Source organism: Kaistia hirudinis (genome assembly GCF_014196455.1).
In the GTDB taxonomy this organism is placed as follows: Bacteria; Pseudomonadota; Alphaproteobacteria; order Rhizobiales; family Kaistiaceae; genus Kaistia; species Kaistia hirudinis.
In genome coordinates, this window is record NZ_JACIDS010000006.1 from 1 (window position 1) to 229467 (window position 229467).

Consider the following 229467-nt stretch of genomic DNA (forward strand, 5'->3'; position numbering starts at 1 on the left):
ACGTCAGCACACCGCCTATTCGGGATATTGTATACCGGACCAATCCCCGCGCAAGACCATTCTCGCGCCAAACCAACCACAAGGACGGTGATTTCGGGGGCAACAAGCCTACGGGCGCATCAGCGCGCCGACGCCGGCCGTGCGCTCGGCCCTCCCGCAGCCTCGGCGTCGGGGCTTGAGAATACCTTGGCCGGCTCAAGGCATGGGCCATGGCGAAAAGGACCGCGGGTCGACCCGTATCGACGGCCTCGTCGCCATTCCCTTGGAGCGGCGCGCTATCGGCCCTGCCGGCCCGGCGGCTCCTCGGTCTGCGGTTCCTGGCTCGCCAGGCGAAAGGCGGCGCGGACGAAATTGCGGAAGGTGGTTGCCGCCTCCGACGGATCGGCGCGCCGCCAGGCCATGATCAGCGGCGCCGGCGCCGCCGGATCGGCCAAGGGGCGCGTCGTGACGTTGCGGAAGACCAGCTCGCTCGCATAATCGGGCAGCAGCGCGACGCCGCCGCCCATGCTGACGAGGGTCAGCAGCGTCAGCACATTGTCGGCATCCTGCCCGGAGCGCATCGCGATGCCATGGTCGGCGAGCCAGTCCTGCGTGATGCCATGCAGCACGCCGGCCTGGCGGGGATTGATGCGCACGAGGTTCTCGCCTGCAAGATCGGCGGCCGTGATCGCCGGGCGGGCGGCGAGCGCGTGATCGGCGGGGAGTACGGCGACCATGCGCTCTTCGAGGACCGCCTCGCTGGTCAGGCGCTCGTCGTGCAGGGGCGGGCGCATGAAGGCGATGTCGATCGAACCCTCCAGCAGCCCCTCCTCGAGCGCGCCGGTGGGCAGGTTGTGAAAGGTCATGGCGAGGGCGGGCATGCCGGCGCGCATCAGCGGCAGGACGCGCGGGAAGATCTTCACCTCGGCCGCCGGCACGAAGCCGACCTTCAGCGTCGCCTGTGCGGGACCGGCCGCCTGGCGCGCCAGCTGGCAGGCGCGCTGCGCCTGCGCCAGCACGAGCCGCGCCTCGTCGAGGAAGACACGGCCGGCCTCGGTGAGCGCGACGTGCCGCTTATTGCGCGAGAGCAGCGCCACGCCGACCTCGTCCTCGAGATCGCGAATCTGCTGGCTGAGCGAGGGCTGGGCCGTGTGCAGCCGCTCCGCGGCGCGCGTGAAGTTCAGCTCCTCGGCCACCGCCACGAAATAGCGCAGATGCCTCAGCTCCATCCGCCTATTTAGACGCAAAACCTCTCACTGTCCAAGTTATAAAGTATTTCCATCCGGCCGGCGCTGTGTGCAGTTTCGAGGAATTCAAGAAGAAGCAACAACGCTAGGAGGAGCGCTGTGGACGACTTGTTGCATGTCCGTTCCCTCGTCAATTCGCGCGAAGGCACCGTAAAGCCGGCGATCTACACCGATCCCGACATTTATCGGCTGGAGCTCGAGCGCATCTTCGCCCGCAGCTGGCTGTTTCTCGCCCATGAAAGCATGATCCCGAAGGCGGGAGACTTCTTCACCACTTACATGGGCGAAGATGCCGTGCTCGTCGTGCGGCAGAAGGACGGTTCGGTCGAGGCTTATCTCAACCAGTGCCGGCACCGCGGCATGCGCGTTTGCCATGCCGATGGCGGCAATACGCGCGCCTTCACCTGCCCCTATCATGGCTGGTCCTACGGGCTCGACGGCGCGCTCAATTCCGTGCCGCTCGAGAAGGAGGCCTATCGCGACCAGCTCGACAAATCGAAATGGGGTCTGACCCGCGTCACGCGGATCGCCACCTACAAGGGCCTGATCTTCGGCAATTGGGACGCCACCGCCCCGGATCTCGAAGACTATCTGGGCGATATGAAGTGGTATCTCGACGGCTTCCTCGACCGCCGGGCCGGCGGCACCGAGGTGCTCGGCGGCGTCCATAAATGGACGATCGACTGCAACTGGAAATTCGCGGCCGAGCAGTTCTGCTCCGACCAGTATCACGCGCCCTATACCCACGCCTCGGCGATCCAGGTGCTGCAGCCGACGGCGGCGAACAAGGCCGACGGCTCGCCGCTCGGCGAGGGCCAGACCGCGAAGCCGGTCTGGGCCGATGCGCTCGGCGGCGTGCAGTTCTCCGGCAACGGGCATGGCTCGGCCTTCTTCTTCACCGGAAAGCCGGACGCCAATGTCTGGGTCGGCGGACAGGTGTCGGCCTATTTCCGCGAGCATTATCCCGAGGCGGTCGCCCGTCTCGGCGAGGTGCGCGCCAAGCGGCTCGCCGGCCACAACACGATGTTCCCGACGCTCTCCTGGCTGAACGGGACGCAGACGCTGCGCGTCTGGCATCCGCGCGGGCCGGACAAGATCGAGGTCTGGGCGTTCTGCATCGGCGACAAGGAAATGCCGGACGACGTCAAGGATGCGTTGATCAAGAGCCATGCCCGTTCCTTCGGCCCGGCCGGCTTCCTGGAGCAGGACGATTCGGAGAACTGGGTCGAGGTGCAGAAGGTGCTCAAAGGGCACATGGCCCGCCGGACCGATTTCTGCATGCAGATGGGGCGCGGCTTCGAGGAGCGGCGCAGCGACGGCATTCCCGGCCTCACCAACTACACCTTCGCCGAGACGGCGGCGCGCGGCTTCTACCAGCACTGGGCCGACATGATGTCGGCCGAGAACTGGGGCGAGATCGAAGCGCTCGCCAAGGTGTCCGAGAAGGAGCTGGCCGATGTCTGATCTCGCAATCCTCGAAAAACCGGCGGTCGCGAACGAGAAGCTGGAAAAGCTCGCCGCCGAGATCGTTCGCGTGCCGCTCGAATTGCAGCGCGAGATCGAGCAGTTCCTCTATTTCGAGGCCTCGCTGCTCGACGACTGGCGCTTCCGCGACTGGCTGGAGCTGTTCGCCGAGGATGTCAGCTATGTGCTGATGACCAACACGCAGTCGCAGACCCGCGACCGCCGGCGCGGCGTGCATCCGCCGCTGACCTATATCTTCAACGAGGACAAGTACCAGCTGGAGCGGCGCGTCGCGCGGCTCGAGACCGGCATGGCCTGGGCGGAGGAGCCGCCCTCGCGCACGCGCCACCTCGTCGCCAATCTCCGCGTCCTGTCCTATGACGGCGAGGTGGTGGAGACGGCGAGCAATTATCACATCCACCGCGCCTCGAAGCAGACGGATCTCTACTCCTTCGTCGGCACGCGCCGCGACAAGCTCCGCCGCGTCGGTTCCACCTGGCAGATCTTCGAGCGCCGGATGGAACTCGATCAGTTCGTGCTCGTCGCCCCCAACATCTGCATCCTGTTCTAGAAAATGAGCCAGATTCACGTCTGTTCCATCGGCGACCTGCCGCCCGGCGAAGCCCGCCGGGTGGAGGCCGAGCCGGCCGTCGCCGTGTTCCATGTCGGCGACGCATTCTACGCCGTCGCGGACCTGTGCACTCACGCCACCGCGTCGATGTCGGAGGGCTATGTCGACGACGACGCGACGGTCGAATGTCCGGTGCATGCCGCGCGCTTTTGTCTCAAGACCGGGCGGGCGCTCTGCCTGCCCGCGACCGAGGCGCTGCGCACCTTTCCGATCGTCATCCGCGACGGCGAGGTTTATGTCGACATGAGCGCCGACGCGCTCAGCGAGGCGGCGGAATGAGCTGGCTCAAGGGCGAGGCCTGCCTCGTCACAGGTGGCGGCTCCGGCCTCGGCCGGGCGCTCGTCGAGCGCTTCCTCGCCGAGGGCGCGCATGTCGGCGTGCTCGAACGCGCGCCGGACAAGATCGACCAGCTCAACGCCGATTTCGGATCGGACGTCGTCGCGATTCAGGGCGACGTCACCGATATCGCGGCCAATGAGGCGGCTGTCGCCGCGATGGAAGCCAAGTTCGGCAAGCTCGACTGCTTCATCGGCAATGCCGCGATCTGGGACCATGGCGCGAGCCTCGTCGCCACCGACGCGCAGCAGCTGGCGCGCGGCTTCGACGAACTCTTCGCCGTCAATGTGAAGGGCTGCCTGCTGGGAGCCAAGGCCGCGGCGCCGGCGCTGATCCGCTCCGAAGGCTCGATGATCTTCACGCTGTCGAACTCGGCCTTCTATCCCGGCGGCGGCGGGCCGCTCTATACTGCCTCCAAGCACGCGATCGTCGGGTTGATCCGCGAGCTCGCCTATGAGCTGGCGCCCAAGGTTCGCGTCAACGGCGTCGGGCCGAGCGGCATGGCGAGCGATCTGCGCGGGCCGGCGGCGCTCGGCCAGCAGGACCGCCGCATCATGGATTCGCGCTCGCCCGAGGCGATCCGCGCCATCCTGCCGCTGCAGTTCTTCCCCGATCCGGCGGATTTCACCGGGCCTTTTGTGCTGCTCGCCTCGCGCGCCAACAACCGCACGCTGAGCGGCGTCATGATCAATGCCGATTGCGGGCTCGGCATCCGCGGCATCCGGCACGTCGCGGGCGGGCTCGATCTCTAAGCGATCACGCCGCACGACCGTCCCCATGCCTGTTCCCCACAAAGGCAAGCCGCAGCGAAGCGGCGATCGGAGGACACCCATGAACGCCCACCAGCATCCCGATCCGGTCGGTCATCCATCGGCCGACGACCGGCGGAGTTTCGTCATCGTCGGCGGGGGCCAGACCGGCGCGGTCGCGGCCATCGCGCTCCGCGACGAGGGCTTTGCCGGCCGGATCATCCTGGTCGGCGAGGAGCCGCACCTGCCCTATGAGCGTCCGCCGCTCTCCAAGGATGTGCTGATCCAGCCGGAACGGGCCAAGGTCACGATTCATGACGCGGGCGTCTACGCCGACCGGGCAATCGAGACGCGTCTCGGCCGCCGCGCCGCCGCGATCGATCGCGGCGCCCGGATCCTTACGCTCGATGACGGCGAGGCGATCGCCTATGACCGTCTGCTCATCGCCACCGGCGCGCGTCCCCGGCCCTATCCGCTGCTCGACGCGCTCGGCGCCGGCGTCTTCACCATGCGCACGCTCGGCGATGCCGAGGCGCTGCGCGCCGCGATCGGGCCGGGCAAAAGGCTGCTCGTGGTCGGCGGCGGCGTCATCGGGCTCGAGGTCGCGGCCAGTGCGACCGTGCTCGGCGCCTCAGTCACGGTCATCGAGCGCGGCGACCGGCTGATGGCCCGCGCCGCGCCGCAGCCGCTCGCCGATGTCCTGATGGCGCTGCACCGGGCCCGGGGCGTCACCTTTGCCTTCGGAGCCGCTCTGGCGCGCGCGGAGCGCGAGGCCGGCGGCGGATTCGTGCTGACCTGCGAGGATGGGCGCTCCTTCGAGGGCGACGTCATCGTCTATGGCATCGGCGTTGCGCTCAACACCGAGCTCGCCGCCGCGGCGGGGCTCGCCGTCGACAATGGCATCGTTACCGACGAATACGGCCGCACCTCCGATCCCGCCATCTTCGCGGCCGGCGACGTCGCGCATCAATGGCGGCCGGTGCTCGGCCGGCATGTGCGCCAGGAGACCTGGCAGAACGCACGGGTGCAGGGCGCTGCTGTCGCCGCCGCGATGGTGCGCGACGTGCCCTGCGCGGACGAGCTGCCCTGGTACTGGACCGACCAGTATGAGAGCAATTTCCAGGTTGCCGGCTCCCCCGAGGCGGCGGACTGGATCCGGCGCGGCGATGATGCAGCCGCGCGCTATACGCTGTTCGGCGTCACCGACGGGCGCATCGTCGGCGCGGTGACCGTCGACAATGGCCGCGAGATGCGGCCGGCCAAGGATCTGATCGCCTCGGGCCGCGTCATCGCCGATCTCGATGCGCTGCGCGATCCGAAGCAGGATCTGCGCAAGCTCGCCGCGGCCCTGCGCTAGAGCGGTTCATTTCTTGTCGGAATCGGGTGCAGTTGACCAACCCGCTCCGACAAAGCTCCGTCATCCCAGGCACTTGACCCCGGATGCATCCAGCCACGCCGCTGGTGGTCTAGCCTCCCAATGCTCCGGCTGGATGGATCCCGGATCAAGTCCGGGATGACGGCGGAGTGGGTTGCGCCGTCGGGGCTTCAATCAAAGGAAGAACGACTCAACGGTCGATCGGCATTCAGGTTCGAGCGAACCCTCATTCGCCCAGCCGGTGTCATTGCCGGGCTTGACCCGGCAATCCAGACTTTCTGTCCGTGTTGAAGCGCACGCTTCCGGAAGGCCCGATCATGAGCCAATTCCGGAATTCCTTTGCCGCCTCACGAAGAAGCCCCACAGCCGGATGACTGCGGGGCTTCCCTCGTCCGGGACGGGCGCGAGGCCCTCGCCTGCGGGGGGCGGGCGCCCGGAACGATCTGTGTCAGGCTGCGGATTTCCGCGCCTCGATCAGGTCGAGTGCGACGTCGATGATCATGTCCTCCTGCCCGCCGACCATGCGGCGGCGGCCGAGCTCGATCAGGATCTCGCGCGTGTCGACGTCATAGACGCGCGACGCCGCCTCGGCATGGCGCAGGAAGCTCGAATAGACGCCCGCGAAGCCGAGCGCGAGGCTCTCGCGGTCGACGCGCACGGGCCGGTCCTGCAGCGGGCGGACGAGATCGTCGGCGGCATCCATGAGCTTGTAGAGATCGCAGCCCGTGGCGACGCCCATGCGTTCGAGGACGGCAACCAGCGCCTCGATCGGCGCATTGCCGGCGCCGGCGCCCATGCCGGCGAGGGAGGCGTCGACGCGGACGGCGCCTGCCTCGATGCCGGCCACCGCATTGGCGACGCCGAGCGTCAGATTGTGATGCGTGTGGACGCCGACCTCGGTCTCCGGCTTCAGCGCCGCCCGCAGCGCGCGGACGCGCTCGGCATATTGGCCGGGCAGCAGCGCGCCGGCGGAATCCGTCACATAGACGCATTCGGCGCCGTAGCTCTCCATGAGCTTCGCCTGTTCGGCCAGCACCTCGACCGGCGCCATATGCGCCATCATCAGGAAGCCGACCGTATCCATGCCGAGCGCGCGCGCCGCCTCGATATGCTGGCGCGCAACGTCCGCTTCCGTGCAATGGGTGGCGAGGCGGACCGAGCGGGCGCCGGCCTCATAGGCGGCCTTCAGATCGTGCACCGTGCCGATGCCGGGCAGGAGCAGCGTCGTCACGACGGCGTGCGAGCACACCTCCGCGACGGCGGCGATCCACTCGGCATCGTCATGCGCGCCGAAGCCATAGTTGAACGTCGAGCCCGAGACGCCGTCACCATGCGTGATCTCGATCGCATCGACCCTGGCGGCGTCGAGCGCGGCGGCGATCCGACGCGCCTGGTCGAGGCTGTATTTGTGGCCGACGGCGTGCATGCCGTCGCGCAGCGTGACGTCCTGGACATAGATCTTGTTCGGGTCGCGGCGCGCCATCACGCGGCCTCCTTCTGGATCAGCCGGCCGGCCCACAGATCGGCGGCGGCGAGGGCGGCGGACGTCATGATGTCGAGATTGCCGGCATAGGCGGGCAGGTAGTGCGCGGCGCCCTCGACCTCGAGCAGGACGGTGGTCTTGAGGCCGGAGGCCGGCCCGATACCGGGGATGCGGACGGGGGCGTTGTCGCCGATGCGCTCGAATTGCGGGCGCTGCTTCAGGCGGTAGCCCGGCACATATTTCTGGACCGCGGCGACCATGGCGAGGATCGAGGCCTCGATCTCCTCCGGCTCGCCGCCCTGCGACAGCGTGAACACCGTGTCGCGCATGATCAGCGGCGGCTCGGCCGGGTTGAGCACGATCACCGCCTTGCCGCGCTCGGCGCCGCCGACGATCTCGATCGCCTTCGACGTGGTCTCGGTGAACTCGTCGATATTGGCGCGCGTGCCCGGCCCGGCGGATTTCGAGGCGATCGAGGCGACGATCTCGGCATAGACGAGGCGCTTCGCGGCGCGCTTGACGGCATTGACGATCGGGATTGTCGCCTGGCCGCCGCAGGTCACCATGTTGACATTGGGCGCGTCGAGCGTCGCCTCGCCATTGATGACGGGGATGGTGAAAGGCCCGACGGCGGCCGGCGTGAGGTCGATGACCTTCTTGCCGTCGGCGCGCAGCAGCGCGTCATTGTGGACATGCGCCTTGGCCGAGGTCGCGTCGAACACCACGCGGATGTCCTTGTATTCGGGCATGCGGCGGAGGCCGTCTATGCCCTCATGGCTCACCGGCACGCCGAGCCGGGCGGCGCGGGCGAGGCCATCCGAGGCCGGATCGATGCCGATCATCGCGCCCACGGCGAGATTCTTCGACGTGCGCATGACCTTGATCATCAGGTCGGAGCCGATATTGCCCGAGCCGATGATGGCGCATTTCACTCGTGTCGCGCTCATGGCGCCTCCGTCAGTTCGTGAAGCGGACGCGCACCGGTCCGAAGCCGTCGATGCGGGCCGTATAGACGCCGGGTTCCTTGACCGCGGCCATCGGTCCGAGCGCGCCGGTGAGCACGACATCGCCGGCCCTCAGCGGCGAGCCGGCCGCGACCATCGTGTCGGCGAGCCAGCGCGCGGCGTTGACCGGGCTGCCGAGGCAGGCCGCGCCCGAGCCGCGCGAGACCTCGACGCCGTCGCGCTCCAGCGTCATGGCGCAGCCGACGAGGTCGACGCTTGAAAGGGCGAGCGGTCGGCTGCCGAGCACGAAGCGCGCGCTGGAGCCGTTGTCGGCGACCGTGTCGGTCAGGCGGATGTTCCAGTCGGCGATGCGGCTGTCGACGATTTCCAGCGCAGCCACGGCGAAGGCGGTGGCGCGGAAGATGTCGGCGGCGGTGTGCCGCTCGCAGGTCAGGTCGCGGTCGAGCACGAAGGCGATCTCCGCCTCGACCTTGGGCTGGATCAGCTCGGCGAGCGGGATATCCTCGCCGTCGCCGACGGCCATTGCCGCGAAGAGCGCGCCGAAATCGGGCGAATCGACGCCGAGCTGGGCCTGCACGGCCTTGGATGTCAGCCCGATCTTGCGGCCGACGAGGCGCTCGCCGGCGGCGATGCGGCGGTGGGTCAGTTCGGCCTGCACGGCATAGGCGATGTCGGTCGCAGACCGCGCGCCCGCCAGCGCGGCGATTTCGTCGCGGATCGGCGGGCAGGGCGTGCGGCTTGCTTCCGCCGCCGCCAGGCGATCGGCCAGACGGGCGACCGGTTCGTCAGTCATGGGACATATCCTCGACGGGAGGGGCCGCGCCGCTTTCAGGCGGCGATGGGAGCTGCCTCGGGAACCGGCTCGTTCTTCAGGAAGGCGAGGTGGATCCGGTTGAACGTCTCCGGATCCTCGAATTGCGGCCAGTGGCCACAGCCCGCCATGACGGTGAACAGCGCGCCGGGGATCATCGAGGCGATGCGGCGGCCCTCGCTCACGTCCGCCGTCGGATCGTCCGAGGTCCACAGCACCAGCGTCGGCGCCTTGATGCGCGCGTAGTCGGCCGGATAGATGAGGTTGCGCTTCCGCGTCTCCATGTCCTGCAGCACCATGTTGTGCTTCATCGCCTCGGCCATGCCGGGCTGGGCATAGATCGCCTGGCGGCAGGCGACGAGGTCGTCATAGGCCTTGGACTTGTCGGCCATCAGCCACTCGACGCGCGCCCTGATGAATTCCCAGCTCGGCTCGGACGCCGCCCGCATCGACAGCGTCTTGATCCGCTCCATCACGACGGGATCGGCCTGCGACCCGCCGGCCGTGTTGAGCACCAGCCGATCGACGCGCTCGGGATGATCCGCCGCGATGCGCGAGGCGACCCAGCCGCCGAGCGACTCGCCGGAGATCGATGCCTTCTCGAAGCCGAGCGTGTCGAGCAGGCGCAGCACATGGTCGACATAGTGGCGGATCTCGCGATCCTCGGCCTTCTTGTCGGTCCAGCCATGACCGATCAGGTCGATCGCCCAGACGTCGAAATGCTCGCCATGCGAGGCGAGGTTGCGGATATAGGCCTCGGCATGGCCGCCGACGCCGTGCAGCAGAAGGAGCGGCGGGGCGCCGGTCCTGCCGGCATGCAGATAGCGCGTGCGGATGCCGCCGGCGTCGAGGAAGCCCTGCGAGAAGGAGACGCCCTGCAGGTCGCGCCAGATGCTGCGATAGGGAGCGGGGGAAGCGGTTTCGCTCATGGGTGCTGTTCCGTGGTGATGGATCGGAGGGACCGGCCTCAGGCGGCCTGCCTGGCGGCGGCGCGGGGCGTCGCGGTGGTCAGCGCGATGCCGGTGATCCACTCCTGGATCGGCTCGTAGAAGCCGATCTCGGCCTCGTAGCCGCCGGCCGCGGAGAGCGCCGCGAGGGCCGCGACCCAGGTGCGGACCTCATGCGCGCCGCGCCCGGCGAGGCGGGTCACCTCATTATCGTCCCAGGCATCGCCGACCGTGAGGTCGCCGCGCACGAGATGGTCGAGGAAGTCGCGGTCCCATTCGGGATTGAGCGGCCGCAGTTTCGAGGTACCGGCGACATAGTCGTGCCCGGCGCCATAGACGCGGGTCTGGCGGGCGAGGCGGGCGGCGTGGCTCGCGGCGCGGCCGTCGATCAGCTTCGCCCGCGCCTCGGGGGTGGCGCCGGTGAGCGCAGGGATCGGCGGATCATGCGACAGGCCGCCGGAGGCGAGCACGGCCACATTGACGTCGATCGCCTGCGCCCAGCGCCCCACCGCCTCACCGAAGGCGCGAACACGGGCGAAGGTTGGCCGCGGCGGGGCGGCGCAATTGATGAAGACGGGGATGATGCGGGTGAGCGGATGGATCGCCGACAGCAGTTCCACCGGCTGCGTCGCGCCGTGGTCGACCTGCATGCGATAGGAGATCGCGGCGTCGATGCCGTCCCGCGTGACGCTCGCGGCGAGCGACGCGGCGAGGTCCTCCGGCACGTCGAGCGCGCCCGGCACCGACCCGAAATCCCCGATCGAACTCGCGACCGCGCCGATGCAGAAGCTCGGCATCAGATCGTAGAAGAAACCGTTGAAATGATCCGGGAAGAAGACGATGACGACGTCCGGTCCCCAGTCGGCGACCTGTCGTGCCGCCTTGGCGATCGCTGCCTCGAAGCGCTTCTCCACCGGCGCCGGCGCCCGGTTCTTGTCCATCAGGGGCGAATGACTGATACAGACCGCGCCGCTCAGCATGGCATCCTCCGCATGTTCTCGCCGCGATGCGATCGATGGCGCCGCGGCTCTGCTCGTTTCTTGGCCGGCACGCTAGGCCTCGCCGCTGGCGCGGTTCAAGCAAGGCGTGCTATCTGTGCACTTGGTGAACACCGAGCGGGATAAGGCCATGGAGGGCACCTACAAGCCGGTGCGCGCGCTGGAGCGGGGCATCGTTCTCCTCGCCGAGCTCGGCCGGCGCGGACGGGCGGCCCCTTCGGAACTGGCGCGGGCCTGCGGCATCGACCGCACCACGACCTATCGCCTGCTGGCGACGCTGGCGCGGCAGGATCTCGTGCTGCGCAGCCCGTCGGACGAGAGCTGGAGCCTCGCGCCCGGCGTGCGGCGGCTCAGCGAAGGCTTGAGCGACCATGACGAGATCAGCAATGTCGTGGCGCAGGAGATGGTGCGGCTGCTGCCGCTGGTGCGCTGGCCGAGCGATTTCGGCACCTTCGAAGGCGGCGGCGTCCTCATCCGCGAATCCACGCATCGCTACAGCCCGTTCTCGATCCACCGCGCCATGGTCGGCCGCTACCGTCCGCTGACGCGCTCGGCCATGGGGCGGGCGATCCTGGCCGCCGCCGGCGCGGAAGAGCGCGAGACCATGCTGGAGATCGCGGCGCGCTCGGACGCCGTCGACGCGGCCGATGCCGCCGACCGGCGCCTGGTCGCGCGGCTTGTCGCCGAGACGCAGGCGCGCGGCTATGGTGCCTCGATCGGCGGCTCCGAGGCTGCGATCAGCGCCATCGCCCTGCCGGTGCACGCGCCGAGCCGGGCGACCGGGCAGCGCCGCGTCATGGGCGCCGTCAACATCATCTTCTTCCGCTCGGCCATGACGATCGAGGAGGCCGCCGCGCGCCATTTGGAGTCGCTGCGGGCCTGCGTCGAGACGATCGAGCGGCGCTTCACCGAAGCCGCCGAGCCCGCTCTGGCTTCCAGCGGCACCGATGACGGCGCCGCGTGAGCGAGAACCCTTTTCCCGCCGGCGCGCGCCGGCTCCACATGAGAGAACGCCCGATGGCCAGCCTCACGCCCTTCCATATCGCCTTCCCCGTGGACGACCTCGCCGCGGCGCGCGCCTTCTATGGCGATCTGCTCGGCTGCCCGGAGGGCCGCAGTTCCGACAGCTGGATCGATTTCGACCTCTATGGCCATCAGATCGTCGCGCATTGGAAGCCGAAGGCACCGGGTGACGCGCCGCATCACAATCCCGTCGACGGCCATGACGTGCCGGTGCCGCATTTCGGCGTGGTGCTGGCGATGGAGGATTGGGAGGCGCTCGCCGAACGGCTGAAGGCCGCTGGCATCGCCTTCGTGATCGAGCCCTATGTGCGCTTCAAGGGCCAGGTCGGCGAGCAGGCGACGATGTTCTTCCTCGATCCGGCGGGCAATGCGCTCGAATTCAAGGCCTTCGCGGATATTGGCCAGCTCTTCGCCAAATAGCGTCCCGTGGGCTGAACCGGGGTGTGCGAAGGCCGGGCGATCGGCCCGGCCTTCGATCGTGGCAAGCGAGATCAGCGCGTCTCGGGGATCGCGGCGATGCAGTCGATCTCGACCTGGATGCCGATCAGCTGGGCGCCCACGGTCGTGCGGGCCGGGGCGCGGCCCTTGAAGAAGGTCTTGTAGATCTCGTTGTACTCGCCAAAGCGGGTGACGTCGGCGAGATAGGCATTGACCTTCACGGCGCGGGAGAGGTCCGTGCCGACGCCCTTGAGGATGGTCTCGAGATTGGTCAGCGTCTGGCGCACCTGCCCGGCGAAATCGTCGGGCATCCGGCCTGTCGCCGGATCGACCGGACCCTGGCCGGAGACGAAGGCGAAGCCGTTCGCCACCACCACATGGGAATAATGGCCGCCATGCGGGGCGGCGCCTTCGATATCGATCGCGTCGGGCATATTACCTCTCAAGGAGCCACGGGAGCGTGGCCGTCTTCGGAACCTGATGGCGTGCGACGCGGTCTCCTAGCCGAAGACCGCGAACGCGCGACCTCCCATAGCAGCTTGCGGCGTTCCTGTTGACCGGCTGCTGCATGGGCGGCCGCACTTGGGGCGCGCGGCGGGCAGGACGAAACGGCACTCGACGGGCCGGCGCCGCGTCGTTACGACAGGGCCGCCGGCCATCGCTTCAGCCAGCCCCTCCCGGCCGGACCACCGACGAACCCCGACGGACCTAAAGACGTGATCGAACTCGAATCGGCGGCCGAACTCCTCTCGGCCATGGTCGCGATTCCCTCCATCAATCCGAGCTTTCATCGCGACGGCCTGCCGCCTGCATGGTTCGGCGAGGCGCGCATGGCGCGGTTCGTCGCCGACTGGCTCGCGGCGGAAGGCTTCGCCGTTTCCCTCGACCTGGTGGAAGAAGGCCGGCCCAATGTCGTAGCCGAGCTGCCCGGCGCCCCCGGTGCTCCGACGCTGCTCTGGGAGGGTCATCTCGACACGGTTCAGGTCGATGGCATGGAGGCGCCCTTCACGCCGCGCCGCGAGGGAAACCTGCTTTTCGGACGCGGTGCCGTCGACGACAAGGGCTGTCTCGCCACCTTCATGCTGGCGTTGCGGGAACTCAAGCGCCGTGGCCACACGGCGTCAGCCGTGACCTTTCTCGCTGCGATCGACGAGGAGGTCACGTTCAAGGGCGTCACGCATCACCTGAAGACCCATGGCCCCTATGATGGCGGCGTCGCCGGCGAGCCGACTGGCCTCGATCTCTATTGCGCCTGCAAGGGCGCCGTGCGCTGGCATATCGACGTGCTCGGCCGCGCCGCCCATGCCTCGCGCCCGCATGAGGGACGGAACGCGATCACCGCCACGGGCCCGCTGCTCGACTTCCTGGCCGACTACATGGCGCGGACGCAGTCGCGGCACAGCCATCCCCTGCTCGATCCGCGCACGCTGACCTGCACGATGATCGCCGGCGGCGACGGACCGAACAGCATTCCCTCGAAGGTGCGGCTCACCTTCGACTGCCGCCCCCTGCCGGATCAGACGGGATCGGAGATCTGGGAGGAGATCGCGGCGGCGGTCGCCGGCTTCGCGCCGCCCGAGGGCATCCGCTACGTCATGCACCGGCCCTTCATCGATGCCGCCTCCATGGATGTGCCGACGGGGGCGGGCATCGTGACCGCGCTCAGCGCGGCGGCGCGGGCCGAAGGCGGCACGGCGCGGATCCTCGGCGCATCCTTCGGCTCCGACGCCAGCTCGATGACCCGGGCCGGCACGCCGACGGTGATCTTTGGGCCGGGCGATATCAAGGCCGCGCACGCCATCGACGAACACGTCGACCTCGCCGCGATCGTCGCCGCAGCGAACGCCCTGGTGCGCCTCGCGGAGACGTTTCGGGTGTGAGGTGAGAGGGGGCTCTCGCTCCCTTTCTTCACCTCCCCCTAAGGGGGAGGTCGACGGCCGCAGGCCGGCGGGAGAGGGTTTAGGGAACTCTCCGGAGAAGCCGTAAACCCTCACCCGGCGCTACGCGCCGACCTCTCCCTCAGGGAGAGGTGAAGAACAGGGCGCTGTACGGCTCTCGGCTCCGTCCTGGCACTCAATCCTCGACGCCCGTCTACCCACCCGCCCTCAGGCCGCCGGACGCCGTGCCTGGCGGGCCATGACGGCGATGGAGAGCAGGGCCTGGCCGATGATCTCCTCGCCGATCGCCGCCTTCAGCCGGCTGTCGAGGATGGCGCGGTCGAGCCGGTCCAGCGCCGCGAGCAGCCGCTCCGAAGACCAGAGCCGCACCGCCTGCTCGAGCTTCGCCTTGCGCTGGAAGAACACGCCGCCGGCCATGTCGATCGCGGCCTGCTGCGGCGCGCCGGCCTCGATGGCGGAGCGGATCTTGTGCAGCGTCTGGAAGTGCCTGAGCGCCGACGAGGCGACGACGAAGGCCGGTGTTCCGGAGGCGAGGATGCGGCGGAAATGGCGGTCGAAGGTCTCGGCATCGCCCATCGCGGCGGCATCCACCGCCTCGTCGGCCGCGAAGCCGCCGCCATCGCCGATCACGGCGCGGATGTCGGCGACGTCGATCTCGGTCCGGCCGCGCGCATAGAGCGCCAGCTTGACGAGTTCGGAGCGGCTCGCGAGGCGGTCAGCGCCGAGCTGCAGCTTCAGCAGCGTCCGCGCCTCGGGCGTGAGGCGGAAGGCGGAGAGCTCGCTTTCGATGAGGCGATCGAGCGCGGCGCCCTCATCGGCATAGCAGGCGATCGCCGCCGCACCGAGTGCGGCCTCGCACAGCTTCCTCAGCCCGACGCCCTTGCGGATTTCGCCCGCCTCGAGCACGACCCAGCTGTCGCGCGGCGGCGCAGCCAGCACCGCCGTCACCGCGTTCAGGATCGGCCGGTTGCCGGAGACGCGCACGCGGATGACGCGCGAACCGCCGAAGAGCGGGATGGTGTTCGCCTCGTCGGCGAGCCTGCCGGGGTCCGAAGCGATCTCGGCGGCTTCGAGCCGCACCAGACCGAACGCGTCGTCGGCGCCGCCAAGCACGGTCTTGCAGAAATTGGCGGCCCGCTCCGAGATGAGACCGCTATCCGTGCCGTGCAGCAGCACGACCCGGACGGCCGGGTCGGGGCGCGCCAGGACGCGATCGGCATCCTGCGGCCGTATCGCGACCATCTGCTCTTCTCCCGTTCGCCTACATCGAATTGGAGATGATCGACGGCGTTCCGCCGGCCGGCAGGTTCGGGCCCTTGACGGTGCCCAACTGCGCCGGAGGCATGTCCTTGGCGATGGCGAGCGCGATGCGGAGGCGAATCTCGTCGGCGACGGATTCCGCGGCGCGGTTCTCGGCGTCGATCCGCGCCCGCACATTCGCGAAGTTCTGGTTCGAGCGGTTATAGGTCGCAAGGCCCGTCGAGACCGATCGACCGAGCAGGCGATCGTCGGCGATGGTCCGAAGCTCGTATTTCACCTGGACGCTGACCTGATAGGCCGGCGCCGTCTCGTCCTTCGCGAATCCGAGCCGCTCTTCCGAGTTCGCAACGTCGATGTTGAGCACGTAGCGCGGCGGCGGCGTCGCCTTGCCGCCGCTGAACGCGAAGAGCAGGTTGTTGCGCACTTCCTGCCCGACGCGCGTGGTTGCTGCGCTTACGGTGATGGCGGACAGGTCGACATTCGACTTCAGGCCGTCCTTGGTCGCCGTCTCGACCGGCATATAGACGGGATGGACGGTGCAGCCCGCCAGGAGCGCGACCGCTCCCAGCGCCGCGAGGGCTCCGCGGCGCGTGGCGCGCCCCGTCGTACCGGAACGGCGATCAGACGACGACATTCACGATCCTCTTCGGCACGATGACGATCTTGCGCGGCGAACGGCCCTCGAGCGCACGGGCAACGCCGTCGAGCGCGAGCACCGCCTTCTCAATATCAGCATCCGAGGCCGTTGCCGAGATGGTGAGTTCGTCCCGCTTCTTGCCGTTGATCTGGACGGGCAGCGTCATCTCGTCCTCGACCAGCAGCGCGGCATCTGCGACCGGCCAGGGCGCTTCCGCGACGAGGCCTTCGCCGCCGAGCACGGTCCAGCATTCCTCGGCGAGATGCGGGATCATCGGCGCGATGACGCCGACCAGCATCCGGGCGCCTTCGAGCAGCGCCGCCGCCTCGTCGGCCGGCAGAGCGCCCGCCCGCGCACGAGCTGCGTTCACCGCGTCGGCATAGCCGTTCACATAGGCATGCACCCGCGCGACGGCGACGTTGAAGCGCAGGCGATCGAAATCCTCCGCCACATGGGCGACGAGGCGGTGCGCCGCGCGGCGGATCGCCGTCGCCTCGGGCCCGAAGGTGGTAGGGGCGACCGGCGTAGGGCCGGCGAGGTCGACGGCCTCGTTGACGAGACGCCAGATGCGCTGGGCAAAGCGCCAGGCGCCCTCGATGCCGGCCTCGGTCCATTCGCTGTCGCGCTCCGGCGGCGTGTCGGAAAGCATGAACCAGCGCGCGCAATCGACGCCGTAGCTGTCGGCCACCACTTCCGGCGGCACGACATTCTTCTTCGACTTCGACATCTTCTCGGGCGGGCCGACCGTCACCGGCTCCTCGGTGCCCTTGCGGACAGCCGTCCCGTCGGAGCGCTTTTCGACCTCTTCCGGGAACAGCCACTTGCCGGCTGCGTCCTTGTAGGTCTCGTGGACGATCATGCCCTGGGTAAAGAGACCGGCGAAGGGCTCGGCGACCGAGATGCGTCCGCAGGCCGTCAGCGCGCGGGTAAAGAAGCGCGAATAGAGCAGGTGCAGGATCGCGTGCTCGATGCCGCCGATATATTGATCGACCGGCAGCCAGTGATCGACCGCCTCTTTCGCCAATGGCGACATGTGGGCGGAACTGGCGAAGCGCGCGAAATACCAGGACGAGTCGACGAAGGTGTCCATCGTGTCCGTCTCGCGCACCGCCGCCGTGCCGCATTTCGGACAGGCGACGTGCTTCCACGTCGGATGGCGGTCGAGCGGGTTGCCCGGCCGGTCGAATGTCACGTCCTCCGGCAGGCGAACCGGCAGGTCCTCCTTCGGCACCGGAACCGGGCCGCAGCTCGGGCAATGGATGACCGGGATGGGGCAGCCCCAATAGCGCTGGCGCGAGATGCCCCAGTCGCGCAGGCGGAAATTCACCTGGCGCTTGCCCTGCGGCGCGTTGCCAAGCGACTGATTCTCCAGCCGTTTCGCAACCGCGTCCTTGGCATCGGGAATGGACAGCCCGTCCATGAAGGCGGAATTGAACAGCGTGCCGTCGCCGTCATAGGCGATGTCGCCGACGCCGAACGATGCCGGATCCTCGCCTTCCGGCAGCACGACGGGCTTGACCGGCAGGCCGTATTTCCGGGCAAAGTCGAGGTCGCGCTGGTCATGTGCCGGGCAGCCGAAGATCGCGCCCGTGCCATAGTCCATCAGGATGAAATTGGCGACATAGACCGGCAGGAACCAGCCGGGCACCAGCGGGTGCTCGGCCTTCACGCCGGTGTCGAAGCCGAGCTTCTCCTGCGTCTCGATCGCCTCGGCCGAGGTTCCGCCGCGCCGACATTCGGCAATGAATTCAGCGAGTTCGGCATTCTCCTCGGCGAGCTTCTCGGCGAGGGGATGGTTGGCGGCGATGGCGAGGAACGAGGCGCCGTAGAGCGTATCGGGCCGCGTCGTGTAGATCTCGATCTCGCTGGTGCCGAGCGGCGTGGTCGACGCGTCGAGCTGGAAGCGCAGCGACAGGCCCTCGGACCGGCCGATCCAGTTGCGCTGCATCAGGCGGACCTTGTCCGGCCAGCGGTCGAGCGTATCCAGCGCCGAGAGAAGCTCCTCGGCGAAGGCGGTGATCCGGAAGAACCACTGCGAGAGCTTGCGCCGCTCCACCAGGGCGCCGGAACGCCAGCCGCGCCCGTCGATTACCTGCTCATTGGCGAGCACGGTATTGTCGACCGGGTCCCAGTTGACCTCGCTCTCCTTGCGATAGACGAGGCCCTTGTCGAAGAAATCGACGAAGATCTTCTGCTGTTCGGCATAATAGGCCGGATCGCATGTCGCGATCTCGCGGCTCCAGTCGAGCGAGAGGCCGAGCAGCTTCAGCTGCGCCTTCATCGTCTCAATGTTCTCGTAGGTCCAGACCTTGGGATGGCTGTTGCGCTCGATGGCGGCATTCTCGGCCGGCAGGCCGAAGGCGTCCCAGCCCATGGGATGCAGGACGTTGAACCCCTTCATGCGCTTGAAGCGCGCGACCACGTCGCCCATGACATAGTTGCGGCCATGGCCGATATGGATGCGCCCCGAGGGATAGGGGAACATCTCCAGCACATAGTATTTCGGCCGCGGATCGTCGTTCTTCGTCTCGAAGATGCCGCGCTCGGCCCAGACGCGCTGCCAGCGCGGTTCGGCGTCGCGGGGATTGTAGCGTTCTTGCGTCATGATCCGTCGTCGAATTGGTAAGGCCGCGGCCGGGCGCGCCGCTGGAAGGATTGCGCCTTGCGGCAGGTTGCGACCTTCACCAGAAAGCTGCCGCCCGGTCAACCGCCATGGCGGCCGAATGGCGGATCGGTTGAGCCGCGGCGCCGGGCGTGGTAGGGCCGGCCGACCCTTTCGATCCGCCGTCCCTCACATCCGGCAGGCCATGTCCGACAGTCTCGAAGCCCGCCTCTCAGCCGTTCGCGGCCATATCGCCGCCGCCGAAGCCGCCGCGCATCGGCCCAAGGGATCGGCCCGCCTCATCGCCGTGTCGAAGACGTTTCCCGCCGAGGCGATGGAGCCGGCGATCGCGGCCGGGCAGCGCCTCTTCGGCGAGAACCGCGTCCAGGAGGCGCAGGCGAAATGGCCGGCGCTCGTCGCGGCGCATCCCGATATCGAGCTGCACCTGATCGGTCCGCTGCAATCGAACAAGGCGCGCGAGGCCGTCGCTCTGTTCGATGCCATCCACACTGTCGACCGCGACAAGATCGCCGGCGCCCTCGCCGAAGAGATCACGCGCCAGGACAAACGGCCGAAGCTGTTCGTGCAGGTCAATACGGGGCTGGAGCCGCAAAAGGCCGGCATCGCGCCGCGCGAGGCCGCGGCGTTCGTGGAGCGCTGCCGCACCGAGCATGGCCTCGCCATTGGCGGGCTGATGTGCATCCCGCCGGCGGCCGAGGCGCCTGGCCCTCATTTCGCGCTGCTAGCCAAGCTGGCGGGCGAGATCGGCCTTGCCGAGCTTTCCATGGGCATGAGCGGCGACTATGAGACGGCGGTGGCCTTCGGCGCGACCTATGTCCGTGTCGGCGGCGCCATTTTCGGCTCGCGCGCCTATCCGCCCTCAGCGTAAGCCGGCGCGCTCCGCCAGCAGCTCCAGACAGTGCTCGAAGGCCGTCGTGTCGGTATAGAGGCGATCCGGCGCGGCATCGTGCACGATGAGCGCGCCGCCGCGGCGCTCGATGCCGCCCTGCATCATCAGATTATCGGCCATGTCGACATCCTCGATCATCAGGCCATCGGCGCCGCGCAGCCGTCCGTCGCTGCCGTGGTGGACGTCGCCGCCATAATGGGCGACCGCGCGCTCGCGCATCGGCGCCGCGACGTTGGTGTAGCCATAGGCGAGCTTGCCGCGCGCGCACATATAGCCGAGCTCGAAGCAGGTGCCGGTGTCGGCGGAAAGCCCGTGATAGGGCGTCAGATTGGCGATGATGGCATCGGCATTGTCCATCATGCTTTCGTCGACCGCGCTGATCGCATGCCCGAGTTGGCGCTTGGTCGGCTGCGGTGGGATCGCCAGATCGCCGGGCGCCAGCGGGATGAGACCGGCGGCACGCGTCAGCGCGATCTTGCGGTCGAGCTGCTCGCGGGCATTGGCCAGGAAGACCTCCGGACCGGCGAGATAGACTTTGAGACTCATGATGGTGCCACAGGCTGGGGAGCGATCGCGCCGGAATGGTGCGCCGCAGCATTGTTGCGCGATCTCATCGGGCATCGCAAGCAATCGGCAGAGCTTCACGGCGCCGCGCCGGCCATATTCCGGGTCTCGGATATTCCGGGTCTTGGGATGGGGATAACCGGGTCATCCCAGTCGCGGCGTTCGCGCGCATCCGGCTTGCCAACCTTGTGCCGCGCCGCGTGCAACCGCTAGGATGAATCGACAGCAAACCCGTGTTCTGGGGAGAGGAACGCATGGCCAACAATGCTTCGGAGACGACGAGCGGCGAATATACTTACGAGGAGCGGGAGGCCGTCGGCATCTTCAGCGACGAGGCTTCGCTCAATGCCGCGGTCGATGCCCTGATGCAGGCGGGCCTGCGGCAGGAAGACATGAGCGTGCTCGGACATAGCGAGCGGCTCGCCGGCATGTCCGTGCAGCAACTGGAAGATCGCGCCGATGCGCCGCGCGCCGCCTATTCGGCGCCGGATGCGCGCGTCGAAGGGCTCGCGGCCCTGACCGGCGGTCCTGCGCTCGTGGTCGGCCTCGGTGCCGCAGCGGTGCTGGGCTCGGCCGGCGCCGCGCTGATCCCGACCATCGCGATCACCGCCGGCAGCGCCGCCGGGTCGGGCGCCGTCGGACTTCTGCTCGCCCGTCTCTTCGGGCGCAAGCATGGCCGCTCGGTCGAGGAACAGATCGCCGCCGGGGGGCTGCTGCTCTGGGTTCATGCAGCCGATTCCGCCGACGACGAGAAGATCCTCGGCATCCTCAAGAGCAACGGCGCCAAGGATGTGCATGTCCATGTCCTCACGAAGAACTGGGGCGTCGACGAGGTGCCGCTGCACGACTTCAACCCCGATCCGCTGCTCAAGTAGCGCCGCTCGCGCCCGGCGGCTTCGGCCGCCGGGTCCGCCGCCTAGGAGGCCGCCCGGCTTTCGCGCATGGTCAGCAGCGCGCCGATGAAAAAGCCGAGCGCGCCGAGCAGAAGATTGATGTTCGAGACCGCCGGAATCCATGACGGCTCGGGTCCCGCGGGGACGAAGGCGAGGATCGCCGCGATCATGAAGGCGATGCAGCCGAGAAGATTCACGAAGACGATCTGCCAGGCGAGATCCTTCGGCTTCCAGCTCCAATAGCGATGGCTCGTCTCAATGAAGGCGAGATAGCCGGAAATGAGGAAGAGCGCTGAGCCGATCATGTCCGGCGTCCAGATGAACAGGTCCTGCGCGGTCGCGGAGGGCGGGGCCAGGATCGCGTCGAACGTATTGAAATTGAACGCGACCGTGCCGAGGAACTGCGTGAAGGTGCTGAGCCAGCCGGCGCTCGTCGGATGCCAGCCGATCAGCGCGACGCGGCGCTCTTGTCCAGCCGGCGGATCGACCATGAACTCGCTCGCGTTGGCCGCCTGGAAGTGCTGCAGGTAGCCGGCGATGGTGAACGGGATCGAGCCGGCGAAGAAGACCATATTGGTCCATAGCGCCGGCCATGCCCCGGCCGAGGCCGGGACGAGGCTCAACACGCTGCCCAGCATGAACAGGAATGCGCCGACGGCAAAGATCGCGCCGACGCTCCAATTATAGGCGGCGCTTTGCCAGAACGGCCGTCCGGCCGGATCGAGCGCCCGGTGGCGGAGGTCGAGCCCCTTGCGATGCTGGCGTGCGAGCCAGACGATGCGTTGGCCGGCTCGCGTGAAGCTGAGGCGCGTCGCGAAGGGTCCTGGCCCTTCGATCGCGATATGGAGGCCGCTCGGATGCAGGAAATGGCGCTTCATAAGATGGGCATCGGGCGGGACGGGATGGCATGAGCCGGCGGCCCTGCGGCGCGCCGGCACCATGGCGGCGGAAGGACGGTCCGGATGGTGGACCTTGCGTTACCGCGCGGATGAACCCTTCAGCAGCGAGGTTCCATCGCCGGCGAGAGCGCCCAGCTTTCCGAACGGGACCACGGCCGGGGCGGTCAGCGCGGAAAGCGCCTTCAGGTCAAAGGACGAATAGTTGAGGCTCCGATAGTCGCGGATGAAGAACAGTCCGCGGTCGAGATCGGACAGGTTGGTCCACGACGTGAACTCGGTCGCATAGGGTTCCTTGCCGTCCTGCTGCAGTCCCTGCACCTCGAGATGGCCACCGCCCTGCTCGGGATAATCGATGCTCGCGCCGCGGGGCCGGTCGAAATTGTTCATGATGTGGGCGAGCGTCTGCACCGCCAGATCGGGTTCGGCGGCCTTCTCGGTGAACTCAGCATAATACGCCGCCCGCACGAAGCGGCCGACCGAAGTGTTCGAGGCCGGCAGGCCGGCGGTCGCAATGCCGGAATCGGGCTGGGCCGCGGCGTAGGCACCGAACGTCGCCGAGGATTTATCGACGTTGGACAAGAAAGTGTAGTTGTTGAGATTGACGAGGTGCCAGTCGAACTTCGGGCCGTTGGTCATGACGCCGACCGGATTGTCGTAGACGGTCATGATGCCGTGGTCGAACTCGATCACCAGCGCCGCGCCGCTCGCATCATGCACGACATAATGGAAGGGCGATTCGACGCCACCGAGCAGGGCGAGGGGCTGCAGCATGATCGGCTGCTCGTCGAGCGCGGCCTTGACCTCCTCGACGGTGGCGAACTGGCCGAGCGCCCACAGGCCGATATCGGATGCCGACAGCACCGACTTCGTCGCTTCCACCGCCGCCTGCTTGCCCGCAGCCGTGGGATAGGACAGCAGGCTGAAGGTCAGCCCCTTGTCATTGAGACCTTCGAGCACCTTGAGATCACCGATGCCGATCGGCTTGTCCGGAGTGGGCAGGCGGTAGGGCATCGTGACGGCGATGGTGCCATGGCGCGTGGCGAAGGTCGCAGGCGCGTGTCCCTCGATGGCCGAGGTCACCGAGAAGCCCGGCGGATAATAGGCGATCTGGTAGGGCAGATCGATCGTGAGCTCCAGAGTGCGCCCGAAATAGACCTTGCCGGCCGCGTCCTTGTAGCTGAGCGACGTACACATGTGAGAGCGTTCTCCAGATCCGGAATGGCGCGTTCGCGGAAAAGCGGGATGCGGGTTCGGCGGCTTCCGCTGCCGCCGCCCTGTTCGATGGACGTGCCGCGGCGCTTGGCGCGCGGCGCGTCAGGGGCTTCAATTGTGGTTGAAGCCGCCGGCCTCGTCCTTGGTCATCGGCTGGACGACGGGGTGCTTGGCGAAGAATTCGACGGAGCGCTTCAGGTCCTCAAGCAGCAGGCTGGCGAGATCATGGCTCACGCCATGCCGCACGAGGATGCGCTGGATTACGAGGTCCTGGCGGTTGGCCGGCATCGAATAGGCCGGCACCTGCCAGCCGCGGCTCCGCAGCCGGTCGGCGAGGTCGTAGAGCGTGTAGCCGCCGATCCCGCCCTCGTCCTTGAGCTTCCAGCACAGCGCCGGAATGCCGGCCTGGCTATTGCCGTCGAACAGGATCTCGAACGGGCCGATCGCCGCGATCTCCTTGGCGAGGAACTGCGCCGTCGCGTAGCAGGCATCGTGGATCTTGGCGTAGCCCTCGCGGCCGAGACGCAGGAAATTATAGTACTGCGTGATCACCTGCCCGCCCGGACGCGAGAAGTTGAGCGCGAAGGTCGGCATGTTGCCGCCGAGATAATTGACGTTGAAGACGAGATCCTCGGGCAGGTCGCTCGCCTCGCGCCAGACGACCCAGCCCACGCCCAGCGGCGCGAGGCCGAACTTGTGGCCCGACGCATTGATCGATTTGACGCGCGGCAGGCGGAAGTCCCAGGGCACGTCCGGCGCGCAGAACGGCGCCAGGAAACCGCCGCTGGCACCGTCGACATGGATCGGAACGTCGAGGCCCGTCTCAGCCTGGAGCTTGTCCAGCGCATCGCTGACCGCCTTCACCGGCTCATACTGGCAGGTGAAGGTGACGCCCATGGTCGGCACGACGCCGATCGTGTTCTCGTCGACCCGCTTCAGCACCTCCTCGGCGTTCATGATCAGCCGGTCGCCCTCGAGCGGAATCTCGCGGAGCTCGACGTCGAAATAGCGCGCGAATTTGTGCCAGCAGATCTGCACGGGGCCGCAGATGAGATTGGGCTTGTCGGTCGGCAGCCCGGCTGCCGCGCGCTTCTTGCGCCACTGCCATTTGAGCGCCAGCCCCCCGAGCATGGCCGCCTCGGATGAGCCGACCGTCGAGCAGCCGATGGTGCCCTTCGGATCGGGCGAATTCCACAGATCGGCGAGCATGTTCACGCAGCGCGCCTCGATCTCGGCGGTCTGGGGATACTCGTCCTTGTCGATCATGTTCTTGTCGATCGACAGCGCCATCAGGTCGCGGATCTCGTCGTCGACCCAGGTCTGGCAGAAGGTCGCGAGGTTCTGGCGCGAATTGCCGTCCAGCATCAGCTCGTCGCGGACCGCCGCGAAGACATGGCGCGGATCGGCCTCCGACGGCGGGAACGCGAATTTCGGCAGGGCGCCGGAGAGGTCGACGGCCGAGTAGACGTCGTCCAGCAGTTCATCGCGGAGAGCGTTCTTCGAAGGATCTGATGTCAAGCCTCGATCTCCTCAGTCAGCTAGGAACAGATGAGCGGGCCGCATGGCGCGGCTACTGCGATGATGTCAGGGCGGAGGCGTCGCGGGACGTCATCCGGCCGAGCACGAAGGCGAGGTTCGATGCGGCGACGAGCGAGGCCGTATAGGCATCCGCCTGCGCCTGGCGCGCCGTGAGCAGCCCGCTGTCGGCGGCCGTCGCCGTGGTGATGTCGCCGACGCCGGCGCGATAGGAATCGAGCGCCGCATCATAGGTGACGGCGGCGGCCGAGGTCAGCGCCGTGGCCGCGCGGTAGGAGGCGAGCGCCGAGCGCAGCGTATCGGCGCTGACGACGATCTCGCGCGCCGCGTCGTCGCGCGTCCGCTGGAATGTCGCCTCGCTCGCGGCGGCGAGCGACTGGGCATTCTTGAGCTGGGCTTCCCGGAGGCCGCCGTCGAAGAGCGGCATCGTCGCGCCGACGACGACGCCGGTCGCCGCCGATTGCTGGCCGATCGTCGGCATGCCAGAGGCGCTCAGATTGGTGTTGCCGCCGGCGGCGACGGCGCCGAGATAGACCTTGGGCATGAATTCCGCCTCGGCGGCCGTGATGCCGGCCTGGCTCGCCTTCATCGCGGAGAAGGAGGCGAGCACGTCCGGGCGCTGTGCGAGCGCTGCCTTGATCATCTGCTCCGTCGGCGCGCCGACGCTGTCGGGCAGCCGCCGCGATCCGGATTCCGAGACGCGGAGCTGCGTTACCGGCGAGACGCCCATCGCGCCGAGGAGCGCCTGATAGGCGTCTTTCTCCTGGCCCTGGGACTGGACGAGCCCGAACTGCGCCTGCGCCACCGCCTGTCGGGCCTGCGCGAGCTCGACGGTGGTGCCGATCCCCTTGTCGACCCGTGCCTGCGCCGCCGCTTCGATCTTGCGGCTGTTGGCGAGGTTCTGGTCGGCGATGCGTACGCGGCTCCGCGCGGCGCCGTAGAGATAATAGGTGCGCGTGACGTCGTAGATGATCTTTTGGTGCACGCCGTTGAACAGGACGTTCGCGGCCGCCGAATTGTGTTGCGCCGCCTCGTGCAGCGCCTTGCGCTGTCCGAAGTCGAACACCAGCCATTGCAGCGCGATCTGCGGTGACACGCCGCTGACCGTGGTGGTGACCTCGTCCTGATTGCCGATCGCGACGGGGAGCGGCGCCGAATAGCTCTGCGAGCCGCCGATCACGTTGGCGGAGATGTAGGGCAGGTAGGTCGCCTCGACCATGCCGGCCGCGAGCGCCGCCTGCCGCGCGGTCTGCCAGGCGATGCGGGTGGCCGGGTTCTGCGTCTGCGCGATGTCGATCAGCTCGGGGAGGCCGTAGACCTTGTTGCGTTGGATGCCGGGCGTCGGCTGGAGCGCCGAGACGGCATCGTCGGACCGGACGCCGAAGTCGTTCGCGCCGCTCCTGCCGCCCGCCTTGGTGGCCGCCGCTTCGGATGGGGGCTTCCACGGCGTGGACGGGTCGCTCGGCGCGTTTTCGAGCATGCTCGAGGTGCAGGCGGCGAGCGAGCCGCCGATCAGCACCGCAAGCGCGAAGCCGAAGAGCCTGACGGCAGGGAGTCGCATCGTGCTCGCCATCCCCGTCACCCCGCAGCCAGTTGTTCGATGCGGCGCAGCCGCGCCGCGATGTCGCCGGTTCCATCGTCGGTCGCCTCGGCCGGCTGGTCGGAAGACGGGGCAGCGGCAGACCGCCCGCCGATCCGTTCGGCCACGCGATCGAGCCGGCGCGGCACATCGTCCGTCGGGGCGGGTGCGAAGAGGAGCATGGGCAGGAATGCCCGCGTCTCGGCGATCAGATCGCGCAATTCGGCGATGCGCGCGGCCGATGGGCGCTCCGAGGCCGGCTCGAACGGCAGCAGGGCCAGCTGTTCGCGCGCCTTGGCCGTCTCCGTCTCGATGATTTCCGCGTCCGCGAGGGCGGCGATCCGCGCGTCGGGCGCCAACGTCGCGAGGCGCGACAGTGCGGCGAAGACGCGCGCCAGCCGTTCGCGGATCTCGACGATGGCGCTCTTGGGCCAGATGCTCGTGAAGAAGAGATAGACGACGACATTGCCGAGTAGGATGCCGACGATGCGGTCGCGGCCGGAATCCATGCTGCTGCTCGGCGCGAAGCCGTCGAGCACCGTCAGCAGGAAGGCGAGCCCGACCTGGACGCCGGCATAGGAGATGCGCTCATTGCCGGTCGACACCCAGGCCGCCACGAGAATGGCGCCGAAGACCAGCGCCATCAGCCCGCCGACCGATTCGAGATGCGGGATGACGTAGAGGATGGAGAGGAAGCCCATCGCGGCGCCGACCAGGCAGCCGGTGATGCGGAGGATCAGCTTGTGAACCGTCTCGGCGGTGGTGCCGAGGGCAGCGACGTAGCAGGTGATCATCGCGGTGTGGATGCCCTGCCAGTTGATCAGCGAATAGATGAGGTAGCAGGAGATCGCCGCCGCCGTGGTCTTCAGCGCATAGCGCTGATAGTCGGGATTGGTGAAGGCGTCGGCGGCGAGGAAGGGCGGCTTGGCGGGTGCCTCGTCGGAGCCGCCATTTTGCTGCGACAATCCCGCAAGCGCCGTGCGGAGGGCACCGAGCGCCGGCGCGTCCGTTGCCGAAGCTTGGCTCGTGCCCTCGGGGCGGTCGCCCTTGCCGACGGCGTCCGCTGCCGCGCGCAGCTGCCGCACGAGCCCGTCCCGGACGTCGCGTGTCATCTCCGCCGGCAGGGCAGCGATCGCGAGCATCAGGCGATAGCTGTTCATCGCCGCGCCGCGCAGCCAGGTGACATAGGCGGTCGGCGCCGTATGGAAGATTGTCGCCAGCATCGCCTGCTGGCCGATATCGGCATTGCCTTCGGCGAGCGGCGGCTGCACGCGTCCGGCGTCCGCCTCATCGAGTGCCTCGGCGGATGCCTTCAGACGTTCCACGATGGTGTCGCGCATCAGTTTGTGCGGCGAGGTGCCGAGCACGAGGTTGAAGACGATCATGAGCGCCATCGGCACGCAGGCCATCTGCCAGGCATAGAGCAGGCCGCGGGTCACGATCTCGCCGGCCGGAACCTGGTCGACCAGCGTGAGAACGAAGACGATCACCAGCGCGATGATCGAGCCGATCTCGCCCAGCTGCGATGCGGCGCCGAGGAACACGAACACGAACGAAATCAGCGCCATCACGGCAATCCGCAGCAGCGGCGAATCGGCCGTCGCCTGCACGAGCGGCGCCATGGCGAGCACCACGACGCTGGCCAGGATGATCAGCCCGATCGACTGCCCGACATTCTGGGCGCCGTTCGGCTTCATCAGGAAGATGATGAGATAGCAGCCGATGGCCGATTCCGGGATCTTGTAGACCATGGCGACGCCGGCGACGATCGCGCAGAGCAGCGCGACCCGCCAGGTCATGGCAAGGCGGCCCGGGAAGGGCTGGAGGTCGCGCGCGGTCTGGCGTGCCACGGCGCGCCAGGGGAACTCAGCAGCTCTGGCCATGGTGCACGGTTACAGTCGCGGAGGCTCCGATACGCATCAGCTCGTCGGGCGGATCAAGCAGGCGGATCCGGACGGGAAAGCGCTGCGCGACGCGCACCCAGTCTAGATTCTTCGGCACGATCGGCATGGTGCGCGGAAGGTTGATCACGTCCTGCGAAGCGACGCCCCAACCCGTCCCCTCGACGCGGCCACGGATCGGGACCGTCCGGTCCGCGAGCGTGTAGACGGTCGCGCAATCACCCACCGCGATGGACGGCAGTTCCGTCTCGAGGAACGCGGCCGAGGCGAACCATTCGGCGGTGTCGATCAGCGTGAAGACGGACTGGCCGGTGAGGACATATTCGCCCGGCGAGGTCGCGAGCCCGACGACCTTGCCGGCAAACGGCGCCCGGATCGTTGCATCGTCGAGCGCCCGCTGCGCGATCGCCAGCGCCGCGCGGCGGGCCTCCACCAAGGCGATGGAAGCGGCGGCGTTGCTGACCAGCGCGTCGGCCGCCTCCTCCTGATGCAGCGCCTGACGGAGGCTCACCTCCGCGTCGCGCTTGGCCGTCGCGGCATCGTCGACCTGCTGCGCGCTCACATAGCCCTTGGGGCGGAGCGCCTGCAGCCGCGCGAGCGTCTGCGTGGCGAGGTCCAGATTCGAACGCGCGCGCGAGACCTGCTCGGTCGCGATGACGGCATTGGAGCGCTCGGCGGAGACGGTGCGCGCCTGGTCGGCCTCGGCGGCTTCGGCGATCTTCAGATCGGCTTCCGCCTGTTCCACGGCGAGGCGGAAGGGCACCGGGTCGAGCGCGAACAGCAGCTGGTCCTTGGCGACCGTCTGGTTCTCCTTGACGTCGATGGCCGCGATGCGCCCGGGAACCGCCGAGGAGATGTTCACGACGCTCGCCGTCAGCACGGCGTCCTGCGACAGCGGGTTGAGATCGGCATTGCGGAAATAGCGCATTCCGAGAAACACCGCCGCGGCGACGGCGGCGAGGCTCACGACGACGCCGACGGCCTGGGCGGCGCGGGGCTTGTGATCCGGATGCAAGGCCTATCTCCCGAAGCCGGCGATGGAGGCCAGGAACCCGATCGAAGCCGCAATGCAGACATAGACGGGGAGACGCATGGGAAGCGCGTCATCGATGCCGAGAGGGATGAAGATGAACCGGATCGCGACGGCGCCCAATATGCCGGCGAGGGCGCATGCCAGCCAGGACGGGAAATAGGCGCCGAACAGCGCGATGGAAGGCGCGCCGACCGGAACGCAACCGCCCAGACAAAGGGCTGCCACGAGACTGCCGGCGACGATACGCAGCTGACCGGACCTCACGCGGCCTCCCATGCCGGTTGCATTGCACAATGCCTCGGGGCGACCGGCGTAGCCTCCGGGGCGCAAGTCCAAACCGCGTGCGGTCGGCCTGAGCGATCTCCGTCGAATCTAGCGCAGGACCTAATGGAATTTGGTAAACGCAACAAGCTAAGATTGACTTATCGATATTCACACGCGCGGCGTTGGCAGAATGGGACTTTCTCCGATAAATCGGATCGACCCTCTGCCGTTACTTCGGCCTGGTTCGCCCTGGGAGCGTGGGGACAACCACCGGCGCGCACGAAAAAAGGGGCGGAAATGATCCGCCCCCTTCTCGGTCTGATTCGGATCCAGGTCAGCCCTTCACGAAGGCGAGCAGGTCCGGATTGATGGTATCGGCGTGGGTGGTCAGCATGCCGTGCGGGAAGCCCGGATAGATCTTGAGCGTGCTGTTCTTGACCAGCTTGGCCTGGAGCAGCGCGGCGTCCTTGTAGGGCACCACCTGGTCATCGTCGCCCTGCAGGACGAGCGTCGGCACGGTGATCGCCTTGAGGTCGTCCGTCTGGTCCGTCTCGGAGAAGGCCTTGATGCCCTCGTAATGCGCCAGCGCGCCGCCCATCATGCCCTGGCGCCACCAATTCTGGATGATGCCCTGCGAGACCTTCGCGTCCGGCCGGTTGAAGCCGTAGAAGGGGCCCGAGGCGACGTCGAGATAGAACTGGGAGCGATTGGCGGCGAGCGCCGAGCGGAAGCCGTCGAACACCTCGATCGGCGTGCCGTCGGGATTGCCCGGCGTCTTCACCATCAGCGGCGGAATGGCGGCGACGAGCACGGCCTTGGCGACGCGGCCCTGCGGCTGGCCGAACTTCGCGACATAGCGGGCGACTTCGCCGCCGCCGGTCGAATGGCCGATATGGATGGCGTTCTTGAGGTCGAGATGCTCGGCAACGGCAGACGCGTCGGCCGCATACTGGTCGATGGTGTTGCCGGTGGAGACCTGCGAGGAGCGGCCATGGCCGCGCCGGTCATGGGCGACGACGCGATAGCCGTTCGCCAGGAAGAACAGCATCTGGTTGTCCCAGTCGTCCGAGGACAGCGGCCAGCCGTGATGGAAATGGATCGGCTGGGCGTCCTTCGGACCCCAATCCTTGAAGAAGATCTCGGTGCCGTCGCTCGTCTTGATGAATCCGCTGCTCATGACGTGGTTTCCTTCTGCGTTGAGGTGTGGGGTTGAGGCCTGCGCAAGGGTCCGGGCGGAGAGGAAAGCCGCCGCGAGACTGGTCGTTCCGGCGAGGAACGCTCGCCGGGTGGGGGTGAAGCCGTGGCTGGACATGACGGCTAGCCGAGGTGGTGCCAGGTCGCCGGCGGGGTGAGCCTTCCGGCGCCGCGCGGCTCGATCGTCCGGGCGGCGATGATCATCGCCGGACGAACCTTCATATTGATCTTGCTCATGAATTCGCTCCCGAGCCGTTGACTTGATCAGGCTATGACTCGGGGGGCAGTCTTTGAATTCTACGCTCGGTTCATTGGGTCATACGAAGGTGTGGGTTCGCGCCCGGCATAAGGCCAGGGCGATCAGGCCGGCCGGCGCGTGACGGCCTCGGCCAGATGATGGGCGATTGCGTCGCCATCGGCGGGCTTGTCGAGGAAGCAGCAGGCGCCCGCGGCCATCACGCGCTCGCGCGTCGCCCGGGTCGGGAAAGCCGTCATGAAGATCATGGGGAAGCGGCGTCCCGCCGCGATGAGCGCGGCCTGGAGCTCGTCGCCGCTCATTTCCGGCATCTGGATGTCGGCGATCATGCAGTCCGGATCGCCGTTCAGCTCGTCGGCGAGGAAATCGACCGCGGACGCATAGCTGCGGGCGTCATAGCCGAGCGAGCGCACGAGGCTCGCGAGCGAGGTGCGGACGCCGTGATCGTCGTCGACGATGGCGATGATGGGCGGTTGAGCCATTCCTTGATGTCCTTCGCGCCGTGTCGCACGAAAGAAGCGTCCGATGCGCGGCCTTAGCTCTATATGGCGCCCCGAAGCCCGCTACGGAATCATACGGAGGTTTGGGCCGCCGCCTCAGTTACGCGCAATGCCGAGCGCCTCGGCCTTGCGGACGAGGTCGGCGAGCGAGCGGACGCCCATCTTGCGCATGACATTGCCGCGATGGATCTTCACCGTGATCTCGCTGAGGCCGATCAGCCCGGCGACCTGCTTGTTCATCAGCCCGGCGACGACGTGGCCCATGACCTCGCGCTCGCGCGGCGTCAGCGTTTCATATTCAGCCCGCAACCCGTCCCGCGCGGCGCTGTCGCTGCGCCGCTGCCGGTCGCGCTCGATCGCCGCCGTGACGGCATCCAGCATGTCCTGGTCGCGAAAAGGCTTGGCCAGAAAGTCGACGGCGCCGGCCTTCATTGCCCGCACGCTCATCGGGATGTCGCCATGGCCGGTCATGAAGACGATCGGCAGCAGGATGCCGTGCTTTGCCAGCTGCGCCTGAAAATCGAGGCCGCTGATGCCGGGAAGGCGCACGTCAAGAATGAGGCAGCCGACGAGGTCGGGGAGCTTGTCCTGAAGCAATTCGGCCGGGGAGCCATAGAGGCGCGTTGCGAGCCCGATCGACCGGATGAGGCTGTCGAGCGAATCCCGCACGGCCGCGTCATCATCGACGATGACGACGAGCGGCAGCGCGCTGGAGGGCGTCGAAGCGCCACGTGTCGAGTTCGGACCGGTCATGCCGATGCTCCTGCCGGTGGCGCGGGAAGCGACAGGCGGAAGGTCGCGCCCCCGCCGGGGCGGCTCTCGACCGACAGCGCGCCGCCATGAGCTTCCGCGGTCGTGCGGCAGATCGCAAGGCCCATACCCATGCCCTGTTCCTTGGTCGTGAAGAAGGGATCGAACAGCCGTTCCAGGTGATCCGCGGCAATGCCGGGTCCAGTGTCGGCGACCGTTATCGTGATCATGTCCGCGGACGCCAGCGCGGCTTCGATCGAAAGCCGTCGCTCTCCCGGATGATCGGCCATGGCCTGGGCGGCGTTGACCATGAGGTTGACCAGGACCTGCTGCAGCTGGATCCGATCTCCGATCACCGCCGGCAGTCCTGGCGCGACCGCAATGCCCGGCGTCACGCCGGCGCGCGCCAGCTCGCGTTCGACCAGTTGCACCGCCTCGGCCACGAGATCCGCAATGTCCAGTTCGTCGCGTTGCTCGGGCGCCTTTCTGAGGAAGGCGCGGACCCGCTTCACGATCTCGCTCGCCCGCCGTCCTTCGGCGACGAGCCGCGTGATCGATGCCTCGACCTCGACGAGGTCGGGCGGCTCGCGCCGCATCCAGCGCATCGCCGCCTCGCCATTGGTGACCACGGCCATCAGGGGCTGGTTGACCTCATGCGCGATCGAAGCGGTCAGCTCGCCGAGCGTGGCGACGCGGGCGGCATGAGCGAGTTCAGCCTGAGCCGCCAGCACGGCCTCCTGTGCCTCCTTGCGCTCGGTGATGTCGACGACGAACACCAGCGCGTTGCTGTCCGGATCATCCGGCTTCGGGAAGGTGATCGCGAAGATGACGGGAACGCGGCGGCCGTCGATGTGGACGATCTCCGTCTCGCCTTCATAGAAGCTCTCGCCGCGCGCGAAGGCAGCAAGCGCCCTGGCAAAAGTGTCGTCCCGCTCGGAGAGCACGTCGTCGACGGTCTCGATGAACTCCGACGCGCTCCCGGCGCCGACCATGGACAGGAAGGCCGGATTGACGTCGACGATCGGTGTCAGTCCGCGGGCCTCGGCCATGAATTCGGGGTGCGCGACGAGATACGCCTCGAGCGTCTGGCCCTCGGCGAGGGGCAGGGCCGCGAGCGCCGCCCCGACGCCGTTCCAGTCCTCCTGGACGACGCCGATGCGGCTCGCATCGAACATGCGCCGGTAGCGTCGCTCGCTGCGGACCAGCGCCGCATAGGCCGCCCGCCGTTCGGTAACGTCCGTATGGGTCTCGAGAACTCCGATCGGCCGGCCCAGCGCGTCGCGCCGCAGCGCCCAGCGGCTCTCGACGACGAGGCGGGCGCCCGACCGCGTGGATTGCTCCAGCGTGCCGTCCCAGCGCCCGGTCTCGAACAGGGTCGATTCGATTGCGGCCCGGTCGTCCGGATATCGCGTCTGAAGCAGTTCGTCGGCGACGCGCCCGATCGCCTCCTCGAACGACCAGCCATAGATCTCCTGCGCCGCGTTGTTCCAGAAGATGATGACGCCGGTCGCGTCGCGGACGAAGATCATGTCGTGCGACAGGTCGAGCAGCTGCGCCTGTGCCACGAGACGTCCGGTGGCGGCCTGGTTCTGCAGCGCGAGCATGGTGGCGATGCCGATCGCGGCCAGGCTCACGATCGCGCGGAGCGTCGCGGCGCCGGCGTGCTCGAAGCCATGCGAGACGCCATAGGCCGAGAGCGTCAGGGCGAAGGCCACGGCCGCGGCGACGAGGATGTCGCGGCGGTGGCCCGTCCGGGCAGCCAGCAGGATGACGAGGACATAGAGGACCGCCACGGCGCCTTCGAGCGGCGAGAGCAGGTCGAACAGGAAGATCGCGACGGCGAGGACGGCCGCCGCGGCGCGGGATGCGGTGGCGCTCATGGGCGGCTGCTGGCTGAGGCCGGCCCCGCCTGGGCGCAGGCTACAGCCTCGGATTCCGACCGCGCCGCCTCATCCGCTCTTCTCGCAACCATCGTCCCCGCCAGTCCCTTTGTTCGCGCGCGCGAACCATTCAGACGACAGTCGCATCAAATCCGTGCGGCAGGAAGTCATACAGGAGTTTAGGGGGCGGGCCCACCGAGGCCTAAACCGAGGTATGAGCCGGCCATCCGCAAGGGCGATGGAGGCAGCGAGAGCCGGAATTTAGGTTGGGTGCATCGGACAGCGAGCCCGGCGATGACGGGTTTCTCCGGTCCCGGCGGGCATGAGCCCAGCCGGCCGTCCACCCAAGCGAGGATCTTCGATCATGAGCGAACTCTCCGTTGCCGGGCGCCAGGCCGCCCCGCTCCACACCCCGACCGATCTCGGCGCCGAGGCCACGGCGGATATCGCGGCGGCGCTGACCGGCGTGCTCGCCGACATGTTCGCGCTCTATCTCAAGACCAAGAATTTCCACTGGCATATGTCGGGGCCGCATTTTCGCGACTATCACCTGATGCTCGATGAGCAGGGCGACCAGATCTTCGCGACGACCGATGCGCTCGCCGAACGGGCCCGCAAGGTCGGCGGCACGACGCTGCGCTCGATCGGCCATATCGCCCGCCTCCAGCGCCTGCTCGACAATGATGCGGCCTATGTGACGGCGCAGGACATGATCGCCGAACTCGCCGACGACAATCGCCGCCTGACTGGCTTTCTGCGCGCAGCGCATGGCGTCTGCGAGACGCATAACGACGTGGCCTCGACCAGCCTCATCGAAGTGTGGATCGACGAGGCCGAGCGGCGGAGCTGGTTCCTGTTCGAGGCAACCCGCGCGCCTCGCTGATCCGCCGCGGTCTTGATGGAGGCGCCGGCATGATCTGCCGGCGCCGCTTGGTTTCAGAGGCGCGTCAGAAGTCGATGCTGAACTTCGCGCCGAGCGTCTGTGCCGTCGTCGTGCTACCGAAGGCGCCCTGGTAGTTGATGCGCACCACCATGCCGTTGCCCGGCATGAGGTCGGCACCGGCGCCGACCTTCCACAGAACCTGGTCCATCGTCGCGCTGACGGTGAAGGGATCGGTGATGGTGTCGGCGGCGAAGGACCCGACCAGCTTGGCCTCGTCGTTCGAATAGACCGTCACGCCGCCACGCACATAGGGCCGCAGCAGGAAGTCGTTCGCCAGCGCCACCTGCCCGCCGAACTCGACGGCCGGGGTGGCGCTGTAGACGGTTTGGCTCGACCCGTCGATGCTCACCGCCGTGATGCCGCCCGTTTCCGTGAACGCACTCTGGTTCGAATAGACGGCGTCGAAATCGATCTGCGGCTTGGCGTAGAGGTTCGCCGACTGCAGCGTATAGGCGGCACGCAGCCTTGCATCGAGCACGCCGAGATTGGACGTGCCGGACAGGTTGTCGTTGATCGTGCCGAAGGAGACCGTGCGGTTGGCGTCATAGGCGCCGTAGCTGCCCGAGAGAGACGCTGCGAGCAGCAGCGGCCCGGGCACGTATTTGATGACCGCGCCGCCGTTGAAGGCATTGATGCTGCTCGATCCGCCCTGATTGTCGCGGATATTGCCGCTGGTCGCGCCGAGCGCGAAGCCGACGCGCCAGTCGCTCGCGGTGGCGAACTGGGCGCCGCCTGCGAAGTTCCACGTGTCGCTGTCATAGCCGACATTGCTCGCCGTGGCGTCCTGCTGAAGGTTGCGATAATCGCCCCTCAGCCAGAAGCACTGGCCTTCGGCACCGAAGTAATTGGCGCCGCCCTCGACCTTGCAGCTCATCAGGCTGTCGGAGAAGTCGGAGATGCCGATCGTCGCGGCCTGCTCATTGGCGAGGTAGATGTTCGGCGACATCTGGTTGAGCGCCACGTTCACCGCGCCGAGCAAATTGAGATTCACCAGGTTCTGGGCGATCGGGTAGAGCGCGCTGGTATTGTTGATGCTGCGGTTCAGATAGGCGCCGATCGGAATGCCGTTCCCGGTCACGCCCGCGGGCGCGAAGTTGAAGCCGTCGATGACGAGCGTGGCGCTGTCCGAGCCTTGCCCGTAGTCGATGGAGCTGATCACCACTGGGTTGTAATAGGAGAGGCTCTTCTCCGTGACGCCCTCGCCGGTCGTCAGGAAGGTGTAGCGCTGCGCGCCGGCCTTGAAGTTCTCGAAGTTGACGCCGAGCGTGCCGGCGAGGCTTGCCGAGCCGCTGACATTGACGACGTCCGAGAGGCTGTTCGCCATGTCGACGTCGATCGCCAGCGTGCCGAGCGGCGTGTTCACCAGCGATCCGGTGAAGGCCGTGGTCGCCACCGTGCCCTTGCCGCCGATGGAGAGCGTGCCGCTATTGGTCAGGACGCCGGCGGTCCCGATATCGACCGTGTTGCCCATGTCGAACAGCGCGCCGCTGGCGTTGTTGAACGTGTTGTCCCAGTTGGCCAGGTCGACATTGCCGATGATCGTGCCGTAGTTGGTGATCGCCGTCGTCGTGTAGATCTGGTCGACATCGCTCGCCTGGATGGCAAGGGCGTTGATGCCGGCCGTGTTCTGGATCGTGCCGTAATTGGTGAGCGTGTTGGCCGCGCCGATGTCGAAGCTGACACCTGCGCCGCCGGCGCCGCCCTGGACCGTCCCGCCACTGATCGTGACGCCGAGATTGCCGTAACCGCCGACCTCAATGCCGCTGACGGCGCCCCAGATGTTGCCATTCGTGGCGACGGAGACAGCAGCCTGCGACGAGGTGGCGTGGATGCCGTCGCCGCCCCAGGCGGTGATGTCGCCGGTATGAACGACCGATACGGACTGGTCGTCGCTCTGGTTGCTGGCGACGATGCCGTCGGCGCCCGCGACGATGTTGCCGCTGCTGATCACGCTCACGCCGGCGCGGGCGGACGATGCCCTGATGCCTGCGCCGGTCGTGGAGGTGACGTTGCCGGTCTGCGTTACGGAGACGCCTTCCGCGTCGCTCTCATTGCTGGCCGCGATGCCGTCCAGATAGGCCGTGATGGCGCCGGAGTTCACGACAGAGACGAGCCCGGTCGGCGAGATGGCGGCGATGCCGCGACCGGACAGGGCGTCGATGCTCCCGCCGGAATGCGCGATGGTCACGGCGCCGCCGCCGAGATTGGACGCGCTGATGCCGTCGATCTGGGCCAGGATTGTCCCGACGCTCGCAACCGAGATCATGCCCGAAAGCGAGGACGCCGTGATGCCGGAGCCGGCGTCGGAGGTGATCGATCCGTTCTGGGAGACCGATATCGATCCGTTGGCCCGCGTCGATGCGTTGATGCCGTCGAAATAGGCCGCCAGGGCGCCACTCGCCGTGACCGACACGTCGCCGCCGAAGGACGACGCCGAGATGGCGGTTCCGCCCTCTGCAGTCACACCATCATTCGCCGTGACGCTGACGGCGGCGGTGTCGCTGCCATTGTTGGCATAGATGCCGTCGAGCTTCGCGGAGACGGCGCCATCAGCGACCACCGTGACGGACCCGTTCGACGACGTCGCGACGATGCCGGTGCCGACGTCAGCGAGAACGGTTCCCGTCTGCGATACGGAAACGGCACCCGAACCCGAATTCGTCGCCGAGATGCCGGCCGCGCCCTCGAGCGCACCGATGGAGGTGATCGTGACGTCGCCGCCGATCGCGCTCGCGACGAGCGCCGTGCCGTTCTCGGCATAGACGTCGCCCGTCTGCGTGATGGTGACGCTCGTGGCAGTGCCGAGCGTCGCGGCCTGGATGCCGTCATTGGCGGCGCCGATCGCGCCGACATTGGTCACGCTGACGGCGCCGAGCGACGATGTCGCGATGATGCCGCTGCTGCCCCAGGAGGCGATGTCGCCCGAGCGGTTGACCGTGACCGCGCCGGCGCTGGTATTGAAGGCGTAGATGCCGGCCTGCTGCGCGGCGATGTCACCCGAACCGGTGACGCTCACCGTGCCGGACGGCGCGCTGGCATAGATGCCGTAGCCACTGAGCGAGACGAGATCGCCGGTCTGGTTGACCGAGGTCGAGGCGCTGTTGGCGAGGGCGTAGACGGCGGTGTCCTGCGCGAGGATGTCGCCCGTCCCGAGGACGCTGACATTGCCGTTGGGAGAATGGGCATTGATGCCGTAGCGGCCGGCAATGATCGTGCCGGACTGGTCGACGGTCACCGGGCTCGAAGACGTGTTGCTGGCGTTGATGCCATCCTCGGCGGCAGCGATCGTGCCGACATTGGTCACGCTGACGGCACCGAGTGCCGAGGTCGCGATGATGCCGCTGCTGCCCCAGGAAATGATGTCGCCGGTGCGGTCGACCGTGATGGCGCTGGCGCTGTTGTTCGAGACCGAGATGCCCGCCTCCTGCGCGGCGATGTCGCCGGTGCCGGTGACGCTCGCCGTGCCGTTGGGCGCGCTGACATAGATGCCGTAGCCGCCGAGCGAGACGAGATCGCCGGTCTGATTGACCGAGGCGGACGCGCTGTTGGCGAGAGCGTAGACGGCGGTGTCCTGCGAGGCGACGTCACCCGTGCCGAGCACGCTGACATTGCCGCTGGGCGAGTGGGCATAGATGCCGTAGCCGCCGGCGAAGATGGCGCCCGACTGATCAATAGTAACGGCGCTCGACGATGTGTTGCTGGCGTTGATACCGTCGTCGGCGGCGATGATCGTGCCGGCATTGGTCACGCTGATGGCGCCGAGTGATGCTTTGGCGACGATGCCGCTGCCGTCGAAGGACGTGATGTCGCCGGTGCGATCGACTGTCACCTTGCCCATGCTGGTCGCATAGACGCCCGTCTCGAGCGACGTGATGTCGCCGGAGCCGGTGACGGTGGTCGTGCTGGCCGGCGCGCTGGCATAGATGCCGTAGCCATCGATCGAGGTGATGTCGCCGGACTGATGGACGCTGACCGTCGCGCTGTCGGCGACAGCGTAGACGCCGGTATCCTGCGCGGTGATATCGCCGGTGCCGAGCACATTGACGGCCCCTTGCGGCGAAGTGGCGTAGATGCCGTAGCCGCCGGCAAGGATGGAGCCGGACTGGTCGACCGTCACGGCATTCGCGGAGCCGTTGACGGCATAGATGCCGTCCTTCGCGACGTCGATCGTGCCGTCATTCGTGACGCTGACGGCGCCGAGGGTCGCGGTCGCGACGATGCCGCTGCCGTTCTGGGAATAGATTTCGCCGGAGCGGTCGACCGTGGCGGAGCCCGTGCCGAGGGTCGTAGCCATGATGGCGGTGTCGCCCGACGCCACCCTGCCGGAGCCCGTCACGGAGACGCCGCCCCATGGGGTGCTCGCATAGATACCGTAGCCGCCGAACGAGACGATTTCGCCGGACTGGTTGACCGAGACGTTGCCGCCATCGGCCAGCGCATAGACGGCGGTGTCGCCCGACAGGATGTTGCCGGTCCCGAGCACGTTCACCGAGCCATTGGTCGAATAGGCGTAGATGCCGTGGTCGAGGGCGATGATGGAACCGGACTGATCGACCGTCACGGGGCTGGCGGACTGGTTGGTCGCCGAGATGCCGTCGTCGGCGGCGATGATCGAGCCGGAATTGGTCACGCTGACCGCGCCGATCGACGAGACGGCGATGATGCCGCTTCCGCTCTGGGAATTGATATCGCCGGAGCGATCGACCGTTGCGGTCCCGTAGCTTGCCGCATAGAGCGCCGTCTGCTGCGCGGCGATCGAGCCGGAACCGGTCACGGACACCGTGCTGAAGGGCGAGCTGGCATAGATGCCGTAGCCGCCGGACGAGACGATGTCGCCAGTCTGGTTCACCGAGGTGGCGGCGCCATCGGCGAGCGCATAGACACCCGTATTGCCGGACTGGATGTCGCCCGTGCCGAGCACGCTGACGGAGCCGTTGGTCGAATAGGCATAGATGCCATAGCCGCCGGCCGTGATCGAGCCGGACTGGTCCACGGTGACGGCGCGATCTGACGTGTTCTGGGCCTGGATGCCGTCGCCGGCAGCGATGATCGCACCGGAATTGGTGACGCTGACGATGCCGCGCGAGGCCAGCGCGACGATGCCGCTGCCGCTCAGGGAGGTGATGTCGCCGGAGCGATCGACGGTCGCGGGGGTGTAGTTGCCCGTGCTGTCGACATAGACGCCGGTCTTCTCGGACAGGATCGATCCCGACCCCGTCACGCTGGCGGCGCCGTCCGGCGCATAGACATAAATGCCGTTGCCCGCGTGCGAAACGATGTCGCCGGTCTGGTTCACCGTGGCGCTGCTGCTGTCCGCCAGGGCGTAGACGCCGGTGTCATAGGCGTCGATGTCGCCGGTGCTGACGACATTGACCGTGCCGTTGGAGGAATGGGCGTAGATGCCCATCCCGCCCGAGGAGAAAATCTCGCCGGTCTGGTCGACCGTCAGGCTGCTGGTCGATGTGTTCTCGGCAGAGATACCGGTGTAGCCCGAGCGGATCGTGCCGTCATTGGTGACGGATACCGCGCCATTGGCGGCGGAGGCGAAGATGCCGTAGCCGCTCGTCGCGTCGATGTCGCCGGTATGGTCGACCGACACCAGGCTGCCGTCGCTCGAGGTCGCGTAGATGCCGTTCGTGGCGGCCCGGATGTCGCCGTTGACGGTGACCGAGACGTCGCCGGTCGGCCCGACGCTGCCGGACGAGGCAGCGTAGACACCGTTCGCCGTCGTCGAGGTGATGTTGCCGGTGTGGTCGACCGTGACGTCGCCGGAGCCGTGGCTCTCGAGGTGGATCGCGTTAAGGCCCGCGACGAAATCGCCACGGCTCGTCTCCGAGACGTCGCCCTGACCCCAGAGATAGATGGCGTGGGCGTCCTCGGCCGTAATGTCGCCGCGCTGCACGAGCGTGACGTCGCCGCTCTCGTGGCTCACCAGACCGATACCGTCGGTCTTCACGTCGATATCGCCGACGACGACCGCCGCGATCGCGCCATTGGTGTCGGCATTGATGCCGGCGCCGCCGGAAGAGGTGAGGTCGCCGAGCTGGCGGATGTCGATGGCGCCGCTGTCGGTGCCATGCAGGCGGATGGTGTCGAGCGCGGCATCGATGTCGCCGCGATTGTTCAGCGTGATGGTGCCGCCGGTCTCGACATTGATGCCCGAGCCATCCTGCGAGGTGATGTCGCCGCGGTTGCGGATGGCGACGGCCCCCGTGCCGAAGCTCTTGGCCGAGATGCCGTCGGCGCCGAGCCCGCTGACCGCGATCGCGTGGGTTCCGAGCTGGCTGTTGATGGTGATCGCGCCATTGGTCTCGAAGCTGATGCCGTCGACCCCGGGGGCAGGGGTAATGTCGGTGTTGAGGAAGCCGATATTGAGCGCGGTGATCGGATCGGTCAGCGAGACGCCGGACGACACGTTGCCGCCGCAGAACACCGTGGTGCCGAAGACGAAACAGGCCGCCCAGGCCTGGCCGCCCGGCATCAGCACGGCGGTGCTGAGCGCGGCGCCGGCGAGGAGGGCCTTTCGTCCGAACCGGGAAGGACGGTTCGGACGCGCAAGGTGCGTCATTGCGCGGCGCCTGGCCGGTGCTCTGTGCTGCGAGTTCAAGACTGGTTCCCCCGAACGCCCCGGACGTCGATCCCTGTGGCTTCCACAGCGACCCCGCCCATTTCCAACCATTCCCGGCTCACGCCGGACTTCAAATTCTCGACGCCGCTCATCGCGTGTCCCCGCTCGTGGTCAGCGCCATGCCGGACACGCGTTCCAGATCGCCGGACGCGGGCATATCCGTCCCGGACGCATCGGCCGCGCCTGAGGCGAGGACAGCAGGCTTGCCCGCGATCGACGTCATGAAGGCCCCGATCATCGACGCTTGGACGGGCGTTGCGGCTGCCAGCGACGCGCGCGCCGCGCCGATCGGTTCCGCGACGGCGAATCCGCCCTGGTGCAGGGCGCCAGTGGCGTCGGCGTTCTTCGACGGGCTGCTCGCGCCGAACTGCAGCGGCGTGGCGACGAAGATGGCGGCCAGCAGCCCCGCGCCGACGAGCCGGCCAGGCCTTGCGGCAAAGGGTGCGAACGAGGCCTCGCGAAGCCGTGCCATGGCGTCGGCGAGGCGCGTGCGCATGCCGAGCGCAAGGTCGGACACGCCATTGCGGAAGCCGATGAAGCGATGCAGGCCGTAGAAGTACAGCGTTACGTTGGCGGCCGGGATGATGGTGCCGAGATATTCGCGCGAGAGCAGTCCCTGCACGACATAGACCGTCATCAGCGCCAGCATGAAGCTGTTGAAGAGGAAGGCATAGGGGGGCACGAAGGTGCGGTTGGCGACCTTGGGCGTGCGCGAGAAGCTGCCCTTGCGGCCCGTCACGATCTGGCGGATCGACGCAGCAATGCCGGCGAAGCTCACTGGCAGCAGCATCAGATTGAGCGCGCAGACGGCGAAGAGGTCGCGGATGCGATAGCCGAGCCGCTTCAGGTCGGTCCCGTAGAGCAGGAAATACGGGAGCATGACGAAGGGCGTCCAGATCAGGGCGCGCCCGTCGCGGCTCGCCCAGACCATCAGCGTGAAGACGGCCGCGTTGCCGATCAGCGGCGAGAGAAGATAGTGCGAGCGCAGCGTCAGCTCGGGCAGCCGGCGGAGGCGTCCCCGTGAGCCGAGATACTGCTTCAGCAGCATCGGGAAGATGATCAGCCCGCCATTGCTCCAGCGCTTGCGCTGGATGGCGAGGGCGCCAAAATCGCCGGGCGTCGCGCTGTAGGCGAGCGGCGCGAAGAAATTGTGCACCGACCAGCCCGCATGCAGCAGATCCACGGTCGAGCCCGTGTCCTCGATCACGGTGTCGTCCTGGATGAAGACCGCGCAAGATTTGCCGTTCTCGACCTGCTCGCGCCGGATGTCCTCGAGGGCCGCGAAGCGGATCAGGGCATTGGCGCCCACCCAATAGGAAGCGTTGTAGAAGGTCGCGCCCTGGTGGACGAGGTACTGGATGTCGGTGGTCGCACCGGCGATCCGCTCCACCGTTTCCTTGCTGTCCGGGAAGGCCAGATAGGGGGTCTGCGCGACGCCGAGGCGGTCCTCGGTCTCGAGGACATGCGCGAGCTGGAGGATATAGTCGCCGCGGATGACGCTGTCGGCGTCGAGCGTCAGGACATAATCCGAGCCCGGGATGAACAGGCCGTCGGCACCCTCTGGCGCCTGCTCGATGACGCGCCGGCCCGCCGTCGTGCGCACGACATGGGACGCGCCCATCAGCCCGATATAGGCGTTGAGGTTCATCGCCTTGTTGGGTGCATGCGAGAGATTGGCGAAGGTCTTGCGCTGGAACGAACTGATGTCGTCGCAGAACAGCGTCGCCAGCTTGGCATATTCCCGGTCGAGATCATCGACGGTCAGCGCGCGCGCGGCGATCTTCGTCGCTTCATGCTCGTAGCGGCGGCGAAGATCACGCAGGATCCGCTCGACGAAGAATCGGTCGACATGCGCGAATTCCGGGGTGGCATCGGCCTCGAAGAAGCGGGCGCGCTCCTCGAGCCAGTCGGCGGCACGGCGATAGTTCAGAGCCAACCGCCGCGCCTCGTCGGGGAGCGAGATCGCGCCCATCTCCGATCGCAGCCGCCACGCATCCTGCTCGGTGCGGAACGCCGCGATCGGCTTCGCGATCATCTCGCGTACTTCGGCGACGGCACCGAGGCTGGTCGCGATCGACTCGCGGTCGGATGGCGGGTCGTCGACCAGAAGGACGATGCGGCGATTGGCGTAGCGGGCGAGCGCCGCCGACAGCATCGTCATGACGATGACGCGGCGCTCCTCCCGGTAGGACGGGATCAGGATCGCGACCGTGGGGGCGTCGGGCGCGAAGAGATACTCGACCTCGGCATCCGAGAACAGGCGATGGCGGGCAGCGCGGCGGGCGGAGCCGAAGCGGCTGAGCTGATAGGCGGTGCAGCAATAGAACAGGCCGATGAGCAGGCCGTAATAGAGCACCCGGTCGCTGACCTGCATGGTGACGTTGAAATGCAGATGCAGCCCCAGCGCCGTGAAGCAGGTGACGGAGACGAGCAGAAGCACCAGCACCCGGCTGGTCTCGCCGGGCACCATGCGTCTGATCATGTTCGAGGCCGCTTGTGCGGGAGAGTTCATTCGGAGACACCGCAAGGCGCACCGCGAGGGCTGCCCTGAGACCGTCAGGCCGACATGCGCGAGACGCGCTGCCGAGCCGCACGGGAAGAAGACGCTGGAATAAGCGGTCGTGGCGAAGGCCGCTCGGTGGCGCGCTGCTAGCGGCTGAGGGGGGCCGGCGGCCTAGGCGTCGATTGCCTGCCGCGTCGCGGTGTCGCACGGCGCGATATCGGCGCCGTCCATGCCATTGCGTTCATCGTCTTGCCCCCATCGTGAACCCGAGACAAGGCCGCACAAACAGCCGATCACGCGGACTTTCGTTCGCGACATTCGGATGACAACAGCTTGATCTTGCCGGGTTTTGGCCCATCAGAACGATATCCGGCATGGGATACACGCGCAACGACACCGCCCGGCCGGAGCGGGGATGCGGTCAAATTTCGCCATGCTTCCGCGTGGCCTGCTGAGGCACTGTGGCGATAAGGTCACGACGTCGACCCGTGACCTTTGATATCCCGAAACCCGGCGCCGCGTATGGCGACGCAGACGCCCGGCCTGCCAATATGGTCGGGCCCGATCCGGGGCACGAGGGGAGACGTCGGTCCATGCAATCGCGCAGCACAGAGCATCCCGACATCTGGCATCGCCATGCGGTCCGCCGCGGCCTCGGCGCGGCCATGCTGGCCGCGATCATCCAGTTCGGGGGCGGCGCCCTGGCGCTGGCAGGGCCGAATGAAGCCGGCGACAAGGCACTCGCGGCTGGCGATTGCTTCCATGCCCTTGCCTATTACCGGATGGCGGCGGACAAGAACGACGCCTGGGGCCAGCTCAATGTCGGCAAGCTCTATGAGGCGGGAAACTGCGTCAAGCAGGACTATAAGGAAGCGGCCAAATGGTACAAATGGTCGGCCGGCAAGAATAACAGTTGGGCCCAATACAGCCTCGGCCTTCTCTACGAGTCGGGCAAGGGCGTGCCGCAGGACGACAAGAAGGCGGCGGAGCTGTTTGCAAAATCCGCGGCGCAGGACAATCCCTGGGGTGTCTACAGCCTGGCTCGCGTGCTCGAGGCCGGCAAGGGCGTCGCAGCGGATCCGGTCGCGAGCCTGAAGGACTATGAGAAGGCGGCCGAGCTCGGCAATGCCTGGGCGCAGTATACGCTCGGCGATAAGTATTTCGAGGGCAAGTCGGTCCCGAAGGACATCAAGAAAGCCGCCCAATTCTACCAGAAGGCTGCCGATCAGGGTAATGCGTGGAGCCAGTTCAAGCTCGCGCAGATGTATCTCTCAGGGCAGGGCGTGAAGAAGAACGCCAAGACGGCCGCTACCCTGCTCAAGGCATCGGCTGACCAGGGCAATGCGCTGGCCCAGGCGAGCTATGCCTCGCTGCTGGAGAGCGGCAATGGCGTGAAGGCGAGCCGCAAGGAGGCGCTGCGCTACTACCAGCTCGCCGCCGCTCAGCCCGGCGCCCCCGCCTATGTAAAGGCCCGGATCAAGGCACTCGGCGCTCCGGCGCCGAAGCAGCAGGAACAGGCCAAGGCCCCAGCGCCAACGCCGGCTGCCGCTCCGGCAGCGCAGTAAAGGCTCCATGTCGGCGGGCCACGCCCCGTCTCGGCGCCGACGCCACGTCGCATATCGCGGCGGCGCCGACCGGGGCGTTCGCCGACGACAATCGCCGTATGATGGACGCCTCGGCCAGCCTCATCGACGTGTGGATCGACGAGGCGGAGCGCCGGTGCTGGTCCCTGTTCGAGGCGAACCGGCGCCCCGCTGAGGCAGGAAGATGTATGGCGCCGGCCTGATTTCCGGCGCCGCGCGTCTGCGGCAGCCTTCCCCTGCTGAGCCCGCGCAATTCTCGATTTCGTTCAGCCGAGACCGAACCAGCGCGCGCGCCGGCTGGAGCCGAAGAATTCCTTGTCCTTCCGAAGGTCGACCGAGGGTTCGTAATAGTTTCCGGTCGGGGTCGGGCCGGAGAAGAAGTCGACCTCGACCTTGCCGATGCGCCCCGCGCCGAACTCGATGTAACAGGTGCCGAAGCCATTATAGGGCACGACGTCGCCGCTCTCGCGCAGCCGCGCGATCAGCGCGCTGGCGACGGCCCGGGCCGCTCCTTCAGCGAAGACGCCCGCCTTGGGCGTGCCGGTATTGGCACCGTCGCCGACCGCATAGACGTTCTCGTATTTCGTCTCGAGGGTGCGGGGATTGACCGGGATCCAGCCATTTTCCGACATGCCGCTTTCGAGGACGACGGGTGGCACGCGATGCTTGGGAACGCCGAGGAACAGGTCGAACGGCATTTCGCGTCCATCGTCGAGCGTTGCGACATTGCGATCATTGTCGATCGAGGCGACGCGCCGGCCGCCGACGAAGTCGATATTGCGTTCCGCGAAGGCGGCCATGAGCGCGCGCGACGTTTCGGGCGACGGGGGAACCGGCGTGCCGAGCGGCAGGACGAGCGTGATCTCGCACGCCTCGCGCACGCCGCGCTTCACGAGATAGTCATGCAGCATCAGGGCACATTCGCTCGGCGCGGGCGGGCACTTGTAGGGCGCGCCACACACGCCGATGAGCGCCTTGCCGCCGGTGAAGGTCGGCAGCACGCCGCGGAGCCGTTCCGCGCCCGGGACCGAATAGAACTCCGTGGTTCCCGAAAGTCCGGGCGTCGCGTTGAAATCATATTCGGCCCCCAGCGCGACCACGAGATAGTCGGCGTCGAAAACGCCGTCATCCGTGGTGACGCGACGCCGCTCGGGATCGATGCCCGTGATGGTGCGCTTCAGGAGGCGCACGCCGGGCTTCGCATAGTGGCTGTAGGGCAGACGGACAGATTCGGGTTCCCGGTGGCCGAACATCACGTCGAGCTTGGAAAACCCGAAGACGAAGGCGTCGCCCTTGTCGATGAGCGTCACGTCGATGCTGTCGCCCAAGGCTTCGGAAAGAAGTGTGGTGAGCTCCAGACCGCCGAATCCGGCGCCAAGGACAACGATGCGGGGCTTGCTTGCGGTAGTCATGACTGTCTCTCCATTCCTTGGATGTGCGGATCGTTTGCCCGGGCCATCTGGTCCCGGGCGGCGTATGGAAGAGAGGCGGCGAGGGCGCAGTCGCGCGTCCTCGCCGCATTTGGCGTCAGGTCAGCACGGGCTGCGGCACGATGCGGATATAGGGCTTCGGCTCCTTCCAGCCCTGCGGATAGAGCCTGCGCGCCTCCTCGTTGGAGACGGAGCCCGCAATGATGACGTCGTCGCCGGGCTGCCAGTTGACGGGCGTCGCGAGGCGATGCTTGGCGGTAAGCTGGAGACTGTCAATGACGCGGAGGACTTCGTCGAAGTTCCGGCCGGTTGTCATCGGATAGGCGATCATCAGCTTGATCTTCTTGTCCGGCCCGATGATGTAGACGGTGCGCACGGTCTGGTTGTCCGCCGCCGTCCTGCCATCCGAGCTGTCGCCGGCCGCTGCTGGCAGCATGTCGTAGAGCTGCGAGATCGCCAGCGAGGGGTCGCCGATCATCGGAAAGTTGGGAGCGACCCCCTGCGTCTCGCCGATATCGGCGGCCCAGCCGGCGTGTCTTTCGACCGGATCGACGGAGAGGCCGATGACCTTGACCCCGCGCTTGTCGAATTCGGGCTTGAGGCGCGCCATGTAGCCGAGCTCCGTCGTGCAGACCGGCGTGAAATCCTTGGGATGGGAGAAGATGATCCCCCAGTCCTTTCCGAGCCATTCGTGAAAGGAGATCCGGCCCTCGGTGGTATCGGCTGTGAAATCGGGGGCGATATCGTTGATTCGAAGCGTCATTGGCGTGTCCCTTCCAACCGGAAATTCGATTGCATGGGCACGATAGGAAACCTATGTTCCGCCATCGTTCCTCGGCGAACGCCACTTGGTGAAGGCCGCTCTTTGGCGGCCTTGTGCCGCGTGGCAGCCCTCATGCGACGGTGCCGGCTTGCGTGTCTCGATCAGTCTGCTCGGTCGTTTCGAAGTCGCCCTTGACGGTCGTCCGGTTCCCGCCGCGGAATGGCGTCGCGATCGTGCCGCCGCGCTGGTGAAGCTACTCGCTATTTCGCCGGCTCATCGCATCCATCGCGAGCAGGCAATGGCCATCTTCTGGCCCGACCTCGACACGGAGGCGGCCGGAGCGAATTTGCGCAAGTCCATTCACTTCGCGCGTCGCGCCCTCGGCGTGCACGACCTCATCCAGCTCAGCAACGACGTCGTCGCGCTCGCGCCGGGCGAGGATCTGGAGATCGACACGGAGCTGTTCGAGGCTGCTCAAAAGGTTGCGCTCGGCAGCAAGGAACCCGGCGCGCATGAACGCGCGGCCGATCTCTATACCGGTTCGCTCCTCCCCGACGATCCCTATGCCGAATGGCTCAACGGTCCGCGCAGCCGCCTGCAGCAGCTCTATGCCGAGTTGCTGCGGGCCGGGTCGCTCTGGCAGCGCCTGATCGTGCTCGATCCGACGGACGAGCAGGCCCAATGCGCGCTGATGCAGGCGGCGCTCGATGCCGGCAATCGCGGTGAAGCGATCCGCCAGTTCAATCAGCTTCGCGCCAATCTGCGTGCAGAGCTCGGCGTCGGCCCGAGCGCGGCGGCGATCGCGCTCTATGAGAGGGCGCTGGCGCTGGCGGGCGCCGAGCCCGAAAGTCCGTCGGACCAGATCCGTGCCTCGCTCGCCTGGGGACTGGTCCACCTTCAGAGCGGCGCGTTCGACAAGGCCGGCGAGATCGCGCGCCAGACCCGCGATCTGGCGCTCGGTGCGGGCCTCGCGCGCGAGGTCGGCGAGGCGAGCGCGCTGCTCGGGCTCGCCGCGAAGATGCAGGATCGGTGGCGCGAACTGTTCCGTTCCGAATTCATCGAATGGGTTCGCGCCAAGCCGACCTTCGTCCAGCAGGTCTTCGACGGTCATCTCTGTCTTTCGGAATTCTGCCTGTGCAGCCCGTCGGGCCACGGCTATGTCGCCGAGCAGGCGCGCGAACTGCGCGCTGTCGCCGTCGACGCCGGCTCGACCGCCGGCGCGGCACTCGCCAGCCTGCTGCTCGGAGAGGCGGCTCTCTTTTCGGGCGAGCTCGATCAGGCGGAGCAGTTTCTGGAGGAGGCCGAGCGCCTGCTTCGGGAGGCGGATGCCGTTGCCGGCCGTGTCCTCGCCCTCGAAAGGCTGGCCGAGATCGCGTTGGAGCGGGGTCAGAACTGGCGCGCCAATCGCCTGATCCAGCGGGGCCTTGCGGAGGCCGAGCGATCCTGGCTGTCGCCGCATCTCGTGATGCGGATGCAGGCCCTTGTCGTGCGCGCCGCCCCGACGCCCGAAAAGGCCGCGGAAGCCATCCTTGCCGGCGACCGGCTGCTGACGAACGGTGCTTGTCAGCCCTGCTCCATGGCGCTGCGCACCGCGTCGGTGATCGCCCTGGCCGAGGCCGGTGAACTCGACGATGTCGATCGTCGCCTGAGCGAGGCCGAACGGATCGCGGGCATGTGGCATGGAGGGCCGTGGGTCGCCGCGCTCTGGGAGGCGAGAGGCGTCCAACGGCGCGCGCAGAACAAGGAAGTCAGGGCATTGGCGGCCTTCGACGAGGCGGCGTCGCGTTTCGAGGAGCTCGGTCGCCCGCGCGATCAGGCCCGCTGTCTGGCGCGCATGGAGACGCCGAACTGATCTGGCGCTGGACGTGGACTTCTGACCGGAATCCGCCTTCTCCGCGCCTCGCCGTGGTCAGATCTCGACGTCGTCCCAGGGAAGGTCGGCCTCGTCGATCGGGTCGCGCTCGAATATGATCGAACCGTGCCGGTCGTCGTCGACCTCGATCACGCGCGCATACATCCCAAGCTCGGACGCCGAGTTGGCAAGATGCGTCGCCATCCTCAGCGCGTCGTCGTGCGATTCGAACCGGGCAACGGCGACACCGTCGTGGCTGATCATCGAACGGCCTTCGAAGCCGTCAAACTCGACATAATAATCTGCCGACTCGAGCACGCACGCCTCCCCGCTGCAACGATCGAATCTAGGCTGAGTCGGCCAGGCCCTCTGTGCCCATAAGGCAACAGCGCTTATCCGATCCTTGCATCATCGCATGGTTGCGGCAGCCCGTCGGGTCTTGCTCTCAGATTTCTCTGTGGACAATCGCCGCCGCCGGAGGGGCCCGCGTCCGAGACGCGGTCCTATTCGGACAGTTCGCAGCTGAAACGCAGTTCGAGATTGGGCGGCCGCGGCGCGGTCAGGAGGCGCTGGCCGGCGGCCCGGCATGCGGCCAGGGTACGGAAGCCTCCGACGGCCGACACAGACGAAGACACGGCGAGGCCCCTGGTCTCCTCTGTCGTGCCATAGACGATGGACAATATGACGAGCACGTACAACGTCACCCCCCGGCGATCGTTCCATCGTGGGTAAAATCCCCACGATTGGTAGTCCATTTACATGAATTTGAAATGGTCTGCCAGTGAAGACAAGCGTCGGCTCAACGCGCCTGCCTCAAGCCGCAATGCGGGCTATTACAGGGACGTGATCGGAGGGGCGCGCCCAGCCGCGGGCCTCGCGCAGAACCTCGATCCCGAGCAGGCGGCCGCGCAGCGGCGGCGTCACCCAGACATGGTCGAGCCGCCGGCCGCGATCGGAGGCGGCCCAGTCCTGCGCCCGGTAGCTCCACCAGGTGAACAGCTTCTCGTCGGACGGCACGAAATGGCGCATCGCGTCGATCCAGCCGCCGGCCTGCTGCACCGCGCCGAGCAGTTCCGTCTCGACCGGCGTGTGGCTGACGACATCCAGCAATTGCTTGTGCGACCAGACATCGTGCTCGAGCGGCGCGATGTTGAGATCGCCGACCAGGATGGCGGGCCGGTTCGTCTCCGCGCCGGTCAGCCAGGACTTCATCTCCTCGAGGAAGGCGAGCTTGTGCGCGAATTTCTCGTTGATGGCCGGATCGGGCTCGTCGCCGCCGGCCGGAACATAGAAATTGTGCAGCGTGATCGGCACGTCGCGATCGGGAAGCACGACCTGCACATGCCGGGCATCGTCCTTGCCGCAGAAGCCGCGCCGGCCCGACTCCACGAAGGGATGGCGCGAGACGGTCGCGACGCCATGATAGCCCTTCTGGCCGTGCACGACCTGATGCTTGTAGCCGAGCCGCGTGAAGGCGCCGGCGGGAAAATTCGCCTCGGCGCACTTGATCTCCTGCAAGCAGAGAATGTCGGGGTTGTGAGCTTCGAGAAACGCGGTCACGAGATCGATCCGCAGCCGGACCGAGTTGATATTCCAGGTCGCGATCGTCAGCGTCATCGAGCCATCCCCCCGTGCAATCCGCCGGGAATACGAAATTCGGGGCCGCGGGCCAAGAAGAGAAACGCCCAGCCCCGGGGGGAGGCTGGGCGTTGCGCTCGGGGCGCGTGGCGCCTGTCGGGGGGACAGGGCACCGGCGGGACTCTTGCTCGGTGAGACGGGGGGCACTACCGAGCGTCGGGGCGTCCCGCTATGCCAATAAGATTGGAACGTCGCGCGGCGAATTCAAGCGGAAGGGAGCAATCCGTCTTCACATCGCCGCGATCAGCGCAGTTTCGTGCTCGGCAGGTAGTAATCGATCTTGAAGTTCTTCGGATCGGCCGGCCGGCCGAGCTCGACATCGTAGATCGCGACCGAGGTGTCGAGGCCCTGCGCGTCGGTGACCACCCACTGGCGCAGCTCGAGGTTCTGCTTGTCGAAAATGAGCTTCAGCGAGCCGTCGCCGAGATTCGGATCCTGCGCGAGGATCAGCGAGATCAGGTCCGGCTCTTCGACCAGCTTCTGGACGATGTCGGACGAGGTCAGGTCGATCCGGTCGGCGAGGAGATAGCGCAGCGGCGTCTTCGACAGCGGATAGAGATCCTGCGTCATCATCTTGCTGTCGCGCACGGCCACCTGATTGCCGTCGCAGATCACGTCCATCTTGACCGGCGGGCTGTAGTGGAAGCGCAGCTTGCCTGGGCGCGAGATGAAGAACACGCCTTCCGACTGCTCGCCATTCGGCCCGAACTGGATGAAGCGGCCCTGCATGGTGCGGATCGAATTGAAGTAGTTGTTGATCTGCTTCAGCGTCGCCGCCTGGGTCGCGGAGAACGCCGCCTGCGCCGGTCGGGCAATGCCGGCGATGGCGAGCGCGAGGCCGGAGGCGATGAGGGCACGTCGCGTGGTGCCGGAAGCCGTGTTGCGTGCCGTCATGGCAATCCTTCGTGTCGCGAAGGCCGACCGGACGGCCGATTGCGGCCGGCCATAGTCGGCCAGGGGTCAACGTGCAGCTCCGCCGCGGGGCGGTTTGTCGGCCCGCGGACATGGTCGCCGGGAAGCGCGGGCTCCGGCCGGAAGACCAGACCGATCCGGAATTGGCGGCGGAAGCCTCTCACGCTCCCTGCCGCTGCGGAAGGGATCTAGGTGTGCTTGATGGCGATTTCGCGGCTGGCCGCCGCTCAGAACCGCCCCTCGTCCTCGCCGCCGACGAGGATTTCGCGCTTGCCGGCATGGTTGGCCGGGCCGACGAGCCCCTCCTTCTCCATGCGCTCGATCAGTGAAGCCGCGCGGTTGTAGCCGATCGAGAGCCGGCGCTGGATATAGGAGGTCGAGGCCTTGCGATCGCGCAGCACGACCGCCACCGCCTTGTCGTAGAGATCGTTCGATTCTTCGCCCGACAGCAGCGAAGCCTCGCCGCCAGCGCCGCCCTCATCGCCCTCGCCGTCATCCTCGGTGATCGCGTCGAGATAGTCGGGCTGGCCCTGCACCTTGAGATGGCGGACGACCTTCTCGACCTCCTCGTCGGAGACGAAGGGGCCGTGTACGCGCTGGATGCGGCCGCCGCCGGCCATGTAGAGCATGTCGCCCTGGCCGAGCAGCTGCTCGGCGCCCATCTCGCCGAGAATGGTGCGGCTGTCGATCTTGGAGGTGACCTGGAACGAGATGCGGGTCGGGAAGTTCGCCTTGATCGTGCCGGTGATGACGTCGACCGAGGGGCGCTGCGTCGCCATGATGACGTGGATGCCGGCGGCGCGAGCCATCTGGGCGAGACGCTGGATCGCGCCTTCGATGTCCTTGCCGGCGACCATCATCAGGTCGGCCATCTCGTCGATGATCACGACGATGTAGGGGATCGGATCGAGCGGCAGCTCCTCCTGCTCGTAGACCGCCTCGCCGGTTTCCTTGTCGAAGCCGGTCTGGATCGTGCGCGTCAGCACCTCGCCCTTCTCGCGCGCCTGGCCGACGCGGGCATTGTAGCCGTCGATGTTGCGCACGCCCACCTTCGACATCTTGCGATAGCGGTCTTCCATCTCGCGCACGGTCCATTTGAGCGCGACGACCGCCTTCTTCGGGTCGGTGACGACCGGCGTCAGCAGATGCGGGATGCCGTCATAGATCGACAGTTCCAGCATCTTGGGGTCGATCATGATCAGCCGGCAGTCGGCCGGCGTCAGCCGGTAGAGTAGCGACAGGATCATGGTGTTGATGGCGACGGACTTGCCCGAGCCCGTCGTGCCGGCGACGAGGAGATGCGGCATGCGGGCGAGATCGACGATCACCGGCTCGCCGCCGATCGTCTTGCCGAGGCTGATCGGCAGGCGCGCCTTCGACTTTTCGAAATCCTCGGCCGCCAGCATCTCGCGCAGATAGACCATCTCGCGCCGCGCATTGGGCAGCTCGATGCCGATCGCGTTCTTGCCGGGAATGACGGCGACGCGGGCGGCGATGGCGCTCATCGACCGCGCGATGTCGTCGGCAAGGCCGATGACGCGCGAGGATTTGATGCCGGGCGCAGGCTCGAGCTCATAGAGCGTCACGACAGGGCCGGGACGGACATTGATGATCTCGCCGCGAATGCCGAAATCGTCGAGCACGCCTTCGAGCACGCGCGCATTCTGTTCGAGCGCGTCGAGATTGACCCGGGCGCGCGGGTCGACGGCCTTCGGCTCGGCAAGGAAATGCAGGGTCGGAAGCTCGAATGTCTCGGGCCGGAGCAGCGAGACCTGCGCCTCCTGCGCGAGCCGCTTGCCGGGCTTGGGACGGGCGGCCGGCGCCGTGACGCGCGGCGCGGCGGCGCTGGCGCGCTCCTGCGGCAGGTCGAGCGGCTCGTCATCCTCCTCGTCATGGAGATCGTCGAACGCCGAGGCCGCGGTGCGGGCCGGGCCGCCGAGCTGCGGCTCAACGCGCTCGCCCTTGCGTGCGGTGCGGATGGCGGCGACCGGCTCCTCGGCGCGGCGCCGGCGGAAGAGTCGCGCGGCGCCGGCGCGCAGCGAATAGCCCCAATGGGCGAGCGCCCCGAGCGGAACGGCGAGGAAGCCCGTGCCCTCGTCGCTCTCGTCGGCATCGTCGTCGTTGATCGGCTGCGCCGCGCGCCTGGCGCGGTTCTGCGCCGCCTCGCGGGTGGCGGCCTGGCGCGGTTCGCGGACCGGCCGGCGCGAGGGCACGAAGCCGAGCGCATGCGCCAGCGCGAGCGCCGCGAGGCAGGCGAAGACGAGCTGTGCCGCGCGCCGCCCGGTGAAGCTGTCGGCATTCGCGAAGATGAGGCCGGGAATGCGCGCGACGAGGTCGCCGAACACGCCGCCCATGCCCGTCGGCAGCGGCCAATGCGTGGTGACAGAGAGATAGGCAACGGCGGCAGCGCCGAAGATGCCGGCCGCCAGCCAGCTGGCGAGCATCGTGTAGCGGAAGCGGCGCTTGCCGGCGAAGAAGCCACGCCATCCCCAGATGACGGCGGGCACCAGCAGGACGACGACGGCGATGCCGAAGAACTGCATCAGCAGGTCGGCAATGATCGCGCCGGGCAGTCCGAGCGCGTTGGAGACCGGCTTGGCGACGGCATAGGACAGCGAAGGGTCGTCGACGGTCCATGTGGCGAGCGCGATGGCGACGGCAGCCGTTCCGCCGATGAGCGCGGCGCCAATAAGAAGCCCGAGATGGCGCTTGATGAAGGGGCGCAATCCCTCGGAGTCGGGGCCGATCGGAAGGCTGTCGGAGCGGATCGATCGCATCGTCATGTCATGTCCTTCACGATCATCCGAGGAGCTCGGCCATGCGGGAGAGCGCTTCGCGGGTCACATCGACGTCCTGGACCATTGCGACGCGCAGATAGGCATCGCCCGGATTGCGGCCCTGCGCGTCGGGGAGCGCGAGATAGCCGCCGGGGATGGTGCGCACGCCGCCACGCTCCCAGAGCCGCACGGCGGCCGCCTCGCCGTCGCCGACCTGCAGCCAGAGGAAGAAGCCGCCCGCTGGAACCTTGCCGAGTCGCTCGCCGAGCATTGCCTCGGCCATAGCGAATTTCTCGTTGTAGAGCGCGCGATTGGCCTCGACATGGGTCTCGTCGCGATAGGCCTCGACGGCGACAGCCTGGATCGGCGTGGGCACCTGGGGCGCCGCCATGTTGCGCAGCCGCGTCCAGCCGGCGATGAAGCCGGGATCGCCGGCCGCGAAGCCGCAGCGCAGCCCCGGCAGGTTTGAGCGCTTGGAGAGCGAGTGGAAGGTGAGGACATTGCCATAGCCCTCGCCCATCGCATCGGCTGCCTCGAGCACGCCGGGCGGCGGCGTGGCGCGATAGATCTCGGAGTAGCACTCGTCCGCCAGGATCATGAAGTCGTGCGCCCGCGCCGCCTCGATCAGCCGCTTCCAGGCGCCGAGCGTTGCGACTCCGCCCTGCGGGATCGACGGCGAGGCGGCATAGACGGCGATGGTGCGGGCGAGCGTCTCTTCCGGGATCGCCGACAGGTCGGGCAGCGCGCCGCCGTCCTCCGGCTCATAGAGCACGATCTCGGCGCCGGCCGCTTCCGCCCCCGCCGCATAGGCCTGGTAGAACGGGTTGGGCAACAGCATGGCCGGGCGGGCGATGGCGCGCGAGCGCTCGCGCGCGCCGAGCGCGGCGAAGAACAGCCCCTCGCGCGAGCCGTTGAGCGGCAGAACCATCCGCTCCGGATCGATGGTGTGGACCAGCGCGTAGCGGCGTCCCAGCCATTCGGCGATGGTCGTGCGGAAATCGTCGGTACCGCGGATCAGCGGGTAGCGGCCGAAGGCGTCGATATGGGCGGCAATGGTCGGGCCGACGAAAGGCGGGACGGCATGCTGCGGTTCGCCGAGGCCGAGATTGATCGGCGCGCGTCCCGGCGGAATCCCCGCAAGGCGTTCGTTCAAACGGGCGAAGGGCGAGACGAGCCTCGTGGCGCTCGTGGTGCCGGCCATGCCGATCCTCTCTGCGAATTGCGAGGGGATGTTAGCCGCCCTTGGTTAAGCCGCCTTTAACCATCGGCAGCCGGCCGCGGGAGAACGATCGGACCGAAAAGAAAAGGCCCCGGCGGGGAGCCGGGGCCAGGTTTCGCGCTCGGGGCGCACCCTTGGGAGGAGCGGTGCGCCAGGGGAGGCGAGGCATCGCGAGGACCGGGGCGCCCTGCGGCGCCCCGACCGGGATCAGGAGTGGTAGGCGCGCTCGCCGTGCTCGTTGATGTCGAGGCCTTCGCTCTCGACTTCCGGACGGACGCGCAGGCCGACGATGACGTCAACGATCTTGTAGAGGATCGCCGAGCCGACGCCGCTCCACACGATGGTGAAGAGCACGGCCTTGACCTGGACCCACATCTGGCTGCCCATCGTCACGCCTTCGGCATAGCCCGTCCCGCCGAACGACGAGGAGACGAGGATGCCGGTGCCGAGCGCGCCGACGATGCCGCCGATGCCATGGACGCCGAAGACGTCGAGGCTGTCGTCATAGCCGAAGGCGTTCTTGACCGTGGTGACGAAGAAGAAGCAGACGATCGAGGCAACGAAGCCGAGCACGATCGCACCGACCGGACCGGCGAAGCCGGCTGCCGGGGTGACCGCGACGAGGCCGGCGACGACGCCCGAGATCGCGCCGAGCATGGACGGCTTGCCGCGGACGATCCATTCGATGAACACCCAGCCGATGGCCGCGCCGGCCGTGGCGACGAAGGTGTTGATCGTGGCGAGACCGGCCGTGCCGTTGGCGGCCAGCGCCGAGCCGGCGTTGAAGCCGAACCAGCCGACCCACAGGAGGGAGGCGCCGATCATCGAGTTGGTCAGCGAATGGGGCGGCATCAGATCCTTGCCGAGGCCCATGCGCTTGCCGACCAGGATGCAGCCGACGAGGCCCGCAATACCGGCATTGATGTGAACGACGGTGCCGCCGGCGAAGTCGAGCGCGCCGTCCTTGAACAGCCAGCCGGTCGACTGCCAGACCGAATGCGCGATCGGCAGGTAGATGAAGGTGACCCAGAGGATCATGAACAGCAGCACGGCGGAGAACTTCATCCGCTCGGCGAAGGCGCCGACGATGAGGGCCGGCGTGATCGCCGCGAAGGTCATCTGGAACACGATGAACACGTATTCCGGAATGCTGCCCGACAGCGTGTCCTTGTCGATGCCGGCGAGGAACGCCTTGGACAGGCCGCCGATGAGCGAGCTGCCGTCGGTGAACGCGAGGCTGTAACCGTAGAAGATCCAGATGACCATCACCACCGAGGCGATGAGCAGGCACTGCATCAGCACCGACAGCATGTTCTTGGCGCGGACGAGGCCGCCATAGAACAGGGCGAGACCCGGCACGATCATCATCAGGACCAGCAGGGAGGAGACGATCATCCAGGCGGTGTCGCCCGAGCTGAGCGTCGGGGCCGCCGCGGCGGCCGCAGCCGGCGCCGCATCGGCCGCCGGCGCGGTTGCGTCCTGGCCGAAGGCCATGGCGGTCATCGCCATCAGCGAGCCTGCCGCGCCCAGGACGGCAAAGGGGGCATTTCTGAACTTCATGAGTCCTCTCCTGTCGGTCCGACCGCTCGGCCGGCTGGCGGCATCGTGAACGCCCAGCCCCTCTTCGCGGCTGCTGGCAGCGGAATTCGCAATTCGATCAAACATTGTGCAGCTTACTCATCTCTCTCGCAGCGAAAGCGATCGCTGACTGGCGTCAGAGGGCGTCGGAATCGGTCTCGCCGGTCCGGATGCGGACGGCCTGGTCGATCGAATAGACGAAGATCTTGCCGTCGCCGATCTGACCGGTCTTCGCGGCGGAGCTGATCGCATCCACGACCTGATCCACCGATTCCGAGGACACCGCGATTTCAACCTTGAGCTTCGGCAGGAAGCTCACGGCGTATTCGGCGCCGCGATAGATCTCCGTATGTCCCTTCTGACGGCCGTAGCCTTTGACCTCGGTGACCGTGAGGCCCTGAACGCCGATGGCGGTCAGGGCGTCGCGCACCTCGTCGAGCTTGAATGGCTTGATGATCGCCATAACGATTTTCATGTCATCTTCCCGTCTCTGTTCGGCGGGCCCCGCCGTCGTCGAATCGTCGACCGGAAACGCCTCCCGCACCGCGCAAAGCCTTTCTCGGCTATCCGCCTAACAAAGAGCGTGCCAAGTGGGCCTTACTTTTCATCACGGTCATTTTTCACGCATCGCACGACTCAAAATCAGTCGTCGCGCGGGACGGCGCTGGCTTGCAGTGCCCATAATATCATCAAACGATCAATTTACGGTCAGACGGATTGCATACACTGCCTAGAGGGCGGGCTGTGCCTCAAGCCCAGGCAGCCGGCGTTCCGACGGTCCGAACAAGGCCTTCCTGCGCGACGGAGGCGACGAGGCTGCCGTCCCGCTGGAACAGCGCGCCGCGATTGAACCCGCGCGAGGCGTGCGCCGAGGGGCTTTCGCTCACATAGAGCAGCCAGTCGTCGAAGTGGAACGGCCGGTGGAACCACATGGCGTGGTCGAGGCTGGCCACCTGCAGCGTGGGATCGAACACCCAGCGTCCATGCGCCAGCAGTGTCGTGTCGAGCAGCGTCAAATCCGATGCATAGGCGAGCACGATCCGGGCGAGCACGGCGTCGCCCTTCACATCGATGCGCGGCCGGATCCAGGTCGCCTGCCGGGCGGACGCGCCGTCGCGACGAAGATAGGCGCCGATGTCGATGGGGCGGATCTCGACCGGCCGTGGCCGGCCCCAGAACTTGTGCGCTGTCGCGGGCGCGTGGCGAAGAAGCTCGGCAAGGAACTCCGACTCCGGCGGCAGATCCTCCGGCGGCGGCACGACGGGCATCGTCGCCTGGTGCTCGAGCCCGCCCTCTTCCTCGACATGGAAGGAGGCGGCCATGGAGAAGATGATCTGGCCGTGCTGCTCGGCGAGAACGCGCCGCGTCGAGAACGAACCGCCGTCGCGAATGCGCTCGACGGCATAGTCGATCGACGCGCGCGGATCGCCGGCCCGCAGGAAATAGCCGTGCAAGGAGTGGCAACCCCGCCCCTCGACCGTCCGCGACGCCGCCGCCAGAGCCTGGCCGAGAACCTGCCCGCCGAAGACGCGTTGCCAGCCGGGATCGAAGCTCCGACCGCGGAAGCGATTGTCGCCCTGCGGCGCGAGTTCCAGTATGGAGAGGAGATCGTCGGTCATGCCATCGTGCCGGCGGAGGACAGGGACGGCCGCCCGGCCGCACCCCAATTGAGGCGCCGGCCGGTGCAAGTCAAGCCGCTGCCGCGCGAAAGGAGCCCGCGATGAACCCGACCGTTTCGAGCGAAATCGGCGATGGCTCGGCCTCGGGCACGCCGGCGCGCTTCGATGTCGCGATCGCCGGTGGCGGCTATGTCGGCCTCTCGCTCGCGCTCGCGCTGAAGGCGGGCGAACCGTCGCTGGCGGTGGCGATCATCGACCCCGCGCCCCCTGGCGCCGCAGCGCGCGACACCCGCGCCTCGGCGATCGCGCCGGCGGCCCGGCGCATGCTGGAGGCGCTCGGCGTGTGGCAGGCCATCGCCGGCGAGGCCGAGGCGATCACCGAGATGGTGGTCACCGACAGCCGGTTGCGCGATCCGGTCCGGCCGGTCTTCCTCACCTTCGCCGCCGAGGCGCCGGAGGACGGTCCCCTCGCGCACATGGTCCCGAATTCCGTGCTGGTCGGCCAGTTGGCGGCCCGCGCGTCGGAGGCCGGCGTCGTGCGGATTACGGGCGCCGTCGCCGATTTCACCGCCCGGTCCGCAGGAATGGACGTGACGCTCGCCGATGGCAGCGCCTTCGCCTGCTCCGTCCTGGCGGCGGCCGACGGGGCTAAGTCGCGCCTTCGCGCGCTCGCCGGAATCCGTACGGTCGGCTGGGACTACGGCCAGTCCGGCATCGTCGCGACCGTCGAGCATGAATTGCCGCATGGCGGCCGGGCGGAGGAGCATTTCCTGCCGGCCGGGCCGTTCGCGATCCTGCCGCTGCCGGGCAATCGCGCCTCGCTCGTCTGGACGGAGAAGACGGAGGCCGCGGAACGGCTGGTCGCCTCCGATGCGTTCACGCTCGCCTTCGAGCTCGAGCGCCGCTTCGGCCACCGTCTCGGTGCGATCAATCTCATCGGCACGCCGCGCGCCTTCCCGCTCGGACTGCACATCGCGCGCAACTTCGTCGCGCCGCGGCTGGCGCTGTGCGGCGATGCGGCGCATGCGATCCATCCCATCGCCGGACAGGGTCTCAATCTCGGCTTCAAGGACGCGGCGGCTCTGGCCGAAGTGGTGATCGATGCCGCGCGGCTGGGGCTCGATCCGGGCTCGCCCGATGTTCTCGCACGCTATGAGCGCTGGCGGCGCTTCGACACCGTGCAGATGGGCGTGGTGACCGATGTGCTGAACCGGCTGTTCTCGAACGACAATGGCGCGCTGCGCGTCATCCGCGACATCGGGCTCGGCCTGGTCGAACGCATGCCGAAGCTGAAGCGCCGCTTCATCGACGAGGCGCGCGAAGGCGCCTCGGGCCCGAAGCTGCTGCGCGGCGAGGCCGTCTGAGGCCTTCCGATCAGATATCCTCGAGCGGGCGCGCCTCGTCCGGCAGCATGATCGGGATGCCGTCGCGAATCGGATAGGCGAGCCGCGCCGCCCGGCTGACGAGTTCCTGCCGCTCCGGATCATAGCTGAGCGCGGTCTTGGTCAGCGGGCAGACCAGCATTTCAAGCAGCTTCGGGTCGATCCGGCTGGCTGGGCGTTCGAGTGCGGCCATCGCGGCTTCGGCCCTATTGCAGCAGGGGCGCGGAATCGCCCTGCCGCGCGAGGGAGATCTCGGTGAGCGCGATCAGCGTCTCGGCACGGGCGCGAAGATCCGCCGCCTCCAGCAGCGCCTGCTTTTCCGCCGGCCCATAGGGGCTCATCATGGAGAGCGCATTGACCAGCGTCTCGTTCGAGGTCTGGCCGATATTGTCCCAGTCCGCCTCCAGGCGATGGGCATCCAGATAGGCGCGGAAGACGTCGAGCAGCCGCCCGCGATCCACGGCCTCGGCGCCTGCATTCTCCTGGAAATCCTCGAGAAACGGCTCCGCGCTCACGCGGCAGCGGCGAAAGCCCGCCTTGCCGTCCACCTCTTCAAGAATCCGGAAGCGAGAGATGCCGGTCAGGCCGATCATGTAGCGGCCGTCATCGGTTTCGCCATAGGAGGTGATCCGCCCCATGCAGCCGATCGGAAACAGCGCGCCCTCGCCATCTTCCGACACCGGCTGGATCATGCCGATGATCCGCGTCGTCGCCATCGCCTCGTCGACCATGGCGAGATAGCGCGGCTCGAAGATGTTGAGCGGCATCTGCGCCCGCGGCAGCAGAAGCGCTGCCGAGAGCGGGAAGACCGGTATGATCTCCGGCAGATCTGCCGGAGATCGATAGGTGGCTCTGCCAGCCTGCATGCGTCTTACGCCTCACGAAAAGAGGAGGGAGGACAGCCGCCTGCGCCCCGAGAGGGTCGCCTCGTCGGTCATGCCCCAGGCCTCGAACAGCTGGACCAGCTGCTTGCGGGCCTTGTCATCTTCCCAATTGCGGTCGGCCTTCACGATTTCAAGGAGGAGATCGGTCGCGCCCTCCCGATCATCGCGCGCATTGCGCAGAAGGGCGAGATCGAACCGGGCCGCATGATCCTTGGGATTGGCCGCGATGCGCGCTTCGAGCTCCTGCTCCTCGCCGAGCTCGGCGGTCTGCTTCAGGAGTTCGAGCTGCGCCTTGAGGCCGGTGACGAGCGGGTCGGTCGCCGCCTTCTCCGGCAGGTCGGCGATCAACGCCTCGGCCTTGTCCGCTTGGCCCGCCGCGATATGGCAGCGCGCGAGGCCGACCAGCGCCGGCAGGTTCTCCGGCTCGGCGGCGAGGATGGCGGCATAGATCTGCGCAGCGTCCGCCGCGGCGCCCGAAGCGACGAGGGCTTCCGCCTCGGCCAGCGCCGCCTCGATCTCGCCGCCGCCGCCGGGGCCGGCCAGCTTCTCGATGAAGGCCTTGACCTGGCCTTCCGGCAGCGCGCCCATGAAGCCATCGACCGGACGGCCGTCGACGAAGGCGATCACGGCCGGGATCGACTGGATGCCGAGCTGGCCCGCCACCTGCGGATGGTCGTCGATGTTCATCTTGACGAGGCGCACCGCGCCCTTGGCGGCCTTGACCTGCTTTTCGATGATGGGCGTCAGCTGCCGGCAGGGACCGCACCAGGGCGCCCAGAAATCGACCAGAACCGGCTGCCGGCGCGATTCCTCCAGCACGTCCTTGGCGAAGGCCTGCGTCGTCGTCTCGCGGATCAGATCCTCGCCGCCGCCTGCGGCCGGCAGATCGAACGAATTTCCAAAACTGTAGCTGGGCTGGTTCATCGGTGTGGCCTTGGTGCGTCCGCCTCGTGCGCTGCCAGCCGTCGCGGCCGGCGCGTTCGACGCCAAGATGGCGCTTCGGCTCGCGATTTACAAATCCGCGGGCTCCGCACCCTCCGAAAAATCGACGAGGAGCGGATCATGTCCGGTGGCGGCGAAGAAGCGCAGCAGGTCGGCCCCGGCGATCGTCGTCGTCGCCGTATTGACGAGCGGATGGAAATTGGCGGCATCCGCCGCGGCAAAGCGCGCGTCCAGCACGAGTTGCACGCTGGGCGGGCGGTCATTGATGAGGGCGAAGGGCGTCACGGACCCCGGCGTGACGCCGAGCACGGCGAGTAGCCGCTCGGCCGAGCCGAAGGAGAGGCGGCCCCGCGCGCCGATCCGCTCATGCAGCCGCTTCAGATCGATCGCGGCGCCCTCCTCGGCGACGACGAGAAAGAGCGCATCCTTCTTATCCTTGAGGAACAGGTTCTTGGCATTGAGCCCCGGCAGCACGCCGCGAAGCCGGCGGCTCTCCTCGACGGTGAACAGCGGCGGATGCTCTGTCGTCTGCGTGGCGATGCCGAGGCCGGCAAGAAAGGCGAAGAGGTCAGGCGCGGTGGCCGGCATGGCAGGGCTCCGGAAGGGTCGCCATCTGATAGCGCCACCGCGCCGCGCGGCCAAGCGCGGGCGGCCGGTCGACAGCTGAGGCGGCGGTAGCGCGGCCACGATGCACGCCCTGGCCGCGCGTGCGGTGCTCATGCCCCAAGACCGAGCCTGGTGTGCTGGCAATCCCGAGAGCTTACCGCTACGGGCGGTCAGGCCAGATCGATGGACCTTGCCTCGGTCTATCCTCGGAACGAAGCGCCGCCACAGCCTGGGCGGCGGCGATCAGGAATGCCCTCAAGCAACCCGCGGGACCGCGAGGCCGCCAAAAAGTGGATGACGGCCCAAAGGGTCCCCGCCGACACCTATCCACAGGCCTTGGCGAAACGACAAAAGCCTGTTGCATTCCCCCGATCCTTGCGCCATAAGGTGCGCCGTCCGGCAGCGCCGGGCACGGATGCGGGTGTAGCTCAGGGGTAGAGCATAACCTTGCCAAGGTTAGGGTCGAGGGTTCGAATCCCTTCGCCCGCTCCAATTTTCCGGCACCCACCGGAATGCGAAAAAGCCGCGGATCTCCGCGGCTTTTTGCGTTGTGGGGCTTTGCGAGATCGACGATTTTCGAGTTCGACTCCAACCGCTCCGGTAACCCGCGGTCACCGCTCGGTTACCAGTCTGGCCAGCCCTAGGGAAAGGGATTGGGACGGCCGAAGAGTGCGACGAGATACAAGGTAGTGCGGCCCGACGCGCTTGCGTCCACTTCTGACCAAACGCGGCCCCTGTAAGCATCCGCTTCCGGGTAGGCTAGTTGTGCGGTTCAAGCGTCCGAAATGGGACCTTCAGCGGGGTGGTAGTTAAATTCTGCAGAACGGGCAATGGGCTCCGGCCTTATGTTCCCACGGAGCAGGATCAGCTATTGGTCCGCAACCTATTTCCTTCGCAATGACGTCGATTTCTCTCGATCGACGCCTCGAAAATTCACCGGTCGAGCAACGATTGCAACTGACCATTGAAGTGCTTCAACCCGTCAATTACGCCGTTAAATACGTGGTCCAGGGCGCGCCCATAACCTTGGTTCACTGCGGCGGTGTCGAACCCTAGAAATTCAAGCCCCTTGAGGACGCCGCCCGCATCATGCGCATCGGCGATACGAAGTTCGTTGTTGACGAACAGGGCTGCAAGGGCGGTGTTGCGAGTGGTCAAGTCGACGGGCGCTGGATTCGACGCGAAGGCATCCACCTTCTCGCCGTTAGCATTCAACTTCTCCAGCACGTTCAAAAGCGCTTGCAGCAGCTTCAAGCTACCGAAATCCTTGATGTTGTTGCGAGCATGACCGGATTTCGCAAGCAGATCGCGGAGGAGTCCATTGGGGACGCGCTGCCATAGCTCGTGGATGCTCTTGCATCGAGACAAGAAGGCCTGCTCGGTCATGGACAGCGGCGCGACCTGGGCCAGACGGGAGAGTGCGGGGTAGTGCAGCCAGCCGTTTCGGCGAAGCTCGTCGCGGGAGAAACCGACGATATCCTCCGCGTTCGACCGGATGCCCAGGGTGCCGCCAAGGGTGGAGAGCCCATCCCCGAGGTCGAGAAGCTGAGCCAGGAACATGCCGGTCTTGGCGACGATGTGCTCCTCGGTCTGATCGAAGGCTTGGACCTGTTCAGCGCTCAGCGCGAAACCGTGCGCATGGACGATCTCGCGGTCCGGCTTGGGCTTGTACAGCTCGCGCAGCGGCACACGAATCAGGTTGCGACCGACTCTGACGCAGGCGGTGAAGCTCCACTGGCCAAGGTATGACGGACTGCAGTGCCACTGCCCGTGAACGTTCACTGGCGCAGTCTCGAAGAATCCGCTCTGCTCGTACTTCTCAAGGAATCGATCGTCTAAATAGACCGTTTCCACATTCACCAGCGCGTTCGCCCTGTCGTTGGTCATCGGCCCGTCGACGCCCGGCCATGCAAGTCCATCTGCCGTTTGCACCGGGCACAGATCCGGCGTCACTGCCGCCACCGAGGCCCATACTTGGACGAGCAGGGCGCCCTTGAATTCCCGGATGTCCAACTGGTACCAACCACCCGCGGGCGCGAGATAAACGTGGGATTGGCCACCCATGATGCTTCGCAGCTCCGGATTGTCAGGCACCAGCGCTTCATAGAAGAACACCCGCACGCCGTGCATTCCTCTCATCCAAAGGTAACGCCGCAGGTATTCGTTCGACATCGTCCAGCGGACATCGCGTTGGGCCGAAAAGTAGTATTGCGTCGACGTCTCGCCTTCGGCGACGCCGAATTCCGGAAGTGACAGATCGTCATAGACGATACGCTGCTGCTCGCCGCCCAGGACGCGAGGCGATAGCCCCAGTGACATCCAGACCTTCTCGGCCAACGCATAGCCGTAGAAGGACCCGTTTCCCCATGAGGCGACGATGTAGTCGTGGCCGGAAATCGAAGGGGTGAACGCTGGCAAGCCGCCTTGATGATCTACGGCTGGCACCGAGAAGGAAGCAACGCCGTGCGCCGTTTCATCCGCAACTCCCAATGCGGAGAGGGCAGTTTCGGGCACGGCGGCCATGATCATATGCATGCATTCCCGATTGGGGCCGTGATGATCCCTTTCCCAGCGTGTCGAAATTTCGACCCTCAGTGCCGGGTCGTCGCCGACCGGTGCCAGCAGCCCTCGAAGCTGTGGAGGCAGGATCGCTTCGGGAATAGGAAACTGGTTTAGGTAGTCGATGGTCACGTCGCACCCCCCAATGTCAAACGGTCAAGTTCCGCTCTTCACACATCTGCCGGCATCGTCGCGTGCACCCCTTCAATCCGTCGTCAATCTTCTAGCGAGGAGTGTCACTGACCTTCGTCTCCCATCTGGCATCGGGGTGTGCGCGATGAAGACGAACATCTGCTAGTTGGCAACGGGGCAATTTTTGATGTTGACGCGGTGGTGTCCCAGAGTCGTTGATGACTTTTTCACTCGTTAGGAGCGCCGTAGCGATTTGCCACCGGTCTGAGAACATCTCGCAGGCGCGACAGAGGGCGCGGCGATCGACATCGTATCCAATCAGTAAACGCTTAGCTATCCGTTCGCGAATCGTGCCCGCGATCAACACGGAAGGTTAGGCTAAGCTTTGCCCAATCTCCCGCAAAGTGATTCGCTCGATGGCTCGTGACACCATCTTCATCTGCCACGCAACACCCGACGACAATGATTTCGTCCGGTGGTTGGGCGCGCGTCTGACAGGCCATGGTTATAAGGTCTGGGCGGATATGTTCGGCCTGAAGGGTGGCACGCCCTTCTGGAACACCATCGAGGATGCGCTACGCGAGCACGCCTGCAAGGTGCTTTACGTCGCCTCCAGAGCCAGCGTCGATCCCAAACGTCAGGGCGTGCGCAATGAGCTGTCGGTAGCGGATGCCGTGCGCAAGTCGCTGGGCGATCCGGCCTTCATCATCCCGGTGCGGCTGGACGACGTAGCGTTCAGCGACTTTCCCATTCTCGTCCACCAGCTCAATGCGCTGGACTTCAGCCAGGGATGGGGGAAGTGCTTGATCGAGATGCTGGACACGCTGGAGAGCGCCAACGTGCCCCGGATGGATCGTGATCAGACCGCCGAGTTCGAGCGCTGGCGCCAGGATGCGGTGAAGACGGCGGCTTTGGTCAACGACGAACCCGAACCGGTCCTCACCAGCCTGTCGCCTATCAACACCTTGCCGGCCGAGGTTCGCTACCTGAAGCACAACGCCGACGCGGAGGCGATCACCCAAGTGCTTCGCGCGAGCGGCATCCCGTTCGCGCCGTTCTACCAACTCGTCATCACCTTTACGGGGTTGGACGAGATCAACGCTGCCTTGCCGACGCCGATGGCGGCCGAGCTTCGCGCGCGCACCCCATTGCAGACCTTCCTGTCGGGCGAAGTCGCCGATGTGACGACGCCTCGTCGGGCGGATGCCTTGAATATCGCCACCGCGCTCCTACGCCAGCATGTCGAACGGCATCTGACGCAGCGCGGCTTGAAGGCACTTCCGCAGCGCGGGTCGAGCGCCTTCTACTTCCCCGACGGCTTGGTGCTGAACAACAAGGTGCCATACACGGCGGCGTCCGGACGACGAACCAACAAGAACGTCGTCGGTCGCAGCGAGCGCAACAAGATCTATTGGCACCTCGCCATGAAGGTCAGCGTAGCTCTTGGGCCACCGGCCTTTGTCCGCTTCAAGCCCTACGTCGCCTTCTCAGACGATGGTCAGGCGGCGATCGCCGACCCGAAGCGCACCTCGCCGATTCGTCGCCGGTTTTGCAAGAACTGGTGGAACCAGCACTGGCGTCAGCTTCAGGAGGCATTCGCGGTCTGGTTGGCAGAGGGTCGGGCCGAGACCGTTATCGCGCTGGGTGCATCTCAGCATCTAGTTCTCGCCGGTCGGCTCCTCCAGCTCACTGCTGAGCGCCACATCGTCGGCGACCTCCAGTTTCAGGACGAGGCCGAAGAGCCCGGCGAGCCCGATGACGACGATGACGACTTTGTCGTCGAGGCCTTGGATGAGGGCGAAGAATGACTGAGTGGACCCTCATTCATGTAGATGAGCCGATGCTGAGCTTTGGCTTCAACCAGCAGACGGAGCATCCAAAGGACGGCCTGTTTCTCTATGGCCCGCCTGTGTCAAACCAGAACCCCGCCCGCATGGATGTGGGGGTGATCGGCACGCCGGACGGCATCCGGCGGTATGAGACTTGGATTAAGACCTTGTCGTCGACCATCGCTGCGCCTGCAGCAGGTCGCGAGGAAAACAAGACCATGTGGCCGGGGTTCGAGGCCACTTTCGGCGTGCCCTGGCCCGCGAAGCCGTTCGCTACGATTACCATCGACGGCGATCTGCTTAGCCGCCGCATCCGAAACGGCGACCGTCACCAAGGAATATTCAGGGCCGTAGACGTCTACGGCGACGCGCTGCGCAAGTACCTCCGCGAACAGGAGGCGCGGCCTCAGTTTTGGTTCGCGGTCGTGCCGGAAGAGGTTTTCCGCTACGGCCGGCCTAAATCGATAATCCCCCGCGATCAGCGCGATCAGCGCGATCAGCGCGAGCGGGCCAGCGGTCCCATTGGCCGTAGGGCCGCCAAGTCCATCCTCTCCCGAGGTTCGATGTTCGTGGAGGAGATGGAGGCTGCAGCACTCTACGAATACGAACTGAACTTCCATAACCAGCTCAAGGCTCGGCTGCTCGACACAGGTCAGGTGCTACAGGTCGTCCGCGAGACGACCCTGACGCCGGATGAGTTCGAGAAAGGCACGCGGCGTTCTTTGCAGGACCCAGCGTCCGTCGCGTGGAATCTCGCCACCACCAGCTTCTACAAAGCCGGCGGGCGGCCTTGGCGCGTGGCCGATGTTCGCGAAGGCGTCTGCTACGTCGGCCTCGTGTTCAAGCACATCGAGAATGCCAGGGGCCGCGACAACGCCTGCTGCGGCGCTCAGATGTTCCTCAACTCGGGTGAAGGCGTCGTGTTTAAGGGCGCAGTTGGCCCTTGGTATTCCGAGACGGATCGCAGCTTCCATCTCAGCCGGGAGAAGGCCGCCGAGCTGATGGGCATGGTGATCGCGTCATATGAGGACATCCACGGCCAACCGCCGGACGAGCTCTTCATCCATGGCAAGACATGGTTCGAGAAGGGTGAATGGGAGGGTTTCCAGTCCACTGTGCCGCCGCAGACCAGACTCGTTGGTATCCGCATTCGGCGCCAGAACGAGCTGAAACTATTTCGATATGGCAGTCGTCCAGTGCTGCGGGGCACCGCAATCTTGGCGTCTGAGCGTCGGGCCTATCTATGGACGACCGGATTTACGCCGCGCCTCAACACTTATCCGGGCCGCGAGGTTCCGAACCCCATCACCGTCGATATCGTCAATGGCGAGGCTGACATTCGTCAGGTGCTTCGGGACCTGATGGCGCTGACCAAGCTGAACTTCAACAACGCTGGATTCTCCGATGGCCTTCCGGTGACCCTGCGGTTTGCAGACCTTACAGGCGAGATTCTGACTGCGGGGCCGACCAACGTGGCGGCGCCACTGCCGTTTCGCTTCTATATCTGACGCTGAAGCGCCTCTCAACCGCTACCGGCAAAGCTGCCTATAGGGGCGAGGGCGCTCCGACAGACGGCCTGTTAGGCTCGCCGAGTCGGATGGGGCAAGCGAACTGGAGCCGGCCTAGCCGGCACCGACGCGCACCGATGGTACTGAACGTCCGGTTCCCTGCAAGGCGCCAATTTCTGCTCTTGGCGCATAGGCGGCGTTGATGCCACGGTCAAAATTCCTGAGCGCGTCGCATCAACTCGTACGGATCGGCCGCGATAGCGTGCGCGATCTCGACGAACTCTGCTGCATCGAGCCGTCGCTCGCCAAGCTCCACCTTTGAGATGAATGTCTGCCGCTGGCCGATCCGCCGCCCCAGCTCTTCCTGCGTCACGCCCGCATCCTTCCGCGCCTGCACGAGGAGTTCGACCATTCTGCGATAGAGATCGGATCGGATGGATGTCACGGAGAGGCGCCGGGGCGTTGACCAGCGCTTCAGAGACACCCGAAATTTGAGTACCCCAAAATCGGGTATTACGACATGCTTCCCGCCGAACGCGAGACGATTCGGGGGCGGGCATGCGGCATCAGTTCTTCGGCGACGTGAACGACTATCGGAAGTACGCGCTGCTGCGGGCGCTGGCGGCCGGCGGCGCGAACCGGATCGGCGTGTGCTGGATGTTGACGCCCGACGACGGGCACCATGGCGGCAAGGTCGGCTATCTCGACCAGCCGGAGCGATATCGGCACTTCGACCCGGACCTGTTCGATATCCTGAAGCGGGCCAGCGAGCAGCCTGACGACCGCCGGCTGGAGGTCGTCGAGCGCAGGAGCGCGCTGCCGGGCGGACTTTATTTCAACGACCCGCTACCGGCCCGACCCGAGGCGCGTTCGGCCTATATGCAGGCGTGCCGGGATGCGTTCACCGAGGCGGATCTCGTGTTCTTCGATCCCGACAATGGCCTTGAGACCAAAGGCATGGCGGTCGGCCGCAAAGCGGCGAGCCTCTATCTCTTCCTGGACGAGGTCGCGGCGTTCTATCAGGCCGGCAAATCAGTGCTGATCTACCAGCACTATCACCGCACCGGCTCGCGCGACGAGCAGGTGGAAGGCCATCTCGCACGCCTCCGCTCCATCGCGCCGGACGCAGAGCAGTGGACGTTCCGCACGAGCTTCGTGGTGTTCCTGCTGATGCTGCACCCGGACAGCCGGCCGAACCTGCGTCAGGCGGTGGAGGCCGCCGCGTCGAGCTTCGATCCCGCCTTCATCGCTGGGCAGCGCGTCGCCTGAGCACGCGCGATGGCGCGGATAATTGTGGCGGATATGGCCGCCATGTTTCCATATCTCCGTTCAATTAGGAAGCAATCACAATGCGTTACAGGAACGTCGCGGCGATGACTGTCGTCTTGGGCATGCTGGCGGGCTGCCAGACGGTGGAGGAGGCGGGCGAGGCCGAGGCGCAGACCGTCTGCGCGCAGGGCGGCTACGGGCCGGGCCGGCCCTATCATGACTATTGCGTCCGCTCGCTGAAGCCGATGGCGATGCAGCTGGAGCAGCAGCGCCGCTCGGCGATGATCAGCAATGGCGCGGCCGCGATCGCAGCGGGCATCGACCCGAAGACGCCCAAGGTGACCTGCATCCAGCAGGGTGCCGTGACGCGCTGCTATTAGGTAGAGCTCCCCGGAATAGGCCCGATGGTCTTCCGGGTCCCCCGGACACTGACAGCGACTTCAACAAGGGGGGAGGAAGTAAGTGCAGCGCCGGGGGCGCTGCCTGCCGCGGCCGCGGCAGGCGCGGCGGCTGGCCGGGAACCGTACGCGCGCTGGCGCCGCGGGGGCGGCGGCTATGTCCCTACCGGCCGGGGTGCGCACGCGTCCCTGCGGTTGGGAGCGGCGTTCAGCCGGCGCCGATCTCGACGCTCGGCCGACTGTCGCGGATGACGTGATCCATCGACTCGCAGAGGCCATAGGCCTCGAGCGCCCACTCGATCTCGTCGCGGTCGATCTGGGTCCGCGCTTCGGCCTCGGCGAGCGTCATCAGCGCGGCGGCGCCGGTGGCAAGGTCCTCGACGAGCAGATAGGCGTCGGCCGAGGGTGTCACGGGCATATCGAGCAGATCAGGCAGGTCGGTCATGCGGGCCATCCCTTGTTCCGGTTCGAAAAATCGAAACACGGCGGACGGCGCGGCACAATTTATCGCGTGATCCCAGAGGCTTGGCCGATATGCGGTGCGCTGCCGCATTGGATCGAGCCGGCGGAACGCGTGGCCCGGACCGTGTCCGCGTCCGGCGGACCGGCGCTACGAGCCCGTGCCAGCCTGCGCGAACGCCCGATCAAGGGCAGCAACAGCCGCCTCGCCGCCGCGGACGGCCTGGGTGTAGTGCGACAGCGTCACGGCCGGGCTGGCATGGCCGGCGAGCTTCGCGACGAGGCCGACCTCGATCCCCTCGGCCTGCAGCGTCGAGATGAAGGCATGGCGTGCCGAGTGCGGCGTCACATAGGGCAGGCCGAGCCGCTCGAAGACCGGCTCCCAGTAGCGACGGCGGAAGTTTTGGTAGGCCAGCGGCCCGCCGCCGCCGATGCGCGGCTTCGGCCAGGGCTGCAGCCGGCCGGGGCCTGGGAAGACGCGATGCAGTTCCTTGCCCCTCCGCGGGCAGCGCACGCGCCATTCGAGCAGCATCGCCCGCAGCATGGCGGACATCGGCACCTCCCGCGTGCCGGCCTCCGTCTTGGTCATCTCCGTGAGCGAGCCGTCCCGCTCCTGGACGCGACAGATCCGGATGACGTTGCGGTCGAAGTCGACCTCAGACCACAGCAGGCCCAGTTGCTCGGATGGCCGTGTGCCCGCAAGGAAGGGGAAGGCATAGTAGAGGCCTTCCGGATCGGTCTGCGCCTCGGCGAGGAGGGCGCGGATATGCTCGGGCGACAGGATCGCCTTCTTGACCTTCGCCCGCCGCCGGACGAGCCCGGACGGCATCGCCGGAGCGCGGATGCGGAAATCCTCCTCGGCCAGCGCCAGGACGGACTGGAGATGCGCCTTGGCGCGATTGGCGGTGTAGGCACCGCACTGATTCGTGACAGTGCGATGCCAGGGGCGGATATGCGCCGTCGTCAAATCCGATAACCGGACCAATCCCAGCAGCGGCAGGAACTTCGACCCCTTCGGCGCGACGCCGGTCTTGGCATAGTCGGTGCGCTCGCGCGTCGTGCCCTCGAGCAGGGGGCCGACGATCGCCTTGCAGATCGCGGCATAGCTCGCATGGGTCGACGCCTTGACCTTGCCCTCGCGGTCGGCGAGCCAGTGCGCGACGGCCTCGGCCACGGTCGGCGCCGAGCGCGGATCGACATACGACCCCTCGACGAACTGGCGCACCAAGCCATCCCGGCTCGCCTCGGCCGCCTTCTTGGTGTCGAAGGCGCGGCGAACGCGACGGCCGGACAGCGGATCGCGGTAATTGACGTACCACTGCTTGTACGCAGCGAGGTCGCCATTGGTCAGGCGCCGCTTCCGCGTGGTCGTCGTGATCGATACATTCGGGAGCTTCATGACGGAATTCCGAAGAAGACTATGACTCGAAACGAAATCACGCTCGGGTCACGCGCACAATTTATCCAAAGGCCGAAGAACAGCCTCGAAGACCGCAGACAGTTGCCCGGCGTGTGACCAAGACCACCCGACATCATTCCGGCCCGCCGTCCGCCGCGCCGCGAATACTTCCGGATACCATCCTCGCGGAGGTTGAAATCGCGGCGAGGAGGCGGCGCAGGCTGGGCGGTGGCAGTGGCGGCGGTGGCATGGCCGCGCCCGCCGGCGCGGCCCGCCGGCGGGCGCGGCCCCACGGCCGACCCAGAATGGCTCCCGGACTGGCCCCACACCGCCGGCACACTGAGGGACCCGCCACCGGTGCCACCGCCACCCGCCCGTTCTCGGTCAGAACGGCTGCATTCCTGCCGGAGACGGCATCTCTCCGGGGTCCAGTTCTTTGGCCCGCTTGTACCCGCGCACGGTCTGGCCGCCGACCTTGAACTTGTCGGTCTCCCAGCCGAGGTCCCGCATCAGCGGAGCAAGACGCTTGCCATGAGCTTGCGTTTGCTGGCCGGCCGATATGTCGAGGTGCGTGAGAGCCTCCGCGGTTGTGATGCGGTAGACATCGCCGTGCAGCGAACCTCTGACCCATACGAGCACGGCGTGCCACGGTTCGGCTTCCATCCTCTCCGCCTGCTCCTTCGCGGCTGCCGACCACAGGTCGCGGGGCAGCTCAATCGATTCGTCTGCCGCCTCTCGATGGCTGGCCTCGGCGAGAAGTTGGTCCCGGTCGCGTTGCAAGGCGGGCAGATCTATTCTGGTCGTCCGAACGGGCCAGAACCGACGATTGCCCGTGGTGTCGCGGAGATAGGTCTGATCGTTCGTCGTTCCGATGAAGATGAGCTGCCTAGGCCGTGTATCCCGGAAGCGCGCGTAGACCATACGGCCATGATCTTCCTGCCGGGACGCGAAGGCCTTAGTCCTATTGACTTCGGCGCGATTGAGCGAACCGAGCTCGCCGAGCTCATAGATCCAGATGCCCTCCATGAGCTCCATCTGCGTCTTCGGGTCGGCGGCGAGAATGTCCTGGTCGGAATGAAAGCCATCACCCGCGAGAATACGGATGGCCGTTGATTTGCCGCTTCCCTGCGGACCCTCCAACACCAGGATTGCGTCGAATTTCACGCCTGGCTGGCGGACACGGCGAACGGCGGCTATCAGCACGATCCGTCCGAACGCCACAGTGAGTGGTGTGTCTTCGGCGCCCAGATATTCTGTGAGCCAGCGATCCAGCCGCGGTTTGCCGTCCCACTTGAGCGCATCAAGCATTTCTCGGATCGGGTGAGCCGTGTGTTCGAGGCAGAGCTGATTGACGGCGTCACGAACGTTGTCGGCCCGAGGATCAAAGTCGAAAGCATCGATGATCATTCCGCGAAGCGCCGATACGGCGTCGTCGCTGAGTTGGCCCTGGAGCTCCTGCAACGCTTGGCCGTTCACCGTCTTCCGATGTCGAAAGATGTCATTCGCAAACGACAGATCCATGCGGCGCAGCGCCGTTATGGCGTTGCGCATTGTGGCCCGCGGCCGACCCTTTGAGTCCGGATCCGGCCACCCAGTTGAGGCTGCCGCGAGCGCCGCTCGTGCTTGTCTCAAGGCGTAGACAGTCGGGTTCTTCTTGTCCCGGATGGACGCTGAGATACCCAGGGACGGATTTATGAGGACGCCAGCGATCTGCTCGTCTGAGCATCCTGCCTTGGCCATCGCTACCGCGACCATGAAGACCGCTTCGCTGCGCGATTTGAAGCGTTTTCCGGGCTCAGTCCGAGGCCGCTCCAGATCATCGCCGATGCGAATGATGCTTCGGACCTCTTCCGTCACGCTCTCGGGAAGGTCCTCGATGCCAAGCGGTACGATGACGGAGCCTGATGTTGCCACCTTCTTTTCGTCAGGCAGCTTCTCGACCGGAAAGGTGTCGAGATCGTAGATCCGGCTCCAATCGGCGAACACTAGCCGGGCGAGCGTCGGAACCCGTCCATTGGCACGTTTCTTGGCGTTCGGCATATTGATCGTGCCGGGCAAGCGCATGATGCGATCGATGTTGTGGCAGTTGTCGCCTCCTAGACGCGAGGCGATGGCGAGATTGCTCGCTTCGACGCGCGCATGGTCTGCCGTTGGAGTCTTAAGCCGCCAAAACGACTGAAATCCACCGCCAGAGAAAAGCGTCGCCGTCGGCGGCGGATCGAACTGGAGGATGGGGGTGTCGTCCGCCGTGTTGTCCACATCGGTATGCAGGTGCGTCGCCTCCGCGACATCCTCTTTCTTGGCCTTCGGACCCTTGAAGCCGGTCCTCAGCCGATTGACGTGGAAATAGAGATTGTCCTTGCCTTGGCGGGCGTCGATCCAAGGGGGCATCTGGCTCACATCGCCGATGGTGAACGAAGCGCCCTCGACTTTGCCGCTATCTGGGTTGATCGCGACCAAGTGCCAGGGGCCACCCGGCTGCATGTGCTGAAGGAAGTCGACCGCCTCAGCCGTCCGCGGAATGGGGAGCTCGCTCATCACAGGCCTCCCTGCCGCGACGCGTCGATCACGGCTACGACCTCGGAGACCCGCACGAGGCGGCGCGAGTTGAAGATCGTATAGGTCGGAATGAGACCGCGCTTCGCAGCGCGATTGAGCTTGAAGTAGGGGAGGCCGAGCAGTTCGGCCGCCTCCTGGATCGTCTTCAGGGGTTCTGTTGAAAGCGCCGCAGCGCTCGTCTCTTTCGGTGTCATCTGTGCCGCTCCGTTGTTGGGCGGCTCTGACTAATATCCAGATTATCGGCGCGCGAAACAGCCCAGAGGGCTAACGCGGACCGCTTTGGACCTCATGGAATTCCAAAGGCGGCAATTCCTGTTCGACGCAATTCGCCCGAGCCTCAAGAGACGTGCCCGGCATCTGACCCTTCCCATATGTCGACTTGAGGGTTCCGTTGTCCTTAAGCAGGTCGGCAAACCAATCGGGCGGATAGCCCGGGCCATAGCCGCCAGCATCGCGGAATTGCTTCGCGAGGTCTTCGACGACGCGCTCGGCTTCTTTGCGCATCCTTCCGGCGGCGGTCTCTCGCGCCAGGATTCGAGCAACCCAAGCTCGCTTGTCGTCAACGGACATCTCTGCGGCACGCTTGGCGGCCCCGCGGTTCTGCGCCATCCCATCGGAATCATCGAAGACGAGCGAGGCGAGATATCCGTGGCAGAATTGCAGTTTTCCCCACTCATGCACGAAAGCCTGTGTGAGCTCCCGCGAATCGATCATCCGTCGGACGATCGGGAGTACGGCGCGACCCAAGTCGTAACAATATTGCCTCTGCTCGTAGTCCTCAGAGGTGTTGCGATAGGCAATAACCTGAACGGAGTTCTTTCTATAGGCGATGACTTCCATCGCCTCCGTTCGCGGGCTGCCGTTCTCGTCGACGCCATAGATCGCATCCTCGCGGGTTTCGAGGGGATAGTCTTCCAGGACGTGACGGGCGAACTCGAAGTTGGCCTCGACCATCTCCCAGAAGTGAGCCTCGCTCTCCGGGGCCTTCAGCACGTCGTCGTTATACATTTCGCCCGCCTTCCTCTTGGTCGGCGGGATAGTGGCAGCCCGAAAGGCTGTGGCGCCACCCCGCATACCCCGCGCCCGTGTACCTACACCACCCTGACCGCCGGTTAGGGTACGGAGGACGGTGGGAAGCGCCGTGGTACGCGCGTATGGGGATAGACAATATCGGCGAAGATCGAAATCGGACGGTCCAAGCGCACCACTCGGCTCAGGGGGCACCGCCCCCCAGCTAGCGCGATCTGTACAAGCTGTGAAGCATCCGGCCCGATCGGGCGGGTAGTTCGAGCGTGCGGCGTGCATCGCGCGTGCTCGTCAGCGGACGATAGCCAGACGACCTCGTCTCAGGACCTGTCCCTTTGGCTCTCGGAAGGAAGCCGGCTGAACAGTACCTGCCGCATGCGTTCGTTGCCGATGACGCGCATCACGTTCTTGAACGCGAAGAAAGGCAGCAGCGATACGAAGAGGATGACGGCGACGATCACGAGGCCGAGCGGGCCGCCGCCGCCGAACGAGATTATATCGCCATGGGTGCCGGTGCCGCGCACGATGCTGACGACAAGCCGTTCAAGAATGTGAAAGCCGAGGAACAGCAGCGTGCAGAGCGCTGCCTCGAACAAGATGGTCAGCATGGCGGGGCGCCCCCTCAGCCAGCGTGCGAAATCCAGATTCTCGCTCACCAGCATGACCTTGGCGAGCACCAGCGCGTTTACGACGGCGAAGCCTTGCAGCACCAGGCTGTCGCCTCGTTCCCGCTCGATGATTGCCTGATTGAGCACGAACAGCCCGAACAGGACCCAGAGGTAGAGGAACAGCACGAGGAAGAGGCGGGACTCGCCGATCAGCCGCTCGCGGATCGAAGGGCGCTTTCTTGCAATTTGCTGTGCTGAGCCGTCGTTCGTCGGGTCATATTCGTCAGTCATGTGCGTACCGGCATGTGAATGAGGACCAGGGCCGCCACGCCCAGCAGCCCGATGACGGCCGCGAGAATTCGGGCATGGGAGCGAGTCGGCGCGGGATAGCCGAGGAACGGCGGATATTGGGAGCGGAGCGACGCGATCGCGCTCCGGTGCTCAAGTACGGCGAGGAACAGGGCGATTAACCCGGTGACCACCATGAACGAGCCGAACATGTGTGGGACCGTCGATCGGACGGCGCCCGGCTCGTCCGCGCGCGTGATGCGGAAGAACTGCTGGATGCTGAAGCCGAAGGTGATCAGAGCCGTGGCCGTTCGCACCCAGGAGAGCATCGTGCGCTCATAGGCGAGACGGGTTCGATCGAGAGCGAGCTTTCCCGAGACATCGGCGCGGGCTGGGCCGGATGCCTGCATATCGGCTTCCATGATCGGCTTTCCATGCGGCATCGGGACAGATGCCGTCAGCCCTGACCGTCCAGCTTCGCCAGTTCCTCGGCGAGGATCGGGACAGCCAGATTGCAGGCGGCGACGCCGAAGGCGACGCAGACCTTCAGCACTTCCATGATCTCGGCGACGCTCGCGCCAGCCACGAGCGCGCTCTTGATGTGGCGCCGCGTTCCCGGTGCATACATGTGGGTGAAGGACGCGTCGAAGGCGATGCTGAGAAGTTCGATCTCTTTGGAACTGAACACGCCGGAGCCATAGATGCCGGCCGCGGTCGTCATGAACTGGTCCGTCCATTGCGGGTCGAGCGCGAAGAAGGGGTCCCAAGCCTGGTTCCATTGGCCCATCGCCTTCATCCGGTCGCAGGCCGGGGTTGGAACTGTCGACTTGGCCTTCGAGGCAACAGCTTCGGTGCCGGCCTCCTCGATCAGGATCGGCGCACCGAGGCTGCAGGAATGGATCGACATGATCGTGCCCATCCGGATGACGGCCAGGATCTCGTCTCGATTGGCACCAGTCGCGAGCGCCGCGCGAATATGCTTGCGCACCCCGGCGCGGTCGAGATTGGTGCAGGCCGTGCAGATGGCGACTGAGACCAGTTCGACGAGGGGTTTAGTCCTGTTGCCGCGTGCGCAGGAGCAACGGTCCATAGATGACGACAAATCCTGAAAAGGCGACGGCCCAGGCCGCTGCGGCCGCCTCGATCAGCGGCATCGTCATCGCTGGCAGGAAACCCGCCGCCACGCGCAGGAGCGTCGCCGCCGCGACCGCGAGATAGACCCATCGCGTGGCTCCCGATGCCACGAGCGGCCGGCCCGTATGGCCGAGCGTCGCCCGCGTCATCACGGCCAGCGTCATGATTCCGATGGCGCCGACCGCCCAGACGTGGAGCATTGCCGCTGGCGAGACGAGGTCGGGTCGGATGACAGCTGCCGCCATGAAGAGAAAGCCGAGCGCCGCACAGAGAAATCCGGCGTGGAGCACGAGCACGAGCGCGTCCGAGCGGACCGAGATGCTGCGCCAGCGGGAAAGGCGCCAGAGATTGCCGAGACCGCCGGCGATGAGAAGGCCGCCGGTCACGCCTTCCGCAGGCAGGACGATCCATGCGGCAAGCCCGACGGCCGAAAGCAGCATGAGGGCCACATCGACGCGGCCGAACGGGACGGGAAGCGCGGTGGCGCCGTGCTTCGCCAGCCAGTTGCGCGTGAAGCTCGGCACGATCCGCCCGCCGATCAGCAGGATCAGGAAGATGATGACCGCAAGCCCGGCGCGCGTTGCAACCGGTGCCGCGCCCGTCATCGCCGCCTCGGCGTGGAAGGCGGCGTTGGCAAGCGCCAGTACGGCGACGACGAGGACTACCTTCACGTTGCGCCCATTGCGCCCGGCGAGGACCTCGCGTCCGGCGACGCCGGCGAAGACCACGAGGAACGATATGTCGATCAGGGCGGCCGCGCGCCATCCGATCGGCGCCGAGGCGAACACCGCGACGCGCCCGGCGATCCAGAGGAGAGCGAGCCCTGCCAGCGGCCAGCCGGCAACGGGAAGCCGGCCGGTCCAGTTCGGCACGGCCGTGAGCAGGAATCCCGCGACCACGGCGGCGCCATAGCCGAAGATCATCTCGTGCCCGTGCCAATCCACCGGAGCAAAGACGGTTGGCACGTCCATCTCGCCGCTGAAGACGAACGGCCAGATCGCGATCGCAAGCACGGCCCAGACCACTGCGAGAAGGAAGAACGGGCGGAAGCCGGCACTGAGCACGGCCGGTCCGTTCCAGTTCCGTCGAGCTTCGGCCGTGCGTGCCATGATCGCGTCGGAATCCTTGCTTTCAGAACAGGCCGTGCGCGCCACCGACGGCGCCGAGCAGTGTCATCGCAGCGGCCAGCAGCAGGACACCGTGCATGCGAGCGAGCCGCTTCAGCGCGGCATCGGGATGTCGGCGAGCGGACGCCGCAACCCGCCCTTCGACGAGTGGCTCCACGACGAAGAGCAGCAGCATGAAGAAAAGCCACAGCGCGAGCATGGCGCCCATCTACCAGGAGGCCGGGTCGTGGAGGCGGTCCCATGCCTCCATCCGCCAGGTCATCCAGAAGCCGCTCGCGCCGACGAGAAGCACGGAGAGGCGGACCTGGCCGGAGAAGCGGCGCTCCGCGGCCTCGAAGAGAGCGACGCCGTCCGCTCCGCGCCGGCGGGCGAGCGGCAGGATGACCAGCGTCACGAAGGCGAGACCGCCGATCCAGTGCACGACGCCGAGCACGTGAAGGATGCGTGCTATGACGAGATCGTCCATCAGCAGGCCTCCTGCGCCAGCGCTTCGTCGAGCAGGCCCGGATGCAGGTGCGCGATGGGCACAAGACGGGCCAGATCGGCGGCATAGGTGCGAAAGGGCTGGAGATTGATCGCCGGAACGCCGATCATCACCGGAATGCCCCGCTCCAGCGCAGCCTCGATCAGGCCGCGAACGCCGCCGCCCTCGCATTCCACCTTGCCGAACTTGCTCAGCACCACCAGGGCGGTGCCATCGGTCAGCCCGGCCTCGGCAGCGGCGCAGGCGCGCAGGAGGAGATCGACGTCGAGCGCGCAGCCGCGGGCCGCCTCGCCGCGGTGCTCGGAGATCGGGTGCAGTCGTCCGGTGGCAAGATCGCGAAGCACCATGTCGCATTTGCGTCGTCCCGGTCGCGCGATGCTCTGCTGGACCACGCCGGCGAGGCGAACACCCCGCGCTGCGAGGTTCCTGACTGCCTCGTCGAGGAGGGCCTCGAAGGCCGCCCCGTCGGCATAGACGATCGCCGTGATCGGCCTGTGTGCGTCATCCGCCATCATGCGGGCCTCCTATCCGCCGAGTGCCGACATGTGGCGTGCGAGCGCCGGCCGGCCGCGCTCGATCCGGAAATCATGGCCGCGTGGCTTCGTGCGGATCGCGCCGTCGATCGCGGCGTGCAGTGCCTCGTCCGCCTCGGAGCCACGGAGGGCTGCGCGGAGGTCAGTGCGATCCTCCCGGCCGAGGCAGGTGTAGAGCGTGCCGGTGGCGCTGACGCGCACGCGGTTGCAGCTTTCGCAAAAGCTGTGGCTCATCGGCGTGATGAAGCCGATCCGGCCGCCGGTCTCGCGGATGCGCGCATAGCGGGCCGGCCCACCGCTGCGTTCCGCTGTGTCAGCCAGCGTCCAGCGGCTCTCGATGATGCGGCGCAGCGTCGTCAGCGGCAGATACTGGTCGGTCCGGTCGGCGCCGACATCGCCGAGCGGCATAGTCTCGATCAGGGTCAGGTCCATGTCGTTGCCATGCGCGAAGGCGATGAGATCGTGGATCTCCGTCTCCGTGATCCCCTTGAGCGCCACGGTGTTGAGCTTGACGCGCAGCCCCGCCTCCCGGGCCGCGCGAAGCCCGTCCATGACGACGCCAAGCGTGCCGCGGCGCGTGATGGTGCGGAAGCGGGACGGATCGAGCGTGTCGAGCGAGACGTTGACGCGCCGCACCCCGGATGCCGCCAGAGCCTCGGCATGGGTCGCAAGCAGCGTGCCGTTGGTGGTGAGCGTCAGCTCCTGCAGCCGCCCATCGGCAAGGTGGCGCGACAGGCTGCCGAACAGCGTCATGATGCCCTTGCGCACCAGCGGCTCGCCGCCGGTGATACGGATCTTGGTGACGCCGCGCGCGACGAAGGCGGCGGCGAGGCGATCGAGCTCCTCGAGGCTGAGCAGATCGCGGCGCGGCACGAAGGTCATGTCCTCGGACATGCAATAGACGCAGCGCAGGTCGCAGCGATCTGTCACCGATAGCCGGAGATAGGTGATGCGGCGGCCGAAGCCGTCGGTGAGCGCACAGCTCATCGTCCGTATCCCCCTGATGTTCCCGGAGCGTCAAAGGGGAGCACCTCGACCAGCGCGCCCGACATGAGGGTTGCGAGCGGGGGCACGACCGCCACGGCATCGGCGGCGGCGAGCGGCGCGAGGCGATGGGAGCCCTCCGGCCCGGCCTGCTCCGCGATTAGCCGTCCCTGGCGATGGGAGAGGCGGACCGGCACCAGCGCAGTGCGCCGGTCGGCCCGCGCGTCCTGGGCGAAGGCCGCCGCCGCGAAGAGCGGTGCGGCGGGTGGTCGGCCCTCGAGCACATCGATCATCGGCCGCAGGAAGGCGAGCGCGCCGCAGGCGACGGCTTGGGGATTGCCGGGGAGGCCGACGAAGATCGCTGCGCCGATCCGGCCGAGCGCCATCGGCTTGCCGGGCTTCATGGCGACCTTGACCATATCGAGCGTGCCGCCGCTATCGGCGACGGCATCGCGGACATGATCGCGCCCGCCCACCGACATTCCGGCCGTGGTGACGACGAGATCGCAAACGCGCGCGGCGCTTGCGAGATTCGCCGCGATCGCTGCCCGATCGTCCGGAACGGTCACGAGCTCGATTTCGGTGCCGGGGCTGCCCAGCAGCGCGGCGAGCATCGGACCGTTGGAATCGTGGATCGTGCCGCCGGAAAGCGTCGAGCCTGCGGGACGCAGTTCCGATCCCGTCGTCAGAACGGCGATGCGGATCGGCGCCGCGACGCACACCGCGCCGATGCCGAGCGCCGCGAGCAGACCGATCTGCGCCCAGCCGAGGCGGTCGCCGGGATGGGCGAGCATTGCGCCGACCGGAACATCCTCGCCGGCACGCCTTATATGGCTGCCGGGCGTCAGGCCGGGCTCAAACAGGATCCGCCCGCCGATCCGCCGCGTCGCCTCGATCATCACGACGGTGTCGGCGCCTTCGGGAAGCGCGCCGCCGGTCATCACGCCATGGGCCGTGCCGGGCGCGAGCCTCGCCGGTGGGTCGCCCGCCTCCGTGGTTCCGCAGAGGGGCAAAGCAGCAGGAGGGCCGCCGCCGTCGCCGAGACGGATCGCATAGCCGTCCATCGCCGCCTGGTCGAAAGGCGGCAACGCATGCGCCGCGACGACGGGGCGAGCCAGAATGCGCCCCGTGGCGGCCGCGAGCGGGACGATCTCGTGCCGTGCCGTCGGCCAGACCATGGCGCGCGCCAACGCGCGGGCCGCGTCGAAGCCGGTGAGCACGTCATGCGGGCGATGGCAGCAGTCGGGGGCCGGCATGCTCATGACGCCACCGAGGCGGGAGGGAGGGATCGCTCCAGAATGGCGCGCATCGCGGCGAGGCCGGGGTCGGTCGCGCGGCCCATGATCCCGACGAGCTGCAGCCATTCCTCGTCCGAGGCTGTGTCGAGGAACCCGCGTACGGCCGACGCGACCACCTCAGAGGGCGCCCTGCCGTCGGCAGCAGCGGCAGAGTCCAGGCGGTTCTGCAAGGCCGGCGCCTCCAGCGCCGACACGAGGCGCTCGGAAACCCCGGGCTCGTCCAGCGAGGCGATCAATCGTCCGAGCATGATGACCTCACTGGACCAGAGGCGAGGCAGCGCCATCCATGGCGATGCCGCGAATATCGGCACGGCCCACCAGGATCGCGATGTATTGCACCGTCGCCTGACGCCGCACATGCGCGTCGAGATAGGCTGCGATCGCGTCACGCACCGCCTCGAACGGCAGGACGCGTCCTTCGACACGGCGATTGAGCCGGATAAGATGCACGCCATAGCGCGTCTCGACCGGTTCCGAGATCGCTCCGGGCGCCAGGCCGACGAGCGCGACCTCGAACTCCGCCGTCGTGTCCCCGGGGCCGATCTGGCCGAGGCTGCCGCCGAGCGCGGCAGATGGACAATCGGAATGCGCGCGGGCAAGCGTCGCGAAGTCGTCGTGCCCGGCAAGGATCTGCGCCCGCAGCGACGTCGCGGTCTGGCGGGCCGCGGCGAAGCCGGCGGCATCGTCGCGGCGGGCGGCGAGGAGGATGTGATCGGCCTCGAACAGCGGCGCGTTGCTGAAGCGCTGGCGGTTGTTGCCGTAGAAACGGCGCAGCGTCGCCTCGTCGGCTTCGGGAACGGTGATCTCGCGCTCCGTCAGCCCGCGGATCAACGCTTCCTCCCGAGTCTCGATACGCCCCTCGGCATCCGTTGCCGGTGCGGCCGCGAGTTCGAGGCGAGCCGCCTCCTGCAGCAGGAGTTCGCGGACGACGAGCGCGCGGGTCGCGGCGCGCCAGCCCTCGCCGGGATTGGGGGCCGGGAAGTTCTGCACCTCGGTGGCGATCGCCTTGCGGCTGATCGGCACGCCGTTCACGCTGACCGCCGGCATGGCGACCCGCTCCGGCGACGGCGCGGTCGGGACGGGGGCCGGGGCGTGCTCGTGCGGATGCTGGTCGGCGTGGCTGCTCGCAGCAGCATGGTCGATGACAAGTGTCGCCATGGTCACTCTCCCTGCCGGCGCGTGGTACGCGCCGGTCCGGCCTGAACGGCGGGGCGGGCAGCGGGGAACGAGGCGCGGCGCTTGGCCGGGTCGGCAAAGCGCGTGCGCACGACCTGATAGCCGGGCCGGCCGAGATACCAGACCGGCGCGCTCCAGATGTGGACGAGGCGCGTGAACGGGAAGACGAGGAAGATCGTCATACCGAGAAGCAGATGCGCCTTGAACACGGGACTGACGTCGGCGACGTAGGCCGATGCCTCGGGCTGCAATGTCAGGATACCCTGCGCCCAGTTCATGAACTTCACCATCTCGTGGCCGTCCATGTGGCCGAGCGAGACGAAGATGGTGGAGAGGCCGAGGGTAAGCTGCACCCACAGGAGCAGCAGGATGGCGATATCGCCGAAGCTCGACGTCGCGCGGATGCGCGGATCGAACAGGCGGCGATGCGCGAGCATCGCGATGCCGATGAAGCAGGCGATGCCGGCGATGCCGCCAACCGTGATGGCAAGGCCCTGCTTGAAGCTGTGGCTGATGCCGAGCGCATCGAACACCCAGATCGGCGTGAGCAGGCCGACGAAATGGCCGCCGAAGATCACGAGAATGCCGACATGGAAGAGGTTCGAGCCCCAGCGCAACTGGCGCCGGCGTAGCAATTGCGACGAGCCCGTCTTCCATGTGTACTGCTCGCGGTCGAAGCGGATGAGGCTGCCGAGCAGGAAGACCGTGAGGCAGAGATAGGGATACCAGCCGAAGAGAAGGTGATTGAGATAGGCGGACATCGATCGATCTCCTATGCCTGCGATGCGCCACGCCGGACATCGCGGCTGCCGGCACGCATCTGCGTTCTGAGTCTGTCGACGGAGCATCCACCAGCATCGCCGGGACCGAAGGCGACGGCGGTTTCCTCCCATTCGGCGTCGAGCGCGGCGAGGTCGCCGTCCCGGTCTTCGGGAACAACTTCGCCGGCAAACTGAATGCTGCTGCCGGCCAGCGCGGCCACCGCCGCCATCACGGCTGCATAGCCGGCATCGCGCGGCGCCAACCTCTCGCCCAGCGCCTCGAGGATCGGCAGCGTGTTGGCGAGTTCCTTCCGCGCCTCGCCTTCGGGGCGTGTCGACAGATATTCGAGGAAGAGCGGCAGATAATCGGGCAGCTCCCCGGTCGAAAGCACCATGCCGCCCCGCTCATAGAGCGCCGCGAGGTCGACCATCGCCTGGCCGCGGTCCCGGCTCTCGCCGTGGACATGCTCGAACAGATGCAGCGAGAGATGCCGGCCGCGATCGAAGAGTTCGACATAGCGCTCCTGCACCTCGATGGGATCGCCGGCGGCGAGCGCATCGAGGAACGGCCAGAGCGCATCGAGCCGGCGACGCGGGACGAGTCCCTCTGCCGTCAGGACGTGTCGGATCTCGGGCACGGCCGCTTGCAGCACCGGCGAAGGATAGGAGAGCAGCGCCGAGAGCGTCTTGAAGGTGGTCGCCATCATGCGATCTCCATCGGATTGCGAGCCTTGCCCGTCTTGTTCGTCGCGAAGAGATTGAGGTCGGTCTCGCCGCCCGAGCAGCCATTGCCGAAGGAGAAGCCGCAGGAGCCGCGTTCCTCGTAGGCGTCCTCGCTCCATTCGCGATGCGCGGTCGGGATGACGAAGCGATCTTCGTAATTGGCGATCGCCATCACCTGGTACATCTCCTCGATCGCCCCGCCGGTGAGGCCGACCTTCTCGGCGATGCGCGGATCGAGACGGCCATCGACGGTCTTCGCCCGCATATAGGCGCGCATGGCGAGCATGCGTTCGAGCGCGAGCGCCACCGGCTCCTCCTTGCCGGCGGTGAGCATGTTGGCGAGGTAGCGCAGCGGAATGCGCAGCGAGCGCACATCCGGCATGTCGCCATCAATGCCCATGCGGCCGGAGGCGGCGGCCGACTGGATCGGCGACAGCGGCGGCACGTACCAGACCATCGGCAGCGTGCGGTATTCGGGATGGAGCGGGAAGGCGACCTTCCACTCCATCGCCATCTTCCAGACCGGCGAATGGCGCGCCGCCTCGATCCAGCTTTCCGGCACGCCGTCGGCGCGCGCCTGCGCGATCACCGCCGGGTCGTTCGGATCGAGAAACAGCGAGAGCTGCTCTTCATAGAGGTCCTGTTCGTCCGCCGTCGCCGCGGCCGCCTCGATCCTGTCGGCATCGTAGAGGATCACGCCGAGATAGCGGATGCGGCCGACGCAGGTCTCCGAGCATACGGTCGGCTGGCCGGCCTCAATGCGCGGATAGCAGAAGATGCACTTCTCCGACTTTCCCGAAGACCAGTTGTAGTAGATCTTCTTGTAGGGACAGCCCGAGACGCACATGCGCCAGCCGCGGCACTTGTCCTGATCGATGAGGACGATGCCGTCCTCCTCGCGCTTGTAGATCGCGCCCGACGGGCAGACCGCGACACAGGCCGGGTTCAGGCAGTGCTCGCAGAGCCGCGGCAGGTACATCATGAAGGTGTTCTCGAACTCGCCGTAGATCTCCTTCTGGACGCCTTCGAAATTGACGTCCTTCGAACGCTTCTCGAACTCGCCGCCGAGGATCTCCTCCCAGTTCGGGCCCCATCCGATCTTCTCGATCCGCTCCCCCGTGATGAGCGAGCGCGGCCGTGCCGTCGGGAAGGCCTTTGATTCCTTGGCGGTTTGAAGATGTTCGTAGTCGAAGGTGAAGGGCTCGTAATAGTCGTCGATCTCGGGGAGATCCGGATTGGCGAAGATATTGGCGAGCACCCGCCATTTGGCGCCGATCCGCGGCTCGATGCGGCCGCTCTTCTTGCGCCGCCAGCCGCCGTTCCACTTCGTCTGGTTCTCCCATTCGCGGGGATAGCCAACGCCGGGCTTGGTCTCCACATTGTTGAACCAGGCGTATTCGACGCCCTCGCGATTGGTCCAAACGTTCTTGCACGTCACCGAACAGGTGTGGCACCCGATGCACTTGTCGAGGTTCAGCACCATTCCGATCTGGGCGCGGATCTTCATTCTGCTGCCTCCTTGTGGGCGAGGGCGTCAGCGGGTTTTTCGAGCCAGTCGACCTCATTCATCTTGCGGACCACGATGAATTCATCGCGGTTCGAGCCCACGGTCCCGTAATAGTTGAAGCCGTAGGACTGCTGCGCATAGCCGCCGATCATGTGGGTCGGCTTCAGGATGGTGCGCGTGACCGAGTTATGGATGCCGCCCCGGTTGCCGGTCATCTCGGAACCGGGCGTGTTTATGATCTTCTCCTGCGCGTGATACATCATCATCATGCCGGGCTTGACGCGCTGGGAGACGACGGCGCGGGCCGTCAGCGCGCCATTGGCGTTGAAGACCTCGACCCAGTCATTGTCGACGATGCCGGCGCTCCGCGCGTCCGTCTCGGAGATCCAGACGACCGGGCCGCCACGATTGAGCGTCAGCATCAGCAGATTGTCGGTATAGGTCGAGTGGATGCCCCATTTCTGGTGCGGGGTGATGAAGTTGAGCACGATCTCCGTGTTGCCGTTCGGCCTTGCTCCCTTGACGGCAGGGATCGTCTTCAGATCGACGGGCGGCTTCCAGGTGACGAAGCCCTCGCCGAAGGCCCGCATCCACAAATGATCCTGGTAGAGCTGCTGGCGGCCCGTGAGGGTGCGCCACGGGATCAGTTCGTGCACATTCGTATAGCCGGCGCTGTAGCAGACCTTCTCGCTCTCGATGCCGGACCAGGTCGGCGAGGAGATGATCTTGCGCGGCTGGGCCTGGATGTCGCGGAAGCGGATCTTCTCGTCTTCCTTCGCGCGGGCGAGATGAGCGTGCTCGCGCCCGGTCGCCTTCGACAGCGCCTCCCATGCCTTGACCGCGACTTCACCATTCGTCTCCGGCGCGAGCATGAGGATCACCTCGGTCGCATCGATGTCCGTCTCGATCTTCGGTAGGCCTTTCGCCGGCCCGTCGCGGTGCACGCCGTTGAGCGCGCTGAGCGCCTCGACCTCGTGCCCCGTCTTCCAGGCGATGCCCTTGCCGCCATTGCCGATCTCGGTCATCAGCGGGCCGAGCGCCGTGAACCGGGCGTGGATCTGCGAATAGTCGCGCGTGACGACATTGACCGCGGGCATGGTGCGGCCGGGGATGGGGAGGGTCTCGCCGCGCTTCCAATCCGCGACATCGAAGGGCTGGGCCATCTCGCCGGGCGTGTCGTGCTGGATCGGCGTGAGCACGACGTCCTCCTCGACGCCGAGCACCTCCGGCGCGATCTCGGAAAAGCGCTTCGCGAGCTCCTTGTAGATCTCCCAATCCGAGCGCGCTTCCCAGGCCGGATCCACCGCCGCCGAGAGCGGATGGATGAAGGGATGCATGTCGGAGGTGTTGAGGTCGTTCTTCTCGTACCAGGTCGCGGTCGGCAGCACGATGTCGGAATAGACGCAGGTCGTGGACATGCGGAAATCGAGCGTGACGAGCAGGTCGAGCTTTCCCTCCGGCGCCTCCTCGTGCCAGACGATTTCGGTGTTGCGCACGGCGCCGTCGGCGCCGAGATCCTTGCCCATGACGCCATGCGTGGTGCCGAGCAGGTGCTTCAGGAAGTATTCGTGGCCCTTTCCGGATGAGCCGAGCAGGTTGGAGCGCCACACGAACATGTTGCGCGGCCAGTTCGCCGGATCGTCCGGGTCGTGACACGAGAGCCCCAGTTCGCCGGATTTCAGCGCCTTGGCGACATAGTCCTTCGGCTCGATCCCGGCGTCGCGGGCGCGGGCCGCGAGGTCGAGCGGGTTCTGCTTCAGCTGCGGCGCGGAAGGCAGCCAGCCCATGCGCTCGGCACGGACGTTGAAGTCGATGAAGCTCGCCTTCCAGTCGCCCTCCGGCGCGGTCGGCGACAGGATCTCGGCCGCCGTCACCGTCTCGTAGCGCCACTGGTCGGTATGGGCATAGAAGAACGAGGTCGCGTTCTGGTGCCGCGGCGGACGCGACCAGTCGAGCCCGAAGGCGAGCGGCGTCCAGCCGGTCTGCGGCCTCAGCTTCTCCTGCCCGACATAGTGCGACCAGCCGCCGCCCGACTTGCCGACGGCGCCACAGAACACCAGGAGGTTGATCACCCCCCGGTAGCCCATATCCATGTGGTACCAGTGGTTCATGCCCGCGCCGATGATGATCATCGAGCGGCCGTCGGTCTTCTCGGCATTGGTCGCGAATTCGCGCGCCACGGTGATGATGGCGTCGCGCTTGACGCCCGTGATCCGCTCCGCCCAGGCCGGGGTGAAGGGGACGTCCTCGTCGTAGGACGAGGCGACATTGTCGCCGCCGAAGCCGCGGTCGAGGCCGTAATTGGCCATCATGAGATCATAGACCGTGGCGACGGTCGCCGTGCCGCCCTCGGCGGTCGCGATGGTCATGACCGGCACGTTGCGGGTCAGGATCTCCGGGTGGTCCGTCGCGACGAAATGCTCGCTGGCCCGGCGGCCGAAATAGGGGAAGTCGACGGCCGCGACCTCGTCGCCGGCGAGGGAGAGCTTCAGGCGCGTGTCCCGCCCCGCTCCGTCCTTCTCCTCGAGGTTCCACTTGCCGCTCTCGCCCCAGCGATAACCGACGGAGCCGAGCGGGGCGACGAGCGCGCCGCTCGCCTCGTCGATCGCGACCGTCTTCCATTCGGGATTGTTGATCTCGCCGAGCGAACCCGCGATCTCGGACGCGCGCAGCAGGCGCTCGGGCACCAGGCGGCCGTCGCGCTGGGTGAGGCGGACGAGGAACGGCATATCCGTGAAACGGCGCAGATAATCGTCGAAATAGGGGACCTGCCGTTCGAGGTGATACTCGCGCAGGATCACGTGGCCCATGGCCAGCGCCAGCGCGGCGTCCGTGCCCTGCTTCGGGTTCAGCCAGATATCGGCGAACTTGGTCGCCTCGGCATAGTCCGGGCTGACGACGGCGCTCTTCGTGCCCTTGTAGCGGACCTCGGTATAGAAATGCGCATCGGGCGTGCGCGTCTGCGGGACGTTGGAACCCCAGAGGATGATGAAGCCGGCATTGTACCAGTCGGCGCTCTCCGGAACGTCGGTCTGCTCGCCCCAGGTCTGCGGGCTCGCCGGCGGCAGGTCGCAGTACCAGTCATAGAAGGAGAGGCAGACGCCGCCGATCAGCGAGAGGTAGCGCGCCCCGGCGGCATAGGAGACCATGGACATCGCCGGGATCGGCGAGAAGCCGATGACGCGGTCGGGACCGTGCTTGCGGATCGTATAGGCATTGGCGGCGGCGATGATCTCGTTCGCCTCGTCCCATGTCGCACGCACGAAGCCGCCGTGGCCGCGGATGGAGGTGTAGGATTTGCGCTTGCCTTCGTCCTCGACGATCGAGGCCCAGGCGGCGACGGGCGGCAGGCTCGCTCGCGCGGCACGCCACAGGCGCAGCAGGCGGCTACGGATCATCGGATATTTCACCCGCGCGCCGGAATAGAGATACCAGCTGTAGGACGCGCCGCGCGAGCAGCCGCGTGGTTCATGGTTCGGAAGGTCGGGCCGCGTGCGGGGATAGTCGGTCTGCTGCGTCTCCCAGGTGACGATCCCGCCCTTGACGTAGATCTTCCACGAGCAGGAGCCGGTGCAGTTCACGCCATGGGTGGAGCGCACGATCTTGTCGTGCTGCCAGCGCTTGCGATAGCCGTCCTCCCAGGAGCGGTCCTCGGCGGTGACGACGCCGTGGCCGTCCGAGAACGTGTCGATGTTCTTGCGAAAGAAGGTCAGGCGGTCGAGGAAATGCGACATGGGTGTGGTCCCTTGTTTCGCGAATGGATCAGGCTGTCCGGGCCGGGCGCATGACGGCGCCGCGGCGGGCCCGCTCGACGTCGTGCAGCAGGCCGCCCTTGCGGGCGTAGACGAGCCAGGTGATGGCGAGGCAGCTCACATAGAAGGCGAGGAAACCCCAGAGCGCGGCCTCGGCGCCGCCCGTGAGCGCGATCGAGGTGCCGAAGCCCTTGGGGATGAAGAAGGCGCCGAAGGCAGCGATCGCCGAGGTGAAGCCCGTGATGGCGGCGGCTTCCTTGTCGGCCTGCCGGCGGCGCGCCTCGGCGTCGGCACCCGGCATCAGCCGATCCATCTCTTTCGCGCAGATCGCCGGGATCATCTGGAAGGTCGAGGCATTTCCGACGCCCGTCGCGAAGAACAGCAGCAGGAAGGCGCCGAAGAAGCCCCAGAACGCGCCCGGCTGGTCCTTGATGCCGATGAACCAGAGCACGCCGCCGCAGCCGGCCATCATCAGGACGAAGACGAACAGCGTGACGCGCGCCCCACCATAGCGATCGGCGAGCCAGCCGGTTCCCGAACGGGAGAGCGCGCCGATGAGCGGCCCGAGAAAGGCCAGCGACAACGCGTTGACCTCGGGGAACAGCATCTTGGCGAGCAAAGGGAAGCCGGCGGAGAAGCCGATGAACGAGCCGAAGGTGCCGGTGTAGAGCCAGCACATGATCCAGTTGTGCCGGCGCTGGAAGATCACCGCCTGCTCGGCGAAGGACGCCTTTGCTGAGGCAATGTCGTTCATGCCGAACCAGGAGGCGAAGGCAGAGAGCACGATGAACGGCACGAAGACGAAGCCGGCATTCTGCAGCCATAGCGGCGTTTCGCCCGCCGCGCCCTTCGCCATTGTCGGATCGCCGCCGAGAGCGCCGAACACGCCGGCCGTGATCACGAGCGGCACGACGAACTGGACGACGCTGACGCCGAGATTGCCGAGCCCGGCATTGAGGGCCAGCGCGTTGCCCTTCTCCGCCTTCGGAAAGAAGAACGAGATATTGGCCATGGAGGACGCGAAATTGCCGCCGCCGAAGCCGCAGAGCAGCGCGAGGATCAGCAGGACGACATAGGGCGTGTCCGGATTCTGCACCGCATAGCCGATCCCGACGGCCGGGATGACCAGCGACCAGGTGGTGAGCGTGGTCCACAGGCGGCCGCCGAAGATCGGCACCATGAAGGAATAGAAGATGCGCAGCACCGCGCCGGAGATGCCCGGCAGTGCGGCGAGCAGGAAGAGCTGGTCGGTCGAGAGCGCGAAGCCGACGAGCGGCAGCTTGGCGACGACCACCGACCAGACCTGCCAGACCGCGAAGGACAGCAGCAGCGCGGGGATGGAGAGGAACAGGTTGCGGCGCGCGATGGGCCGGCCGACGGTCTTCCAGAAGACGGGGTCCTCGGGCCGCCAGTCGGTCAGGACGGACGTGCCCGTCTTGGGCACGGCGACGGGCGCCGGCATGTCCTGCATCTCGGGGAAGGGCGGCAGCTTTGCGAGCGCCGCGCCGGCCGCGTTCTTCTCCATCTGCGCGATGGCGATGCGCATCCAGATGAGCGAGACGCTCACGAGGACGAAGAGCGCCATGAAGCAGCTCGTCCAGAGGCCGGTGAGATCGAGCAGGATGCCGAACAGGATCGGCAGGACGAAGCCGCCGAGCCCGCCGATCATGCCGACGAGGCCGCCGACCGAGCCGACATGGTTCGGATAATAGACGGGGATGTGCTTGTAGACGGCCGCCTTGCCGAGGGCCATGAAGAAGCCCAGCACGAAGATTGCGACGATGAAGCCGGGAAGCCCCATGGCGAGGCGGAAGGCGTAGTCGCCGCCCGCTCCGTGCACGACATAGTCGGTCGGCGGATAGGAGAGGACGAACGTCGCCACGATGCCGACAAGGAACGTCCAGGTCAGCACGCGCCGGGCACCATAGGTGTCGGAGAGATGCCCGCCATAGGCACGGAACAGGCTCGCGGGCACCGAGAAGAATGCGGCGATCATGCCCGCTATCTTGATGTCCAGCCCGTAGACGTTGATCAGATATTGCGGCAGCCACAGCGCCAGCGCGACGAAGGCGCCGAAGACGAAGAAATAGTACAGCGAGAAGCGCCAGACCTGGACGTTCTTCAGCGGTTCGAGCTCAAGCCAGGCGCTCTTCGGCGGCTCACCGCGGCGCTTCTGTTCCGCATGCACCGGATCGTCGCGCGTGGTGAGATAGAAGATGACGGCCATGGCGGCGAGGGCGATGGCCCAGACCTGCGCGACGGTCTGCCAACCGAAGGCGACCAGCACGAAGGGCGCGAGGAATTTCGTCACCGCCGAGCCGACATTGCCGGCTCCGAAGATACCGAGCGCGAGTCCCTGCTTCTCCGGCGGGTAGAAGCGGGACACATAGGCGACGCCGACGGAGAAAGAACCGCCGGCGATGCCCACGCCGAGCGCTGCGAGCAGCATCTGCGGATAGGTCGTGGCGTAGGCGAGCAGGAAGGTCGCGACCGCGGCCGCCAGCATGGTCGCCGCGAAGATGAGGCGCCCGCCATGGCGGTCTGCCAGGATGCCGAGGGGGACGCGCAGCAGCGAGCCGGCCAGGATCGGCGTCCCGACCAGGAGGCCGAACTGCGTCTCGGTCAGGCCGAGATCGGACCGTATGCGGATACCGATGATCGCGAAGATCGTCCATACTGCGAAGCACGCCGTGAAGCCGGCCGTGCTCATGCCGAGGATCCGCCCGGCATCGGGATGTGAGGTCGTCGCCATTCGTCGGAACTCTCTTGCGATCGGAGCGCTCGGGCCTAGGCGGCGAAACTGTGCCGCGCTCGGTCCAGCCCTAGGCAGGCTGAGCCACGGAACGGGTCGGTGTTTTGATTGATGTCAATTTATGACGTGATTTTTATCACGCGTATAGGTGATATAAGTCACGAAAAAGGAAGGCTGGGAGTGCACGATACGATCACGACGGTAGCCGAGGCCGAGACGCTGCCGATCTTCGCCCGACTGTCACCCGAGCGGCGGCAGGACCTGCTCGCGAATGCCATCCTGCACAGTGTCCCGCCGGGTGCCGTGCTGTTCGAGCAGGGCGAGGTGCCGAATTTCCAGCTGATCGTGATCGCCGGCTCCGCGCAGCTCCTCGGGCGGTCCGCCGCCGGCCGCGAGGTGCTGATCGAAACCGTGCGGGCGCCCGACCTGATCATCCCAGCAGCCGTGGTCAGCGGCGCGCCCTATCTGATGCAGGCGCGCGTGCCCGAGCCCTCGCGCTTCCTTCTTGTCCAGGCGGATGCCTTCCGCAGCGCGGTCGCCGCGGATCCGGGGTTGGCCCACGCGGTGATCGGCTCGCTCGCGACGCAGTTCCGTCGGATGGTTCGGCAGGTCAAGAACCTGAAGCTCCGCTCCACGACGGAGCGCGTCGGCTGCTATGTGCTCGCGCTCCGGGCACGGCAGGGAACGCCCGACCGGGCCGTGCTTCCATATGAGAAGACGCTGATCGCCTCCGAACTGGGCATGACGCGCGAATCCTTCTCCCGGACGCTCGCGAGTCTCGAGCAATCGGGACTCCAGGTGGAAGGCCAGACGATCCTCATCCGCGACGCGGCGAATCTCGCCGCAGTCTGCCATCCGGATCCACTGATCGACGACGATTTGTTCGGACGTGCATTGGAGTACGCCAACCAGTAAGTGCCTTCAGACGCGCCAACTGAGATCGGGCATATCCCCGCCTCGCCGGTCACGATCGGGTCACCGCTTGAAATTCCCACATGGCGCAACTCCCTACGTTGAATTTCGGCCCCATCGCCCGCTCCAATTCCACGAGCATCGACAAAGGCTTGACGGCCTACCGCTGACTACGCGTTCCCCAGGTTCTCCATCGCGTTCCCCATGCTGTTTACGACTCGTTCTTCGCCCGGCGATGCGCGGTCCGAAGTATCGCGATCTTGTCGCTCTTGCCGCGCCCCGCGGTTATAGCGCGACGTCGTCGAAGCCTGAGAATGGCCGACGGCGCCGCGTATATCGTCGAGCGGCGCCCCGGCATCCTCGGCTTCCGTGACAGCGCCTGCGCGCGTCCACGATCCGGACCGAATCGGGATTGCCGGCCATCGCTGCGATCGCCCTTCGCCGCCTCCACGGCCTCGGTCATCTCCGATTCGAGAGCCTCCCGCAGGACGGCTCTGACGACATCGCACAGCCCATCGGGGTGCTGCGAGAAAGGCTCCTTCACGGCCGCTACCCCCGGCTAGGTCTCGCGCCTGGTCATGGCGAGGCTCCGACTGGAGTGAGCGACGTGCCGAACATCACCAGCCGGACATGGCCAACCCCGGATCTTGCAGAACTCCCTGAACACGCTCTGTAGCCGCTGGCGTTGTCGGCATTGGCGCTGCGGCAGAGGGCGCCAAACAGGCGAGGCTCAGGCCGAAGGGACTACGATGTCGTGTGGTCCCGGAAATAGTCTCGTTCGGCTATCTTGGCGTGGCTTCGGAACGCCAGGGCTGCGTCGGGAAGCCTGCGTCCGCGAGCGGACATGAGCCCTTGCCGGATCGTCAGCCAGGGTGGGTGGAACGGCAGTTCGACCAGCTGACCTGATGCGAGTTGCGGGTCGCACAATCCGGGCGGCATGACGCACACCGCATCCGAGACCGTGACGACATCGATCATCGAGCGCGGCGTTGCCGATTCGATTGTCGGGAGGAAAAACCGTCCATCGTCCGACAGATTGCCGAGCCGGCTGCCCGTCGGCATGAAACGGCTGACGCGGCCCGGGAGGCGCGGTGCTGCGAAGCTGAACTCCGCAAAATCTTCGATTGTCAGCGCGCCGCGTCCCGCGAGCTTGTGCCCGGGGCGAACGAAGGCGGCACCCTGGCGTTCCGGAAACCGCTCCACGACGACGTCCGGACGCTGTTCCGCCTCGCTGCATTCGCCGATCGCCAGATGACATTCGCCGTCGAGGACCGCGTCGACGAGTTTCCACCAGTCGATCTCTCTCATGCTGATCGATATGTCCGGAAGCGCCTCGGTGAAGGCGGCGATCGCCGAGGGCACCCAGGACTGCGATGCGAAGGCCCCGGCACAAAGGCGAAGCTCCCCATTCGATCTGTGCCGGATCCGGGCGACGCCGGCCCGGAAGTCGTCATGTGCCCCGAGCAGTCTTTCAGCTTCGCGCAGGATGAGTTCGCCCTCGTGCGTGATTGTCACGCCCTGGCGATCCCGCTCGAAAAGGGCACAACCGAGGTCCTCCTCCAGGGTCTGGATTCGCCGTGACAATTGCGACTGGCTGACCCCGAGGATCAGCGCGGCGCGGCGAAAATTGCCATGTCTGGCCACCGCCTGCGCGTATCGCAGCGCGTCGTACAATGCCGACCCTCCTGATGCAGTTTTCGGATCACGAAGCTACTCGAAATGCATCAGCCTCACAATTACGACTGCGGAACGTTCGGTGCTCCGGACGGCGCGCTTCGCGCGGCATGCGGGGATCGAACGCGGTAACCTACAAAAGCCCAAACGAGGATCGCCGACCTGCAGCGACCGTGTGCTCGCGATGGTGCCGCTGGCGCATGTTAGGCGCCGCGGGCCAAGACCGTCCTCGCTTCTTGTGAAGGCGGTTGGGATGGCGCGAGAATGCGAGACTTCACGGCGCCGGGAGACGGCGAGGATGGGCGTCGGTTTCCGCATTCGTCGCAGATCACACATCCCTGATCCCGCTTCACAAGAAACTGCCGAGGAGATCCAATGACACGCACCCGCCAGCTTCTCACTGCCGCCATGCTCACGACCGCGGTCGGCACGGGCTCGATGGCTTATGCGCAACAGGCGACGACGCCTGTGGTGTTCTCCGAGCTGTCAGCGCCATCGGCGGACGTCACGCCACAGCCTGAGTATATCAAGGCGCTTGCGCGCTCCGCCTATGTATGGGGCTGGCCAATGGTCAACCAGATGAACAGGCGCGCCAAGATCACCCTGGCCCCGCAACCGGGCCTGCTGGGCGGTATCATACCCGTCGCTCCGCAGGGCCAGATCGGGATGCTGCACGACTATATTGCGCCCGATGAGCGCTTCGTCGTCTGCCCGAATCAGGACGTTGTCTACGGCCTCGGCTTCTTCGACCTCGACAAGGAGCCGTCGGTTATTCAGGTTCCCGACTTCGGCGACCGGTTCTGGGTCTATGCGCTCTATGATCAGCGGACCGATCAATTTGGCGAGTTGGGCAAGCCGTACGCTACCAAGCCGGGCTTCTACCTGATGGTCGGCCCGAACTGGAACGGTGAGGTGCCCGAGGGGATCACCGGTGTCGTGCGCTCTTCGACATCGCTCGCCAACGCCGTCCCACGCATCTTCCAGAACGATACCGACGAGGACCGCGCGGCGATCCAGTCGGTCATCAATCAAGTGGTTGCCTATCCGCTGTCGCAGTTCGACGGCAAGATGAAGACCATCGAATGGAACAAGCTCGAGGATATTCCGAACCCGGAAAAGCAAGGTGATCAGGAGACCGGCTGGATCGTTCCCGAGAAATTCTTCGACCAGTTTCCGGCAATGCTCGACATGGTACCGCCGCTTCCCGGCGAGGAGGCCATGTACGCCCAATTCCGCTGGTTGATCGGCCTTGCAGCGAAGAACCCTGACGTCAAGAAACTGATCGCCGAGGAGGCGGTCGCTACCGAAAAGGAAGTGATCGCGCCGTTCTTCCAGTGGAAGCACAATGGCAAGCCTGCCGGTAGCGGCTGGCACCGGTCCGTCAACAATGCCCAGTGGGGGGTGGACTACTACGACCGGACGGGCACCGCGAAATCGAACATGTTCGACAACCGGCCGAACGAAACTCAGTATTTCTATACGGATCTCGATTCGTCGGGCACGCAGCTCGAGGGGTCGAAGAACTACAAGATCACCTTCGCGGCCGGTGAGACCCCGCCCGTCAACGGCTTCTGGTCGCTGACGCTCTATAACGAGCACCACTTCTTCCACCCGAACAATCTGAAACGCTATTCGCTCGGGACGAAAAACACGACGCTCAAGCTCAACGACGACGGTTCACTCTCTCTCTATGCCGGTGCGAAATCTCCGGGCTCCGAGAAGGAGAGCAACTGGCTCCCGGCCCCGGAAGGTACGTTCTCGCTTTATATCCGGGCCTATTGGGGCAAGGAGGCGATCCTGGACGGCTCCTGGCAGCCGCCGAAGATCGAGCTCATCCAGTAAGCCGACCAAAAGACTGGCGACCGGCATGCTGCTGTCGCGAGGTCATCGCGCGACACTGCTCATCCGGTCGTTCCGTCTCCTGCCCTCCAGCACCCGCGATGCCATCCTGGCAAGAGGTCGCTCACATGATCCGCAACATCCTTCTTTCATCGGTCGCGACGGTCGCCATGGCTCTTGGCGCCATCAGCCCCGCCACGGCGCAGCAGGCACGATTCGACGAACTCGCCAAACTCCCCTTCGACTTCAACAGGCCGACGCCGGAGACGGCCAGGACACTGAAGCAGAACTTCGATTTTCAGCAGGCCACGCAGGCCTATCTCTGGGCGATGCCGCTCATCAACACGCTCGGCATGAAGTTCGGCTCGGACAAGGTGTTCGGCACCGGCTACAACGTGCTGCCGATCTGGAAACAGCGTCTCGACCCGAAGACGCTTGTGACGACGCCGAACTCCGATGTGCTCTACGCCATGAGCTATATCGACATGGGCGAGACCGGTCCGATCGTGCTGGAGGCCCCGCCCGGATTGCAGGGCATCCTGCTCGATTTCTGGCAGCGGCCGATCCCTGTCGATGGCGGCACGTATTTCGGCGATGTCGGTCTACCCGGGCCTGATCAAGGCAAGGGCGGCAAGTTCCTCGTCCTGCCTCCGGGATATGACGGCACGGTGCCGGATGGCTACTACGTCTATCGCTCGGGCACCAACAACCTCTTCGTGTTCCTGCGTGGCTTCTACGACGACCCCAACAACCTGACGCCGGCTGTCGAGCATCTGGAAAAGACCAGGATCTATCCGCTCGAGCTGGCGGAGGCGGAGCGGAAGGCGATGCAGTTTCCGGACGCTTCGGGCGTGCCGGCGAACATGCTGCCCCGCACCGACGTCGAAGCGTTCGAGCAGCTCAAATGGCTCGTCGATAAGGAGGGCCGGAATCTCGCCGGGCCGGACGGGCTGGGTATTCTCGCGAGCGTCGGTCTCGTCGCCGGCAAGCCCTTCGAGCCGAACGCCGAGAGGCGCGCTTTGCTGAAGGCCGCGGCGAAGACCGCTTACGACATGAGCCGCACGGTCGGCTTCCTGCCGGGCCTTGATGGCGTCGATTACCGCGTCTGGAAGGACCGGCAGTGGGTCAATCCGGTGAACAATGTCTCCGAGCCAGGAGCGAAGAAGTCGCTCGAGCTCGACTTCCGCAACAAGGCGGGCGGCTACTATGCCTTCGAGCCGCGCGTCTGGTTCTTCACAAACTACTATTCGATCAGCCCGGGCATGGTCTCGCAGATCCCGGGACGCGGCGCGGCCTATGCGATCAGCTTCAACGATGCCGCGGGAACTCCGCCCGTCGGCGACGCTTCTTACAAACTCACCCTACCGGCCGATATTCCCGCGGAAATGTTCTGGTCGGTGACGCTCTATGAGGCGACGAACGGCTCCGGCCTCGCGACGGAGCAGCGGCGATTCCCCTCGCTCGGCTCGCGCGACAAGCCCGTGCAGAATGCCGATGGCTCGACCGACCTCTACTTCGGCCCCAAGGCGCCGGAGGGCAAGGAAGCGAACTGGCTGCCGACCGCGCCGGAACGTGGCTTCTTCGCTATCCTGCGACTTTATGGGCCGACAGAGGCGGCGATCGACTACAGCTGGAAGCCGGGAGATCTCGAAGAGATCCGCTGAGGCGGTCCGCCGCGGCCAATCTGAGGAGGAGGGGCCTCGTTGTCTATCTGCGCGATCCCATCCCGCCCGGCCGATCCCGGTGATTGCAGTTGCGACGTCGGTCACCGTCGGGTCACCGCTCGAAATTCCGCCGGATTTCGTCCAGGTTCGACGGCCTCCAGCTCCGTCGGATCGTCCTGCATTTGAAGTCGATCGTACTCCAGGTCACCCTCTCAAATCGAAGCGAAGCGTACAATCTTAGATTGACGTTGTCATTTGTCGCTTGCCAAGGTTAGGGTCGAGGGTTCGAATCCCTTCGCCCGCTCCAATTTTCCGGCACCCACCGGAATGCGAAAAAGCCGCGGATCTCCGCGGCTTTTTGCGTTTTTGGGCTGTGCTGTTTCCGCGGACCTCGCATGTGATTCCAACTGCTCGCTTGACCGCCGGTCACCGCTCGGTCGCCGGGTCTCGAAGAGCGCTTGGGCGAGATCGTAGTGGCTGATGCGCGCAGCGGGAGATAGGCGGGCGTGCCCTGAGGTGCGCCCCGTTCTCCTGCCGGCCCGCGGTCCTCGGCCGGTATCGGCGCGGAAACACAACGCGGTTGGTTTCGCCTCGATGTATTGCCGCGCGAACCTTGGGGCATTGGGTTGCGAGACTCGCGCGCGCGATCCGGGCAGCGGGGTTCGCCCCCGGGGTCGCGAGCCGACGCCGCACGCGCTTCCCTTGAGGTCGATTGTGTCGGGCGGCCGCTACAGGAATTCTCCGTTCGGGAGGATTCACCGCGTGACAAAATGGGAAAAGTGCCTTAACTGGATTGGTTAGTGGTCCAGTTGTCGGTGCTCAATTGACGGTCCCTCTCTCCCCTCTGCGCGAGTCCATCCACAAGCAAACAGCCAAGGAGTTGATACGTGACAAGCTCGTCGCGCTCATCGCGTCGGGCATCCTGCAGATGGGCGACGAAATTCCGAGCGAGCGCGAGCTTGCGAGCATGTTGTCGGTCAGTCGCGAGACTGTCAGGGGGGCGATCCAGAGACTGGCCGGCGAGGGCATCGTCCAGGTTTCGCAGGGTGCCCGCACCCGTGTGGCCAAGGTCGACGTGAACATCGCGGCACGTCGGATCGGCATCGCCAACCCTTCGGCCATCAACGGATATGACCTCGAAGCCGTGCATGGCGCCCGCCTTCTGGTGGAGGGGGCAACGGTCCGTGACGCCGCTTTGCGAATGAGCGAAGCCGATATCGGACGTCTGAAGGACTCGCTCGAGGTGCAGCGTGCCTCGAAGGATGATCCGGTTCGCTTCCTGATATGCGACAGGGAATTTCATCTGACGATCTACTATGCCTCGAGCAACCGACTGCTCGCTGATTTCGTCGTCGACCTCTACACATACATGCTCGATCACCGAAGAGCGGCGATGGGCAAGCCGGGCGCGATTGCGCAGAGTCTTCTCGATCACGAGGCCATCGTATCGGCGCTCAGCAATCGAGACCCGGACGGCGTCGCCCGTGCATTCCACCAGCACATTGTCAGAATTTACGACACGACAGTCGCGCTGAGTGCCGGCGAACCGCACGTCAAATCCCCCGCAAACGGCAGTTGAGCCAGGAACAAGGTCGAGCCATGCGTGTCCTCATCATTGGCGCTGCGGGAATGCTTGGGCGCAAGCTTGCCACCGCTCTCGTAAAGGCAGGTTCGCTGAACGGGCGCCCGATCAGCGGTCTCGTTCTGGCGGATGTGATCGAACCGGACGCCGTCGCCTTTTCCGGCGAGGTCGAGACCCTCGACGCCGATATTTCCGAGCCAGGCAAAGCCGAAGCGCTCGTGGCGAGACGGCCCGATGTGATCTTCCATCTGGCAGCAATCGTTTCGGGCGAGGCCGAGGCGAATTTCGAGAAGGGCTATCGCGTCAATCTCGACGGTACGCGCGCGCTGTTCGAAGCGATCCGCAAGGCCGGCGAGACGGAACCCTATGCGCCGAAGCTGGTGTTCACGTCGTCGATCGTCGTTTATGGCGAGCCTCTGCCCGAGTATATCGATGACGACTATGTCGTGGCGCCCTTGACGTCCTATGGCGCCCAGAAGTCGATCTGCGAGACGTTGCTGGCAGATTATTCACGCCGCGGCTTCTTCGACGGCATCGGAATCCGGTTGCCGACGATATCGATCCGGCCCGGCAAGCCCAATCGAGCGGCGTCCGGCTTCTTCTCCAGCATATTGAGGGAGCCGCTGATCGGCGAGCCCGCCATATTGCCGGTTTCGGACGATGTCAGACACTGGTTCGCGAGTCCTCGGGCTGCGATAGCCTTCATGATTCACGCCGCGAACCTCGATACACGGCTGCTGGGCGCCCGCCGGGCCGTGACGATGCCGGGACTATGCGCCACCGTCGGGGACCAGATCGATGCGCTGCGCCGCATAGCCGGCGAGGATGCGACGAAGCTGATACGGCGCCAATACGATCCCGCGGTCGCCGACATCATTGCGGGCTGGCCGCGCTGCTTTCGCGCGGAGCGCGCGGAGCAACTGGGCTTCAAGGCGGAGGCTGACTTCGACGAGATCATCCGCGTTCACCTCGAGGACGAACTCGCGATCCCGGCTTCCAACTGAGCCGCCTGCATGACCCAACGGCACCAGGGCGGAGGACTTGCCGGCACAAGGGGTGCTGACGATACGCACCGTGACGCCGGTTCCGGTGCGGAGAATGCCCCATGCGCTTCCGGTCGCTCTTCGGCCGCGGATCGCGGCCTCGGGTTCGATGAGATTTCGGTCCTCGGTCGGGCGTAAAAATAGACTGGCCTGCTGGCGGTACCAGTTGACAAGTTGATGTCGACACTTCAGTTTGACTTGAACGCCAGATTGCGGATCGAAGCGCGCGCGATCGGAGCGAAAAGCGGAGGGAAGCGCGCTTCCGAACGGCGAATACAGCCCGCATCTCGATGGGTTGGGTTCCGCTGCGTAGCTGCGGCTACGAGCGGCCGGCGGTTGGAGGATCGCCGATCGACAGCATGTCATTACATCAGGGAGGAGACTGAGTTGAAAACGCGTATGGCAGTATTGGCACTGGCGCTGTTCGGCACCGTGGCGTTGTCGCCCGTGGCCTCGGCTGCGGAGCTTTCGGTTCCAGCATTCTCGACGGACGAGATCAAGAGCACCGGTCCCAACGGCGAAGCTGCCGTCTCGGCGACGAAGCTGTCGCTGACCGACGAGGAATTGAAGAAGCTGAAGGATGGGCACTTCAAGGTGGCCATGGCCTTCCACATGCTCTCCAACGAGATGAACAACACCGAGCTCGCGGCGCTGAAGGACACGTTCGAGAAGCTCGGCGTCGAGGTCGTCGGCGTGACCGACGCGCAGATGAAGGTCGAGACGCAGGTCGCGAACATCGAGAGCCTGATGGCGCTCCATCCCGACGCGATCCTCAGCACGCCCATCGATCCGGTATCCACGGAGGCCAGCTACCGGGCCGCGGCCAAGGCCGGGGCGAAGATCGTGTTCATCGAGAACATCGCCGCCAATTTCAAGCCGGGCGTCGACTATGTCAGCGCCGTCGCGGCCGATAATTTCGGCAACGGCATGGCCGCCGCCGACATCATGGCGGAAGCGATCGGCGGCAAGGGCGAGGTCGGTGTCGTCTTCTTCGACGCCAATTTCTTCGTGACGACCCAGCGCTCCGACGGCTTCAAGTACCGGATCCAGAACGCCTACCCGGACATCAAGATCGTCGCCGAAGCCGGCTTCACGGACCAGAATCGGGTCAGCGAGGTTGCGGACGGCATGCTCGCCAATCATCCGAACCTTGCCGGCGTCTTCGCCGTCTGGGACGTTCCCGCGGAGGGCGTGATGGCGTCCGCCAAGTCGGCGGGACGGAACGATCTGGTCATCACCACGATCGATCTCGGTGCCAATGTGGCCCGCATCATCGCCGAAGACGGCATGATCAAGGGACTGGGTGCGCAGCGGCCTTATGACCAGGGCGTGGCGATCGCCATGGCGACGGCATACGGACTGATCGGCAAGCCCGCACCGGCCTTCATCGCGGTCCCGGCGCTGCCGGTTGTCCGCGGCAACCTGCTCGAGGCTTGGAAAGAGGCTTACCACAAGGATGCTCCGAAGGAGCTGGCCGACCTGGTGGCGAAGAAGCAATAGACCACGCCGGCAATCGGCTGTCAGGCGGGGCAGTTCACCCCGCCTGACAGCCGAGAAGCCATGCCTGAGGCAAGCGTGTACCATCGCCGGGAGATCACTCCCGGCGCTGCACTCAGGCCTGATCGGCGCCGGCGGCGATGGATGGCGTGATCCGTGCTCATGCGACGCGGTGCCGTTCCCAGCATCATGACGAAATCGAATGTCCATTGACCAGGAGACTGACGCATGGGCCAGCCAGCCGCGACGCAGCCCGTTCTTCAGCTCGAAGGCGTCTCCAAGTCCTTTGGCGGCGTCAAAGCGCTCCACGACATGCACTTCGATCTCCGCAAGGGCGAGGTGCATGCGCTGGTCGGCGGCAATGGGGCCGGCAAGTCGACGCTCATGAAGATCCTCAACGGGGTCTATCAGCGCGATTCCGGAACCATAAGGATCAACGGGCAGGTCGCGAACATCCAGACCCCCAACGACGCCATGGCGAACGGCGTGCGGATGGTCTTCCAGGAACTGAGCCTCATTCCGACCCTGACGGTCATGGAGAACGTCTTCCTCAACCATGAGGAAGTGAACTGGCGTTTCCTCCTCGACAAGAAGGCGATGGTCCGGCGAACGCGGGAATTGCTCGAGGAGTTGGGGATCGATCTCGACCCCAATCAGAAGGTCAGCACGCTCAGCGTGGGATATTGCCAGCTGGTGGAGATCGCCAAGTCGCTCTCCGTTCAGGCCTCGATCCTGATCATGGACGAGCCGACGGCGTCGCTCACCGCTGCCGAAACGACCCTGCTTTTCAATATCATCGAGCTGCTCAAGGCCAAGGGCGTCTCGATCATCTACATCTCGCACCGGATGAAGGAGATTTTCGAGATCGCCGATCGCATCACCGTTCTCAAGGACGGGCGATGGGTCCTCACCGAGAAGACGGCAGATCTCGATCTCGGGCGGGTCATCGACGGAATGATCGGCAAGGCCGTCGAGAAGGCGTTCGAATGGAAGGATCGCGCCAAGCCGGTTATCGACGAGCCGATCCTGGAGGTCCGTGGCTTGTCCCAGGACGACATGGTGCGCGACGTCTCCTTCGACCTGAAGAAGGGTGAGGTGCTGGGCATTGCCGGACTGATGGGCAGCGGGCGCACCGAACTTCTGGAGGCGCTGTTCGGGCTTCGACGGATTTCGGCGGGGTCCATCCGCGTCCGCGGAAAGGACACCAGCATTTCGGGGATCTCCGACGCTCTGGCGAACAAGATCGCGCTCGTGCCCGAGGATCGCAGGAGAAGCGGGCTGATCCTGATCCACAGTGTTCGGGACAACGCTGCCCTCCCCGTCCTGTCGAGATTGAGCAGGCTCGGCGTCCTGGACAAACCGCGGATCTCCGGGATGGTCACCGCAAACATCCGCGATCTCGCCATCAAGGCCGGTTCGGCGAGCCGTCTCGTCTCGCTTCTTTCAGGCGGCAATCAGCAGAAGGTGGTGATCGCCAAGTGGCTGAACACCGCGCCGGACATCCTGCTGCTGGATGAGCCGACCGCCGGCGTCGATGTCGGCTCGAAGGGCGAGATCATCGATTTCATCCGGAGTTTCACCGCGACCGGCAAGAGCGTGATCCTCGTATCGTCCGAGATCGCCGAATTGCTGGCGGTGTCGGATCGGATCCTTGTCCTCAACGAAGGGCGGATAACCCGTGAGCTGATGCGCGAGGCGATCAGTACCGAAGAAGAAATCCAATTCGCTATACAGAAATGAGTCTGTCTCATGCATAATCTTCTCACTCGCTTCGATCTGGCGAAAAATATCGTCTATATCGCGTTCTTCATCGCGATCATATTCTTCGCAATCACGCTCGGAGACAGATTCTATTCGATAACCAATATCCTGAATATAACGCGACAAACCGCGATGATATCGATCATGGCGGTGACGATGACGTTCGTTATCTCGACCGGCCAGATCGATCTGTCGATCGGCTCGATCGCGGCGCTGGCGTCCCTGATTGTCGCGCTGATGCTGCAATCGACGGAAAACATAGCGCTTTCCGTGTTTGTCGGCCTCGGCTTCGGGATGGTCACCGGCGCGTTGAACGGCATTCTCATCACTGCCTTGGGCGTTCCCGCATTCCTCGTGACGCTGGGCATGATGGGCATCATCAAGGGGCTCGCGATGTGGATCACCGCCACGACCGCGATCCCCATCAGGGTCGACGACTACAACACGATCTTTGGTCTCGGGACCGTGTTCGGCATTCCGATTCTCTTCGTGTGGACCCTCGTCGCACTGGCGATCGGCCTGTTCGTCATGAACTACACGACCTTCGGCAAGAAGGCGCTGGCCGTGGGCGGCAACGAGGTCGCCGCGCGATACAGCGGCGTGAATGTCAGGAACATCAAGATCATTGCGATGACCATGTCCGGCTTCACGGCGGCGTTCGCCGGCATTCTCTATTCCGGACGAATGCAGGCGGGTCGCTTCACGTTCGGCGAAGGCGATGAGCTGACAGTGATTGCCGCAGTCATCCTCGGTGGAACCAGCCTCTTTGGGGGGACTGCCAATGTGTTTGGGGCCGTGGTCGGCTCGTTGCTGATCGGCATCATCAACAATGGCCTGATCCTTGGCGGACTGACGGTCAGCCAGCAGATGATGGTTCGTGGCGTCATCGTCATTCTGGCGACCGCGCTCGGGACGAGAGGCCGCTTCTTCCGAAAGAAGACTCCGAGCTGACAACCCGGGTTCGCCCGGTCAGCATGACGGGTCCGTCGGGGGCGATCCTTCGCTTCCGGCAGGCGCTCCGGGATGGTCGAGCATCGCGACGAGTCCCGCTCCTGCAGCACGAGCCATGAGTGGATCACCCCGGCCGATGGGATGCGGAACCCATGCTCGCGCCGTTCGAACCTGGCGACGCGTCCCGATCCCCATGCATTTCGCCGTTCGTGATGCCATGGCGTCGACACAGACCAGACGTGAAGCCGATGCTTGAAAGCTGACGGCAGGCCTCGTCGCGTCGGGTCGCCGAGGACGATGTCTATCGGATGGGCACGACCTCGGGCCGATGGCCGACGCGAGCCGGCTGCCCCGAGCGCGGCCCGCAAGTTGGACTGTTCCGGTCCGATCGCCGCGGCCTGGAGGGCGAGACTGGCGGCCATCTACCAAGCAAATCGGGGTCGACGGCTGTGCCGTCGACCCCGATTTCGTTGTGCGGCGCGTCTGCGGATCGCTCCAGGCGCTGATCCACCATGCGCGCTCCCGACGCGCGCTACTGTGCCGGGATGGTCTCGGTTGCCTCGTCTAACGTGCCGAGCACGGCGCCCTTGGCCCGCAGCTTCGCCTGAATATCGGCAACCGGCACCTTGGCGACCTCGATGCCGTCTCGCGCGGCGATCGTTGCGGCATAGGCTGCCGCCTCTCCGGTCATCGTGCAGGCGGGCACATTGCGTGTCGAACCGTAGGCGACTTCATCAACCGAAATGCAGCGACCCGCCATGATCAGGTTGCCGGTATGCGCCGGCAGCATGCACCGGAAGGGAATCCCGTAGCCCTCGCCGACATTGTCCATGATCGCGCGACTGCCCCCGGGCTCGTGCACGTCGACCGGCGAGTTGCAAAGCCCGATCGCATCGGCGAAGCGCGCCTGGCCGCGCACATCGGCTTCCGTCAGCACATATTGGCCGAGGATGCGCCGGGTCTCGCGCACGCCGAGCTTCGGCGCGACCTCGAGGAAGATTGCCTTGTCGAAGCCGTCGACATAACGCTGCAGAAAGTCGAAGGCACAATAGGCCTGCTTGCGGATCTCGATCTCGGCACGGCTGAGATCCCGATCGTCGAGACCGTTGCCCTGAAAGCGCGTGACGTTGACGCTGATCTCGCCGGGGATGAGCCCGGTCTTCATGGTGATGTGGTCTTTCGGGATGATCCAGTTGAAGCCTTCCTTCCGGGCCTCCTCGATCCGCCGCGTGAAGCCCGTCAGCAGGACGGCCATCACATAGTCCTCGTTGCGATCACCGGCTTCCTTGGGATGGACCAGTTCCCACATGTCGTCGCTGTGCTTGCGGCAGTCCGCCACCAGGGCGGGCACATCGACGTTGAGCAGGCGGAAATAGGACGTGATCGGCTGGGTCAGGCCATCCTTCTTTCGTCCGAGCATGAACTCGGCGCCGGCAAGCGCGGCGACATCGCCGTCGCCCGACGCATCGATGAAGACCTTGCCGAGCACGAGGCTTGTGCCCGATTTCGTCTGGATCGTCAGGCCTTCGAGCTTCTCGCCATCCATGACGACGCCCGTCACCATCGCCCGCAGCAGCACTTCAACGTCCGCTTCCTCGACCATCTCGATGATGACGCGCTGCATCACCTCGGCGTCGAAGGTGCCGGTGTACTTTCCCCAGTAGGATTCGCGGATACGCCCATCGGCGCCCTTGTAGCCGACGCAGCGGTCGATCATTTCCTGAAAGACGCCGCCATTGATCAATCCGGTCGGCTTGGTCAGCCGGCCGCCCGTGATCAGGCCGCCAAGAAAGCCCGTTCCCTCGAGCAGCAATGTCCGGGCGCCCTCGCGCGCCGCCCGGATGGCGGCGACAATTCCGGAGGAGCCGGCTCCGATAACTACGACGTCGTACGATCCGAATAGATTCATCGTCATTCCCTTGGCAGTCCGGTGCTCTGATATGTTTGTGGGGCGACGATCAGCCGCCAAACTCCATCACGGAGAGGCCGGCGTTGTAATCGGTCACATAGATCAGGCCGCTCTGCTCGACGAATATGTCGCAGCTCTGGATGATCTTCTTCTTGCCGGGTCTCTTATCCATGAGCTCCGTCGGCGCGGCCGGGATCAGCGCGCCGACTTCCTTCGGCGAATAGGCGTTGGAAATATCGTGGACCCGCACGCCTGCGTTCTGCCAGGTCGAGAAGATGATGCTGGAACTCTGGAACGTCCCCGGCCTGTTCTCATGGATGTTGTGGGGACCGTAATGCGCGCCGCGATAGCGATAATCGGCCTCGGCCGGCTCGGGCAGCGTGGCGATCGAGATCGGGTTTGCTGGGACCCGAACATCGAAGATCCAAATGTTCTTGCGCCCGTCCTCGTAGTCGTCGAGCACGGCCTCGTCGAGGACGACCAACAGATCACGGTCAGCCAGAGGCAGACAATTGTGGGTTCCGCCCTGAAAAGGAGGCGACCAATTGTGATGCTTGATCAGCTTCGGCTTGGACCGATCGGCGACATCCATCACCACCAGCCCGGCGTCTCGCCATGCGCCATAGGCGATGTCGCCGTCGACGAGCGCATGGTGGAGGCCGAACTTGCTGCTGGCCGGCCAGCTTGGCGTCTCGCCCGCCGCGAGGTTCATGCCCGGCAGCCAGTAGCGGCCGGCCTCCCGGGGGTTCGCGGGATCGGACATATCGACTGTCATGAAGATGAAGTCGCTGAAACCGTCGAGCAGCGCGGAGACATAGGCCCAGCGGCCGCCCGTGTACCAGATCCGGTGAATACCGCCCGAGACGGGCATGAAGCCGATGCGGCGCGGGCTGTCTCCCTTGGATATGTCGTATACGGCCATGCCCGCGTCCCAGTCGCGGGCGGATTTCGGGGCCGCAGTGCCGAGGGCAGCGCCGGCGGACGCCTTGTAGTAGCTCGCCTCATCGGCAAAGGCGGCGTCGGCGAAGACATCCTTGCCGTGGATGACCAGGAGCAGGTTGTCGTGAACCTGCAGATGCACATTCCATGTGTTGGGCGGCGCCTGAACATAGGTGCAGAAGCGGATGTTCTTCGGATCCCTGACGTCGAGGACCGTGAAGCCCCGGCTGAACAGATGTCCGATATAGGCATAGCCGTTCTGGACCATGACCTGGATGCCGTCGCGGCGACCGCCCTGATCCGAATGGCCGATGAGGCGCATGTTGCGCACATATTCTGGAGAGGGAAGAGTGTTGGTCACGTGCCTGCTGCTCCGACATGGCGATGCGAAATCGTAAGGGCGGAAACGGGACACAGCCGTGCACGCGCCATTGCGCACGTGCTTGCGGCCCCTTTGGCCGCAATCAAAACCCGCGACCCCCTTTCGGCTCCATCCCCCTCGTCACCCGATCGCGCGACGATGCGAGCACACTAGTGGTTGACTTGCACTTGTCAACTGGTACTAACAGCGGACCAGCTTTGCCCGGGGGATAGTCCTATGAGCGCCAACGATCTTCTCCTTCTTCGCCCCCGCCTGACGATTGCGGCGGCGAAGGCCATTGCCGCCGCCGCAGAAGCTGCCGCACTGGAGCGGCAGGTGAGGCTCGTCATCGCGATCGTCGATGAAGGAGGCCATCTGATGCTGCTCCATCGCGACGACGACGCCCAGGTCGGCAGTGTCGAGATCGCGACGCTGAAGGCACGTACGGCGGTTCTGTTTCGCCGGCAAACAAAAGCCTTCCAGGATGTCGTCGAGGGCGAGGGCCGCCTTGCGCTCCTGTGCATCCCCAATGGAATACCTCTGGATGGCGGCGTGTTGCTGAAGTCCGGCGACGTGATCATCGGCGCGATCGGAGTGAGCGGCGCATCCGATGAAATCGACGGCGATATCGGGCGGATCGGCGCTGCGTTGCTGGGCTGAGCCGCCCACGCCGCGGATCGGCCGGATGTTCCGGCACCTATGGCGCGGCTCGCCCGATGCGGCGCGCCATTCCGCTCGCCCCTCAGGCGGACGGCTCCTCGTGGTCGTGATGCTCGTGACCGGCCGGCAGTGTCAGCCCGAAGGTCTTCACGAGGTCATCGACCTGATCCGGCGTCAGATAGCGCGGGTTCAAATTGCGCAGCAGCAAATAGAGCCGCGCCGTTTCCTCAAGTTCCTCCGTCGCGAACACGGCCGCCTCGAGGCTGTCGCCTGCGACGACCGGACCGTGATTGGCGAGCAGGATCGACGAATACTGCCCCGACAGGCCCCTGATGGCATCGGCGACGGCCGGATCACCAGGACGATAATAGGGTATGAGCGCGGTCTGTCCGGCGCGCATCAGGTAATAGGGCGTCATCGGCGGCAGCGCCGCGCGCGGATCGATCTCCGGCAGCATGGTCAGCGCCACGGCGTGCGTCGAGTGGAGATGGACGATGGCGCGCGCGCCGGGGCGCGTCTCGTAGACCGCCGAATGGAGCGGGATCTCCTTGGTCGGCCGGTCACCGGAAACGAGGTTGCCTTTGCCGTCGAGACGCGTGATCCGGGCGGGGTCGAGAAAGCCGAGCGACGCATTGGTCGGCGTCACCAGCCAGCCGCCATCATCGAGCCGGATCGAAATATTGCCCGACGAGCCCGGCGTCAGGCCGCGCTCGAACAGCGAGCGGCCGAAACGGCAGATATCTTCTCTGAGGCTGTTTTCGGACATGCAATCCTCTCTTCAGACAGTCGCGCCCTCGACGAGGCGGAAGCCGCAATCGACGGTCTGCGGCGGGGCATCGTCGAGGACGAGTTGGGCTGCGATCCGGCCGATCTCGTCGCGCGGTGTCTCGATCGTCGTCAGCGGCTGTGGCGTGTGCCGGGCGATGTCGAGGCCGTTGAAACCCATGATCGCGAGTTGGCCGGGAACGGCGATCCCAGCCTCGAGGCAATGGAAATAGCCGCCGAGCGCCATGTCGTCGTTCGAGAAATACACGGCGTCGAGCTGCGGCTGCCGCGCCATCAGCGCCGCGAGACCGATGCGGCCTTCTCCGACCGAGGAGCGAACGGCCCGGATATCCTCGCTGGCCGGCGCCAGCCCGGCTTCGGCAAGGGTCTCACGAAATCCGGCAAGGCGCTTGCCGGCGCGCGTGTCCTGGCCGATGTCGTGACCGACATAGCCGATGCGTCGATAGCCGCGCTGGACCATATGCAAGGCGCTGACCCGTCCGGCGGTGCGGTTCGAGAAGCCCACCGCCAGGTCCTGCGGCGTTCCGTCGATGTCGAGCAGCTCGGCGATCCGGCAGCCGGCCGCCCGAAGCATCCTGCGCGTGCCCTCGGCATGTTCGAGGCCGGCGAGCATGACAGCCGCCGGCCGCCAGGCGAGCATCGCCGCGACGAGCGCTTCCTCGCGCGACGGTTCATATTCGGAGACGGCGAAGACCGCCTGCCGCCGGCCCGCCTCCAGCGTCTGCGCGACGCCGCGCAGCACGTCGGCGAAGACGATATTGCTCAGCGACGGCACGACGATCGCCACCAGCGGCGAGCCGGTCGAGGCCAGAGCTCCGGCGATCCGGTTCGGCACATAGCCGAGCGTCTCGACGGCGGCCATGACTCGCGCCCGGGTCTTTTCCGAGAAAGAGCCGTGATCCCGCAGCACGCGCGACACGGTGCTCTCGCCGACGCCGGCCGCCTCCGCGACGTCCAGCAGCGTGATCGACGTGCTCCTCTGCTCCATGACCGTCCCCGGGCGCCTCTCTCAGCTTCAATCTCCCCGGCGCGAACGGAAAATGCAACCAATATTGGCAGCGCTGCCAAATCGGTATTGGCAGCGCTGCCAACGTCACCTATGACAAATGGCAGCGCTGCCATCGCGATCCTGGAGCTCATCTTGTCATCAGGGGTATCCGAACTGGCTTCCTCCGTCGCCCATCGATCTGCATCCCGGGTCGCCATCATCGGGCTGGGCTCGATGGGCATGGGCATCGCCAACGCGCTGCACCGAGCGGATCTCGACGTCGTCGGTTTCGACGTATCAGCCGAGGCGAGGGCTCGCTTCGTCGAACAGGGCGGCCGAGGCGCGGCGTCCGCGGCCGACGCTGCTGAGGGCGCGGATATCGTCGTGTCGGTGGTTGTCAGTGGCGCACAGACCGAGGCGATGCTGTTCGGAGCCGGCGGCCTGGCGGATGTCATGAAGGCGGGCGCCGTGTTCGTCTCCTCCGCCACGATGGACCCCGCCGTTGCACGCGGCCTGGCGGCACGCCTCGAGGCCAGATCGGTCCATTATCTCGACGCGCCGATTTCCGGCGGCGCGGCGCGGGCCGCGGCAGGGGCGTTGACGGTGATGGCTTCCGGATCGCCGGAGGCTTTCATGCGGGCGCGCCCCGCACTCGACGCGATGGCGGCCAAGGTTCATGAACTCGGGGATGCCGCTGGCCTCGGCGCATCCTTCAAGATGATCAACCAGCTCCTGGCCGGCATTCATATCGCCGCCGCCAGCGAGGCCATCGCTCTGGCGGCGAAACTGGGCCTCGATCTCGACAAGGTCTACGAGGTCATCACCGCCTCCGCCGGCAATTCCTGGATGTTCGAGAACCGCATTCCGCATGTGCTTTCCGGCGACTATGCCCCGCACAGCGCCGTCGAGATCTTCGTGAAGGATCTCGGCATCGTCCAGGACATGGCGCGCGGCACGCGCTATCCGGCACCGCTCGGCGCCGCCGCGCTGCAGATGTATCTCGCCGCCTCCGGACTTGGCATGGGACGGGAGGACGATGCCTCGCTCGCCCGTGTCTACGCCCTGTTGTCCGGCGCGGTGCTGCCCACGAAGGAGAGCTGATCCCGTGCCTGTCTTCGCCGCCAACCTTTCCATGATGTTCACAGAATGGTCGTTTCTCGACCGCTTCGATGCTGCGGCGGATGCCGGGTTTCGCGCCGTGGAGTATCTCTTCCCTTATGAGCATGCGCCGGAAGCGATTGCAGGAAAGCTCGCCCGAAACGGTCTGACGCAGGCGCTGTTCAACGCGCCGCCGGGCAATTGGTCCGCCGGCGAGCGAGGTCTCGCGGCGCTTGCCGGCCGTTTCCAGGAATTCGACGCCGGCCTCTCCCGCGCGCTGCTCTATGCGGAGGCGACGGGCGTCAAGCGTGTCCATGTCATGGCCGGGATCGCCGACCGGGCCGATGCCGAGGCCGACGCGCGCTATCGCGCTGCGCTTCACCACGCCGCCGAGCGCTTCGCCGCGCAGGGGCTCGATCTGGTCATCGAGCCCATCAACCAGCGCAACATGCCCGGCTATTTCCTGAACGATTTCGCCTATGCCGCCGGGCTGATCGGCGCGCTCGGGCTTCCCAATCTCAAGCTGCAGTTCGACCTCTATCACTGCCAGATCATTCATGGCGACGTGACGATGCGGCTGCGGGCATTGCTGCCGATCATCGGCCATGTGCAGGTCGCGAGCGTTCCCTCGCGGAACGAGCCTGACGGCGAGGAGCTCAATTTCCCGTATCTGTTCGGTGAACTCGACCGCCTCGGCTACGAGGGCTTCGTCGGCTGCGAATATAATCCGCGCGGAAAGACGCTGGACGGCCTCGGCTGGTTCAAGCCGTTCGAAGGACGCTGAACCATGGCTCTTCTTCTCGGTTGCATCGCGGACGATTACACCGGCGCGTCCGATCTCGCCAACACCCTGACGCGAAACGGCCTGCGTACGGTCCAGACCATCGGGATCCCCGACGCGTCGCTGCCCCTGCCGGATGTCGACGCCGTGGTCGTGTCGCTGAAGATCCGCTCGGTCGTGGCATCCGAGGCCATTGCAGCCGCGCTTGCGGCCGAGGCGTGGATCCGGCAGCGCGGCGCGCGCCATGTCCTCTACAAGATCTGCTCGACATTCGATTCGACCGATGCCGGCAATATCGGGCCGGTGACCGAAGCGCTGGTCGCGGCGGCGGGGAGCGACATCGCGCTGGTCACCCCGGCCTTCCCCGAAACCGGCCGCACGGTCTATCGCGGTCACCTCTTCGTCAACGGCCAGCCGCTCGACGAGAGCCCGCTCAAGGATCATCCGCTGAATCCGATGCATGACGCCGATCTCGTCCGGGTGCTGCAGCGCCAGTCGAAAGGCGGAGTCGGGCTGGTCGATCTCGAGACGATCGCCGATGGCGAGGCGGCCATCGCCGCGCGTCTTGCCGCCCTGGCGGCGGAAGGAAACACGGCGGCCATCGCCGACGCCGTCTTCGAGCGCGATCTCGTGTTGCTCGGGTCCGTCGCGGCGCGGTTCTCCGTCTCGACCGGCGCGTCGGGGCTGGGGCTCGGCCTTGCGCGGGCGCTCCGACCGGCCGACCGAGCCTCCGCGACGGCCGATGCGCTTGCCCCCGTGGGCGGCTATGCAGCCGTCATCGCCGGCAGCTGTTCGCGGGCCACGCTCGAACAGATCGATCGTGCGGAGAGGTCGATGCCGGTGCTGCGGCTCGACCCGGAGGCGCTGATCGACGGCGAGACCGAGATTGCGAAGGCAATCGCCTTTGCCGACGCGCATGTCGCTGACGGTCCCTTGGTCATCGCCGCCAGTGCACCGCCCGATGCCGTTGCCGCGCTGCAGGCGCGCCATGGCCGGGAGGCGTCGGGTCATGCCATAGAGCGGGCGACCTCGGCCATTGCGGCGGCATTGGTCGAGCGCGGCGTCCGCAGGCTCGTTGTCGCCGGCGGGGAAACGTCTGGCGCGGCAGTCGACCGCCTCGGCATACCCGCCTTTCTGATCGGTCCCGAGATCGCGCCAGGCGTCCCCGTCCTGCAGACGGTCGGCGACGCGCATGGCGGTCTGATCATGGCGCTGAAGTCCGGCAATTTCGGCGGCAAGGACTTCTTCGAGCAAGCGCTCGCCGCCATGCGCTGAGGCTCGCCCGACTGCCGGATGGTCGAGGCGTGGAGGAGACCCGGAAAAGCCGCCGGCCGTCTGGGTTCCCTAGCCGGCCAGGCGGATCGTCAGGCGCGCCAGCGCCTCGATGCCGTGTTCCACATCCCTAGCGTCGACGGCTTCGGCGGGGTCGTGGCTGATGCCGCCGGCGCAGCGCAGGAACAGCATGGCGATCGGTGTGATCGTGCTCATGGCGATGCCGTCATGGCCGGCGCCGCTGGCGAGGAGCTGTCGCGGCAGGCCCATCTCGGCCAATGTCGCGGCGGCCGCTTCGATCAAATGCGGCGCGCAGGCGACGGCCGCCGTTTCGCTGGTGACGGTCCAGGCGAGGGCGACCCGGTGCGCCGCCGCGATCGTCTCGAAAGCCGCGCGGATCTCGCCGAGCAGCGCGGCGCGGTCGGCGTCGGCCGCCGACCGGACGTCGATCGAGAACTGCACCCGGCCCGGAATGACGTTGACCGCGTCCGGTGCGACGCGGAGATGCCCGACCGTGCCGACGCAGCGGCTCGTCCTGGCGAGGCGGTTGACGGCGAGCACGCATTCCGACGCGGCGACCAGCGCGTCGCGGCGGAGCGCCATGGGTACGGTACCGGCATGGCCGGCGGCACCGTCGATCGTGACCAGCAGCCGCGTCGCCCCGGCGATGGCCGTGACGACGCCGAGCGGTGTCTCCGCGGCTTCGAGCTGCGGACCCTGCTCGATATGGAGCTCCAGATAGGCGGCCGGTGGCGACCCGGCGCGGCTGGCGGTGCCGACGGTGTCCGGATCGAGGCCGAACGCCCGGACGGCCGCCTCCGCCCCGACGCCTTCGGCATCGACCCGGCTGCGCCAATCGGTGGGCAGGCGGCCGGCGACCGCCCAACTGCCGAGGATCGTCCCGCCGTAGCGCGTGCCCTCCTCATCCGCGAAGGCGATGATTTCGACCGCGTGCGAGAGCCGTGTGCCCCGCGCGGCGAGGCGCTCGACGACGGCCAGCGCGGCGATCACGCCGAGCGCGCCGTCATAGCGCCCGCCATTGCGGACCGTATCGAGATGGGAGCCGAGCAGGATCGCCCGGGCGTCCGGCCGCTCGCCCTCATAGCGCCCGACCACATTGCCGGCGGCGTCGATCCGCGCCTCCATGCCGGCCGCGCGCATCCAGCCGAGCAGTTCCGCATTGGCAGCCTTGAGCGCCGGCGAGAAGGCGAGCCGCGTGATGCGGCCCGGCTCGTCGGTGAAAGCGGCGAGGCGGTCGAGCCGCGCCATCGCCAAACTGGCCTCGGCGCGCGCGGCCTCGCCCTGCTCAGAACCGGACATCACGGTTGACGTCCTTGTAGAGCAGATAGGCGGAGGGCTCCCAGCCGGTGGGATAGAAGAGCTGCGGGCAATAGGGGCCCATCCAGATGAAGTCGCCGGCCCAGACCTCGTGCCAGTCCTCGCCGAGGAGATACATGCCCTGCCCTTCGAGCATGACGAGACCATGCTCGTTGATATGGGTCTCGACATCCGGGAAATAGGTGCCCGGCGCGAAGGAGAGGATGTTCATCTCCATGTCGAAACGCATATCGCCATAGGGCAGGAGATGCTGCCAGCCGCGCCCCTCGGTGCCGTTGCGATTGACCACCGGCACCTCGGCGCGGCGCGAGACGATCGGCTCGGGTGCGCCAAAGCCGTCGGCCGGTTCATAGGGCCGTTTGAGCCCGTTCACCGCCGCCGCCTTGCCATCCGCGCTCGCCAGCGAAAAGCGGACACCCGGCGGCACATAGGCGAAGCCTTCGCGCTCGAGTCTGGCCGGCGGCAAGCCCTCGATCGCGAGATCGACGGCGCCGGACATGACGAAGAGGAAGCGTTCGAGCGCATCGGCGATCGGCGCGCGCGTGCCGCCGCCGGGCTCGATCTCGATCAGCGCCTGCGCGAAGCGGGCGCCGAGCTGCGGCGCCGCCTGGAAGCGGATCGTCGTCTTCTCCCAATTGGGGAGATAGCTGTCCATGACGCCCTCGGGCGGCATGATGGCGTAGTTCGATTTGACCACGCCGCGATTATGGCCGAAGGCGCCGGGGCGGATACGGCCGGGCTTCACCGGTATGTCGCGCGGATGCAAGGGCGTTCTCCTCAGCCTTCCGCCGGAAAGGCGGCGGTCACGATGATCTCGACGAGATCGCCCTCCGGCATGATCGACTGCACGAAGGAGCGCACGGGTCCATAGCCGGCCGGCATCCACTCCGACCACACCGCGTCGAACTCGGGCTTGCGATCATGATCGGTGACGACGATCTCGGCCTTGACGATGCGGGTGCGGTCGAGGCCGTGATCGGCGAGGTAGCCGTCGATCACGGCGAGCGCGTCGGCCGTCTGTCCCGGCAGGTCGAGGGAGAGGTCGCGCGCGGTGGCGACGCACCACAGGAAGCCGCCGCCGGGAAAGCGATAGGTCGCGACGCGGCTCTTTGCCGGCATCACCTCGACGGGCCGGCGGGTGATGTCGCTCATCGCGTTGCTCCCGGCCGGTCATAGGCGGCGGCGTCGAAGCCATTGGCGAGACGGCCGAGCGGGCGGGCCAGCTCATAGGGGCCGCGCGCCAGGAAGCGGCCGGATCCCTCGGCCGCCACCATCTCACCGTCCTGCATGACGATCTCGCCGCGCCGGAGCGTCATCACCGGCCAGCCGGTGACCTCGCGCCCTTCATAGGGGGTGTAGTCCACGCCATGCTGCAGCAGCGCATTGGTGATCGTCTGGGTCTTCGTCGCATCCCAGAGCACGATATCGGCGTCGGCGCCCGGCTGGATCGCGCCCTTGCACCCGCCGAGGCCATAGAGCCGCGCCGGATTGGTCGCCGCGAGGCCGACAAAGGTCGGCAGGTCGATCCGGCCCTTCACGACGCCTTCGGAGAAGAGCAGCGGCATGCGCGCGCCGACGCCCGGGACGCCGTTCGGAATATCGCGGAACGAGGCGTTCGGGCCGTTCTGGTCCTTGGCGTGATGACCGGTCGTGTTGAAGGCGCTGTCGTCCGAGGAGACGACGTCGAGCACGCCCTGGCGCATCATCGCCCAGAGACCGTCATGATCGGCTTCGTCGCGCGGCGCCGGGCTGCACATGAACTTCGCGCCCTCGAAGCCGGGCCGATCCATATCGGCGGCGGTGAGCGCGAAATATTGCGGGCAGGTCTCGCCCCAGACCTTGAGCCCGCGCCGCTTCGCCCGCGCGATCTCCTCCGCCACTTCGGCGCAGGAGACATGGAAGATCTGGATCGGGGTATCGACCAGCTCCGCCAGCGCGATGGCGCGGTAGGTCGCCTCGCGCTCGACCACCTTCGGCCGCGACCAGGCGTGATATTTCGGCGCGGTCAGGCCCGCGGCGAGCAGCGCCTCGGTCAGCCAGCCGATCGCGTCATAATTCTCGCAATGGACCGCCACCATCGCCCCTTCCCGCCGTGCGGCGGCGAGCACGCGCAGGAACTGCCCGTCGTCGAGCCGGATCGCGTCATAGGTCAGGAACACCTTGAACGAGCGGATGCCGGCGGCAACGATCGCCGGCAGCTCCGCCAGAACCTCGTCGGTCGGGTCCGCGAGGATCTGGTGGAAGGAATAGTCGATGATCGACCGCTGTCCGCGCTTCAGCGTCTCGGCGAGGATGTCGCGGATCGGCTCGCCCTTGAAATGCGAGACGAAGGAGATCGCCGTCGTCGTTCCGCCGAGCACGGCGGAGCGGCTGCCGGTCACGAAGTCCTGCGCGCCATAGCCCATGCTCATCTCGACCTGGTCGAGATGGCAATGCGTGTCGACGCCGCCGGGCATGACGAGGAGGCCACCGGCGTCGATCGTCCGGGCGCCGGCGAGATTTTCGCCAATGGCGGCGATCTGGCCATTGTGGACGGCGACATCGGCACGAAAGACATCGGTCGCGGTGGCGACCGTGCCGCCGCGAATGACGAGATCGAATTCGGCGCTCATGCCTCGCTCCTCTCGAAGGGGGCCGAATGGAACGCGATCTCGAGTTCGAGCGCCTCGCGGAAGCGGGCGCCGAGGCGGTCGCGGTCAGCCGGATCGGCCGCATCGATCTGCCGCCGCAGCCAGTCGGCCTGCGCCAGGAATTCCGGCTCGGCGTGGAGATCCACCCAGCGCTTCAGGATCGGGTTGCTGATCGTCCGCCCGGCCGCGCGGCTGCACCAGGTCGCGTACATCCATTCCGCCGCCAGCATGATCGCGACGCCGTCGAGATAGGAGCCGTCGCGGGCGATCGCCAGCATGCCGTCGCGGAAGGCGAAAACCGAGGCCGGCAAAGGCTTTGCGCGATCTTCCGCGGTGACGCCGAGTGCCTCGAAGGTCTTCTCGAAATAGCCGATCTGGTCGGTCGCGAGCGCCTGCAGCACGCCGGCCAGCCAGCGCCGTTCGGCAAGGCCCGGCGCCTTCACCAGCATATGCCCGAAGATCAGCATCGCGGTTTCGACGAAGTCGCATTCATAGACGAGATAGGCCTTGAACGCCGCGTCGCTCAGCGTGTCGGCCTCGATCTCGGTCACGAAGCGGTGGGCCTGCATCGCGTCCCACACGTCGAGATGGGCGGCGCGGATCTGCTCGGAGAGCGGGATCAACTTCTTGTTTCCATTGGCGTTCATGCTGCGCGCTCCGCGCGGATCGTCTCGACCCGCTCCATGAAGGCGGCGACGCGCCGCTCCTCGACCTCGTTCCACCACACGCCATCCCGCTTCAGGGTGCTCGCGACGATGACGCCGTCGAGCAGCGGCAGCATGGCGCCGATATTGTCCGGCGTGACGCCGCTGCCGACGAGCAGCGGCAGGCCGGTCGCCGCCCGCATCTCGCGGATCTCGTCGAGAGAAGCCGCGTCGCCGGTACGCTGGCCGGTGCAGATCACCGCATCGGCATCGAAGAACTCGACGTCGCGGACCAGTTCCGACACGGAGCGGTCGGCGACGATCGCATGCGCGCCATGCTTCACATGCGCATCGGCGAAGATCGCGATGTCGTCGGCGTCGATCGCCGCCCGGTAGCGTAGCACCGTCGCCGCTTCGCCCTCGATGATGCCCTCATTGGCCACATAGGCATTCGCCCATTGATTGACGCGGACGAAGGCGGCGCCCGTGGTCTTGGCGATGGCGAGCGCCGGGATCGCGGCATTGGCGAGAACGTTGATGCCGACCGGCACGTCCAGCTTCTGCCGGATGCGATCCGTGATGACGGCGAGACCGGCCGAGATTTCGTGGCCGATGCGATCCGGCTTCAGAAACGGAATATCGCCGTGGTTCTCGATGATCAGGCCGTCAACGCCGCCCTGAACATAGTTCACAGCATCCTGTACTGCACGATCGATAGTATCGATGAAATCGGAGTGACGATATCGCGGCGTACCAGGCATGGGCGGGCAATGCACGACACCAATGATTACTTTTGATTTTCCAAATATATTGTTGATGACATTCTGATCTTTATGAGATATTGCCGCCATATGGCTCGCTCCGTACGGAATTTTCTATGTTTCTAGTGCTCGGCAATGCAACGATCGACGAGTCCATGGCTGTCGAAGCCTGGCCTGCTCCCGGCCAGACGGTCGTCGTCGGCACGCCGGCCCGCGACATCGGCGGCAAGGGCGCCAACCAGGCGCTGGTGCTCGCGCGCACCGGCGCGCCGGTGCGCTTCGTCGCGCCGATCGGCCGCGATGCGGAGGGAGACTGGGTTGCCTCCCGCCACGCTGAAGCCGGGCTGGACACGAGCAGCCTCATCCGCGTCGATGCGCCGACGGACCGCTCGCTGATCTTCGTGGCGCGCGATGGCGAGAACGCCATCGCATCGACGGTGGCAGCGGCACGATCGATCGATCCTGACGCCGCCCGCGCGGCTCTCGCAGGTCTCGGCGCCGGCGATACCATGCTGCTCCAGGGCAATCTGACGGGTGAGGCGACCATGGCAGCGCTCGAAGAGGCGCGTGCCCGCGGCGTCGCGACCGTGCTCAATCCCTCGCCCATGCAGGCGGGCTTCCCGGCCATGCTGCCGCTCGTCGACCTGCTCGTGCTCAATGAGAGCGAGGGCGTGCAGCTCGGCGGCAGCGGCGAGCCGGAGACGATCGCAGCCGCGCTTGCGGCGCGGAGCGGCGGCATCGTCGTGCTGACGCTCGGCGGGCGCGGCGCGATCGTGCGCGGACCGGATGTGCGGGCGGTCGTGCCGGCGCGGACGGTGCCGGTCGTCGATACGACAGGGGCCGGCGACACCTTTGCCGGCGTCCTGATCGGGGCGCTATGGCACAGGCGGCTGCCGGTGGCGGCTGCCGTCGCAGCCGCCAGCGTCGCGGCGTCGCTCACCGTCCAGCGCAAGGGCACGCTGGCCGCCTTTCCGAGCCGCGCCGAGGTCGAGGCCATCTTCGCGGCCAACTGAGCCGCTGCTGCCTGCGCACTGCCGGTCATCTCACGCGCCTGCGAAGAACACGCGGCGGGGATTGTCGACCATCAGCGCCTGGACCTGCGGATCCGTGACGCCGTGGCGCTTCAGGCGCGGCAGGAAGTGCTTCTGGATATAGGCGTAACCGAAGCCACCATAATTCGTCAGCATGATCTTCAGGAACACGTCCTGCGAGACGAGGACGCGATCGCCGAAGCCGGCATCGATCAACGCCTTGATGCCGCGGGCATTCTCGTCGTCGGACGGGCACTGGACGCCCTGGTCGGCGTACCAGAAATCCATGCCGACCATGTCGTATTCGAGAAAGGCGCCGCGCGCTGCCAGACCGAGCTGATAGTCGGTGTCGTACCAGGACGGGTTCATGTGGCAGAGCACGGTATGGCTGATATCGCCGCCCTCCTCCTCCACCATGTCGAGCACCTCGCCGGCGCGCCGGAACCAGCCCGGCAGGTGGACCATCAGCGGCAGCCCGGTGCGCTTCTGCGCGATCGCGGCACCACGCAACGATTTGCGCTCATTCTCGGTGAAATCGGCCGAGACGCCGATCTCGCCGATGATGCCGACCTTGGCGCCCGTGCCATCGACCCCCTCCAGCGCCTCGCCGACGATGCGGTCGGCGATGTCCGTCTTGCTCATGCCGGAGACTTCCGGCGGCATGGAGGTCTCGAGATAGAAGCCGGCGCCCATGACGATGTTGAGGCCGGCGCCCTGCGATATGCGCTGCAGCGCCTTCGGGTCACGGCCGATCGTGCCGCAGGTCGGGTCGACGACCGTCCGGCCGCCCAGCGCGGCGACCGGCTTCAACTCCTCGATCGCCAGGCGCTCGTCGTTCAGCTTCACATTGTCGAGATTGACGAACGGATCCATCCGCAACTCGCCGATCAGGTCGATCGTCACCGGGCTGTCGGCGAGGAAGCGGCGCTCCTTCTCTTTCGGCTTGTGCCACCAGCAGGTGCAGTCGTTGAGGATATGCTCATGCATCAGCGTGACGCCGAGATCCTCGGCCGCGATCGGGCCGAGGACGGTCATCACCTTGCCGGAGCCGACATGCGTTTCGGATAGCTCGCTCATCGACGTCCCTCCCTAGCGCCGGCGCACGCTGCCGACATGGTCGAAAATGCGCGTATTGAGCCAGATCGCCGTCAGAATGATCGCGCCCGTCACGATCTGGGTGAAGAAGGCATCGATATGGGCGAGGATCAGGCCATTCGAGATCACCGAGATGGTCAGCGCGCCGAGCACCGTGCCGACGATCGTGCCGCGCCCGCCCGCGAGCGAGGTGCCGCCGAGAACCACGGCCGCGATCACGTCGAGTTCGGTGCCGACCGCGGCGTTGGATGAGCCCGAACCGAGCCGGGCCGCCACGACGAGCGCCGCGAGCGCCGACAGCACGCCGCTCCAGACATAAACCGAACAGATGACGCGCTGCGCCGGCATGCCGACGCGCCGAGCCGCCTCCGCATTGGCGCCGACCGCGCAGACGCGCCGGCCATAGACCATGGTGTTCAGCACGATATAGCCGGCGATCGCCACGAGAATGCCGAGGATCGCCGGATTGGGGATGCCGAACACGGTTCCGCGGCCGATCGAAAGAAACAGGCTCGGCGGAATGAGGATCGAGAAGCCTCCTGTCAGCACGAGCGCGACGCCGCGGATCGCCGAGAGGCCGGCCAGCGTCACGATGAAGGCCGGTATCTTCTGATAGGCGATGAAATAGCCCTGAAAGACGCCGATGCCGGCCCCGAGGGCGAGCATCATCGGCGAGACGACCCACCAGTCCCAGCCGGCGCGCAGCAGCAGCGCCGCGGCGGCGTTGACGAGGGCGATGATCGAGCCGACCGAAAGGTCGATGCCGCCCGTGGTGATCACGAAGGTCATGGCCACGGCGACGATCAGCGTCGGCGACGCCTGGCGCAGGAGATTGAGCAGATTGCCGGTCGAGAAGAAGACCGGGTTGATCGCGCCGAAGAACAGGCAGCAGCCGAGCAGGAAGGCCGCGATCGACAGCACATGGGCATGCGTCTGCAGGAAGTCGGAAAGCTTCGAGCCCTGCTGGCGTTCGGTATAGGCAGTCATGAGCGGTGGCCCTCTCCCACGATCAAGCGAACGATGTCCTCGAGGCTCGTCTCCTGGATCGATCGCTCCGCCACCTTCGTGCCCTCATACATCACCGCGATGCGGTCGCAGACGCGGAAGAGATCCTGCAGGCGGTGGGTGATGAGCACGACGGCGACGCCCTTGGCCTTCAGACGGCGGATCAGCGCGAGCACAGCCTCGACCTCGGCGACGGCGAGCGCCGATGTCGGCTCGTCGAGAATGAGCACCCGTGGATTGAACGACGCCGAGCGCGCGATCGCGATCGACTGGCGCTGGCCGCCGGAAAGCTGGGCGACCTTGGCCGTGACATTGGGAATGCGGATCTCGAGATGCGCCAGCATCTCCCGCGCGCCCTGCTGCATCGCGCCCTTGTCGAGAAAGGGACCGCGGCGCAGTTCGCGGCCGAGAAAGAGATTGCCGGCGACGTCGATCGTGTCGCAGAGCGCGAGGTCCTGATAGACCATCTCGATGCCGCGCTCGCGCGCCTCGGCGGGGCCGGAATACTCCACCCGCTCGCCGTCGATCTCGATCGTGCCCTCATCGGCGATATAGGTGCCGGCGAGGATCTTCGTGAAGGTCGACTTGCCCGCCGCATTGTCGCCGACGAGGCCGAGGCATTCGCCGGGCCACAGGTCGAGATCGACGCCGCGCAGCGCCTGGTTCGAGCCGAAGGTCTTGCGGATGCCCCGCACGCGCATGCGCGGCACGGCGCCTGCGGCGTGAGGCGGAGAGGAGGCGGCCTCAGCCGCCTCCAGAGGGGATGCCCCCGTCATTTGAACGCGGCCCGGAACTGGTCGACGTTCTCCTTGGTGACGATCGTGACCGGCACCTTGATCTGCTTGTCGACCGTGCCGCCGCCCGCGAGCGTGGCAAGGGCCTCGATCGCCTTCTGGCCTTCCTGGAAGGGGTCCTGCTGCACGACGGCGACGACGAAGCCTTCATCGATGCCCTGGATCGCCTGCGCCGAGAGATCCCAGCCGAAGATCTTGACCGTACCGGTCTGGCCCTGGCTCTGCGCAGCGGCGACCGCACCGACGAGAGCCGGCTCGCCCGTTGCGTAGAGCGTCTGCATGCCGGGATTGCCGGTGAAGAGGTTTTCGGCGGCGGCGAGCGCCTGGTCCTGGATGTTGCGGCCGTCGACGACGCCGACCTGGGTCGCGACGCCCGACGGATTGACGACGTCGTCGAAGCCCTTCTGGCGGAGGTTCTGCAGGTCGGAATTGAGCGCGCCGACCACGCCCAGCGTCGCCTTGCCGGAGAGGTTCTTCTTCACATAGTCGACATAGGCCTCGCCGATGAGCTTGCCGGCGGCATAGTTGTCGACCGAGATCTGCGCGGCCTGCGGACCTTCCGGCAGGATGCCGTCAACGGCGATGACGGGAATGCCGGCGGCGGCAGCGGCCTTCACGGCCGGCATGATGCCGTTCTGGTCGACCGAGACGATGACGATGCCGTCGACCTTCTGCTGGATATAGGTGTCGAAGGCGCTGTCCTGGGCCTGCGCCGAGTTGTTCGCATCGAACACCAGCAGCTTGTCGCCCGCCGCATCGGCCGCCTTCTGGGCGCCGTTGGTGATGTCGGTGAAGAAGGAGACCTGCTGATTGTACTGGATCAGCGCGAAGGTCTTGTCCTTCGCGAGCGCGCCCGACGCGACGCCGGCTGCGAGCAGCGTGGCGAGCGACAGCTTCCATGCGAGTTTCTTCATGATATCCGTTCCTTCTGGTTGGTGGGGATTGTCGCTTTTCTTCTTGTTGTCGTTCCGGCGGTCCGGCTCTTCGACGGGGGCCGGCCGGTCGATTCCCGCAGGATCAGTTCGACGGGAAGGTGCTCGACGACCTTGCCGACCTCCTCGCCGGCAAGTCCGCGAACCATGAGGTCGACGGCGCGGCGGCCCATCGCGTCGACGGGCTGGCGGATGGACGTCAGCGGCGGATCGAAGAGGACGAAGGGCGCGATGTCGTCGAACCCGATGACGGAGAGCTCGCCCGGAATGCGCACGCCCGCGCGGCGGAAGATCTCGAGCGCGCCGAGCATGATCTGGTCGCTGGAGACCAGCACGGCCGTCGCCCCGCCGGCCGTTGCGAGCAGGCGCTCCGCTGCGGCGCGCCCGTGCTCGGGCGAATAGTCGCCGCAATAGATCTCCGTGACGGCGGCATCGGCCCCCGCTTCCGCGATCGCCCGGCCGACTCCGGCGAGGCGCATCTGCGTGCTGCCCATCGTCTCCGGCCCGCCGAAGAAGGCGATGCGCCGATGGCCGAGTTCGACCAGGTGGCGGCCGGCCAGGAAGCCGCCCTGCTCATTGTCGCTGAACACCCGCGCTCCGGTCACGCCGGCAACATCCTCGTCGAGGATCACCATGCGCTGGCCGCTGCGCTGGATCGGCTCACGGAGCGCGCCATCATCGGGGTGGTTGGTGACGAAGATGATCCCGTCCACCGCGGCGCGGCTGAGCCGTTCGAGATATTCGCGCTCGCGCTCCTGCGTGTTCAGGGATGCGCAGAGGCTGAGCCCGTAGCCGCGCCGGGCGGCCTCGCGCTCCACCGCGGCGGCGAGGCGCGCGAAATAGGGATTGGTGATGTCGGGCACGACGAGGCCGAGCGTATCGGAACGGCCGCGGCTCAGGCTTCGCGCATGCGGATTGGGCTTGTAGCCGAGTTCGTCGATCGCCTGGCGGATGCGCAGCACCGTCGGCTCGGGCAGATGCAGATTGTTGTTCAGATAGCGCGAGACGGTAGCGACCGAGACACCGGCCGACCGCGCCACATCCGCTATCCGGGCAATCCGTTTCGTCATCGTGTAACCGGTTTACAAGATACGCTCACGCTATCGCATCGACGCCGCGACGCAAGGGCGGAATCGATGTCGATCGCGATCCGCGCTGCGCTAATTTTCGGCAGAATTGCTGTCCTATTAGGCAGGCCTCGGCGCATTCCACGCGTGGCGACGCATTGATCCTGCCGAAAAAGGTGCGGTAAACTGATTTACCGGATCACTGAGAATGCAGCCGACAGGAGCGCCCCATGGAGATCAACCGGCCCGATGTCCTCGCCGAGGTGCAGGCCGCCTATCGCCGCTACGAGGACGGGCTGCTGGCGGCCGACGCGAAGATGCTGGACGAGCTCTTCTGGGACGATCCGCGCCTCATCCGCTTCGGCGCTGGCGACATCCAGTATGGCCATGCCGCCGTGGCGGCGCTCAATGCCCGGCGGCGCCTGAACCCGGAGCGCGTGCTCGTCGACACCGTCGTGACCACCTTCGGCAGCGATTTCGCCACGGCGACGACGCTCTATACCGACGTGCCGGAAGGCCAGATAGGCCGGCAGATGCAGAGCTGGGCGCGCACGGCCGATGGCTGGCGGGTCGTGGCGGCCCACGTCAGCGTCATCGCGATGCCGGTGATCGAGCGATGACCGCCTACCGGCCCGACGGCCTCGCCTCGACCGAGGATTACGGCGCCTTCCTTCCCGGCCCGCGGCTCACACGATCCAGCGCAGCCGAGGGTCCGCTCGCCGGCCTCACCTTCGCGGCCAAGGATCTGTTCGACGTCGCCGGGCATGTCACGGTCTGCGGCAGTCCCGACTGGGGCGCCACCCATGCGCCCGCGGCCCGCTCCGCGGTCGTCATCGACACGCTTCTGGCGGCGGGCGCGACGCTGGTCGGCAAGACCGTGACGGACGAGATTTCGCTCGGTCTTCTCGGCCGCAACCGTCACTACGGCGCCCCGGTCAATCCGCGCGCGCCGGATCGCTATACGGGCGGCTCCTCCAGCGGCTCGGCGGCGGCCGTCGCCGCCGGCCTCGTACCCTTCGCGCTCGGCTCGGACACGGGCGGCTCGATGCGCGTGCCCGCCAGCTTCTGCGGCCTCTACGGCATCCGCCCGACGCATGGCGCGATCCCGGTGGCCGGCCTGATGACGCAGGCGCCATCCTTCGACACCGCGGGGTTCTTCGCCGCGAATGCGGAGATCTTCGCCCGCGTCGGCGACGTACTGCTGCCGGAGGCCCCGATCGGCGAGATCGCCGAGATCATCATCGCTGAGGACGCCTTTGCAGTCGCTGATTCCGTCGTTCGCGATGGGCTGAAGGCAGCCATCGATCGGGTCGCGGCGATGGTCGGCCACAGCCGGACCGCGACGATCGCGGCAGAGGGTCTCCGGGTGTGGAACGGCCATCATTGCTTCCTGCAGCATCCTGAATTCGCCGCCACCTTCGCGCCCTGGGTCGATGCGGTCGATCCGCGCCTCTCCTATGACGTCGCCAAGACGATCGCCCATGCCCGCGGCCTGCCCGAGCCGCCCAAGCGCGCCGCGGAGGCCTTTCGCCCGCTCGTCCGCGAACGACTGGACGCGCTGCTGGAGGGCCGGCGGATCCTCTGCCTGCCGACAACGCCGATGACAGCGCCGCCGCGCGATCTCTCCCTCGGCGCGACGGGCGAGGCCTGCGACCGGATCGTCGACCTGACCTGCATCGCCGGTCTCTCCGGCCTGCCGCAGGTGAGCCTGCCGCTCGGCACCGCCGACGGCCTCCCTATCGGTCTTTCCCTGATCGGCTGGCGCGGCTCCGACCGCACACTGATCGATTTCGCCCGACGCCTTGCGAGCATGACGTGAACGAAGACGACTATGTCCGGCACGACGCCGTCGGTCTCGCCGATCTGATAGCGCGCGGCAAGACCTCGGCCGAGGCCGTGCTCGAAGCCGCCATCGCGACGATCGAGCGGCTCAACCCGGCGCTGAACGCGGTGGTCTATCGGTATTATGGCGAAGCGCGGGCCGCTCTGCGCACAGGCCTGCCGCAGGGCCGCTTCCGGGGTGTTCCGTTTCTGCTCAAGGACCTCGATGTCGCGATGCGCGGCGTGCCGATGTCGGAGGGCAGCCGCTTGCTGGCCGGGCGCGTGCCGGATTTCGATTCGACCCTCGTGGCGCGCTACAAGGCGGCGGGCCTGATCATTGTCGGGCGCAGCAATTCCGCCGAATTGGGGCTCTCCTTCACCACCGAGCCGCTGGCGCATGGCGCGACGCGCCATCCGCTCGATCCCGGCCTCTCGCCCGGCGGCTCCAGCGGTGGCTCGGCCGCCGCCGTCGCCGCCGGTATGGTGCCGATGGCGCATGCGACCGATGGCGGCGGCTCGATCCGCCAGCCGGCAGCGCTCACGGGCCTGTTCGGGCTGAAGCCGAGCCGCGGCCGCACGCCGCCGGGCCCCGATCGCAGCGAGATCTTCTTCGGCATTTCGGTCGGCCATGTGCTGACGCGGACGGTTCGCGACAGCGCGGCCCTGCTCGATGCGACCTGCGCGCCCGAACCGGGGGCCGTCTTCACGCCGCCGCCACCGGCGCTCTCCTATGAGACGATGGCGCAGCGGGATCCGCCGCGGCTTCGCATTGCGCTGCAGGAGCGGCCGTTCAACGGCGCCGCCGTCGACCCGTCCTGCCGGGCCGCGCTCGATGAGGCGGCGCGGCTGATGGAGGCGATGGGGCATAGCGTCGAAGCCGCGATGCCGGACCTGTCGGACCTTGCCTATGGCCCGGCAACGGCGCTGCTCGCTGGCGCCTTCACCGACGAGAAGATCGAGGCCCTGTCGAAGGGGGCCGAAATTGGCGATCCTTTGGACCTGCTGGAGCCCGGCCATGCCGCCTTCGTGACGCAGTCGCGCCGACATTCGGCAAAGGACATGGTAGCGGCGCTGGATGTCACGCGGGCCGTCGCGCGGCGCTATGCAGAGTTCTTCGCCACATGGGACGTTATCCTGTCGCCCACCACCGCCACGGCCCAATTGCCGCTCGGTTGGCTGGGCCCCGAAGTCCCGCGGGACGAGATCGCGCAGCGCGCGGCGGCCCATGCCCCCTTCACGGCGCCCTATAATCTCGCAGGCGTGCCGGCGATGAGCGTCCCGTTTCCGCAGCAAGGCAAGCCGGTCGGCGTCCAGTTCGCCGCCGCCTTCGGCCGCGAGGACCTTCTCTTCAGCCTCGCCGGAAGCATTGAGCGGGCGAAACCATGGCGGTCCACCCGCTAGCGCGGCTCGCCAGTTATGCGCTGAAGGGGAGGAAGCGGACCGTTGCCGAGGACTTCTCGCCCGGTTTCAGCACGATGATGCCGAGCGCAGCCGGGTCTTCGTGTTCGAGGCGGTTGAAGGCGCCGGCAGCGTTGCTTTGGGGCTCGACGCAGAAATGCGGGGCGCCTTTGGGTGTGTAGAGCATCAGATGGGGAAGGGTCGGCTCGGCCTCGATCGCGAGCCCCTGCCGCCATTCGGGCCAGATGATTTCGGCGCGGCCGTCCCAGCCGGCATAGCAGAGATTGCGCCGGGCCGTCGGCAGGCGCGCCGGCTCCGTGAAGGCGAGCTCTGGTGGCACCGCGATCGCTTCCGTCGGAACGCCGTCATAGCCTTCGAGCCAGACCGAGCGCGCCACAAAGCGCAGCGTCGTGCCCTCCGTGCGGATGAACCAGGGATGCAGGCCGAAGCCGAAGGGCATGGCATGCGGGCCGAGATTGACGAGGGTCATCGTCACGGCGAGGCCCTGCGGCGTCACGATGAAGGCCTGCCGGGCGAGAAACTGGTAGGGCGCGCCGACCGCGTCGTCGCGGAGCTCGATCTGCAGGCGCGACGCGGTGGCCGACAGCGTCGTCCAGCGCGAGATCCAGCCCGAGCCGTGCGTCGCATCGCGCATCGGCGGGAAATTCGGCGCGAAGCTGTAGCGCCGCCCGCCGAAGGTGAAGGCGTTGTTCTCGATCAGGTTGGCATAGGGCAGCATCGGGAACATCGCCGTGCCGAGCACGTCGCCGGCCGCTTCCGCCGCGGCGGAGAGCGGCCGCATGAGCTCGACCGTGCTGCCATCCTCGCGGCGGAGCGCCAGGCGGGCAAGGCTGCCGCCCAGCTCCGGCACGATCTCGGCGACGAGCGGGCCGGCCGAGATCGTGATGCGTTGCATGAGCGGTCCGCCCTCTCAGGCGTGGGGGCTGACGAAGATCGGCTTGCCGTCGATCTCGATCCGCACATCGATCCGGTAGCGCTCGAGCGCCGCCGCGCTGATCTCGATGCCGAGGCCGGGCGCGTCGGGAATGACGATCTCGCCATTCGCGTTCGGCACGATGTGGTTCGACGTCAGGTCGACGGCGAGCTGGCGCGGCGCGACCGGATATTCGCAGATGCGATGCGCTTCCAGCCCGGCGAAGGGCTGCAGCGAGGCGGAGAGCGCCAGATGCGAGGTGAAGGTGTGGTTCACATAGGTCACACCCTTCGCCACAGCATAATCCGCGACGGCCTTGGCCGGACCGATGCCGCCGATACGGCCGCAATCGATCTGCACGAAGCCCACCTTGCCGAAATCGATCAGGTGCTCGGCCATATAGCTGTTATGCGCCGCTTCGCCGCCGGCCATGCGGAAGGACGACGTGCGCGCGCCGAGCGCGGCATAGGCGCCGAGCGCGCCGGCATGGAACGGCTCCTCGAACCAGGTCGTGCGGTTGCGCTCCAGCGCCGGCAGGCGCTTCGCAGCCGCCTCGACATCGCCGCCGAAGATCTGGCCGGCATCGACGAGCAGGATGCCGTCTGGGCCGAGGCCCTCGCGCGCCGCATCGAGATGGGCGACGTCATCCTCGACCGAGCCGGTACCGAACGGTCCCCAGCCGAACTTGACCGCCTTGAAGCCAGCAGCGCGCGCCGAGCGCCCGCCTTCCAGCGTCTCCTGCGGCGTGTTGCCGAAGAGGCGGGAGGCATAGGGCGTCTTGGGGAACGCCTTCTGATAGCCGAGCAGCTTCCAGACCGGCTCGCCGCGCGCCTTGCCGAGAATGTCCCACAGCGCCATCTCGATGCCGGACCAGGTGTGCGGCGCCTGGAGGAGATCCATGCTGTCATAGGCGACCTTGGCCGCGATCGCGTCGATATCGGCCGCGCTGTCGAGGCGCGCGCCGAGCACCGAGGCCGAGACGGGGCGGCAGGCGCCGTGCGACATCGGCGTGACGAAGGCGGCGATCGAGGCGAGCGGCGAGGCTTCGCACTCGCCCCAGCCGATATGGCCGCCGGCGGCGACGCGCACGACGAGCGCGTCCTGGCTGCCGTCGGCATCCGTCGTCACCTCGGGCATGGCGACATAGAAGAAGTCGACCGCATCGATCTTCATGGCTTTGGCGTTTCCTGCGTTCTTTGATTGAAGGGTCAGGCGACGAGCAGATGCCGCGCGTCGGGCGTGAAGCGGGCGAGCTGCTCGATGTCGAGCTCGATGCCGAGGCCGGGGAGCTGCGGAATCTCGACATGGCCTTCCGCGTCGAGCGTCCAGCCGCCGAGCTTGATGTCGTCGAGATAGGGCGAGCCGCCGATATATTCGACGAGTTCGGCCGAGGGGATCGCGGCGGCAAGTTGCAGATCGGCCGCGAAGCCGACGGCGGTGTTCCAGCCATGGCCGATGTAGCGGACGCCGAATTCGCTCGCCATCTGGGCGATACGGATCTGCTCCGAAATGCCGCCGACCTTGGTGACGTCGGGCTGGACGATGTCGAGCGCGCCGCGCACGAACCAGGGCAGATAGGTCTTGCGCCGCGTCAGGCATTCGCCGGTCGCGATCGGCACCGGGCTCTGGGCGCGGAGCACGACGAAATCGTCGATCGCCTCGGGCCGCAGCGCCTCCTCGAACCAGTAGACTTCATAGTCCTTGACCATCTCGGCGGTGCGGAGCGCCCAGCGGAGCCCATTCGGCCAGAACGCGTCGGAGGCGCCGGGATCGACCATCAGCAGGCAGTCGTCGCCCGCGCCCTCGCGGGCCGCACGCACGATCTCCTCGTCGAGCTTGTAGCTGTCGCGCCGCCCCATCGGGCCCCAGCCGATCTTGATCGCCTTGAAGCCGGCAGCACGGAACTCGGCCGCACGCTCGCGCATCAGGTCCGGCATTTCCATGAGGATGGAGGCGTAGGGCTTCACCTTGGTGCGGTAGGTGCCGCCGAGCAGGCGGCCGACCGGCTGGCCCGTCACCTTGCCGAGAATATCCCAGAGCGCGATGTCGATGCCGGAAATGGCGTGGGTGAGCGTGCCGCCCATGCCCATCCAGAACGTGTTCTGGTGCAGCTTCTCGGAAACGCGCATCGGCTCCAGCGCATTCTCCCCGAGATAGAGCGGCTCCAGCACCTCGAGCGCCGCCTTCACGAGACGCGCATCGGTGAAGACGCTGCCGAGTCCCACGACGCCCTCGTCGGTGTGCACGGCGATCAGGGCGTGGACCGAGTCGTTCGGCTTGATCTCGTTGGACCACCCGCCTTTGGGTGTTTCGCCGAACAGGCCGGTGGAACGGATCGACGTGATCTTCATGGTTTCCTCGAGGTCTGGCGTCTTGTCATGATGGGTGAAGGGGAAGGCCTGCGTCAGAAGGTGGCCGAGATGCCGCCGTCGACGAGCAGGACCTGGCCGGTCACGTAGCGGCTGTCCGTGGAGCAGAAGAAGCTGGCAGCGTCGGCGACATCCTCGGGCGAGCCCGGGCGCCGCAGCGGGATGCGGCCATATTTGATGTAGATGTCGTTGAACCAGTCCGTCTCATGCTCGTGGCCCGATCCATCCGGCAGGAGCGCCATGCGCGTGTCGATGAAGCCCGGCGCGAGCGCATTGACCGTGATGCCGTCGCTGCCGAGGTCGCAGGCGAGCGCCCGCGTCAGATTGACGATGCCGCCCTTGGCTGCGGCGTAGGGGACGCTGTCGCGGGCGCCGCGCACGCCGAGGATCGAGGCGATGTTCAGGATGCGGCCGGCGGCGGAGCGGCGGATCAGCGGCAGGAGCGCCAGCGTGACGCCGAGCGCGCCATCGAGATTGACGCTCTGGACCTTGCGGAAGCGATCCATGTCGAGCGCGTCGAGCGGCGTCGCGTCGAGAATGGCGGCATTGTTGACGAGCACGTCGCACCGCCCGAAGCGCTGCTCGACCTCGGCAGCGAGACGCGCCAGCGCCGCCGTGTCGGTGATGTCGACGCCGACGGCCACGTTGCGTCCGCCAAGTTCGGCCGCAACGGCTTCCGCCTCCGGCAGGTCGATATCGGCCACGACCACCGTCGCTCCGTCGCGAACGAGGCGGCGGGCGATGGCTGCTCCGATGCCGCGGCCGGCTCCGGTAACGACGGCGATCCGTTCGGTTTCCAGCGTCACGGCGACGGTCCCTTCCAGCTCTCCAGCAACAGCGAGTGCGGCCCGATGATGTGGGTGGTCAGCATCGGATCGATCTCATCCTCCTTGCCGCCGCGGAGCAGTTCGAGCAGCTCGCGATGCAGCTTCACTTCCTCGGGCGGGCTCTCAGCGCGGATCCATTCGCGGCAGAACACGATCAGGAGATGCGGCGAGAGGCCCTCCCAGATCCGCTCGGCCATCTTGTTCTGGGCGATGCGCGCCACCGTGCGGTGGAACTCGACATCGAGCTGGCCGACGGCGATGTGGTCGCGCACGCCCGCGACATCGGTCATCGCGTCGAGCACGGCCTCCAGCGGCGCGAGCAGCGCGGGGTTATCGCGGGCGCGGCGCATGGCATGGCGGAAGGTGACCTTCTCGATCGCCAGGCGCACTTCGTAGATCTCGTTGATGCGCTCGTCGGAGAAATCGGCGACGCGCATGCCGCGCAGTTCGCTCGGCTCGAGAATGCCCTGCAGCTGGAGCTTCTGCATCGCCTCGCGGCCGGGGACACGGCTCACATTCATGCCGGCGGCGATCTCCGCCTCGGTGATGCGATCGCCCGGGCGCTTCTCGCCATAGACGATGGACATGATGATGCGGTCGGCGATCTCGTCGGGAATCGTGCGGGCCCGCTCAATCGGGCGGAAGAAACGCGGCGCAGAGGAAGGGTCAAGCTTGGCAACGCGGGCCATGGCTCAGTATCCGAATGGGGGAAGGGAAAATCGAGCGTTCCAGTATACGATAGACTGTATCAAGCCAAGCGCGCCCCCTCGTGACCGGCCGGACGCAGGCCGAGGCGCGGTTCGCCGCGCCGCGAATGATCGGGAATGGCGGCGAGGAGGCCGCGCGTATAGTCGCTTTCCGGTGCGCCGAACACGCGCTCGACAGGCCCCTGCTCGACGATCTCGCCGCGATACATGACGACGACGCGGTCGCAGAGGTAGCGAATGACGCGGAGGTCATGGGAGATGAAGATCAGGCTCAGACCGAGCGAAGCCTGAAGCTCCGTCAGCAGCGTCAGCACCTGTGCCTGCACCGAAACGTCGAGGCCGGAGACGATCTCGTCGCAGATCAGCACGCGGGGCCGGATCATCAGGGCGCGCGCCAGGCTGACGCGCTGGCGCTGGCCGCCCGAGAGCTGGGAGGGCAGGCGATCGGCGATGAAGCCCTGCAGCCCGACCAGCGACAGGGCCTCGCGTACGCGCTCCGCCCGCTCCGATTTGTCGCCGATGCCATGGACGAGCAGCGGCTCGGCCAGTGCCTCGCCGATCCGCATCGTCGGACAGAGCGAAGTGTAGGGATCCTGGAAGACGTATTGGACGTCGCGCCGCAGCGCCTTCCAGTCCGCCTTGGTCGCGACCGGCTTGCCATCGTGCAGCACCGTGCCGGAGGAGGCGGTCTCGATGCCGATCAGGATGCGCGAAAAGGTCGTCTTGCCGCAGCCGGACTCGCCGACGAGGCCGACGATCTCGCCGCGATCGGCCGCGACGGTGACGTCGCCGACCGCGCGCACTTCGTGCTTCTGGCCGCCGCGCCGCGTCGTGAAGGTCTTGACGATGTTGCGGCCTTCGAGAATGGCGGTCATTGCACGCCTCCGATTCCGTCCTGCGCGAAGCGATGGCAGGCCACGAAATGGCCACCGCCGCAGGCGGTCCAGTCCGGCTTGGCGCTGTCGCAGCGCCCGCTGACGACGACGGGGCAGCGGCTGCGGAACGGCGCGCCGGCACCGATTTCGTCGAGCGCCGGGACCTGGCCCGGGATCGGCTTCAGCGGATGGGCGCGCGAGCTTTCCAGCGTCGGCGCCGAGTTGAGCAGCCCGATCGTATAGGGGTGGCTCGGCCGATCGAGCACCTCGCGGACCGGGCCGCGCTCGACGGCGTGGCCGGCATACATGACGAGCACCTCGTCGCCGATTTCCGGTGCCAGTCCGAGATCATGCGTGACGAAGACGATCGAGATGCCGAGCTCTTCCTTCAGCGAGCGCAGCAGGCCGATGATCTGCGCCTGGATCGAGACGTCGAGATTGGTGGTGGCCTCGTCGGCGACGATCAGCTTGGGACCGCAGGCGAGCGCGAGCGCGATCGCCACGCGCTGGCGCAGCCCGCCGGAGAGCTCGATCGGATAGGCGCGCATGCGCCGCTCGGGCTCGGGAAAGCCGACCTGGTTGAGGACCTCGATCGCCCGGCGCTCGGCCTCGGCCCGCGTCACGGACCGGTGCGCGCGCACCACATCGACGATCTGGCGCCCGACCGGCATGAGCGGATTGAGGGCCGCCGCCGGATCCTGGAACACCATGGCGATCTCGGCGCCGCGGACCTTCATCCAGTCGCGAGCCGAGGATTTCAGCAGGTCGCGCCCCTCCCAGAAGATGCCCTGGCCCGAGACGGCACCGGGCGCGGGGACGATGCCGAGCAGCGCCTGGCAGGCCATGGACTTGCCGGAGCCGGACTCGCCGACGATGACGAGGCACTGGCCCGAACCGACGGCGAAGGAGACATCGTTCACGACCTTGAGCGGCCCCTCCGCGCCGGGAAAGGCGATCGTGACGTGCTCGAAACGAAGGGCGGGATCAGCGGACATCAGCGCACGCCCTTCGCATTGAAGCGGCGCTGCAGGCCGTCGCCGATGAGCACCAGGGCCAGAGAGGTCAGCACCAGCGCGACGCCGGGCAGCGCCGTCATCCACCAGGCCGAGGTGATGTAGTTCTTGCCGTCGAGCATGATGCCGCCCCAGGACGGGGTCGGCGGCTGCACGCCCATGCCGAGAAAGGACAGGGTCGCCTCGAACACGATCATGGCGGCCATCTGCATTGCGGCCAGCACGATGAGGCTCGGAATGATCGTGGGCAGCACATGCTTGAGCGCCACGCGCATCTTCGGCACGCCGAGCACGGCGGCGGCCTTCACATAGTCCTTGCCGCGTTCCTGGAGCGCGATGCCGCGCACGACCCGCGCCGCGCCCGCCCAGCCGGCCAGCACCATGAGCAGTATCAGCACCGGGATCGACGGCCTGACGGCGCTGGTGACCGCGATGGCCAGGAGCACATAGGGAAAGGCGAGCTGGATATCGATGAGGCGGCTGACCGCGACCTCGACGAAGCGGTTGCCGAACGCGCCGAGCAGACCCATGGCCGTGCCGAACGCCAGCGATCCGATCATGCCGATCCCGGCGACGGTGAGCGAGACGCGCCCGCCATAGAGCACGCGGCTGAACACGTCGCGACCGACGCCATCGGTCCCGAAGAAATGGGCAAAGGACGGCGGCTTGCGCACGGCCGACAGATCGATGGTCGTCGGGCCATAGGGCGCGATGACCGGCGCGAGCACGGCGGACAGGATGGCGAGCCCGAGGATCGCCGCGCCGATCACGATCGGCGGGTTGAGGGCCGCCCTCCAGGCTCGGTGCGGGGCAGGTCGGGGGGCTTGCATCGCGATCGCCGTCACGGTTGTCATGCCAGATTCGGGAGGAGCGCCGGCGAGCCCGTCCGGGGATAGGTCTTGAGCTCGCGGAACCCTTCCGCATAGCCGCAATCGGCGACGGCGCCGCGAATGCCGCTGACGCGCTCCATCAGGTCGGTGATGGAGGCATCCTCGTAGATCGCGCGGATCCAGGTGTCCTGGCTCTCATGGCAGCGCAGCATGCGGCGCTTGGTGTCGATCACGGAGGAGATGTCGACATAGCATTCGGGCTCGAAGCCGACGCCCGCGCAATTGTCCATATAGAAGACGTGCGGGATCTTCGGGCAGTGCGGCAGCGCGGTCTCGACGAGGCGCACCGAGGCGGGGATGCGGCAATCCTCGGCGATCTGGCCCGCGATGCGATGATCGGGGTGATAGTCGTTCAGCGAATGGATGAACATCACGTCGGGCTGCGCGCGGCGGATCGCGTCGAGGAAGACCGTGCGCGTCGGGCGGTCGTTGAACAGCCACTCGTCGTCGAAATTCATCCAGATCAGCTCGGCGCCGATGATCGCGCAGGAGGCCTCCTGCTCCTTGCGCCGGATCGCGCCGATCTCGTCACGCGTATGAGTGGGCGAGCCGACATTGCCATTGGTGGCGACGGCCATGAACACCTTGTGGCCGGCCGCCGCATAGAGCGCCAGCGTGCCGGCGCACTGCATCTCGATGTCGTCCGGATGGGCTCCGATGGCGAGGATGTTCATGGCTGCTCCAGACGAATGCGCGGATCGATCCAGCCGTAGAGAAGGTCGATCAGCAGGTTGACGAGGACGAAGGTGGTGGCCGTGACGATCGTGATGCCCTGGATGAGCGGATAGTCGCGGGCGTTGAGCGCGACGAGCGCGAGCTCGCCAATGCCGGGGAAGTTGAAGACGACTTCGGCCACGATGACGCCGCCGAGCAGATAGCCGATGTCGACGCCGGTGACCGTGATCAGCGGCAGGCAGGCATTGCGCAGCGCATAGACGAAGACGATGCGCCGCTCGCGGAGGCCGAAGGCATGCGCGGTGCGGATGAAATCCTGGCGCAGCGTCGCCTCCATCGCGGCGCGGAGCACGCGGAGCTGCGTCGGCAGGATCGAGAGCGAGACGGCGATCGCCGGCAGCACGAGGCTCAAGGGGCCGGAGAATCCGCCGGAAGGAAACCATTTCAGCGTGATCGAGAAGATGAGGACGAGCACCACGCCGAACCAGAACACCGGCGCCGCCTGTCCGAACGCGGCGAGCGCCGAGGAGAGCCAGCCCCAGAAGGAATTCGGACGTAGCGCGGCCATCGATCCGAGCACGATGGCGAGCGTCAGCGAAATGGCGAGCGCCGTTGCCGCGAGCAGCAGCGTCTTCGGCAGAGCGCGCGCGATGAGATCGATCACCGGCTCCTGGAAGCGGAACGAATTGCCGAGATCACCCTTCGCTACGCCGGCAAAGAAACTGCCGAGCTGCGCGATCACTGGACGGTCGGTGCCGAAATCCTTGCGATATTGCTCGATCACGTCGGGCCGGGCGAAGACGGGCGCCCGGATGCGCGCCGGATCGCCGGCCGAGAGCCGCAGGATCAGGAAGACGCTGACGGCGATGAAGAAGATGATGAACGCGGCCTGGAGGACACGTCCGAGGACGAAGCTCTGCATGGTTCATCCCGGCCCGAGTTGACGAACGCTGAAGGTTCCACGGCCCGGACGAAGCTGCCAGACCATGGTGTGATAATGCGAAGCCGGCATCGTCGCCGCGATCTCGGCCCAATGCTGCCAGGCCTGCTCTTCGGCAACCCCCGCCGCCTGCCAGAGCGCGACCAGGCCGAAAATGGCGCGATCCGAGTTGGCCGTGCTGCCGATCCAGCAGACCGTGTCGAAATCGGGCGAGCGCGCGGCCGCGACGCGCTCGGCGAGCGCCGGCGCCGCCGGTCCGCCAAAGCCCTCGCAATAGATGAGCGCCTCGCCGCGCTCGCGAAGATGCGCCGGCGCGCCGGCGAGGATCCGCTCCGCGACAATGCCACCGTCGTGCCCGCCGGCGCCACACAGAGGCAGCGCCTCATCCGGTCCCTGCGGCAGGAAGGGCGGGTTGGCGGTGATGAAATCGAAGCGCTCACCGGCTACCGGCGCATAGAGATCGCCGAAGCGCAGCGCGATGTCGCTGCGCCCGTTGATCGCGAGATTGAGCCGCGCCACCGGGATCACGGTCGGATCGAGGTCCACGGCCACCGTCTCGGCGGCCTGCGGCAGCAGGGCCATCAGCGTCGAGCCGGTGCAGAGGTCGAGATGCCGGCGGAACGGTCCGCGCCCGGACAGCATGCGGCCATACCAGAGCGATTCCGGGCCGCAATAGGGCGCGAGATCACGCTGGAAGCGCGGATGACCATGAGGTGGCGCGGCAAGGACATGACGATTGAGAAAGCTGGCCAGCAGAAGGCGGCTCGCAAGGCCGCCATCGCCGGCGACGAGAAGTCCGGCCGCTTCGAGCGTCGCGATGTCCTGCGGTCCGAGGAGCCGCTCGAGAGCGTCGCGGCGCTCCGTGCGGCCGGCAAGCAGCAGGCGGATCACGAGCGCGTCGAATGCGGGGGCCGACGCGGCGAGTTGCATCGCCGCGCGCGGGTCCCAGAACGGCCCGCCCGTGGGGCCGGGCCGCTGCAGCAAAGCGAGGTTCGCGGCGTCGGCGAGACGGCGCACGACGCCTCCCGCCTCGGTCACGACATCCGCGTCTGCCTTCATCGCAGCGGCCCCCATCACAGGCATGATGGCGCCGGTCAGTTCACCGAGGCCTTGGCCGCCAGCGGCTCGCCGACGAGCGGCGCGCGGGCATAGTCCTTGACCCGGTCGGCGACGATGAAGTGCCACTTCTCGTCGGAGAGGTACAAGGTCGCCTGGTTGTCCCAGAGATACTGCGCCGCCGCGGTCAGCGCCGCCTTGCGCTCGTCGCCGCTTGCCGCGCGCTGCGCCGCGACGAGCTCGACGATCTTGGGGTCGTTCAGGTGCCAAATGGCCTCTGCCGCGCCGCCCGTATAGAGGCCGAGAATGAAGTCGGCGTCGTTGTTGAACGAGGCGAGCGTGTTCAGCGTCAGGTCATAGGTGTTGTAGGAGGAGCGGAAGGCGCCGACCTCCAGCCGCTCGACCTTCGGCCGGAAGCCGACCTGCTCCAGCGAGGCGGCGATCGCCTGGTCGATCTCGAGCTGGTTGGGGACCAGCGTCGTCGTCGCCATAGTGATGTCGACGCCGTCCGGGGCCACTTCGGCGACCAGCGCCTTGGCCTTTTCCGGATCATAGGCGAAGTCCGGCTTCAGCGGCTCATAGGAGGGCGCCGAGGTCGGCAGCGCGGAGTAGCCGACAGGGTTCAGCCCGCCGCCGATGCTCTTGGCGATCGCCTCGCGGTCGACCGCATAGGCCAGCGCCTGGCGCAGCTTGACGTCCTTGAACGGGCCGTTGTGCTGGACGAGGCCGACGATCTGCGCCGGCGGCGACTGGTTGACGATGTGAAACTTGGCATTGTCCTTGACGCGGCCGATGTCCTCCGACGAGACGCGGGTCAGGATATCCACCTGGCCGTCGAGCAGCGCATTGATGCGCGCCTGGCCGTCCTCGATATAGCGGAAGATGATCGTCTTGATCTTGGGCGTGCCGCCCCAGTAATCCGGGTTGGCTTCGAGCGTGACGTCGTTGCCGGTATAGGACACGAACTTGTAGGGGCCGCTGCCGAGCGCGCCCTTCTTGAAATTGTCGGGATTGTCGATGTTCGCCTTCGGCAGGATCTTCACGAAGGCCATGGCGTTCTCGATCACGCCGAAGGGCTTGGGCGAGACGATCTCGATCTCGGTCGGGCTCTTGACGTCGACCTTGAGGCCTTCGACGACGAGCATCGACTGCGCGAGCTTGCCGAGGCCGAGGCGGTCGAAGCTCGCCTTGACGTCCTCCGCCGTGACCGGCGTGCCGTCGTGGAACTTCGCATCCGTCCGGATCGTCGCCGACACCGTCGTCGGCGAAAGGCGCTTCCAGGAGGTGGCGAGCGCGGGCTGCATCACGCCCTTGTCGTCGAAGGCGACGAGCGTGTCATGGACCAGCGAGGCGACCTGCTCGTCGACGAGGCCGAAGCCCGCGGCGGGATCCCAATAGTTCGAGGTCGGCGGCTCGGCATTGCCATAGGTGAGCGTGCCGGCCGGCGCCGCGCCTTCTGCTGCGAAGGCACGCGCGAATTCGACGCCGGTGCCGCGGTCGATGCCGCCCAGCACGGGCAATGCGGCCGCCGAGGCAAGGGCCGCCTGGAGGAAGCGGCGGCGGTCGAGCCCGCGGCGCACGTTGCCGCCCGCAGAATCGTCGGTGCAGTCAGACATGATCGTTCCCTTCTGGTCCGTCTGGAATCGCGGAGCTTGGCGCCGTCGCGGGCGATGCGTCCGTCTATGGAGTTCAGTATACCGTATAACAAAAGACCGTCAACCGAGTGGAGTCGGGGGCGGAGCTTCCACGACAGACGAAAGCCCGTCAGGGATCGAAAGACGGGTTCGACGAGGTCAGCGGCCCCGAAGGTCCGGCAATATCCGGTCCGCTTGTTTCGCGGGACGTCCGGGTTTGCGAATGACCTGGCGCTGCGGAATGGCTGAAGTCGGCGTAGCGTCACACCGGGTCGGCAATCGATTGTGCCATCGAGGGCCCGCCTCGGATGCGGGCGACATCGGCCGATGTCGATGGCGTCGCATGGGGTATGCGGCATGGCGCTCGCGGATCGGTCCGGTCATGGAGGCCGGCGCACCGTGGGGCGCAGCCTCACGGGGTCTATTGCGCCACGATTTCAGGACGAAATTCTCTTTCGTCATTGCATTCATGACGCCGCGTCGCCATCTTCCAAATGTGGAACCCGTCTGTACTTTTGAAATTCGCGATATAGATCGCCAGATTTTCTCGTAAATATCCTGATCGAGAAATCACAAATCGGACGGTTTATTTCTGATCATTCGAGACAGTCGGAAATTCATCCAAGGCATCCGTCGCTTCAATTCGGAGCGATTGCCTCATTTCGTACCAAGCGTAGAGGAGGCGGTCATCGCCAAGGGCCAGAAGCACAGCAATCGCGAAGTCCGCAAGCCGAAGGCGGCGAAGCCGCCCGCACCGGCGACGCCCAGCCTGCTGACCAAGGGCATGTCGACGCCCGTCGGCATGCCGAAGAAGTCGCACTGAGCCGCGGAATGGTCCGCCGGCGCCTTACGGCGACCGGGGACCGACGCTGCGCCGGCGGCGAGCGCGCAGTTCGCGCTTTTCGTGTCGGCGACAGCCATCATCCCGCAGCGGCGTTGCCGCTCGGGAACCACGGCAGATCGCCGGCATGAGCCGCCCGCGCCTGCCAGAAAGGCAGAGCGATGCTCTATCTCGGGCGGATTGCCGGCAGCGGCACGCTGAAATGCAACGGCCAGACGATCGGCCGCGCGGCCTATGATTTCGACGGATTCTTTCGCCGGGCGACCGGCGTCACCAGTTCGGGCGAATTGCGCGCCTCCGCTGACGCCCTGCAGCAGATCTTCGGCAGGGACGGCATCCAGCTTCTGACGGATGAGGGCAAGCTCCTCGAGCTCGGCTTCTCCGAAAAGACCCTCGCCTCCGGATGTGACGTCGCCCATGTCGACGTTACCGGCGGCCTGCCGACCACGTCCGAGCCCTGGCGCTCCTGACCGCGACGCGTGCCCAGAACGGCACGACGCGCCCCCTGACATCAGGCCGAATCCAGAACGGGAGTTAGCCGTGACCATTGAACACGCCTTGAAGCACAATGTCCTCAAGCCCTGGGGCAGCCAGGATCTGCGCCCCTGGGACGAGACGACCAGCGAGACCGAGCATGTCGGCGAGATCTGGTTCGAGCGGAAAGATCCGTCCGCGCCCGAGCCGGCGCTGCTCGTCAAGCTGCTCTTCACCACGGCGCCGCTGTCGATCCAGGTGCATCCCGATGATGCGCGGGCGAAGCGGCTGGGCCTTCCGAACGGCAAGTCCGAGGCTTGGTACATCCTGGCCGGGGCGCCCGGTGCGCGCGTCGCGCTCGGTCTGCGCCGCCGCGTCACCGCAGCCAAGCTGTCCGCCTCGATCGAGGACGGCTCGATCTCCAATCTCGTCGAGTGGCGCCGCGTCCAGAAGGACGACGCCATCTCCGTCCCCGCGGGCACCATCCATGCCATCGGTGGCGGGCTGGTGATCGCCGAGATCCAGCAGCGCAGCGACACGACCTTCCGCCTGTTCGATTATGGACGGGCGCGGGAACTGCATCTCGAAGAAGCCGTCGCCGCGGCCGATGCCGGCCCCGTTGCCACGCAAACCATCGCGCGGCGCCTGACCGACCGGCGCGCGCTGCTCGTTTCCGGGCCGCATTTCGTGCTGGAGCGGATCGAGCTGCCGCCAAAATCGAAATGGAGCCTCTATGCCGAGCGCGAGACTTGGCTGCTCGCCATCGAGGGCGGCGCCCGCATTGGCGCGACGCGCCTCAAGCTCGGCGAGGCGATGTTCCTCGACGACGACCAGGCGGAGATCGAGGTCGGCGCCGAAGGGCTGAGGGGCCTCGTCGCCTATCCCGGCGCGATCCCCGCACCCAACCTGATTTCCCGTCCGGACTGGCACATCGCGGTGCCGACGACGGGCGCCGATGGCCAGGCTTCGGTTGCGACCATGGAGGCGAAGACATGACCGACATCCGGCGGATCGCCTTCATCGGCAATGCGCTGCCGCGGCGCTGCGGCATCGCAACCTTCACCACGGACCTTCAGCAGGCCGTGGCCGCGACCTCCAGCAAGGTCGAAACGGCGATCGTGGCGATGACCGACAAGGGGCGCAGCTATGATTACCCCGCGAGCGTCGGCTTCGAGATCCGCGACGATCGTCCTGAAGACTATGTCCGCGCGGCTGATTTCATCCGGGACGGCGGTTTCGACGTCGTCTCGCTGCAGCACGAATTCGGCATTTTCGGCGGCGAGGCCGGCGGCGACATTCTCGCGCTCTTGTCGCGATTGACCGTTCCGCTCGTCACCACCCTCCACACCGTGCTCGCCAAGCCCACGCCCGTCCAGCGCCGCGTGCTGCTCGGCGTCGTCGACGCCTCGTCGAAGGTCGTCGTCATGGCCGAGAAGGGCCACAAGCTGCTGCGGAGCGTCTATGGCGTTCCGGCCGAGAAGATCGAGGTCATCCCGCACGGCATTCCGGAGTTCGACTTCGTCGAGCCGGACATGGCCAAGGCGAAGCTCGGCTTTGCCGGCAAGCCGGTGATCCTGACGTTCGGCCTGCTGTCGCCGAACAAGGGCATCGAAGTCATGATCGAGGCAATGCCGTCGATCCTCGCGCGGTGCCCCCGTGCCGTCTATGTGGTGCTCGGCGCCACCCATCCCAATCTGGTGCGCGACCAGGGCGAAGCCTATCGCGAGAGCCTGGTCGAACGAGTCCATGAGCTCGGCATCGACGAGCACGTGGTCTTCCTCGACCAGTTCGTCGACCAGGCGACACTGCTCGGCTTCATCTCGATGTGCGACGTCTATGTGACGCCCTATCTCAATGAAGCGCAGATGACCTCCGGCACGCTCGCCTACAGCTTCGGGCTCGGCAAGGCTGTCGTCTCGACGCCCTATTGGCACGCGCGCGAATTGCTGGCCGATGGGCGCGGCATCCTGGTTCCCTTCGGCGATTCGAAGGCGATCGGCGACGAGATCGCCGGCCTTCTCACCGATGATGCACGGCGCCAGTCGATCCGCGTGCGGGCCTATGCGGCGAGCCGCTCCATGACATGGCATCATACGGCCGAGCGCTATCTGGAGGTGTTCGAGCATGCCGGGCGTGGGCAGGGGCTGCGGATCTTCCCGCGCCCGTCGTCCGCGCCGGGCGCCGCCGTCGCGCGGTCCCTGCCGGATGTGAGCCTCGCTCATTTCCTGGCGCTGTGCGACGACACCGGCCTCTATCAGCACGCCGTTCATTCGGTGCCCGACCGCGCGCATGGCTATTGCGTCGACGACAATGCGCGGGCTCTGCTCGTCGCCTGCGCGCTCTCGGTGCCGGACGAACAGCCCCTCTCCGCGCCGCTTGCCTCGCGTTTTGCCGCCTTCGTCCAGCACGCCTGGAATCCGGACACGCGGCGGTTCCGGAACTTCATGAGTTTCGACCGGCGCTGGCTCGAGGATCGCGGCTCCGAGGACAGTCATGGCCGCACCCTCTGGGCGCTCGGCGAACTTTCCCGCTCCGCGGCGCATCCCGCCAGGCAGCAATGGGCCGCAGCGCTCTTTGCCGAGGCTTTGCCGTCGGTCGACGGCTTCAGCTCGCCGCGGGCCTGGGCCTTCACGCTGCTCGGCCTCGACGGCTATTGCGCCGCCCATGCGGATCGGCAGGAAGCCCATCGGCTGCGCACGACCCTCGCCGACCGCCTCGTCGAATGCCTTGACGTGACCGCGACGCGCGACTGGGTTTGGTTCGAACCCGGCCTCGCCTATGACAATGCCCGCCTGCCGCAGGCCTTGATCGTCACCGGGCTCGCGACCGGCACGCCGCGGCACCTTGAGGCGGGCCTCCGATCGCTCCGCTGGCTGATGCGCCGGCAGGTCACACCGGAAGGCCACTTTCGGCCCGTCGGCTCTGCGAGCTTCGGCGATCTTCGCCAGCCGCCCAAGCCCTTCGACCAGCAGCCGCTGGAAGCGACGGCGACGATCTCCGCCTGCCTCGCCGCCTGGCGCGCCGATGGCGACGCCGCCTGGAGAGACGCGGCCGAGCGCGCCTTCGACTGGTTCCTCGGCGCGAACGAACTCCAGCTTCCGCTCGTCGATACGGAAAGCGGCAGCTGTCGCGACGGGCTGCATCCCGACCGCGCCAACGAGAATTGCGGCGGCGAATCCGTCGTTTCCTACCTGCTCAGCCTGGCGGAAATGCGTGCGCTCGCCCGGCAGACCGAGGAACGACCCAACCGGCCCTCGCTGCGCCTCCTGCGCCGCTGACATCCCTTCCCTCATCAAGATCGACCGAGACCATCTTGTCGCAACCTACCTTCCTGAACCGGCAGGCCCTTTATCTACGTCCCGATCCGGGGCGCGTCATCGTCCGCCCGTTCAAGCCCGCGATCGAGCCGCGCGACCTTCGTCCGGAAGAAAAGACTCGCGCCAACCACATCGTCGATCGCGTCCTGTCGCTCGATGCCGAGACCGCCGCGGATCAACTCGCCGAGGTGCTGGAGAATTTCGAAGGCCGGCATCGCAATCTCCTCGCGACCTTCGAGAGCCGTGCCGACGAGATGGAGGAGGCGCTCGCCGCCCATCCCGAATTCACCCAGCTGCAGCGGCGGCTGGTCGGCGCCTATTTCCTGCACGAATATTCGTTCGAGGCGGCAGCGCTGTTCAATCCGAGCATCGTCCCGCATCCCGACCAGACGGGCGTATCGGAAGGGGGGCTCCGCTTCGTCCTCAGCCTGCGCGCGGTGGGCGAGGGCCATGTCTCCTCGCTCACCTTCCGCTCGGGAACGATCGAGGCGCGGGGCAATATCGTCATCGATCCGACGGCCCGCCTCGCATCGATGCCGAAGCTCAAGCACCCTGTCAGCGAGGACGGCGCGGTTGAGGTGACGTTCAAGCACGATGTCGAACTCAGCGAGCGCGTGGTCTTCCCCGTCACCGAGGCCCAATCGAACGGCATCGAGGATGCGCGCTTCGTCGAATTCAAGGACCAGGGCAGATCGACCTATTACGCGACCTATACGGCCTATAATGGCCGCGGCATCCGCTCGGAGCTGATCGAAACGCGCGACTTCCTGTCGTTTCGCATGACGCCGCTACGGGGCTCTGCAGCGCGCAACAAGGGCATGGCGCTGTTCCCGCGGCGGATCGACGGCCGCTACGCGATGATCGCACGGCAGGACAACGAGAACCTCTATCTGATCTATTCCGACGACCTGCTCACATGGGATGGCGGCCAGGCGATCCTGAAGCCGGAATTTCCCTGGGAGTTCGTCCAGATCGGCAATTGCGGCGCGCCGATCGAGCTCGACGAGGGCTGGCTGCTCCTCACTCATGGCGTCGGCCCGGTCCGCAAATATTCGATCGGCGCCGCGCTGCTCGACAAGAACGACCCGTCCAAGGTGATCGCCCGCACGCGCGAACCGCTGGTGCGCCCGGATCAGTCCGAACGCGAGGGCTATGTCCCGAACGTCGTCTACACCTGCGGCGCGCTGCGGCACGGCGAGGTGATCGTCCTGCCCTACGCCGTCTCCGACACTTTCTCGAACTTCGCGACGATCCGGATCGACCAGCTCATGCGCAGCCTGACGGGGTAGTCGTCGCCGGCACGACAGGCCGGCGCGGGCCGACCACCTCAAAGCCCTCCGCGCCCATGTTCGCCGCGGTCCGCGTCTTCCACGGCCGGCCCTCCGACCTGCCACGCATCGGCCCGCTTCGACCAGCTTCGAGGCGCTCAATGTCGCCGGACTTTCCGAAAATCATGTTATAATGATGTACGTACAACACATTGACGGTTCGTCAGCATGTTGCTAGCGTTGGGGTGCTGGCTGCCTGGAGGATGGCTGATTCAGCGGAACAGGGTGGGAGGATAAGTCTATGAAGAAACGTGCCTTGGCTGGCGCGCTGCTGGCCGCCGCGACTCTGCTGGCGACCGTGGCCCATGCGGACGACAAGAAGCCCTATTACTGGATTTCGCACGGATCCCCGGCGGATCCCGTCTGGACCTATTACCTGGCCGGCGCCGAGCAATGGGCGAAGGATACGGGCAACACGGTTCAGACATCGTTCCACAATGGCGACGTGCCGTCCGAGCAGGAGGCCGTCCGGGCTGCGATCGCGGCCGGAGCGGCCGGCATCGTTGCGGCGAGCCCCCAGGCTGGCGCCCTCGTCGAACTGACGACCGAGGCCAAGGCCGGCGATATTCCGATCATCGCGTTCAATTCGAATGACGAGAGCGCGCATTTCCTGGCCTTTGTCGGCGGCGACAATTTCAAGGCCGGTGCCGAGACGGCGCAATATGCCCTCGACCACAAGCTCGTGAAGCCCGGCGACTTCATCTGGATGCCCGTCGAGGTGCCCGGCGCGACTTATGGCGCCGACCAGGAGAAGGGCATCGCCAGCGTGCTGAAGCCGCTCGGCATCACCTGGGAGGTGACCGAGGCGACGCTCGACCAGGCCGAGATCATCTCGCGCATGAGCGACTACCTGACCGCCAATCGCGGCAAGATCAACGCGATCTTCCCGCTGGGCGACCTCGTCTCGGGCAGCGTCAAGCGCGTCTTCGACCAGGTCGGCGTCAAGCCCGGCGAGATTCCGGTCGTCGGCTGGGGCAATTCGCTCGATACCGCCAATGAGGTGGTCGACGGCTATGTGCAGGCGGCGCATTGGCACGATCCGCAGGCGGCTAGCTATCTCGCGCTGTCGCTCGCGGCCATGGCCCGCAGCGGGATCACCCCGAACTTCAATATCCTGACCGGCTCGATGTACGAGAAGGACGACGCTCCGAAGTATATCGAGATGATGACTCCCAAGAAGTGATGCTGCCTGGGGAGGCGTGTACCGCTCGCGGTGCATGCCTCCTCTTTTTACCATCGCAATCCGAGGGCAGCATGTTTCAACGCCTCATCCGGCGTCCGGAAATCGGACCGCTTATTCTTCTGGTCGCCGAGTTCGTCATCTTCAGTGCCATGAGTCCGGCCTTCCTGTCCCTGAGCAATCTCAGCAACATCATGGCGTTCACGGTCGAACTCGGGCTGATGGCCCTCGCCATGACGCTGCTGATGACGGCGGGCGAATTCGATCTCTCAATCGGATCGGTCTTCGGCTTCTCGGCCGTGCTGATGTGGACCTTGTTCAACAGCGCCGGCATATCGCTCGAAGCCGCCTTTGCCATCACGATGGCCGTCAGCCTCTTCATCGGCTGGGCCAATGGCTACATCACGACGCTGCTCGCGATCCCGTCCTTCCTGGTGACGCTCGGCATGCTGCTGGTCGTGCGCGGAACGGCGCTCTACATCACCGACGGCTTCCCCCAGCGCACCTGGAGCGGCGGCCATAACTGGCTGACCGATGGGCTGGCGGGCTCGTTCTATATCGGCGGCTTCCGCTTCTATTCCTCCTTCGCCCTGTTCGCCTTCGTGGCCGTCGTCTCCGGCTATGTGCTGAGCTGGACCGCCTTCGGCAACTGGCTCCAGGCCGTCGGCGGCAACCCCAACGCCGCTCATGCCCGCGGCGTCAATGTCGCGCGGACGAAGATCGCCCTCTTCATGCTCTCTTCGGCGCTGGCGGCCCTCGCCGGCATCACGAGCTCGATCCGCACCGCGGCGTCCAATCCGAACAGCGGCACCGGCTATGAGCTCGAAGTCATCGCCATGGTGGTGATCGGCGGCACGGTGCTCACTGGCGGCCGCGGCACGATCGTCGGCACGGTGATCGGCGTGTTCCTGCTGCGCGTGATGCGCAACGGCATCGTCTTCGTCGGCGTGCCGGGCCTTGCCTACAACATCTTCATCGGCGCGATCATTCTCGGAATGATGATCCTGCGCGCCCTCTTCGCCCGGCGGAATGGTGGAGGCGCCTGAGCATGACCGAACAACTCATCCGCATGCGTGGCGTCAACAAGTTCTACGGGGCCGTCCAGGCGCTGCACGACGTCAATCTCGATGTCGGCAACCGGGAAGTCGTCGGCCTGCTCGGCGACAATGGTGCCGGCAAGTCGACCCTGATCAAGGTGCTCTCCGGGGCGGTTCCCATGTCCTCCGGCGAGATCCACGTGAAGGGCCGGAAGGTCGCGATCCGTTCGACCACCGACGCGATCGCGGCCGGGATCGAGACGATCTACCAGGATTCGGCGCTGGTTCCGCAGCTCTCCATCGCGCGCAACCTCTTCCTCGGCCGCGAGCCGATCAAGGGCTGGAAGTTCCTGAACCGCATGGATCAGGAATTGATGGAGCAGGTGACCAGGAAGCTGCTGAAGCGGGTCGGGATCGAGAAGAACATTCCGCCGACGACCGCGATCAGCGCGCTGTCGGGTGGCGAACGCCAGTCCGTCGCCATCGCCCGCGCCATGTATTTCGAATCGAACCTCATCATCCTCGATGAGCCGACGAACAATCTCGGCGTCGCCGAGACGCAGGGCGTGCTCCGTTTCGTCCGCGAAATGCGCGACGCCGGCCATTCCTGCATCTTCATCGCCCACAACATCCATCACGTCTTCCAGGTCGTGGACCGGATCATCGTCATGCGCGGCGGCCGTGTCGTGGCCGACAATATCGATCCGAAGACGACGACGGTTCAGGAGGTCGAGATGATCATCACCGGCGAGTCGCTGCTCGCCGGAAAGGCGGCGGCGCACTGAGAGACTGCGGCAGCGCGGGCCGGGCCTCCGGCCCCGCTGCCGCGAACGCCCGGGCCCGCCTGCGCGCGTTGGGTCGAGGGCGCGTCACCGGCGCACGCTGTCCGGACAACATAATAAGTCGAAGCATTCCCATTGAGGTCCCGAGCCATGAATTCCCCTGCCAAACGCGACATCGCCAACGCCATCCGGTTCCTGACGGTCGATGTCGTTCAGGAGGCCAATTCGGGGCATCCGGGAACGGCCATGGGCATGGCGGATATCGCCGAAGTGCTCTGGAACGACTTCCTCAGGCACAACCCGGCCAATCCGCGCTGGGCCAATCGCGACCGGTTCGTCCAGTCCAATGGCCATGGCTCGATGCTGATCTATTCGCTGCTGCATCTCTCCGGCTACGGCCTGACGGTCGAGGATCTGAGGCGGCACAGGAAGCTGCATTCGAAGACGCCGGGCCATCCTGAACATGGCATCACCGCTGGCGTCGAGACCACCACCGGCCCGCTCGGACAGGGCTTTGCCAATGCGGTCGGCATGGCGCTGGCCGAGCGCAAGCTCGCCGCGGAGTTCAATCGCGACGGCTTCCCGGTCGTCGACCATATGACCTATGTCTTCGTCGGCGATGGCTGCCTCATGGAGGGCGTCGCGCAGGAGGCCGCCTCGCTCGCCGGCGCGCTCCGGCTGGGCAAGCTCGTCGCGGTCTATGACGACAACAACATCTCGATCGACGGCGAGGTCGGCGGCTGGTTCGCCGACGATACCGCCGCGCGGTTCCGCGCGCTCGGCTGGAACGTGATCGCCGATGTCGACGGCCATGATCCGAAGGCCGTTTGGGACGCGCTCGCCGCAGCGCGGACGTCGCAGGACCGCCCGACCATGATCTGCTGCAAGACGATCATCGGTTTCGGCGCGCCGAACAAGCAGGGCAAGGAAGAGGCGCATGGCGCGCCGCTGGGGGCCGACGAGGTCGCGTTGACGCGGCAGGCGCTGGCCTGGGATCATCCGGCCTTCTTCGTTCCCAACGAGATCTACGCGGCCTGGGACGCCCGCGCGCGCGGCGCTGTGCAGGAGGCCGCCTGGAACGACTTGTTCGCGGCCTATCGCGCGGCGCACCCCGACCTCGCCGCCGCATTCGAGCGGCGCATGGCGGGCCAAGTACCGCCTTCCGTCGCGTCCTGGGTCGAGGAGGAGGCGCAGCGGATCGTCATCGCCGATCCCGTCAAGCAGCCGATCCGCAAAGCGTCCAGCCGGGTCGTCGGCAAGCTCGCCGCGCTGGTGCCCGAACTGATCGGCGGTTCGGCCGATGTCTCCGTTTCGACTCTGGCCTGGACCGCGGCGTCCCGGTCGATCACGGCGTCGGATTTCAGCGGAAACTTCGTGCATTACGGCGTGCGCGAATTCGGCATGTCCGCGATCATGAACGGCATGGCGGCGCATGGGGGGCTCATACCCTATGGCTCGTCCTATCTCGTCTTCAGCGACTACAGCCGCAATGCCGTCCGCATGGCCGCGCTGATGGGGCTGCGCGCGATCTTCCTCTACACGCATGATTCGATCGGCGTCGGCGAGGATGGGCCGACGCATCAGCCGGTCGAGCAGATCGTCGCGCTCCGCGCCATTCCGAATATCTCGGTCTGGCGTCCCGGCTCGGAACTCGAGGCGCTGGCCGCCTGGCAATCGGCCCTGGAGCGGAAGGGGCCGAGCGTCATCATCGCCGCACGGCAGGACGGGGCCGTCTTCGCGCACAGGCCAGACGATCTCGCGGGCATCCGGCGCGGCGGCTATGTTCTGCGCCAGCGCGGCGCGGGCAAGCCGGATGTCGTGCTGGCGGCAACCGGATCCGAACTTGCGCTGGCGCTCGCGGCCGCTGACCGGCTGGAGGCCGATGGTCTCATTGTCCGCGTCGTGTCGATCCCGAACGGCAATTTGTTCGCGCGCCAGGACGCGAGCTATCGCGACGAGGTCCTTGCGACCGGAACGCCGACCGTCTTCGTCGAGGCGGGATCACCCTTCTACTGGCACCAGTTCCTCAAGGGGCCGGGCACCGTCGTCGGCGTCGAGAGCTTCGGCGAATCGGCGCCCGGACCCGAGGTCTATCGCCATCTCGGCGTGACGGCGGACCGGGTCGTCGACGAGGCGCGCGCGCTTCTCAACGCGCGCTGAGCCGCCGATCCGGCGGAGGCCCTCGGCCGCAGCCCGCTCCGTCAGTAGCGGCGCTGCAGGTCGATGGTCAGTCGGGTCCGGTCCGGGTGGTGCCAGGACTCATAGTATTCGACGACCTTCTTGTTCTGGTCGTAGGTCACTTCCCGGTTGAACAGAACATAGCTGCCGAGTTCGACCTGGAGCAGCGAGGCCGTCCTCTGGTCGTTCAGCTTCGCGAGCTCGACCTGACGCTTTCCCGTGGTCGCGACGATGTCGTAGCGCTCGGCCAGATGGCGATAGAGGGACACCTCGTTCAGATCCTCCGAGGCGAGCAGGTCCGGCGTGCGCGAATAGGGCAGGTAATTGCGCACCACCAGGAACACGATGCCGTCGGCGAAGCGCAGCCGCTCCAGGAAGATCGCCTCGCTCTCGCCGATCTGGTCCGCGATATAGGGGGGCGCCGAGATGAGTTCCTGCCGCAGCACCCGCGTCGTCAGCTTGAAGCCGGCCTTGGCCATGCTCTCCTGCAGCGGATCGAGCTGCTGGACCATCTCGATCGGAACCTTGCGCTCCAGCACGAAGGCGCCCCGCCCGCGCTCGGTCTCGATGAGATTTTCCTGCGAGAGCGATTGCAGGGCCTGGCGCACGACGCTGCGCGACACCGAGTACTGCTCGCAGAGCTCGTTCTCCGTCGGGAGCTTGCTGCCGACCGCGAGCGCCCCCGACTGGATCTCCTGCTTCAGCACTTCGGCCAGCTGGAAATAGAGCGGGATCGGGGAGGTACGGTTGATCATCGGCGAATCTCCACCGGCGTGGCAGCCGGAAGTTTGTCATGTAAGCATAACAACAACACAACCGCCCTTGCCAACCGCGGAATGCGCTGGGCGGGGGGCCGGCTTCGTTGACAGTCATGTTGGCATGTTATACGTACAACATGATAGGTTTGGAAGCGATGGATCGGGGAGATCGGCGTGAGCGCTCATGAGGCGTCCAGCATGACGGATCGCGGCTTGCGCGTGGTTGCGGAGGGACGCGTGCAGGGACCCGAGCCGTCCAATCCCGGCATCCCTTTCGCCGCGGATCCGATCGAGGGTCTGCGCGTCAATCTTGCCGCCGCCGAGCGGCGGACATCTGCGCTCGCCGGGCGCCGCACCGTCAAGAAGGACTGGCAGGCGGCCTGGCTCGTCCGCGCGCTTCAATGCATCGACCTCACGACGCTCAGCGGCGACGATACGGCGGGCCGCGTGCGCCGGCTCTGCGCCAAGGCGATGCATCCGCTGCGCGCCGATCTTCAGGCGGCGCTTGGCCTCGCGGATCGGCGGATCACGACGGGCGCGGTCTGCGTCTATCACCGTTTCGTCGCGACGGCCGTCGACGCGCTGCAAGGCTCCGGCATTCCCGTCGCTGCCGTTTCTACCGGCTTCCCGGCCGGCCTTTCGCCCTTGGCGACGCGGCTCGAGGAAATCAGGGCCTCGGTGGCCGATGGCGCCGAGGAAATCGACATCGTCATCACGCGCGAGCATGCCCTCACCGGCAATTGGCGCGCGCTCTATGACGAGATCCGCGCCTGCAAGGAGGCGTGCGGTCCGGCGCATATGAAGACCATCCTCGGCACCGGCGACCTCCAGACGCTGCGCAATGTCGGCCGCGCCTCCTGGGTCGCCATGATGGCCGGCTCGGACTTCATCAAGACGTCGACGGGCAAGGAGAGCGTCAATGCCACGCTTCCCGTGACGCTGATCATGATCCGGGCGATCCGCGACTATCGCGAGATGACCGGCCATGTGGTCGGCTACAAGCCCGCCGGCGGCATTTCGACCGCCAAGGATGCGCTGGCCTATCTCGCCCTGATCAAGGAAGAGCTGGGCAATGACTGGCTGCAGCCCAATCTCTTCCGTTTCGGCGCCTCCTCGCTGCTGGCCGATATCGAACGCCAGCTCGATCACCATGTCACCGGACGTTACGCCTCGTTCAGCCACCATGCGATGGCCTGAGCGACCATCTGGTTGCGGCTGGTCAGGGCGTGATCCTGGAGATTCCCATGTCGATTGCCGAGATTCTTGAAACGATGGAATACGGTCCCGCCCCGGAAAGCGACAAGGAGGCGCGCGACTGGATCCGCAGCCTCGGCGCGGAGACGAAGCTGTTCATCGGCGGCGCCTGGCGGAAAGCGAAATCCGGCGCCTCGTTTGAAACCACCGCCCCGGCAACCGGCGAGGTCTTGGCGAAGATCGCGCATGGCGGGGCAGCCGATGTCGACGCGGCCGTGAAGGCGGCAGCGAAGGCGGGGCCGGCATGGAAGGCGCTTTCCGGCCATCAGCGCGCCCGCTACCTCTATGCGCTGGCGCGGCTCATCCAGCGTCACAGCCGCCTGTTCGCGGTCGTCGAGACGCTCGACAATGGCAAGCCGATCCGCGAGAGCCGCGACATCGATATCCCGCTGGTCGCCCGCCACTTCTATCATCACGCCGGCTGGGCGCAGCTCATGGACAGCGAGCTCGCCGATCGCGAACCGATCGGCGTCTGCGGCCAGATCATCCCGTGGAACTTCCCGCTGCTGATGCTGGCCTGGAAGGTTGCCCCGGCGATCGCGCTCGGCAATACGGTCGTGCTGAAGCCGGCGGAATATACCTCCCTGACCGCGCTGCTGTTCGCCGAGATGTGCCAGAAGGCCGGCCTGCCGGATGGCGTCGTCAATATCGTCACCGGCGACGGCGCGACGGGAGAGGCGATCGTCCGTCATCCCGAGATCGACAAGATCGCGTTCACAGGCTCGACGGAAGTCGGCCGGATCATCCGCGAGGCGACGGCTGGATCGGGAAAGAGCCTGACGCTCGAACTCGGCGGCAAGTCGCCCTTCATCGTCTTCGAGGATGCCGATCTCGACGCGGCCGTCGAGGGCGTCGTCGACGCCATCTGGTTCAACCAGGGCCAGGTCTGCTGCGCGGGATCGCGCCTGCTGGTGCAGGAAGGCATCCATGACCGCTTCGTCGCCAAGCTGCTGGCACGCATGGAGAAGCTTCGCGTCGGCAATCCGCTCGACAAGGCGATCGACATGGGTGCGATCGTCCATCCGGTGCAGCTGCAGCGCATCCGCGAACTGGTGGATCTCGGCATTGAGGAGGGGGCCACGCTGCATCAGCCGGCCGCCCGGCTGCCGGAGAAGGGCTGCTTCTATCCGCCGACGCTGCTGACCGGCGCGCATCCCGCGTCGACCGTCGCGCGGGTCGAGATTTTCGGGCCCGTGGCCGTCGCGACAACCTTCCGCACGCCCGCGGAGGCGGTCGAACTCGCCAACAACACCGAATATGGCCTCGCCGCCTCGGTCTGGTCCGAGACGCTGTCACTCGCGCTCGACATTGCACCCAAGCTCAAATGCGGCGTCGTCTGGGTCAATGGCACGAATATGTTCGATGCCGGCGTCGGCTTCGGCGGCTACAAGGAATCCGGCTTCGGGCGCGAAGGCGGCCGGGAAGGGCTCGCGGCCTATTCGCGGCCGAAGCGCATGGCGAAGGCTGTTCCCCTCCGTCCCGAGCCGCAGCCGGCGCTGACAGGCGACGCGATCGGCTCGGCCGCCGTCGACCGAACGGCGAAGCTCTATATCGGCGGCAAGCAGGCCCGGCCCGATGGCGGCTATTCGCGGCCCGTCCTGACACCCGCCGGTGCCGTCGTCGGCGAAGTCGGCGAGGGCAATCGCAAGGATATCCGCAACGCCGTCGAGGCGGCGCGCAAGGCCGCCGGCTGGTCCGGCGCCAGCGAGCACAATCGCGCGCAGATCCTCTATTACATCGCCGAGAATCTGGACGCGCGGGCGTCGGAATTCGCCGAACGCCTGTCGGCCATGACCGGCAAGCGCAAGCAGGACAGCGCGCGCGAAGTCGCCGCGTCGGTGTCGCGGCTCTTCTCCTATGGCGCCTGGGCCGACAAGTTCGAGGGCGCGGTGCATCGCCCGCCGATCCGTGGCGTGGCGCTGGCCATGAACGAACCGGTCGGCATTCTCGGCATCGCCTGCCCCGAGAGCCCCAGCCTGCTCGGCTTCGTGTCGACCTTCGCGCCTGCGATCGCCACGGGCAACCGCGTCGTCGTCATTCCTTCGGCCCGTTATGCGCTGGCCGCGACCGACTTCTACCAGGTGTTCGAGACGTCGGACCTGCCGGATGGCGTCGTCAACATCGTGACCGGGGACCGCGATGCGCTCGCCGCTGAACTCGCGAAGCATGAGGAGGTCGACGGCGTCTGGTATTTCGGCCCGGCGGAAGCGGCGGGCCGCGTGGAGAAGGCGTCGGCCGGCAATCTGAAGCAGGTCTGGGCCGAGACCGTGGAACGGGACTGGTTCAACCCCGCAGCGGGAGAGGGGCGCGAATTCCTCGCCCGGGCGACGCAGGTCAAGAACATCTGGATCCCGTACGGCGAGTGATGCCGCTCGACGGGGCGCCGGGATCCCGGCCACCGGTCGGGGGTCTGCGAAGGAGGCGATCTCACGGCCCTTCTCCTTCGATCGAAACAAGCGGCACTGAAGCGTGCCACAGGGAGGAGGGACTGCAATGAACAAGCTGGGTGTTCACGCGCTCGTCTGGGAAGCCGGATGGAGCCATGACGAATGCAGGCGGGCGATCGAAAAGACCGCCGAGGTCGGCTATGACTTCATCGAGGCGCCGGCGCTCGATCCCGGCGCGATCGATGTCGATTTCACCCGCAAGCAGCTCGAGCGGAACCGGATCGGCATCAATCTCTCGCTCGGGCTCGACGCCGATACTGATATCTCCAGCGGCGACCGGGACAAGGCCGTGCGTGGCAAGCGGAAGCTGGAGGACGCCGTGCGCGTCGCCCGCGATCTCGGCGCGCAGTATGTCTGCGGCATCCTGCATTCGGCCTTCCAGAAGAACGTCGTGCCGACCACCAGCGCCGGCGTGGCGATGTCGGCCGAGGTGCTGGCAGAAGTCGCCGAGACGGCGGCGGCCAGCGGCATCACGCTCGGTCTCGAGGTGGTCAACCGGTACGAATCCAACGTGCTCAACACCGCGTCTCAGGGCGTGGAGCTCTGCAAGCGGATCGGCGCGCCGAACGTCAAGGTTCACCTGGACGTCTATCATATGAACATCGAGGAATCGGATATCGGCGCGGCGATCCGCGATACCGGCGCCTATATCGGCTATTTCCACACCGGCGATTCACATCGCGGCTATCTCGGCTCGGGGACGATCAATCTCGCCGAGGTTTTCCGGACGCTGGTCGCCATCGGCTATGCCGGCCCGATCGCGTTCGAGAGCTTCTCCTCGCGCGTCGTCGGCCAGCCGCTCGAAGGCATTCTCGGCATCTGGCGCAATCTCTGGGAAGACGGCCACGACCTCGCCTCCCACGCCCTGATGTATACGCGCGCCCAGCTGAAGGCCGCCGAGGAAGCCCTCAAACAGGCCGAACGCAGCCGCCTCCCCTGATCCGTACCGCCGCTTCCGCTGCGGGCCGGCCGGCGGAGCGATCGGGAGCCAGGACCCGCCGCGTCCCGCCGATTCGGACGCGGTACCAGACCAAAGAGCGGATGCTTCGCACAGCCCCAAAACGCAAAAAGCCGCGGAATTCCGCGGCTTTTTCGCATTCCGGTGGGTGCCGGAAAATTGGAGCGGGCGATGGGAATCGAACCCACGACATTCAGCTTGGGAAGCTGACGTTCTACCTCTGAACTACACCCGCATTCCTGGCTGCCGAGATCGGTATGATCGCGGGCCTGGCGCGCGAGCGGGCGGAGGGCCCGTTCGCATCGGTCCGTTTGTAGCCGCTCGACCCCCGCTTGATCAAGGTGCCCGCTCGGCGAGCGGGCGCTTTTCGGTCAAGGGTACCAGAGGCGGACGGTGAGTCCGCAGCCACTTCGGGCGGACGGCCGTGCGGAGGCGGTCGGCTGAGGCGGGGCTTGTCTTCGTGTAGCGATCTGCGATCTTTTCTGGAATTCTTCCAGAATGGGCACGGGCCGATGCTGATCGCCGCCACGCTCTCGCTTGCCGTCGCCTTTGCGGCCCGCCGGTTCGGCGTCACGCCGGTGCAGATCCGCGCCGTGGCGGCCGATCCGCGCTGGATCGGCGCGGCCGTTCTGGTCGCGCTGGCTCTGGTGGCCGGGCTCGCCCTGCTGCTGCGGTAAGGCGCGCCCGATGCTGCTCTGGATGAGCGCGTGTGGTGCCGGTCTCAGGCGCCCGGCTTCAGCATCCGCATCAGCAGGCCGTCGCGCAGGAAGAACTGATGCCAGAGCGCGGCGCCGGCGTGGAGGACGATGAGGATGATGAAGATCGGCTTGCCCAGTTCGTGTACATCGCCCGCCTCCGGCGTCACCCAATAGGCGACGATGCCGGAGATCGGCACGGCGATCAGCAGCACATAGAACAGGATGTGGGTGATCTTGGCCGCCAGCACGATCGCAGCCGGGCCGTCCACCGCTGACGGTGCGCCGTCGCGCAGGCGGATGAACAGGCGGAACAGCGCCAGCGCCAGAATGGCGAAGCCGACCCAGATATGCGCCGTCGCGAGGCTCGCATCCGCCCCGTCGACCGCCTCGCCGGGCTTGGCATCGATGACAGTCGTCATGCTCTCGCCGAAGATCAGCTGGAAGAACACGAGCAGGACGATGGCCCAGTGTAGGGTGATCTGCGTGGCGGAATAGCCGCGCTCGGCAGGATGGGCCATGATGGTGCTCCGCTGGCTCGATAGATTAGAATCACTCTAATCCGATTGCCGCAATCCGCAATCGGCTCGTGCTGCGGCGCAATGGTTCAAGCGTCGCCCGGGCCGGCTGCCGCGCCGTGGGTGATGATCGTCACAGGCCGGAAGTGACCCGCATCACTTCGGCGGGAGCGGCAAAGTGATTGAACCTTCTCATGACGAGCGGCGTTGATATGCCGCGGACGAGAAGGGCTCCGCCAGAGCGGGGAAAACAAAATGGCGATCTTCAATTTCAAAACCAAGGCCAGCGTGATCGCCACGGCGGCGATCGTTGCCTTCGGTGTCACCGCCTATGGCAACCAGGCCGTCAGCCGTGGCAATGGCGCGCCGGACCCGACGGCGATCGGCACCTTCGAAAAGGCCTCGGTCGGCGGCCGCACCGGCTGCGAGGTCCAGTCCTGGCCCTATATCGCGCCGGAATGCCTGCAGGCCTCGGGCGAAGCCGCCAAGCCGGCGCGCCGTATCTGAGCGCCGTTGATCAGCCGGCCGACGCCGCGGTGGCGGCCGCGAACAGAAGCGCGTGGCGGCGGGCGATCGCATCGATATCGGCGCCATAGCCGCCGCCGATGACGCCGACGAGCGGGATGCCGCGGTGCACTGCCTGCCCGATCACCAAACGGTCGCGCTCCGCGAGGCCGGCATCCGAGAGCGCCAGACGGCCGAGCCGGTCGTCGCGATGCGGATCCACTCCCGCATTGTAGAACACGATGTCGGGATGCGTCCGCTCGATGAGCGCGGGCAGCACCGAGCGCAGCGCTTCCAGATAGGCCGTGTCCTCCAGATCGTCGTCCAGCGCCAGATCGATCGTCGAGCGGCGCTTGCGTACGGGATAGTTCCGCGCCGCATGCAGCGAGAGTGTCGTCACAGTCGCGTCGCCCTCGAAGATGTCGGCAGTGCCGTCGCCCTGGTGCACGTCGCAATCGACGACGAGGGCGGTGCCGATCGCGCCGTCCCGCATCAGCACGCGGATCGCGACGGCGACATCGTTGAAGGTGCAGAAGCCGGCGCCTTGGCTCGCCCGCGCATGATGGCTGCCGCCCGCCGTGTTGCAGGCGATGCCGGCTTCGAGCGCCAGGCGTGCGGCGCGAATGGTCCCCCCGGTCGCGGCGCGGGCGCGGCGCATCACCGTCTCGTTCATCGGCAGGCCGATCTCGCGCTCGATGGCGGGCGGCAGCGTGAGCGAAAGCACCTGATCGACATAGGCCGCGTCATGGGCGAGCGAAAGCTCGGCGGCGCTCGCCGGCTCGGGCTCGATGAAGCCGTGCGGCGCGAGGCCGGATTCGCGGAGCACTTCGGCGAGACGGCGATATTTGCCCATCGGGAAGCGATGCTCCGCGGGAATTTCGGCCGTATAGGCGGCGTGGTGCACGATCGGCAGCGGCATGGTGGGGAAGGATAGGCGAGGTCCGTTCCCGCGTCGACGCGAAAGCCGAAAGCGGCTATTGGCTGGGCAGCCCCTCTCGTCTCACGCCGCATCCATCTTGCACGCCAGCCCGCCGGACGCCGCCATCCGTCCCTTCACCGTCACGCATCGCGGCATCCTCGCGATCGCCGTGCCGATGACGCTCGCCTATCTCTCCACGCCGCTGCTCGGTTTCGCCGATGTCGCGGTGATCGGGCGGCTCGGCGATGCCGCGCTGATCGGCGGCATCGCGCTCGGCGCTGTGGTGTTCGATTTCCTCGGCGCGATCTTCTATTTCCTGCGCAGCGGCACGACGGGCTTTACGGCGCAGGCTTTTGGCGCCGGCGACCGGGTCGAGATCCAGGCGACCTTCTTCCGTGCCGTGCTGATCGCCTTTGCCGGCGGCCTTGCCGTCGCCCTCCTGGCGCGCCCGCTGCTGCCGCTGGTCATCGCGGCCTTCGGCGCCAGCCCGGAGGTGAGCGCGGCGACGCTGCGCTACGCAGAGGTGCGCATCCTCGCGACGCCGTTCATGCTGGTCGGCTATGTGCTGCTCGGCTGGCTGCTCGGGCTCGGGCGTTCCGGCTTCGCGCTGGTGCTGCAGACCGTGCTCAACGGGCTCAACATCGTCCTCAACATCGCCTTTGTGATGGGGCTCGGATTCGGCGTCGCGGGAACGGCCGCCGCCACGGCGCTCAGCGAGGCGCTGGTTGCCTGCATCGGCCTCGCGCTCATCCTGCGTTCGTTCGCGCGCGCCGATCGGCCCTCGCGCATGCGCGTCCTCGATCGCGCGGCGCTCATCCGCATGGTCGCGGTCAATCGCGACATCATGATCCGCTCCTTCGCGCTCCTGTTCGCCTTCGCCTTTTTCGCCTCGCGCGGCGCGGCGCTCGGCGACACGCTGCTGGCGGCCAATGCGCTGCTCATGAACTTCTTTCTCATCGGGGCGTATTTTCTCGACGGCTTCGCCGCGGCGGCGGAACAGTTCGCCGGCCGCGCCGTCGGCGCACGCTACCGCCCTGCCTTCGAGCGCTCGGTAAAGCTGACACTTGTCTGGGGCTATGCGCTCGCCTTCGGCGCGGCGGCGCTCCTGTTGCTCTGCGGACCCGCGCTGATCGACTTCATGACGGTCAATCCCGACGTGCGCGCGGCCGCGCGGACCTATCTCATCTGGGCGGCGCTGACGCCGATCGCTGGCGTGCTTGCCTTCGAGATGGACGGCGTCTTCATCGGCGCGACCTGGACGGCCGACATGCGCAATATGATGCTGCTGTCGCTGGTGCTGTTCTTCGCCGTCTGGTTCATTGCCGGGCCGATCCTCGGCGCGCACGGCCTCTGGCTCGCGCTCGTCGTCTTCCTGTCGGCGCGCGGGATCACGCTGTTCCTGCGCATGCGCCGGCGGATCGCGGCGACCTTCGGCTGATACGTCAGGGCGTCTCGCGCGCCCATTTGTCCGTCTCCAGGCCGACGGCATCGGCGATCGACGCCAGCCCGCGCCGGTCGAGGATGCGCGAGAGGCCCGTCAGGATCTCGCCGACGAGGCCGGGGCCGCCATAGACGAGGCCGGTATAGAACTGCACGAGGTCGGCGCCCGCCGCGATCTTGGCGAAGGCGGTCTCGGCCGAATCGACGCCGCCCGCGCCGATCAGCGGCAGGTCCGGCCCGACCATGCGGCGGAACTGCGCCAGCGCGATCGTCGACATGCGGAAGAGCGGGCGCCCGGACAGGCCGCCGGTCTCCTTGGCGAACCCCGTCTCGATGAGCGGCGGACGGCTGACCGTCGTATTGGAGATGATAACCCCGTCGATGCCGCGCGCGAGCACCACTTCGGCGATGTCCGCGCGGCCATGCTCGTCCATATCGGGCGCGATCTTGATGACCAGTGGCACGCGGCGCGCCTCGCTGTCGCGCGCCTCCACGACGCGCGCCAGCAGCTCGTCGAGCGCGGCGCGGCCCTGCAGGTCACGCAGGCCCGGCGTGTTGGGCGAGGAAACGTTGACGGTGAAATAGGAGGCGAGGCCGGAAAAGGCGCGGATCGCGGCGACGTAATCCGCGATGCGGTCCGGCGAATCCTTGTTGGCGCCGATATTGACGCCCACGATGCCACCGCGGCCTTGCCGGGCGCGGAGACGCTCGAGCGCCGCCGCATGGCCCTTGTTGTTGAAGCCGAGGCGGTTGATCACCGCGCCGTCGCGCACGAGGCGGAAGAGCCGCGGCTTCGGATTGCCGGCCTGCGGGCGCGGCGTCACCGTGCCGATCTCGACGAAGCCGAAGCCGAGGCCGAGCAGCGGATCGGCGACCTCGCCATTCTTGTCGAGGCCGGCGGCGAGACCGAGCGGATTGGGGAAGTCGAGGCCCATCAGCCGGCGCGCGAGGCGCGGGTCGCGGTCCGGCCGCACGCGCGGCAGCAAGCCGCTCGAAAGCGCCTTCAGCGAGAGGCCGTGCGCGGTCTCCGGATCGATACAGAAGAGGGCGGGACGCAGCAGGGAGGAGAAGGCGTTCAAGCCGCGCGCTCCGGGAAGACATGCAGACCGTCGGCGCCGAGCGGCAAGGGCTCGACGAAGACGACGCTGGTGAGCGCCAGCGGCGCATAGAGATGCGGGAAGGGCTGGCCGCCGCGCGAGATCTCGTAGCGCAGCGCATCGCCGAGGCTGGCCTCGTCCACCGCGACGAGCAGGAGACCGGTCTGGCCGGCGAAATGCTTCGCGGCGGTCTCGCGCATCTGGTCGGCTGTCGACAGGTGGATGAAGCCGTCGGTGAGGTCGATCGATGCGCCAGCGAAGGAGCCGGCGCGCTCGGCCGCACGCCACAGCTCTTCCGGCACGATCTTGTAGATCAGGGTCATTTTCTTCCTCGAAGGATCAGCGGACCCTATCGGCGCGCGGCGACCCCGGCAAGGCCCGCGCGGCACGCCGGAGGGGCCGTCTGGACACGTTTCGTTCGCGAGGCTAAATCGAGAGACGAGGGAATAAATTCCTTCCCTGCGATTCGAGGGAATGCGCCCGCCTGGGGCTGTGTCGCCCGCTTCGCGGTCGGAGGGCTCGCAATGCTGTCACATGAGCGGATATGGGCGGCGATTGACCTTCTGGCCGAGCGCAATGCGCTGACGGCGTCCGGCCTCGCCCGCAAGGCCGGCCTCGATCCCACCACCTTCAACCGGTCGAAGCGCGTTGCCAGTGACGGCCGCCTCCGTTGGCCCTCCACCGAGAGCATCGCCAAGGTGCTCGAGGCGACGGGCGAGCAGTTCGACGTTTTCGTGCAGCTCCTGTCGGAGAGCGCCGACCCCTTCGACCGTCCCTTCCGCCAGGTGCCGCTCATCGGCTTCGCGCAGGCCGGCCGCGGCGGGTTCTTCGACGATGGCGGCTTTCCCGCCGGGCCCGGCTGGGACGAGGTCGTCTTTCCGCAGCCGGCCGGCGCCGAGGGCGTCTATGCGCTGGAGGTGGCCGGCGATTCCATGCTGCCGCTCTACCGCCATGGCGACATCATCGTCGTCTCGCCGACGGCCCCCTGCCGCGTCGGCGACCGCATTGTGCTGCGCACGACCGCGGGCGAGATGATGGCCAAGGTGCTGTCGCAGCGCGAGGCTGGCGCCGTCGACCTCGCCTCGCTGAACGCGGAGCATCCGCCGCGCCGCATCGCAGCCGACGAGATCGATTTCATCGCCCGCATCATCTGGGCAAGCCAATGAGAACGCTGCTCGCTGCCATCCTCCTCATCGTGATCGTGACGATGGCTGCCGTCGCCGCGTCCTGGCTCACCGGCTATGTTCGCATCGAGTTCGGCGACGAGCCGCCGCGGATCTCCGCCGAGCATCCGGCCGTGATCGAGCCGCCGCCGTCCGAGCCGGTTGCCGACGGGCCGCTGGACGAGGCGAAGGAGCCCGAAGTCGAGCCTCCCATCCCGGAAAAGGAGCGCCCAGCGGTCCGTATCGTGACGCCCGCGCCCGTGCCTGAAGTGGCCGCCGGGCCCGCGCCCGGCAACCCGCCGCCGGACGAAACGGCGGAGGTCGCGCCTGCTCCCGCGCCTTCGGCCGAAGTCGACCAGTCCGCCGCCGCCCCGCGGATCGTCGGCGGTCCTGGCATCACGCCCGGTCCCTTCGCCGCGCCAAGCCCTCTGCCGCGCGAGGCTGCGCCCCCTGTGCCCGAAGCGCCGGACTGGACCACCTATCGCCGCGTCACCATTGTCGGCGCGGGCGAGATCGATCTCGGCAAGCGCCGGATCACGCTCGCCGGCATCGCGCCGCCGCCGGCCGATCGGCAGTGCCGGCTGACGCAGCAGTCGGCGGAGCGTCCCTGCGCGGCGCTGGCCTTGCTCGCCCTGCGCCAGCGCGTGCGCGGCCTCGGCGTCCAATGCCGGTTCGCGCCCAATGCTGCGGAGGATGCCGCATCCGCGGATTGCCGGATCGGCGCGACGGATCTTTCGCTCTGGCTGATCGAGCAGGGCTGGGCGGAGGCGGCGGCCGATGCGCCCGCGGCCTATGGCGCCGCCGAGCAAGCGGCGCGCTGCGCGGCGAAGGGCCTGTGGCGCGGGGCCGAGCCGCCCGCCGATTGCCCGGCGCGCTGATCAGCTGGCGGCGCGGCGGAAGCTGGCGGCGAGCAGGCCGGCGCCGATCAGGAGCGATCCGCCGACGCGATTCACCGCCTGCTGCACCGAGGGCTTGCGGATCGTCCCGCGCGCCGCCGAGGCGGCCAGCGCATAGAAGGTCGCGTTGAGCGTCGCGAGCACCAGGAAGGTCGCCTCGAACAGCACCATCTGACCGAACAGCGGCGCCCCCGGCACGAGGAACTGGGGCACGAAGGCGACGAAGAAGATGATGCTCTTCGGGTTGAGCGCGGTCACCGCATAGGCATGGGCGAAGATCCGCCGCGCCTGCATCTGCGGTGCCGCCTGCTCGGCCGGCGTGCCGGTGGGCGCGCGCCAGAGCTTGATGCCGAGATAGACGAGATAAGCGGCGCCGATCCATTTGAGCGCCGTGAACAGCGCGGCCGAGGCGGCGAGCACGGCGCCGAGGCCGAGCATGGAGGCGGTCATCGCCGTGAAATCGCCGAGCGCGACGCCCGCGACGGTGGCGAAGGCGGACTTCCGCCCATGGCCGAGCGCATAGGAGATGACGAGGACCACGGTCGGCCCGGGGATCGCCAGCATCACCGCCGAAGCCGCCGCGAAGGCCAGCCAGTGCTCGAATGTCATGAAATGCTCCTCTCTTCCCTGGCCGCCTGCGACCCGCCGCGCGGATCAGCCGATCGTTCACGGTACTGGCCCGGCGCGGTTCCCGTCCAGCGGCGAAAGGCGCGCGTGAACGTTGCCTGATCGCTGTAGCCGAGCGTGGCGGCGATTGATGCGATGGTCAGCTCCTGCTGTTGCAACCGCTTCAGCGTTTCGCTGCGCCGTGCTTCGGCAAGCTGCTTCGAGAAGCTGGTCCCGTCCGCTTCGAGCTGGCGCTGGAAGCTGCGGACGCTGGTGCCGGCGGCCGCCGCGACGCGCTGGATCGTCGGCGCCTGGTCGCCCTGGATCATCAGCGCGAGGAAGGCGGCGAGCGAATGCGTCAGCGCGCCGGCTGAACGCAGGGACTGCGTATCGGCGAGCGAACGCGGGTTGAGCCGCTCCCGCGCTGCCTTGCTGAACCGGCGCTCCATGATCGATGCGTCGACGGTCATGGTGATGCCATGCGCCGTCGTCGCGACCACGCGCTCGCCATATCGGGCCCGCAGGTGCTCCACGCCGAGGACGGGATGCGGCGGAATCGCGAGCCGCGCGAAGCAGGGCGACGTCTCCCCGGTGGCGGCGAGAACGCGATCGATCATGGCGGCGGCGTATTGCAGCAGGTCGTGCAGCGTCTCGGCATCGAACCGATGGGCGAAGAATTCCCGGACGATGTACTGGCCCTCTTGCCGCTCGAACGAGACATGCTCGTGCGAGCAATAGCAGGGCAGGGCGGCGGCGACGCGTGCGAGCGCCTCGCCCGGCGTGGACGCGCCAAGCGCCACCTTGCCCAGCATGGCGATCTCGAGATTGCCGGTGGTCGCAATGATCCGGCTGGGCAGGTCCGGTCCATAGACCCGCGCGGCGTTGCGCAGCAGCGCGGCGGCGTGGACCAGAGGCACCGGCCGGAACGGGTCGACCAGCGCCGCCGCCGGCAGGTCGACCTCGGCGAGGCAGCGCTCGAGCGGCGCCCCCGCATCGGCGAGCCAGCGCAGCGTCGGCAGCAGCGCGAATGCGCGGATCAGTGGGATCATGACAGGCATCGCCTTGCGGCACCTCGCTCGAGCCGTGCGACCACGCGCCATTTTGGCGCCAAATGCCAATCCAGACCCTGCCCCGCTCGCTAGCCTATCGGAGATGCCACCTTGGCGTCAGGGGGCGAAGCGCGCCCGTGATGCCGGATCGAGCGGCGGACAAGGGAATGACGATGACCATGCGATGGAACCGATCTGCGCTCGCCGGCCTGATGGTCTTCGGATTGATCGGCGCCTTGCCCGCCGCAGCGCAGACCCTGACCGGCACCCTCGGTTCACCGTCGGCGACGACGACGATCAACGGCGCGCAACTGCCTCCGCCGCCACCGGCCTTCGGCGGCGTGATCAAGGAGAAGGCGTCGGACTCGACGCCATGGTGGCCGCCGCGCGTCGTGCCGCCCAAGGGTGCGCCGAACATTCTCCTGATCATGACCGACGACCAGGGCTTCGGCGCGCCGAGCACCTTCGGCGGGGTGATTCCGACGCCGTCGATGGATCGCATCGCGAATGCCGGGCTGCGCTACACCAACTTCCATTCGACGTCGCTGTGTTCGCCGACGCGCGCAGCGCTGATCACCGGCCGCAATCACCATTCGGTCGGCTTCGGCGTGGTCGGCGAGGTCTCGACCGGCTTCCCCGGCTACGATTCGATCATACCGGTCGACAAGGGGACGATCGGGACGATCCTGCGCGACAATGGCTATTCGACCGCCTGGTTCGGCAAGGACCACAACACGCCGTCGTTCCAGTCGAGCCAGGCCGGGCCGTTCAACCAGTGGCCGAACGGCATGGGCTTCGACTATTTCTACGGCTTCGTCGGCGGCGATGCGAGCCAGTGGCAGCCGAACCTCTTCCGCAACACGACGGCGATCTATCCGTTCGAAGGCAATCCCGGCTGGAACCTCGAGACGGGAATGGCCGATGAGGCGATCCAGCATGTGAAGCAACTGAAGGAGATCGCGCCGGGCAAGCCGTGGTTCGTCTATTACGTGCCGGGCGCAACCCATGCCCCGCATCATCCGACGGAGGAATGGGTCAAGAAGATCAGCGCCATGCACCTCTTCGACGCGGGTTGGAACACGCTGCGCGAGACGATCTTCGCCAACCAGAAGCGGCTCGGCATCATGCCGGCGAATGCCAAGCTGACGCCCTGGCCCGACACGCTGCCGAGCTGGGAGTCGCTCGATCTGGAATCGAAGAAGCTGTTCATTCGCCAGGCGGACGTCTACGGCGCCTATCTCGCCTATGCCGACCATGAGATCGGCCGCGTCATCCAGGCGGTCGATGATCTCGGCGAGCTCGACAATACGCTGATCATCTATATCGGCGGCGACAATGGCGCCTCCGCCGAGGGCATGCTCAACGGCACGCCGAACGAGTTCACGACCTTCAACAGCGTTTCCGTGCCGGTGAAGGACCAGTATCTCTGGTATCCGTTCTGGGGTTCGGAGCGCACCTTCCCGCATTTCGCGGCCGGCTGGGCCTGGGCGATGGATACGCCCTTCAAATGGGTCAAGCAGGTGCCGTCGCATTTCGGCGGCACGGCGCAGGGCGTCGCCATGGCGTGGCCGGGCCATATCCCCGAGGGCGGCGGCATCCGACGGCAGTTCGCGCATGTGATCGACATCGTGCCGACCATTCTCGACGCCACCGGCATCCCGGCGCCTGCCGCCATCGATGGCATCGTGCAGAAGCCGATCGAGGGCACGAGCATGACCTATACTTGGGACAAGGCCAACGCCGACGCGCCGACGCAGCATACGACCCAGTATTTCGAGATGCTCGGCAACCGCGCGATCTTTCACGATCGCTGGGTCGCGGCGACGACGCCGGTGACGCTGCCCTGGGAGCTCAGCACCAAGACGCCGCCCGATGTCATCACCGGCTACAATTGGGAACTCTACAACGTCGACAAGGACCCGACCCAGTTCGACGACCTGGCGGCGCAGATGCCGGACAAGGTCAGGGAAATGCAGGCGCTGTTCTATGCCGAGGCTGCGAAATACAACGTCCTGCCGCTCGACAATTCGACGCTCGCGCGCTGGAACACGCCGCGCCCGAGCCTGACCGCCGGCCAGACGGAGTTCACCTATTCCGGCGTGCTCAGCGGCGTTCCGGCCAGCGCGGCGCCGAGCATCCTGAACAAGTCCTACACCATCACGGCGGATGTCGAGATTCCCGACGGCGGCGCCGAGGGCATGATCGTCACCGAGGGCGGCCGGTTCGGCGGCTATGGGCTCTATCTCAGCAAGGGTGATTTCGGCATCGGCCGCGGCAAGGTGATCTTCCTCTACAATCTGCTCGACCTGAAGCGCACGATCTGGGAGGGGCCGCAGCTCGAGCCCGGCAAGCACACCATCGTCTTCGATTTCAGGTCGGACGAGCCCGGCCTCGGCAAGGGCGGCACCGGCGTTCTGTCCGTCGACGGCAAGGAGGTCGCGCGCAACACGCTCGATCACACGACGCCGGTCACCTTCCCGGAGGACGAGACCTTCGATGTCGGCCTCGATACCCGCACGGGCGTGGCGCTGGTCGAGGATCGCTACGAGTCGCCGTTCCGCTTCACGGGCACGATCGACCATCTGACGGTCAGCCTCCATCCCGACCAGGCGGCGGCCAAGCCATAGCTGAACTCACGGGTGGCGAGCGTGGATCGACGCGATGATCGAAGGGCTGATCCGATGAGGCGTCTGCTGAACGCTGCTGCCATCGCCGAGGCTGCAACGGGCTTGGCGCTGCTCGCTGTGCCCTCGGCCGTCGGGCGCCTGCTGCTCGGCCAACCCTTGACCGGCGTCGCGGTGCCAGTCGCGGGCGTCGCCGGGATCGCGCTTCTCGGTCTCGCGGTCGCCTGCTGGCCGGGTCCGCCGCGCGCCGGCATGGTGGTCTATGGCGCCCTCGTGGCGCTCTATCTCGCCTTTTGCGGCCTGACGGGCGCAGCAACTGGCCCGCTGCTCTGGCCGGCCGTGCTGCTGCACGCGGTCCTGACCGCCGCCCTGATCGCGGAGGGATGGCGCGCGATCCGCCGCGTGGAGAAATCCGGCGGGTCCTGACAGAGTGCGATGCAGCTCGGCCAGAGGCCGGGATCAGGCGACCTTGGCGACCGTGTCGTCGGGTTCGCTGCCGGGGGCGAGGCGCACCACGAGGCCGTCGAGTTCGTCGGTCATCAGGATCTGGCAGGACAGGCGCGAATTCGACTTCACCAGCATGGCGTCGTCGAGCCGTTCCTCCTCCTCCTCGCTCATCGGGATCAACCGGTCGTACCAGTCCGGGTCGACATAGACATGGCACGTCGCGCAGGCGAGCGCGCCGCCGCATTCGGCCTTGATGCCGATGTCCCAGTCGCGGATCACTTCCATCACGCGCCAGCCTTCGAGCGCCTCGAGCTCGTGCTCGACACCCTTGTGGTCGGTTACGAAGAGCTTCATTCCTGATTCCGTTGCTCGCCGGTCGCGCCGGCCGGGCGGCGCGCAAAGGGCCGCGTGCCGGCCGGGATCTCGCCCGCTCCGCCGACCGGTTGGAGATATTCCTTCACCTCCGGCCAGCGTCCTTCCTGAAGCCCCTTCAATACCAGCGGATCCTCCGTCTCGAAAGCGTCGAAGCCGACGCGCTTCAGAAGCGGGATCTGGTCGAGGAAGAAGGCGCCGACGGCGCGGAGCTCGCCCGCGAAGCCGTCGCGCTCGCGGAGCAGACGGCCGATCGAGAAGGCACGGCCATCGGCGAATTTCGGCAGCGAGGCGGCGATCACCGCGAGGCGCGGCAGGTCCTGCACGATGCCGCCCCAGTCGCTGCCCGGCTCGATCCGCAGGCCGAGCGGCGCGGGGCGGGCGAGCAGCGCCTCGCGTTCGGCGCGGAAGCGTTCGAGCGAGACGATCACGGCCTCGTCCGTGCCGATCACGTCGTCATCGGCGACATGGCGGAAGCGGTCCGCGACGAAACTACCGTTTTTCCAGAGAGCCATCAGATGCCGCTGCCGTCCGTCTCGCCCAGATGTATGCCGCATTCGACCTTGTCGAGACCGCGCCAGCGCCCCGCGCGCTCGTCCTCGCCCGGCTTCACCTTGGAGGTGCAGGGGGCGCAGCCGATGGAAGGATAGCCCTCGGCGACCAGGGGATGGCGCGGCAGGTCGTGTTCGGCCAGATAGGCCTTCAGATCCGCCGACGACCAGTTTGCCAGCGGGTTGACCTTCATGCGCGCGCCGTCGCGCTCGAAATAGCCGATCGCCGCGCGCGTTGCCGCCTGGAAGCGCTTGCGGCCCGTGAACCAGGCGTCGAAGCCCTCGAGCGCGCGATTGAGCGGCTCCGTCTTGCGGATCTGGCAGCAGGCGTCGGCATTGGTCATCCACAGTGCCTTGTAGCGGTCCTGCGCCGCGATGGTCGCCTCGGCGGGCGTGATCGTGCGCATGTCGGTGAGGCCCAGCCGATCGACCAGCGTGTCGCGATAGGCCAGCGTTTCCGGAAAAAGGCGGAGCGTGTCGATGAAGACGACGGGAACCGAGCGGTCGACCGAAGCGACGAGATGCAGCAGCACAGCCGATTCGGCGCCGAAGGAGGAGACGAGCGCTATGCGTCCGGCAAAGCGCTCGAAGAGGGCATAGGCGATCACGTCGCGCGCCGGGCGGTCCGCGAAACGGGCGCTGAGTTCGGCCGCCTCGGCGATGCCGGCATTCTCGTGATCGAAGGGCGGCAGGATTTCGCCGATGCCCGCGGCCGTGTCGACGGCGTCAAGCCGCGCCATAGAGCGCCTCCTTGAACGGGGCCTGCCCGAGGCGGCGATAGGTGTCGAGGAAGCTCTCCTCCGGCCTGCTGCGATGCGCCAGATAGGTGTCGACGAGTGTCTCCACCGCATCGACGATCTCTTCCGTCGAGAAGCCGCGCCCGATGATCTCGCCGATCGCGGCGTTCTCGTCGCCCGAGCCGCCGAGCGAGATCTGGTAGAATTCCTCGCCCTTCTTCTCGACGCCGAGAATGCCGATATGGCCGACATGGTGATGGCCGCAGGCATTGATGCAGCCGGAGATCTTGATCTTCAGATCGCCGATCTCGCGCTGGCGGGCGATGTCGCCGAAGCGCTGCGAGATGCGCTGCGCCACGGGGATCGAGCGGGCATTGGCGAGCGCGCAATAGTCGAGGCCCGGGCAGGCGATGATGTCGGTGATGAAGCCGGCATTCGCCGTCGCCAGCTCCGCGGCGACGAGGCCATCATAGACGGCGCGGAGGTCCGTCTCCGCCACATGCGGCAGGATCAGGTTCTGTTCGTGGCTGACGCGGATCTCGTCATGGCCGAAGCGTTCGGCGATGGCAGCGACGGCATCCATCTGGTCGGCCGTCGCGTCGCCCGGCGTCCCGCCGATCGCCTTCAGCGAGACCGTGACCGAGACATGGCCGGGAACGCGATGGGGATGGGTGTTGCGGGCGACGAAGGCATCGAAATCCGGGTCCGCCGCGCGCGATGCGGCGAGCGAAGGATCGGCCGCGCGCGGCGCCAGATCGGCGGGCAGGGCGAAATAGGCGCGGATGCGCTCGACTTCCTCGGCGGGCAAGCGAAGTACGCCGTCCTTGATCCGCTCCCATTCCTCTTCGACCTGGCGCGTGATCTCCTCGGCGCCCGTCTCGTGGACGAGGATCTTGATGCGCGCCTTGTACTTGTTGTCGCGCCGGCCCGACAGGTTGTAGACGCGGAGGATTGCCTCGCAATAGGAGAGAAGATCCTCCTCGGGGAGGAAGTCGCGGATCTTCTTGGCGACCATCGGCGTGCGGCCCTGGCCGCCGCCGACATAGACGGCGAAACCGATGCGTCCCGCCGCGTCCCGCTTTAGCTGCAGGCCGATATCGTGCACTTGGATCGCGGCGCGGTCACGGTCGGCGCCGGTGACGGCGACCTTGAACTTGCGCGGCAGGAACAGGAATTCGGGGTGCAGCGACGACCATTGCCGGAGGATCTCGGCATAGGGACGGGGATCATCGACTTCGTCCGCCGCCGCGCCGGCGAAATGGTCGGCGGTGACGTTGCGGATGCAATTGCCCGAAGTCTGGATCGCGTGCATCTCGACCTCGGCGAGCTCGCTAAGGATATCCGGGATGTCCGAGAGCTTCGGCCAGTTGAACTGCAGGTTCTGCCGGGTCGTGAAATGGCCGTAGCCGCGGTCATAGCGGCGCGCGATATCGGCGAGGCGGCGCATCTGCCGCCCGTTCAGCGTGCCATAGGGCACGGCGATGCGCAGCATATAGGCGTGCAGCTGCAGATAGACGCCGTTCTGCAGGCGCAGCGGCTTGAACTGGTCCTCGGTCAGCTCGCCGCCGACGCGGCGCTCGACCTGATCGCGGAACTGCGCGACGCGAGCCTGCACGAAGTCATGGTCGAATTCGTCGTAGCGGTACATCAGCGGCTCGCGGAAGCTGCGGTGGGGAGGGCGGCGCGCTCGGCCAGTTCCGCCTCGCCATAGGCGACGGTCGGGCCCTTGGCGGCGCGGATGCGCTCGCGGAGGCGCAGGGGAACGGGAATACCGGCGTCGGGATGCAGCTCGACGTCGATCTCATAGGGCTCGACGACGATCTGTGCATCGTGCTGCGCCTTGGCATAGGCGAGCGCCTCGTCCAACTCGCCCGTGCCGATGATGCGGGATTCGGCGATCTCCGTGGTCCAGCCGCCGGAGGCGTCGAGGAAGACGACGAGCCCGTCGCCGAGATTGTTGGCCGTGATGATCTTCTGGCTCATGCCGCGCTCCCGTCAGGCCGCCAGCGCCGCGAGCGGCAGCGGCGCGGTGCCGAGCGCGCTCTCGGCGATCACTTGGCCCACGATGATGACGGCGGGGCCGTCCACATCGCCCTTGCCGGCGACCGCGGCGAGTTCGTCGAGGCGGCCCGCATAGGCCTTGCGATCCTCGCGCGAGGCGTTCTCGATCACCGCGACCGGCGTCGACGGCGCGAGCCCGGCCTCGATCAGGCGCGCGGCGACGCGGGCGGCGACGCTACGGCCCATATAGACGGCGACCGTGGCGCCGGAGAGCGCGAGGCCAGCCCAATCGGGCAGCGTGTCGCCGCGCATGTCGTGGCCGGTCGCCATGACGAAGCTCGAGGCGACGTCACGCAGCGTCAGCGGAATCGCGAAATCGGCGGCGGCGGCGATCGCCGCGGTCACTCCGGGCACGATGTCGAACGATATGCCGGCCGCCTTGAGCGCGGCCATCTCCTCGCCGGCCCGGCCGAAAATCAGCGGGTCGCCGGATTTGAGGCGGACCACGCGCCGCCCGTCGCGCGCCTCGCGGATCAAGATGTCGTTGATCTCGTCCTGGCTGGCCGCATGCGCGCCCTTCGACTTGCCGACATAGATCCTGAGCGCGTCGCGCCGGCCCATGGCGACCACCGCATCGGGGACGAGCTTGTCATAGACGATGACATCCGCCTCCTGGAGCAGGCGCTGGGCGCGCAGAGTCAGGAGGTCCTCGGCGCCGGGACCGGCACCGACCAGGCTGACATGGCCGGCGAGGGTCGCCGTGGCGGCGCTGTCGATCGCGTCGGCCGCTTCCGCATGACCTTCGGCGATCCGTCCGGCGAGCACCTTGGCCGCGGTCGGGCCGGAGAAGAAATGCGCCCAGAAGCGGCGGCGCGCCTCGGTGCCCGTAATCTGCGCCGCGACGCGCTCGCGCAGGCTCTCCGCCAGCGCCGCGAGATCGCCGATCGCCGGGGCCAGCATCGCCTCGATTCGCGCGCGGACATGGCGGGCGAGCACCGGACCCGTGCCCTCGGTCGAGATCGCAATCGCGAGCGGGGCGCGATTGACGATGGCGGGGACGTAGAAATCGCAAAGATCCGGCCGGTCGACGACATTGACCGGCACGCCAGCCTCGCGGCCGATGCCGGCCAGGGCGCGGTCGCGTTCCGCCTCGCCGCTTGCCGCGAAGAAGAGCGCCGCACCGGCGAGATCCGCCGCGCCGGGCCAGCGGGCGACATGCACGACACCGCCGGAAGCGACGACCTCCGCGGCCTCCGCGTCGAGCCGCGGGGCGAACACGAACGGGAAGGCGCTCGTCTCGGCGAGCAGGCGCAGCTTCGCGGCAGCCGCTTCACCGCCGCCAGCGACGACGACGCGCCTTCCCTCCACCTTGTGGAAGGCGGGGAAGGTCGACAGCCTTCGATGGGCAGCGGCCATCGCATGTCTCCGGACGGGCCCGGGGGCGGGCCAAGTTGGAACCGTCACAAGCTTCTAAAGAAACTGACCCCCGCCCGCCACCAAGCAGCTTCCAATCTCGACCGTCCGATTGGAAAATAATCCTTCGCAGGCCCACGCGGCCGCGCAGTCGCGCTTGCCGGGGGCGAAAGCTGCGTCTCGCGCTTAGTCCTTGGTTTCCGCCGGTAAACGCCTGGACGAGCCGCCCCATTCGGTCGGCGAATTCATCCTAATACACGACCAACTTGGTCGTGTATTAGCAAGCTCATGCTCATCTGGCGAGGTCGAGCCGTTTCGTCAGAAGACGCCCGCGCCGCTCTCGGCCGCCGTCGCATGGGCGCGGAACATGGCGAACAATTCGCGGCCCATGCCATGCTCGTTCTCGGCGAGATCGGGCTCTGAGGGCAGGCGCGCGGCGAATTCGGCCGGATCGACCAGCACGTCGAGCTTGCCCGTCACGGCATCGAGCCGGATCATGTCGCCGTCGCGAATCCTGGCGATCGGACCGCCGGCGACGGCTTCCGGCGTCACATGGATCGCCGCCGGCACCTTGCCCGAGGCGCCGGACATGCGCCCGTCCGTCAGGAGCGCGACGCGCTGGCCGCGGTCCTGCAGGATGCCGAGCGTCGGCGTCAGCTTGTGCAGCTCCGGCATGCCATTGGCCTTGGGGCCCTGGAAGCGGATCACCGCGACGAAATCGCCGGTGAGCTCGCCCGCCTTGAACGCGGCAAGCAGGCCGTCCTGCGTCTCGAACACCTTGGCCGGCGCCTCGATCACATGGCGGTCCGGCTTGACCGCCGAGACCTTGATCACGGCGCGGCCGAGATTGCCGGAGAGCACCTTGAGGCCGCCATTCGGCGCGAACGCCTTGGCGACCGGCGCCAGGATCTTCTCGTCGAGGCTTTCCGAAGCGCCCTCGCCCCAGACCACGGCACCGCCCTCGCCGAGCTTCGGCTCGCTCGTATAGGCGGCAAGCCCGTGGCCCCAGACCGTCTTCACGTCCTCGTGCAGATAGCCGGCGCCGAGCAACTCGCGGATCAGGAAGCTCATGCCGCCGGCCGCGTGGAAATGGTTCACGTCGGCGAGGCCGTTCGGATAGACGCGGGCGAGCAGCGGGACCGTATCCGAGATGTCGGAGAAATCGTCCCAGGTCAGCTGGATGCCGGCGGCCTTGGCGATCGCGACCATGTGCATGGTGTGGTTGGTCGAGCCGCCGGTGGCGTTCAGGCCGACGACGCCGTTGACGATCACCTTCTCGTCCACGATCTCGCCGATCGGCGTGAACTCGTTGCCGAGCGCGGTGATGGCGAGCGCGCGCTTCGTCGCCGCCTTGGTCAGCGCCTCGCGCAGCGGCGTGTTCGGATTGACGAAGGAGGAGCCGGGCAGATGCAGGCCCATGATCTCCATCATCATCTGGTTGGTGTTGGCGGTGCCGTAGAAGGTACAGGTGCCCGGCCCGTGATAGGAGGCGCTTTCGGCCTCCAGGAGCTCGGCGCGGCCGACCTTGCCCTCGGCATAGAGTTGGCGGATGCGCGCCTTCTCGCCGTTCGGCAGGCCCGTGGTCATCGGCCCGGCCGGCACGAACACGGTCGGGATATGGCCGAAGGAGAGCGCGGCGATCATGAGGCCCGGCACGATCTTGTCGCAGATGCCGAGGAACATCGCCGCGTCGAACATGTTGTGCGACAGGCCGACGGCCGCCGCCATGGCAATGGCGTCGCGCGAGAACAGCGACAGCTCCATGCCGGTCTGGCCTTGGGTGACGCCGTCGCACATGGCCGGAACGCCGCCGGCGACCTGCGCGATGCCGCCCGCCTCGCGCGCCGCCGCGCGGATGACCTCGGGATAGGTCTCGTAGGGCTGGTGCGCCGAGAGCATGTCGTTATAGGCGGTGATGATGCCGATATTCGGCATGATCTCGCCCTTGAGCGCAGCCTTGTCGTCGACGCCGCAGGCGGCGAAGCCGTGGGCGAGGTTGCCGCAGGCGAGCCCCGCCCGGCGCACGCCCGCCTTCTTCGCCGCGTCGAGGCGGCGCAGATAGAGCGCGCGGCTCTCGCGGCTGCGCTGACGGACGCGCTCGGTCACCTCCGCGATCTTCGGGTGGATCGTCATCGTGGTGTCTCCTGATCGCCTCGGGCGGCCGGCCGCGTCGGGCCGGCGCGCCGCCTACTCGAGCTCCTCGTGCCAGGTGCGTCCGTCGCGCTCGATGAGCGCGATCGATGCGGACGGACCCCATGTGCCGGCCGTATAGGGCTTGAGGCCCTCGCGCGCGGCCGACCAGCTTTCGAGGATCGGATCGACCCAGCGCCAGGCCGCCTCGACCTCGTCGCGGCGCATGAACAGCGTAGCATTGCCGCGGATCACGTCCATGATCAGCCGCTCATAGGCCTCGGGGCTGCGCACCTTGAAGGTCTGCGCGAAGCTCATGTCGAGCGGGACATGGCGAAGCCGCATGCCGCCGGGGCCTGGATCCTTGATCATCAGCCAGAGCCGCACGCCCTCGTCCGGCTGCAGGCGCATGACGAGCTGGTTCGAGGCCAGTTGCCCGGCCGCGTCGCCGAAGATCGAGTGTGGGATGGTCTTGAACGAGACGACGATCTCGGAGAGGCGGGTCGGCAGGCGCTTGCCGGTGCGGATGTAGAACGGCACGCCCGCCCAGCGCCAGTTCTCGATCTCGGCCTTGAGCGCGACGAAGGTCTCGGTCTGCGACTGCGGATTGCCGAGCTCCTCCAGATAGCCGGGCACGGGGCCGCCGGCCGAGGCGCCGGCGCGATACTGGCCGCGCACGGTCACGTGGTCGGCCGTGGCGCCGGTGATCGGCTTCAGCGCGCGCAGCACCTTGAGCTTCTCGTCGCGCATCGCATCCGCCTCGAACTGGCTCGGCGGTTCCATGGCCACGAGGCAGAGCAGCTGCAGGATGTGGTTCTGCACCATGTCGCGCAGCGCGCCGGCGGTGTCGTAATAGCCGGCGCGGCTCTCGACGCCGAGCGCCTCGGCGACCGTGATCTGCACATGATCGATATGGGCGGCGTTCCAGAGCGGCTCGAACAGCGCATTGGCGAAGCGCAGCGCCATCAGGTTCTGGACCGTCTCCTTACCGAGATAGTGGTCGATGCGGTAGATCTGGCTTTCCTTGAACACTTTGCCGACCGTGTCGTTGAGCACGGTCGCGGATTCCAGGCTCTTGCCGATCGGCTTCTCGACGATCACGCGCGTTTCCGGCGTGACGAGGCCATGGGCACCGATGCCCTCGCAGAGCACGCCGAAGAGATCGGGCGACACGGCGAGATAGAAGGCGCGGATGCGGTCCTTGCCCTCCTTCAGCACCTTGGCGAGATCGGCCCAGCCGGATTTCTCGGCCGTGGCGTCGACCGGCACATAGAACACGCGCTTCAGGAAGCTCTCGACCAGCTCGGGCTCGCGCTCGTGCTGCGGCACGAATTTCTCGAGCGCGTCGAGCGTCGTCTTGCGATAGGCCTCGTCGGTCATCGGGCGGCGCGAGCAGCCGATGATGCGCGAGACATCGGGAATCTGGCCGTCGCGGTGGCGGTGATAGAGGGCGGGCAGGAGCTTGCGGTAGGCGAGATCGCCCGTCGCGCCGAAGACGATCAGGTCAAAGGGATCGACGGCGATGATGCGGCTGGTCATTGGGTTCTCATCTCCCGCTGCGACGGGCCCTGATGGGGCGGCCCGCCCGGTGTCGTAGACAATTCCGCTTCATATGTTGAGGGATAAAATTAGAGCATCGAAATAAAATTGACGCGACGGGTTTTGGCTGGAGCGGCTCCGGCCCGGCGCGGTATCGACTATCGGGCACGATCGAAGCAGGAATGGGGCCAACACGGTCCAGGCGAGTTCCAAGAGGGGAAAACCATGGCAGAACCGGTTTGTCTCGTCCCGGCGGGCGACCGCTGTGGCGAGGGCGTCGTGTGGAGCGCGGCCGAGCGCGCGGTCTATTGGACGGATATCAACCGCTTTCTGGTTCATCGCTACGATGTCGAGGCGCGGACCGTCCGCAACTGGTTCTTTTCGGAGCCGGTGACGACGCTCGGCCTGACCGACCGGCCGGGCACGATGATCGCGGCGCTCGGCTCCAAGGTGATCCTCTGGCAGCCGGCGAACGACGCCCGCGCCGATTTCGCTTTTCCGGAGAAGAACATCCCCGCCGCGCGCCTCAATGACGGCCGTCCGGACCCGGCCGGCGCGCTGATCGTCGGCTCGATGTTCAACAATGTTGCGCCGGAGGGCAGCAGCATCGAGCTTTCCGGCGGACCGGTCGGCGGGCTCTATCGCGTAACCCGCGATGGCCGCAGCCGCACGCTGCGCACCCATATCGGCATTTCCAACACCATGTGCTGGGATCTCGGGCGGCGGCGCTTCTATACGGGCGACACGCTCAAGAACGAGATCTGGGTCTACGACTACGATCCCTCGAATGGCGAGATCACGCGTGAGCGGCAGTTCTTCGCCGGCTTCGAACGCGGCGGACCCGACGGCTCGCAGATCGATGCGGAAGGCCATGTCTGGAACACCCGCTATGGCGGCGGCTGCATCGTGCGCATCACGCCGGAAGGCAAGGTGGCGTCGGTGCTGGACATGCCGGTCGACAATGTCACCAATTGCACATTCGGCGGGCCGGATCTGAAGACGCTGTTCATTACGACGGCACAGGGCGGCGCGGGCCGCCTCGAACGCCTTGCCGGCGGCCTGTTCGCCGTCGATCTCGACGTGCCCGGCCTGCCGGAGACGGTGTTCCGCATCGACGGGTGATGGAAGGGTCGGCCGGCGGAGCACTTCGGTTCAGGGCGGGCTCGCGCCCACCCATCCGGGTCATGGCCGGGCTTGACCCGGCCATCCAGCCTTGTCCGTCACGGATGATGTTGCAGCAGGAAGTCTGGGTGGCCGGGTCAAGCCCGGCCACGACAAGCTTTCATAGGTCGATCGCGCGGTCGCGTTCTCGTCAAGCCGCCGGAGCCAGCGTTCCGGCCAGCGCCTTCTCGATCCGCTCGCGCGTCTCGGGGATGCCGTAGATCGCGACGAAGGAGCCGAAGCGCGGGCCCTGGTCCTGGCCGAGCAGCGACTGGTAGAGGCCGCGGAACCAGTCGAGCGAGACGCCTGGCGGGTTGCCGTCGGGACCCTTCTTGTTCGGGTCGGGGAAGAAGGCGCGGCCGACATCGAAGACGATCGTCTGGATGCCGTCGGCGTCCGTATCCGGCGGCAGCGCGGCCAGCGCCGCATCCAGCGCCGCGAGCGCATCGCGCAGCGCGCCTTCTGGCACGACATAGTGCTTCTGCGCCTTCAGCACGTCGTTGTAATAGCGGATCGCATAGGTGACGAGCGCGTCGAGCGCCGGGTGCGTCTTGGCCGAAAGTGCCGGCATGTAGCGCGAGATATAGGCCCACAGCACCGCGCTCTCGCTCGCATCCGACACCGAGGCGAGGTTCAGCAGCATCGCGAACAGGATCGGCTGGCTCGGCGCCGGCGGATGGCCCGAATGGATGTGCCAGGTGGGATTGCCGAGCTGCTGCTCGACCGGCTGACGCTGGAACGCGTCCAGGAACGCGGCATATTCGTCGACATGGCGCGGGATCACCTCGAAGGCGAGCCGCTTCGCCGTCTTCGGCTTGGTGTACATAAGCAGCGACAGGCTTTCGGGCGAGGCATAGGTCAGCCACTGCTCGATGGTCAGGCCGTTGCCCTTGGACTTCGAGATCTTCTCGCCGTTCTCGTCGAGGAAGTGCTCATAGGTGAAGCACTCCGGCGGCTCGGTGCCGAGCGCACGGCAGATCTGTGTCGAGAGCTTGACGCTGTCGATCAGGTCCTTGCCACTCATCTCGTAATCCACGCCGAGCGCGAACCAGCGCATGGCCCAGTCGGCCTTCCACTGGCACTTGACCGCGCCGCCGGTGACCTCGGTCGTGACGGTCTCGCCGTCCTCCGGGTCGATATAGGTGATCGTGCCGGCCGCGACGTCGCGGGCGATCATCGGCACCTGCAGTACGACGCCCGTCTTCTTCGAGATCGGCAGGAAGGGCGAATAGGTGGCGCGGCGCTCGGCTCCGAGCGTCGGCAGGATGATGTCCATCACCTCGTCATAGACTTCGAGCATGCGGCGGAGCGCGCCGTCGAAGCGGCCGGAGGCGTAATAGTCGGTCGCGCTGGCGAACTCATAGGCGAAGCCGAACGAATCGAGAAAGGCGCGCAGCCGCGCATTGTTGGCGGCGCCGAAGGAGGGATATTCGTTCGAGAACGGGTCCGGCACGCGCGTCAGCGGCATGCCGAGATGCGCCTTCATCATCTCCTGGTTCGGCACATTGGTCGGCACCTTCCGGAGGCCGTCCATGTCGTCGGAGAAGGAGAGCAGGCGGGTCTCGATCTTGTCTTCGGTGATCAGGCGGAAGGCGGTGCGCACCATGGTCGTGCGCGCGACCTCGCCGAACGTGCCGATATGCGGCAGACCCGAGGGGCCATAGCCGGTCTCGAACAGCACGGGCGACTTGGCGCCGCGCTTCTCCAGCCGCGCGACGATGCGGCGCGCCTCCTCGAAGGGCCAGGCTTTCGACGCCCGCGCAGCCTCGACGAGCTCGGGAGAGAGATCGAGTACGGGAAGCGGGGCGGGCATGGCGAACCTCGGTTGCGGAAAGGGGCCTCATCCCAGAGGATAGCGTCGGGAAAAAGGCGCGCGGACCCTAGGGAGAGAGCCCCCATCCGTCAATGGGCGGCCGCCCGCGGCGCGCGGGTTGATCCTTGCCGCCGGAATGCCTAGCTTCGGCGCCGGCGGGCTGCGGATCGACGACGGCCCCGGGACGATGTGGAGCGAGGATATGGACACCGCCACCGGCAGCACGGTTACACCGCAGGAGGCGCTGATCTATGCGATGGTCACGCTGTCCGCATCGGACCGCCAGATGACCGATCGCGAGCTGCGCAAGATCGGCGACATCGTCCGCACGCTGCCGATCTTCGGCGGCTTCGATACGGATCGCCTCGTCCATGTCGCCGAGGCCTGCGGCGCGATCGTCGCGGAGGATGACGGGCTGCACCAGGTGCTGACCACGATCGCCGCCTCGCTGCCGAAGCGGCTGCACGAGACCGCCTATGCGCTGGCCGTCGAGGTTGCTGCCGCCGATCTCCATGTCGAGCAGGAGGAACTGCGCTTCCTCGAGCTTCTGCGCGACGTGCTCGATGTCGACGCGCTCACCGCCGCCGCCATCGAGCGCGCCGCCCGCGCCCGCTACCGCACGCTCTGAAGCGCCGCGGCAGCGCGCGCCGACTATTCTCTCAGGCCGCTGTCAGCGCCGCGGTCCCGTCCGGCGTCGGCGGCACCAGCTTCGCCATCGGCGCGGCGTGGAACGTGGTCGTCGATGCCAGCGCCCCGACATCGAAGCGGACATAGTTCATCCCCGCGCTGTCGCGCAGGAAGAACAGGCGCCGATCGAGATCGGAAAGGCTCGTCCACGAGGTGAATTCGGTCGGCACGGTCGTGAGCGTGTGGCCGGCCACCTGCAGATGGCCGCTGCCGGATTCCGGCGGATCGACCGTGATGCCGCGCGGCCGGTCGAAATTGTTCATGATGTGCGCGACCATCTGCACGGCCTTGTCGGGCTGCTGCTGCTTCTCGGCGAACTCAGCGTAGAAGACGGCGCGGATGAAGCGGTCGACCGAGGTGTCCGTGCCCGGCAGGCCGGCCTTGGCGATGCCCGATCCCGGCTGCGTGGCGGCATAGCTGCCGAAGGTCGCCCTGGAGCGGTCGACATTGTTCAGGAAGGTGTAGTTGTCGAGATTGGTCAGGTGCCAGGCGAATTGCGGCGCATTGGTCAGCACGCCGACCGGATTGTCGTAGATCGTCCGCACGCCGTGATGGAACTCGATCACGAGGCTGGCGCCCGTCCGGTCGTGGACCACGTAGTGGAACGGCATCATGAGCCCGCCGAGGATCGGCACGGGTTCCAGCACGACCGGCAGGTCCGTGAGCGCGGCCTTCACCTCGGCGACGGTGGCGAACTGGCTGAGCACGAAGGCGCCGATATCGACGGCGGAGAGCGCAGCACGGTCGGCCGCGACCGGATCCTGCGGGCCGCCCGCCTGCGGATAGGACTGGACCGAGAAGGTCAGTCCGGCCGTGTTCAGTCCCTCGATCACCTTGAGATCGGCCGGTCCGAAGGTTGTGCCCGGCGCGGGCGGGACCGCCGGCATGGTTACCGCCAGGGCGCCATAGCGTGTCTCCCAGCCGAGCGCGGGATGGCCGGCGACCGTCGAGGCGAGGGCGAGGCCCTGCGGAAACAGCGCGATCTGGTAGGGCAGTTCGAGGCTCAGTTCCAGCGTCCGGCCGAGATAGGCGCGGTCGGCGGCGTCACGATAGAGAAGCGAGGTGCACATCTGTCTTTCCGCTGAAGGGCCGTGTCCACCCGGCGCCGACCGTAGCCGGCCGGCGGGGCGAACTCCCGGACGGCAGGTTCCCCGGAGAGGCGAAACGGGTCAAGCTCTGATCGCGCCGCGTGTAGCGCTCAGAAATAGCCGACGGGGAAATAGCGCAGATAGAGCTCGGCGAAGACGCCCTTGTCGTAAAGGCTGTCCAGCGCCCAATCGATGGCCCGGCGCAGGTCCGTCCGGTCCGGCGGCAGCGCGATGGCGAGGCCCTCGCCGAAGAAATGCGGCTCCAGATAGGGCCCGCCGGCGAAGGCGCAGCATCCTCCGGCGGGCTCGGATTGCAGCCAGAAGGCGAGGCGGACGCCGTCGCCGAAGAGAAGATCCACGCTGCCGTTCTTGAGCGCGGCCTCGGCGTCGGCGCCCGTGTCGAAGCCGATCCGCTCCGCCTTCGGAAACAGCGCGGCGAGGAACGCCTCATGCGCGCTGCCCTTGACGACCGCGACCTTGCGCCCGGCGAGCGCATCCGGGCCGATCGGCTTGGTGGCCTCCGCCCGGCGCGCGACGAAACGGGCGGCGGGGCGCAGATACACGTCGCTGAAGGCGACCTTGGCACGGGAGTCCGGCGTGATCGCGATCCCGGCGATCGCCGCATCGACGCGGCCGGCCGCGACGGTGTCGAGCAGCCCGTCGAACGGGCGCACCTGGATGGTGCAGGGCACCTCGAGCTCGTTGCAGATGGCGCGCGCCAGATCGACGTTGAAGCCCGCCGGCTGCCCGTCGGGGCCTGGAAACGAGAAGGGCGGGAAGTCGTCCGTCGTCGTGAAGCGGATCGAGCCGACCGAGCCGGCCGCCGGCCGGTCCAGCCGCCGGTTCGGATCGAAGAAATCGGGAATGACGGGGCCATTCTCCGCGGCGCGCGCCGGAGGCGGCGCGACCAGGCCGGCGGTGCAGGCCGCCAGCAGCGCGAGCAGGATGGTTCGAATTGCAAAGCGGGGCTGCATCTGGCTAACTCTCGGTTGCGCCCGCAGGGCTGGCCGGGGCGCGGATCGGGTCGACTATAGACGAGAGGCGGCGCCGACGCGAAGCCGGGCCGCCGGGGGCAGTCGTGGCGCTACTCGGGCATTTCCTGCTCGCCGAGGATGAACCCGAGGCGGAACGTCCCTTTGCCTTGCGGGCCACCCGGCTCGGCCTGCCCTTCACGCTGAAGCCGCGCAAGCTCGGCCGCGTCGTCCTGCCCAAGGAGGTTCCGGGCGGCGAAAGCGTCGCGCTCGCCGCCGCCATCGGTGCGGGGCGCGCCGCGATGGTCGAGGGCGCGGGCGAGTCGCGCCTCGTCATCGCGCCCGAGGAAGGCGAGATGGAAAGCCTCGCCGCCTCGCTCGAGCGCATGCCGCTTCTGCGCGAACGCCTCGTCGTCTCGACGCCGGAGGCGATCCGGCGCTTGCTCTTTTCCGCCGGCTCGCGGCGCCTGCTCGACGATGCGCTGTCCAGGCTCGAGCGGCGCGACGCCTCGCTTTCGGCCCGCCTGCTCCTGTCCCGCACCCAGTTCTGGGTCTGCGCCGGTCTCGGCCTGGCGCTGCTCTTCGCCCTGGCGACCGAAGGCCTGACCGCGCTGGCGCCGCTCGATGTCGCCGCCGGTACGCTGTTTTTGGCGCTGATCCTGATGCGCATGCTGGCGCTCAGCCTCGTCCTCGACCATACCGTCAATCCGCCGCCCGCCTTGCCGACACCCGATCCGGCGCGGCTGCCCGTCTATACGGTGCTGATCCCGCTCTATGACGAGGCCCATATGGTGCCGGAGCTGGTGCGCGCCATGAACCGGCTCGATTGGCCGCGCGACCGGCTCGACATCAAGTTCCTGATCGAGGCGCGCGACCGGGGAACGGCCCGCGCGCTCAAGCGCCAGAAGCTGCGGCCGCCTTTCGAGGTGGTGGTCGTCCCGGATGCGGCGCCGCGCACCAAGCCGAAGGCGCTCGCCTTCGCGCTGCCGCTCGTGCGCGGCGAATTCGTCACCGTCTATGACGCGGAGGACCGGCCCGATCCCGGTCAGCTCATCGAGGCGCATGCCGCATTCCTCGCCGGCGGCGAGCGCCTCGCCTGCGTGCAGGCGCCGCTGCTGATCGACAATGGCGAGACCAACGGCCTCGCCGGTCTCTTCGCCATGGAATATGCGATCCTGTTCGACGCGCTGCTGCCCTTCCTCGCCGCGCTCGACCTGCCGCTGCCGCTCGGCGGGACATCCAACCATTTCCGCCGCGCGGCGCTCGAGGCCGTCGGCGGGTGGGACCCCTACAATGTCACCGAGGATGCCGATCTCGGCATCCGCCTCGCGCGCTTCGGCTATCGCGCGCGCACCATCACGCGCCCGACTTATGAGGAGGCGCCGCTGACGACACGGCTCTGGCTCAACCAGCGCACCCGCTGGCTCAAGGGCTGGATGCAAACCTTCCTCGTGCATATGCGCCATCCGCTCCGGCTCTGGCACGAGATCGGCACGCGGCGCCTCGCCGGCTTCCTGCTCACCTCGCTCGGCTCCGTCGTCGCCGCGGCGGTCTATCCGATCTATCTGACGACGGCGCTGTTCCTGCTGTTCGATCCGGCGCTGCTGTGGCGGGCGAACAGTCCGCTCGTCGCCGGCATGATCATGCTGAACCTCTTCAACTTCATCGCCGCCTATTTCGTCTTCGGCCTGCTGGCGACCATGACCTTCCATATGCGCCGCGGCCGCCGCCCGGCCGGCGCGCTGATCTTTCTGCCCGCCTATTGGCTGCTGCTGTCGATCGCCTGCTATCGCGCGCTGATCCAGCTTGTTCTGGCGCCGCACCACTGGGCGAAGACGCCGCATCTCGGCCGCCGCGTCCGCGAGGAGAGGCACCAGGCGCACCGCCCGGTCCGCCCCGGCGGCGCGATCGAGGCGCCCGTCGAGGGCGCGCCGCCGGGCTGAGCGGAACCATCTGCCGCCAGGCTGCGTTCGCCGTCAGAGGACCGCGCCCGGCGGGGGAATGCTGCGGGGGCGGAATGAGGATGATCGAGGAGGAGATGTTCCCATGAGCTATGTCGATGGATTCGTAATGGCGGTGCCCAAGGCGCGGCTCGACGAGTATCGCGCCGCCGCCCGGCTGGGCGGCGAGGTCTGGAAGGAAAAGGGGGCGCTCGCCTATGTCGAGTGCCTCGCCGACGACGTGCCCTATGGGGAGGTGACCTCCTTCCCCCGCGCCGTTCAGGCCAAGGAGGACGAGATCGTCGTCTTTTCGTGGATCGTCTACGCCTCGCGCGCCGACCGCGACCGCATCATGGGCGAGGTTATGCAGGACCCGCGTCTCGAGCCGATGATGCAAGATCCGCCCTTTGACGCCAAACGCATGATCTTCGGCGGCTTCGAGCCGTTCGTGGAGCTCTGACGAGACGGGCTGCTGTCGGACGCCGGGAGGCGGGGGCGCCTATTCGCCCACCAGCCGCCGTCCGGCGATCGCGTGGACGGCCTCGCCCAGCATGAAGGCGTGGAAGGCGCGGCCGGAGAAAAGCGGCCGAAAGGCCTCGTCGAGCACGTTCAGCCCGCCCGCGAGCGCGCCGAAGGCCGGCATGACGAGACGGCGCTGGTCGCTGGCGAAGCAGCGGCGCCGGATCGAGCGCCCGCGGCCGACGATGCGGGCGGCGGGATGAAGATGGCCGGCGATCTCGCCGGGCAACGCGCCGGGGCGCGGCTCGTGGCGGAAGGTGAGCGGGCCGAGGCGGAGTTCGGCGCGCGCAATGCCGCCGACGCCGGCCGGCGGGGCCGGGTCGTGGTTGCCGGCAATCCAGATCCATTCGCGCGAACCGGTCAGGCGGACGAGGCGGGCGCGATGCTCCTCCGTCATGCGCGCACCGGCGCGGGAATCGTGGAACGAGTCGCCGAGCGCGATCACGCGATCGGGCCCGAGACGGGCGAGCAGCGCCTCCAGCCGGGCCAGCGTCGCGGCCGTGTCATAGGGCGGCAGCATCTGGCCGCGCGCCGCGAAAGCCGAGCCCTTTTCGAGATGCAGGTCCGCCACGACGAGCGTCTTCTCGTCGGGCCAATAAAGCGCCCCTTCCGGCAAAAGACCGAGCCGCACGCCGGCGATGAGCGCGGACGCGGTCGCCTGCCGCTCCTCTCCCGCCGCCCCGCTCGCGTCGACCATGGCTATCCATTCCCGATTCGTTCTCAGGAAGACGCTATTCGGCGCCCGCGTCGCCCGCAAGCGTCGGCGTTGCCTCAGACTGTCAGCCCCGCCTCGCCCATCGCCTCCCGAGCGAGATCGTCGGCGTTCTCGCGCAATATGTCCTCGGATGCCTGGCCGGCGACCGGTTCCTTGCCGATGTCGAGCATGACCGGCACGGCGAGTGGCGAGATGCGCTCGAGCGGCTGGTGCAGGATGCGGCCCTCGATGCGCATCAGCATGTCGGAGAGGCGGGCGATGTCGAGGAGGCCGGTCGCGGCATCGGCCCAGGTGGCGCGCAGCAGGATGTGGTCGGCCTCGTGCTGGCGCAGCACGTCATAGATCAGGTCGGTCGACATGGTGACCTGCCGCCCGCTCTTCTCCTGGCCGGGATGGCGCCGCTCGATCAGGCCCGAGATCAGGGCGCAGGAGCGGAAAGTGCGCTTGAGCAGATGGCTCTCGGCGAGCCAGGCATCGAGATCGTCACCCAGCATGTCGGCGTCGAAGAGCTCGCCCACCGTCGGTTCGCCCAGGCGGAAGGCGCGGCCCATGTCGCCGAGCCCCCACACCGCGAGCGCATAGTCCGATGCGACGAAGCCCATGGGGCGGAGCTTCGCCCGTTCGAGGCGTCGCGTCAGCAGCATGCCCAGCGTCTGGTGCGCGAGGCGCCCCTCGAACGGATAGGCGACCATGTAGAAGCGGCCGCCGCGGGGAAAGGTCTCGACCAGCAGCTGGTCGCGCGCCGGAAGCACCGAGGCCTGCTTCTGGATGCGCAGCCAGTCCGAGACCTGATCCGGCAGGCGGCCCCAGGCCTCCTCGTCGGCCAGCAGGCCGCGCACGCCATCGGCGAGATAGGTCGAGAGCGGGAACTTGCCGCCGGCATAGGCCGGTACCTTCGGGTTCTCGCCCTCGGCGCGGCTGACGATCACCGCATTGTCGCGGATGCCCTCGAGGCGAACGATCAGGCCGGCGAACAGGAAGGTGTCGCCCGGCGCCAGCATCTCGGCGAAATATTCCTCGATCTCGCCGAGCACGCGCCCGCCCATGCCGATGGGGCCGCCGGTGCGGCGCGAAGCGAGGCGGACCTTCAGGAGCGGCGCCTCGACGATCGTGCCGACATTCAACCGGTATTGCTGCGCCACCTGCGGATGGGTGATGCGGAAGAGGCCGTCCTTGCCCTTCCGGATCTTGGCGAAGCGCTCATAGCTTTTCAGCGCATAGCCGCCGGTTGCGACGAAATCGACGATCCGGTCGAAGGTCTCACGGTCGAGGCCCGCATAGGGTGCGGCCGAGCGGACCTCGTCGAACAGATCGTCGGCGGCGAAGGGCGCCGCGCAGGCCATGCCGAGCACATGCTGCGCGAGAACGTCGAGCGCGCCGGTCCGAAGGCGCGGCGTATCCTGCGCGCCCGTCAGGCTCGCCTGCAGCGCGACCGTGCACTCCATGACCTCGAAGCGATTGGCCGGCACCAGCAATGCGCGCGAGGGCTCGTCCATGCGGTGGTTGGCGCGGCCGATGCGCTGGGCGAGGCGGCTCGCGCCCTTGGGGGCTCCGACATTGACGACGAGGTCGACATCGCCCCAGTCGATGCCGAGATCGAGGGTCGAGGTGCAGACGACGCATCTGAGGCTCGACGCCGCCATCGCTGCCTCGACGCGCCGCCGCTGGCCGACATCGAGCGAGCCGTGATGCAGCGCGATCGGCAGGGCGTCCTCATTGATGCGCCACAGCTCCTGGAAGATGCGCTCGGCCTGGCTCCTCGTATTGACGAAGACGAGCACCATGCGGCTCGCCTTGATCGCCGCATAGATCGCGTCCATCGCATGAACGGCCGAATGGCCGGCCCAGGGAATGCGGGCCTTCGGCTCAAGGATCGCGACATCGGGCCTGGCGCCGCCCGCGACCGTCACGAGATCGGCAAGATTAGCCGGCTGATCATTTTCTTGCGGCATCAGCCAGCGGCGGAGATCGTCCGGCTCGGCGACGGTGGCGGAGAGGCCGACGGCGCGCAGATGCGGCCGGATGCGGCGCAGCCGCGCGAGGTCGAGCGACAGCAGGTCGCCGCGCTTCGCCGTCACCAGCGAGTGCAACTCGTCGAAGATGATCGTTTCGAGATCGGCGAAGAAGCGCGGGGCGTCGGGGGCCGAGAGCAGCAAGGCGAGCTGCTCGGGCGTCGTCAGCAGGATGTCGGGCGGGCGTTGCTTCTGGCGCTGGCGCTTATGGGCCGGCGTGTCGCCGGTGCGCGTCTCGATCGCGATCGAGAGGCCCATCTCCGCGACCGGCGCCTCGAGATTGCGGGCGATATCGACGGCGAGCGCCTTGAGCGGCGAAATGTAGAGCGTGTGCGGTCCGCGCCCGCGGGGGCCTGGCGGCGGCAGCGCGGCGATCGCGCCGAGGCTCGGCAGGAAGCCGGCGAGCGTCTTGCCAGCACCGGTCGGGGCGATCAGCAGGACGGAGCGGCCGTCCCGCGCCTTTTCAAGCAGCGCCAGCTGATGGGCGCGGGGCGTCCAGCCGCGCGCCGCGAACCAAGCGGCAAAGGGCTTCGGCAGGAGTTCGTCGGCGGCGCTCACGGCCAACAGGTAGGATCGAAGCGCGCCGGAGTCGAGGTGCTGCGGTTCAGCCGCGCGCCGGTTCGGGCTCGAAGCAGCGCCAGGTCCGGCGGCCTTCGGATTTCGCCCGATAGAGCGCGCGATCCGCCGCGGCGAGCAGTTCGTCCGGATCGAGGCCGCACTCCGGCGCCCAGGCAATGCCGATGGAGAGGCCGACGGCGAGGGCCCGGCCCGGCAGGTCGATCGGCTGCGCCATGGTCTCGATCAACCGCGCGGCGAGGCGTTCGGCCTCGGCGCGCCCGGCCGAAACCTGGATCACGGCGAACTCGTCGCCGCCGAGTCGCGCCACCATGTCGTCGCGGCGGAGCGTTGCACGGAATCGCCGCGCAGCCTCCTGCAGCACCACGTCGCCGGCCTGGTGGCCGAGCCCGTCATTGATGTCCTTGAAGCGGTCGATATCCATCCACAGCAGCGAGAATGTCCGTCCTGCGCTGCGCCAGGCCGCGATCTCCTCGATGAGGCGATCGCCGAAGAGCTTGCGGTTCGGCAGGCCGGTGAGCTCATCATGCGTCGCGATATGGGCGAGGCGCTGCTCGATCGCCTTGCGCCGGCCGATGCCGCGGACGGACGAGACATAGCCATCGGGTTCGCCGGTGACCGGATCGCGCGTGAGACGGACATGGCCCTCGAGCCAGACCCAGGATCCATCCTTGTGGCGCTGGCGCTGCTCGGTCTGGCCGACCGTCAGCCGTCCTGCGCGCACCTCCTGCATCATGGCGCGGAACGGGCCGATATCGTCGGGATGGGTGATGTCGATGGCGCGCTTGCCGATCATCTCTTCCGGCTCATAGCCGAGCAGTTCCCGGACGGCGGGCGAGATATAGAGCCGGACCCCGTCCAGATTGCCGCGCACGATCGTGTCGGTCGACGTCTCGGCGAGCAGGCGGAACTGCGCCTCGCACGCCGCGGCCTTGCGTGCCGCGCGGTCGAGCCGGAGCATCTCGCTGGCGAGCGCGGCGAGGTCCTCGAAGGCGCGCATCTCGGCCGGGGTCAGCCGGCGCGTACGCGCATCGAACAGCGCGATGCGGCCGCTCCCGCCGCCGAGCGGCAGGCTCGCCATGAAGCGGAGGCCGGGAGCGCCGACCACAAAGGGCAGCGCGGCGGTCGCCGGGTCCGCGCGGGCGTCCTCGACCGCGAAGGCCCCGCCGGTCGCGTCGGGCCGGTTGTCAAGCGCGCACGCAAAATGCCAGGCCGCTTCATCGATATCCGTCGCGCTGTCGATCCAGGACTGCCCGTTCCGCGCCTCGCAGATCGAGACGACGGGAACATCGAACAGGGTGCGGGCGGTCCGGCAGAGGAGGTCGAGCCGAATGAAGGGCGCGCCGGTCGTGTTCTGGCTCGCGCCGTCCCTTGCGGTCGTCATCGTCGGCTCGCTTCCTCCCCTGCGCCTTGTCGCTTGCCCAAGCTTGTCCATTCTGGCCCGTTCTTGTGCATTGCAGCAAGCATCAGGGCGCTGTGTTTCTTTTCTTTGCGCTCCGGTGTGACTATCTGGGCAGGATGATCCGCCCCGAACAGCTGCTCGCGCCGACCGCCGATGGGCTCTTCTGTCCGCTCGGCGGCTTTCATATCGATCCGGTCCGACCGGTCGAGCGGGCGCTGATCACGCATGGTCATGGCGACCATGCCCGTTCCGGACATGACCGCGTCCTCGCCACGGCCGAGACGCTCCGCATCATGGCCGCGCGCTATGGCGAGGATTTCGCCAATGGCGGCACGCCGGCGAAACTGGGCGAGGCCATGCGGATCGGCGATGTCACGGTCAGCTTTCATCCCGCCGGGCATGTGCTCGGCTCCGCGCAGATCGCGGTGGAGGCCGAGGGGTGCCGTATCGTCGTCTCGGGCGACTATAAGCGCCGCCGCGACCCGACCTGCCTGCCCTTCGAGCCGGTCGCCTGCGACGTCTTCATCACCGAGGCGACCTTCGGCCTGCCCGTCTTCCGCCATCCCGATGACGGCGTCGAGATCCACAAACTGCTGACATCGCTCAAGGATTTTCCGGAGCGCACCCATCTCGTCGGCGCCTATGCGCTCGGCAAGGCGCAGCGGATCATCTGCCGGCTGCGCGAGGAGGGCTATCGCGAACCGATCTATATCCATGGCGCGCTGGAGAAATTGTGCCGCCTCTATGAGGAGGAAGGCATCGATCTGGGGGAGCTTCTGCCCGCCACCCTCGATGCCGGCAGCAAGACGGATTTTGCCGGCGCCATCGTGGTCTGCCCGCCCTCGGCCTTTTCCGACCGCTGGGCCCGCCGCTTCCCCGATCCGCTCCCCTGCTTCGCCTCGGGCTGGATGGCGATCCGCCAGCGCGCCAAGCAGCGCGGCGTCGAGTTGCCGCTGATCGTCTCCGATCATTGCGACTGGCAGGAACTCACGGAAACCATTGAGGAAATCGCGCCGGGCGAAGTCTGGGTCACGCATGGCCGGGAGGAGGCGCTGGTGCGCTGGTGCGCGCTTTCCGGCATCGCCGCGCGCCCCCTCCACATGGTCGGCTATGAGGACGAGGCGGAATAGGCCGCCGCCGTTCGGCTCTCGCGCCAGAGCAGGAACATCGAAGCGCCGACGATCAGCGCTGCGCCCAGCCAGAGCCGGCTCGGCGGCAGCCAGCCGAAGGCGATCCAGCCGGCCAGCACATTGAGCGGCAGCTTCACATGGTCGAAGGGCTGCACATAGGCGGCGTCGGCCCTGGCATAGGCCAGCGTCAGCAGCGCCTGCGCCGCCGCCGTCAGCACGCCGACCGCGATGATGGTGATCCAGCCCGAAGCCGAGGGCATGGCGAGCCCCGCGGGCAAAGCGAGCAGCAGGTTGACCGGCGCCAGCATGAGCAGCAACCAGGCGGCGACGGCCTCGGGGCTGTCCTCGGCGAGAAGGCGCTTCTGCATCAACGAGACGCCGGCCCAAAGCACAGCAGCACCAAGGGGATAGAGGCTCGCCGCCGTGAAGGACGCGGAGAACGGGTCGAGGATGATCAGCCCGCCGACAAAGCCGGCCGTCACCGCCAGCCAGCGTTCCGCCGAGACGCGCTCACCGAGCAGAAGGCCGGCCCCGAGCGTCACCACAAAGGGTGAAGTCATCACCAGCGCGACGGCCTGGCCGATCGGCACGCCATGGGCGAGGCCGGCGACCCAGGCCTGCACGCCGAGCGCGGCCAGCAGCACGCGAAAGGCCTGCAGGAAGGGGCGCCGCGTGCGCAGCGACGGCAGGCCGTGCCGCAGGGCCCAGGGCAGCACGGCCACGAGCGCCACCGCATATTGCAGGAAGGCAGCCGTCGGCGCGGGGATGCCGAGCCGCGTCGTGGCGATCTGTTCGAGCGTGTTGACGCCGGCAAAGGCGACGCCGGCGGCGATCATGAACAGCGCGCCGGCTGAGGGGGCCCGCAAGGCGGGCGAGGGGGTGAGGAGTGTCTGACTCATGTTGATTCCCAAAGGGTTGGACAACACGAAATCAGGGCCATAGCGGCAAATCCACGCGCCGGCCCGAGGGGCCGGCTCGCGTTTCGCCGCTGTTCTCTTCCATCCGGACTATGACCGTCGGCTTCGGATTTCGACCGAATCTGCTGACCCCCTCCACTGGTGCGAAGGGGCGCTCGCGGGCTCGCAGTTGCCTGCCTACCGCCGGTGGGGAATTTCACCCCGCCCTGAGAACGAGACCCGGTCCAGGACCGAGCCTCCATGACTTAGGTCCGCGCGCCGCTCCACGCAAGCGACGCACATGCCAACATTGTTCACCGGACAGAAACGCCTTTTCCACAGTTCGGAAGCGCTTACTTATACGGCCATGGAGAAATTCGCCGCCCTTCTCGACCGGCTGATCCTCACGCCGTCGCGCAATGGCAAGCTGCGCCTGCTCGAGGACTATTTCCGCACGACGCCGGATCCCGATCGCGGCTGGGCGCTTGCGGCGCTGACGGGCGCGCTCGACGTGCCCTCGGTCAAGCCGGCCATGCTGCGGGCCATGGCGACCGAGCGGCTCGATCCGGTGCTGTTCGGCTATTCCTATGACTATGTCGGCGATCTCGCCGAGACGATCTCCCTGGTCTGGGCGCCGTCGCCAGCGGCGTCCGAGGGGGCGGCGCCGTCGCTGTCGGCCGTGGTCGAGGCGCTGTTTTCGGCCTCGCGCTCCGAAGGACCGAAGCGGGTCGCCGCCTTTCTCGACGCGCTCGAACCCTCGTCGCGCTGGGCCCTGCTGAAGCTCGTCACGGGCGGACTGCGCATCGGCGTGTCGGCGCGGCTCGCCAAGCAGGCGCTCGCCAATTTCGGTGCACAAGAAATCAATGCGATCGAGGAAATCTGGCACGGCCTGTCGCCGCCCTATGAGCCGCTCTTCGCCTGGCTGGACGGACATGGCGAGCGGCCGGTCTCCGCGGCGCGGGCGCCGTTCCGGCCGGTCATGCTGGCGCAGCCGCTGGAGGAGGGCGACCGCCCGGCGATCACTCCGGAGGTCTATGCCGCCGAATGGAAATGGGACGGCATTCGCGTGCAGGCGGTGAGCGATGGCGGCGTGCGCCGGCTCTATTCGCGCACGGGCGAAGATATCGGCGAGGCGTTCCCCGACGTGCTGGAGGGGCTGGACATCGAGGGCGCGATCGACGGCGAACTCCTCGTCGGGCGATCGGTGGACGGGCGCATCGAGGCCGGCAGCTTCTCGGAGCTGCAGCAGCGGCTGAACCGCAAGAGCGTCACCGGCAAGCTCGTCGTCAGCCATCCGGCCTTCATCCGCGCCTATGATTGCCTCGTCGATGGCGAGGAGGATGTGCGCGCGCTGCCGTTCCGGCATCGACGTTCCAGGCTGGAGCGTCTCGTCGGTCGTTCCCTGGCCGGCCGCGTCGATCTTTCGCCGCTGCTCCCTTATGACCATTGGGACGCGCTCGCCGCGCAGCGCCTTGCCCCGCCCGCCCCGATCATCGAGGGCGTGATGCTGAAGCGCTGGGATTCGCCCTATGAGGGCGGCCGTCCCAAGGGGCCGTGGTTCAAGTGGAAGCGCGATCCCTTCGTGATCGATGCCGTGCTGATGTATGCGCAGCGCGGTCACGGCAAGCGTTCGTCCTTCTATTCGGACTATACGTTCGGCGTCTGGCGACAGGGCGAGGCGGGCGAGGAACTGGTGCCGGTGGGCAAGGCCTATTTCGGCTTCACCGATGCGGAGCTCATCGAGATCGACCGCTTCGTGCGCCGGCACACGACGGGCCGCTTCGGACCGGTCCGCGAAGTCGAGCACCGGCCGGATCTCGGCCTCGTCTTCGAGGTGGCCTTCGAGGGGCTGAACCGCTCGACGCGGCATCGCTCCGGCGTCGCCATGCGCTTTCCCCGCATCGCGCGGCTGCGCTGGGACAAGCCGCCGGCCGAGGCCGACCGGATCGAGGCGCTTGAGGCGCTGCTGGACGCCGGGGATGGCGGGCCGGCAGCCCTTCGCCGTGCGCGGGGCGCGCCTGTATGATGATCAAACCGATTCGGATGCTGGAACGAGGACAATGAACGGACTTCAGCGCTTTATGGGCGGCTCGCCGGGCCAGGTGCTGCTGCGCCTGGTCGTCGTTTCCTTCATCGTCGGGATCGTGCTCTCGGCGCTCGGCCTGACGCCATGGGAGATCGTCGACAAGGCGCGCCAGCTGTTCTTCCGGATCTGGAACATGGGCTTCGGCGCCATCGAGTGGATCTGGACCTATTTCCTGCTCGGCGCCGTCGTCGTGATCCCGGTCTGGATCATCCTGCGCCTCCTCAACATGAATCGCAGCTGAGTTCAGTCGCGCCGGAAGATGATGCCGGCGAGCCAGCCGGTGAACAGCGCGAGCACAACGCAGAGCAGCCCGTAGAGATAGCCGTAGCGATGCGCGAGATCGAAGGTGAGGCGTTCGAAGCCCTCCTTGGATACGCGGATCGTCAGGCTCTGGCGCGCCAGCATGGCGCTGTCGCGGAAGAGATAGGCCGTCACGACATAGTCGCCGACGGGAACGTTCGCCGGGATGGATAGATTGGCCTTGAACACCGAGGTGCCCGGGAAGCTCACCGTGCTCTCCGCCACCTCGAACAGGCCCGCGTCCGCCTTGAGGCGGATGAGCCCGTCGCGGAACGCGCTGTCCTCATCCGGCCCGCCGAGCGCCTGAAAGGCGAGGTTTTCCGGGCCGATCTGGTAGCGCTTCAAGATCGCGGGCGTCGAAATATCGGCGAGCGGGCGCGACGCGCTCGCGAGATAGAAGGACGGGACGTTCGGGAAGGTGCGCGAGGCGCGATTGATCCAGATGCCGGCAAAGCGCGCCTTGCGCCGGGTCACCAGCGTCTCCGGCGGGCCGCGCATCACGACGACCACGTCATAGCCCGCCCCGCGCGAGACCGTCTCGGCATCGCGCTCTATCGCGCCGAAGGCGACGAGGTCGACGCCGCGAAAATCCGAGGTGATGCGGATCCGGTCGCTCGACAGCGTGAAGATCAGATCCTCGGCGGCGGCGCGGGAGGCCATGAGCGCTAGGGCGATGAAGAGAACCGGCACGGCCAGCGGCATCCGGCACGCGCGTCTCATCGGGCATCGCCTGACAGGGTGGCCAGCGAGAAGATTTCCGCCGGCGGCAGCACGAGGTTGACCAGGAAGCGGATGGCGACCGCGAGCACCAGCAGCCCGAGCAGGGCCCGCAGCTGCTCGCCGCGGATCTGCGCGCCGACGCGGGCGCCGAACTGCGCGCCGATCACGCCGCCGACCATCAGGATGAGCGCCAGCACGCCATCGACCGTATGATTGGTACCCGATTGCAGGATCGTCGCGACCGCCATGGTTCCGATCATCTGGATCAGCGAGGTGCCGATCACGATGCTGGTCGGCACGCGCAGCAGATAGATGAGGGCCGGCACGAGGATGAAGCCGCCGCCGATACCCAGCAACGCGCCGAGCATGCCGATGCCAATGCCGATGCCGAGGATGGGAATGACGCTCACATAGAGCTTCGAGCGGCGGAAACGCATCTTGAAGGGCAGGCCGTGCACCCAATTGTGCCGGCCGGGACGGCGCAGCGGCAGCGGGCGGCCGCGCCGGATATGCGCCATGGCGCGGATGGATTCGGCCAGCATCAGGCTGCCGACGAAGCCGAGAAAGGTGACGTAGCCGACGGCGATCAGGAGGTCGAGCTGGCCGAGCCGGCGCAGCAGGCTGAAGATCGCCACGCCGATCGACGAACCGATGACGCCGGCCACCACGAGCACGGCCGCGAGCTTGGTGTCGATCAGGCGGCGGCGCCAATAGGTGAGCGCGGCCGACGAGGAGGAGGCCACGACCTGAGCCGTCGTGCTGGCGACCGCCACGGCGGGCGGAATGCCGGAGAAGATCAGGAGCGGGGTCAGCAGGAAGCCGCCGCCGACGCCGAAGAGACCCGATAGAAAGCCGACGGCACCCCCCATGCCGAAGATCAGGAACATATTCACCGGCAGTTCGGCTATGGGAAGATAGATCTGCACGGCGGGCGACTCGGGGCGCTCTTGAGCGAGGGATCGATCCCCGGACGGGTCAGCCCGCTTGGCCGGCCGGTCCGCCGGTCAGCTCGTCGAGCCGGCCAGCCGTCCGAGGGGCGTGGTCTGTTCCTGCATGGAGGTCGCGGCGGGCGCTGCGAACCAGGCGGGATCGGGCGTCGGCTCGTTGTTGGCGACGGGATTGAGCGGCGTCGCCTTGAAGGCCTGAACCGCGAGGCGCGCTGCCGCGAGATCGTCGGCCTTCATCGCCTTGGCGACCTCGTCGCGGCGCCCTCCCGCATCCGTGTCGCCCTGCTGTGCGGCGAGCGCGAACCATTTGTAGGACTGGACGAGATCGACCGGCACGCCGAGGCCGCGGGCATAGAGGACGCCGAGATTATACTGGCTGTCGGCGACGCCCATGGTGGCCGCGACGATGAACAGGTCGGCAGCGTGCTTGTAGTCCGCCTTGCCGTTGGCGCCCTCGCTGATCAGGACGGCGAGATTGTGCGTCGCGCGGGCATTGCCCTGGAGGCTCGCCTTCTCATACCACCCTTGTGCAGCCGCAACGTCGAGCTTCACGCCCTCGCCGCGTTCATAGAGGCTGCCGAGCCGGTACTGCGCCACGGCGAGGCCGGCCTTGGCCGCGCGCTCATACCACGCAGCAGCCGTCTTGATGTCGGCGCGGCCCATGGCCGGTTCGGCATAGCGCTTCGCCATCTCGAAGGCGGCGACGGCGTCGCCGCGATTGGCGGCACTCTCGACCAGGGCATAGTCGAGCACAAGCGACGGGGACGGCGCGGCTGTGGCTGCCTCGGTTGCGGCCGGCTTGGCCGCAGCGGCGGTCGGGCCGAAATCCGTGAAGGGATCGGGCGAGAAGGCGAGCGCTTCGCTGTTGGGCTTCGGCGCGACCAGTGCCGGTGCGGGGGCCGGATTGGCGGTGGCGTTGCGCACGGCCTTGGCCGGGATGGAGCCGGTTGCGGTCCGATCGAGCGCCTCGCCGCTCGTCCGCGCGACGGCGGGTGTCAGCGCCTCGACGATGCGGTCCTGCATCGACGGCCCGATCTTCGCGGCGCCGATCGCCAGCACGACGGCGGCGATGGCGAGAACGAGCGTGCGGCGACGCCCGCGCAGCGCCTGTCCGATGCGTGCGAACGGACCCGGCCGCTCCTCCGACGGAGCGCCCTCGCGCATTTCGGCGCGCGCCTTGGCGGTCTCAGCCTGGGCTGCCTGGGCGGCGCGGCGGGCGGCGGCGATGAAATCGGCCTTGCGGTCACCGCCCGTTTCCACCTCGGCGCGCGGCGCCGCGGCGGCGAGGTCCGGCTTGCCCGAACCGGGCGCCAGGGGGCGATGGTCTTCCGGCAGGTCATCCGCCGCGAAGTGCCGCGGGGGAACGACGCTGCGGACGCGCTCCTTGAGCGACACCGAGAGCTGCGTATCCGCGCCCTGGGCCTCGAGCTGGGCGATCCGGTCGACGACCTTGGCGAGCGTGTCGTGCACCGCCTCGAGCGTGTCCTCGTTCTGGCGGCCGGAATGCATCGCCGCGTCCTGAAGGCGGCGAAGATCTTCGCGGAGCGCCGCAACCATCGCGTCGTCGCGACCGCCGGCGAGCGAGCCGGCGAATTCCTCGACCGTCGTGCGCGCCGTCGTGCGAGCGGCCTCGATCGTGTCGTGCCGCGCCTCGGCCAGAAGGCCCTGCAGGCGGTCGAGATTGGCCTCGACCTTGGAGAGCGCGTCGACGCCGGGCTCCACGGTCGCGAGCTTCTCGGCGAGCGCGCCGACCTGCGCCTCGAGCTGCGCCAGCGCCTGGCCGTCATCGCGGTCGGCGGCCTCGTCCAGGCGGCGGATCAGGCCGCGCATCTGGTCTTCGATCTCGTCGAAACGGGCGGGCTGGCGCTGCGCGACGTCGCCATGCAGCGCCGCGATCTCGGCCCGGAGGCCGGCGATCGCATCGTCCGAAGCCGGCGCGGCGAGGCTCGGCAGTTCGGCGATCGCATCGAGCCGACCGGCCAGCGCGTCGAGCCGCTCTTCGAGGCGCTGGAAGGCGGCGGCCTCGGCGGCGGGCTGGGCCCGTTCGTCGAGCGCGGTGCGGATCGCGGCGATCTGCTGTTCGAGCCGGAGCAGCGCGACCGGGTCCGTGCTCTTGGCGAGACCGTCGATCTCGCGGCGGAGCAGGCCGATATCGCGCTCGATCCGGGTCAGGTCGACCATGGGCAGGGGCCGCGCGGCGAGCTTCTCGATCGCCATGCCGAGATCGGCGATGCGGCGGTCGCTTGAGCCGTCGAACCGGCCGGCGAGCGCGTCGAGCCGCTCCTCGATGCGCGAGAGCTCGGGCGCGCCGAAGCGGCCGACGACTTCGCGGAGGGCGCCGATTTCGCGCAGCAACCGGTCGTCGGAGCCGCGCGCGCCGATCGAGGCGATCGCGTTGCGGATGTCTTCGAGCTCGCCGTCCATGTCGCGCGGCCGCGGCGCCTGGTCGATCCGCTCGGCGAGCCGGGCAATCTCCTTGGCGATCCCGTCCAACCGATCGCGTTCCGGCACGCGGCGGACGATATCGTCCAGCCGTTCGATGACGTGGCCATAGCCCGATTCGATGCTGGCGAGCGTCGTCTCGCGCGCGGCGAGATCGACCGCACGGCGAATCTCAGCGAGATCGTCGCGGAGCGCAGCGATCATGCTGTCGCTGCCCGCGGGCTGCAGGCGCTCGGCAAGGCCGCTATGGATCGCGCGGCCGAGTTCCTCGCCGCGGCGGGCTTCCGTGGCGATTCGGCGGTCCAGTGCGCCGATCTCGTCGCGAAGTGCGCGGAGCGCGTCCTCGAGTGCGATCGTGTCGATGGTCGGCAGCTGCCGGCCGCCACTGCGGTCGATCGTCCGCTGGCGCTCGGAAATCTCCTCGATCGCGGCCTGAAGGCTGCCGATCTCCTGCCGCCGTGCATCCACCGGCGGTTCGGCCGGGCGGTCGCGCCGGGTGATCTCCTCGGCGATGGCGGCGAGGCGGCTCTCGATCGCGCTGAGGCGCTCGCCTTCGCGATCGGCAGGGCGAGCCGGTTCCTGCCGGTCGGGCTGAGCGGCGGCCTGACGCACGCTGCGCCGGATCGCGTCGCGGCGGGAAGCGCCCTCGATCGCGTCGATCTGCCCGCTCAATTCCTCGACCAGCGCCGACAGCGCCGCGATTCGTTCCGTGCCGCCACTGACGGGCGAACGCGGCGAGGCCTTCAGACGCGGCGGATTGACGGCGGATGCCGCTCCCCCCTCATAGCCGGCTCTACTGCCCGATCTCATCACATCTGGCCCCTCGATGCCGCTTGCGGCATCGTTCCGCTCGTCCCGTCGCGCGGGGTGCCCGCCCCGGCGAGCGATTCCCTCGCTGCGGTCAGCTTCCGATAATCATGGTAAACATGGGGTTAACCGGGCGACGGCGCGGCGACACTTCGGTAACACGCCTTAACCCTTTCCTCTCGGTGGCGCGGGGCGGGATCTGTGCGTAACCGCAGCGGATGCCGGCCGTGCCTTCAACTTGCCCAATCCTCGGGGCAAGAAGGCGCTTCGGCCCGCTCGATCGGGCGGGGTTGGTGCAGGGCATCAGGGACGACGAGACGGGCATGGCGCACATCGCCGGTATTTCCAGGGATGATATCGATGCAGCAGGCCCTGCCGACGGCAATCGGCAGACGAGCTTCACCATCGGGGATCTGTCGCGCGAATTCGGCGTGTCGCTGCGCACGCTGCGCTTCTATGAAGACAAGGGCCTGCTCAATCCGACGCGCGAGGGCCTGAACCGGATCTATTCCCGGCGGGACCGCGGCCGGCTCAAGCTCGTGCTGATGGGCAAGAAGGTCGGCTTCTCGCTGGTCGAGATCAAGGAGATGCTGGAGCTCTATGACCTCAAGGACGGCCAGGTGCAGCAGATGCAGCTGGCGCTGAAGAAGTTCAACGAGCAGATCGGCATCCTCGAGCAGCAGAAGGTCGAGATCGAGAAGGCGCTGGACGAACTGCGCCGCACGGTCCACGTCGTGAGCGGTCTGCTGCGCCAGAAAGAGGCCAGCGGCGGCTGACGGCGGGCGCGTTTCGTCTGGCCACGCCGGCGTGATAGGCTCGCGCCGGGCCGGGTGGAGGAGCGCGACGATGAGACATCTTCCCGCATGGGCGCTTGTGGCGGCTGCGATCTGCATGCCGGTTTCGGCGCCGGTCCTCGCCGAAGATCTGCCGCCCGCCCAGGCCGAGGCTGCGCCCCGTTTCACCATGGTGCCCGCCGAAGGCGGCTTCGTGCGGCTCGATACGCAGACCGGCCTCGTGTCGCATTGCCGGCGCGAGACCGCCGCCGCGGATTCGCTGTGGCGCTGCGCGGCCATCCCCGAGGACACGCTGCGATCGCCCGACCGGCTGAGCGAATTGTCGGAGGAGATCGAATCGCTCGGCGCCGCGGTCGCGGCGCTGCGCATGCGGGTCGATGCGCTGGAGCGGGCGCGCAAGGACGAGACGCCGCCGCTGGCGGCGGCGCCTTCCGACGAGGAGATGAACCGGGCGCTCGACTTCAGCGAGGAGCTGATGCGCCGCTTCTTCGGCCTCGTGCAGGAGATGAAGCGCGGCCCTGACGACCGCACCTGATCTCAGTTCGCCTTGAAGCGATCCGTCGCCGTGACGAGTTCGTGCACGATGCCGGGTTCGGACATGGCGTGTCCCGCGTCGGGGACGATGCGCAATTCGCCATCGGGCCAGACCTTGGAGAGATCATAGGCGATGGCGGGGGGCGTGCAGACGTCATAGCGTCCGTGCACGATCACGCCCGGGATGCCGGCGATCCTGTCCGCATTCGCCAGCAACTGGTCATCGCGATCGAAGAAGCCGTGATTGACGAAATAATGGGCCTCGATCCGCGCGAAGGCGAGCGCGTAGTGCGGCGTGCCGAAGGCGGCGACGCGCGCCGGATCGGGAAGAAGCGTGATCGCGCCGCCCTCCCACATGCTCCACGCCTTGGCTGCCTCGAGCTGCAGCGCCTCGTCGCTCCCCGTCAGGCGCTTGTAATAGGCAGCGATCATGTCGCCCCGTTCCGCCTCGGGAATGACGGCGGCATAGGCCTCGAAGGCCTCGGGCAGCAGCCAGGACGCGCCCTCCTGATAGAACCAGAGCAATTCGCTCCGGCGCAGCGTGAAGATGCCGCGCAGCAGCAGTTCACTGACGCGCTCGGGATGGGTCTCGGCATAGGCGAGCGACAGGCAGGAGCCCCAGGAGCCGCCGAGGAGCTGCCAGCGGTCAATGCCGAGCTGCGTGCGGATCCGCTCCATATCCGCGACGAGATCCCACGTCGTGTTCTCGCGCAGCTCCGCATGCGGCGTCGAGCGGCCGCAGCCGCGCTGGTCGAACAGGATGATCCGATAGGCCTCGGGATCGTGATAGCGGCGCATCGCGGGGCTGCAGCCGGCGCCCGGCCCGCCATGCACCATGAGCGCGGGCTTGCCGTTCGGGTTGCCGCATTCCTCGACATAGATCTCGTGCAGGTCCGAAACCTTGATGCGATGCACCGCATAGGGCTCGATCGGGGCGAAGAGCTGGCGACGCGGGGCAGCGGCGTAACTGTCGGCTGACACGGGAATGGACCTTTCAGGAGAGGGGCTTGTCCGCCGTCCCTTCGGCCGAAGGAGCGGGAGATGCGGGTGCGGGATCGGCGTCCGGCAGGGCGCTGCCGGCCTCGATCGCGGGCGCCGGTGACGGCGGCTCCGAGGCCGCAGAGAGAACGGGCGTCGTGGCGGAGGGCGTCTTCTTTATCGACTGGCTGAGCGAGTGCGCCTGCGCGGTCATTTTGCGGCCGGTCGCAACAACGCTGTGCGACAGGGCCGCCAGGCGGCGGCGAACCTTCGGCCAATCCGTGCGCGGCAGTTCGCTTGCGGCCCAGAGCGTCAGCGTGCCGAAGACGGCGCCCGGCAGGCCGGAGAGGCCGATCGGGAGGCCGAACCAGCCGGTCGGACCGAGCACCGTCGGGGTGATCGTGCCCATGGCGAGGAAGCGGCCGGAGACATCGGGAAAGAGCAGCGCGAGGGCGATGTCGGCGACGGTGAGCCACAGGCCGACGGCGATGGCCGCTGCGGCGGCGGCCGGCGTCACGGTGCCGATGCGCCAGCCGATCAGCAGCACGGGCCCGAGGCTGGCCGCGGCGATGGAGAGGCCGCAGGCGGCGAGCATGGCCGCGTCCCCGGCGGTGACGGAGGCAAGGCCGGCCGCGAGCGCGGCGAGCAGGATCGCGCCGAGTCGGGCAATGAAAATGCGCCGGATCTCGGGCGCCGATGGCTCGACGAAGATAACATAGAGATCATTGCCGATCGCGGCAGCGGCATTGGCGAGGAACGCCGTCGCGGCGACGAGCGCGGCCGTGAGCAGGGCGCCGATCAGCAACACCGACGGCGCGGCGGAGAGGCGTGCCGTCTCGCCGAAATCGACGACGAGGCCGGCTGGATTGGTTGCCGCGTCGATGCCGAGCCGCGATGCCAGCAGTCCATAGCTCGGCGCCGCCAGCAGGACGGCGGCCGTCGCGGTCAATCCGATGATGCGGGCACGCGCGCTGCGCTGCCGCTTCTGGCGCGCCCAGGCCGGCATCAGCAGCGTCGGCATCGTGCCGATCCCGCCCAAGAGCCCGACCAGCAGGGCGAGGACGATCGTTCCAGGGAAGCGGGTGGGCGCCGCCAGCCCGCCCTCGAACAGGCCGACCCACGGCATCGGGACCGGGCTGACATCCAGGGAGACGATGGCGACGGGCAGCAGATAGCCGGCGGCGACGATCGGTGCCGCTATTGCGGCCATGGCGATTGCGGCCCGGAGCCCGCCGAAGAGGCAGGCGAGCGTCGCCAGAATGATGAGCGCATCGCGGGTTGCCGCCGCGGGCAGGCCTAGCATGCGGGACGCGACGAGGCCGGCGAGCGAGGCTTCCGCCGCCAGCAGCGGCAGCAGGGCCAGCACGATGGCGAGCGTGGCGAGCGCGCGCACCAGACCGTCGAAGCGGACGCCCAGCGCCGCGGCCAGCGTCGGGGCCTCGGTCGCGCGCAGCGCAGGAACGACCAGCATCCGCGCGGTCGCCGCGCCGGCGAGGAAGGCCGCGATGAGGACGATGCCGCTTCCTCCGCCGAGCGCGGTCGCCATCGGCGCCGCGACGAGGGCGAGCGAGCCGAGGGTCAGGCCGGCCAGGGCCCAGCCATTGGCCGTCGCACCGAAGGCGCCGCCGCGAATCACGTCGGCGAAGGCGAGGCTGCGCATCGAAATGGCGATGATCAGGACGATGGCGAGGGGCAGCAGCGGAAAGAAGGCGGCCAGCACCGCGGGCGCGCCGAACTGATCGAGCGCCTCGACGATCCCGAAGCCCGCCAGCATGGCGGTGCCCGCCCCGATGGCGGCTGCCTTCAACCGCGTCTCGCCGTTCACCCGAACCTCGTCGCGCTCTGCGCCGCGGATCGGACAGGAGTGCCCCGTGCTTGTCAACACGGCGTGCAAGAAGCCTATGCGCCAGGGCGGATCAGTCGCGCCGCCGGGCGCTCGAAGGTCTTCACGCCGCGCTTGAATCCCATCAGCGGCATCGCGATCTCGGCGACCGCAAGAGCCGGGTCCTTCGCGTCGAGCACGACGAGATCGGCTGCGTTGCCGACGGCGATGCCGTAATCCGTGCAACGCATCAGCCGTGCCGGCGCGGCCGTGACCATGTCGAGACAGGCCAGCATCTCGCCGCGCCGGCCGAGCTGCGTGATATTCGCGTAGAGATTGGCGATCCGGTTCAGCGAGCAATCGCCGAACGGCGTGAACGGGTTCAGGACATTGTTGGTCGCGAGCGAGCAGGTGACGCCGGCCTCTGCGAGGCGATGTGCGGGCGTCACGCCACGCGGCACGTCATAGTCGGATTTCCGACCCATCAGGAAGAGATCGGTGGCGGGGAGAACGGTCAGCGCTACGCCGGCATGGGCGAGACGGCGGGCGTAGTCGGCGACGCGCGTGGGCGGCATGGAGGAGAGCTTGGTGACATGCCCGACCGCGACGCGTCCGCCCCATCCGCGCCGCTCCGTGGCCGCGAGGACGGCGTCGAGATGGGTCCAGCTTGGATCCAGATCGAAATCGAGATGGAAATCGACGTCGATGTCGAACGTGGCCGCGATGTCGAAGATGCGCTCGATCTGGGCGAAGGGCTCGGTGTCGGTATAGGGGCAGCCGCCGATCAGGTCGGCGCCGTCAGAACAGGCCGCGACGAGCAATTCATCGGTGCCGGGATCGTTCAGCAGACCTTCCTGCGGGAAGACGCAGATCTCGATATCGACCGCGAAGGCATAGTCCTGTCTCAGCCGCTTAAGCGCGGCGAAGGATCGGAGGCCAATGCGCGGGTCGACCTCGACATGGGTGCGGATTCGCGTCGTGCCCTGAAGGATGGCCTTCACCAGCGTGGTCTCGGCGCGGCGATAGACATCATCCTCGTCGAAATCCCGCTTCAGCCGGGCGACTTCGGCAATCGCCTCGGCGAGCGAACCTTCGGCGCGGCAGCGATCGAGGATGCAGGACTTGTCGAGATGGATGTGGCTGTCGACGAAGCCCGGCAGCACGAGGCGCCCGCCCGCGTCGTGTTCGACCATGCCCGCCATCGCCTCCGTTCCGACCGCGGCGATGCGCCCTTCCGTGACGCCGATCGCGAGCGGATGATCGGCGATCTCGGGGAGGAGCGCGCCGTTGAGGACGAGATCGAATGCCATGCCGGTTTCCCTGTTCCGCCCGCATGATAGCGCCGTGCGCCCGCAGCGGCAGGCCGGCCGGTGGCCCGGTGCTGCACGAATTGGCGGCATATTCGCACCTGTGTTCGGTGCGCGACGGGAAGGCGATCGCGGCGCCGGCGTCTCGCTTTCGGCGTCCGGCTATGGTTCAAAGGATGCCTTGAGAGGGAGGGCCCGCATGGCCAAGGATCTGGCGGCGATTGCCGAACTGGAGAAGCGGATCGCTGTGGTCCGTGCGAACATCATCGAGCTCACCGAGCAGGCTGCCGCCTATTCCGGCGCGGCCGACGACGATCTCGCGTCACGCCGCATCGAAATGCAGCAGCGCGAGCTCGATGAGCTCACCAGGGAGCTGGACGCGCTGCAGGCCGAGTAATCCCACTGCTCTGGTCAGTGCAGAGACATGGATTCGATCAGCGGGATCAGCTTGAGATCGTAAAGCGCGCGGTCATCCTCCGAAAGACAGGCCGCGCCGCTTGCGATGACCTTGTTGAGGATTGCGTCCGCTTTCGACATGCGCCGGATCTTGCCCTCGGCGACAAGCTGTTCGCGCGCTGCCGTCAGATAAATACGCCTGAGCACATGGACCTCCTTGGCTGATCGCATGGCATTATGGATCAGTTAGGGTTACCGAATCGTATCGGCCGGCGCTGATCCGGCAGGCAGGAAGGAGCGAGCGCTTGATCACGATCTACGGGATCGTCAATTGCGACACGATGAAGAAGGCCCGCGCCTGGCTCGACGGGCACGGCGTCGCCTATCGCTTCCATGACTACAAGAAGGAAGGCATCGACGCGGAGCGCCTCGCGGCCTGGGCCGATGAGCTCGGCTGGGAGAACCTGATCAATCGCTCGGGCACGACCTTCCGCAAGCTGCCGGATGCGGACAAGGCCGGTCTCGATCGTGCCGCGGCGCTCAAGCTGATGCAGGCGCAGCCGTCAATGATCCGCCGGCCGGTGCTCGATCTCGGCACGCGCCGCCTCGTCGGCTTCAAGCCGGAACTCTATGAGGCCGCATTCAGCGCGTAATAGGCTCAGCCCGGCCAGGCCAGCGCGCCGGCGAGGCCGTTGGCCCGGTGCTCGGCGAAGTTCTCGCGGAAACCGTCGCCTGCTGCGCGCGCCTCCTCGATCACGTCTGTGATCGCGACCGCCACGGCGACGGCTTCGTCCCGTGTGAGATTGCAGGGGTCGAGATGGACGACGCCGCTGTCGGCGAGATCATCGCGCACGCGGATCGAGGGTGAGCGCCCGGCCAGCCGGCTCGCCAGTTCCCACGCGAACAGACCGGCGTCGCGGCCGACCGTCAGCTCGACCCGGTCGATCGGATTGCCGGTCCAGTCGGGCAGGCGGCGGAGCGCGAGGCCCGGTACATTGGCGAGCCGTTCGAACCAGAGCGTGACGATCGCCTCCTCGCGCGATCGGGTCGCAACAGGGTCCCGCTCAGCCCAGGCTTCCAGCGCCGCGATGGCGCCGACGATGCCTTCCTTGCCGACCTTCATGGCGCGACCGATGCCGCGGTGTTGCAGAAAGCTGGCCCGGACGAGGTCGCGGCGTCCAGCGACGATGCCGGCCGTCGGGCCGCCGAGGAATTTATGCGCGCTCCAGATCACGAGATCGGCGCCGGCCGCGATGGCGCCGGTGAGATCATATTCGCTCGCCATGTCGACGATGACCGGCACCCCGCGCGCGTGGCAGAGCGCCACGAAGGTCGCGAGGTCCGTCTGTCCGGTCGGGACGACATGGTGCGAGATGACGAAGACCGCCGCGGCGGTTCGCTCGCCGAGCGCCGCCGCGATGTGGAAGGGCTGCACGTCGAAGGCGGTGCCGGCGCCGATAACCCTTGCGCCGGCGAGGCGGATCATCTGGTCGACCGGCGCGCCGAAATTGACGAGATGCCCGGACTGGACCACGACCTCGTCGCGGAGGCCCGTGGTGTCCGGCAGCCTTTCGATCGCGGCCGGGTCGGAGCCGGTCATGGCCGCCGCGACGCCGAGCGTGATCGCTGAGGCGCTCGACGAGGTGACGAAGCCGGCTTCCGCTGCCGTGGCCTTGGCGATGACGGCGGAGGCGCGGGCCTGAAGCGACGCGATGTCGACGAACTCGGTCAGGATCTCCCCGACCGCGGCGGCCGCCTGCGGCACGACCCGCGAGGCGCCGATTGACGTCATCGTGCCGGAGGCGTTGATGACGGGCGTGAGGCCGAGGCGCTCGTGGATCTCTGCCATGTCGGTCAGCCGGGTGAGAGGCGGAAATCGTTGCCTTCCGGCAGGATCTGGCCGCCGTCGATGACGATCGTCGTGCCGGTGATATAGGCGGCGTCGTCCGAGGCAAAGAAATAGACCGCGCCGGCGACGTCGTCCGGCGTGCCGAGCCGCCCGAGCGGCACGGCGTCCTCCATGCCGCGGATGAAGGCGGGGCTGCGATGTGCCTTCATGCCTTCGGTCAGGATGTTGCCGGGCTCGACTCCGTTGACCGTGATGCCATAGCCGGCGAACTCGATCGCGGCGGAACGGATGAAGCCGTTGATGCCCGCCTTCGACGCCGCATAATGGCCGTGACCGGGGCTCGACACCTTGGGTCCGGTGACGGAGGAGGTGAAGATCATCCGTCCGCCGCCGCGCGCCCGCATGACGGGCAGGGCGGCCTGGGCAGCGAGGAAGGTGCCGCGCAGATTGACGCCGAGCACCGCGTCCCATTCCTCGGGCGAGATGTGCTCGATGAGGGTCCAGGGATAGATGCCGGCGTTCTGAACGAGGATGTCGAGGCCGCCAAACGCGTCGACGGCGGTCGAGACGGCGTGCTCGGCGCCGTCTTTCCGCGAGATGTCGGTCTGGACGAAGCGCGTCTGCTCCGGTCCGCCGAGCGCGGCGGCCGTCGCCTCGCCGGCTTCGGTCTCGGTGTCGGCGATGACGACGCGCGCGCCTTCCCTGACGAAGCGCGCCGCGATGGCGGCTCCGATGCCACGGGCGGCACCCACGACGAGGGCCGTGCGGCCGGCGAGACGTTTGTCGGTGAAGGCGGACATCAGGCGAGTTTCTTCCGGATTGCGATCTTGACGGTGTCGAGCAGGACGGCGACGAGCACCATGCCGCCCTGGATGAGCTGGGTGAAATGGGCCGGCATGCCCATGAGGTTGATGGCGGTCTGGATCGAGGCCAGCAGCAGCACGCCGGCATAGACGCCGGTGAGGCTGCCGACGCCGCCCTTCAGGCTGACGCCGCCGATCACGACGGCCGCGAAGGTCTGGAACAGCATGCCGACGCCGAGATTGGCCGTGGCGCCGGAGGTGCGGATTGCGAGCAGCCAGCCGGCGAGGCCGGCGATCGCGCCGGCGAGGACGAAGGTCGTCGCCGTCAGCCGATCGACGCGGATGCCGGCGCGATAAGCGGCCGTGGCATTGCCGCCGACGAGCAGGAGATGGCGGCCGAAGGGCGTCTTGTTCAGGATGAAGGCGAAGGCCAGCGTCGCGGCGATCGAGACCCAGGCGATGAGCGGGACCGAGAGGAAGCGTTCGATCGCGAGGAAGCGCAGCTCTGCCGGCAGTTCCTGGGCTGAGCGCCCGCCGGAAAGCGCGACCACCAGGCCGCGGCCCCAGATATAGGCCGCCAGCGTGACGATGAAGGCGTTCATCTTCAAACGCACGACGAAGAAGGCGTTCGAGGCGCCGACGACGGCGCCGACTGCGAGCGCAATGGCGAGCGAGACTGGAACGATGAGCCAGGCGGGCGTCAGCGTCAGGCCGAGGCCGACGCCGGACTTGGCGAACAGGATGCCGATCACCATGGCGGCCAGCGCCATGACGGATTCGACCGAAAGATCCATGTAGCCGGCGATGATCAGCAGCGACAGGCCGATCGCAAGCGTCGCGACGAAGGTCGATTGCTCGACGATATTGGCGAAGATGCCGATCTGGAAATAGCTCGGCACCGTGAACGAGAACAGCGCGACGACGGCGATCAGGATGAACCAGACGAGATGATCGAGGACGAACTCGATCACCGCCCGGTGACGGGTGGAGATCATGGCGGGCTCCGCGGATGACGGGCAGCGTGGAAGGCGCCGTCGGCGCCTTCCACGAAGGCGACTACGGGACGGGCGTGACCTTGGACTCGGGCGTCTTCATGTTGCCCCAGAACTTCGGGTCATCGACATTGCCCTTGGTGATCGCGGCGCCCGGCAGCTTGATGTTCGGACCCCAGGTTTCGATCGTCACTTCGCCGTCGAGGCCGAGCACCTCATACTTGCCCGGCTTGATCTCCTGCTTGTTCACCACCTTGTCGGCGAACATGGCGAGCGCCGCCGCCTGCGCGAAGAGCGGCTGCTCGACTTCGACCTGCTCCCAGCCCTTGCGGATCAGGTCGAGGCCGACCGGCGCGCCGTTGGACGAGACGAGCAGCACGTCGCCCGGCTTCTTGCCGGCCGCTTCCATCGAGGCGACGGCGGCAACGGCGAGATGGGCCGCATGCACGAAGACGAGGTCGATGTCGGGATTGGCAAGGAGCTGGTCGGAGACAATCGAGCCGGCGTTCGACGCTTCCCACTGCATGGCGGGCTTGGAAATGATCGTGACGTCCGGGAACGCCTTCATCTTCTCCTCGAAGCCCTTCTGGATGTCGAGCGTATAGGGATCGCCGGGGTCGCCGAGGACCTGGAGCACCTTGCCCTTGACGGAGCCGTTCTTCTCCTTGAGCAGGCGCTCGATCTCGCCGGCGGCGACATGGCCGATCTCGACCGTGCCGGCCACCGAGGTCAGGTCGCTCGGGGTCGAGGTGATCTGGCGGTCGAATTCCATGACCGGAATGCCGGCGGCACGGGCGGCCTCGATCTGCGGCTTCAGCGCGTTGAAGTCGACGGCTGCGAGAACGATCGCCGAGGGCTTCAGGGCGATGACGTCATTCATCTGGCCCTGCTGCACGTCGGTCTTGTTGTCGGCGTTGAGCGTCACGGTCTTGTAGCCGACATCGCCCATGAACTTCTCGATGGCCGAGACGGATCCGGTCTGGAACTCGTCGAGCAGCGTCGGCACGAGATAATAGATCGTGCCCTTCTCCTGCGCGAAGGCAGGCGTCAGGAAGGTCGCGGCGGCGAGGGCCGCGGCGCCTGCCAGAGTTGCGATCAGCTTGTTCATTTCGGTCTTCCCTCTTCTTCTCTCATGGACCTGCGAACGGCGGCTATCCGTCGTCCTCTCAGCGGGGCCCGTTTATCGGGCTTCTGCGGGCGTTGCCGGCGACGGGCGCAAGGCCTCGCCGGTGATCATGCGCACGACCTTGTCGGCGGTCGTGTCGTCGGCGCGGACATCGCCGGCGACGATGCCCTGGCGGATCACCACGATCCGGTCGGCCACCTGGAAGGCCTGCGCCATGATGTGCGTGATGATGACGACGCCGATGCCCTGCGCCGCGATCTTCTTGATCATTTCGAGGCCGCGCCGCGTCTGCTCGACGCCGAGCGCGGCAAAGGGCTCGTCGAGCAGGACGAGCTTGCCCCCCCAGTGGACGAAGCGGTTCAGCTCGATCGCCTGGCGCTGGCCGCCGGAGAGATGCTCGACGTTGGTGCGCAGCGAAGGGATGCGCGTACCGGCGTCGGAGATGGCCTTGGCGGTCGCCGCCTCCATCTCCTTTTCCTGCAGCACGGGAATGCCGAAATAGCGCTTCACGATCTCGCGGCCCATGAAGAAATTCGCGACCACGTCGACATTCGTGCACAGCGAGAGGTCCTGATAGACCGTCTCGATGCCGGCGGCCTTGGCCTCGGCGGGCGAGGAGAACGAGACCTCCCTGCCCTCATAGATCATGCGCCCGGCGCTGGGCTCCTGCCCGCCCGAGATGATCTTGACCAGCGTCGACTTGCCGGCGCCGTTGTCGCCGAGCAGCGCGACCACTTCGCCGCGTCCGATGTCGAAGCTGATGCCTTTGAGCGCCTCGATGGCGCCGAAGTTCTTCCTGATGCCATCGAGGCGCAGAAGGGGCGTCGTATCGCTCATGCGGCGACCTCCGGCTTGGTGCTGGTTGGAGTCATGATCGGATCGCGGGGCGCGCGCTCCTCCTCGCCTGCGAAGAGGAGGCCGAAGCGGGGCGAGAGCAGGCCGGAGACGGCGAGGGCGGCGGCGCCACGCAGCACCGCGTCCTGCCCCTCATGGGTCAGCAGCACGCGGGGCGCGGTGCGATCGGTATATTCGGCGATCGAATGGGCGAATGGCTGTGCGGCCGCCAGCAGCCGCTCGAGCAGATGATCGGGCATCAGCCCGCCGATCAGGATCGTCTCGGGATCGAACAGGTTCTCGATGATGGTCACGGCGGCGCGGAGCAGCGGCGCGACCTCCTCGATCCAGGTATCGATCACCGGGGATCCGTCGGCGAGCGCGCGTTCGACAACAGCTTCGGGATCGGTCGCCTTGAGCCGGCGATCGAGCGCGTCGAGCGAGACATAGCGTTCGAGGCAGCCGCGATTGCCGCAGGGGCAGAGGTCGCCGCCGGGCACGAGAGGGATATGTCCGATCTCGCCGGCATTGCCGCGCGCGCCACGGACCGCGTTGCCCTCCTGCACATGCGTGCCACCGAGTCCGACGCCGAAATAGAGATAGTAGAAGTCGCGATAGGCGCGACCCTCGCCATAAAGCCGCTCGCCGAGCGCGGCGGCGGCAAGGTCGACGCCGACGAAGGCCGGCAGGCCGGTGACGGCTTCGAGCCGGGCGGCGATGTCGACGTCCTTCCAACCCTCAAGCGTCGTCGGCCCGACGAAGCTCATGGATTCGACACCCATCGGACCGGGCATGGCCATGCCGATGCCGAGCATGCGTCCCGCCGGTCGGAGCGCGCGGATCTCGCGGACGAGATCGCCGCAGAGCGCGAAGGTCGCCTCGGGATCGACGGGCGCCATCGTCCGGCCGCGGCGGGCGACGACGTCGCCGGCGAGGTTGATCAGCGCCGCCTCGACTCCGATGGGCGTGACGTGCAGGCCGATCGCGAAACCGCCATCCGCGTTGAGCGTGAGCGTGGTCGGCGGATGGCCGCGGCCCTTCGGCGTCTCGCGGGCGCCGCGCACGAAGCCCTGTTCTTCGAGTTCGCGGGTGATTGTGGAGACGGTCTGCACCGTCAGGCCGACCTGCTGCGCGATCTCGCTGCGCGATATCGGCGCCGACAGGCGGATCGTTTCCAGGACGATCCGTCGGTTGTAGGGCCTTCCGAATTCCTGGTTGGTCCCGCGCAGGTGCAAGCGTCTCTCCGTCGCCAGATCACGAACGCTAGCATTCCCGTATTTCAAGTCAAATGGATTTCAAAAATAGCCGAGACCGTGTCGCTGGCGTGCTGTGGATGGCGGCCATCGCTGGCCGAAGGCTGGCCAGCGCCAACCGCAACGCCGTGTGAGCGTCGGTGCTTTGTCGGAGTTGCTTGGGTCTCACGGCACAATGCCTGCGGCGGCGATCGGCAGTGGCGATGACGGCGTCGGCGTGACGAACGCAGTCGGGGCAAGGCCAAAATGCGAACGGGCGCCCGAGGGCGCCCGTCGACCATGATGTTGCGGAACCTCTTACTTGAGGCCGGCCGCGTCGGTCACGGCATGCGTCCAGGCGCCCGTCGGCTCCTTGGTGATAACCGGGGAATCGCCACCGGCCGAGAGCAGCGTCGTGACGGTGCGCTTGTAGTCGGCTTCGTCGAGCGCGCCGTTGGTGCCGTCGGTCAGCTTGTTGATCTCGCCGATCATGAACTTCTGGTGCGCTTCGGTCTGGGCGCCGGTCTCGTCGTTCTCGAGAACGATCTTGGCCGCCTCGTCCGGATGGGCGCGGGCATAGTCCCAACCCTTCTCGGATGCCTTCACGAACTTGGCCATCTTCTCGACGAAGGCCGGGTCCTTCAGCTTGTCTTCCATGACATAGAGGCCGTCCTCGAGCGTCGCGACGCCCTGGTCCTCATATTTGAAGACGACGAGTTCGCTCTCGGGAATGCCGGCGTCCAGCACCTGGCCGAACTCGTTATAGGTCATGGTCGAGATGCAGTCGGCCTGCTTCTGGATCAGCGGGTCGACGTTGAAGCCCTGCTTCAGCACGGTGACGCCGTCCGGACCGCCATTCGTCTTGAGGCCGAGCTTCGCCATCCAGGCGAGGAAGGGATACTCATTGCCGTAGAACCAGACGCCGAGCGTCTTGCCCTTGAAATCGGCCGGCGAGGCGATGCCGGTTTCCTTGCGGCAGGTCAGCATGAGGCCCGACTTCTTGAACGGCTGGGCGATGTTGACCAGCGGCACGCCCTTCTCGCGCGAGGCGAGGGCTGCCGGCATCCAGGTGGTGATGACGTCGGCGCCGCCGCCGGCGATGACCTGCTCGGGCGCGATGTCCGGTCCGCCCGGCTTGATCGTGACGTCGAGACCTTCCTCCTCGTAGAAACCCTTCTCCTTGGCGACGTAGTAACCGGCGAACTGGGCCTGCGTGACCCATTTCAGCTGCAGCGTCAGCGGGTCGGCCGCGAAGGCCGCGCTGCTGGTCGCCAGGCCGGCGGCCATAGCCAGCGCCCCGATCATCGTCTTTCCGATCATCGTCATCGTCTCTGACCCCTCCGTTCGGGTTCGTTGATCCGTCCCTCAGGTGCGGAAGGACGGATGCCAGAAGGTTGCGGCGCGCTCGATGAGTGCAACCACGCCGTAGAACACGGAGCCGGCGAGCGCCGCCACCGCGATTTCCGCCCACACCATGTCGATGTTCATGCGCCCGACTTCGGTGGAGATGCGGAAGCCCATGCCCACGATCGGCGTGCCGAAGAATTCAGCTACAATCGCAGCGATCAGGGCGAGAGTCGAATTGATCTTGAGGGCGTTGAAGATGAACGGCATCGCCTCGGGCAGGCGCAGCTTGAACAGCGTCTGCCAGTAGTTCGCCGCATAGGTGCGCATCAGGTCGCGGCTCATCGGCTGCGCCGCGGCAAGGCCGGTGACCGTGTTGACCAGCATGGGAAAGAAGGTCGAGACCACGACCACGGCCGCCTTGGATGGCCAGTCGAAGCCGAACCACATCACCATGATCGGCGCGATGCCGACGATCGGCAGCGCCGAGACGAGATTGCCGATCGGCAGCAGGCCGCGCTGCAGGAAGGGGATCCGGTCGACGATGATCGCGACGAGGAAGCCGGTGCCGCAGCCGATCGCATAGCCGGCGATCACCGCCTTCAGGAAGGTCTGGCGGAAATCCGCGGCGAGAGTCGGGATCGACGTCGCGATGCGCGCGCCGATCGCCGAGGGCGGCGGGATCAGCACCGACGGGACCTTCAGGACGACGACGACGATCTCCCAGAGGATCAGCAGCCAGAGGCCGAACAGGAACGGCACGAGCAGGCGCAACAACAGGCCGTCGAAGCCCTTCGGCCGCGGCACGGCCGACAGTTCCGAGACGAGCGCCCAGGCGAGCAGCCAGCTCGTCAGCACCAGCGCGAGATAGCCTGAGCCCGGATGACCGGCGACCGTCGGCAGCAGATGGAGCGCGACGAAGGCGCCGAGATGCGCCGCGATCGCCAGCAACACGCCGGCAATTCCGCTCTGCTCGGCGCGGATCGCCGCGACGATCGCCAGGGCCGTCGCGACGAGTACCGACCAGCCGAGCACGCCGGCGCGCGGCAGCGTCAGGGTGGGGTCGGCGCTGTCCAGCGGCAGCGCTACCATGGCGAAGAGCCCGATCAGCGCGATCCAGGGCTGGAGATGGCCGCGGGAGGTCATCGGGCCATCCCCATGCGTTTGACGACTGCCGTGCCGCCGAGACCCACCATCCAGACCAGGATCGCCGCGAGCAGCGAAGCGGCGAACAGCGCCGACCAGATCTGGATCGTCTGCCCGTAATAGGAGCCGGCGAGAAGACGCGCGCCGATGCCGGCCGAGGCGCCCGTCGGCATCTCGCCGACGATGGCGCCGACGAGGCTGATCGCGATCGCGACCTGCATCGAGGTGAACAGATAAGGCATCGCGGCCGGCAGACGCAGCTTCCAGAAGGTCTGCGCCCGGCTCGCCGAATAGGTCCGCATCAGGTCGAGATGCATGATCTCGGGCGAGCGGAAGCCTTTGACGAGGCCGACCGTGATCGGGAAGAAGGAGAGATAGGTCGAGATCATCGCCTTGGCGATGAAGCGCGACGCATCGGTCGAGACCCCCAGCTGCCCGTTCAGCAGATTATAGCCGACAACGACAATCATCGGCGCGATCGCGACGATCGGGATCGTCTGCGAGGCGATGATCCAGGGCATCAGGCTCTTTTCGAGGCTCGCCACATGCACGATCCCGATCGCGAGCAGGATGCCGAGCAGCGTGCCGCTGACGAAGCCGGCCAGCGTCGCCGAGAGCGTGACCCAGGCGTGATAGACGAGGCTGCGCTTCGACGTGATCTTCTGGTCGGCCGTCGTCTTCCAAACTTCGACGGCGATCTGGTGCGGCGCCGGCAGGAGCGGGCGCTCCATCGACCAGGTCGCATCGACGAGCTGCTCGGTCGTGGGAACGACCTTCTGCCGGGCGAAGACATCGAGCGCCAACGAGCGGTTCATCCAATAGGCACCGGCATACCAGATCGCGAGGATGGCCAGCGTCACGACCAGCACCGGCACCAGCTTGCCGGGCTTCCGGTCGATCCGGCGGACAGTGGGCGCGGCCGCGCTCATGATGCGGCTCCCATTGGGGCCGCCGCCCGCATGGCGTAAACTGCGGCACCCATCGATCGGGAGCGAAAGCCATGGACGTCATCGAGCGGCCGACCTGCCGCGTCATCCAGCCGGGCGCGGTCACCTATCACGGCAAGCAGGGGCACGATTATGTCGCCGGCATCAGCGCGGAATCGGTCGGCGCCAGTGGCCTCTGCATGATCATGCTGACCATACCGCCGGGCGGGCGCGCCAAGGCGCATCTGCATGAGAGCCACGAGACCGCGATCTATGTGCTCGCCGGCGAGGCCGAGACCTGGTTTGGCGAGCGGCTCGAGCAGTGCCTCGCGGTCAAGGCCGGGGAGATGTTCTACATCCCCGCCGGCATGCCGCATCTGCCGGTCAACCGGAGCGGCGCGCCTTGCACCGCCGTGATCGCCCGCACCGATCCGAACGAGCAGGAGAGTGTCCGCCTGCTGCCGGAACTGGAGCATTTCGTACCGTGAGCGGCCGTGCTGCCCTCTCCCCCCTTGTGGGGGAGAGCTGGAGAGGGGGGTACCTGTCCGCCCTCTCCGGATGCGCAAAGTGCGACCCCGACGCACCCCCCTCCCGGCCTCCCCCACAAGGGGGCAGGAGCAGGAAGGCTGCGGCCCCAGTGGACGGTCAATCCTCATAGGAGTGCCCCGCCCGGAGGCCGGCGCGCACCCGCGCGGCGATCTCGAGGAACTGCGGCGTCTCGCGCATGTCGAGCGTGCGATGGCGCGGGAAACTGCAATGGATGATATCGGTCACGCGGCCGGGGCGCGGCGACATGACGACGATCTTGGTCGAGAGAAACACGGCTTCGGGGATCGAGTGCGTCACGAAGACGACGGTCTTCTCGGTCTTCGCCCAGAGCTTCGAGAGCTTCTCGTTGAGATGGTCGCGCACGATCTCGTCGAGTGCGCCGAAGGGCTCGTCCATCAGCAGCAGTTCGGGCTCCACGGCCAGCGCACGGGCGATCGAGGCGCGCTGCTGCATGCCGCCGGAGAGCTGCCAGGGGAACTTCTTCTCGAAGCCCGCGAGATCGACGAGGGCGAGATTCTCGGCGATGCGCTTCTCGCGCTCGACCTTCGGCAGCCCCATGATCTCCAGCGGCAGCGCGACGTTGCGCGCGATCGTGCGCCAGGGATAGAGCGCCGCCGCCTGGAAGACATAGCCATAGGCGCGATTCTGCCGCGCTTCTTCCGGCGATACCCCGTTCACCGTGATCGAGCCGCCCGTCGCCCGCTCGAGATCCGCGATGACCCGGAGCAGCGTGGTCTTGCCGCAGCCCGACGGCCCGATGAAGGAGACGAATTCGCCTCGCTTCACGTCCAGATCGATGTCCAATAGGGCCTGGACGGGCCCGTCATTGGTTTCGAAGGTCAGGGAGAGGCCGCGAATGTCGATCACGGTCCTCTCGTCGGCCTTCGGGTTCTCCTCCCCCGCAGCCATTCCCGCTCCTAGACCCCGATCGACAAATTTTGAGCTATCTCTTTGATTCTTGAACGTCCCCGCAGAAGCGCGTCCCGCTCTTTAGCGACGTCCACACCGTGCAGTAGCTCGGTCAGTCGTATCAATGTCGATTCGTGGTATTCGATCTGATCGAGCAAATAAGACACGTATCCTCCTGAATATCGATATTCTTCGACTGAAAACGCCCCTGTCTGGTATTGTAATCGGCTGTATTTTCTGACCTGAAATACCAGTTTATCCTGCTTTCGTTCAGTCATAATGATCTTGCTATGTATAAGGATATTCCTAAAGGAAAATATTTCCTCAAGACCAAACGCTAGAATATTTAGATCGAACATACCCTCTGCATCGCCGCATTCCCGTAGGAAGGCCTTTGCGGTTATGCAGTCGATCAGAAAATCTATCTTACTTCTATAATCTACCGGATAATGCTTTGATATTGAACGTGTTATTACCGGATAGATCTCCGCGAAAGTGAAAATAAGAGTGTCCAGGTGGTAATCTAGAGACGAGAATCGCGAAACAAAATAGCCGATGATCGCATACTGCTCCTTGTCCTGATCGTTCAGGTCCAGAGCGTGTTGCTTCACGCGAAACGAGAGGGTGACGTCGGCTACCTTGTTGGCCATATGTTGCTCGGTAAGAGTTATACCCCGATCGGCATATGCTCGGGCGAGCGGGTGACGGCGCGCGGTGCCGTCAGTTCCTTCCACTTCGACACGGCCTTGTTGACCGCGGGGAAGGGCTTGCGCGGGATGAACTTGCCGCGGCCGGGCTGCGGCGTCGAGTTCTGGCCGTCGGACCAGACGACCTCGCCGCGCGACAGCGTGTAGCGCGGCAGGCCGCTCACCTGGACACCCTCGAACACGTTGTAGTCGATGATCGACTTCTGGCTCGCCGCCGATATGGTCTTCGAGAGCTTCGGATCCCAGACCACGAGGTCGGCATCGGCGCCGGGCACGATCGCGCCCTTGCGGGGATAGATGTTCAGCGCCTTGGCGATATTGGTCGAGGTGACCGCGACGAACTCGTTCTCGGTCAGCCGGCCCGTCTCGACGCCCTTGGTCCACAGCACGGGCATGCGATCCTCGATGCCGCCCGTCCCGTTCGGGATCTTGGTGAAATTGCCGAGGCCGAAGCGCTTCTGTTCCGTCGTGAAAGAGCAATGGTCCGTCGCGACGATCTGCAGCGAGCCGGCGGCAAGGCCTGCCCAGAGGCTATCCTGATGGCTCTTGTCGCGGAAGGGCGGGGACATGACGCGGCGGGCCGCATAGTCCCAGTCCTTGTTGAAATATTCGGTCTCGTCGAGCACCAGATGCTGGATCAGCGGCTCGCCATAGACGCGCATGCCCTTCTGGCGCGCGCGGCGGATCGCCTCGTGTGCCTGCTCGCAGGAGACGTGCACGATATAGACCGGCACGCCCGCGGCATCGGCGATCATGATCGCGCGGTTCGTCGCCTCGCCTTCGACCTCGGGCGGACGCGAATAGGCGTGACCCTCGGGGCCGGTGACGCCGGCGGCCATATATTTCTGCTGCAGCGCCGCGACGATGTCGCCGTTCTCGGCATGGACGAGCGGCAGCGCGCCGAGCGCGGCACAGCGCTGGAACGAGGCGAACATCTCGTCGTCGTTCACCATCAGCGCGCCCTTATAGGCCATGAAGTGCTTGAAGGTGTTGATGCCGCGGCCGACGATCGTCTCCATCTCGTCGAAGGTGCGCTCGTCCCAGCCCGTCACGCACATGTGGAACGAATAGTCGCCGGAGGCCGAGCGGTCGGCCCTTCCATACCAGTCGTCGAAGGCGGCGAGCATGCCCTTGTCGTTTGGGATCGCGAAGTCGACGACCATGGTCGTGCCGCCCGAGAGGCCGGCGAAAGTGCCGCTCTCCCAGGTCTCGGCCGCCGTGGTGCCCATGAACGGCATTTCGAGATGGGTGTGCGGGTCGATGCCGCCCGGCATGACGAGCGCGCCCGCCGCGTCGATGACCTTCTCGCCCTTGAGATCCGGGCCGATCGCCTTGATCGTCTCGCCCTCGATCAGGATATCCGCCTCGTAGCTGCGATCCGCCGCTACGATCGTCCCGCCTTTGATCACCGTCGACATGTCATTTCCCTCTTATTGCGGCGTCGGCTTCAGCCGACGATCTCGGCCGTTTCGAGAACGGCATGCAGCAGGACGTCGGCGCCTGCGCTCGCCCATTCCGGCGTGATGGTCTCGTCTTCATTGTGCGAAAGCCCGTCGACGCACGGGCACATGATCATGGTCGTGGGCGCCACCTTGGCGGCCCAGCAGGCATCGTGGCCTGCGCCGGAGATGATGTCCATGTGGCTGTAGCCGAGACGCTCCGCGGCAGCACGCACCCGGCCGACCAGGGTCGGATCGAAGGCGACGGGATCGAAATGGCCGACCGGCTCGATCGCGAAGCCGACGCCGAGCGCCTCGGCGATCTTCGGCGCCTCCGCCTCGATCCGGGCGCGCATGCCGTTCAGCTTGGCGAGGTCGGGGCTGCGGATGTCGATGGTGAAGACCACCTTGCCAGGCAGCACATTGCGCGAATTGGGCGTGAAGAATACCTGGCCGATGCCGCCGACGCAGCCCGGCTGGTTCTCCATGGCCACGGCCTGGACCAGCTCGAAGACGCGGCTCATGGCGAGGCCGGCATTGACGCGCATGTTCATCGGCGTCGAGCCGGTATGCGCCTCCTTGCCGGTCAGCGTGACTTCGAGCCACCAAAGCCCCTGGCAATGGGTGACGACGCCAATCTTCTTCTCATGCGCCTCGAGGATCGGACCCTGCTCGATGTGATATTCGAGATAGGCGTGCATCTTGCGCGCGCCGACCTCCTCGTCGCCGAGCCAGCCGATCCGCTTCAGCTCATCGCCATAGGTCTTCCCCTCGGGATCCTTGCGGCCATAGGCATAGTCGAGCGGAATGGCGCCGGCGAAGACGCCCGAGGCCAGCATGGCGGGCGCAAAGCGCGCACCTTCCTCGTTGGCCCAGTTGGTGACGACGATCGGATGCTTCGTCTTGATGCCGAGATCGTTCAGACTGCGCACCACTTCGAGCGCCGACAGCACGCCGAGCACGCCGTCATACTTGCCGCCGGTCGGCTGCGTGTCGAGGTGCGAGCCGACATAGACCGGCAGCGCGTCCGGATCGGTGCCCGGCCGCGTCAGGAACATGGTGCCCATCTTGTCGACGCCGAGCGTCATGCCGGCGGCTTCGCCCCAGGAGCGGAACAGCGCCCGCCCCTCCGCATCGGCGTCGGTCAGCGTCTGACGGTTGTTGCCGCCGCGCAGGCCCGGTCCGATCTTCGCCATCTCCATCAGGCTGTCCCAAAGGCGCTCGCCATTGATGCGGAGGTTATCGGTCGGGGCGGTCATGTGGGCACTGTCCTCATTGGGCTCGATAGCCTGTCATTGCCGGGCTTGATCCGGCAATCCAGACTCTACTTGAGATCGGCAAGAAGTCTGGATCCCCGGGTCAAGCCCGGGGATGACGCCTGAGAATATGGCTGCCGAACGTGACCACATCCTCACATCGTCGGGAAGTTGAACACTGCGCCCGACTTGATGCCGTCCGGCCAGCGGCTCGTCACGGTCTTGATGCGCGTATAGAAGCGCACGCCTTCCGGTCCGTAGATGGCGTGGTCGCCGAAGATCGACCGCTTCCAGCCGCCGAAGGAATGATAGGCGACGGGAACCGGGATCGGCACGTTGATGCCGACCATGCCGGCTTCGACCTTGTCGGCGAAGGAGCGGGCCGCGTCGCCGTCGCGGGTGAAGATGGCGGTGCCATTGCCGAATTCATGGGCATTGATCAGCTCGAGTGCCTCGTCATAGGACGGCGCCCTCAGGACGGAGAGGACAGGACCGAAGATCTCCTCGCGGTAGATCGTCATTTTCTTGTCCACATGATCAAAAAGCGTGCCACCGACGAAATAGCCGCCCTCATAGCCCTGCAGCTTGAAGCCGCGGCCGTCGACGACGAGCTTCGCGCCCTCGGCGACGCCCTTGTCGATATAGCCGAGCACCTTCTCCATGTGCTGCTTGGTCACCAGCGGGCCCATCTCGGCCTCGCGGTCCGTGGCCGGGCCGATCTTGAGCGCGCGCACGCGCGGCGCCAGCGTCTCGATCAGTGCATCGGCGGTCTTCTCGCCGACCGGCACCGCCACGGAGACGGCCATGCAGCGCTCGCCGGCCGAGCCGTAGCCGGCGCCCATCAGCGCGTCCGCGACCTTGTCCATGTCCGCGTCGGGCATGACGACCATATGGTTCTTGGCGCCGCCCAGCGCCTGCACGCGCTTTCCGTTCGCCGTGCCGGTCGCATAGACATAGGAGGCAATCGGCGTCGAGCCGACGAAACTCACGGCCTTGATATCGGGATTGGCGAGGATCGCGTCGACGACCTCCTTGTCGCCATGCACGACATTGAGCACGCCCGGCGGCAGGCCGGCTTCCTGCAGCAGCGAGGCGACCAGGACGGCCGCGCTCGGGTCACGCTCGGACGGCTTCAGGATGAAGGTGTTCCCGCAGGCGATCGCCACCGGATACATCCAGAGCGGCACCATGCAGGGGAAGTTGAATGGCGTGATGCCGGCCACGACGCCGAGCGGCTGGCGGTCGGAATAGGTATCGATCGCCGGGCCGACATTCTTAGAATACTCGCCCTTGAGCAGATGCGGGATTCCGCAGGCGAACTCGACGACTTCGAGGCCGCGCTGGACCTCGCCGAGCGCGTCGTCATGCGTCTTGCCGTGCTCGGCGGAGATGGCGCGCGCGATGGCGTCCGCGTTCTGCTCCAGGAGATCCTTGAACTTGAACATGATGCGCGCGCGCTTGAGCGGCGGCGTGTCGGCCCAGCGCGGCAGCGCCGCCTTGGCGATGGCGACCGCCGCGTCGAGCTCGGCGGCGGTCGAGAGCGGGAGCACGGCGGCCTGTTCGCCCGTCGCGGGGTTGAACACCGGCGCGGAGCGCGTCGAAGCGGATCGGACCGGCTTGCCGCCGATGAGGTTGTCTATGGTCTGCATGGGCGTCTCTCTCGGCAGCTTGCTGGGCGTTTCTTGTTTGGGCCGGCTTAGTCGATCGACTTGAGCACGCGCGTGAGCGTCTCGAAGATCTGGTCGATATGGCTCTTCTCGACGATGAGCGGCGGCGACATGGCAATGATATCGCCGGTGGTGCGGATCATCAGGTTGTTCTCATAGGCCTTCAGGAAGGCCGAGAAGGCCCGCTTGGTCGGCGCGCCGGGGATCGGCTCCAGCTCGATCGCACCGATCAGGCCGAGATTGCGGATGTCGATGACATGCGGCAGCCCCTTCATCGCATGCAGACCGTCCTCCCAATAGGAGGCGAGGTCGGCGGCGCGGGTGAGCAGGCCCTCTTCCTCATAGACGTCGAGCGTCGCGAGCGCCGCGGCGCAGGCGAGCGGGTGGCCCGAATAGGTGTAGCCGTGGAACAGCTCGATCGTGTTCTCCGGCGCATCCATGAAGGTGTCATAGATGTGCTTGGCGGCGAAGACGGCGCCCATCGGCACGACGCCCGAGGTGATGCCCTTGGCGACCGTGACGAGGTCCGGCATCACGTCGAAATAGTCGAAGGCGAAGGGCGTGCCGACGCGGCCGAAGCCGGTGATGACTTCGTCGAAGATCAGCAGGATGTCGTGCTTGTCGCAGATTTCGCGGATGCGCTTGAGGTATCCCTTCGGCGGGATCAGCACGCCGGTCGATCCGGCGACCGGCTCGATGATCAGTGCGGCGATGTTCGAGGCGTCGTGCAGGGCGATGACGCGCTCCAGCTCCTCGGCGAACTCGACGCCATATTCCGGCACGCCGCGCGAGAAGGCATTGCGCTCGATGTCATGGGTGTGGCGGATGTGGTCGACGCCGGTGAGCATCGTGCCGAAGGTCTTGCGGTTGCCCGAGATGCCGCCGACCGAGATGCCGCCGAAACCGACGCCGTGATAGCCGCGCTCGCGTCCGAGCAGGCGATACTTGGTGCCCTTGCCGCGGGCGCGCTGATAGGCGAGCGCGATCTTCAGCGCGGTGTCGACCGACTCGGAGCCCGAATTGGTGAAGAAGACATGGTCCAGCGGCGCCGGCAGCATGTTGGCGAGGCGCGCCGCGAGCTCGAACGCCTTGGGGTGGCCCATCTGGAAGGCGGGCGCATAGTCGAGCTCGGCGACCTGGTTCGACACGGCCTCGACGATCTTCTGGCGGCCATGGCCGGCATTGCAGCACCACAGGCCCGCGGTGGCGTCGAGGATCTGCCTTCCGTCGGCCGAGGTGTAGTGCATGTCCTTCGCGCCGACGAGCAGGCGGGGCTGCTGCTTGAACTGGCGGTTGGCCGTGAACGGCATCCAGAAAGCTTCGAGATTGTTCGAGCGAAGCGGTGCGGTCATGCTGTGAAAATTCCCTGATAGGCAATCCGCTCGCGCGGAAGCGGTCATTTTTGTGAACGTATTCCCAGCATTTCCGCGGGTCAATTCGTTGCGCCCGTTAAGAGTGTTCTTTATGTTGAACACATGAACGCATCGAGCTTCGATATCGACGTCGGTGCGAGGCTGCGGGCGCTGCGGCTTCGCGAGGGGTTGTCGCAGCGCGCGCTCGCCAAGCGCGCCGGCGTTTCCAACGCGACCGTTTCGATGGTCGAGAGCAACCGCATCAGCCCGTCCGTGTCGGGGCTGCGGCAGATCCTGTCCGGCATTCCCGTCAGTCTCTCCGAATTCTTCGCCGAGACCAAGAGCGATGCCGAGCAGGTGGTCTTCCGCGCCGCCGAGTTGAAGGAGATTGCGGGCGGACCGATATCCTTCCGTCAGGTCGGCTCCAATCTCGACGGCCGCTCGCTGCAGGTCATGCATGAGCGCTACAAGCCGGGCGCCGAATCGGGCAAGGCCATGCTCTCGCATCAGGGCGAGGAGGCTGGGATTGTCATCCGTGGCCGCATGCTCTTGGAGGTCGCCGGCGCCCGCTACGAACTCTCCGCCGGCGATGCCTATTTCTTCGACAGCCGCAAGCCGCATTCGTTCAAGAATATCGGCGAAGGCGAGCTCGAACTCGTCTCCGCCTGCACGCCGCCGAGCTTCTGACGGCTCGCCGGTTGAATGGCGGGCGGAATCATCGGAAGGTGCCGCCGCGATGGCAAAGACATACAGACAGACGCGCCGATGAATCCGGCCGGCATTGCGCGTGCGCACCGAACCAAGAAGCGGACGCGGATCCAGGAGGAGAACGAGGAGCGCATCCTCGACGCCGCGCTCGAGGCGTTCTCCAGCTACGGCTTCCGCGGGGCGACGATCGACCAGATCGCGGACCTCGCCGGCATGACCAAGCCGAACCTGCTCTATTATTTCCGCCGCAAGGACGACATCTACCTCTCCGTGCTTCGGCGCACGCTCGAGGCTTGGCTGCAGCCGCTCGAGGCGCTGGGCGACACCGATGACCCGAAGGCGGAGATCCGCGCCTATCTCGACCGCAAGCTCGAAATGTCGCGCGACAATCCCAAGGCCTCCCGTCTCTACGCGCTGGAGATCATGCAGGGGGCGCCGGTCATCGCCTCCGTCCTTTCAGCGCGTCTCAAGGATCTTGTCGACGACAAGGTCGCGGTGATGCGGCGCTGGATCGCCGAAGGACGCATGGCGCCGGTCGATCCGCATCACCTGATCTTCATGATCTGGGCGACCACGCAGCACTATGCCGATTTCGACGTCCAGGTCCGCGCCATCCTCGGTGAAGCCGCCGACGACAACCGGCATTTCGAGACTGCGACGGCCTCGCTCGAAGCCGTCTTCCTCACCGGGCTGTTCGGTTCGCGCTGATCTGGACATCGCACCGGCGCAGATGCCGCGATGTTGGGCAGGCTCGGTCCGGCTGCCGGCCAATGAGGCAACGATCCGCGTGCGAAAGCCGCGGGAATGGGCGCTCGCGCTGGCACGCAAATTGAGTCTCCCGGACCAGCCAGGGGGCCATGCATCGATGGACGCAGCGATCTTCAATACACAGCCGGTGAGCGCGGACGGTCCGATCGCCGATTATCTGAGCGATCTGCACTTCAGGATCAGCCGGCTCGGCGGCGGCAATGTCGCCTCCTATATTCCCGAACTCGCCAAGGCCGATCCGAACCTTTGCGGTATCGCGATCGCGACCACCGACGGCAAGATCTATGCAGTGGGCGACGCGGATCATGCCTTCACGATCCAATCCGTCTCCAAGCCCTTCGTCTATGGCTATGCGCTGGCGCGCTATGGGCGCGAGACCGTGCTCCAGCGCGTCGGCGTCGAGCCGACCGGCGAGGCGTTCAATTCGATCGTGCTCGACGACAAGCACAATCGCCCGTTCAACCCCATGGTCAATGCCGGCGCGATCGCCGTCGCCGAGACGATCCGCGGCAAGAGCGACGACGAGCGCGTCGCCAACATGCTCGACCTGTTCTCGCGCCTCGCCGGGCGGCAGCTCGATATCGACGAGGCCGTCTTCCGCTCGGAGCGGGACACCGGGCATCGCAACCGCGCCATCGCCTATATGATGCTCAACACGGGCATGATCCGCCGCCCGCCGGAAGAGATCCTCGACATCTATTTCCGGCAATGCGCGGTCAAGGTCACTTGCGTCGACCTCGCCGTGATGGGCGCGACGCTCGCCAACAAGGGCATCAACCCGCTGACGGGGCAGCGCGCGCTGCCGGAGGAATATATTCCCGACATCCTCACGGTGATGAATTCCTGCGGCATGTACAATTATGCCGGCCAATGGTCCTACGAGGTGGGCATTCCGGCGAAGAGCGGCGTCGCCGGCTCGATCATGGCGGCGATCCCCGGCCAGATCGGCATCGCCGTCTTCTCGCCGCCCATCGACGAGCATGGCAATTCCGTGCGTGGAGTCGCCGCCTGCCGCGAGATCGCGCATGATTTCGGGCTGCATGTGTTCAAGACGAGCGTCTCGACCAGCACGGTGATCCGCCGCGAACTCGACGGCGCATCGGTGCGCTCCAAGCGGCTGCGCAGCCCGGTTGAGCGGCAGATCCTGGACGAGCATGGCGCGCGAAACCGCATCGTCGAGGTGCAGGGGCCGCTCTATTTCGGCTCGGCGGAACGGCTCATCCGCCGGGCGCGCGAACTGGCGGCCGAAGGCGCGCAGGTCGTGCTGGACCTTCGCCGCGTTCCCTCGATCGACGAGACGGCGGCCAAGCTGCTGGCGCGCCTCATCGATGCCGGCGAGGCCGGGCCGCCGGCCATTCTCCTCGCCTATTTGCCGCCGGACGGCCCGCTGGCGCGGCTGCGGGCGGAACTGGAGGCGGGCGAGACGGATCTGTCCGGCGCGATCTTCGCGACGCGCGACGAGGCGCTCGAATGGTGCGAGAACCTCATCATCGCGCAGCAGGGCCGCTCGCCCGACATGACGCGTTTCTCGCTCTCGGGGATCGCGATCTTCCGCAACCTTTCGGCCGAGGATCTGAAGCGTCTGGAAGCGGCGGCGCGGCCGCTGATGTTCGAGGCCGGCGCGACCATCATCCGCGAGGGCGATGCCGCCCGCGTCTTCTTCGCGATCGCCCGCGGCACCGTGGCGGTGCAGCTCGCCGGCGCCACCGAAGGGGGACGGCCGATCCGCGTCGCCATGATGGGCCCGGGCCTCACCTTCGGCGAGATGGCGCTCTTCGACGGAGGCAAGCGCTCGGCCGACGTCGTCGCGCTCGAACGGGTCGTCTGCTACGGCTTCGCGATCGAGACGCTGCACGAGATCGGCCGCGAGCACCCGCATATCCTGACGACGATCTACGCCAATGTGGTCCGGGATTTTTCCGAGCGGCTGAGACGAGCGAACGACGAGATCAGGGCGCTGGAGTATTGAGGCCAGTACAGTCCTCTCAAGTCGGCCAACCGATCTCAGGTAGGCCCGCGCCGTTCCGGGCAAGGTGAGGGCCAGCAATCGGCGGCATCAGCCCGCTTCGCGAACGTTCAGCTGGTCAGTTCAAAGCTGGCCGAAATGCCGCCGACGGCCGACGGCGCGATCCAGACGTCGAACAGGCCGGGTTCGGCCGCGAATTGCAGACTGGCCGTCATGAACTCCAGATCGCTGCGACGAAGGGTGAAGGAGACCGTCCTGGTCTCTCCCGGCGCCAGATCGATATGGCTGAAGCCTTTCAGCGCACGCACCGGCTGGGTCAGGCTGGCGACGCGGTCATGGATATATAGCTGGGCGACCTCATGCGCCGGGCGGGTTCCGCGATTGCTCACGGCGGCACGCACCTCGACCGCGCCGTTCCAGCTCAGTCTGGCGGCATCGACCATCGTGGTGCCGTAGACGATGTCGCCATAGGTCAGGCCATGGCCGAATGGATAGAGCCCCTCGTTCGTGACTTCGCGGTAGCGAGCCTTGTAGTCCTTCTCCGCCGTCGTTTGGGGACGGCCGGTCGCGCGATGATTGTAGTAATAGGGTTCCTGACCTGACGCCTGCGGGAAGGAGACCGGCAGGCGGCCCTGCGGGGCATAGTCGCCGAAGATGATGTCGGCGACGCTGTGGCCCGTCTCGGAGCCGAGGAACCAGGTGGCG

At 66.9% G+C, this 229467-nt stretch carries 202 protein-coding genes, 2 tRNA genes and 1 riboswitch (1 of these 205 only partly in view); of the genes, 69 read left to right on the forward strand and 135 right to left on the reverse strand.

Annotated elements, in window-relative coordinates; translation table 11 throughout:
• Positions 1-275: 275 nt before the first annotated feature.
• Positions 276-1208: a LysR substrate-binding domain-containing protein gene (locus GGR25_RS21590; RefSeq protein WP_183400967.1), complete on the reverse strand. Its 933-nt coding sequence runs from the start codon at positions 1206-1208 to the stop codon at positions 276-278.
• 117 nt (positions 1209-1325) lie between these two features.
• Here GGR25_RS21590 and hcaE point away from each other — a divergent pair, with 117 nt between their 5' ends.
• The 5 genes from hcaE (at position 1326) to hcaD (ending at position 5763) form a co-directional block, all read left to right on the forward strand.
• A complete protein-coding gene (hcaE, locus tag GGR25_RS21595) occupies positions 1326-2690 on the forward strand; it encodes a 3-phenylpropionate/cinnamic acid dioxygenase subunit alpha (protein ID WP_210300057.1) in 1365 nt (454 codons plus the stop codon).
• A complete protein-coding gene (gene hcaF / locus GGR25_RS21600; RefSeq protein WP_183400968.1) occupies positions 2683-3261 on the forward strand; it encodes a 3-phenylpropionate/cinnamic acid dioxygenase subunit beta in 579 nt (192 codons plus the stop codon). The genes hcaE and hcaF overlap by 8 nt, the downstream gene beginning before the upstream one ends.
• Before the next feature lie 3 nt (positions 3262-3264).
• The gene (gene hcaC / locus GGR25_RS21605) at positions 3265-3600 is read left to right on the forward strand and encodes a 3-phenylpropionate/cinnamic acid dioxygenase ferredoxin subunit (protein ID WP_183400969.1); all 336 of its coding nucleotides are present in this window, start codon (positions 3265-3267) and stop codon (positions 3598-3600) included.
• Positions 3597-4409 carry a 3-phenylpropionate-dihydrodiol/cinnamic acid-dihydrodiol dehydrogenase gene (gene hcaB, locus GGR25_RS21610; protein ID WP_183400970.1) on the forward strand — a complete coding sequence of 271 codons (813 nt, stop codon included), beginning with the start codon at positions 3597-3599 and terminating at the stop codon, positions 4407-4409. The genes hcaC and hcaB overlap by 4 nt, the downstream gene beginning before the upstream one ends.
• Before the next feature lie 79 nt (positions 4410-4488).
• Positions 4489-5763: a 3-phenylpropionate/cinnamic acid dioxygenase ferredoxin--NAD(+) reductase subunit gene (gene hcaD / locus GGR25_RS21615; protein WP_183400971.1), complete on the forward strand. Its 1275-nt coding sequence runs from the start codon at positions 4489-4491 to the stop codon at positions 5761-5763.
• A gap of 466 nt (positions 5764-6229) precedes the next feature.
• Here hcaD and dmpG read toward each other — a convergent pair whose 3' ends face one another.
• Genes dmpG through GGR25_RS21640 form a run of 5 tightly spaced genes read right to left on the reverse strand, consistent with a single transcriptional unit; the run spans position 6230 to position 10967 of the window.
• Positions 6230-7264, reverse strand: coding sequence for a 4-hydroxy-2-oxovalerate aldolase (gene dmpG, locus GGR25_RS21620; protein ID WP_183400972.1), 1035 nt, complete (start codon positions 7262-7264; stop codon positions 6230-6232).
• Positions 7264-8211, reverse strand: coding sequence for an acetaldehyde dehydrogenase (acetylating) (locus GGR25_RS21625; RefSeq protein WP_183400973.1), 948 nt, complete (start codon positions 8209-8211; stop codon positions 7264-7266). Before GGR25_RS21625 ends, dmpG begins: the two co-directional genes overlap by 1 nt.
• A gap of 10 nt (positions 8212-8221) precedes the next feature.
• Positions 8222-9022 carry a 2-keto-4-pentenoate hydratase gene (locus GGR25_RS21630; RefSeq protein WP_183400974.1) on the reverse strand — a complete coding sequence of 267 codons (801 nt, stop codon included), beginning with the start codon at positions 9020-9022 and terminating at the stop codon, positions 8222-8224.
• A gap of 35 nt (positions 9023-9057) precedes the next feature.
• Positions 9058-9969 carry an alpha/beta fold hydrolase gene (locus GGR25_RS21635; protein ID WP_183400975.1) on the reverse strand — a complete coding sequence of 304 codons (912 nt, stop codon included), beginning with the start codon at positions 9967-9969 and terminating at the stop codon, positions 9058-9060.
• A 38-nt stretch (positions 9970-10007) separates the two neighbouring features.
• Positions 10008-10967, reverse strand: a complete 960-nt coding sequence (locus GGR25_RS21640; protein ID WP_210300058.1) for a 3-carboxyethylcatechol 2,3-dioxygenase — start codon at positions 10965-10967, stop codon at positions 10008-10010.
• A 148-nt stretch (positions 10968-11115) separates the two neighbouring features.
• On the opposite strand from GGR25_RS21640, the gene GGR25_RS21645 reads away from it, so the two are divergent.
• Together GGR25_RS21645 and GGR25_RS21650 are read left to right on the forward strand one after the other, a co-directional pair.
• Positions 11116-11949, forward strand: a complete 834-nt coding sequence (locus tag GGR25_RS21645) for an IclR family transcriptional regulator domain-containing protein (protein ID WP_183400976.1) — start codon at positions 11116-11118, stop codon at positions 11947-11949.
• Positions 11950-12002: 53 nt separating this feature from the next.
• Complete coding sequence (locus GGR25_RS21650; RefSeq protein WP_183400977.1) at positions 12003-12428, forward strand: VOC family protein; 426 nt, start codon at positions 12003-12005, stop codon at positions 12426-12428.
• Positions 12429-12499: 71 nt separating this feature from the next.
• On the opposite strand, the gene GGR25_RS21655 is transcribed toward GGR25_RS21650, so the two are convergent.
• On the reverse strand, positions 12500-12880 hold the full coding sequence (locus GGR25_RS21655; RefSeq protein ID WP_183400978.1) for a RidA family protein: 381 nt from the start codon (positions 12878-12880) through the stop codon (positions 12500-12502).
• 282 nt (positions 12881-13162) lie between these two features.
• Between GGR25_RS21655 and GGR25_RS21660 the strand changes: the two genes are divergently transcribed.
• Complete coding sequence (locus GGR25_RS21660) at positions 13163-14326, forward strand: M20/M25/M40 family metallo-hydrolase (RefSeq protein WP_183400979.1); 1164 nt, start codon at positions 13163-13165, stop codon at positions 14324-14326.
• A 225-nt stretch (positions 14327-14551) separates the two neighbouring features.
• Here the strand turns inward: GGR25_RS21660 and holA are convergent, their stop codons facing one another.
• The 3 genes from holA to leuS are packed head-to-tail and all read right to left on the reverse strand — an operon-like array spanning position 14552 to position 18846.
• Complete coding sequence (gene holA, locus GGR25_RS21665) at positions 14552-15586, reverse strand: DNA polymerase III subunit delta (RefSeq protein ID WP_183400980.1); 1035 nt, start codon at positions 15584-15586, stop codon at positions 14552-14554.
• 19 nt (positions 15587-15605) lie between these two features.
• Positions 15606-16238 (reverse strand): LPS assembly lipoprotein LptE, encoded by a 633-nt coding sequence (gene lptE / locus GGR25_RS21670; RefSeq protein WP_183400981.1) that lies wholly within the window; start codon positions 16236-16238, stop codon positions 15606-15608.
• Positions 16225-18846 (reverse strand): leucine--tRNA ligase, encoded by a 2622-nt coding sequence (gene leuS / locus GGR25_RS21675; RefSeq protein WP_183400982.1) that lies wholly within the window; start codon positions 18844-18846, stop codon positions 16225-16227. Before leuS ends, lptE begins: the two co-directional genes overlap by 14 nt.
• Positions 18847-19048: 202 nt before the next feature.
• Between leuS and GGR25_RS21680 the strand changes: the two genes are divergently transcribed.
• Complete coding sequence (locus GGR25_RS21680) at positions 19049-19732, forward strand: YggS family pyridoxal phosphate-dependent enzyme (protein ID WP_183400983.1); 684 nt, start codon at positions 19049-19051, stop codon at positions 19730-19732.
• Here the strand turns inward: GGR25_RS21680 and GGR25_RS21685 are convergent.
• On the reverse strand, positions 19724-20299 hold the full coding sequence (locus GGR25_RS21685; protein ID WP_183400984.1) for a nucleoside 2-deoxyribosyltransferase: 576 nt from the start codon (positions 20297-20299) through the stop codon (positions 19724-19726). The genes GGR25_RS21680 and GGR25_RS21685 overlap by 9 nt on opposite strands.
• A gap of 272 nt (positions 20300-20571) precedes the next feature.
• Here GGR25_RS21685 and GGR25_RS21690 point away from each other — a divergent pair, with 272 nt between their 5' ends.
• Positions 20572-21192: a hypothetical protein gene (locus tag GGR25_RS21690; protein ID WP_183400985.1), complete on the forward strand. Its 621-nt coding sequence runs from the start codon at positions 20572-20574 to the stop codon at positions 21190-21192.
• A 41-nt stretch (positions 21193-21233) separates the two neighbouring features.
• Here the strand turns inward: GGR25_RS21690 and GGR25_RS21695 are convergent, their stop codons facing one another.
• From GGR25_RS21695 to GGR25_RS21745, 11 genes are all read right to left on the reverse strand, one after another.
• Positions 21234-22088 carry a hypothetical protein gene (locus GGR25_RS21695; RefSeq protein WP_183400986.1) on the reverse strand — a complete coding sequence of 285 codons (855 nt, stop codon included), beginning with the start codon at positions 22086-22088 and terminating at the stop codon, positions 21234-21236.
• A 99-nt stretch (positions 22089-22187) separates the two neighbouring features.
• Positions 22188-23303 (reverse strand): linear amide C-N hydrolase, encoded by a 1116-nt coding sequence (locus tag GGR25_RS21700; protein WP_183400987.1) that lies wholly within the window; start codon positions 23301-23303, stop codon positions 22188-22190.
• A 129-nt stretch (positions 23304-23432) separates the two neighbouring features.
• Positions 23433-24839 (reverse strand): glutamate decarboxylase, encoded by a 1407-nt coding sequence (gene gad, locus GGR25_RS21705; protein ID WP_380147090.1) that lies wholly within the window; start codon positions 24837-24839, stop codon positions 23433-23435.
• A gap of 52 nt (positions 24840-24891) precedes the next feature.
• Positions 24892-26418: a TolC family protein gene (locus GGR25_RS21710; RefSeq protein ID WP_246410170.1), complete on the reverse strand. Its 1527-nt coding sequence runs from the start codon at positions 26416-26418 to the stop codon at positions 24892-24894.
• Positions 26419-26435: 17 nt separating this feature from the next.
• The gene (locus GGR25_RS21715; RefSeq protein WP_183400989.1) at positions 26436-28319 is read right to left on the reverse strand and encodes an FUSC family protein; all 1884 of its coding nucleotides are present in this window, start codon (positions 28317-28319) and stop codon (positions 26436-26438) included.
• Complete coding sequence (mdtN, locus tag GGR25_RS21720; protein ID WP_183400990.1) at positions 28303-29352, reverse strand: multidrug transporter subunit MdtN; 1050 nt, start codon at positions 29350-29352, stop codon at positions 28303-28305. The genes GGR25_RS21715 and mdtN overlap by 17 nt, the downstream gene beginning before the upstream one ends.
• A 3-nt stretch (positions 29353-29355) precedes the next feature.
• Positions 29356-29634 carry a YtcA family lipoprotein gene (locus tag GGR25_RS21725; RefSeq protein WP_343068144.1) on the reverse strand — a complete coding sequence of 93 codons (279 nt, stop codon included), beginning with the start codon at positions 29632-29634 and terminating at the stop codon, positions 29356-29358.
• 334 nt (positions 29635-29968) lie between these two features.
• Positions 29969-30811 carry an alpha/beta fold hydrolase gene (locus GGR25_RS21730; protein ID WP_246410173.1) on the reverse strand — a complete coding sequence of 281 codons (843 nt, stop codon included), beginning with the start codon at positions 30809-30811 and terminating at the stop codon, positions 29969-29971.
• 377 nt (positions 30812-31188) lie between these two features.
• Positions 31189-31566, reverse strand: a complete 378-nt coding sequence (locus GGR25_RS21735; RefSeq protein WP_183400992.1) for a response regulator transcription factor — start codon at positions 31564-31566, stop codon at positions 31189-31191.
• 114 nt (positions 31567-31680) lie between these two features.
• A complete protein-coding gene (locus GGR25_RS21740; RefSeq protein ID WP_183400993.1) occupies positions 31681-32337 on the reverse strand; it encodes a response regulator transcription factor in 657 nt (218 codons plus the stop codon).
• A complete protein-coding gene (locus GGR25_RS21745; RefSeq protein WP_183400994.1) occupies positions 32334-34214 on the reverse strand; it encodes a sensor histidine kinase in 1881 nt (626 codons plus the stop codon). Before GGR25_RS21745 ends, GGR25_RS21740 begins: the two co-directional genes overlap by 4 nt.
• 364 nt (positions 34215-34578) lie before the next feature.
• On the opposite strand from GGR25_RS21745, the gene GGR25_RS21750 reads away from it, so the two are divergent.
• Positions 34579-35097: a Dps family protein gene (locus GGR25_RS21750; protein ID WP_183400995.1), complete on the forward strand. Its 519-nt coding sequence runs from the start codon at positions 34579-34581 to the stop codon at positions 35095-35097.
• A gap of 64 nt (positions 35098-35161) precedes the next feature.
• On the opposite strand, the gene GGR25_RS21755 is transcribed toward GGR25_RS21750, so the two are convergent.
• Positions 35162-41725: a hypothetical protein gene (locus GGR25_RS21755; protein ID WP_183400996.1), complete on the reverse strand. Its 6564-nt coding sequence runs from the start codon at positions 41723-41725 to the stop codon at positions 35162-35164.
• Positions 41726-41873: 148 nt separating this feature from the next.
• Complete coding sequence (locus tag GGR25_RS21760; protein WP_183400997.1) at positions 41874-44267, reverse strand: glycosyltransferase family 2 protein; 2394 nt, start codon at positions 44265-44267, stop codon at positions 41874-41876.
• 614 nt (positions 44268-44881) lie between these two features.
• Between GGR25_RS21760 and GGR25_RS21765 the strand changes: the two genes are divergently transcribed.
• A complete protein-coding gene (locus GGR25_RS21765) occupies positions 44882-45853 on the forward strand; it encodes a tetratricopeptide repeat protein (protein WP_183400998.1) in 972 nt (323 codons plus the stop codon).
• Positions 45854-46137: 284 nt separating this feature from the next.
• Here the strand turns inward: GGR25_RS21765 and GGR25_RS21770 are convergent, their stop codons facing one another.
• Positions 46138-47283, reverse strand: coding sequence for an NAD(P)/FAD-dependent oxidoreductase (locus GGR25_RS21770; RefSeq protein WP_183400999.1), 1146 nt, complete (start codon positions 47281-47283; stop codon positions 46138-46140).
• Between the two features lie 115 nt (positions 47284-47398).
• Positions 47399-48064, reverse strand: coding sequence for a peroxiredoxin (locus GGR25_RS21775; RefSeq protein ID WP_183401000.1), 666 nt, complete (start codon positions 48062-48064; stop codon positions 47399-47401).
• A 298-nt stretch (positions 48065-48362) separates the two neighbouring features.
• Between GGR25_RS21775 and GGR25_RS21780 the strand changes: the two genes are divergently transcribed.
• Positions 48363-49916, forward strand: coding sequence for an AfsR/SARP family transcriptional regulator (locus tag GGR25_RS21780; protein ID WP_246410176.1), 1554 nt, complete (start codon positions 48363-48365; stop codon positions 49914-49916).
• Between the two features lie 57 nt (positions 49917-49973).
• Here the strand turns inward: GGR25_RS21780 and GGR25_RS21785 are convergent, their stop codons facing one another.
• The 8 genes from GGR25_RS21785 to GGR25_RS21820 form a co-directional block, all read right to left on the reverse strand.
• Positions 49974-50234, reverse strand: coding sequence for a hypothetical protein (locus GGR25_RS21785; protein WP_183401002.1), 261 nt, complete (start codon positions 50232-50234; stop codon positions 49974-49976).
• A gap of 495 nt (positions 50235-50729) precedes the next feature.
• Positions 50730-51533, reverse strand: coding sequence for an exodeoxyribonuclease III (gene xth, locus GGR25_RS21790; RefSeq protein WP_183401003.1), 804 nt, complete (start codon positions 51531-51533; stop codon positions 50730-50732).
• Positions 51534-51797: 264 nt separating this feature from the next.
• Complete coding sequence (locus GGR25_RS21795; protein ID WP_183401004.1) at positions 51798-52448, reverse strand: LolA family protein; 651 nt, start codon at positions 52446-52448, stop codon at positions 51798-51800.
• 245 nt (positions 52449-52693) lie between these two features.
• Positions 52694-55243 carry an FtsK/SpoIIIE family DNA translocase gene (locus tag GGR25_RS21800; RefSeq protein ID WP_183401306.1) on the reverse strand — a complete coding sequence of 850 codons (2550 nt, stop codon included), beginning with the start codon at positions 55241-55243 and terminating at the stop codon, positions 52694-52696.
• Positions 55244-55265: 22 nt separating this feature from the next.
• Positions 55266-56444 carry an aminotransferase class I/II-fold pyridoxal phosphate-dependent enzyme gene (locus GGR25_RS21805; RefSeq protein ID WP_183401005.1) on the reverse strand — a complete coding sequence of 393 codons (1179 nt, stop codon included), beginning with the start codon at positions 56442-56444 and terminating at the stop codon, positions 55266-55268.
• Between the two features lie 225 nt (positions 56445-56669).
• The gene (locus tag GGR25_RS21810) at positions 56670-58022 is read right to left on the reverse strand and encodes an ammonium transporter (protein ID WP_183401006.1); all 1353 of its coding nucleotides are present in this window, start codon (positions 58020-58022) and stop codon (positions 56670-56672) included.
• A gap of 154 nt (positions 58023-58176) precedes the next feature.
• Positions 58177-58515, reverse strand: coding sequence for a P-II family nitrogen regulator (locus tag GGR25_RS21815; RefSeq protein ID WP_183401007.1), 339 nt, complete (start codon positions 58513-58515; stop codon positions 58177-58179).
• Between the two features lie 274 nt (positions 58516-58789).
• Entirely contained in the window at positions 58790-59659 is an 870-nt protein-coding gene (locus GGR25_RS21820) for an acyl-CoA thioesterase (RefSeq protein ID WP_183401008.1), read from the reverse strand.
• Between the two features lie 125 nt (positions 59660-59784).
• On the opposite strand from GGR25_RS21820, the gene GGR25_RS21825 reads away from it, so the two are divergent.
• Positions 59785-61023, forward strand: a complete 1239-nt coding sequence (locus GGR25_RS21825; protein ID WP_380147210.1) for a ubiquinone biosynthesis hydroxylase — start codon at positions 59785-59787, stop codon at positions 61021-61023.
• Between the two features lie 10 nt (positions 61024-61033).
• Here GGR25_RS21825 and GGR25_RS21830 read toward each other — a convergent pair whose 3' ends face one another.
• The 4 genes from GGR25_RS21830 to GGR25_RS21845 form a co-directional block, all read right to left on the reverse strand.
• A complete protein-coding gene (locus tag GGR25_RS21830) occupies positions 61034-61234 on the reverse strand; it encodes a Trm112 family protein (RefSeq protein ID WP_183401010.1) in 201 nt (66 codons plus the stop codon).
• A gap of 13 nt (positions 61235-61247) precedes the next feature.
• Positions 61248-61907, reverse strand: coding sequence for an LON peptidase substrate-binding domain-containing protein (locus tag GGR25_RS21835; protein ID WP_183401011.1), 660 nt, complete (start codon positions 61905-61907; stop codon positions 61248-61250).
• A 12-nt stretch (positions 61908-61919) separates the two neighbouring features.
• A complete protein-coding gene (gene trxA / locus GGR25_RS21840) occupies positions 61920-62849 on the reverse strand; it encodes a thioredoxin (protein WP_183401012.1) in 930 nt (309 codons plus the stop codon).
• Between the two features lie 87 nt (positions 62850-62936).
• Positions 62937-63455 (reverse strand): prolyl-tRNA synthetase associated domain-containing protein, encoded by a 519-nt coding sequence (locus GGR25_RS21845; protein WP_183401013.1) that lies wholly within the window; start codon positions 63453-63455, stop codon positions 62937-62939.
• Positions 63456-63890: 435 nt separating this feature from the next.
• Between GGR25_RS21845 and GGR25_RS21850 the strand changes: the two genes are divergently transcribed.
• Positions 63891-63965, forward strand: a tRNA-Gly gene (locus GGR25_RS21850).
• Positions 63966-64406: 441 nt separating this feature from the next.
• Here GGR25_RS21850 and GGR25_RS21855 read toward each other — a convergent pair.
• Positions 64407-66164, reverse strand: coding sequence for a hypothetical protein (locus GGR25_RS21855; RefSeq protein ID WP_183401014.1), 1758 nt, complete (start codon positions 66162-66164; stop codon positions 64407-64409).
• A 416-nt stretch (positions 66165-66580) separates the two neighbouring features.
• Between GGR25_RS21855 and GGR25_RS21860 the strand changes: the two genes are divergently transcribed.
• On the forward strand, positions 66581-67972 hold the full coding sequence (locus GGR25_RS21860) for a toll/interleukin-1 receptor domain-containing protein (RefSeq protein WP_183401015.1): 1392 nt from the start codon (positions 66581-66583) through the stop codon (positions 67970-67972).
• Positions 67969-69501, forward strand: coding sequence for an argonaute/piwi family protein (locus tag GGR25_RS21865; RefSeq protein WP_183401016.1), 1533 nt, complete (start codon positions 67969-67971; stop codon positions 69499-69501). Before GGR25_RS21860 ends, GGR25_RS21865 begins: the two co-directional genes overlap by 4 nt.
• A gap of 211 nt (positions 69502-69712) precedes the next feature.
• Here GGR25_RS21865 and GGR25_RS21870 read toward each other — a convergent pair whose 3' ends face one another.
• Positions 69713-69913: a helix-turn-helix domain-containing protein gene (locus tag GGR25_RS21870; RefSeq protein WP_210300059.1), complete on the reverse strand. Its 201-nt coding sequence runs from the start codon at positions 69911-69913 to the stop codon at positions 69713-69715.
• Positions 69914-70059: 146 nt separating this feature from the next.
• On the opposite strand from GGR25_RS21870, the gene GGR25_RS21875 reads away from it, so the two are divergent.
• The gene (locus tag GGR25_RS21875) at positions 70060-70770 is read left to right on the forward strand and encodes a hypothetical protein (RefSeq protein ID WP_183401018.1); all 711 of its coding nucleotides are present in this window, start codon (positions 70060-70062) and stop codon (positions 70768-70770) included.
• A 104-nt stretch (positions 70771-70874) separates the two neighbouring features.
• On the forward strand, positions 70875-71150 hold the full coding sequence (locus tag GGR25_RS21880; RefSeq protein ID WP_183401019.1) for a hypothetical protein: 276 nt from the start codon (positions 70875-70877) through the stop codon (positions 71148-71150).
• Positions 71151-71376: 226 nt separating this feature from the next.
• On the opposite strand, the gene GGR25_RS21885 is transcribed toward GGR25_RS21880, so the two are convergent.
• From GGR25_RS21885 to GGR25_RS21980, 21 genes are all read right to left on the reverse strand, one after another.
• The gene (locus GGR25_RS21885; protein WP_183401020.1) at positions 71377-71613 is read right to left on the reverse strand and encodes a hypothetical protein; all 237 of its coding nucleotides are present in this window, start codon (positions 71611-71613) and stop codon (positions 71377-71379) included.
• A 165-nt stretch (positions 71614-71778) separates the two neighbouring features.
• Positions 71779-73026: a tyrosine-type recombinase/integrase gene (locus tag GGR25_RS21890; protein WP_183401021.1), complete on the reverse strand. Its 1248-nt coding sequence runs from the start codon at positions 73024-73026 to the stop codon at positions 71779-71781.
• A 384-nt stretch (positions 73027-73410) separates the two neighbouring features.
• Positions 73411-75564, reverse strand: a complete 2154-nt coding sequence (locus GGR25_RS21895; protein ID WP_183401022.1) for a VapE domain-containing protein — start codon at positions 75562-75564, stop codon at positions 73411-73413.
• Positions 75564-75779, reverse strand: a complete 216-nt coding sequence (locus tag GGR25_RS21900) for a MerR family transcriptional regulator (RefSeq protein ID WP_183401023.1) — start codon at positions 75777-75779, stop codon at positions 75564-75566. Before GGR25_RS21900 ends, GGR25_RS21895 begins: the two co-directional genes overlap by 1 nt.
• Positions 75780-75849: 70 nt before the next feature.
• On the reverse strand, positions 75850-76593 hold the full coding sequence (locus GGR25_RS21905) for a hypothetical protein (protein WP_183401024.1): 744 nt from the start codon (positions 76591-76593) through the stop codon (positions 75850-75852).
• 338 nt (positions 76594-76931) lie between these two features.
• On the reverse strand, positions 76932-77510 hold the full coding sequence (locus tag GGR25_RS21910; protein ID WP_183401025.1) for a hypothetical protein: 579 nt from the start codon (positions 77508-77510) through the stop codon (positions 76932-76934).
• The gene (locus tag GGR25_RS21915) at positions 77507-77929 is read right to left on the reverse strand and encodes a YidH family protein (protein ID WP_183401026.1); all 423 of its coding nucleotides are present in this window, start codon (positions 77927-77929) and stop codon (positions 77507-77509) included. Before GGR25_RS21915 ends, GGR25_RS21910 begins: the two co-directional genes overlap by 4 nt.
• Before the next feature lie 35 nt (positions 77930-77964).
• Entirely contained in the window at positions 77965-78597 is a 633-nt protein-coding gene (locus GGR25_RS21920) for a carboxymuconolactone decarboxylase family protein (RefSeq protein ID WP_210300060.1), read from the reverse strand.
• On the reverse strand, positions 78560-79750 hold the full coding sequence (locus GGR25_RS21925; protein WP_183401027.1) for an NnrS family protein: 1191 nt from the start codon (positions 79748-79750) through the stop codon (positions 78560-78562). The genes GGR25_RS21920 and GGR25_RS21925 overlap by 38 nt, the downstream gene beginning before the upstream one ends.
• 22 nt (positions 79751-79772) lie before the next feature.
• The gene (locus GGR25_RS25075) at positions 79773-79967 is read right to left on the reverse strand and encodes a hypothetical protein (RefSeq protein WP_343068146.1); all 195 of its coding nucleotides are present in this window, start codon (positions 79965-79967) and stop codon (positions 79773-79775) included.
• 9 nt (positions 79968-79976) lie between these two features.
• Positions 79977-80234 (reverse strand): hypothetical protein, encoded by a 258-nt coding sequence (locus tag GGR25_RS25080; RefSeq protein ID WP_343068147.1) that lies wholly within the window; start codon positions 80232-80234, stop codon positions 79977-79979.
• Positions 80234-80767, reverse strand: coding sequence for a DUF2478 domain-containing protein (locus GGR25_RS21935; RefSeq protein ID WP_183401028.1), 534 nt, complete (start codon positions 80765-80767; stop codon positions 80234-80236). The genes GGR25_RS25080 and GGR25_RS21935 overlap by 1 nt, the downstream gene beginning before the upstream one ends.
• 9 nt (positions 80768-80776) lie before the next feature.
• Positions 80777-81772: a GTP 3',8-cyclase MoaA gene (moaA, locus tag GGR25_RS21940; protein ID WP_183401029.1), complete on the reverse strand. Its 996-nt coding sequence runs from the start codon at positions 81770-81772 to the stop codon at positions 80777-80779.
• Positions 81769-83031 carry a molybdopterin molybdotransferase MoeA gene (locus GGR25_RS21945; RefSeq protein ID WP_183401030.1) on the reverse strand — a complete coding sequence of 421 codons (1263 nt, stop codon included), beginning with the start codon at positions 83029-83031 and terminating at the stop codon, positions 81769-81771. Before GGR25_RS21945 ends, moaA begins: the two co-directional genes overlap by 4 nt.
• Positions 83028-83315: a hypothetical protein gene (locus tag GGR25_RS21950; protein WP_183401031.1), complete on the reverse strand. Its 288-nt coding sequence runs from the start codon at positions 83313-83315 to the stop codon at positions 83028-83030. Before GGR25_RS21950 ends, GGR25_RS21945 begins: the two co-directional genes overlap by 4 nt.
• A 7-nt stretch (positions 83316-83322) precedes the next feature.
• Positions 83323-84225, reverse strand: coding sequence for a peptidylprolyl isomerase (locus GGR25_RS21955; RefSeq protein WP_183401032.1), 903 nt, complete (start codon positions 84223-84225; stop codon positions 83323-83325).
• A gap of 2 nt (positions 84226-84227) precedes the next feature.
• Positions 84228-85004 carry a respiratory nitrate reductase subunit gamma gene (narI, locus tag GGR25_RS21960; protein ID WP_183401033.1) on the reverse strand — a complete coding sequence of 259 codons (777 nt, stop codon included), beginning with the start codon at positions 85002-85004 and terminating at the stop codon, positions 84228-84230.
• A gap of 11 nt (positions 85005-85015) precedes the next feature.
• The gene (narJ, locus tag GGR25_RS21965; protein WP_343068148.1) at positions 85016-85711 is read right to left on the reverse strand and encodes a nitrate reductase molybdenum cofactor assembly chaperone; all 696 of its coding nucleotides are present in this window, start codon (positions 85709-85711) and stop codon (positions 85016-85018) included.
• The gene (gene narH / locus GGR25_RS21970; RefSeq protein WP_183401034.1) at positions 85708-87234 is read right to left on the reverse strand and encodes a nitrate reductase subunit beta; all 1527 of its coding nucleotides are present in this window, start codon (positions 87232-87234) and stop codon (positions 85708-85710) included. The genes narJ and narH overlap by 4 nt, the downstream gene beginning before the upstream one ends.
• Positions 87231-90968 carry a nitrate reductase subunit alpha gene (locus GGR25_RS21975; protein ID WP_183401035.1) on the reverse strand — a complete coding sequence of 1246 codons (3738 nt, stop codon included), beginning with the start codon at positions 90966-90968 and terminating at the stop codon, positions 87231-87233. Before GGR25_RS21975 ends, narH begins: the two co-directional genes overlap by 4 nt.
• A 28-nt stretch (positions 90969-90996) precedes the next feature.
• The gene (locus GGR25_RS21980; protein ID WP_183401036.1) at positions 90997-93738 is read right to left on the reverse strand and encodes a nitrate/nitrite transporter; all 2742 of its coding nucleotides are present in this window, start codon (positions 93736-93738) and stop codon (positions 90997-90999) included.
• Positions 93739-93849: 111 nt separating this feature from the next.
• On the opposite strand from GGR25_RS21980, the gene GGR25_RS21985 reads away from it, so the two are divergent.
• Entirely contained in the window at positions 93850-94653 is an 804-nt protein-coding gene (locus tag GGR25_RS21985) for a helix-turn-helix domain-containing protein (protein ID WP_183401037.1), read from the forward strand.
• Between the two features lie 741 nt (positions 94654-95394).
• Here GGR25_RS21985 and GGR25_RS21990 read toward each other — a convergent pair.
• The gene (locus GGR25_RS21990) at positions 95395-96324 is read right to left on the reverse strand and encodes a LysR family transcriptional regulator (protein WP_183401038.1); all 930 of its coding nucleotides are present in this window, start codon (positions 96322-96324) and stop codon (positions 95395-95397) included.
• A 375-nt stretch (positions 96325-96699) separates the two neighbouring features.
• Between GGR25_RS21990 and GGR25_RS21995 the strand changes: the two genes are divergently transcribed.
• From GGR25_RS21995 to GGR25_RS22025, 7 genes are all read left to right on the forward strand, one after another.
• Complete coding sequence (locus GGR25_RS21995) at positions 96700-98166, forward strand: DUF1254 domain-containing protein (RefSeq protein ID WP_183401039.1); 1467 nt, start codon at positions 96700-96702, stop codon at positions 98164-98166.
• 125 nt (positions 98167-98291) lie between these two features.
• On the forward strand, positions 98292-99827 hold the full coding sequence (locus GGR25_RS22000; protein ID WP_183401040.1) for a DUF1254 domain-containing protein: 1536 nt from the start codon (positions 98292-98294) through the stop codon (positions 99825-99827).
• Between the two features lie 823 nt (positions 99828-100650).
• Positions 100651-101406: a FadR/GntR family transcriptional regulator gene (locus tag GGR25_RS22005; protein WP_246410179.1), complete on the forward strand. Its 756-nt coding sequence runs from the start codon at positions 100651-100653 to the stop codon at positions 101404-101406.
• Positions 101407-101426: 20 nt separating this feature from the next.
• Complete coding sequence (gene denD, locus GGR25_RS22010) at positions 101427-102413, forward strand: D-erythronate dehydrogenase (protein ID WP_183401041.1); 987 nt, start codon at positions 101427-101429, stop codon at positions 102411-102413.
• A gap of 426 nt (positions 102414-102839) precedes the next feature.
• The gene (locus GGR25_RS22015; protein WP_210300061.1) at positions 102840-103952 is read left to right on the forward strand and encodes a substrate-binding domain-containing protein; all 1113 of its coding nucleotides are present in this window, start codon (positions 102840-102842) and stop codon (positions 103950-103952) included.
• A 225-nt stretch (positions 103953-104177) separates the two neighbouring features.
• Positions 104178-105689: a sugar ABC transporter ATP-binding protein gene (locus GGR25_RS22020; protein ID WP_183401043.1), complete on the forward strand. Its 1512-nt coding sequence runs from the start codon at positions 104178-104180 to the stop codon at positions 105687-105689.
• Positions 105690-105698: 9 nt separating this feature from the next.
• Complete coding sequence (locus tag GGR25_RS22025) at positions 105699-106661, forward strand: ABC transporter permease (protein WP_183401044.1); 963 nt, start codon at positions 105699-105701, stop codon at positions 106659-106661.
• A gap of 532 nt (positions 106662-107193) precedes the next feature.
• On the opposite strand, the gene GGR25_RS22030 is transcribed toward GGR25_RS22025, so the two are convergent.
• Both GGR25_RS22030 and GGR25_RS22035 read right to left on the reverse strand, forming a co-directional pair.
• Positions 107194-108570 carry an FAD-dependent oxidoreductase gene (locus GGR25_RS22030; protein WP_246410183.1) on the reverse strand — a complete coding sequence of 459 codons (1377 nt, stop codon included), beginning with the start codon at positions 108568-108570 and terminating at the stop codon, positions 107194-107196.
• A 49-nt stretch (positions 108571-108619) separates the two neighbouring features.
• On the reverse strand, positions 108620-109831 hold the full coding sequence (locus GGR25_RS22035) for an LVIVD repeat-containing protein (protein ID WP_183401310.1): 1212 nt from the start codon (positions 109829-109831) through the stop codon (positions 108620-108622).
• Between the two features lie 276 nt (positions 109832-110107).
• On the opposite strand from GGR25_RS22035, the gene GGR25_RS22040 reads away from it, so the two are divergent.
• Positions 110108-110530: a GlcG/HbpS family heme-binding protein gene (locus GGR25_RS22040; RefSeq protein WP_183401046.1), complete on the forward strand. Its 423-nt coding sequence runs from the start codon at positions 110108-110110 to the stop codon at positions 110528-110530.
• A gap of 82 nt (positions 110531-110612) precedes the next feature.
• Here GGR25_RS22040 and otnC read toward each other — a convergent pair whose 3' ends face one another.
• A complete protein-coding gene (gene otnC, locus GGR25_RS22045; protein ID WP_183401047.1) occupies positions 110613-111296 on the reverse strand; it encodes a 3-oxo-tetronate 4-phosphate decarboxylase in 684 nt (227 codons plus the stop codon).
• Between the two features lie 12 nt (positions 111297-111308).
• Positions 111309-112304 (reverse strand): LacI family DNA-binding transcriptional regulator, encoded by a 996-nt coding sequence (locus tag GGR25_RS22050; RefSeq protein ID WP_183401048.1) that lies wholly within the window; start codon positions 112302-112304, stop codon positions 111309-111311.
• A gap of 234 nt (positions 112305-112538) precedes the next feature.
• Here GGR25_RS22050 and ltnD point away from each other — a divergent pair, with 234 nt between their 5' ends.
• From ltnD to otnK, 3 genes are read left to right on the forward strand one after another with little or no spacing between them, the layout of a single operon-like run.
• Positions 112539-113405 (forward strand): L-threonate dehydrogenase, encoded by an 867-nt coding sequence (ltnD, locus tag GGR25_RS22055; protein ID WP_246410233.1) that lies wholly within the window; start codon positions 112539-112541, stop codon positions 113403-113405.
• A gap of 4 nt (positions 113406-113409) precedes the next feature.
• Positions 113410-114186 (forward strand): 2-oxo-tetronate isomerase, encoded by a 777-nt coding sequence (otnI, locus tag GGR25_RS22060; RefSeq protein ID WP_183401049.1) that lies wholly within the window; start codon positions 113410-113412, stop codon positions 114184-114186.
• A gap of 3 nt (positions 114187-114189) precedes the next feature.
• On the forward strand, positions 114190-115458 hold the full coding sequence (otnK, locus tag GGR25_RS22065; protein ID WP_183401050.1) for a 3-oxo-tetronate kinase: 1269 nt from the start codon (positions 114190-114192) through the stop codon (positions 115456-115458).
• A 69-nt stretch (positions 115459-115527) separates the two neighbouring features.
• Here otnK and GGR25_RS22070 read toward each other — a convergent pair whose 3' ends face one another.
• The 6 genes from GGR25_RS22070 to GGR25_RS22095 are packed head-to-tail and all read right to left on the reverse strand — an operon-like array spanning position 115528 to position 120918.
• Positions 115528-116775: an allantoate amidohydrolase gene (locus GGR25_RS22070; RefSeq protein WP_183401051.1), complete on the reverse strand. Its 1248-nt coding sequence runs from the start codon at positions 116773-116775 to the stop codon at positions 115528-115530.
• Positions 116762-117559: a (S)-ureidoglycine aminohydrolase gene (allE, locus tag GGR25_RS22075; RefSeq protein WP_183401052.1), complete on the reverse strand. Its 798-nt coding sequence runs from the start codon at positions 117557-117559 to the stop codon at positions 116762-116764. The genes GGR25_RS22070 and allE overlap by 14 nt, the downstream gene beginning before the upstream one ends.
• An 11-nt stretch (positions 117560-117570) precedes the next feature.
• Positions 117571-117945: a RidA family protein gene (locus GGR25_RS22080; RefSeq protein ID WP_210300063.1), complete on the reverse strand. Its 375-nt coding sequence runs from the start codon at positions 117943-117945 to the stop codon at positions 117571-117573.
• Complete coding sequence (hydA, locus tag GGR25_RS22085) at positions 117942-119405, reverse strand: dihydropyrimidinase (RefSeq protein ID WP_183401053.1); 1464 nt, start codon at positions 119403-119405, stop codon at positions 117942-117944. Before hydA (GGR25_RS22085) ends, GGR25_RS22080 begins: the two co-directional genes overlap by 4 nt.
• A complete protein-coding gene (locus GGR25_RS22090; protein WP_183401054.1) occupies positions 119402-120070 on the reverse strand; it encodes a TenA family protein in 669 nt (222 codons plus the stop codon). Before GGR25_RS22090 ends, hydA (GGR25_RS22085) begins: the two co-directional genes overlap by 4 nt.
• Positions 120067-120918, reverse strand: a complete 852-nt coding sequence (locus GGR25_RS22095; protein ID WP_183401055.1) for a BtpA/SgcQ family protein — start codon at positions 120916-120918, stop codon at positions 120067-120069. Before GGR25_RS22095 ends, GGR25_RS22090 begins: the two co-directional genes overlap by 4 nt.
• A gap of 26 nt (positions 120919-120944) precedes the next feature.
• On the opposite strand from GGR25_RS22095, the gene GGR25_RS22100 reads away from it, so the two are divergent.
• Entirely contained in the window at positions 120945-121841 is an 897-nt protein-coding gene (locus GGR25_RS22100; RefSeq protein ID WP_183401056.1) for a PfkB family carbohydrate kinase, read from the forward strand.
• 30 nt (positions 121842-121871) lie between these two features.
• Here the strand turns inward: GGR25_RS22100 and GGR25_RS22105 are convergent, their stop codons facing one another.
• The 5 genes from GGR25_RS22105 to GGR25_RS22125 are packed head-to-tail and all read right to left on the reverse strand — an operon-like array spanning position 121872 to position 126725.
• Positions 121872-122936, reverse strand: coding sequence for a phosphotriesterase family protein (locus GGR25_RS22105; RefSeq protein WP_183401057.1), 1065 nt, complete (start codon positions 122934-122936; stop codon positions 121872-121874).
• Positions 122937-122948: 12 nt separating this feature from the next.
• On the reverse strand, positions 122949-123941 hold the full coding sequence (locus GGR25_RS22110; RefSeq protein WP_183401058.1) for an ABC transporter permease: 993 nt from the start codon (positions 123939-123941) through the stop codon (positions 122949-122951).
• Positions 123938-124735: an ATP-binding cassette domain-containing protein gene (locus GGR25_RS22115; RefSeq protein ID WP_183401059.1), complete on the reverse strand. Its 798-nt coding sequence runs from the start codon at positions 124733-124735 to the stop codon at positions 123938-123940. The genes GGR25_RS22110 and GGR25_RS22115 overlap by 4 nt, the downstream gene beginning before the upstream one ends.
• On the reverse strand, positions 124732-125667 hold the full coding sequence (locus tag GGR25_RS22120; protein ID WP_183401060.1) for a substrate-binding domain-containing protein: 936 nt from the start codon (positions 125665-125667) through the stop codon (positions 124732-124734). The genes GGR25_RS22115 and GGR25_RS22120 overlap by 4 nt, the downstream gene beginning before the upstream one ends.
• Entirely contained in the window at positions 125664-126725 is a 1062-nt protein-coding gene (locus tag GGR25_RS22125) for a LacI family DNA-binding transcriptional regulator (protein WP_343068149.1), read from the reverse strand. The genes GGR25_RS22120 and GGR25_RS22125 overlap by 4 nt, the downstream gene beginning before the upstream one ends.
• 257 nt (positions 126726-126982) lie before the next feature.
• On the opposite strand from GGR25_RS22125, the gene hpxZ reads away from it, so the two are divergent.
• From hpxZ to GGR25_RS22140, 3 genes are read left to right on the forward strand one after another with little or no spacing between them, the layout of a single operon-like run.
• Positions 126983-127372, forward strand: coding sequence for an oxalurate catabolism protein HpxZ (gene hpxZ / locus GGR25_RS22130; protein ID WP_183401062.1), 390 nt, complete (start codon positions 126983-126985; stop codon positions 127370-127372).
• The gene (locus GGR25_RS22135) at positions 127369-128571 is read left to right on the forward strand and encodes an amidase (protein WP_183401063.1); all 1203 of its coding nucleotides are present in this window, start codon (positions 127369-127371) and stop codon (positions 128569-128571) included. Before hpxZ ends, GGR25_RS22135 begins: the two co-directional genes overlap by 4 nt.
• Positions 128568-129974 carry an amidase family protein gene (locus GGR25_RS22140; RefSeq protein WP_183401064.1) on the forward strand — a complete coding sequence of 469 codons (1407 nt, stop codon included), beginning with the start codon at positions 128568-128570 and terminating at the stop codon, positions 129972-129974. The genes GGR25_RS22135 and GGR25_RS22140 overlap by 4 nt, the downstream gene beginning before the upstream one ends.
• Before the next feature lie 13 nt (positions 129975-129987).
• Here the strand turns inward: GGR25_RS22140 and GGR25_RS22145 are convergent, their stop codons facing one another.
• Genes GGR25_RS22145 through GGR25_RS22200 form a run of 12 tightly spaced genes read right to left on the reverse strand, consistent with a single transcriptional unit; the run spans position 129988 to position 141873 of the window.
• Positions 129988-130887, reverse strand: a complete 900-nt coding sequence (locus GGR25_RS22145) for an aldose 1-epimerase (protein WP_183401065.1) — start codon at positions 130885-130887, stop codon at positions 129988-129990.
• Positions 130888-130902: 15 nt separating this feature from the next.
• On the reverse strand, positions 130903-132078 hold the full coding sequence (locus tag GGR25_RS22150) for a mandelate racemase/muconate lactonizing enzyme family protein (RefSeq protein WP_183401066.1): 1176 nt from the start codon (positions 132076-132078) through the stop codon (positions 130903-130905).
• A 35-nt stretch (positions 132079-132113) separates the two neighbouring features.
• The gene (locus GGR25_RS22155; protein ID WP_183401067.1) at positions 132114-133256 is read right to left on the reverse strand and encodes a mandelate racemase/muconate lactonizing enzyme family protein; all 1143 of its coding nucleotides are present in this window, start codon (positions 133254-133256) and stop codon (positions 132114-132116) included.
• A 53-nt stretch (positions 133257-133309) separates the two neighbouring features.
• Entirely contained in the window at positions 133310-134080 is a 771-nt protein-coding gene (locus GGR25_RS22160; protein WP_343068150.1) for an SDR family NAD(P)-dependent oxidoreductase, read from the reverse strand.
• Complete coding sequence (locus GGR25_RS22165) at positions 134077-134790, reverse strand: GntR family transcriptional regulator (protein WP_183401068.1); 714 nt, start codon at positions 134788-134790, stop codon at positions 134077-134079. Before GGR25_RS22165 ends, GGR25_RS22160 begins: the two co-directional genes overlap by 4 nt.
• Before the next feature lie 59 nt (positions 134791-134849).
• A complete protein-coding gene (locus tag GGR25_RS22170; protein WP_183401069.1) occupies positions 134850-135683 on the reverse strand; it encodes an ABC transporter ATP-binding protein in 834 nt (277 codons plus the stop codon).
• Positions 135680-136678: an ABC transporter ATP-binding protein gene (locus GGR25_RS22175; protein WP_183401070.1), complete on the reverse strand. Its 999-nt coding sequence runs from the start codon at positions 136676-136678 to the stop codon at positions 135680-135682. Before GGR25_RS22175 ends, GGR25_RS22170 begins: the two co-directional genes overlap by 4 nt.
• A complete protein-coding gene (locus tag GGR25_RS22180) occupies positions 136678-137550 on the reverse strand; it encodes an ABC transporter permease (RefSeq protein ID WP_183401071.1) in 873 nt (290 codons plus the stop codon). The genes GGR25_RS22175 and GGR25_RS22180 overlap by 1 nt, the downstream gene beginning before the upstream one ends.
• Positions 137547-138260, reverse strand: a complete 714-nt coding sequence (locus GGR25_RS22185) for a PIG-L deacetylase family protein (protein WP_183401072.1) — start codon at positions 138258-138260, stop codon at positions 137547-137549. The genes GGR25_RS22180 and GGR25_RS22185 overlap by 4 nt, the downstream gene beginning before the upstream one ends.
• Entirely contained in the window at positions 138257-139183 is a 927-nt protein-coding gene (locus GGR25_RS22190) for an ABC transporter permease (protein ID WP_183401073.1), read from the reverse strand. The genes GGR25_RS22185 and GGR25_RS22190 overlap by 4 nt, the downstream gene beginning before the upstream one ends.
• A gap of 3 nt (positions 139184-139186) precedes the next feature.
• Positions 139187-140260 (reverse strand): methyltransferase, encoded by a 1074-nt coding sequence (locus GGR25_RS22195; protein WP_183401074.1) that lies wholly within the window; start codon positions 140258-140260, stop codon positions 139187-139189.
• Positions 140261-140295: 35 nt separating this feature from the next.
• Positions 140296-141873, reverse strand: a complete 1578-nt coding sequence (locus tag GGR25_RS22200; RefSeq protein WP_183401075.1) for an ABC transporter substrate-binding protein — start codon at positions 141871-141873, stop codon at positions 140296-140298.
• A 670-nt stretch (positions 141874-142543) separates the two neighbouring features.
• On the opposite strand from GGR25_RS22200, the gene GGR25_RS22205 reads away from it, so the two are divergent.
• From GGR25_RS22205 to tkt, 9 genes are all read left to right on the forward strand, one after another.
• On the forward strand, positions 142544-142714 hold the full coding sequence (locus GGR25_RS22205; RefSeq protein WP_183401334.1) for a hypothetical protein: 171 nt from the start codon (positions 142544-142546) through the stop codon (positions 142712-142714).
• Between the two features lie 179 nt (positions 142715-142893).
• Positions 142894-143202 carry a hypothetical protein gene (locus tag GGR25_RS22210; RefSeq protein WP_183401076.1) on the forward strand — a complete coding sequence of 103 codons (309 nt, stop codon included), beginning with the start codon at positions 142894-142896 and terminating at the stop codon, positions 143200-143202.
• Between the two features lie 70 nt (positions 143203-143272).
• Complete coding sequence (locus GGR25_RS22215; RefSeq protein ID WP_183401077.1) at positions 143273-144202, forward strand: class I mannose-6-phosphate isomerase; 930 nt, start codon at positions 143273-143275, stop codon at positions 144200-144202.
• A complete protein-coding gene (locus tag GGR25_RS22220; RefSeq protein WP_183401078.1) occupies positions 144199-146484 on the forward strand; it encodes a glycosyltransferase in 2286 nt (761 codons plus the stop codon). The genes GGR25_RS22215 and GGR25_RS22220 overlap by 4 nt, the downstream gene beginning before the upstream one ends.
• Positions 146485-146519: 35 nt before the next feature.
• The gene (locus tag GGR25_RS22225; RefSeq protein ID WP_183401079.1) at positions 146520-147812 is read left to right on the forward strand and encodes a glycoside hydrolase family 130 protein; all 1293 of its coding nucleotides are present in this window, start codon (positions 146520-146522) and stop codon (positions 147810-147812) included.
• A 280-nt stretch (positions 147813-148092) separates the two neighbouring features.
• A complete protein-coding gene (locus GGR25_RS22230; protein ID WP_183401080.1) occupies positions 148093-149034 on the forward strand; it encodes a substrate-binding domain-containing protein in 942 nt (313 codons plus the stop codon).
• Between the two features lie 71 nt (positions 149035-149105).
• Complete coding sequence (locus GGR25_RS22235) at positions 149106-150077, forward strand: ABC transporter permease (protein ID WP_246410185.1); 972 nt, start codon at positions 149106-149108, stop codon at positions 150075-150077.
• A 2-nt stretch (positions 150078-150079) separates the two neighbouring features.
• A complete protein-coding gene (locus tag GGR25_RS22240; protein WP_183401081.1) occupies positions 150080-150853 on the forward strand; it encodes an ATP-binding cassette domain-containing protein in 774 nt (257 codons plus the stop codon).
• Positions 150854-151000: 147 nt separating this feature from the next.
• Entirely contained in the window at positions 151001-153010 is a 2010-nt protein-coding gene (gene tkt / locus GGR25_RS22245) for a transketolase (protein WP_183401082.1), read from the forward strand.
• A 41-nt stretch (positions 153011-153051) separates the two neighbouring features.
• On the opposite strand, the gene GGR25_RS22250 is transcribed toward tkt, so the two are convergent.
• Positions 153052-153783, reverse strand: a complete 732-nt coding sequence (locus GGR25_RS22250; RefSeq protein WP_183401083.1) for a GntR family transcriptional regulator — start codon at positions 153781-153783, stop codon at positions 153052-153054.
• 201 nt (positions 153784-153984) lie between these two features.
• On the opposite strand from GGR25_RS22250, the gene deoC reads away from it, so the two are divergent.
• From deoC to GGR25_RS22265, 3 genes are all read left to right on the forward strand, one after another.
• Positions 153985-154983, forward strand: a complete 999-nt coding sequence (gene deoC / locus GGR25_RS22255) for a deoxyribose-phosphate aldolase (protein ID WP_183401315.1) — start codon at positions 153985-153987, stop codon at positions 154981-154983.
• Between the two features lie 47 nt (positions 154984-155030).
• Entirely contained in the window at positions 155031-157406 is a 2376-nt protein-coding gene (locus tag GGR25_RS22260) for an aldehyde dehydrogenase family protein (RefSeq protein WP_183401084.1), read from the forward strand.
• Between the two features lie 127 nt (positions 157407-157533).
• Positions 157534-158427 (forward strand): sugar phosphate isomerase/epimerase family protein, encoded by an 894-nt coding sequence (locus tag GGR25_RS22265; RefSeq protein WP_183401085.1) that lies wholly within the window; start codon positions 157534-157536, stop codon positions 158425-158427.
• 178 nt (positions 158428-158605) lie between these two features.
• Here GGR25_RS22265 and GGR25_RS22270 read toward each other — a convergent pair.
• Positions 158606-158680 (reverse strand) — tRNA-Gly (locus GGR25_RS22270).
• A 277-nt stretch (positions 158681-158957) separates the two neighbouring features.
• On the opposite strand from GGR25_RS22270, the gene GGR25_RS22275 reads away from it, so the two are divergent.
• Positions 158958-159122 (forward strand): hypothetical protein, encoded by a 165-nt coding sequence (locus tag GGR25_RS22275; protein ID WP_183401086.1) that lies wholly within the window; start codon positions 158958-158960, stop codon positions 159120-159122.
• 44 nt (positions 159123-159166) lie between these two features.
• Here GGR25_RS22275 and GGR25_RS22280 read toward each other — a convergent pair whose 3' ends face one another.
• On the reverse strand, positions 159167-159661 hold the full coding sequence (locus GGR25_RS22280; protein WP_183401087.1) for a cytochrome b: 495 nt from the start codon (positions 159659-159661) through the stop codon (positions 159167-159169).
• A gap of 252 nt (positions 159662-159913) precedes the next feature.
• On the opposite strand from GGR25_RS22280, the gene GGR25_RS22285 reads away from it, so the two are divergent.
• Positions 159914-160165, forward strand: coding sequence for a hypothetical protein (locus GGR25_RS22285; protein WP_183401088.1), 252 nt, complete (start codon positions 159914-159916; stop codon positions 160163-160165).
• Positions 160166-160175: 10 nt separating this feature from the next.
• Here GGR25_RS22285 and GGR25_RS22290 read toward each other — a convergent pair whose 3' ends face one another.
• Entirely contained in the window at positions 160176-161081 is a 906-nt protein-coding gene (locus tag GGR25_RS22290; RefSeq protein WP_183401089.1) for a histone deacetylase family protein, read from the reverse strand.
• A 97-nt stretch (positions 161082-161178) separates the two neighbouring features.
• Between GGR25_RS22290 and GGR25_RS22295 the strand changes: the two genes are divergently transcribed.
• Complete coding sequence (locus GGR25_RS22295; protein WP_246410187.1) at positions 161179-162519, forward strand: MATE family efflux transporter; 1341 nt, start codon at positions 161179-161181, stop codon at positions 162517-162519.
• Between the two features lie 4 nt (positions 162520-162523).
• Here the strand turns inward: GGR25_RS22295 and GGR25_RS22300 are convergent, their stop codons facing one another.
• Positions 162524-163600, reverse strand: a complete 1077-nt coding sequence (locus GGR25_RS22300) for a quinone-dependent dihydroorotate dehydrogenase (RefSeq protein ID WP_183401091.1) — start codon at positions 163598-163600, stop codon at positions 162524-162526.
• The gene (locus tag GGR25_RS22305) at positions 163597-163941 is read right to left on the reverse strand and encodes a DUF952 domain-containing protein (protein WP_183401092.1); all 345 of its coding nucleotides are present in this window, start codon (positions 163939-163941) and stop codon (positions 163597-163599) included. Before GGR25_RS22305 ends, GGR25_RS22300 begins: the two co-directional genes overlap by 4 nt.
• 201 nt (positions 163942-164142) lie before the next feature.
• Between GGR25_RS22305 and GGR25_RS22310 the strand changes: the two genes are divergently transcribed.
• Together GGR25_RS22310 and GGR25_RS22315 are read left to right on the forward strand one after the other, a co-directional pair.
• Entirely contained in the window at positions 164143-164784 is a 642-nt protein-coding gene (locus GGR25_RS22310) for a S24 family peptidase (protein ID WP_183401093.1), read from the forward strand.
• Positions 164781-165659: a hypothetical protein gene (locus GGR25_RS22315; protein ID WP_183401094.1), complete on the forward strand. Its 879-nt coding sequence runs from the start codon at positions 164781-164783 to the stop codon at positions 165657-165659. The genes GGR25_RS22310 and GGR25_RS22315 overlap by 4 nt, the downstream gene beginning before the upstream one ends.
• On the opposite strand, the gene GGR25_RS22320 is transcribed toward GGR25_RS22315, so the two are convergent.
• On the reverse strand, positions 165660-166286 hold the full coding sequence (locus tag GGR25_RS22320; RefSeq protein WP_183401095.1) for a LysE family translocator: 627 nt from the start codon (positions 166284-166286) through the stop codon (positions 165660-165662).
• Positions 166283-167332 (reverse strand): helix-turn-helix transcriptional regulator, encoded by a 1050-nt coding sequence (locus GGR25_RS22325; protein WP_183401096.1) that lies wholly within the window; start codon positions 167330-167332, stop codon positions 166283-166285. The genes GGR25_RS22320 and GGR25_RS22325 overlap by 4 nt, the downstream gene beginning before the upstream one ends.
• Before the next feature lie 179 nt (positions 167333-167511).
• Here GGR25_RS22325 and GGR25_RS22330 point away from each other — a divergent pair, with 179 nt between their 5' ends.
• Together GGR25_RS22330 and GGR25_RS22335 are read left to right on the forward strand one after the other, a co-directional pair.
• Entirely contained in the window at positions 167512-169959 is a 2448-nt protein-coding gene (locus tag GGR25_RS22330) for an arylsulfatase (RefSeq protein ID WP_183401316.1), read from the forward strand.
• A gap of 54 nt (positions 169960-170013) precedes the next feature.
• Positions 170014-170382 (forward strand): hypothetical protein, encoded by a 369-nt coding sequence (locus GGR25_RS22335; protein ID WP_183401097.1) that lies wholly within the window; start codon positions 170014-170016, stop codon positions 170380-170382.
• 33 nt (positions 170383-170415) lie between these two features.
• Here GGR25_RS22335 and GGR25_RS22340 read toward each other — a convergent pair whose 3' ends face one another.
• From GGR25_RS22340 to zwf, 8 genes are all read right to left on the reverse strand, one after another.
• Positions 170416-170757, reverse strand: a complete 342-nt coding sequence (locus GGR25_RS22340) for a 2Fe-2S iron-sulfur cluster-binding protein (protein WP_183401098.1) — start codon at positions 170755-170757, stop codon at positions 170416-170418.
• The gene (locus GGR25_RS22345) at positions 170754-171290 is read right to left on the reverse strand and encodes a DUF934 domain-containing protein (RefSeq protein ID WP_183401099.1); all 537 of its coding nucleotides are present in this window, start codon (positions 171288-171290) and stop codon (positions 170754-170756) included. Before GGR25_RS22345 ends, GGR25_RS22340 begins: the two co-directional genes overlap by 4 nt.
• A complete protein-coding gene (locus GGR25_RS22350; RefSeq protein WP_183401100.1) occupies positions 171290-172066 on the reverse strand; it encodes a phosphoadenylyl-sulfate reductase in 777 nt (258 codons plus the stop codon). Before GGR25_RS22350 ends, GGR25_RS22345 begins: the two co-directional genes overlap by 1 nt.
• The gene (locus GGR25_RS22355; RefSeq protein WP_183401101.1) at positions 172053-173711 is read right to left on the reverse strand and encodes a nitrite/sulfite reductase; all 1659 of its coding nucleotides are present in this window, start codon (positions 173709-173711) and stop codon (positions 172053-172055) included. The genes GGR25_RS22350 and GGR25_RS22355 overlap by 14 nt, the downstream gene beginning before the upstream one ends.
• Positions 173711-174046: a DUF2849 domain-containing protein gene (locus GGR25_RS22360; protein ID WP_183401102.1), complete on the reverse strand. Its 336-nt coding sequence runs from the start codon at positions 174044-174046 to the stop codon at positions 173711-173713. The genes GGR25_RS22355 and GGR25_RS22360 overlap by 1 nt, the downstream gene beginning before the upstream one ends.
• A gap of 12 nt (positions 174047-174058) precedes the next feature.
• Complete coding sequence (cysG, locus tag GGR25_RS22365) at positions 174059-175480, reverse strand: siroheme synthase CysG (RefSeq protein ID WP_183401103.1); 1422 nt, start codon at positions 175478-175480, stop codon at positions 174059-174061.
• Positions 175481-175795: 315 nt separating this feature from the next.
• Positions 175796-177610, reverse strand: coding sequence for a phosphogluconate dehydratase (gene edd, locus GGR25_RS22370; protein WP_183401104.1), 1815 nt, complete (start codon positions 177608-177610; stop codon positions 175796-175798).
• A gap of 54 nt (positions 177611-177664) precedes the next feature.
• Positions 177665-179146: a glucose-6-phosphate dehydrogenase gene (gene zwf, locus GGR25_RS22375; RefSeq protein WP_183401105.1), complete on the reverse strand. Its 1482-nt coding sequence runs from the start codon at positions 179144-179146 to the stop codon at positions 177665-177667.
• Positions 179147-179371: 225 nt separating this feature from the next.
• On the opposite strand from zwf, the gene GGR25_RS22380 reads away from it, so the two are divergent.
• Positions 179372-180268, forward strand: a complete 897-nt coding sequence (locus GGR25_RS22380) for an SMP-30/gluconolactonase/LRE family protein (protein WP_183401106.1) — start codon at positions 179372-179374, stop codon at positions 180266-180268.
• A gap of 190 nt (positions 180269-180458) precedes the next feature.
• On the opposite strand, the gene GGR25_RS22385 is transcribed toward GGR25_RS22380, so the two are convergent.
• On the reverse strand, positions 180459-182120 hold the full coding sequence (locus GGR25_RS22385; RefSeq protein WP_183401107.1) for a lysine--tRNA ligase: 1662 nt from the start codon (positions 182118-182120) through the stop codon (positions 180459-180461).
• Positions 182121-182322: 202 nt separating this feature from the next.
• Between GGR25_RS22385 and GGR25_RS22390 the strand changes: the two genes are divergently transcribed.
• Positions 182323-182748, forward strand: a complete 426-nt coding sequence (locus GGR25_RS22390; protein WP_183401108.1) for a tellurite resistance TerB family protein — start codon at positions 182323-182325, stop codon at positions 182746-182748.
• A gap of 31 nt (positions 182749-182779) precedes the next feature.
• On the opposite strand, the gene GGR25_RS22395 is transcribed toward GGR25_RS22390, so the two are convergent.
• A complete protein-coding gene (locus GGR25_RS22395; protein WP_183401109.1) occupies positions 182780-183877 on the reverse strand; it encodes a linear amide C-N hydrolase in 1098 nt (365 codons plus the stop codon).
• Between the two features lie 128 nt (positions 183878-184005).
• Positions 184006-184869 (reverse strand): transporter substrate-binding domain-containing protein, encoded by an 864-nt coding sequence (locus GGR25_RS22400; RefSeq protein WP_183401110.1) that lies wholly within the window; start codon positions 184867-184869, stop codon positions 184006-184008.
• Positions 184870-184973: 104 nt separating this feature from the next.
• Here GGR25_RS22400 and GGR25_RS24840 point away from each other — a divergent pair, with 104 nt between their 5' ends.
• Both GGR25_RS24840 and GGR25_RS22410 read left to right on the forward strand, forming a co-directional pair.
• Positions 184974-186809: a glycosyltransferase family 2 protein gene (locus GGR25_RS24840; protein WP_183401111.1), complete on the forward strand. Its 1836-nt coding sequence runs from the start codon at positions 184974-184976 to the stop codon at positions 186807-186809.
• Positions 186810-186912: 103 nt separating this feature from the next.
• Positions 186913-187266, forward strand: coding sequence for a DUF1428 domain-containing protein (locus tag GGR25_RS22410; protein ID WP_183401112.1), 354 nt, complete (start codon positions 186913-186915; stop codon positions 187264-187266).
• A 39-nt stretch (positions 187267-187305) separates the two neighbouring features.
• Here the strand turns inward: GGR25_RS22410 and pdeM are convergent, their stop codons facing one another.
• The 3 genes from pdeM to GGR25_RS22425 all read right to left on the reverse strand — a co-directional run bounded on the left by pdeM (position 187306) and on the right by GGR25_RS22425 (position 192012).
• Complete coding sequence (pdeM, locus tag GGR25_RS22415; RefSeq protein ID WP_183401113.1) at positions 187306-188022, reverse strand: ligase-associated DNA damage response endonuclease PdeM; 717 nt, start codon at positions 188020-188022, stop codon at positions 187306-187308.
• 74 nt (positions 188023-188096) lie between these two features.
• Positions 188097-190616 carry a ligase-associated DNA damage response DEXH box helicase gene (locus GGR25_RS22420; RefSeq protein ID WP_246410189.1) on the reverse strand — a complete coding sequence of 840 codons (2520 nt, stop codon included), beginning with the start codon at positions 190614-190616 and terminating at the stop codon, positions 188097-188099.
• A gap of 40 nt (positions 190617-190656) precedes the next feature.
• Entirely contained in the window at positions 190657-192012 is a 1356-nt protein-coding gene (locus GGR25_RS22425) for a diguanylate cyclase domain-containing protein (protein ID WP_183401114.1), read from the reverse strand.
• Between the two features lie 137 nt (positions 192013-192149).
• Here GGR25_RS22425 and GGR25_RS22430 point away from each other — a divergent pair, with 137 nt between their 5' ends.
• A complete protein-coding gene (locus GGR25_RS22430; protein ID WP_183401318.1) occupies positions 192150-193160 on the forward strand; it encodes a ligase-associated DNA damage response exonuclease in 1011 nt (336 codons plus the stop codon).
• Here GGR25_RS22430 and GGR25_RS22435 read toward each other — a convergent pair.
• On the reverse strand, positions 193139-194059 hold the full coding sequence (locus GGR25_RS22435; RefSeq protein WP_183401115.1) for a DMT family transporter: 921 nt from the start codon (positions 194057-194059) through the stop codon (positions 193139-193141). The two genes, GGR25_RS22430 and GGR25_RS22435, sit on opposite strands and share 22 nt — an antisense overlap.
• An 87-nt stretch (positions 194060-194146) precedes the next feature.
• Positions 194147-194295: riboswitch (FMN riboswitch) on the reverse strand.
• A 128-nt stretch (positions 194296-194423) separates the two neighbouring features.
• Between GGR25_RS22435 and GGR25_RS22440 the strand changes: the two genes are divergently transcribed.
• Complete coding sequence (locus GGR25_RS22440; RefSeq protein ID WP_183401116.1) at positions 194424-196082, forward strand: cisplatin damage response ATP-dependent DNA ligase; 1659 nt, start codon at positions 194424-194426, stop codon at positions 196080-196082.
• Between the two features lie 34 nt (positions 196083-196116).
• Complete coding sequence (locus GGR25_RS22445; protein ID WP_183401117.1) at positions 196117-196383, forward strand: DUF6460 domain-containing protein; 267 nt, start codon at positions 196117-196119, stop codon at positions 196381-196383.
• Between the two features lie 2 nt (positions 196384-196385).
• Here the strand turns inward: GGR25_RS22445 and GGR25_RS22450 are convergent, their stop codons facing one another.
• From GGR25_RS22450 to GGR25_RS22460, 3 genes are all read right to left on the reverse strand, one after another.
• Positions 196386-197162, reverse strand: a complete 777-nt coding sequence (locus GGR25_RS22450) for a TIGR02186 family protein (RefSeq protein ID WP_183401118.1) — start codon at positions 197160-197162, stop codon at positions 196386-196388.
• Positions 197159-198088, reverse strand: coding sequence for a TSUP family transporter (locus tag GGR25_RS22455; RefSeq protein ID WP_183401119.1), 930 nt, complete (start codon positions 198086-198088; stop codon positions 197159-197161). Before GGR25_RS22455 ends, GGR25_RS22450 begins: the two co-directional genes overlap by 4 nt.
• A 78-nt stretch (positions 198089-198166) precedes the next feature.
• On the reverse strand, positions 198167-201361 hold the full coding sequence (locus tag GGR25_RS22460) for an SEL1-like repeat protein (protein ID WP_183401120.1): 3195 nt from the start codon (positions 201359-201361) through the stop codon (positions 198167-198169).
• A gap of 320 nt (positions 201362-201681) precedes the next feature.
• On the opposite strand from GGR25_RS22460, the gene GGR25_RS22465 reads away from it, so the two are divergent.
• Both GGR25_RS22465 and GGR25_RS22470 read left to right on the forward strand, forming a co-directional pair.
• Entirely contained in the window at positions 201682-202134 is a 453-nt protein-coding gene (locus GGR25_RS22465) for a MerR family transcriptional regulator (protein ID WP_183401121.1), read from the forward strand.
• Positions 202135-202204: 70 nt separating this feature from the next.
• A complete protein-coding gene (locus GGR25_RS22470) occupies positions 202205-202687 on the forward strand; it encodes a hypothetical protein (protein ID WP_183401122.1) in 483 nt (160 codons plus the stop codon).
• Between the two features lie 2 nt (positions 202688-202689).
• Here the strand turns inward: GGR25_RS22470 and pip are convergent, their stop codons facing one another.
• The 3 genes from pip to GGR25_RS22485 form a co-directional block, all read right to left on the reverse strand.
• Positions 202690-203667, reverse strand: coding sequence for a prolyl aminopeptidase (pip, locus tag GGR25_RS22475; protein ID WP_183401123.1), 978 nt, complete (start codon positions 203665-203667; stop codon positions 202690-202692).
• Positions 203668-203680: 13 nt separating this feature from the next.
• Positions 203681-205489 carry a hypothetical protein gene (locus GGR25_RS24845; protein WP_183401124.1) on the reverse strand — a complete coding sequence of 603 codons (1809 nt, stop codon included), beginning with the start codon at positions 205487-205489 and terminating at the stop codon, positions 203681-203683.
• A gap of 74 nt (positions 205490-205563) precedes the next feature.
• A complete protein-coding gene (locus GGR25_RS22485) occupies positions 205564-206796 on the reverse strand; it encodes an amidohydrolase family protein (protein WP_183401125.1) in 1233 nt (410 codons plus the stop codon).
• A 196-nt stretch (positions 206797-206992) separates the two neighbouring features.
• Between GGR25_RS22485 and GGR25_RS22490 the strand changes: the two genes are divergently transcribed.
• Positions 206993-207190: a hypothetical protein gene (locus GGR25_RS22490; protein ID WP_183401126.1), complete on the forward strand. Its 198-nt coding sequence runs from the start codon at positions 206993-206995 to the stop codon at positions 207188-207190.
• A gap of 14 nt (positions 207191-207204) precedes the next feature.
• Here GGR25_RS22490 and GGR25_RS22495 read toward each other — a convergent pair whose 3' ends face one another.
• Positions 207205-207396 carry a hypothetical protein gene (locus GGR25_RS22495; protein ID WP_183401127.1) on the reverse strand — a complete coding sequence of 64 codons (192 nt, stop codon included), beginning with the start codon at positions 207394-207396 and terminating at the stop codon, positions 207205-207207.
• Positions 207397-207494: 98 nt separating this feature from the next.
• On the opposite strand from GGR25_RS22495, the gene GGR25_RS22500 reads away from it, so the two are divergent.
• Positions 207495-207842 carry an ArsC family reductase gene (locus GGR25_RS22500; protein WP_281378673.1) on the forward strand — a complete coding sequence of 116 codons (348 nt, stop codon included), beginning with the start codon at positions 207495-207497 and terminating at the stop codon, positions 207840-207842.
• Between the two features lie 5 nt (positions 207843-207847).
• Here GGR25_RS22500 and GGR25_RS22505 read toward each other — a convergent pair whose 3' ends face one another.
• From GGR25_RS22505 to GGR25_RS22545, 9 genes are all read right to left on the reverse strand, one after another.
• On the reverse strand, positions 207848-209038 hold the full coding sequence (locus GGR25_RS22505; RefSeq protein ID WP_183401128.1) for an aminotransferase class V-fold PLP-dependent enzyme: 1191 nt from the start codon (positions 209036-209038) through the stop codon (positions 207848-207850).
• A 5-nt stretch (positions 209039-209043) separates the two neighbouring features.
• On the reverse strand, positions 209044-209838 hold the full coding sequence (locus GGR25_RS22510; protein WP_183401129.1) for a glucose 1-dehydrogenase: 795 nt from the start codon (positions 209836-209838) through the stop codon (positions 209044-209046).
• Positions 209838-210836 (reverse strand): ABC transporter permease, encoded by a 999-nt coding sequence (locus GGR25_RS22515; RefSeq protein WP_210300065.1) that lies wholly within the window; start codon positions 210834-210836, stop codon positions 209838-209840. Before GGR25_RS22515 ends, GGR25_RS22510 begins: the two co-directional genes overlap by 1 nt.
• Positions 210837-210897: 61 nt before the next feature.
• Positions 210898-211941: a sugar ABC transporter substrate-binding protein gene (locus GGR25_RS22520; protein ID WP_183401130.1), complete on the reverse strand. Its 1044-nt coding sequence runs from the start codon at positions 211939-211941 to the stop codon at positions 210898-210900.
• Positions 211942-212013: 72 nt separating this feature from the next.
• Positions 212014-212796, reverse strand: a complete 783-nt coding sequence (locus tag GGR25_RS22525; RefSeq protein ID WP_183401131.1) for an ATP-binding cassette domain-containing protein — start codon at positions 212794-212796, stop codon at positions 212014-212016.
• Positions 212793-214028 (reverse strand): ROK family transcriptional regulator, encoded by a 1236-nt coding sequence (locus GGR25_RS22530; RefSeq protein WP_183401132.1) that lies wholly within the window; start codon positions 214026-214028, stop codon positions 212793-212795. The genes GGR25_RS22525 and GGR25_RS22530 overlap by 4 nt, the downstream gene beginning before the upstream one ends.
• A 315-nt stretch (positions 214029-214343) precedes the next feature.
• Positions 214344-215345: an ABC transporter substrate-binding protein gene (locus tag GGR25_RS22535; protein ID WP_380147212.1), complete on the reverse strand. Its 1002-nt coding sequence runs from the start codon at positions 215343-215345 to the stop codon at positions 214344-214346.
• A 45-nt stretch (positions 215346-215390) separates the two neighbouring features.
• Positions 215391-216515 (reverse strand): ABC transporter permease, encoded by a 1125-nt coding sequence (locus GGR25_RS22540; RefSeq protein ID WP_183401133.1) that lies wholly within the window; start codon positions 216513-216515, stop codon positions 215391-215393.
• On the reverse strand, positions 216512-217444 hold the full coding sequence (locus GGR25_RS22545; protein ID WP_183401134.1) for an ABC transporter permease: 933 nt from the start codon (positions 217442-217444) through the stop codon (positions 216512-216514). Before GGR25_RS22545 ends, GGR25_RS22540 begins: the two co-directional genes overlap by 4 nt.
• Positions 217445-217515: 71 nt before the next feature.
• On the opposite strand from GGR25_RS22545, the gene GGR25_RS22550 reads away from it, so the two are divergent.
• Positions 217516-217929 carry a cupin domain-containing protein gene (locus GGR25_RS22550; protein ID WP_183401135.1) on the forward strand — a complete coding sequence of 138 codons (414 nt, stop codon included), beginning with the start codon at positions 217516-217518 and terminating at the stop codon, positions 217927-217929.
• A 157-nt stretch (positions 217930-218086) separates the two neighbouring features.
• Here GGR25_RS22550 and GGR25_RS22555 read toward each other — a convergent pair whose 3' ends face one another.
• The 6 genes from GGR25_RS22555 to aptA all read right to left on the reverse strand — a co-directional run bounded on the left by GGR25_RS22555 (position 218087) and on the right by aptA (position 225320).
• A complete protein-coding gene (locus tag GGR25_RS22555) occupies positions 218087-218899 on the reverse strand; it encodes an ABC transporter ATP-binding protein (protein ID WP_183401136.1) in 813 nt (270 codons plus the stop codon).
• 8 nt (positions 218900-218907) lie between these two features.
• Positions 218908-219549 carry a hypothetical protein gene (locus GGR25_RS22560; protein WP_183401137.1) on the reverse strand — a complete coding sequence of 214 codons (642 nt, stop codon included), beginning with the start codon at positions 219547-219549 and terminating at the stop codon, positions 218908-218910.
• Positions 219550-219566: 17 nt separating this feature from the next.
• Positions 219567-221024: a dihydropyrimidinase gene (gene hydA / locus GGR25_RS22565; protein WP_183401138.1), complete on the reverse strand. Its 1458-nt coding sequence runs from the start codon at positions 221022-221024 to the stop codon at positions 219567-219569.
• Between the two features lie 29 nt (positions 221025-221053).
• Entirely contained in the window at positions 221054-222304 is a 1251-nt protein-coding gene (locus GGR25_RS22570) for a Zn-dependent hydrolase (RefSeq protein WP_183401139.1), read from the reverse strand.
• A 152-nt stretch (positions 222305-222456) separates the two neighbouring features.
• Positions 222457-223950 (reverse strand): CoA-acylating methylmalonate-semialdehyde dehydrogenase, encoded by a 1494-nt coding sequence (locus GGR25_RS22575; RefSeq protein WP_183401140.1) that lies wholly within the window; start codon positions 223948-223950, stop codon positions 222457-222459.
• A 47-nt stretch (positions 223951-223997) separates the two neighbouring features.
• Positions 223998-225320 (reverse strand): omega-aminotransferase AptA, encoded by a 1323-nt coding sequence (gene aptA, locus GGR25_RS22580; RefSeq protein WP_210300066.1) that lies wholly within the window; start codon positions 225318-225320, stop codon positions 223998-224000.
• A 123-nt stretch (positions 225321-225443) separates the two neighbouring features.
• On the opposite strand from aptA, the gene GGR25_RS22585 reads away from it, so the two are divergent.
• The 3 genes from GGR25_RS22585 to glsA all read left to right on the forward strand — a co-directional run bounded on the left by GGR25_RS22585 (position 225444) and on the right by glsA (position 228765).
• The gene (locus tag GGR25_RS22585; protein ID WP_183401142.1) at positions 225444-226007 is read left to right on the forward strand and encodes a cupin domain-containing protein; all 564 of its coding nucleotides are present in this window, start codon (positions 225444-225446) and stop codon (positions 226005-226007) included.
• A gap of 78 nt (positions 226008-226085) precedes the next feature.
• Positions 226086-226736: a TetR family transcriptional regulator C-terminal domain-containing protein gene (locus GGR25_RS22590; RefSeq protein ID WP_183401143.1), complete on the forward strand. Its 651-nt coding sequence runs from the start codon at positions 226086-226088 to the stop codon at positions 226734-226736.
• Positions 226737-226893: 157 nt separating this feature from the next.
• The gene (gene glsA / locus GGR25_RS22595; RefSeq protein ID WP_183401144.1) at positions 226894-228765 is read left to right on the forward strand and encodes a glutaminase A; all 1872 of its coding nucleotides are present in this window, start codon (positions 226894-226896) and stop codon (positions 228763-228765) included.
• A 107-nt stretch (positions 228766-228872) separates the two neighbouring features.
• On the opposite strand, the gene GGR25_RS22600 is transcribed toward glsA, so the two are convergent.
• A protein-coding gene (locus GGR25_RS22600) for a glycoside hydrolase family 3 N-terminal domain-containing protein (protein WP_183401145.1) crosses the window boundary here: on the reverse strand, positions 228873-229467 show its end. The gene runs 1682 nt beyond the window's last position; the window shows 595 of its 2277 coding nt (coding positions 1683-2277); the start codon falls outside the window, past its right edge — the gene reads right to left on this strand; it ends in the stop codon at positions 228873-228875.

Bases quoted from the DNA above. Each gene is read 5' to 3' on its own strand.
- GGR25_RS21985 (WP_183401037.1), top strand. From the start codon at position 93,850: ATGTCAATTTATGACGTGATTTTTATCACGCGTATAGGTGATATAAGT.
- GGR25_RS22445 (WP_183401117.1), top strand. From the start codon at position 196,117: ATGAACGGACTTCAGCGCTTTATGGGCGGCTCGCCGGGCCAGGTGCTG.
- GGR25_RS22150 (WP_183401066.1), bottom strand. From the start codon at position 132,078: ATGAAGATCGATGCGGTCGACTTCTTCTATGTCGCCATGCCCGAGGTG.
- tkt (WP_183401082.1), top strand. From the start codon at position 151,001: ATGAATTCCCCTGCCAAACGCGACATCGCCAACGCCATCCGGTTCCTG.
- GGR25_RS21895 (WP_183401022.1), bottom strand. From the start codon at position 75,564: ATGAGCGAGCTCCCCATTCCGCGGACGGCTGAGGCGGTCGACTTCCTT.
- holA (WP_183400980.1), bottom strand. From the start codon at position 15,586: ATGGTCGCGATACGGCCGCAGGATGCCGATCGCGTCCTGGCGCGCCCC.
- narI (WP_183401033.1), bottom strand. From the start codon at position 85,004: ATGTCCGCCTATCTCAATCACCTTCTCTTCGGCTGGTATCCCTATCTC.
- GGR25_RS21775 (WP_183401000.1), bottom strand. From the start codon at position 48,064: ATGACGCTTCGAATCAACGATATCGCCCCCGATTTCACAGCCGATACC.
- GGR25_RS21745 (WP_183400994.1), bottom strand. From the start codon at position 34,214: ATGAGCGCCACCGCATCCCGCGCCGCGGCGGCCGTCCTCGCCGTCGCG.
- GGR25_RS22235 (WP_246410185.1), top strand. From the start codon at position 149,106: ATGTTTCAACGCCTCATCCGGCGTCCGGAAATCGGACCGCTTATTCTT.
- GGR25_RS21935 (WP_183401028.1), bottom strand. From the start codon at position 80,767: ATGATGGCGGATGACGCACACAGGCCGATCACGGCGATCGTCTATGCC.
- GGR25_RS22510 (WP_183401129.1), bottom strand. From the start codon at position 209,838: ATGTCCGCCTTCACCGACAAACGTCTCGCCGGCCGCACGGCCCTCGTC.
- hcaB (WP_183400970.1), top strand. From the start codon at position 3,597: ATGAGCTGGCTCAAGGGCGAGGCCTGCCTCGTCACAGGTGGCGGCTCC.
- GGR25_RS22250 (WP_183401083.1), bottom strand. From the start codon at position 153,783: ATGATCAACCGTACCTCCCCGATCCCGCTCTATTTCCAGCTGGCCGAA.
- GGR25_RS22410 (WP_183401112.1), top strand. From the start codon at position 186,913: ATGAGCTATGTCGATGGATTCGTAATGGCGGTGCCCAAGGCGCGGCTC.
- zwf (WP_183401105.1), bottom strand. From the start codon at position 179,146: ATGACCAGCCGCATCATCGCCGTCGATCCCTTTGACCTGATCGTCTTC.
- GGR25_RS21820 (WP_183401008.1), bottom strand. From the start codon at position 59,659: ATGACCGACGATCTCCTCTCCATACTGGAACTCGCGCCGCAGGGCGAC.
- GGR25_RS22390 (WP_183401108.1), top strand. From the start codon at position 182,323: ATGGACACCGCCACCGGCAGCACGGTTACACCGCAGGAGGCGCTGATC.
- GGR25_RS22265 (WP_183401085.1), top strand. From the start codon at position 157,534: ATGAACAAGCTGGGTGTTCACGCGCTCGTCTGGGAAGCCGGATGGAGC.
- GGR25_RS25075 (WP_343068146.1), bottom strand. From the start codon at position 79,967: ATGCTCGCGCTGTGGCTTTTCTTCATGCTGCTGCTCTTCGTCGTGGAG.
- hcaD (WP_183400971.1), top strand. From the start codon at position 4,489: ATGAACGCCCACCAGCATCCCGATCCGGTCGGTCATCCATCGGCCGAC.
- GGR25_RS22425 (WP_183401114.1), bottom strand. From the start codon at position 192,012: ATGACGACCGCAAGGGACGGCGCGAGCCAGAACACGACCGGCGCGCCC.
- otnC (WP_183401047.1), bottom strand. From the start codon at position 111,296: ATGTCCGAAAACAGCCTCAGAGAAGATATCTGCCGTTTCGGCCGCTCG.
- GGR25_RS21830 (WP_183401010.1), bottom strand. From the start codon at position 61,234: ATGGCCGCACTCGAACGCCCAGCCAGCCGGATCGACCCGAAGCTGCTT.
- GGR25_RS22345 (WP_183401099.1), bottom strand. From the start codon at position 171,290: ATGGCTCTCTGGAAAAACGGTAGTTTCGTCGCGGACCGCTTCCGCCAT.
- GGR25_RS21995 (WP_183401039.1), top strand. From the start codon at position 96,700: ATGACACGCACCCGCCAGCTTCTCACTGCCGCCATGCTCACGACCGCG.
- GGR25_RS22290 (WP_183401089.1), bottom strand. From the start codon at position 161,081: ATGCCGCTGCCGATCGTGCACCACGCCGCCTATACGGCCGAAATTCCC.
- GGR25_RS21805 (WP_183401005.1), bottom strand. From the start codon at position 56,444: ATGGCCGGCACCACGAGCGCCACGAGGCTCGTCTCGCCCTTCGCCCGT.
- GGR25_RS22240 (WP_183401081.1), top strand. From the start codon at position 150,080: ATGACCGAACAACTCATCCGCATGCGTGGCGTCAACAAGTTCTACGGG.
- hydA (WP_183401053.1), bottom strand. From the start codon at position 119,405: ATGAGCGCCGAATTCGATCTCGTCATTCGCGGCGGCACGGTCGCCACC.
- GGR25_RS22180 (WP_183401071.1), bottom strand. From the start codon at position 137,550: ATGACAACCGTGACGGCGATCGCGATGCAAGCCCCCCGACCTGCCCCG.
- GGR25_RS22050 (WP_183401048.1), bottom strand. From the start codon at position 112,304: ATGGAGCAGAGGAGCACGTCGATCACGCTGCTGGACGTCGCGGAGGCG.
- GGR25_RS21640 (WP_210300058.1), bottom strand. From the start codon at position 10,967: ATGCTGAGCGGCGCGGTCTGTATCAGTCATTCGCCCCTGATGGACAAG.
- GGR25_RS22025 (WP_183401044.1), top strand. From the start codon at position 105,699: ATGCATAATCTTCTCACTCGCTTCGATCTGGCGAAAAATATCGTCTAT.
- aptA (WP_210300066.1), bottom strand. From the start codon at position 225,320: ATGACCGCACCGCTTCGCTCGAACAATCTCGAAGCTTTCTGGATGCCG.
- GGR25_RS21685 (WP_183400984.1), bottom strand. From the start codon at position 20,299: ATGAGTCTCAAAGTCTATCTCGCCGGTCCGGAGGTCTTCCTGGCCAAT.
- edd (WP_183401104.1), bottom strand. From the start codon at position 177,610: ATGACGATCCACCCGAAGATCGCGGAGGTGACCGAGCGCGTCCGTCAG.
- GGR25_RS22145 (WP_183401065.1), bottom strand. From the start codon at position 130,887: ATGCAACGCATCACGATCTCGGCCGGCCCGCTCGTCGCCGAGATCGTG.
- GGR25_RS21880 (WP_183401019.1), top strand. From the start codon at position 70,875: ATGACTGTCGTCTTGGGCATGCTGGCGGGCTGCCAGACGGTGGAGGAG.
- GGR25_RS22340 (WP_183401098.1), bottom strand. From the start codon at position 170,757: ATGAAGCTCTTCGTAACCGACCACAAGGGTGTCGAGCACGAGCTCGAG.
- moaA (WP_183401029.1), bottom strand. From the start codon at position 81,772: ATGAGCTGTGCGCTCACCGACGGCTTCGGCCGCCGCATCACCTATCTC.
- GGR25_RS21870 (WP_210300059.1), bottom strand. From the start codon at position 69,913: ATGGTCGAACTCCTCGTGCAGGCGCGGAAGGATGCGGGCGTGACGCAG.
- GGR25_RS22305 (WP_183401092.1), bottom strand. From the start codon at position 163,941: ATGACCCTGATCTACAAGATCGTGCCGGAAGAGCTGTGGCGTGCGGCC.
- GGR25_RS22260 (WP_183401084.1), top strand. From the start codon at position 155,031: ATGTCGATTGCCGAGATTCTTGAAACGATGGAATACGGTCCCGCCCCG.
- GGR25_RS21905 (WP_183401024.1), bottom strand. From the start codon at position 76,593: ATGTATAACGACGACGTGCTGAAGGCCCCGGAGAGCGAGGCTCACTTC.
- GGR25_RS21810 (WP_183401006.1), bottom strand. From the start codon at position 58,022: ATGAAGTTCAGAAATGCCCCCTTTGCCGTCCTGGGCGCGGCAGGCTCG.
- GGR25_RS21765 (WP_183400998.1), top strand. From the start codon at position 44,882: ATGCAATCGCGCAGCACAGAGCATCCCGACATCTGGCATCGCCATGCG.
- otnK (WP_183401050.1), top strand. From the start codon at position 114,190: ATGGCTCTTCTTCTCGGTTGCATCGCGGACGATTACACCGGCGCGTCC.
- GGR25_RS21860 (WP_183401015.1), top strand. From the start codon at position 66,581: ATGGCTCGTGACACCATCTTCATCTGCCACGCAACACCCGACGACAAT.
- GGR25_RS22020 (WP_183401043.1), top strand. From the start codon at position 104,178: ATGGGCCAGCCAGCCGCGACGCAGCCCGTTCTTCAGCTCGAAGGCGTC.
- GGR25_RS22105 (WP_183401057.1), bottom strand. From the start codon at position 122,936: ATGAGCGAGCTATCCGAAACGCATGTCGGCTCCGGCAAGGTGATGACC.
- GGR25_RS22525 (WP_183401131.1), bottom strand. From the start codon at position 212,796: ATGAGCGATACGACGCCCCTTCTGCGCCTCGATGGCATCAGGAAGAAC.
- lptE (WP_183400981.1), bottom strand. From the start codon at position 16,238: ATGTCGTCGTCTGATCGCCGTTCCGGTACGACGGGGCGCGCCACGCGC.
- GGR25_RS21975 (WP_183401035.1), bottom strand. From the start codon at position 90,968: ATGTCGCATTTCCTCGACCGCCTGACCTTCTTTCGCAAGAACATCGAC.
- GGR25_RS22460 (WP_183401120.1), bottom strand. From the start codon at position 201,361: ATGAGATCGGGCAGTAGAGCCGGCTATGAGGGGGGAGCGGCATCCGCC.
- GGR25_RS22400 (WP_183401110.1), bottom strand. From the start codon at position 184,869: ATGCAGCCCCGCTTTGCAATTCGAACCATCCTGCTCGCGCTGCTGGCG.
- GGR25_RS22110 (WP_183401058.1), bottom strand. From the start codon at position 123,941: ATGACTGCCTATACCGAACGCCAGCAGGGCTCGAAGCTTTCCGACTTC.
- GGR25_RS22275 (WP_183401086.1), top strand. From the start codon at position 158,958: ATGCTGATCGCCGCCACGCTCTCGCTTGCCGTCGCCTTTGCGGCCCGC.
- GGR25_RS21800 (WP_183401306.1), bottom strand. From the start codon at position 55,243: ATGCGATCGATCCGCTCCGACAGCCTTCCGATCGGCCCCGACTCCGAG.
- GGR25_RS22505 (WP_183401128.1), bottom strand. From the start codon at position 209,038: ATGGCAGAGATCCACGAGCGCCTCGGCCTCACGCCCGTCATCAACGCC.
- GGR25_RS21980 (WP_183401036.1), bottom strand. From the start codon at position 93,738: ATGGCGACGACCTCACATCCCGATGCCGGGCGGATCCTCGGCATGAGC.
- trxA (WP_183401012.1), bottom strand. From the start codon at position 62,849: ATGAACCAGCCCAGCTACAGTTTTGGAAATTCGTTCGATCTGCCGGCC.
- GGR25_RS21710 (WP_246410170.1), bottom strand. From the start codon at position 26,418: ATGCGACTCCCTGCCGTCAGGCTCTTCGGCTTCGCGCTTGCGGTGCTG.
- GGR25_RS21680 (WP_183400983.1), top strand. From the start codon at position 19,049: ATGTCCGACAGTCTCGAAGCCCGCCTCTCAGCCGTTCGCGGCCATATC.
- hcaC (WP_183400969.1), top strand. From the start codon at position 3,265: ATGAGCCAGATTCACGTCTGTTCCATCGGCGACCTGCCGCCCGGCGAA.
- GGR25_RS21715 (WP_183400989.1), bottom strand. From the start codon at position 28,319: ATGGCCAGAGCTGCTGAGTTCCCCTGGCGCGCCGTGGCACGCCAGACC.
- GGR25_RS22190 (WP_183401073.1), bottom strand. From the start codon at position 139,183: ATGCAGAGCTTCGTCCTCGGACGTGTCCTCCAGGCCGCGTTCATCATC.
- GGR25_RS22195 (WP_183401074.1), bottom strand. From the start codon at position 140,260: ATGAAGGCAGACGCGGATGTCGTGACCGAGGCGGGAGGCGTCGTGCGC.
- GGR25_RS21920 (WP_210300060.1), bottom strand. From the start codon at position 78,597: ATGGACCGTTGCTCCTGCGCACGCGGCAACAGGACTAAACCCCTCGTC.
- GGR25_RS21630 (WP_183400974.1), bottom strand. From the start codon at position 9,022: ATGACTGACGAACCGGTCGCCCGTCTGGCCGATCGCCTGGCGGCGGCG.
- GGR25_RS21650 (WP_183400977.1), top strand. From the start codon at position 12,003: ATGGCCAGCCTCACGCCCTTCCATATCGCCTTCCCCGTGGACGACCTC.
- GGR25_RS21755 (WP_183400996.1), bottom strand. From the start codon at position 41,725: ATGACGCACCTTGCGCGTCCGAACCGTCCTTCCCGGTTCGGACGAAAG.
- GGR25_RS22315 (WP_183401094.1), top strand. From the start codon at position 164,781: ATGAGAACGCTGCTCGCTGCCATCCTCCTCATCGTGATCGTGACGATG.
- GGR25_RS21700 (WP_183400987.1), bottom strand. From the start codon at position 23,303: ATGTGTACGTCGCTCAGCTACAAGGACGCGGCCGGCAAGGTCTATTTC.
- GGR25_RS22470 (WP_183401122.1), top strand. From the start codon at position 202,205: ATGAGACATCTTCCCGCATGGGCGCTTGTGGCGGCTGCGATCTGCATG.
- pdeM (WP_183401113.1), bottom strand. From the start codon at position 188,022: ATGGTCGACGCGAGCGGGGCGGCGGGAGAGGAGCGGCAGGCGACCGCG.
- hydA (WP_183401138.1), bottom strand. From the start codon at position 221,024: ATGTCGACGGTGATCAAAGGCGGGACGATCGTAGCGGCGGATCGCAGC.
- GGR25_RS22325 (WP_183401096.1), bottom strand. From the start codon at position 167,332: ATGATCCCACTGATCCGCGCATTCGCGCTGCTGCCGACGCTGCGCTGG.
- GGR25_RS22465 (WP_183401121.1), top strand. From the start codon at position 201,682: ATGGCGCACATCGCCGGTATTTCCAGGGATGATATCGATGCAGCAGGC.
- GGR25_RS22585 (WP_183401142.1), top strand. From the start codon at position 225,444: ATGAACGCATCGAGCTTCGATATCGACGTCGGTGCGAGGCTGCGGGCG.
- GGR25_RS21900 (WP_183401023.1), bottom strand. From the start codon at position 75,779: ATGACACCGAAAGAGACGAGCGCTGCGGCGCTTTCAACAGAACCCCTG.
- GGR25_RS22385 (WP_183401107.1), bottom strand. From the start codon at position 182,120: ATGCCCGCCCCGCTTCCCGTACTCGATCTCTCTCCCGAGCTCGTCGAG.
- GGR25_RS21645 (WP_183400976.1), top strand. From the start codon at position 11,116: ATGGAGGGCACCTACAAGCCGGTGCGCGCGCTGGAGCGGGGCATCGTT.
- GGR25_RS22435 (WP_183401115.1), bottom strand. From the start codon at position 194,059: ATGAGTCAGACACTCCTCACCCCCTCGCCCGCCTTGCGGGCCCCCTCA.
- GGR25_RS22040 (WP_183401046.1), top strand. From the start codon at position 110,108: ATGAGCGCCAACGATCTTCTCCTTCTTCGCCCCCGCCTGACGATTGCG.
- leuS (WP_183400982.1), bottom strand. From the start codon at position 18,846: ATGACGCAAGAACGCTACAATCCCCGCGACGCCGAACCGCGCTGGCAG.
- GGR25_RS22200 (WP_183401075.1), bottom strand. From the start codon at position 141,873: ATGTCTGACTGCACCGACGATTCTGCGGGCGGCAACGTGCGCCGCGGG.
- GGR25_RS22575 (WP_183401140.1), bottom strand. From the start codon at position 223,950: ATGCAGACCATAGACAACCTCATCGGCGGCAAGCCGGTCCGATCCGCT.
- GGR25_RS21945 (WP_183401030.1), bottom strand. From the start codon at position 83,031: ATGAGCATGCCGGCCCCCGACTGCTGCCATCGCCCGCATGACGTGCTC.
- GGR25_RS22560 (WP_183401137.1), bottom strand. From the start codon at position 219,549: ATGGCCAACAAGGTAGCCGACGTCACCCTCTCGTTTCGCGTGAAGCAA.
- dmpG (WP_183400972.1), bottom strand. From the start codon at position 7,264: ATGGCGCGCCGCGACCCGAACAAGATCTATGTCCAGGACGTCACGCTG.
- GGR25_RS22170 (WP_183401069.1), bottom strand. From the start codon at position 135,683: ATGACCGCCATTCTCGAAGGCCGCAACATCGTCAAGACCTTCACGACG.
- GGR25_RS21815 (WP_183401007.1), bottom strand. From the start codon at position 58,515: ATGAAAATCGTTATGGCGATCATCAAGCCATTCAAGCTCGACGAGGTG.
- GGR25_RS21865 (WP_183401016.1), top strand. From the start codon at position 67,969: ATGACTGAGTGGACCCTCATTCATGTAGATGAGCCGATGCTGAGCTTT.
- GGR25_RS21625 (WP_183400973.1), bottom strand. From the start codon at position 8,211: ATGAGCGCGACACGAGTGAAATGCGCCATCATCGGCTCGGGCAATATC.
- GGR25_RS22555 (WP_183401136.1), bottom strand. From the start codon at position 218,899: ATGGCTGCGGGGGAGGAGAACCCGAAGGCCGACGAGAGGACCGTGATC.
- GGR25_RS21690 (WP_183400985.1), top strand. From the start codon at position 20,572: ATGGCCAACAATGCTTCGGAGACGACGAGCGGCGAATATACTTACGAG.
- GGR25_RS21635 (WP_183400975.1), bottom strand. From the start codon at position 9,969: ATGAGCGAAACCGCTTCCCCCGCTCCCTATCGCAGCATCTGGCGCGAC.
- GGR25_RS21770 (WP_183400999.1), bottom strand. From the start codon at position 47,283: ATGACTACCGCAAGCAAGCCCCGCATCGTTGTCCTTGGCGCCGGATTC.
- GGR25_RS21655 (WP_183400978.1), bottom strand. From the start codon at position 12,880: ATGCCCGACGCGATCGATATCGAAGGCGCCGCCCCGCATGGCGGCCAT.
- GGR25_RS22395 (WP_183401109.1), bottom strand. From the start codon at position 183,877: ATGTGCACCTCGCTTCTCTATCGTGACGCCGCCGACCGCGCCTATCTC.
- GGR25_RS22080 (WP_210300063.1), bottom strand. From the start codon at position 117,945: ATGAGCGACATCACCCGCCGGCCCGTCGAGGTGATGCCGGCAAAGAGC.
- GGR25_RS22450 (WP_183401118.1), bottom strand. From the start codon at position 197,162: ATGAGACGCGCGTGCCGGATGCCGCTGGCCGTGCCGGTTCTCTTCATC.
- hcaF (WP_183400968.1), top strand. From the start codon at position 2,683: ATGTCTGATCTCGCAATCCTCGAAAAACCGGCGGTCGCGAACGAGAAG.
- GGR25_RS21910 (WP_183401025.1), bottom strand. From the start codon at position 77,510: ATGACTGACGAATATGACCCGACGAACGACGGCTCAGCACAGCAAATT.
- GGR25_RS21695 (WP_183400986.1), bottom strand. From the start codon at position 22,088: ATGAAGCGCCATTTCCTGCATCCGAGCGGCCTCCATATCGCGATCGAA.
- GGR25_RS22185 (WP_183401072.1), bottom strand. From the start codon at position 138,260: ATGAACATCCTCGCCATCGGAGCCCATCCGGACGACATCGAGATGCAG.
- GGR25_RS21735 (WP_183400992.1), bottom strand. From the start codon at position 31,566: ATGGCTCAACCGCCCATCATCGCCATCGTCGACGACGATCACGGCGTC.
- GGR25_RS22485 (WP_183401125.1), bottom strand. From the start codon at position 206,796: ATGGCATTCGATCTCGTCCTCAACGGCGCGCTCCTCCCCGAGATCGCC.
- GGR25_RS22350 (WP_183401100.1), bottom strand. From the start codon at position 172,066: ATGGCGCGGCTTGACGCCGTCGACACGGCCGCGGGCATCGGCGAAATC.
- GGR25_RS22285 (WP_183401088.1), top strand. From the start codon at position 159,914: ATGGCGATCTTCAATTTCAAAACCAAGGCCAGCGTGATCGCCACGGCG.
- glsA (WP_183401144.1), top strand. From the start codon at position 226,894: ATGGACGCAGCGATCTTCAATACACAGCCGGTGAGCGCGGACGGTCCG.
- GGR25_RS22220 (WP_183401078.1), top strand. From the start codon at position 144,199: ATGACCGACATCCGGCGGATCGCCTTCATCGGCAATGCGCTGCCGCGG.
- GGR25_RS21950 (WP_183401031.1), bottom strand. From the start codon at position 83,315: ATGCTCGGACGATTGATCGCCTCGCTGGACGAGCCCGGGGTTTCCGAG.
- GGR25_RS21740 (WP_183400993.1), bottom strand. From the start codon at position 32,337: ATGACCGGTCCGAACTCGACACGTGGCGCTTCGACGCCCTCCAGCGCG.
- GGR25_RS22545 (WP_183401134.1), bottom strand. From the start codon at position 217,444: ATGAGCGCGGCCGCGCCCACTGTCCGCCGGATCGACCGGAAGCCCGGC.
- GGR25_RS22570 (WP_183401139.1), bottom strand. From the start codon at position 222,304: ATGACCGCCCCGACCGATAACCTCCGCATCAATGGCGAGCGCCTTTGG.
- GGR25_RS22210 (WP_183401076.1), top strand. From the start codon at position 142,894: ATGCTCTATCTCGGGCGGATTGCCGGCAGCGGCACGCTGAAATGCAAC.
- xth (WP_183401003.1), bottom strand. From the start codon at position 51,533: ATGACGCTGACGATCGCGACCTGGAATATCAACTCGGTCCGGCTGCGG.
- ltnD (WP_246410233.1), top strand. From the start codon at position 112,539: ATGGGCATGGGCATCGCCAACGCGCTGCACCGAGCGGATCTCGACGTC.
- GGR25_RS21750 (WP_183400995.1), top strand. From the start codon at position 34,579: ATGAGCGAACTCTCCGTTGCCGGGCGCCAGGCCGCCCCGCTCCACACC.
- GGR25_RS22030 (WP_246410183.1), bottom strand. From the start codon at position 108,570: ATGAATCTATTCGGATCGTACGACGTCGTAGTTATCGGAGCCGGCTCC.
- GGR25_RS21890 (WP_183401021.1), bottom strand. From the start codon at position 73,026: ATGAAGCTCCCGAATGTATCGATCACGACGACCACGCGGAAGCGGCGC.
- GGR25_RS22100 (WP_183401056.1), top strand. From the start codon at position 120,945: ATGTTTCTAGTGCTCGGCAATGCAACGATCGACGAGTCCATGGCTGTC.
- GGR25_RS22115 (WP_183401059.1), bottom strand. From the start codon at position 124,735: ATGACGGGGGCATCCCCTCTGGAGGCGGCTGAGGCCGCCTCCTCTCCG.
- GGR25_RS22360 (WP_183401102.1), bottom strand. From the start codon at position 174,046: ATGAGCCAGAAGATCATCACGGCCAACAATCTCGGCGACGGGCTCGTC.
- hpxZ (WP_183401062.1), top strand. From the start codon at position 126,983: ATGGAGATCAACCGGCCCGATGTCCTCGCCGAGGTGCAGGCCGCCTAT.
- GGR25_RS22155 (WP_183401067.1), bottom strand. From the start codon at position 133,256: ATGAAGATCACGTCGATCCGTTCCACCGGCCTGTTCGGCGAAACACCC.
- narJ (WP_343068148.1), bottom strand. From the start codon at position 85,711: ATGATGGCGACCACCTTCAAGACGCTCTCGGCGCTGCTCTCCTATCCT.
- GGR25_RS22280 (WP_183401087.1), bottom strand. From the start codon at position 159,661: ATGGCCCATCCTGCCGAGCGCGGCTATTCCGCCACGCAGATCACCCTA.
- GGR25_RS21845 (WP_183401013.1), bottom strand. From the start codon at position 63,455: ATGCCGGCCACCGCGCCTGACCTCTTCGCCTTTCTTGCCGGCCTCGGC.
- GGR25_RS22440 (WP_183401116.1), top strand. From the start codon at position 194,424: ATGGAGAAATTCGCCGCCCTTCTCGACCGGCTGATCCTCACGCCGTCG.
- GGR25_RS22165 (WP_183401068.1), bottom strand. From the start codon at position 134,790: ATGGCCCGCGTTGCCAAGCTTGACCCTTCCTCTGCGCCGCGTTTCTTC.
- denD (WP_183401041.1), top strand. From the start codon at position 101,427: ATGCGTGTCCTCATCATTGGCGCTGCGGGAATGCTTGGGCGCAAGCTT.
- GGR25_RS22330 (WP_183401316.1), top strand. From the start codon at position 167,512: ATGCGATGGAACCGATCTGCGCTCGCCGGCCTGATGGTCTTCGGATTG.
- GGR25_RS22310 (WP_183401093.1), top strand. From the start codon at position 164,143: ATGCTGTCACATGAGCGGATATGGGCGGCGATTGACCTTCTGGCCGAG.
- GGR25_RS22120 (WP_183401060.1), bottom strand. From the start codon at position 125,667: ATGAAGAAACTCGCATGGAAGCTGTCGCTCGCCACGCTGCTCGCAGCC.
- GGR25_RS22515 (WP_210300065.1), bottom strand. From the start codon at position 210,836: ATGATCTCCACCCGTCACCGGGCGGTGATCGAGTTCGTCCTCGATCAT.
- GGR25_RS22520 (WP_183401130.1), bottom strand. From the start codon at position 211,941: ATGAACAAGCTGATCGCAACTCTGGCAGGCGCCGCGGCCCTCGCCGCC.
- GGR25_RS22230 (WP_183401080.1), top strand. From the start codon at position 148,093: ATGAAGAAACGTGCCTTGGCTGGCGCGCTGCTGGCCGCCGCGACTCTG.
- GGR25_RS21760 (WP_183400997.1), bottom strand. From the start codon at position 44,267: ATGATCAGACGCATGGTGCCCGGCGAGACCAGCCGGGTGCTGGTGCTT.
- GGR25_RS22135 (WP_183401063.1), top strand. From the start codon at position 127,369: ATGACCGCCTACCGGCCCGACGGCCTCGCCTCGACCGAGGATTACGGC.
- GGR25_RS21780 (WP_246410176.1), top strand. From the start codon at position 48,363: ATGGCCATCTTCTGGCCCGACCTCGACACGGAGGCGGCCGGAGCGAAT.
- GGR25_RS22095 (WP_183401055.1), bottom strand. From the start codon at position 120,918: ATGGCGGCAATATCTCATAAAGATCAGAATGTCATCAACAATATATTT.
- GGR25_RS22175 (WP_183401070.1), bottom strand. From the start codon at position 136,678: ATGTCCGCTGATCCCGCCCTTCGTTTCGAGCACGTCACGATCGCCTTT.
- GGR25_RS21590 (WP_183400967.1), bottom strand. From the start codon at position 1,208: ATGGAGCTGAGGCATCTGCGCTATTTCGTGGCGGTGGCCGAGGAGCTG.
- GGR25_RS22590 (WP_183401143.1), top strand. From the start codon at position 226,086: ATGAATCCGGCCGGCATTGCGCGTGCGCACCGAACCAAGAAGCGGACG.
- GGR25_RS22380 (WP_183401106.1), top strand. From the start codon at position 179,372: ATGGCAGAACCGGTTTGTCTCGTCCCGGCGGGCGACCGCTGTGGCGAG.
- GGR25_RS22550 (WP_183401135.1), top strand. From the start codon at position 217,516: ATGGACGTCATCGAGCGGCCGACCTGCCGCGTCATCCAGCCGGGCGCG.
- GGR25_RS22070 (WP_183401051.1), bottom strand. From the start codon at position 116,775: ATGTCCGGTTCTGAGCAGGGCGAGGCCGCGCGCGCCGAGGCCAGTTTG.
- GGR25_RS21915 (WP_183401026.1), bottom strand. From the start codon at position 77,929: ATGGAAGCCGATATGCAGGCATCCGGCCCAGCCCGCGCCGATGTCTCG.
- GGR25_RS21885 (WP_183401020.1), bottom strand. From the start codon at position 71,613: ATGACCGACCTGCCTGATCTGCTCGATATGCCCGTGACACCCTCGGCC.
- GGR25_RS22000 (WP_183401040.1), top strand. From the start codon at position 98,292: ATGATCCGCAACATCCTTCTTTCATCGGTCGCGACGGTCGCCATGGCT.
- GGR25_RS22355 (WP_183401101.1), bottom strand. From the start codon at position 173,711: ATGTACCGCTACGACGAATTCGACCATGACTTCGTGCAGGCTCGCGTC.
- GGR25_RS21925 (WP_183401027.1), bottom strand. From the start codon at position 79,750: ATGGCACGCACGGCCGAAGCTCGACGGAACTGGAACGGACCGGCCGTG.
- deoC (WP_183401315.1), top strand. From the start codon at position 153,985: ATGACGGATCGCGGCTTGCGCGTGGTTGCGGAGGGACGCGTGCAGGGA.
- GGR25_RS22335 (WP_183401097.1), top strand. From the start codon at position 170,014: ATGAGGCGTCTGCTGAACGCTGCTGCCATCGCCGAGGCTGCAACGGGC.
- GGR25_RS22090 (WP_183401054.1), bottom strand. From the start codon at position 120,070: ATGAACGCCAATGGAAACAAGAAGTTGATCCCGCTCTCCGAGCAGATC.
- GGR25_RS21730 (WP_246410173.1), bottom strand. From the start codon at position 30,811: ATGAGCAGCGGATTCATCAAGACGAGCGACGGCACCGAGATCTTCTTC.
- GGR25_RS22540 (WP_183401133.1), bottom strand. From the start codon at position 216,515: ATGACCTCCCGCGGCCATCTCCAGCCCTGGATCGCGCTGATCGGGCTC.
- GGR25_RS22320 (WP_183401095.1), bottom strand. From the start codon at position 166,286: ATGACATTCGAGCACTGGCTGGCCTTCGCGGCGGCTTCGGCGGTGATG.
- GGR25_RS22035 (WP_183401310.1), bottom strand. From the start codon at position 109,831: ATGCGCCTCATCGGCCATTCGGATCAGGGCGGTCGCCGCGACGGCATC.
- narH (WP_183401034.1), bottom strand. From the start codon at position 87,234: ATGAAGATCCGCGCCCAGATCGGAATGGTGCTGAACCTCGACAAGTGC.
- GGR25_RS21875 (WP_183401018.1), top strand. From the start codon at position 70,060: ATGCGGCATCAGTTCTTCGGCGACGTGAACGACTATCGGAAGTACGCG.
- GGR25_RS21795 (WP_183401004.1), bottom strand. From the start codon at position 52,448: ATGACGGCACGCAACACGGCTTCCGGCACCACGCGACGTGCCCTCATC.
- GGR25_RS21955 (WP_183401032.1), bottom strand. From the start codon at position 84,225: ATGGCGACACTTGTCATCGACCATGCTGCTGCGAGCAGCCACGCCGAC.
- GGR25_RS22535 (WP_380147212.1), bottom strand. From the start codon at position 215,345: ATGATCGGAAAGACGATGATCGGGGCGCTGGCTATGGCCGCCGGCCTG.
- GGR25_RS25080 (WP_343068147.1), bottom strand. From the start codon at position 80,234: ATGGACGATCTCGTCATAGCACGCATCCTTCACGTGCTCGGCGTCGTG.
- GGR25_RS22490 (WP_183401126.1), top strand. From the start codon at position 206,993: ATGGCCAAGGATCTGGCGGCGATTGCCGAACTGGAGAAGCGGATCGCT.
- cysG (WP_183401103.1), bottom strand. From the start codon at position 175,480: ATGGCCGCTGCCCATCGAAGGCTGTCGACCTTCCCCGCCTTCCACAAG.
- GGR25_RS21835 (WP_183401011.1), bottom strand. From the start codon at position 61,907: ATGCAGGCTGGCAGAGCCACCTATCGATCTCCGGCAGATCTGCCGGAG.